General features: G+C 43.9%; 188 protein-coding genes, 1 pseudogene and 2 riboswitches (1 of these 191 cut by a window edge). Of the genes and pseudogenes, 29 read left to right on the plus strand and 160 right to left on the minus strand.

Features of this window, described 5'->3' with window-relative positions; translation table 11 throughout:
* The first annotated feature begins 420 nt into the window (after window positions 1-420).
* Entirely contained in the window at window positions 421-1,677 is a 1,257-nt protein-coding gene (locus NSS82_RS27745; protein ID WP_076273737.1) for an MFS transporter, read from the plus strand.
* Between the two features lie 4 nt (window positions 1,678-1,681).
* Here NSS82_RS27745 and NSS82_RS27750 read toward each other — a convergent pair whose 3' ends face one another.
* The 24 genes from NSS82_RS27750 to NSS82_RS27855 all read right to left on the minus strand — a co-directional run bounded on the left by NSS82_RS27750 (window position 1,682) and on the right by NSS82_RS27855 (window position 27,779).
* Window positions 1,682-3,541, minus strand: coding sequence for a transglycosylase domain-containing protein (locus tag NSS82_RS27750; RefSeq protein ID WP_076273736.1), 1,860 nt, complete (start codon window positions 3,539-3,541; stop codon window positions 1,682-1,684).
* Window positions 3,538-4,122 carry a HAMP domain-containing protein gene (locus tag NSS82_RS27755; RefSeq protein ID WP_076273735.1) on the minus strand — a complete coding sequence of 195 codons (585 nt, stop codon included), beginning with the start codon at window positions 4,120-4,122 and terminating at the stop codon, window positions 3,538-3,540. Before NSS82_RS27755 ends, NSS82_RS27750 begins: the two co-directional genes overlap by 4 nt.
* A gap of 62 nt (window positions 4,123-4,184) precedes the next feature.
* Window positions 4,185-5,297: a sensor histidine kinase gene (locus NSS82_RS27760; RefSeq protein ID WP_076273734.1), complete on the minus strand. Its 1,113-nt coding sequence runs from the start codon at window positions 5,295-5,297 to the stop codon at window positions 4,185-4,187.
* A 19-nt stretch (window positions 5,298-5,316) separates the two neighbouring features.
* Complete coding sequence (locus tag NSS82_RS27765; protein WP_036678667.1) at window positions 5,317-6,024, minus strand: response regulator transcription factor; 708 nt, start codon at window positions 6,022-6,024, stop codon at window positions 5,317-5,319.
* Between the two features lie 181 nt (window positions 6,025-6,205).
* Complete coding sequence (gene ligA / locus NSS82_RS27770) at window positions 6,206-8,218, minus strand: NAD-dependent DNA ligase LigA (RefSeq protein WP_076137351.1); 2,013 nt, start codon at window positions 8,216-8,218, stop codon at window positions 6,206-6,208.
* A 77-nt stretch (window positions 8,219-8,295) separates the two neighbouring features.
* Window positions 8,296-10,635, minus strand: coding sequence for a DNA helicase PcrA (gene pcrA / locus NSS82_RS27775; RefSeq protein WP_036678664.1), 2,340 nt, complete (start codon window positions 10,633-10,635; stop codon window positions 8,296-8,298).
* A gap of 61 nt (window positions 10,636-10,696) precedes the next feature.
* Window positions 10,697-11,416 carry a heptaprenylglyceryl phosphate synthase gene (locus tag NSS82_RS27780; protein ID WP_143760435.1) on the minus strand — a complete coding sequence of 240 codons (720 nt, stop codon included), beginning with the start codon at window positions 11,414-11,416 and terminating at the stop codon, window positions 10,697-10,699.
* 226 nt (window positions 11,417-11,642) lie between these two features.
* Window positions 11,643-12,509 carry a phosphatidylinositol-specific phospholipase C/glycerophosphodiester phosphodiesterase family protein gene (locus tag NSS82_RS27785; protein WP_038573481.1) on the minus strand — a complete coding sequence of 289 codons (867 nt, stop codon included), beginning with the start codon at window positions 12,507-12,509 and terminating at the stop codon, window positions 11,643-11,645.
* A 108-nt stretch (window positions 12,510-12,617) separates the two neighbouring features.
* The gene (locus NSS82_RS27790; RefSeq protein WP_038573482.1) at window positions 12,618-14,024 is read right to left on the minus strand and encodes an undecaprenyl-phosphate glucose phosphotransferase; all 1,407 of its coding nucleotides are present in this window, start codon (window positions 14,022-14,024) and stop codon (window positions 12,618-12,620) included.
* Window positions 14,021-14,920 carry a glycosyltransferase family 2 protein gene (locus tag NSS82_RS27795; protein WP_052097542.1) on the minus strand — a complete coding sequence of 300 codons (900 nt, stop codon included), beginning with the start codon at window positions 14,918-14,920 and terminating at the stop codon, window positions 14,021-14,023. Before NSS82_RS27795 ends, NSS82_RS27790 begins: the two co-directional genes overlap by 4 nt.
* Before the next feature lie 157 nt (window positions 14,921-15,077).
* A complete protein-coding gene (locus tag NSS82_RS27800) occupies window positions 15,078-16,103 on the minus strand; it encodes a glycosyltransferase family 2 protein (RefSeq protein ID WP_076222325.1) in 1,026 nt (341 codons plus the stop codon).
* A 118-nt stretch (window positions 16,104-16,221) separates the two neighbouring features.
* Window positions 16,222-17,085: a dTDP-4-dehydrorhamnose reductase gene (gene rfbD / locus NSS82_RS27805; RefSeq protein WP_076222326.1), complete on the minus strand. Its 864-nt coding sequence runs from the start codon at window positions 17,083-17,085 to the stop codon at window positions 16,222-16,224.
* Window positions 17,086-17,109: 24 nt separating this feature from the next.
* Complete coding sequence (gene rfbB / locus NSS82_RS27810; protein WP_076222327.1) at window positions 17,110-18,132, minus strand: dTDP-glucose 4,6-dehydratase; 1,023 nt, start codon at window positions 18,130-18,132, stop codon at window positions 17,110-17,112.
* A gap of 54 nt (window positions 18,133-18,186) precedes the next feature.
* Entirely contained in the window at window positions 18,187-18,735 is a 549-nt protein-coding gene (rfbC, locus tag NSS82_RS27815; RefSeq protein ID WP_076273733.1) for a dTDP-4-dehydrorhamnose 3,5-epimerase, read from the minus strand.
* Between the two features lie 21 nt (window positions 18,736-18,756).
* Complete coding sequence (locus NSS82_RS27820) at window positions 18,757-19,500, minus strand: sugar phosphate nucleotidyltransferase (RefSeq protein WP_076273732.1); 744 nt, start codon at window positions 19,498-19,500, stop codon at window positions 18,757-18,759.
* The gene (locus NSS82_RS32745) at window positions 19,497-19,931 is read right to left on the minus strand and encodes a GtrA family protein (RefSeq protein ID WP_081386744.1); all 435 of its coding nucleotides are present in this window, start codon (window positions 19,929-19,931) and stop codon (window positions 19,497-19,499) included. The genes NSS82_RS27820 and NSS82_RS32745 overlap by 4 nt, the downstream gene beginning before the upstream one ends.
* A gap of 104 nt (window positions 19,932-20,035) precedes the next feature.
* Window positions 20,036-20,407, minus strand: coding sequence for a DUF2304 domain-containing protein (locus NSS82_RS32750; RefSeq protein ID WP_076273730.1), 372 nt, complete (start codon window positions 20,405-20,407; stop codon window positions 20,036-20,038).
* An 11-nt stretch (window positions 20,408-20,418) separates the two neighbouring features.
* The gene (locus NSS82_RS27825; protein WP_076273729.1) at window positions 20,419-21,120 is read right to left on the minus strand and encodes a glycosyltransferase family 2 protein; all 702 of its coding nucleotides are present in this window, start codon (window positions 21,118-21,120) and stop codon (window positions 20,419-20,421) included.
* Window positions 21,121-21,137: 17 nt separating this feature from the next.
* Window positions 21,138-22,577, minus strand: coding sequence for a DUF2142 domain-containing protein (locus tag NSS82_RS27830; RefSeq protein ID WP_076273728.1), 1,440 nt, complete (start codon window positions 22,575-22,577; stop codon window positions 21,138-21,140).
* Between the two features lie 4 nt (window positions 22,578-22,581).
* Window positions 22,582-23,148: a hypothetical protein gene (locus NSS82_RS27835; RefSeq protein ID WP_076273727.1), complete on the minus strand. Its 567-nt coding sequence runs from the start codon at window positions 23,146-23,148 to the stop codon at window positions 22,582-22,584.
* A complete protein-coding gene (locus NSS82_RS27840) occupies window positions 23,120-25,357 on the minus strand; it encodes a glycosyltransferase (RefSeq protein ID WP_076273726.1) in 2,238 nt (745 codons plus the stop codon). Before NSS82_RS27840 ends, NSS82_RS27835 begins: the two co-directional genes overlap by 29 nt.
* A complete protein-coding gene (locus NSS82_RS27845; RefSeq protein WP_081386743.1) occupies window positions 25,354-26,235 on the minus strand; it encodes a glycosyltransferase family 2 protein in 882 nt (293 codons plus the stop codon). Before NSS82_RS27845 ends, NSS82_RS27840 begins: the two co-directional genes overlap by 4 nt.
* A gap of 9 nt (window positions 26,236-26,244) precedes the next feature.
* The gene (locus tag NSS82_RS27850; protein ID WP_076273724.1) at window positions 26,245-26,982 is read right to left on the minus strand and encodes an ABC transporter ATP-binding protein; all 738 of its coding nucleotides are present in this window, start codon (window positions 26,980-26,982) and stop codon (window positions 26,245-26,247) included.
* Between the two features lie 11 nt (window positions 26,983-26,993).
* Window positions 26,994-27,779: an ABC transporter permease gene (locus NSS82_RS27855; RefSeq protein WP_081386742.1), complete on the minus strand. Its 786-nt coding sequence runs from the start codon at window positions 27,777-27,779 to the stop codon at window positions 26,994-26,996.
* A gap of 113 nt (window positions 27,780-27,892) precedes the next feature.
* On the opposite strand from NSS82_RS27855, the gene NSS82_RS27860 reads away from it, so the two are divergent.
* Complete coding sequence (locus tag NSS82_RS27860) at window positions 27,893-30,646, plus strand: O-antigen ligase family protein (RefSeq protein ID WP_076273723.1); 2,754 nt, start codon at window positions 27,893-27,895, stop codon at window positions 30,644-30,646.
* Window positions 30,647-30,717: 71 nt separating this feature from the next.
* Here NSS82_RS27860 and galU read toward each other — a convergent pair whose 3' ends face one another.
* From galU to uvrB, 8 genes are all read right to left on the minus strand, one after another.
* Entirely contained in the window at window positions 30,718-31,605 is an 888-nt protein-coding gene (galU, locus tag NSS82_RS27865) for a UTP--glucose-1-phosphate uridylyltransferase GalU (RefSeq protein ID WP_036678633.1), read from the minus strand.
* 319 nt (window positions 31,606-31,924) lie between these two features.
* Window positions 31,925-34,447: a U32 family peptidase gene (locus tag NSS82_RS27870; RefSeq protein ID WP_076273722.1), complete on the minus strand. Its 2,523-nt coding sequence runs from the start codon at window positions 34,445-34,447 to the stop codon at window positions 31,925-31,927.
* Window positions 34,448-34,840: 393 nt separating this feature from the next.
* The gene (locus tag NSS82_RS27875; RefSeq protein ID WP_076273721.1) at window positions 34,841-35,515 is read right to left on the minus strand and encodes a hypothetical protein; all 675 of its coding nucleotides are present in this window, start codon (window positions 35,513-35,515) and stop codon (window positions 34,841-34,843) included.
* A gap of 123 nt (window positions 35,516-35,638) precedes the next feature.
* A complete protein-coding gene (locus NSS82_RS27880) occupies window positions 35,639-37,552 on the minus strand; it encodes a stalk domain-containing protein (RefSeq protein WP_076273720.1) in 1,914 nt (637 codons plus the stop codon).
* A 27-nt stretch (window positions 37,553-37,579) separates the two neighbouring features.
* Window positions 37,580-38,677 carry a S1C family serine protease gene (locus NSS82_RS27885; protein ID WP_076273719.1) on the minus strand — a complete coding sequence of 366 codons (1,098 nt, stop codon included), beginning with the start codon at window positions 38,675-38,677 and terminating at the stop codon, window positions 37,580-37,582.
* A gap of 128 nt (window positions 38,678-38,805) precedes the next feature.
* On the minus strand, window positions 38,806-39,015 hold the full coding sequence (locus NSS82_RS27890) for a DUF2759 family protein (protein WP_036678627.1): 210 nt from the start codon (window positions 39,013-39,015) through the stop codon (window positions 38,806-38,808).
* A 961-nt stretch (window positions 39,016-39,976) separates the two neighbouring features.
* Window positions 39,977-42,850 (minus strand): excinuclease ABC subunit UvrA, encoded by a 2,874-nt coding sequence (uvrA, locus tag NSS82_RS27895; protein ID WP_036678625.1) that lies wholly within the window; start codon window positions 42,848-42,850, stop codon window positions 39,977-39,979.
* A gap of 492 nt (window positions 42,851-43,342) precedes the next feature.
* Window positions 43,343-45,334, minus strand: a complete 1,992-nt coding sequence (gene uvrB / locus NSS82_RS27900) for an excinuclease ABC subunit UvrB (protein WP_036678623.1) — start codon at window positions 45,332-45,334, stop codon at window positions 43,343-43,345.
* Window positions 45,335-45,513: 179 nt separating this feature from the next.
* Between uvrB and NSS82_RS27905 the strand changes: the two genes are divergently transcribed.
* Both NSS82_RS27905 and NSS82_RS27910 read left to right on the plus strand, forming a co-directional pair.
* Entirely contained in the window at window positions 45,514-46,296 is a 783-nt protein-coding gene (locus NSS82_RS27905) for a flagellar motor protein (protein ID WP_036678620.1), read from the plus strand.
* Window positions 46,293-47,123 (plus strand): flagellar motor protein MotB, encoded by an 831-nt coding sequence (locus NSS82_RS27910; protein ID WP_076107091.1) that lies wholly within the window; start codon window positions 46,293-46,295, stop codon window positions 47,121-47,123. Before NSS82_RS27905 ends, NSS82_RS27910 begins: the two co-directional genes overlap by 4 nt.
* A 429-nt stretch (window positions 47,124-47,552) precedes the next feature.
* Here NSS82_RS27910 and gcvH read toward each other — a convergent pair whose 3' ends face one another.
* A complete protein-coding gene (gene gcvH, locus NSS82_RS27915) occupies window positions 47,553-47,945 on the minus strand; it encodes a glycine cleavage system protein GcvH (RefSeq protein WP_036678614.1) in 393 nt (130 codons plus the stop codon).
* Between the two features lie 278 nt (window positions 47,946-48,223).
* A riboswitch (glycine riboswitch) is annotated at window positions 48,224-48,322 on the plus strand.
* Between the two features lie 186 nt (window positions 48,323-48,508).
* Between gcvH and gcvT the strand changes: the two genes are divergently transcribed.
* From gcvT to gcvPB, 3 genes are all read left to right on the plus strand, one after another.
* Window positions 48,509-49,621: a glycine cleavage system aminomethyltransferase GcvT gene (gcvT, locus tag NSS82_RS27920; RefSeq protein ID WP_076107089.1), complete on the plus strand. Its 1,113-nt coding sequence runs from the start codon at window positions 48,509-48,511 to the stop codon at window positions 49,619-49,621.
* Between the two features lie 106 nt (window positions 49,622-49,727).
* Complete coding sequence (gcvPA, locus tag NSS82_RS27925; RefSeq protein ID WP_036678609.1) at window positions 49,728-51,080, plus strand: aminomethyl-transferring glycine dehydrogenase subunit GcvPA; 1,353 nt, start codon at window positions 49,728-49,730, stop codon at window positions 51,078-51,080.
* Window positions 51,077-52,537, plus strand: coding sequence for an aminomethyl-transferring glycine dehydrogenase subunit GcvPB (gcvPB, locus tag NSS82_RS27930; protein ID WP_076107087.1), 1,461 nt, complete (start codon window positions 51,077-51,079; stop codon window positions 52,535-52,537). The genes gcvPA and gcvPB overlap by 4 nt, the downstream gene beginning before the upstream one ends.
* Before the next feature lie 118 nt (window positions 52,538-52,655).
* On the opposite strand, the gene NSS82_RS27935 is transcribed toward gcvPB, so the two are convergent.
* Window positions 52,656-53,447 carry a helix-turn-helix transcriptional regulator gene (locus NSS82_RS27935; RefSeq protein ID WP_076107085.1) on the minus strand — a complete coding sequence of 264 codons (792 nt, stop codon included), beginning with the start codon at window positions 53,445-53,447 and terminating at the stop codon, window positions 52,656-52,658.
* Between the two features lie 313 nt (window positions 53,448-53,760).
* Here NSS82_RS27935 and NSS82_RS27940 point away from each other — a divergent pair, with 313 nt between their 5' ends.
* The 7 genes from NSS82_RS27940 (at window position 53,761) to NSS82_RS27970 (ending at window position 61,808) form a co-directional block, all read left to right on the plus strand.
* A complete protein-coding gene (locus NSS82_RS27940; protein WP_051491031.1) occupies window positions 53,761-54,234 on the plus strand; it encodes a hypothetical protein in 474 nt (157 codons plus the stop codon).
* Window positions 54,235-54,671: 437 nt separating this feature from the next.
* Window positions 54,672-54,926 (plus strand): hypothetical protein, encoded by a 255-nt coding sequence (locus NSS82_RS27945; RefSeq protein WP_036678596.1) that lies wholly within the window; start codon window positions 54,672-54,674, stop codon window positions 54,924-54,926.
* Between the two features lie 12 nt (window positions 54,927-54,938).
* Window positions 54,939-55,187 carry a hypothetical protein gene (locus NSS82_RS27950; RefSeq protein ID WP_036678593.1) on the plus strand — a complete coding sequence of 83 codons (249 nt, stop codon included), beginning with the start codon at window positions 54,939-54,941 and terminating at the stop codon, window positions 55,185-55,187.
* A gap of 208 nt (window positions 55,188-55,395) precedes the next feature.
* Window positions 55,396-57,624, plus strand: a complete 2,229-nt coding sequence (locus NSS82_RS27955) for a peptidase domain-containing ABC transporter (RefSeq protein WP_370511324.1) — start codon at window positions 55,396-55,398, stop codon at window positions 57,622-57,624.
* Window positions 57,621-59,279, plus strand: coding sequence for an HlyD family efflux transporter periplasmic adaptor subunit (locus NSS82_RS27960; RefSeq protein ID WP_076273718.1), 1,659 nt, complete (start codon window positions 57,621-57,623; stop codon window positions 59,277-59,279). Before NSS82_RS27955 ends, NSS82_RS27960 begins: the two co-directional genes overlap by 4 nt.
* A gap of 16 nt (window positions 59,280-59,295) precedes the next feature.
* Window positions 59,296-60,576, plus strand: coding sequence for a hypothetical protein (locus tag NSS82_RS27965; protein ID WP_038573523.1), 1,281 nt, complete (start codon window positions 59,296-59,298; stop codon window positions 60,574-60,576).
* A 44-nt stretch (window positions 60,577-60,620) separates the two neighbouring features.
* Window positions 60,621-61,808 (plus strand): copper amine oxidase N-terminal domain-containing protein, encoded by a 1,188-nt coding sequence (locus tag NSS82_RS27970; RefSeq protein WP_076107083.1) that lies wholly within the window; start codon window positions 60,621-60,623, stop codon window positions 61,806-61,808.
* Window positions 61,809-61,877: 69 nt separating this feature from the next.
* Here NSS82_RS27970 and NSS82_RS27975 read toward each other — a convergent pair whose 3' ends face one another.
* The 6 genes from NSS82_RS27975 to NSS82_RS28000 form a co-directional block, all read right to left on the minus strand.
* Window positions 61,878-64,886 (minus strand): efflux RND transporter permease subunit, encoded by a 3,009-nt coding sequence (locus tag NSS82_RS27975; protein WP_076107081.1) that lies wholly within the window; start codon window positions 64,884-64,886, stop codon window positions 61,878-61,880.
* A 277-nt stretch (window positions 64,887-65,163) separates the two neighbouring features.
* The gene (locus NSS82_RS27980) at window positions 65,164-66,318 is read right to left on the minus strand and encodes a cation:proton antiporter (RefSeq protein WP_036678577.1); all 1,155 of its coding nucleotides are present in this window, start codon (window positions 66,316-66,318) and stop codon (window positions 65,164-65,166) included.
* A 223-nt stretch (window positions 66,319-66,541) separates the two neighbouring features.
* On the minus strand, window positions 66,542-66,865 hold the full coding sequence (locus NSS82_RS27985) for an L-rhamnose mutarotase (protein WP_038573529.1): 324 nt from the start codon (window positions 66,863-66,865) through the stop codon (window positions 66,542-66,544).
* A 122-nt stretch (window positions 66,866-66,987) separates the two neighbouring features.
* Window positions 66,988-68,148 carry an ABC transporter permease gene (locus tag NSS82_RS27990; RefSeq protein WP_076273717.1) on the minus strand — a complete coding sequence of 387 codons (1,161 nt, stop codon included), beginning with the start codon at window positions 68,146-68,148 and terminating at the stop codon, window positions 66,988-66,990.
* Complete coding sequence (locus tag NSS82_RS27995; protein ID WP_081386740.1) at window positions 68,141-69,313, minus strand: ABC transporter permease; 1,173 nt, start codon at window positions 69,311-69,313, stop codon at window positions 68,141-68,143. The genes NSS82_RS27990 and NSS82_RS27995 overlap by 8 nt, the downstream gene beginning before the upstream one ends.
* Window positions 69,314-69,330: 17 nt before the next feature.
* Complete coding sequence (locus NSS82_RS28000; protein WP_036678569.1) at window positions 69,331-70,266, minus strand: ABC transporter ATP-binding protein; 936 nt, start codon at window positions 70,264-70,266, stop codon at window positions 69,331-69,333.
* Between the two features lie 164 nt (window positions 70,267-70,430).
* Here NSS82_RS28000 and NSS82_RS28005 point away from each other — a divergent pair, with 164 nt between their 5' ends.
* From NSS82_RS28005 to NSS82_RS28015, 3 genes are read left to right on the plus strand one after another with little or no spacing between them, the layout of a single operon-like run.
* Window positions 70,431-71,588: a sensor histidine kinase gene (locus NSS82_RS28005; protein ID WP_076273716.1), complete on the plus strand. Its 1,158-nt coding sequence runs from the start codon at window positions 70,431-70,433 to the stop codon at window positions 71,586-71,588.
* A 17-nt stretch (window positions 71,589-71,605) separates the two neighbouring features.
* Entirely contained in the window at window positions 71,606-72,259 is a 654-nt protein-coding gene (locus NSS82_RS28010; protein ID WP_076273715.1) for a response regulator transcription factor, read from the plus strand.
* 18 nt (window positions 72,260-72,277) lie between these two features.
* Entirely contained in the window at window positions 72,278-72,529 is a 252-nt protein-coding gene (locus NSS82_RS28015) for a hypothetical protein (protein WP_218641960.1), read from the plus strand.
* 223 nt (window positions 72,530-72,752) lie between these two features.
* Here the strand turns inward: NSS82_RS28015 and NSS82_RS28020 are convergent, their stop codons facing one another.
* The gene (locus tag NSS82_RS28020; protein ID WP_232061470.1) at window positions 72,753-73,727 is read right to left on the minus strand and encodes a PDZ domain-containing protein; all 975 of its coding nucleotides are present in this window, start codon (window positions 73,725-73,727) and stop codon (window positions 72,753-72,755) included.
* Here NSS82_RS28020 and NSS82_RS28025 point away from each other — a divergent pair.
* The gene (locus tag NSS82_RS28025) at window positions 73,714-73,902 is read left to right on the plus strand and encodes a hypothetical protein (RefSeq protein ID WP_341109922.1); all 189 of its coding nucleotides are present in this window, start codon (window positions 73,714-73,716) and stop codon (window positions 73,900-73,902) included. The two genes, NSS82_RS28020 and NSS82_RS28025, sit on opposite strands and share 14 nt — an antisense overlap.
* Before the next feature lie 275 nt (window positions 73,903-74,177).
* On the opposite strand, the gene NSS82_RS28030 is transcribed toward NSS82_RS28025, so the two are convergent.
* The 4 genes from NSS82_RS28030 to ftsE all read right to left on the minus strand — a co-directional run bounded on the left by NSS82_RS28030 (window position 74,178) and on the right by ftsE (window position 78,686).
* Entirely contained in the window at window positions 74,178-75,644 is a 1,467-nt protein-coding gene (locus tag NSS82_RS28030; RefSeq protein ID WP_076222337.1) for a S41 family peptidase, read from the minus strand.
* Between the two features lie 124 nt (window positions 75,645-75,768).
* Complete coding sequence (locus tag NSS82_RS28035; protein ID WP_076107069.1) at window positions 75,769-77,067, minus strand: murein hydrolase activator EnvC family protein; 1,299 nt, start codon at window positions 77,065-77,067, stop codon at window positions 75,769-75,771.
* A 28-nt stretch (window positions 77,068-77,095) separates the two neighbouring features.
* Window positions 77,096-78,010: a permease-like cell division protein FtsX gene (ftsX, locus tag NSS82_RS28040; protein ID WP_036678558.1), complete on the minus strand. Its 915-nt coding sequence runs from the start codon at window positions 78,008-78,010 to the stop codon at window positions 77,096-77,098.
* Window positions 78,000-78,686, minus strand: a complete 687-nt coding sequence (ftsE, locus tag NSS82_RS28045) for a cell division ATP-binding protein FtsE (RefSeq protein WP_036678556.1) — start codon at window positions 78,684-78,686, stop codon at window positions 78,000-78,002. The genes ftsX and ftsE overlap by 11 nt, the downstream gene beginning before the upstream one ends.
* Window positions 78,687-79,028: 342 nt before the next feature.
* Here ftsE and NSS82_RS28050 point away from each other — a divergent pair, with 342 nt between their 5' ends.
* Together NSS82_RS28050 and NSS82_RS28055 are read left to right on the plus strand one after the other, a co-directional pair.
* Window positions 79,029-80,456, plus strand: coding sequence for a VanW family protein (locus NSS82_RS28050; RefSeq protein WP_076273714.1), 1,428 nt, complete (start codon window positions 79,029-79,031; stop codon window positions 80,454-80,456).
* Between the two features lie 153 nt (window positions 80,457-80,609).
* Window positions 80,610-81,017 carry a CBS domain-containing protein gene (locus NSS82_RS28055; protein WP_076107067.1) on the plus strand — a complete coding sequence of 136 codons (408 nt, stop codon included), beginning with the start codon at window positions 80,610-80,612 and terminating at the stop codon, window positions 81,015-81,017.
* A gap of 37 nt (window positions 81,018-81,054) precedes the next feature.
* On the opposite strand, the gene NSS82_RS28060 is transcribed toward NSS82_RS28055, so the two are convergent.
* The 8 genes from NSS82_RS28060 to NSS82_RS28095 form a co-directional block, all read right to left on the minus strand.
* Window positions 81,055-81,657 (minus strand): DL-endopeptidase inhibitor IseA family protein, encoded by a 603-nt coding sequence (locus NSS82_RS28060; protein WP_076107065.1) that lies wholly within the window; start codon window positions 81,655-81,657, stop codon window positions 81,055-81,057.
* 196 nt (window positions 81,658-81,853) lie between these two features.
* Complete coding sequence (locus NSS82_RS28065; protein ID WP_076273713.1) at window positions 81,854-82,459, minus strand: type IV pilus inner membrane component PilO; 606 nt, start codon at window positions 82,457-82,459, stop codon at window positions 81,854-81,856.
* Entirely contained in the window at window positions 82,443-84,044 is a 1,602-nt protein-coding gene (gene pilM / locus NSS82_RS28070; protein WP_076273712.1) for a pilus assembly protein PilM, read from the minus strand. The genes NSS82_RS28065 and pilM overlap by 17 nt, the downstream gene beginning before the upstream one ends.
* 15 nt (window positions 84,045-84,059) lie before the next feature.
* Window positions 84,060-84,809, minus strand: coding sequence for a prepilin peptidase (locus NSS82_RS28075; protein WP_076273711.1), 750 nt, complete (start codon window positions 84,807-84,809; stop codon window positions 84,060-84,062).
* 87 nt (window positions 84,810-84,896) lie between these two features.
* Window positions 84,897-85,376 (minus strand): type II secretion system protein, encoded by a 480-nt coding sequence (locus tag NSS82_RS28080; protein WP_076107057.1) that lies wholly within the window; start codon window positions 85,374-85,376, stop codon window positions 84,897-84,899.
* Between the two features lie 190 nt (window positions 85,377-85,566).
* Window positions 85,567-86,772 (minus strand): type II secretion system F family protein, encoded by a 1,206-nt coding sequence (locus tag NSS82_RS28085; protein WP_076273710.1) that lies wholly within the window; start codon window positions 86,770-86,772, stop codon window positions 85,567-85,569.
* Window positions 86,772-87,821: a type IV pilus twitching motility protein PilT gene (locus NSS82_RS28090; RefSeq protein WP_076273709.1), complete on the minus strand. Its 1,050-nt coding sequence runs from the start codon at window positions 87,819-87,821 to the stop codon at window positions 86,772-86,774. Before NSS82_RS28090 ends, NSS82_RS28085 begins: the two co-directional genes overlap by 1 nt.
* 42 nt (window positions 87,822-87,863) lie before the next feature.
* Window positions 87,864-89,528, minus strand: coding sequence for a GspE/PulE family protein (locus NSS82_RS28095; protein WP_076099665.1), 1,665 nt, complete (start codon window positions 89,526-89,528; stop codon window positions 87,864-87,866).
* A 364-nt stretch (window positions 89,529-89,892) separates the two neighbouring features.
* Between NSS82_RS28095 and NSS82_RS28100 the strand changes: the two genes are divergently transcribed.
* Window positions 89,893-94,494, plus strand: coding sequence for a DUF5057 domain-containing protein (locus tag NSS82_RS28100; RefSeq protein WP_076273708.1), 4,602 nt, complete (start codon window positions 89,893-89,895; stop codon window positions 94,492-94,494).
* An 87-nt stretch (window positions 94,495-94,581) separates the two neighbouring features.
* On the opposite strand, the gene NSS82_RS28105 is transcribed toward NSS82_RS28100, so the two are convergent.
* Genes NSS82_RS28105 through NSS82_RS28115 form a run of 3 tightly spaced genes read right to left on the minus strand, consistent with a single transcriptional unit; the run spans window position 94,582 to window position 97,470 of the window.
* The gene (locus tag NSS82_RS28105; protein ID WP_038573561.1) at window positions 94,582-96,381 is read right to left on the minus strand and encodes a hypothetical protein; all 1,800 of its coding nucleotides are present in this window, start codon (window positions 96,379-96,381) and stop codon (window positions 94,582-94,584) included.
* Between the two features lie 14 nt (window positions 96,382-96,395).
* Window positions 96,396-96,938, minus strand: coding sequence for a type II secretion system protein (locus NSS82_RS28110; protein ID WP_038573563.1), 543 nt, complete (start codon window positions 96,936-96,938; stop codon window positions 96,396-96,398).
* Entirely contained in the window at window positions 96,922-97,470 is a 549-nt protein-coding gene (locus NSS82_RS28115; protein WP_076273707.1) for a type II secretion system protein, read from the minus strand. Before NSS82_RS28115 ends, NSS82_RS28110 begins: the two co-directional genes overlap by 17 nt.
* 188 nt (window positions 97,471-97,658) lie before the next feature.
* Between NSS82_RS28115 and NSS82_RS28120 the strand changes: the two genes are divergently transcribed.
* Window positions 97,659-98,447, plus strand: coding sequence for an alpha/beta hydrolase (locus NSS82_RS28120; RefSeq protein ID WP_076273706.1), 789 nt, complete (start codon window positions 97,659-97,661; stop codon window positions 98,445-98,447).
* 130 nt (window positions 98,448-98,577) lie between these two features.
* Here NSS82_RS28120 and NSS82_RS28125 read toward each other — a convergent pair whose 3' ends face one another.
* From NSS82_RS28125 to fni, 87 genes are all read right to left on the minus strand, one after another.
* Entirely contained in the window at window positions 98,578-99,414 is an 837-nt protein-coding gene (locus NSS82_RS28125) for a phosphoenolpyruvate hydrolase family protein (RefSeq protein ID WP_038573568.1), read from the minus strand.
* A 43-nt stretch (window positions 99,415-99,457) separates the two neighbouring features.
* The gene (locus NSS82_RS28130) at window positions 99,458-100,666 is read right to left on the minus strand and encodes a Tm-1-like ATP-binding domain-containing protein (protein ID WP_038573570.1); all 1,209 of its coding nucleotides are present in this window, start codon (window positions 100,664-100,666) and stop codon (window positions 99,458-99,460) included.
* A 155-nt stretch (window positions 100,667-100,821) separates the two neighbouring features.
* Window positions 100,822-102,021, minus strand: a complete 1,200-nt coding sequence (locus NSS82_RS28135; protein WP_038573573.1) for a phosphoenolpyruvate hydrolase family protein — start codon at window positions 102,019-102,021, stop codon at window positions 100,822-100,824.
* Between the two features lie 137 nt (window positions 102,022-102,158).
* Window positions 102,159-103,574, minus strand: a complete 1,416-nt coding sequence (gene argH, locus NSS82_RS28140) for an argininosuccinate lyase (RefSeq protein WP_036678523.1) — start codon at window positions 103,572-103,574, stop codon at window positions 102,159-102,161.
* 94 nt (window positions 103,575-103,668) lie between these two features.
* Window positions 103,669-104,904 (minus strand): argininosuccinate synthase, encoded by a 1,236-nt coding sequence (locus tag NSS82_RS28145; RefSeq protein WP_042192353.1) that lies wholly within the window; start codon window positions 104,902-104,904, stop codon window positions 103,669-103,671.
* Window positions 104,905-105,196: 292 nt separating this feature from the next.
* Window positions 105,197-106,165: an ornithine carbamoyltransferase gene (gene argF / locus NSS82_RS28150; protein ID WP_036678521.1), complete on the minus strand. Its 969-nt coding sequence runs from the start codon at window positions 106,163-106,165 to the stop codon at window positions 105,197-105,199.
* The gene (locus tag NSS82_RS28155; RefSeq protein WP_076273705.1) at window positions 106,162-107,448 is read right to left on the minus strand and encodes an aspartate aminotransferase family protein; all 1,287 of its coding nucleotides are present in this window, start codon (window positions 107,446-107,448) and stop codon (window positions 106,162-106,164) included. The genes argF and NSS82_RS28155 overlap by 4 nt, the downstream gene beginning before the upstream one ends.
* Before the next feature lie 69 nt (window positions 107,449-107,517).
* Window positions 107,518-108,348 (minus strand): acetylglutamate kinase, encoded by an 831-nt coding sequence (gene argB / locus NSS82_RS28160; protein ID WP_076273704.1) that lies wholly within the window; start codon window positions 108,346-108,348, stop codon window positions 107,518-107,520.
* Window positions 108,349-108,389: 41 nt separating this feature from the next.
* Window positions 108,390-109,622: a bifunctional ornithine acetyltransferase/N-acetylglutamate synthase gene (gene argJ, locus NSS82_RS28165; protein WP_076273703.1), complete on the minus strand. Its 1,233-nt coding sequence runs from the start codon at window positions 109,620-109,622 to the stop codon at window positions 108,390-108,392.
* A gap of 20 nt (window positions 109,623-109,642) precedes the next feature.
* Window positions 109,643-110,698: an N-acetyl-gamma-glutamyl-phosphate reductase gene (gene argC / locus NSS82_RS28170; protein WP_076212557.1), complete on the minus strand. Its 1,056-nt coding sequence runs from the start codon at window positions 110,696-110,698 to the stop codon at window positions 109,643-109,645.
* Window positions 110,699-110,875: 177 nt separating this feature from the next.
* Complete coding sequence (locus NSS82_RS28175) at window positions 110,876-111,760, minus strand: YitT family protein (RefSeq protein WP_036678511.1); 885 nt, start codon at window positions 111,758-111,760, stop codon at window positions 110,876-110,878.
* 99 nt (window positions 111,761-111,859) lie between these two features.
* Window positions 111,860-112,973 (minus strand): peptide chain release factor 2 gene (gene prfB, locus NSS82_RS28180; protein WP_143758633.1). Its coding sequence is split into 2 segments (ribosomal slippage): window positions 111,860-112,900 and window positions 112,902-112,973, totalling 1,113 coding nucleotides; the frame shifts between segments, so codons are not numbered across the junction.
* A gap of 364 nt (window positions 112,974-113,337) precedes the next feature.
* Complete coding sequence (gene secA / locus NSS82_RS28185) at window positions 113,338-115,845, minus strand: preprotein translocase subunit SecA (protein ID WP_036678509.1); 2,508 nt, start codon at window positions 115,843-115,845, stop codon at window positions 113,338-113,340.
* A gap of 269 nt (window positions 115,846-116,114) precedes the next feature.
* Window positions 116,115-116,663, minus strand: coding sequence for a ribosome hibernation-promoting factor, HPF/YfiA family (hpf, locus tag NSS82_RS28190; RefSeq protein ID WP_036678506.1), 549 nt, complete (start codon window positions 116,661-116,663; stop codon window positions 116,115-116,117).
* A gap of 229 nt (window positions 116,664-116,892) precedes the next feature.
* A complete protein-coding gene (locus NSS82_RS28195) occupies window positions 116,893-118,326 on the minus strand; it encodes an S-layer homology domain-containing protein (RefSeq protein WP_076273702.1) in 1,434 nt (477 codons plus the stop codon).
* 317 nt (window positions 118,327-118,643) lie between these two features.
* Entirely contained in the window at window positions 118,644-118,841 is a 198-nt protein-coding gene (locus tag NSS82_RS28200; protein ID WP_019915069.1) for a cold shock domain-containing protein, read from the minus strand.
* Window positions 118,842-119,075: 234 nt separating this feature from the next.
* On the minus strand, window positions 119,076-119,423 hold the full coding sequence (locus tag NSS82_RS28205; protein WP_244886401.1) for a hypothetical protein: 348 nt from the start codon (window positions 119,421-119,423) through the stop codon (window positions 119,076-119,078).
* The gene (fliS, locus tag NSS82_RS28210; protein ID WP_036678499.1) at window positions 119,404-119,793 is read right to left on the minus strand and encodes a flagellar export chaperone FliS; all 390 of its coding nucleotides are present in this window, start codon (window positions 119,791-119,793) and stop codon (window positions 119,404-119,406) included. The genes NSS82_RS28205 and fliS overlap by 20 nt, the downstream gene beginning before the upstream one ends.
* 136 nt (window positions 119,794-119,929) lie before the next feature.
* Entirely contained in the window at window positions 119,930-121,663 is a 1,734-nt protein-coding gene (locus NSS82_RS28215; protein ID WP_076273701.1) for a bifunctional glycosyltransferase family 2 protein/class I SAM-dependent methyltransferase, read from the minus strand.
* Between the two features lie 165 nt (window positions 121,664-121,828).
* Window positions 121,829-122,377 carry a CatB-related O-acetyltransferase gene (locus NSS82_RS28220; protein WP_076220649.1) on the minus strand — a complete coding sequence of 183 codons (549 nt, stop codon included), beginning with the start codon at window positions 122,375-122,377 and terminating at the stop codon, window positions 121,829-121,831.
* A gap of 510 nt (window positions 122,378-122,887) precedes the next feature.
* Entirely contained in the window at window positions 122,888-124,390 is a 1,503-nt protein-coding gene (gene fliD, locus NSS82_RS28225; RefSeq protein ID WP_076273700.1) for a flagellar filament capping protein FliD, read from the minus strand.
* A gap of 15 nt (window positions 124,391-124,405) precedes the next feature.
* Window positions 124,406-124,798, minus strand: a complete 393-nt coding sequence (locus tag NSS82_RS28230) for a flagellar protein FlaG (RefSeq protein ID WP_076107013.1) — start codon at window positions 124,796-124,798, stop codon at window positions 124,406-124,408.
* Window positions 124,799-124,877: 79 nt separating this feature from the next.
* Window positions 124,878-126,755 (minus strand): glycosyltransferase family 2 protein, encoded by a 1,878-nt coding sequence (locus NSS82_RS28235; RefSeq protein WP_076273699.1) that lies wholly within the window; start codon window positions 126,753-126,755, stop codon window positions 124,878-124,880.
* A 126-nt stretch (window positions 126,756-126,881) separates the two neighbouring features.
* Window positions 126,882-127,778: a flagellin Hag gene (hag, locus tag NSS82_RS28240; RefSeq protein WP_076220360.1), complete on the minus strand. Its 897-nt coding sequence runs from the start codon at window positions 127,776-127,778 to the stop codon at window positions 126,882-126,884.
* A gap of 232 nt (window positions 127,779-128,010) precedes the next feature.
* The gene (gene hag / locus NSS82_RS28245) at window positions 128,011-128,907 is read right to left on the minus strand and encodes a flagellin Hag (protein ID WP_076273698.1); all 897 of its coding nucleotides are present in this window, start codon (window positions 128,905-128,907) and stop codon (window positions 128,011-128,013) included.
* 211 nt (window positions 128,908-129,118) lie between these two features.
* Window positions 129,119-129,358, minus strand: a complete 240-nt coding sequence (gene csrA, locus NSS82_RS28250; RefSeq protein ID WP_076107006.1) for a carbon storage regulator CsrA — start codon at window positions 129,356-129,358, stop codon at window positions 129,119-129,121.
* A 1-nt stretch (window position 129,359) separates the two neighbouring features.
* Window positions 129,360-129,806 (minus strand): flagellar assembly protein FliW, encoded by a 447-nt coding sequence (fliW, locus tag NSS82_RS28255; RefSeq protein WP_076273697.1) that lies wholly within the window; start codon window positions 129,804-129,806, stop codon window positions 129,360-129,362.
* Between the two features lie 201 nt (window positions 129,807-130,007).
* A complete protein-coding gene (locus NSS82_RS28260; RefSeq protein ID WP_076107002.1) occupies window positions 130,008-130,574 on the minus strand; it encodes a DUF6470 family protein in 567 nt (188 codons plus the stop codon).
* 15 nt (window positions 130,575-130,589) lie between these two features.
* Window positions 130,590-131,507 carry a flagellar hook-associated protein FlgL gene (flgL, locus tag NSS82_RS28265; protein ID WP_076107000.1) on the minus strand — a complete coding sequence of 306 codons (918 nt, stop codon included), beginning with the start codon at window positions 131,505-131,507 and terminating at the stop codon, window positions 130,590-130,592.
* Window positions 131,508-131,523: 16 nt separating this feature from the next.
* A complete protein-coding gene (gene flgK, locus NSS82_RS28270; RefSeq protein ID WP_076273696.1) occupies window positions 131,524-133,107 on the minus strand; it encodes a flagellar hook-associated protein FlgK in 1,584 nt (527 codons plus the stop codon).
* Between the two features lie 54 nt (window positions 133,108-133,161).
* Window positions 133,162-133,662, minus strand: coding sequence for a flagellar protein FlgN (locus tag NSS82_RS28275; RefSeq protein WP_036678457.1), 501 nt, complete (start codon window positions 133,660-133,662; stop codon window positions 133,162-133,164).
* A 12-nt stretch (window positions 133,663-133,674) separates the two neighbouring features.
* Window positions 133,675-133,962 carry a flagellar biosynthesis anti-sigma factor FlgM gene (gene flgM, locus NSS82_RS28280; protein ID WP_036678454.1) on the minus strand — a complete coding sequence of 96 codons (288 nt, stop codon included), beginning with the start codon at window positions 133,960-133,962 and terminating at the stop codon, window positions 133,675-133,677.
* 104 nt (window positions 133,963-134,066) lie between these two features.
* A complete protein-coding gene (locus NSS82_RS28285) occupies window positions 134,067-134,477 on the minus strand; it encodes a TIGR03826 family flagellar region protein (RefSeq protein ID WP_038574933.1) in 411 nt (136 codons plus the stop codon).
* A gap of 169 nt (window positions 134,478-134,646) precedes the next feature.
* Complete coding sequence (locus NSS82_RS28290) at window positions 134,647-135,501, minus strand: ComF family protein (protein WP_076099675.1); 855 nt, start codon at window positions 135,499-135,501, stop codon at window positions 134,647-134,649.
* Window positions 135,498-137,510 (minus strand): helicase-related protein, encoded by a 2,013-nt coding sequence (locus tag NSS82_RS28295; RefSeq protein ID WP_340961168.1) that lies wholly within the window; start codon window positions 137,508-137,510, stop codon window positions 135,498-135,500. The genes NSS82_RS28290 and NSS82_RS28295 overlap by 4 nt, the downstream gene beginning before the upstream one ends.
* A gap of 138 nt (window positions 137,511-137,648) precedes the next feature.
* The gene (locus NSS82_RS28300) at window positions 137,649-138,092 is read right to left on the minus strand and encodes a glycosyltransferase family A protein (RefSeq protein ID WP_051491194.1); all 444 of its coding nucleotides are present in this window, start codon (window positions 138,090-138,092) and stop codon (window positions 137,649-137,651) included.
* A 135-nt stretch (window positions 138,093-138,227) separates the two neighbouring features.
* Window positions 138,228-138,950 carry a response regulator transcription factor gene (locus NSS82_RS28305; RefSeq protein WP_036681509.1) on the minus strand — a complete coding sequence of 241 codons (723 nt, stop codon included), beginning with the start codon at window positions 138,948-138,950 and terminating at the stop codon, window positions 138,228-138,230.
* A 4-nt stretch (window positions 138,951-138,954) separates the two neighbouring features.
* On the minus strand, window positions 138,955-140,115 hold the full coding sequence (locus NSS82_RS28310) for a sensor histidine kinase (protein WP_036681511.1): 1,161 nt from the start codon (window positions 140,113-140,115) through the stop codon (window positions 138,955-138,957).
* Between the two features lie 57 nt (window positions 140,116-140,172).
* Window positions 140,173-142,905 carry a stalk domain-containing protein gene (locus NSS82_RS28315; protein ID WP_080742649.1) on the minus strand — a complete coding sequence of 911 codons (2,733 nt, stop codon included), beginning with the start codon at window positions 142,903-142,905 and terminating at the stop codon, window positions 140,173-140,175.
* 214 nt (window positions 142,906-143,119) lie between these two features.
* On the minus strand, window positions 143,120-147,154 hold the full coding sequence (locus NSS82_RS28320; protein ID WP_076273641.1) for an Ig-like domain-containing protein: 4,035 nt from the start codon (window positions 147,152-147,154) through the stop codon (window positions 143,120-143,122).
* Window positions 147,155-147,354: 200 nt separating this feature from the next.
* Window positions 147,355-148,557 (minus strand): methionine adenosyltransferase, encoded by a 1,203-nt coding sequence (gene metK / locus NSS82_RS28325; protein WP_036681514.1) that lies wholly within the window; start codon window positions 148,555-148,557, stop codon window positions 147,355-147,357.
* Between the two features lie 339 nt (window positions 148,558-148,896).
* Entirely contained in the window at window positions 148,897-149,166 is a 270-nt protein-coding gene (locus NSS82_RS28330; RefSeq protein ID WP_036681516.1) for an alpha/beta-type small acid-soluble spore protein, read from the minus strand.
* 153 nt (window positions 149,167-149,319) lie between these two features.
* Complete coding sequence (locus NSS82_RS28335) at window positions 149,320-149,859, minus strand: hypothetical protein (protein ID WP_038573625.1); 540 nt, start codon at window positions 149,857-149,859, stop codon at window positions 149,320-149,322.
* Between the two features lie 87 nt (window positions 149,860-149,946).
* Entirely contained in the window at window positions 149,947-152,799 is a 2,853-nt protein-coding gene (locus NSS82_RS28340) for an Ig-like domain-containing protein (RefSeq protein WP_052097368.1), read from the minus strand.
* Between the two features lie 500 nt (window positions 152,800-153,299).
* Window positions 153,300-153,641: a hypothetical protein gene (locus NSS82_RS28345; protein ID WP_036681520.1), complete on the minus strand. Its 342-nt coding sequence runs from the start codon at window positions 153,639-153,641 to the stop codon at window positions 153,300-153,302.
* A gap of 156 nt (window positions 153,642-153,797) precedes the next feature.
* The gene (locus NSS82_RS28350) at window positions 153,798-157,724 is read right to left on the minus strand and encodes an S-layer homology domain-containing protein (RefSeq protein WP_076099679.1); all 3,927 of its coding nucleotides are present in this window, start codon (window positions 157,722-157,724) and stop codon (window positions 153,798-153,800) included.
* A 160-nt stretch (window positions 157,725-157,884) separates the two neighbouring features.
* Complete coding sequence (locus NSS82_RS28355; RefSeq protein ID WP_036681523.1) at window positions 157,885-159,012, minus strand: glycosyltransferase family 4 protein; 1,128 nt, start codon at window positions 159,010-159,012, stop codon at window positions 157,885-157,887.
* 116 nt (window positions 159,013-159,128) lie between these two features.
* Window positions 159,129-159,884, minus strand: coding sequence for a WecB/TagA/CpsF family glycosyltransferase (locus NSS82_RS28360; RefSeq protein WP_076273640.1), 756 nt, complete (start codon window positions 159,882-159,884; stop codon window positions 159,129-159,131).
* A gap of 6 nt (window positions 159,885-159,890) precedes the next feature.
* Window positions 159,891-161,024, minus strand: a complete 1,134-nt coding sequence (gene csaB, locus NSS82_RS28365) for a polysaccharide pyruvyl transferase CsaB (RefSeq protein WP_036681529.1) — start codon at window positions 161,022-161,024, stop codon at window positions 159,891-159,893.
* Window positions 161,000-163,036: a DUF5693 family protein gene (locus NSS82_RS28370; protein WP_036681532.1), complete on the minus strand. Its 2,037-nt coding sequence runs from the start codon at window positions 163,034-163,036 to the stop codon at window positions 161,000-161,002. The genes csaB and NSS82_RS28370 overlap by 25 nt, the downstream gene beginning before the upstream one ends.
* Window positions 163,037-163,164: 128 nt before the next feature.
* Window positions 163,165-164,886, minus strand: a complete 1,722-nt coding sequence (locus NSS82_RS28375; protein WP_036681534.1) for a phospho-sugar mutase — start codon at window positions 164,884-164,886, stop codon at window positions 163,165-163,167.
* Window positions 164,887-164,928: 42 nt separating this feature from the next.
* On the minus strand, window positions 164,929-165,351 hold the full coding sequence (fabZ, locus tag NSS82_RS28380; protein ID WP_036681536.1) for a 3-hydroxyacyl-ACP dehydratase FabZ: 423 nt from the start codon (window positions 165,349-165,351) through the stop codon (window positions 164,929-164,931).
* 263 nt (window positions 165,352-165,614) lie between these two features.
* Window positions 165,615-165,839 (minus strand): DNA-directed RNA polymerase subunit beta, encoded by a 225-nt coding sequence (locus tag NSS82_RS28385; protein WP_036681538.1) that lies wholly within the window; start codon window positions 165,837-165,839, stop codon window positions 165,615-165,617.
* A 10-nt stretch (window positions 165,840-165,849) separates the two neighbouring features.
* Complete coding sequence (locus NSS82_RS28390; RefSeq protein ID WP_038573632.1) at window positions 165,850-166,671, minus strand: flagellar hook-basal body protein; 822 nt, start codon at window positions 166,669-166,671, stop codon at window positions 165,850-165,852.
* Window positions 166,672-166,723: 52 nt separating this feature from the next.
* Window positions 166,724-167,602, minus strand: coding sequence for a flagellar hook-basal body protein (locus tag NSS82_RS28395; RefSeq protein WP_038573634.1), 879 nt, complete (start codon window positions 167,600-167,602; stop codon window positions 166,724-166,726).
* 47 nt (window positions 167,603-167,649) lie between these two features.
* Window positions 167,650-168,648, minus strand: a complete 999-nt coding sequence (locus NSS82_RS28400) for a rod shape-determining protein (RefSeq protein WP_036681546.1) — start codon at window positions 168,646-168,648, stop codon at window positions 167,650-167,652.
* A gap of 129 nt (window positions 168,649-168,777) precedes the next feature.
* Window positions 168,778-169,065 carry a sporulation transcriptional regulator SpoIIID gene (spoIIID, locus tag NSS82_RS28405; protein WP_036681548.1) on the minus strand — a complete coding sequence of 96 codons (288 nt, stop codon included), beginning with the start codon at window positions 169,063-169,065 and terminating at the stop codon, window positions 168,778-168,780.
* Between the two features lie 272 nt (window positions 169,066-169,337).
* The gene (locus tag NSS82_RS28410) at window positions 169,338-170,081 is read right to left on the minus strand and encodes a M23 family metallopeptidase (protein WP_036681550.1); all 744 of its coding nucleotides are present in this window, start codon (window positions 170,079-170,081) and stop codon (window positions 169,338-169,340) included.
* Window positions 170,082-170,142: 61 nt separating this feature from the next.
* The gene (gene spoIID, locus NSS82_RS28415; RefSeq protein WP_076273639.1) at window positions 170,143-171,285 is read right to left on the minus strand and encodes a stage II sporulation protein D; all 1,143 of its coding nucleotides are present in this window, start codon (window positions 171,283-171,285) and stop codon (window positions 170,143-170,145) included.
* Between the two features lie 216 nt (window positions 171,286-171,501).
* Entirely contained in the window at window positions 171,502-172,878 is a 1,377-nt protein-coding gene (gene murA, locus NSS82_RS28420) for a UDP-N-acetylglucosamine 1-carboxyvinyltransferase (RefSeq protein WP_036681554.1), read from the minus strand.
* 199 nt (window positions 172,879-173,077) lie between these two features.
* Window positions 173,078-173,335 carry a DUF1146 family protein gene (locus NSS82_RS28425; protein ID WP_036681556.1) on the minus strand — a complete coding sequence of 86 codons (258 nt, stop codon included), beginning with the start codon at window positions 173,333-173,335 and terminating at the stop codon, window positions 173,078-173,080.
* Window positions 173,336-173,531: 196 nt separating this feature from the next.
* Window positions 173,532-173,948: a F0F1 ATP synthase subunit epsilon gene (locus NSS82_RS28430; RefSeq protein ID WP_036681559.1), complete on the minus strand. Its 417-nt coding sequence runs from the start codon at window positions 173,946-173,948 to the stop codon at window positions 173,532-173,534.
* A gap of 102 nt (window positions 173,949-174,050) precedes the next feature.
* Window positions 174,051-175,451, minus strand: coding sequence for a F0F1 ATP synthase subunit beta (atpD, locus tag NSS82_RS28435; protein ID WP_036681562.1), 1,401 nt, complete (start codon window positions 175,449-175,451; stop codon window positions 174,051-174,053).
* 239 nt (window positions 175,452-175,690) lie between these two features.
* Window positions 175,691-176,560 carry an ATP synthase F1 subunit gamma gene (gene atpG, locus NSS82_RS28440; RefSeq protein WP_036681564.1) on the minus strand — a complete coding sequence of 290 codons (870 nt, stop codon included), beginning with the start codon at window positions 176,558-176,560 and terminating at the stop codon, window positions 175,691-175,693.
* Between the two features lie 151 nt (window positions 176,561-176,711).
* Window positions 176,712-178,223, minus strand: a complete 1,512-nt coding sequence (gene atpA / locus NSS82_RS28445) for a F0F1 ATP synthase subunit alpha (RefSeq protein WP_036681566.1) — start codon at window positions 178,221-178,223, stop codon at window positions 176,712-176,714.
* Between the two features lie 11 nt (window positions 178,224-178,234).
* Window positions 178,235-178,786: a F0F1 ATP synthase subunit delta gene (locus tag NSS82_RS28450; protein WP_036681568.1), complete on the minus strand. Its 552-nt coding sequence runs from the start codon at window positions 178,784-178,786 to the stop codon at window positions 178,235-178,237.
* Entirely contained in the window at window positions 178,783-179,271 is a 489-nt protein-coding gene (gene atpF / locus NSS82_RS28455) for a F0F1 ATP synthase subunit B (RefSeq protein WP_036681571.1), read from the minus strand. Before atpF ends, NSS82_RS28450 begins: the two co-directional genes overlap by 4 nt.
* Before the next feature lie 97 nt (window positions 179,272-179,368).
* Window positions 179,369-179,581: a F0F1 ATP synthase subunit C gene (gene atpE, locus NSS82_RS28460; protein ID WP_036681574.1), complete on the minus strand. Its 213-nt coding sequence runs from the start codon at window positions 179,579-179,581 to the stop codon at window positions 179,369-179,371.
* A 105-nt stretch (window positions 179,582-179,686) separates the two neighbouring features.
* Window positions 179,687-180,454: a F0F1 ATP synthase subunit A gene (gene atpB, locus NSS82_RS28465; RefSeq protein ID WP_036681575.1), complete on the minus strand. Its 768-nt coding sequence runs from the start codon at window positions 180,452-180,454 to the stop codon at window positions 179,687-179,689.
* A gap of 29 nt (window positions 180,455-180,483) precedes the next feature.
* Window positions 180,484-180,861, minus strand: coding sequence for an ATP synthase subunit I (locus NSS82_RS28470; protein WP_036681578.1), 378 nt, complete (start codon window positions 180,859-180,861; stop codon window positions 180,484-180,486).
* Entirely contained in the window at window positions 180,854-181,087 is a 234-nt protein-coding gene (locus NSS82_RS28475; RefSeq protein WP_036681579.1) for an AtpZ/AtpI family protein, read from the minus strand. Before NSS82_RS28475 ends, NSS82_RS28470 begins: the two co-directional genes overlap by 8 nt.
* Window positions 181,088-181,265: 178 nt before the next feature.
* Entirely contained in the window at window positions 181,266-182,426 is a 1,161-nt protein-coding gene (wecB, locus tag NSS82_RS28480; RefSeq protein ID WP_036681581.1) for a non-hydrolyzing UDP-N-acetylglucosamine 2-epimerase, read from the minus strand.
* Between the two features lie 58 nt (window positions 182,427-182,484).
* On the minus strand, window positions 182,485-183,114 hold the full coding sequence (gene upp, locus NSS82_RS28485) for a uracil phosphoribosyltransferase (RefSeq protein WP_036681583.1): 630 nt from the start codon (window positions 183,112-183,114) through the stop codon (window positions 182,485-182,487).
* Between the two features lie 422 nt (window positions 183,115-183,536).
* The gene (gene glyA / locus NSS82_RS28490; RefSeq protein ID WP_038573642.1) at window positions 183,537-184,784 is read right to left on the minus strand and encodes a serine hydroxymethyltransferase; all 1,248 of its coding nucleotides are present in this window, start codon (window positions 184,782-184,784) and stop codon (window positions 183,537-183,539) included.
* A gap of 114 nt (window positions 184,785-184,898) precedes the next feature.
* Window positions 184,899-185,483 (minus strand): TIGR01440 family protein, encoded by a 585-nt coding sequence (locus NSS82_RS28495; RefSeq protein WP_038573643.1) that lies wholly within the window; start codon window positions 185,481-185,483, stop codon window positions 184,899-184,901.
* A gap of 74 nt (window positions 185,484-185,557) precedes the next feature.
* Window positions 185,558-185,640: riboswitch (ZMP/ZTP riboswitch) on the minus strand.
* A 48-nt stretch (window positions 185,641-185,688) separates the two neighbouring features.
* Entirely contained in the window at window positions 185,689-186,276 is a 588-nt protein-coding gene (locus NSS82_RS28500; protein ID WP_036681588.1) for a low molecular weight protein arginine phosphatase, read from the minus strand.
* Between the two features lie 45 nt (window positions 186,277-186,321).
* A complete protein-coding gene (locus NSS82_RS28505) occupies window positions 186,322-186,894 on the minus strand; it encodes a manganese efflux pump MntP (RefSeq protein WP_038573646.1) in 573 nt (190 codons plus the stop codon).
* Between the two features lie 104 nt (window positions 186,895-186,998).
* Window positions 186,999-188,264, minus strand: a complete 1,266-nt coding sequence (locus NSS82_RS28510) for an L-threonylcarbamoyladenylate synthase (RefSeq protein ID WP_076273739.1) — start codon at window positions 188,262-188,264, stop codon at window positions 186,999-187,001.
* A 105-nt stretch (window positions 188,265-188,369) separates the two neighbouring features.
* The gene (gene spoIIR / locus NSS82_RS28515; protein ID WP_081386726.1) at window positions 188,370-189,128 is read right to left on the minus strand and encodes a stage II sporulation protein R; all 759 of its coding nucleotides are present in this window, start codon (window positions 189,126-189,128) and stop codon (window positions 188,370-188,372) included.
* Between the two features lie 83 nt (window positions 189,129-189,211).
* Entirely contained in the window at window positions 189,212-190,399 is a 1,188-nt protein-coding gene (locus NSS82_RS28520) for an FtsW/RodA/SpoVE family cell cycle protein (protein WP_038573648.1), read from the minus strand.
* A 527-nt stretch (window positions 190,400-190,926) separates the two neighbouring features.
* Window positions 190,927-192,111, minus strand: coding sequence for an FtsW/RodA/SpoVE family cell cycle protein (locus tag NSS82_RS28525; protein ID WP_341109923.1), 1,185 nt, complete (start codon window positions 192,109-192,111; stop codon window positions 190,927-190,929).
* Between the two features lie 140 nt (window positions 192,112-192,251).
* Window positions 192,252-193,241 (minus strand): peptide chain release factor N(5)-glutamine methyltransferase, encoded by a 990-nt coding sequence (gene prmC, locus NSS82_RS28530; RefSeq protein ID WP_076273637.1) that lies wholly within the window; start codon window positions 193,239-193,241, stop codon window positions 192,252-192,254.
* Window positions 193,231-194,307, minus strand: a complete 1,077-nt coding sequence (prfA, locus tag NSS82_RS28535) for a peptide chain release factor 1 (protein WP_036681601.1) — start codon at window positions 194,305-194,307, stop codon at window positions 193,231-193,233. Before prfA ends, prmC begins: the two co-directional genes overlap by 11 nt.
* Window positions 194,308-194,540: 233 nt before the next feature.
* Complete coding sequence (ychF, locus tag NSS82_RS28540) at window positions 194,541-195,641, minus strand: redox-regulated ATPase YchF (RefSeq protein ID WP_036681604.1); 1,101 nt, start codon at window positions 195,639-195,641, stop codon at window positions 194,541-194,543.
* A gap of 100 nt (window positions 195,642-195,741) precedes the next feature.
* Window positions 195,742-197,109, minus strand: a complete 1,368-nt coding sequence (locus tag NSS82_RS28545; protein ID WP_143761345.1) for a S41 family peptidase — start codon at window positions 197,107-197,109, stop codon at window positions 195,742-195,744.
* A gap of 168 nt (window positions 197,110-197,277) precedes the next feature.
* Window positions 197,278-197,748, minus strand: coding sequence for a GNAT family N-acetyltransferase (locus NSS82_RS28550; RefSeq protein ID WP_235219460.1), 471 nt, complete (start codon window positions 197,746-197,748; stop codon window positions 197,278-197,280).
* A 36-nt stretch (window positions 197,749-197,784) separates the two neighbouring features.
* Window positions 197,785-198,924 (minus strand): type 2 isopentenyl-diphosphate Delta-isomerase, encoded by a 1,140-nt coding sequence (gene fni, locus NSS82_RS28555; RefSeq protein ID WP_080742651.1) that lies wholly within the window; start codon window positions 198,922-198,924, stop codon window positions 197,785-197,787.
* Window positions 198,925-199,207: 283 nt separating this feature from the next.
* Here fni and NSS82_RS28560 point away from each other — a divergent pair, with 283 nt between their 5' ends.
* Entirely contained in the window at window positions 199,208-200,743 is a 1,536-nt protein-coding gene (locus tag NSS82_RS28560) for a phospholipase D family protein (protein ID WP_076273636.1), read from the plus strand.
* A gap of 50 nt (window positions 200,744-200,793) precedes the next feature.
* Here NSS82_RS28560 and cls read toward each other — a convergent pair whose 3' ends face one another.
* Entirely contained in the window at window positions 200,794-202,302 is a 1,509-nt protein-coding gene (gene cls, locus NSS82_RS28565) for a cardiolipin synthase (RefSeq protein WP_036681607.1), read from the minus strand.
* A gap of 227 nt (window positions 202,303-202,529) precedes the next feature.
* Here cls and NSS82_RS28570 point away from each other — a divergent pair, with 227 nt between their 5' ends.
* From NSS82_RS28570 to NSS82_RS28580, 3 genes are all read left to right on the plus strand, one after another.
* Entirely contained in the window at window positions 202,530-203,447 is a 918-nt protein-coding gene (locus NSS82_RS28570) for a TetR/AcrR family transcriptional regulator (protein WP_036681609.1), read from the plus strand.
* A 115-nt stretch (window positions 203,448-203,562) separates the two neighbouring features.
* Entirely contained in the window at window positions 203,563-206,730 is a 3,168-nt protein-coding gene (locus tag NSS82_RS28575) for an efflux RND transporter permease subunit (protein ID WP_076273635.1), read from the plus strand.
* Window positions 206,731-206,939: 209 nt separating this feature from the next.
* Entirely contained in the window at window positions 206,940-207,263 is a 324-nt protein-coding gene (locus NSS82_RS28580; RefSeq protein WP_076273634.1) for a hypothetical protein, read from the plus strand.
* A gap of 373 nt (window positions 207,264-207,636) precedes the next feature.
* Here the strand turns inward: NSS82_RS28580 and NSS82_RS28585 are convergent, their stop codons facing one another.
* On the minus strand, window positions 207,637-208,329 hold the full coding sequence (locus tag NSS82_RS28585; protein WP_036681926.1) for a TorD/DmsD family molecular chaperone: 693 nt from the start codon (window positions 208,327-208,329) through the stop codon (window positions 207,637-207,639).
* 420 nt (window positions 208,330-208,749) lie between these two features.
* On the opposite strand from NSS82_RS28585, the gene moaA reads away from it, so the two are divergent.
* Window positions 208,750-209,751, plus strand: a complete 1,002-nt coding sequence (moaA, locus tag NSS82_RS28590) for a GTP 3',8-cyclase MoaA (RefSeq protein WP_036681928.1) — start codon at window positions 208,750-208,752, stop codon at window positions 209,749-209,751.
* A 125-nt stretch (window positions 209,752-209,876) separates the two neighbouring features.
* Here the strand turns inward: moaA and NSS82_RS32755 are convergent.
* The 4 genes and pseudogenes from NSS82_RS32755 to NSS82_RS28605 all read right to left on the minus strand — a co-directional run.
* Window positions 209,877-209,984 (minus strand): annotated as a pseudogene (locus tag NSS82_RS32755) (S-layer homology domain-containing protein); the annotation flags it as partial.
* A gap of 30 nt (window positions 209,985-210,014) precedes the next feature.
* Window positions 210,015-211,067, minus strand: a complete 1,053-nt coding sequence (locus NSS82_RS28595) for a HAMP domain-containing sensor histidine kinase (RefSeq protein WP_036681931.1) — start codon at window positions 211,065-211,067, stop codon at window positions 210,015-210,017.
* Window positions 211,064-211,741, minus strand: a complete 678-nt coding sequence (locus NSS82_RS28600) for a response regulator transcription factor (protein ID WP_036681932.1) — start codon at window positions 211,739-211,741, stop codon at window positions 211,064-211,066. Before NSS82_RS28600 ends, NSS82_RS28595 begins: the two co-directional genes overlap by 4 nt.
* Window positions 211,671-213,527 (minus strand): ABC transporter ATP-binding protein, encoded by a 1,857-nt coding sequence (locus NSS82_RS28605; protein ID WP_076273633.1) that lies wholly within the window; start codon window positions 213,525-213,527, stop codon window positions 211,671-211,673. Before NSS82_RS28605 ends, NSS82_RS28600 begins: the two co-directional genes overlap by 71 nt.
* 361 nt (window positions 213,528-213,888) lie before the next feature.
* Here NSS82_RS28605 and NSS82_RS28610 point away from each other — a divergent pair, with 361 nt between their 5' ends.
* The gene (locus NSS82_RS28610; protein ID WP_305953522.1) at window positions 213,889-215,124 is read left to right on the plus strand and encodes an MFS transporter; all 1,236 of its coding nucleotides are present in this window, start codon (window positions 213,889-213,891) and stop codon (window positions 215,122-215,124) included.
* 85 nt (window positions 215,125-215,209) lie between these two features.
* On the opposite strand, the gene NSS82_RS28615 is transcribed toward NSS82_RS28610, so the two are convergent.
* A complete protein-coding gene (locus NSS82_RS28615; RefSeq protein WP_038574952.1) occupies window positions 215,210-216,916 on the minus strand; it encodes a glutamine--tRNA ligase/YqeY domain fusion protein in 1,707 nt (568 codons plus the stop codon).
* Between the two features lie 230 nt (window positions 216,917-217,146).
* Here NSS82_RS28615 and NSS82_RS28620 point away from each other — a divergent pair, with 230 nt between their 5' ends.
* Window positions 217,147-217,695, plus strand: coding sequence for a GNAT family N-acetyltransferase (locus tag NSS82_RS28620; protein WP_036681941.1), 549 nt, complete (start codon window positions 217,147-217,149; stop codon window positions 217,693-217,695).
* A gap of 89 nt (window positions 217,696-217,784) precedes the next feature.
* On the opposite strand, the gene NSS82_RS28625 is transcribed toward NSS82_RS28620, so the two are convergent.
* The 10 genes from NSS82_RS28625 to NSS82_RS28670 form a co-directional block, all read right to left on the minus strand.
* The gene (locus NSS82_RS28625; protein WP_081386724.1) at window positions 217,785-218,429 is read right to left on the minus strand and encodes an MOSC domain-containing protein; all 645 of its coding nucleotides are present in this window, start codon (window positions 218,427-218,429) and stop codon (window positions 217,785-217,787) included.
* Entirely contained in the window at window positions 218,410-218,940 is a 531-nt protein-coding gene (locus NSS82_RS28630) for a GNAT family N-acetyltransferase (protein WP_076273631.1), read from the minus strand. Before NSS82_RS28630 ends, NSS82_RS28625 begins: the two co-directional genes overlap by 20 nt.
* Window positions 218,941-219,008: 68 nt before the next feature.
* Window positions 219,009-220,229 (minus strand): MFS transporter, encoded by a 1,221-nt coding sequence (locus tag NSS82_RS28635; RefSeq protein WP_076273630.1) that lies wholly within the window; start codon window positions 220,227-220,229, stop codon window positions 219,009-219,011.
* Between the two features lie 460 nt (window positions 220,230-220,689).
* Complete coding sequence (locus tag NSS82_RS28640; protein WP_036681949.1) at window positions 220,690-221,517, minus strand: formate/nitrite transporter family protein; 828 nt, start codon at window positions 221,515-221,517, stop codon at window positions 220,690-220,692.
* A gap of 976 nt (window positions 221,518-222,493) precedes the next feature.
* The gene (locus NSS82_RS28645; RefSeq protein ID WP_038573671.1) at window positions 222,494-223,858 is read right to left on the minus strand and encodes an FAD-dependent oxidoreductase; all 1,365 of its coding nucleotides are present in this window, start codon (window positions 223,856-223,858) and stop codon (window positions 222,494-222,496) included.
* Between the two features lie 334 nt (window positions 223,859-224,192).
* Complete coding sequence (locus NSS82_RS28650) at window positions 224,193-225,827, minus strand: formate--tetrahydrofolate ligase (RefSeq protein ID WP_076140696.1); 1,635 nt, start codon at window positions 225,825-225,827, stop codon at window positions 224,193-224,195.
* Window positions 225,828-226,076: 249 nt separating this feature from the next.
* Window positions 226,077-226,553 carry a glutathione peroxidase gene (locus tag NSS82_RS28655; RefSeq protein ID WP_036681956.1) on the minus strand — a complete coding sequence of 159 codons (477 nt, stop codon included), beginning with the start codon at window positions 226,551-226,553 and terminating at the stop codon, window positions 226,077-226,079.
* 141 nt (window positions 226,554-226,694) lie between these two features.
* A complete protein-coding gene (locus NSS82_RS28660; RefSeq protein WP_076105035.1) occupies window positions 226,695-227,570 on the minus strand; it encodes a M15 family metallopeptidase in 876 nt (291 codons plus the stop codon).
* A 200-nt stretch (window positions 227,571-227,770) separates the two neighbouring features.
* A complete protein-coding gene (locus NSS82_RS28665; RefSeq protein ID WP_076272912.1) occupies window positions 227,771-229,585 on the minus strand; it encodes a DEAD/DEAH box helicase in 1,815 nt (604 codons plus the stop codon).
* Window positions 229,586-229,975: 390 nt separating this feature from the next.
* Window positions 229,976-230,686, minus strand: partial view of an ABC1 kinase family protein gene (locus NSS82_RS28670; RefSeq protein ID WP_076272913.1) — the 3' portion only. It continues 957 nt past the right edge of the window; 711 of the gene's 1,668 nt are visible here — the last part of the coding sequence; its start codon lies beyond the right edge, outside the window; its stop codon occupies window positions 229,976-229,978.

Consider the following 230,686-nt stretch of genomic DNA (forward strand, 5'->3'; position numbering starts at 1 on the left):
CAAACTCTCCAATTAGTATTGAAAAGAGCGATGTGCTCATTTTGAAACTGACGATTCATTAAATGAATCTTTTTTAAAAATTAACGCGTTCCATTTGTTCAGTTTTCAAAGAACTTGCTCCTGGCATTTCGACATCCAATGTCTCTTGCACAGGAATTAGAGTATATCATGTTTGTTTCTATCTTGTCAACTTATTTTTTCATCGCTTGTGTTTCGTATGTGCGATGCGTCGTAAGCACAAGAGATAATATACCATGCTGTCATTGAGTTTGCAAGCTTTTTTTGAAATAAAAAAATCATTCGTATAAATAACTTCGAGACAACACAAATTGATACCATTCATCCATTATTTGTGGCTAAATAGAATTTATCGTATTCGCCAATCTTACCTTCTAACTATCAGTACAGAGAGGAGTCAAAATGAAGACCAAACCTACAGACGCTGCGTCCACGGTAGACAGCAAGGACAAAGAGCAGCGTAATCTGCAGCAGGCAACGATTTATAAAATTTTGTTAGCTGTCAGTTCTGTTCATTTATTTAATGATTCTATACAGGCAGTCATTCCAGCAATCTTCCCTATTCTCAAAGATAATCTACTGCTCTCTTTCGCCCAGATTGGATGGATCTCATTCGCTTTAAATATGACGTCATCAGTAATCCAACCCGTCATTGGATATGCTGCAGACCGTAAACCCCGTCCTATATTATTACCACTAGGTATGTGCAGCACATTTTTAGGTGTACTTCTATTGGCTTATGCCAATAGCTATTTTTTGGTCTTATTCTCGGTTATCCTGATCGGATTCGGTTCAGCCACCTTCCACCCAGAGGGTATGCGTGTTGCTCATATGGCCGCAGGTCAGCGAAAGGGATTGTCGCAATCTATTTTTCAAGTGGGCGGCAATGCTGGACAGTCCCTTGGTCCAATGCTTACGAAATGGGTATTCATCCCCTTTGGCCAGATTGGTGCCCTAGGCTTCACGATCGTCGCGGCTGCCGGAATCGCTGTTCAGACCTATGTAGCTCGCTGGTATAGAGAAATGCTAGATGCCGGTTATACCTTTCATAAAAAATCAACAGCACGAGCAATCGACCCCGCCCGCCGAAAAAGCATACGAACAGCAACGATTATTCTTGTATTCCTAGTCTTTGTTAGGTCTTGGTATGGCGCTTCTATCGGTAGCTACTACGCCTTCTATCTAATGGACAAATATCAAATGACACTGGATAAAGCCCAAATCTATATTTTTATGTATTTGGCTGCTGGCGCAGTGGGTACATTTTTTGGGGGTCCGCTGGCTGACCGTTTTGGACGGCGTAATCTCATCTTACTGTCAATGGTCGGAACCGTCCCCTTTGCGCTTGCTCTACCCTTTGTAGGTCCATTATGGGCGGCTGTATTGCTGCTGATTGGCGGTTTCATACTTCTGTCCAGCTTCTCGGTTACCGTCATTTATGCTCAAATGCTATATCCGGGCAACATTGGCACAGTTTCAGGTCTGATCACGGGACTTGCTTTTGGACTCGGCGGGATCGGCTCATTAGTCCTCGGCAACCTCATTGATAGTATCGGGATTGCTAAAGTGTTCATCGCTTGCGGCTTCCTCCCGCTGCTTGGGTTTCTTGCCTTGCTTCTTCCTAGAGATGAGAAATTAGAAGAATGGGCGGCGCAATAACTTCTCAATGATCACTTAAGGCTTTACTCATTACTGTAGAAAATAGAGCGGCAGCCTTCCCGCTGCCTTCAGTCATATAATTATCCTGATTCGTACGATCAAAACCCATCCATACCGCAGCTGTCCACTCCGAAGTATAGCCTACAAACCAAAGATCCCGATTGGCTTTCTTGCTCACGCCAGCCAAGTCCAATTGGGTCGTACCGGTCTTTCCCGCTACTGGTCTGTTCATCTGCGCTTTTTTCCCTGTTCCTTCATTAACAACATTGCGTAACATAGCCGTCATCGCTTCTGCGGTACGCGGCGAGATTACCTGACTTGATTCAGAGGGATGAGTATACAAGACCTTCCCTTTTGAATCCGTTATGGAGCGCACCATATGAGCCGCATTAAATTTGCCTCCACTAGCAAAGACACTGTAGGCCTGGGCCATTTTTAGTGGAGAAACCCCATTATGAAGCCCCCCCAAAGCTATAGATAAATGATTGTCCTCCTCCGTCAGTACAATTCCTAATTTGGCGGCAAATTGCCGCGCAGAAGAGATTCCAACCTGCTTCAAAAGCCATACAGCTGGTGCATTGATGGACTTTTGCAAAGCTGTGTTCATTGTAACCTGACCTTGGTATATACCGTTCAAGTTCTCAGGCTTATAGCTGCCATAAGCAACTTTACGGTCGGACAGCATACTATTCGAGTTGAATTTCCCGCTCTCGAGTGCAGGTCCATAATCAATGATCGGCTTAAAACTGGAACCAGGCTGACGTGCATCAATAATAGCTCTGTTCAAATTGCCCTCGTTTTGATCTCGCCCACCAATCAACGCCACTACTTCTCCTGTACGATGATCCATTATGGTCATAGCTGCTTCTACCTGCTGATCTTTTCCGTCAGGTGGAAATGAAGCCTCTTTGAGAACGGCCTGCTCAAGTGCCTGCTGTGCTTTGATGTTCAAACCTGTAACTATAGTGTAGCCGCCTGTACGAAGCTCCTCTACGGATTTCCCTGTGATCTGAGCCGCTTCCTTAAGGGCGGCATCCACATAATACACTCCGGCAACCCCATTTTCGACCGCAGCTGGAGGCTGATATTGTTTATTCAGAGCTTCCTGCATTTGCTCATACGTGATTAGTCGCTGATTGAACATCATCTTTAGCACTAGATTTCTTCTCGTTTTGGATAATGCACTATTGTCTACTGGGTTATAAATAGAGGGGCCTTTAGGGATTCCCGCCAGAGTGGCTATTTGCCAGATCTCCAATTTTTTCAGAACAGACACGCCGAAGTAACGCTTCGCTGCTGCTTTTACTCCATATTGTCCCCGCCCCATATAAATCTGATTGAGGTACAGCTGCAAAATCTCACGTTTCGTCAGTCGCTGCTCCAAGGCAAAAGCAATAGAGGTTTCATTTAACTTACGCAGCATATTCTTATCTCTGTTCAAATAAAGATTGCGAGCAAGCTGTTGAGTAATACTACTGCCACCTTCTGATAAACTCATGTCCAAGATATTTTTTAAGAAAGCGCGTGATATCCCTTTATAATCGACCCCTTGATGGCTATAAAAACGGCGGTCTTCTACTGTTAAAAAGGTATTTATCAATAAAGCCGGCATCTCCTCAAGCTCTGCTGTAAGCCTATAACCCGAGCTCGGTAGCGGAGTCATTCGTATAACTGTTCCATCTGAAGCTGTGATGATGCTTGATTCTGGCAATTGCAGCCTATCCTCATGCCGGTTAAGTACGATCCCCCCATACTGGTATACATAAAACAAAATCAAAAGCGCCAATACCGTACTAATAACACTCACATCAAATAATAGGTACCCTACTCGCAATATCCGGGTGCGTGCATTCCATCTGCTCATGATTCGATAATCAGGTTCTCCAGGAACCGCTCCATACTGCGCACTTCATCATTCGTTGCTGCAAGAAGTGTATGTACTTCCGCCTCATCCTCTTCAACCTCACGGAGGGTGCGAAGTATCGCCCTAGTCCTTATTAATAAAGCTACTGCTGGTGTGTCCTCTATCCGCTTTGAGCTTGCATCCCTATCTGGAACTTCTATTCTTTGCATTCGATTGAGGTTAGCAGCAATTTCACCTATTTCTCCTCCAGAAAGAACCTTGATGTTCTGAGCGACTCCTTTGTCTGCCAGCTCCGAGGTTCCCACCACTAGCGAGCGCAAATCATCAGCTATTTTCTGTGAACGAAGAACATACAGCCCACCGAAGACTAGAATAAATAGAAGGATGGCACTAGGGGTTTGACCCAAATGATTAATAACCCAATGAATAAGCCGGACAAAAAAGGCTTCTGATTGGCCCGAATAATGAGAATACAGCAAAGCGACAGCCCGCTGGACAACAAAAAGAAAGGCAGCACTCAAAAGAGCGCAACCCATAAAAATATATAAATAGCTGATACGAACCGTCCGAAGTTTTGGCATGGTAGTTCCCTCCTTGTGCCACAAGGATAACTTCCAAATCTTAAGAACCCGCCAGAGTTTTCTTAAGATTCTATGAAGAATGGGAAACGGGTAATAAAATCCGTGCGAAGAGATGTACTTTCTACATAAATAACGCCATTGTGGCGTTCGATGATACTTTTGGCAATCGCAAGTCCAAGCCCTGAGCCGCCTGTATGCTGTGAACGCGACTTTTCTGCCCGATAGAATCGTTCAAAAATAAAAGGGATATCACTTTCCGCAATCCTCTCTCCGAAGTTGCTAATACGGACCACAGCATCCTTTTCCTTTTTACTGAAACCTATCTCCAATTTCCCGCCGCTTCTGCCGTAACGGATCGCGTTAGTAATCAGATTTTCATAAGCACGTACTAATTCTTTAGGCGAAGCCTCTATCCATAACTCATCAGCAACGTCCTCGATCTCATAGAGCATATCCGCCTTTGTTAGTTCAGGAACTGACTCCTCCGCCAGCTGCCGTATGAAGGCCTTCAAATCCAATCTCTGCATAACCAAAGGGTACTCTCCACTATTTACACGTGTGTATTCAAAAAGATCATCGATCAGTTTACGCAGCACCAGGGATTTGTTGTAGGCTATATCCACGTAATACCGTATTTCCGCTTCTTCCTGACATCGATCTTGTTCGATGTATTCCAGAAAACCCAAGACAGAGGTAAGCGGGGTGCGTAAATCATGGGAAACACCTGTGATCAAGTCATTTTTTGCATTTACAGCTTTACGTTCCTCCTCTATGGAGTGCTGCAAACGCTCAGCCATTTCATTAATATTCTCAGCCAGCACACCCAGCTCATCCGTGGTTCTGACTTCAATTCTATGGGACATCCCGGAGCTTGTAATTTCTCGAATCCCTTTCGTGATCTCTTCCAGATACAGCACAACTTTACGAGTGTAGATAAAAAAGAATAATAAAAAGCTGATAATACCCGCTGCTGTCATTAGTGGCATAGAACCAATATGATTAATAATCCAGCGCAGTATGCGTGAATAGGGCGCCGACTCTGAAGCCGGATTTAGATAGATCATAAAGTTGACGAGTTGGTACCCTGCCATAAGCAGCAAAGCGCCTGAAAGCACACTCAGCAAAAAAGCGAACATAAACTTCCAGCGAATCGTCGTTATATATTTAGAATTCAAGAAGCCTCACCTAATCCTTTCAGGAAGGTCCGTCCAATTTATAGCCAACTCCCCAGACGGTTTGTATGTAACGTGGGCGTTTCGAATCGATTTCGATTTTGTCTCGGAGATTACGAATATGTACCATCACTGTGTTACCGCCATCTAGAAAAGGTTCATTCCATACCTTATTGTAAATTTGCTCCAAGCTAAGCACTTGACCTTGGTGTCTCGCCAAAAGCTCTAGAATAGAGAATTCCCGCGGAGTCAGTTTAATCTTCTGCTGGTCTACATACACCTCATGCTTAGACGTATCTATAGTCAGATCCTCAAAGCTTAGTTTGCTGTCGTTTCCCAACGTATTACTATCCTTATTAAATCCGTGATAACGGCGCAGCTGTGATTTTACTCGTGCCACAATCTCCAAGGGATTAAACGGCTTGCCCACGTAGTCATCTGCCCCCAGGCTCAGGCCGGAGATTTTGTCCATATCTGTATTTTTGGCTGATAGTATGATAATTGGCATTTTCCGCTCTTCACGGATCTTCATACATGCAGCTAGCCCGTCCATTTTAGGCATCATGACATCAAGAATAATTAGGTCAACTTCCTCTTTCTGCAGACATTCCAGCGCTTCCATTCCATCATAAGCCTTTAGCAGTCTATAGCCTTCATTACAGAGATAAATCGTTAACAGTTCTACAATTTCCTTCTCATCGTCTACTAACAATATCGTTTCTCTCTTCACAGGAAGGGTTTCCTTTCAAATATAGTAATAAATATCTATAGCCTATATATTAGCAGATCATCCGAATTTTTTTTCTAAAAAAGAAACGTTTAGTTGTATCCACGCAAAAAAGGCCCCTGCTCCTCTCGCATTTAAACGAAATGGAACCGGGAACCTTTTGGAATCGAATATAGTTTGTTACTTACATATCCAACAAGCGAATTAGCTCATCTTCATCCTCAATGACTTGAATGCCTAACTGCTGCGCTTTAGCCAGCTTACTGCCAGCTTTTTCACCAGCGATAACTAAATCCGTCTTCTTCGACACACTTCCGGACACCTTTGCTCCGAGTGCTTCCAGACGTTCAGCTGCTTCATCTCGGGTAAGCTTTTGCAAGGAACCGGTCAATACGACCGTTTTGCCACTAAAGAAGGAATCGGTATTAACAGGACGTGGTGCCTCAGGAGCCTTCGCTTCCACACCCAACGCCCGCAAGCGGGAAACATTAGCTACTACAACTGGATCTGCGAAGAAGCTGACAATGCTCTCGGCGACAATCCCACCAATGTCTGGCAACTCAGCGAGCTCCTCGGCTTTGGCCTGCATCACAGCATCCAGATCGCGAAAATGATCAGCCAACATCTTCGTCGTTGCTTTACCTGTGTTAGGGATCCCTAACGCAAAGAGAAATGAAGCAAGATCTCTACCTTTGCTATCTTCTAAAGCTTGCAGCAAATTCTGTGCTTTTTTCTCACCAAAACGGTTCAGCTGTACGAGCTGCTCAAAGTTCAGTTCATACAGATCCGCAGAGTCATGTACATTAAGCTCATCATAGAGCTGACCCGCCGTCTTCTCACTGAATGTCTCAATATCCATCGCATCACGCGAAGCAAAGTGGGTAATCCGACTGATAATCTGCGGCCTACAATTCAGTTTATTGTTACAGAAAAGATGTGCTCCGCGCATTTCTAACGGATATCCACAAGCTGGACAATCCTCAGGGAAAATAATCTCTCCACCGTCATTCTCCTCTGTTACCTTGCCGAGAATTTCTGGGATAACATCATTGGAACGACGAATAAAGACCCGCGAACCTAGGGCAAATTTCAAGTTTTTGCGCTCAATATCACCCACATTATTCAGGGTGCAGTTCTGAACGGTAACTCCAGCAAGCTCTACAGCCTCAACCCGAGCCAGCGGAGTCACTTTACCTGTACGACCTACATTCCAGCTAACGGACTCCAGCACGGTCGTCGTTTCTTCGGCTTCAAATTTATAAGCTACTGCCCAACGTGGGAACTTGTCAGTGTATCCAAGCACCTCACGGATTCTGAAATCCGTGACCTTAATTACAGCCCCATCAATGAGGTAATCGAGACTCGAACGACTCTCCTCGATTCCAGCAAGCTGCTCAGTTACATCATCAAAATCATTGCAGTAGGTCAGGTATGGGTTCACTTTAAATTTGTTATTCCGCAGAAAATCCATCATTTCCTGATGATCAGCGAACTCCGCACCTTCTGCAAAGCCTACATTATAGAAAAAAGCGTTCAAACGGCGGTCCGCAGTAGTCTTAGGATTAAGATTACGCAGTGCACCTGCTGCTGCATTACGCGCATTCTTCAGCGGCTCAGCAGCCCTTGTATTATAATCAGCCAGCACAGACAGATTCATAATCCCTTCACCCTGAACCTCAATGACCCCATCCTTGAAGGGAATCGTCAATGGAACGGATTTGATGGTCTTCACCTGTGCAAGTATTCCTTCGCCAACTACACCATTGCCACGCGTCGATGCCTGTTCGAGAACACCATTACGATAGGTTAAATTCAGCGTTAAGCCATCGAACTTCAGTTCTACTGCATAACAAGGATCAGGAAGAGGGTTGTCTGGATTCTTAAGATTGTATTCATTCACTAACCGGAGCACCCGGGTATTCCAGCTGCGCAGCTGTTCAATATTCTGTGCTTTATCCAGACTCCAAAGCGGTGCCAGATGCCGATGCGGCGTGAAGCCCTTAAGCAGCTCTCCACCTACACGTTGTGTAGGCGAATCCGGTAGTACGAAGCCACTCTCAGCCTCCAGTGCTACAAGCTTGTCGTATAAAACATCGTATTCCTTATCGCTGACTAGCGGTGCATCCAGCGTGTAGTAGTGGTAATTATAATTATTTAATTCCGCAACAAGCTCTTCCATCACATGCATAGCATCCATGCAGGTACATCCCTCCGTCAATAAGTTTCCTAAAGTTAGCGTGGTCTAAATATCCGTTCGTTAATCGTTGTCTGCTATTATTCCACTTTGGTAATCGGTGCAAACCCCGCAAGCAGGCGTTTCACACCCACAGGTGCTGGAAAAGCAATCTGCAGCTCCGTGTCATTCCCGCTGCCTTTAACAGATACAACGGTGCCGGTGCCCCATTTGCCGTGGGAGACCTTGTCACCCGCTTTGTAATCGCCAGCTGCTGCAGCCCCTGCTCCGGTAGCACGCTGTGCGCCTCCGGAGGTCACGGTCACGCTGCTTTTGCTTGCCGCCGCTGACGCCGTGCTTCCGCCGCCTGCCGGCGTAGCTCCGGCGGCTCCGCCTCGGCCGCCAAAGTTCCCACGGCCACCGCTGCCGAATCCGCGTCCGCCGTAAGCACCGCCTACCTCCGCGCCTCCGCGCTGGAAGCGGTCTTGAGTCTTAACGGTATCTTCCTTCAGTTCCTCCGGAATCTCCTCTAAGAAGCGGGACGGTTGGTTCGCCGTCGTCCGCCCAAAGAGCGTGCGCATCCGCGCACAAGAGAGAAACAGTTGTTTCTCCGCGCGGGTGATCCCCACATACGCAAGCCGGCGTTCCTCTTCCAGCTCGTCGTTGTCCTGAAAGGCACGGCTGTGTGGGAACACGCCTTCTTCCATTCCGACGATAAATACCGTCGGGAACTCCAGACCTTTGGCGCTGTGCATCGTCATTAACACAACCGCATCACTACGATCCTCTTCATCATCGTTCACACTATCGATATCTGCGATAAGTGCAAGATCCGTGAGGAAGGAGACCAGCGACTTGTCTTCATTGTTCTTTTCAAACTCCATCGTCACCGATAAGAACTCATCGATATTCTCTAGCCGCGAACGTGATTCGAGTGTATTTTCATTTTGCAGCTCCAAACGGTACTGCGACATCTCCAGTATTTTTTCCGTCAATTCGGTTACAGACAAGAACTCCACCATACGATGCAGAGCTTCAATCATATCGTAGAACTCTACTAGCATATTCCGCGTCCGTCCAGCAAAGCCCAAATCATCGACCGTTTGCAGAACGCGGAAAATAGAAACACCACGTTCACCAGCCGCAGCTGCCAGCTTACCAACCGTTGTATCTCCTAATCCACGCTTAGGAACATTAATAATACGCGTCAGGCTGATATCATCATCAGGGTTAGACAATAAACGTAGATATGCCAGCAGATCCTTGATTTCTTTACGATCATAGAACTTGATCCCGCCAACGATTTGATATGGAATATCTGATTTGATCAGAATTTCCTCTATTACCCGTGACTGAGCATTCGTCCGATACAAAATCGCGTGATTCTGGTAGGCTTGACCTTGTTTCACATTTTTGCTGATTTCTCCGGTTACAAAATATCCTTCGTCATGCTCGGAATCCGCCCGGTACACCTTAATCTTGGCGCCTTCCTCGGAATCGGTCCACAGCTTTTTCGGTTTACGGCCACTATTAAGCGCGATTACCCCATTGGCTGCATTCAGGATATTAGCGGTTGAACGGTAATTCTGTTCTAGCAGAATCGTCTTCGCTTCCGGATAATCCTCTTCAAAATTAAGAATATTCGTAATATCCGCACCACGCCAGCGATAGATCGACTGGTCACTATCCCCTACCACACAAATGCGGTGGTGGCTGTCTGCCAGCATGCGGCACAACATGTATTGTGCTCTGTTCGTATCCTGATACTCATCCACATGGATGTATTTGAATTTCTTTTGGTAAAAATCCAGAACCTCGGGAACTTCCTTAAATAATTCGATAGTCTTCATAATCAAATCATCAAAATCAAGCGAGTTATTGCTTCTCAAACGTCTTTGATACATTTTATAAACCTTAGCAACTAAACCTTCGAAATAATCACCGACTTTTTGCTCATACTGCGCCGGAGTTATCAACTCATTCTTAGATGCGCTAATTATGGCTTGTACAGCTTTCGGTTCGAATTTTTTCGTATCAATATTCAGTTCCTTCATGCAATTACGAATGACTGATAACTGATCTGTAGAGTCCAGAATCGAGAAGTTGGAGGTAAATCCAATCCGCTCAATATCCTTCCGCAAGATCCGAACACACATGGAGTGAAAGGTAGATACCCAAATATCTCTTCCCTCAGGTCCAACGAGCTTAGATACACGTTCCTGCATTTCCCTCGCAGCTTTATTCGTAAATGTAATCGCCAAAATCGCCCAAGGCGGCGCCTTTCGATTAGCAATCAGCCAGGCAATTCTGTGAGTCAGCACTCTCGTCTTCCCACTGCCCGCACCAGCCATAATCAAAAGGGGTCCTTCAGTAGTTTCGACAGCCTGCCTTTGTGGAGGATTCAATCGGCTGACCGCGTCTTGTATGTTAATAAGTTGCATGTGTAACATGCTCCTTTCCAAAAATGAAATTACAAATCATAAGTAGTCCATAAGCTAGCCGCTACTCGAACTGCTCTTGCACCGTCTTTTTAACAGCTAATACCGTACGAATTGCCTGCTCTACATCCCGATAAATAATATTGCCGACAACTACTGTATCACATAGAGCTGCTGCCTGCTCGGCCTCCGCCTCACAAGTAATGCCGCCTCCATAAAATAGTTGGGCTTGCTCCACCATCTCACGCACTATACGTACTGTCTCCATCTCCCCAAATCTACCGCTATATTCAAGATATACTATTGGCAGAGACATCAGCTTGTCCGCAACCTGGGCATACGCAGCCGCCTCTTCAGCATTAATGGTTGTCTCGGCCCCTGTAATCCGCGCAACTGAAGAATCACTGTTCAAAACGACGTAACCTTCCGTTAGCAGCTGATCCCATGGGATCATAAATCCATAACGCTCTATAGCTCGACGATGATGACCTACAATCCAAGCTGGATCGGGTGTATTTAGCACCATAGGAATCATATAAAGATCAAATCCGGGTACAGCAGCTTCAAGTTCGGATACCTCGAGTGCACAGGGCAGCTCAAAACGTCTTACTCTTGATAAGAGATCTACTGTATTCTCATAGGTTACTCCTGTAGAGCCCCCTATCAATAGGGCATCCGTGCCGGACAAGCAAACGGCCTCCAAATCCTCATCAGAAATCATACGATCCGGGTCCAACTTAAACACATGCCGCCAAGGTTTGATCATTTGCTGTACTGATTTCATGAGAATCATCCTTAATTGTCATTTGGGCAAGACAAAACACTCCTGCCGCCGCAAAAGATATAGATCTAGTCTATGCCAGCACAGGAGGTGTGTCAATTTAAAGCGAACAAAAATACGAACATTTTTTCGTATATAAATTTGGGGTCCCTGCAAAGTACCTGAATACGCATCTGAGGAAAGCATCACTTTGCGGGGATATATTAGTGGTAATGAGTGGAGAAAGATTTCAGCGCATACCTTTGAGGTTATTCAAATCATTTTCAGGCACAAAATCACTATAAAATCCGTCTACACCCATACGAGATAGCTCTCTAATCTCATCCTCTTCATCCACTGTATGAACGTATACACGAGCTCCGATATTTTTTAACTGTTTGACAAAACTCTTGGTGGCCCGGCTAACTGGCATCGTAATATCCACACCTGTTTTTTTAACAAACTCAATAACTTGTTCATCCGTATCCTTAGATTGGTACAAGGTGTAAAGCACTTCTGGAAAAGAATACACCTTATTGATCTCATCAAGCATCGGCTGATTGTAGATCTGTGGAACTATCCGCTCCAACAACGCTGGATCCCGACGCTGCGCCGCTTGGGTCAGCAATGTAAATTGCTTCTCTATAAGATCCGGTTGGATTTCTTTGGTATCCGTAACGATATAAGCATCTGGATAATTCTGCATTAGATCAAGCACCTTCTCAATATCAAGGGGAGAGTATATATTCAGGATGGGGCTGTCCATAAATTCCTCGTAATCTAGTGCCACACCCTGTTTATTAGCAGGGAGAACCTCCAACTGACCTAAAAGCTTGCTCATATTGCCTGTCCATTCATGCCGAGCAACCAACTGATCATCCTTCGATAGCAAAAAATCAACTTCAAATACGCGAGTGCCCCGTTCATAGTTAGCGACAAATGCCTCCCAAGCATTGGTATACGCATAGCCGTTGATTCCCCCCATGGCATGTGCAACGATTTTGTGCGCTTCAAAGCCGCTCACGGGTTGCTCTTCCTCTTTGTTCAACGTTATTACAAGAATCATTATTAGTGCGACAATCATTACTACGGTTGCAATAATCTTTTTCTTATTCATAGTTGTGAGTTTCCTTTACAAAGTTTAGATTAGAAAATTAATACCCCGCTCTGCCAGTGGCAAAACGGGGTATTATTAAAATTTCACAAATCTAAATAAGTGCAGGTCTCAATATGCGTTTTTGTTAACGAAGCCGTTGCGAATCGTTTTGAAAATAATTCGAATGTCGAACAGTAAGGACCAGTTCTCGATATAGAAAATATCGTGCTTAATCCGTTCCTCAATTGAAGTGTCCCCGCGCAGCCCATTGCTCTGTGCCCAGCCCGTAATTCCTGGACGCACATGGTGCTTCACCATATACTTCGGAATTTCATCACGGAATTGTTCTACATAAAATGGTCGTTCTGGCCGTGGGCCAACTACACTCATATGACCCAGTAACACATTAAAAAATTGCGGAAGCTCATCCAGACTTGTCTTACGGATAAAGGTTCCAAATCGAGTTCTACGCGGATCTTCCCGCGTACTCCAACCTGTATCTTCTTCCCCGTCCTGCTGCATCTTCATTGAACGAAACTTATACATCATAAAATTACGCCGATTAAGTCCCACCCGTTCCTGCCGGAATATAATCGGTCCCGGTGAGGTAAGACGTACGCCGAGAGCTACGATCAGCATCACGGGAGATATCATAATAATCGCGAATAGAGAGAACACGATATCAAACAAACGTTTTGCCATCTTATTACCCGTCATATCCAGTGGAATATCACGAACATTAATCATTGGCATACCTGCGAAGTTATCAAAGTAAGGACGCGCCGGTAAATAATCAAAGAAATCCGGAATAATCAATGTGCGTACCCCTGCTTTTTCACAGGCCGCAATAATCGAAGGATATTTAGAATGCGCATCGAGCGGCAAGGCTAGAATAACCTCGTCCACAGGCAGCATCTCCAGCATTCCGGATAACTGATCGACCGTTCCCAGGATAGGTTTATACCGTTGCTCCTCAATCCCGTCCCAAGTATGGTAATCGTCTAAAAAGCCAATGGCTTCATATCCAAGCTCAGGATATTGTTCCAAATTGTTGTAGAATCTTTTACCAAGAGTACCTGCGCCGATGATAAGTACGAACTGGCGGTTCAATCCTTTTTCGCGCAAAGATTTAAGCATCTTCTTCAGCACATAACGGTAAAGCATAATGGAAAGAACGTTAAATCCCATATAAATAGCAAGGTAGACACGGGAGATATCAATTTCTTTCACAAAAAACATCAAACCCAGCAGAATAAAAATACCAATTATATGCACTTGAAAAATCTTCAGAAATTCATCGACAAAACGTTTCTTACGCTTAGGCAAATACAGTGACAGGAGTATACCAATTAGAACTGCCACTCCGCCATAAATTAAACTCCAATAAGCGTAAGACTCTACGGGCAGCGTGTTATAGGATTCCATCCATCCGCTCTTGAACTTGATCCACCAAGCCGCTAAAAAGGACAGTTGGATGACAAGAAAGTCAGCAACCATATAGAGCTGTGTCAAAAATTTCTGATTCCGCCGAATCATAATCTCACCTCAGTATTCTTATCGTTACGAGCGCCAGTTTCCGTAGCAGAGCTAAGACTCTGTGCAGGTGATGGAACTGCTTTAGGAAAGATTAGGGCATTCCGCAAAAGGGACAGAGCAAATTTCACACCAACACCAGCATATACTGTTCCATTTATAATACTGTTGTACTTCCTACTATAATGCTTACGATGAAATAAAATCATTGCCCTATGAAATTCATAGACGATCTTGAACGGTCTACGTCTGGCACTGCCGCCCTTAAGATGTACGATGGAGGTCTTCGGATAATAATAAATCTCCCACCCAGCCTCTTTAATACGATAGCACCAATCTAAATCCTCACCGTACATAAAAAACTCTTCATCTAATCCGCCGACCTGATCAATCGTCTCCCGCCGCAACAACATAAACGCACCCACCAGACAATCTATCGGGTAATCAAGATCAGGGTCCAGATAACCTAACTGGTAACCGTTAAACTTCGGTCGATCTGGAAATAACTTACTGAAACCAAAAGCATAATAGAAGGAAGCTGACGGTGTAGGAAATCCACGCTTACACGCTTTATCCAGCGACCCATCTGGCAAAATAATCTTACATCCTGACGCCCCAACATCGGACCGACCATCCATAAAGGAGATCATCGTCTCCAGCGTATCCCTGCGTACCACCGTATCTGAATTGAGCAAAAGCACATAACGTCCGGATGAAGCTTCCATCCCCTGATTATTTGCACGGGCAAAACCGACATTGTCGTTATTTGCGATCAACATGACACTTGGAAACTCTCTACCAATCATCTCTACCGAATCATCATGGGAATTGTTGTCTATCAAAATAATCTCATAGGAATAGTTCGTTTCTGAGTCATATACCGACCTGATACAGTCCATCGTCAGGCGACACGTGTTGTAATTGACAATAAGTATGCTTACATCTACATTCACTGCGTAACGCTCCTGACAAATATAGTAATCTACCGACAATTATTATAACATAAAACCTCCCTGAGAGGAGATGACCTTTCAGGGAGGTTTTACCAGATACTGTTCAATTTACGGGTTTCTTTCTCTCTTTTACGACGGTCTGTATATATTTTCGTTTCTTTTTCAACGCTGGGAGCTGAGTAAAAAAGGATTTCCATGCTACGATTAACTTTGGCTCTCTCAGAAGCATATAACCATGAGCGGCAATTTCATAGGGAAGAGAAACCAAGATTGTCTTCAGCATAGTTCGAGCCGATTCATTCTTGTAGATCATTTTGTAGCGATTAATGTAAGATATTCGTCGGATAAACATCGGTTTGGTACTGCGGCCAGACGTTTTCCACCCACGTTCATGATACCCAATTGCCTCAGCATCATAATATCCCCGCCAGCCGAATAACTCCGCCCTCCAAGCCACATCCACATCTTCCTTATAGGCAAAAAAATCTGCATCGAAAAACTCCCCACCAACACTAACGTCTTCAATCATCCGCCGAGAATACATCGCCGCAGCCCCAGAAACGCCAAATACTGTCCCCGACTGTGTCCATTGTTCTGCTGGCTCACCTGCACCACGGTCAAACGCACGACGTGCCTTGTTCATCTGAAGACCAGTGCTATCTACTGATCCGTGATCAACCTTTAGCAAAAGCTTACCTGTGGCGCTGCCGATCTGCGGGTTGGCTTCCATTTGTGCGATTAGTCTAGAGATATAGTCTGGAGCCAGCGTCAAATCCGGATTGAGAACGAGCACATAATCTGTTTCTGTAGTAGCTATAGCTTGGTTATGAGCTGGGGCGAAGCCTGTGTTTTTTTGATTTTGGATAAGTAGCAGGCTCGTGGGCGCTTCCATGTTAGCTTGTGAATTGAACGGTTCTAAATCCTCTAGTGAATTACTTGAAAAAGCCCCTTTATCGATCGCGTTAAAGAACATATTCACTTTCTCTGCACAATCGTCCGAAGACGCATTATCCACAACAACAATTTTCTCAATAGGATAATCCTGTGCCATTACTGCCTCTAAGCAATCTATAATGTCATCCGCACTGTTGTAGGTCACGATATGTACACTAACTGTTTTGTTATTCATGAGTATCCTCGACTTTGTAATTTCTAATTAACTACCTGCTTCCTTCTTATTATAACGAAAGAACACAAAAAACTCCCGCATCGTTATAAACGATTTGGGAGTTTCAATTGGTGTTATTCTATTCTTTTAGCTCTAAGAGGAAATCTCTCAAGCCTTCACGCCAAGGCCGAATGTCCTCAAAACCATTCGTACGTATCGACAGATGCTCCATCACCGAATTCCGAGGACGTGGTGCAGGTCTCGGAAACTGTTCCGTGGCACACGGTTCAAGCGTAGCAGTGAATTTGAAACCCAAAATATCCTCGGCCTCTACAAAGATCGCCTGTGTAAATTCAAACCAGGTACAAGAGTCGCTATTTGACGCATGGTATACACCATACTTCTCAGTTTGAACAAGCTCAAGCAAGAATCGAGCTAAATCGACTGTATAAGTAGGCGAACCTTTTTGGTCATCGACAACTTGAAGCATTGGCTTTTCTTGACCAAGCTTTAGCATTGTTTTGACAAAGTTATTCCCGTATTTGCCGTACACCCATGATGTTCGTACGATGAAATACTTAGAGGAGAGGGATTGAACGAGTACCTCACCCGCACGTTTCGATTTGCCGTATATACTCTTAGGGTTTGTATTATCATATTCATGGTAAGGCTGTGCTCCCATACCATCAAACACATAATCCGTGCTAATATACACCAGCTTGGCTCCAGCTTTTTCAGAAGCTAGCGCTACATTTCGGCTTCCAGTAGCATTAATTAAATAAGCTGCATCAATATCACTTTCTGCCGCATCTACTGCCGTATGAGCAGCACAGTGAATAACCGCATCCGGTCCAAAACCGCCAATAACTTGGATGCACTGATCCAGATCAGTAATATCCATCTCCTGACGATCGCAAGCCAACACTTCGTGACCTTGATGCTGGAGCAGTAAAACTACGTCCTGACCTAGTTGTCCGGCCGCACCTGTAACAAGTACCTTCATAGCTATTTTACCCCCGTATCAAAATTACAATGAGTCACCTAATCGATCACCATATTGCTGTTCAGCATATTTTTGGTATTCCCCAGATTGAATACGGGTCCACCACTCGCGGTTATTGAGATACCATTGGATAGTTTCTTTAATACCTGTTTCAAATGTATGTTTCGGCTTCCATCCCAGTTCATTCATAATCTTAGTTGGATCAATACCATAACGGCGATCATGACCAGGACGGTCTTGAACATAAGTAATCAAAGAATCAGGCTTGCCTAGTTCCTGCAATACCGTGTTTACAATATGCACATTCGTACGTTCATTATTACCACCAATGTTGTAGACTTCGCCGTTCACACCCTTGTGAATAACCAGATCAATCGCGCTGCAATGATCCTCAACATACAACCAGTCGCGGATATTCATTCCATCGCCATAAACAGGCAACGCTTGATCAGCAAGTGCGCGGGAGATCATCAGCGGAATAAGTTTTTCCGGGAATTGGTACGGGCCATAATTGTTTGAGCAGCGGGTAATATTCACTGGCAGTCCAAACGTTTCGTGATATGCACGTACTAGCAAGTCTCCACCTGCTTTGCTTGCTGAATATGGACTGTTAGGAGCCAAAGGAGTTTCTTCGGTGAATAATCCAGTCGCACCCAGTGATCCATATACCTCATCCGTAGATACTTGAACAAACTTAGTGATACTGTATTTTTTCGCCGCATCCAAAAGTACTTGTGTTCCAAGTACGTTCGTCTTCACAAACACTTCCGGCTCTAAAATACTCCGATCCACATGCGATTCAGCCGCGAAATTAACAACGACATCCACACCCTGGCTAATCAGTTCATCCATCAGAGTAACATCTGTAATGTCGGCCTTCACGAAAGTGTAATTAGGATTATTCTCAATTGCTTTCAGATTCTCTAGATTACCTGCATACGTCAATGCATCTACATTAACAATTTCGTAATCAGGGTGTTGTTGTAACATGTACAGCACAAAGTTGCTGCCGATAAACCCAGCCCCGCCAGTAACTAGCAGTTTCATTTATAGCCCACCTTTTGTTCTTTGAGATTATATTCAAGTTCTTGCTTACCACTGTTAATCAAAGTTTATTTCCGCATCTTTCAGTAATGGATGACGTTGATCCTTATCCGACAATATCGGACTAGAAGTCGGCCAATCAATACCTAAGGTTGGATCATTCCATAATATGCCACGATCATTTTCAGGGGAATAATATTCGTCCACCTTATATAATACTTGGGTGTTAGGCACTAACGTACAAAAACCATGCGCGAAGCCTTTAGGCACCAGTAGCTGACGCTTATTATATTCGCTAAGAATTACTCCCACCCATTGCCCAAATGTTGGAGAAGTACGACGGATATCGACGATAACATCATAAATAGCACCGGATAAGACGCGAATTAATTTAGTTTGAGCTTTAGGGTTTAACTGGTAATGTAAGCCACGCAACACCCCAACCTCTGCAGAAAGAGATTGGTTATCTTGGATAAATTGATAGTTAACGCCAAGCTTGTGCATGATTTCTTCGTTGTAGCTTTCCATAAAAAAACCCCGGTTGTCGCCATGGACAACCGGTTCTAGTAGGCTTGCGCCTTGTAGTTGTAATGTTGTAGCTTTCATAATCACAAATCTCCTTCACATCTAAAGTTTCAGCTTTCCAAATTCCTCACCAAAAACAAGGTCTTGGGCCAAATTGTGTGCCTTAGCTAATGAAGCATGTGTACCTGCATCCGTCCACCAGCCTTGAAGAACATCAAAGGTCAACTCTCCACGTTTAATATATGCATTATTAACGTCAGTAATCTCTAATTCTCCACGTGCAGAAGGAGTTATCGTTTTGATTATCTTAAACACTCCACTATCGAACATATAAATTCCTGTCACCGCGTAGCTAGACTTAGGCTCACCTGGCTTCTCTTCAATGGAAACGATTTGATTGCCATCTAACTCAGGCACACCAAATCGCTTAGGATCTGAGACCTCTTGGATCAAAATCTTTGCACCAGATTTTTGTTCACGGAAATTATCAACATAAGGAGAAATATCATCAGCAAATACATTATCACCAAGGATAACAATCATTTGGTCGTTTCCAACAAATTGTTCTGCCAAATCCAAGGCCTGAGCAATCCCACCTGCCTCATCCTGTACTTTATATGTAAAGCATACACCCATTTCCCGACCACTACCTAAAAGATTAACAACATCACCCATATGTTCTTTACCAGTAACAATGAGTATGTCTGTTACATCGGCTTGCTTTAATTTATAAACGGAATGGAAAATCATTGGGTATTTCCCTACGGGAAGAAGATGTTTATTTGTTACTTTTGTTAAGGGGTATAGGCGTGAGCCTGTACCTCCAGCTAGGATTATGCCTTTCAAAATATCCCTTTTGAATTTTCTTTTAGTTTTGTTTTAGAATTGAATGCCCAATATTTATTCAATGCGAAGTTCAATATAGGAACCACTACTATTGCAATCAACTGGCCTACCATATAATTCATTAGGAAAACATTCTGAACTGTAAATAAAATCAACAAATTTACCACTAGACCAAATGAGGAAACTACAAAATACTTTAAAAAAACTTTGAAATTGAATTTTTTTTTGAATGTTAGAATGCTATTCAAATAATATGATATAAATAAAGAAATAAAGAAACCCAGCGTCGATGATAATAAAGGATTTAATCCCACATATTCTGTCATGAACCACAAAGTGACTGTATGTGCAGTTGTTCCTATTCCTCCTACAAATACATAACTAATAAATTGATTAGTGAATAATTTACGTATTCTTTCTCTAATCATCATTATGATCTCAGATTTTTCATTTTACATTCGCTAGTGTATGTCATTATATTCATATTCTTATTCCCTTTCTTTTGCATCAATTAACTTAGATCTACATTTTATTCCTAAAGCATCTGTTTTCGATTATTATCCTCGAGTTCTTTAATCTGCTTTTTAATCATACCTACTTCTTGAGACATCTGTCGAACTTTTTGTGTTACATTGGAAATTGAAATACTCAAACTGAAAATTATTACCAAACTACATAATATCCCCAGTAAGAACACAAAATTGGATGGTTCCTGAAAACCAAATAGATCGGTGAAATAAAATGCTATATTAGGTACTAGAGAAATGACAAGCATTACTACAACCATAGTAATCCATAATAACGCATACTTTAATTGTAATTCATACTTTTTTATCATATTAATTAATAATATAAGAAAAAAAACAGATAATATTATAAGAAATAACTGTAGCTTGAAGGGAAACATTTATACCACCCTTAGTTAACTTGTTGTTTTCTAGTAGAATCAATAATAATTGCAATCGTAACTTTTATCATATAGTAGACTGATTTAAGTGCTTTGATGGAGGATACTCCTCCCACACGTTCTCTCATTTGAACAGGTATCTCTGCTATTTTATAACCATTTCTGCTTAATGCCATAATTGACTCTGGTTCTGGATAGTCGGTTGGATAGTTATGTGAAAAGATCTTGATTATATTTCTATTACAAGCTCTAAAACCAGAGGTTGGATCAGTAATGTTTTGCTTCGTTAGTAATTTTAATAATTTCGTGAAATAAACTATACCTAATCTTCGAGTAAGGGACGATTGAAACCCCTCTTTCTTTATGAATCTTGAACCAATAACAAAATCACTTTCCCCTTTTAGAATGGGTGTAATTAAATCTTTAATATAACTCGGATCATGCTGTCCATCTCCATCAATCTGAATTGCTATATCATAATTGAACTTATTGGCGTAAAGATAACCTGTTTGTACCGCTCCTCCAATCCCTAAGTTACATGGTAAATTAATAATGTTTACATTATTATTCTCACAAATAGCTGCGGTTGAGTCCGTAGAATGATCATTAATAATAATGAAATCTAGAAGATTATTGTATTTTGATAGTTCAGTTATTAACGATTGAATATTTTCTTCCTCGTTATAACATGGGACTATTCCCAAAATCCTCATAACTTTACCCCTTTCATTTAAGGACTAGGTATCCAATATCTTAATAATAAAATGATCATAGTGTAAGTAAGGGAAAATATACTAATCTTGGGAATCAAAAATGTCATTACGTTTGAGAACTTATCAAACTTCTCGTTGTATCTTGTAGTATTAATCTTAAATAAGAGTAATACAATAATTGATATAGGTATGAAATATCGTCCCTGTACTCCAGAAATCAATCCGAATCCCACACCTCCTATTTCACTTTTAGAGGTCCATGTAATATAAAGTGCAGTTTCCATTAGCACAATAATTAGTATACCTATGCTAGTAATGAAACCTTTTTCCTTAATATTAATATTATCCCTACTTTCTCCCCTGTCAAACAGTACTGTTACTATTAATAGTATGCAATACATTAGTATAAAGAGATAAGGAAAATTGGTATCGAGCCAGCCTAAATTCCCAATGAACCCTATTAAATAAAACTTGAGATTAACAATCAATGTTTTAATTAATATCAGTATATATTCAATTGGGGAAGTAAGTATAAATTTCAGTTGATCCATAGAATTTGTATCAGTAGATATATTGTCTACTCCTAGAAGCATCTTTGTAAAAAAACTCCATACTAGAAAGGATATAACACCAGATACAATAGATATTACAAACCATTTGCACTTTTCCTTCTTACTTTTAAATTTATGTGATGGAATTAAGAGAAACAAAAAAAGCAAGGGATAATAAACTTGTTTAAAGTGAATCAAAACTACCGAAAAAATCACCATATAATATAGATATTTAGTATCAATTTTCTCAACATTATCACTATAGCTAAGTTTTAAAATACCTGATATAAACAAAAATAAACTACCAATAATTACTGAATCATAACTAAGTGAAGATGCCAGAGTTATAGTCATAGGCATTAAGCATAGAAGAAACAATGTGTTTTTCATAAATGGTATTATTTTTATCGAGTAATAACAACATAGCAAAAAGAACAGCAGATTAAAAATCCTACCAGCATATATATAGTTTATAGGAGAAAGGTCGTTATTAGAATTAATAAGTGGGTTATCAATTGTTACTTTTAGTAAGAACATGCCAAATGCTTGTGGAAGAAAAAGAACAGGGTTAGAACGAGAAGTAGAGTATTCTATAAACGTCTCTGAACCTCTATTCACTTTCGTATGGGAATCAATATATTGATCTTTATATAAATATCGTGCATCCATATTTCCCATAAGATATCTCAGTTTATTATCAAAATCAACTATTGATTGAGGAATATAATTCCCAACCACCCCCTCCGGACTTCTTTCTGGAAATAAATGAAACGACGACACTAAAAAAGATTTTTTGAAGTGACTATCCTCATCGGGTGCCTGTAGCGGTGGAACCAAGAAGACTAGTAACAGCCCAAATATTAACCCTAAAGTGAGAAATTTCTTTTCAATTGTATAGCCATTCAATCAATTAACCTCCTAGTTTGTTTTTTAAATAGTCGAATATTGTTCTATTATAGTAAGCCCTAAATACAAGATCCCCCTTTTGTTCATTACCATTGATGTACAGTTTACCATTTTCGTATGATTCCTCATTACTTTTATACACAGTTATTGATTCACCTGGCTCAGTGTCTATCGACTTAATATAAATGCTGTAGATTTTACCCTTAGAGAATTTAATTGGAGGAAATCTAAAATCAAACATCTCATTATCTCTAACACTATCAACTTGAATTTTATTTTCATAAATATTTTTATCTGATCCCATTTCTCTTATACCAATTAATAGACTTCCCTTATTTGTTCTCATATAAGTTGCTAACCTTACAGATATACCGCTTAAGTTGCTTTGATCAGTGTAAAAAGATTGTTCAAGTTCAGAGTTCTTTATAAACTCACCAATAGTACCGTTTTCAACGTCCTGTTTAATATACTCTCTTACAACGCCAATATTACCAACATAAGTATATATCAAAAAAATAATGAATATACTCAGGAGTGTATATTTAAACCATTTCAATTGATTTTTTTTCATAGCATTCTCCGTAACTATCAATTTTAATATCTCGGAATCCATATAATCCCAGTATTTGTTCTAATAGATTCTCCCATTCTCGTTCCCTTGCGATTTCAAGTCCGTTTTCTATTAATTTTCCTCTTAAATCTTCATTTTCACATACCATCTGAATCATTTCTATTGCATTTTGTATATTACCTTGTTCATATAACAAGCAATTTTCCCCATGTTTTAGATATTCTATATTCCCTGCGTTTGGCGCTACGATTGCTATACCGCCCGTAGCCATCATTTCCAAAGGGGGATACGAGAAACTTTCCAAAAGACTTGACTTAATTAAAATATCGCATTGTGAATAAACCATTCCTACCTCATCGTGAGGAACTTTATTTAGAAATTTGTCTACCTTATACCATTCCTTAGGAGCTCCGCTATATGATAAATACCAAATTTCAAACTTATCTTTATCCAGTGTATTCACAATTTTAAAACTTTCATCTACATTCTTATAATGATCTTTAGAATTACCTTCTACCAAGATTCTAATCTTATTTCTATTGAAATCTCTTTTTCGGTAATTAAATAATGACAAGTCTATACCATTTGGTGCAAAAGAAACCTCTCTTTTAAAATCTTCTTTCAACCAATTTTCACACCATTTTGAAATAGTTATATAATTCATATTATTATAGGATGTGTAAGTCAAATTGGCTAAAACACGAGAATAATTACCTGGCTCATAAAAATCGGTCTCGTAATTCTGTACTAAATAATACTTATCCTTTATTTTAGGATAAGTATTCAAAAATGAAGTAGTTGACCAAAGAGTAGCTACACATTTTTCAAAATAACCATGAAAAGCATGACGATGATAGGATATTACATTAATTTCCCCGTCATTATTAATAATATTTTCATCCTCTTCACTCATGGAAATTATTGTAACATCTTTGCCTGAATCTCTAAGTATATTACAATGTTTAATCACTACATTAACCCCACCACTAATTTGGGTAGAGGGCAATACAAAAGCTATATTACGATTTGAATGAGATTCAATAAAATCATAAAGTCTATACCCCGTTTTTGCTGTTGTCCACTTATGAATAACTTCATTAAAAGCTCGTTCTCCAAGTTCATATCGATATTCCTTATTATTGATTAGTTCCGTTAATTGAATTTCCCACTCTTCAAATCGGTCACATAGAACCCCAGTCTCTTTGTTTTTAATAACCTCCTTGAATGCTCCTACATTACTAGCAATTGTAGGAACTTTAACCAAAGCTGCTTCCATCCACTTATTTTCTGATTTTGCTTCATTAAATACTGTACTTACAAGAGGAGCAAGATTAATATCAACACTAGCTATTAATTCCGGTAAATTTGTCCAATCTGTAAATTTTTCAAATATAATTCGATCTTTAAATTCCTTCAACTGGTCTGGCAAATCAAGGAAACCAACAATTTTTAAATATACATTATTATATTTGGTAAAGATATTTTTGACAGAAGGTAATATTAAATCAAAATCCTCATTATGAGTTATGCTTCCACTAAAATATCCCAAGATGACATCGGAATCATTTCTTTTATCAAATTTATTTTTGGTAGCTTGCAACGATAACTCAATCATTTTTTCAGAAGCAACATTTCTATTAATAAACACTTCTTTTACATAAGGACTTAGTTCATTAGCTAGCCTGGCTGTAGTTGTTATCGCATAATCGCACATTGATAGTGTTTTCATTGTACGTTTTACCCCATCCATGTACATTTCCATTTCTTGAGCAGTTAATGTTTCAAGATGTTTTATCTGTTTTACATACTTATAGTCGATAACTAAATCATCAATATCAAAAATGACCGTTTTATTAAAGTATTTTGCTTTATTAATTAATGCCTCAATTGTATCAGTATGTGGACAACGAAAGAAAATAAATGATCTATAGTATCTTACCATATCAACTGTAAGGTCTTCATAATAAACTGTATCGCAGGAGTATCCGTTAAAGTGCAATTGTTCGATCTGATGATCAACTCTGTAACGTTGTGGATGCGGCAAGGTACAACCGTTAATGAACAATATATCTTTAAAAGAGATGTGATTTACACTATTCCTTCTTAACAATTTTCTTTTAGAATATCCGATAGATTTTCTGGCAAATGAATTTACCCCTTCATATTTTATTACCGAAAATGATTTTTTTAATAAAGCATCAATACTCACTCACTATCACCCTTTGACGTGTTATTTATATTTGCTAGCATTTTCTTTTTTGATTGTTTTACGTAAGACTTTCTATGTTCTCCCCCGGCCGTAGAAGTTTCAGAAATTCTCCAATGATAGAGAATTTTGGGGATATGAGTAATTTGACTAGTTAATCGAATTACTCTTATTGCTAAATCCCAATCCTGGACTCCCTCATAACCTACCCGAAAGCCATCCAACCTTTTAATTATTGCTGTCCTATATACAGCAAAATGACAAATATAATTCATATGTTGTATTAAGTGTTTATTGTAATTCCGCTTAAAAAAAGGAAAACAACGCATGCCATCCTTGAGTTTATCCTCGTCACTATATATTAAATCAATATTTTTATTTTCATTTAATCGACTCACTACCTCATGTAGAGCAAATGGAGCCAAAATGTCATCGTTATCAAGTAATGCTGTGTATTCTCCCATTACTAATTCAAGAGCAGTGTTACTGCAAGCAGATATATGGCCGTTTTCTTTTCTGAACGAAATTCGAATACGATTATCTTTTGCTTTATATTCTTCCAGTACAGATTTTACATGTGACTCAGTGGAATTATCATCCACAATACACAATTCCCAATTAGTATAGTTTTGTCTTAGTACAGATTCAATGCATTCGCGCAAAAAAATTTCTTTAACGTTATATACTGGGACAATTATAGAAATAAGCGGCATATAATCAAAAATAGATTCCTTATCTTCATAATTCTCATTATTTTGTATCCATTTTTTATATCCAGTATTTCTCGTTATAAATTCTCTAAAGATAAATAGTTTGATTTTAATTCTAATAAAATATGAATAAACCCTATAATATAGACTAATAAGATATCGCAATTTCATCTCCAAATTTCAATTATATTTTGAGTAATAATAATCACAAATTTCTGTAATGTTTCCCACACTTATTAGCTTACCTTTCTCCAAAATAACTCCTTGACTACACATACTTCTAATTTGGTCAATAGAATGAGAAACAAGTATTACAGTAGTCCCAACATCCACCATCTGTTTGATTTTCTTTTCACATTTCTCTTGAAACTTAAAATCTCCAACTGAAAGAATTTCATCACAAATGAGAACATCGGGAGTTGTTGCTGTGGCTATAGCAAATCCTAATCTAGCGTACATTCCTGAAGAAAAATTTTTAATAGGTACATCGATGAACTCTTCTAGCTCTGAGAATTCAACAATTTCATCAAATTTAGCTTTCATCTCTCTTTTCTTGTATCCCAATACAGCGCCATTTAGGAATATATTTTCTCTTGCAGTTAATTCAGCATCGAATCCAGCCCCTAATTCTATAAGAGGAGCCATTCGCCCAAAAACTTCGACACTCCCAATGGTAGGTTTTAACACACCCGCTATTACTTTAAGTAAGGTACTTTTCCCTGCGCCATTTAGACCTAACACCCCAAAGATTTCACCTTTTCTAATTTTAAAACTCACATCATTAAGAGCCCAAAACTCAGTATAAGAAATTTGACGTTTAAGCTTCTTTATTAAATATTCTTTTAGAGTGCTAATTTTTTCAGTCGTCATATTAAAACACATTGAGACATTATTAATGTCAACAATTACTTCTTCCATTTCCCCGCTCCTTAAATGTATAAGATGAATTTATCTTGACGTTTCTTAAATAAATATAATCCGGCAATCAATGTAATAAAAGCATAATTAAAACATTGTAAATTTAATTCAAATGAAGGAATACGTCCGTAAAGTAACCCTTCTCGAAAATGTGTGACAAAATAAAACATTGGATTACTATAGAGAAGAAAGAGATATTTATCTGGAATTGTTGCCATTGGATAGATGATGGGAGTAGCATACATCCATGCCGTCATCAGTACGCCATATATGTGTTCTATATCTCTAAAGAAAATAACTAAACTGCACAGGATCATTCCAACTCCGATACTAAAAAGAAACAAATAGCCTATTGAAACAAAGCTAAAAAGAATTGTCCATTTCAGATGAACTCCAGTGACAGCACATACGATTAATACTGCACAAAATGAAAAGAGCATATTTACTAAAGAATAGGCAATTTTAGATATGGGAAATATGTACTTAGGAACATATACCTTTTTAATAATTTGCCCCGAAGAAAATATTGAGGTCATAGCCAATGAAGTAGAATCTGAAAAGAAAGAAAACAATACTTGCCCTGTTATTACATATGCCGCAAAATATTCAATATTAAACTTGAACAATTGTTGAAAGACTAATGTAATTATCAGCATAGTAAACAGCGGATTTAAAACACTCCATAATATTCCTAAAGCAGACCTCTTGTATTTAATTTTTATATCCTTTATAACTAGTAGTTTTAATAACTCTTGATATTTCATAAAATTAATAACATACTTTTTAAGTTCGCTCACTGTAAGATTCACCTATTCATCGTTTATTTAACTGCCTGTCATTTATAATATAGATACTACAATTCAGAATATGCTAAAATATTGTCGTACCTACAGGAAAAGGAGATTATAACGTGTCGAAACCAGTATACGGTAAAAACGCCGCTCAGTCGAGAAATGTTGAAAAGATAGCAAGTCCGATATGGGCATTAGTTGTTGGTTTTATTCTATTTTTGTGTTGGACCCCATTTCAAGTGGGATTGTTTAATGGATCGCTAGTAGATTACGAGAAGCCAATATATGTATCCGCACTATTAAGCGCACTGATGCTGCTAGTCTGTGTTGGCTTGAACTACAAAAAATTCAAGCTTGAAGAGCAGAGTGATTTAGTAGCTTGGGCAGCGTTATTGCTCCCTGTGACCTATGCTCTGTCACTGTTTGTCGCAGTTTCGCATTATACGGCGATGAATATGCTGTTCATTCAGTGTACATATGCCGCAGTTTTCATTATAGCCTTTTATCTCATGAAGCAAAAGCAAGTAAATGTTGTCATTCAAAATGCTATATTAGCGATTGCGTATTTTATAGTGGGTTTTGGACTTTTAAATTGGCTAGGCAGTAGTAAATTAGCAGGAAATCTTATAGGTTGGTTCTCAAACACTGTCCGAAATGATGTCTATTTAGATGCTGTTATGACTGACTCTAACGGACTTCGTCTGACTTCGATCTTTCAGTACGCAAACACGTACGCTGCCTTCTTGATGGCCTTTCTATTTGTAGCAATATTCGCGCTTATTCGCTCTAAAAATTGGTATGGAACGTTAACACACAGCTTTATGTTGGTACCTATCATTGTTTCTATCCTACTGACGTTATCTCGTGGCGGCTTAGTCCTGCTACCTGTAGTATTCATACTCCTACTTCTATTCCTAAAACCTGCACAGCAAATCCTTTGGATTCTGCATCTAGGAGTTGCTGGTATTGCTTCGCTACTAATTACAACTCCAGTGACCAATCTGGGCTTAGAGTTAAATACAAATTTCACTTCATCCGCTGCCTTAAAGGGTTGGGGATACCTGCTGGGTGCTTCAATAGTTGTTGCCATTATCGGCTGGGTGATCCAACGTTTCGTATCTCCATGGTTACATATGAAATTGGAGAAAGTGTCGTCCCGTAAACTGACGGGTCTATGGATCCCACTCGGATCAGTTGTGCTGGTAGCCATTGTAGCATTCTTGCTCATTGGTACAAGTGCAAAAAGCATCTTACCCGACAATATGGAGACTCGCCTAGAGAACATCAACTTCCAACAACATAGCGTACTCGAGCGGATTACTTTTTATAAGGATGCCTTGAAGGTGGTTAAGGATTATCCGATCCTCGGTGCTGGTGGAGGAGGCTGGGCATCACTCTATGAGCATTATCAGAATAACCCTTATACAAGCCGGCAGGTGCATAACTTCTTCTTACAATTTCTCATTGAAGTAGGTATTGTTGGATTTATCATCTTTATGAGCTTCATTCTGTATATCTTCTATAAATATATTCGTGGATATGTAAAACGGGATAAGAATGAATTCGAGAATGGTTTCTTCTATTTAATTATTGCTCTCTCTATTCTTGTGCACAGTCTACTTGATTTCAATATGAGTTATGCCTTTATGGGCATACTAGTTTTTATTGGTCTTGCTGGAATGGCAGCTGTTATGGATAGCAAGCCACTGCGGAAAAATTGGGATAAAGCGGGCATCCGTTTTGGATACCTCGCTGTGCTTTCTTTAGGAACCTTGTTCCTAGTGTTCTTATCAATTAGCTATATTGGCTCCAGTAACTCCGCTTTGAAAGCTAAACAATTACGGGGTTATAGCAATTCTTACGAAGAGCTTAGAGCTCCCTTGATAGAGACTTTGAACAAACGCCCAAGCCATCCAGAATCGACAATTTATCTTTCAGCCTTGGATCAGCAGGTATTTAGCCAGACCCAAGAGGAACAGTTCCTTGACGAATCTTACAGTGTTTTAACTCGCGCACTCAAAGATGAGCCATACAACAAAAATCTTCTGCTCCAATTAGTGAGCTACTACGATCTGAAAGGTCAAAGTGACGTCGCCTTGGGTATTTACCGTGACAACGCAGATAAGTTCAACTGGGATATCGATTGGTATGATGCAATAATCAGCCGTTCTTTTGCATTAGGTCAGCAAGCACTTAATCAAAAGGATGAGACAAAGAAACAAGAGTATTTCAATGAAGCGCAAGAAGCATATAATCATGTTCTTGCTGGGATTGAACATCTGAAGACTCTTCCACCAGAACAACTGCAAGGGCGTCCTTTCTCAGTAACGCCAACTATCGCTTTAAACGTTGGCAAAATGCAACTTTTATCCGGACAAGAGGATGCGGCGAAGACCACTCTCAAGCTTAATTCAGATGCTAATTACACGGATATCATGAACAGTGAAACTCCATGGGATATAAATTGGTACAGTTCACTCATCAGCCGTTCATTTGATTTGGGGCAGGCAGCTTATGCACAACAAGATAATCCAGATAGAATAGACAACATGAAAGCTGGCTTTGTTATTGGGCTTTTGGCCTACGATCATGTACTTGCGGATAATGATCCTTCGAAGACATTTAATCCGGATGTGACACTGAAGGTAGGAAAGATGCAGTATATGTCTGGAAAGATACAAATTGCAGCCTCTATCTTAAAAACAGCCTTAAGCCAAGATTTCGCTGATGCAACCAATCGTGAGATTGCCCGTTGGTACCTAGCTGCACTGGCGAAAACTGGTGGCGAGGATCAGGCACTATACGATTCGCTGATCGCAGCTGATCCTGCGGAAGCAGCACAAGTTGAGGCCATTACAAATTCACAATTTTAAAAAAGAATGAAACCCTAAAAGCGCGCCACTGTAATTACAGTGGCGCGCCTTTTTTATTTTATGAGATTTACTTATAGCCCAACCTTAGCTGCTTCGCTCTCGACAAGCTCTTTCATATAACGAAGCAAGTCATCTTTAAGCTCCTCGTGTTGAAGTGCATAATGAATGGTAGTCTGGATAAAGCCCATTTTCTCACCCACATCATGACGTTTACCTTCAAAGTCATAGGCAATAATTCGTTCAACCTCGCTTAGACGTGCTATCGCATCAGTAAGTTGGATCTCTCCACCTACACCTACCTGCTGCTCACCTAGCATATCGAAGATACGTGGAGTTAAGATGTATCGTCCTAAAATTGCTAGATTAGAAGGAGCCTCTTCTCTCTTTGGCTTTTCTACTAGACGATTAGCTTTATATACCCGTTCTGCCAAAGGCGAAGCATCTACAACACCATACCGTGATACTTCTTCCCATGGAACAGGCTGAACACCCACGATAGAAGATTTATACTCGTCATAAACATCTATCATCTGTTTGAGACAAGGTTTATTCGCTTCAACAATATCATCGCCTAGCAGGACAGCAAACGGTTCGTTTCCTATGAATTTACGTGCACACCAAATTGCATGTCCGAGACCTCTTGGTTCTTTTTGACGAATGTAGTGGATATCTGCCATTTCGGAAGATTTACGAACGGATTCAAGCAGCTCCCACTTCTGCTTCTCTGCTAAGTTAAATTCCAGTTCAAAAGAGTTATCAAAGTGGTCTTCAATCGCACGTTTACCTTTCCCTGTTACAATAATAATATCCTCGATCCCGGAAGCAACAGCTTCTTCAACAATATATTGGATCGTCGGTTTATCTACAATCGGTAGCATTTCTTTAGGCATTGCTTTGGTCGCAGGCAAAAAACGGGTACCAAGACCTGCGGCTGGTATAATGGCTTTACGGATTTTCATCACATTAACTCCTTCTGTCGGATACTCTTCCATTCTAAATACTCAGTATGTAAAATGGCATATTTCCTTCAATTATAGCAGTTATAGCAGATTTATGTCAGAGTGTTTGTTATATTTGTATATCTATTCCATCTAAATAAGAGAGACGGCATTATAAACCATTTATTTCTAGAATAAACACTTTGCTGACCCTTACGATATATTATTTAGTATATGCAAATTAGGATGAGGACGAGATCAAATCAAATAAAAAGGGCTAAGCAATACCAGCATCTACCTGGTAGTTACTTAGCCCTTTTTCTTTAACTCTTAACTCTTATTACTTCGCGTTCACCAATTGCCCACGCGTTACGCCAAGTTGGTTAGTAGCCTTTAGGCTCTTCCATACCTGCGTACCAGATATTTCACCACGCAGAGCGCGGCTGTAGAGGCTGATTACCTCAGCCACTTGCTCTGGCGTCTCTTCCAAGAACTCCACACGGTATGAAGATACTCCTAGGTCACGGAAATTGTTCAAATACTCCGCACCAGACTGCTCAACAGCGTTATAGACGGTATTACGGCAGCCTTCATCCACACGAACTGGATGTGACATTCCAATACGGTCTTGCAAAGAAGCACGGTGCTCTTCACAAGGACGACCACAGTTCGTATAGTCAGTGCCTTCACTCATAAAGGTACAGTACACACAGTGTTCAGTATGGAACATCGGCAAATGCTGATGGATAACGACCTCCATCCGGGAAGTATCGCTGTGCTCAAGCAGATCGACCATCTGTTGAATGTTCAAGTCATAGGATGGCGTTACTATGTCACAGCCTGCCTCAAGGAACAAATCCACTGCTTTATGATTGGCGATATTCAATGAGAAATCGCCAATCAGGCGTGGATGCACAGCATACGGTTGCTCCTGGCGGCGGCGCAGATAATAATACAACGCGCCTGTATTACGCACGAGCACAGCATCCGGCTGCAAGCGAAGAATATTCGCGTGGTAGCCGTTCTCGCCCGGCATATGAATGCGCGGCGTGGCCAGCGCTATGCTGGCCCCTGCAGCCCGTACCGCATCTACCGCTGCCGGGAACTGCTTGATAAACTCGAAGTCGGCGTAGATGTTTCTCACGCCGGCCTCGAGCGCAGCCTGCACCTGCGGCAGACTGCGGCACAGCGCGGTGAGCTCCGCTTCACCAGCGCGCTGCGGAGCGACACCCCTGCGGGTGGCGTCGCCGTAAACCTCGATCGCCCGTTTCACGTAGACGGGCGGTTTCGGGCGCTCGCCCGCAAGCAGCTCCACCGCTTGGCGGCGGATGCTGTTCAGCTCGCGCATAGGGACGATGACTTCGCCTTGCAGATGCGACTCCAACGCGTCAAGCTGGAACACGGTCCCGCCCAGGCGGCCGAATTGTTCTTCCAGCAGCGCGGTATCCATCGGACGCTTTTGCGCGGCTTCCAGCGCGAGCTCCGAGTCCACACGGACGGTAACGTTCTTCTGAACGTCCGTCCACCAAGTCGTCAGCTTCTCGCCGACGCAGCCTTGCACTCTAACATGTACCGGAAATACCCGGTACGGCTTTTCGGTTTCATAAGTCTGGCGCAGCGCCTTATCTAACGCAGGGTCATTTGTCTTCCAAATGCGGTCACCGACATTTAGACGACGAAGATCTACATCATTACGACCGGCTACGATGTCGATGATCCAACCTTCTCCGGCTTCGCCTTCCAGCTTCACACCTTTACGACGAAGGTCGTAGACACGACCGCCTTCTTCTTTTTTCGTCGGATCCCCAGCGTCAAAAACAATTCCGTCCCCACGCTTAAGCGGTGCATGAATACGGCAGACCACTCCGTCACGCAGAATTTGCTCAACAGTCCCCAAATATACACCACGGCTTTTTGGGAAAGTCCCGTCTACCAGTTTCTTATTGTTCGTTCCATCCAGGAAACCATGTGTAAACCCGCGGGAGAAGCTTTGTTGCAGCTCACGCACCTCCTCCTTCGAAGGTTTAGACAGATCGCCTTCAAAATACCGATCAATCGCTTTACGATACTTACTAACTACATTCGCTACATATTCCGGGCTTTTGAGGCGACCTTCGATTTTAAAAGAAGTCACACCCGCCTCGATCAGCTCAGGCATTAGATCAATTGCTGCCAGGTCCTTAGGAGAGAGCAAATAAGTTACGTCTCCCATAGGTTTTACCTCACCATCCACCATCAGATCATAAGGCAGGCGACAAGCCTGAGCACATTCACCGCGGTTGGCAGAACGTCCGCCCCACATTTCAGAGGTCAGACATTGACCGGAGTAGGAAACACATAAAGCACCGTGTACGAATACTTCCATCGGCAGGCGGGCTTGCTCCCCGATCGTACGAATTTGTTTCAGATTGTTCTCACGACCTAATACCACACGTTCCAAACTAAAAGGTTTAGTAAACTCGACCGCTTCCGGCGAAGTAATGGTCATCTGTGTCGATCCGTGAATCGGGAAATCCGGTGAGATTTCGCGGATCATTTTGACCAAACCTAAATCTTGTACAATTACTGCGTCCACGCCAGCATCCACGCATGCATCAATCAGTTCTTTTGCATCAGACAATTCATTTTCAAAAACCAGTATATTAAAGGTCAAAAAGCCCTTCACACCATAGCTATGCAAAAACGCCATAATTTCCGACAGCTCGTCCATGCGAAAGTTGTTCGCTCTGGCCCGTGCATTAAACTTCTCTACGCCAAAAAAGATAGCATCCGCTCCGTTTGCTACCGCTGCACGCATGCAGTCCCAATCACCTGCGGGTGCCAATAGCTCCACGTCTTCTCTGCGTATTTGTTGCTCTTTCATTTATATCCTCCCAAACCGCCATTTGACGGGTCATTTCTAGTTGATTAACTTGATAATTGTATCAAATATCACACTTGAGCGCTATGCGTTTACCAACATTTATATAGAATAAAAGTCATAATGCTGTCAGGAAGCTGACTTCTTTCTCTTTACTCCATGAATGTTGTAGAACATGCAACTTTATTGCCCAATTCAGCGCTTCGACAACTAAATGTTGTACATAAAGCATCATTCTCACACTCTAGTATCGACAACCGGTACAAAAAGTTGCAACATTTACAACAATTCACTAGGAATTCCGTGACATACAATAAAATGTTGTATCAAATACACTAATCCACCCTTTAGTTATTCACATTATGCCCAACTTGGATAGCATTGGATCGAAACCTCCTAAAACAACCCTTCCGACAACCCTTCTATCGGTTCATAGTAACAAATATATGTATTATTTATAATAGGCCGCAGGTATCCCTTATCCACTAAACTCTGCAACCATTTACGAGCAGTACGAAAATTAACATCATAATGGTTCATAACATCCTTGGGTCGAATCCCTTTTCCTAAATTCCACGCTAATCGTATAATCTCTCGTTCTAAGGGAGAGGTATAATTCGCCGGACTTTTCTGGATTAAGGAAGGTCCAATAACAGTTTGAAGTAGCATTCGGCAAATCTCAGGGCGGTTCTGAACATCATCAAAAGAAAAATGGATGATTTTCCACCCCATACCTGTTAAAAAAGTTTCTCTGTTTAAAGAGTAGCTGAACCTCTCCCGATCCATATCTTTAACATGGCTCTGAAATCCGTCGCATTCCAATCCAAACCGGCCAAAAGGTGGGAGGAAAGCGACATCAAGAAATTGTGACTTGCGATTCCAATCGTACACCTCATATTCCGGATGCAAATGCTTTAAGTTGCCGAATAGTGGCCACCAGACATTTTTAAGTAATAGTTTCTCAGCGTATTGGTGCCCCCTAAGTAATCTTCCTCTCCGTTCGCCCGTTCTGAGACTCAAATGTCGCTCTAGTAACAACCGATGTTCATTTTCAAAATCCGAATTAATCATTACTTTTCCCCCTTTATACAAAAAAAGAACGCTCCAAGCCAAATCGGCAACTGGGACGTTCTTCGTCTGATTGAATTATACGCTTCTATTCGTGTGTCAGCTACGACATTGGTACTCTTTTAACTACTTGCTGCCTGTAAACCGAAACGATTGTAACGTCTTGTCTAATAGAGCCTGCTGTTCTGCAGTGGCATTGGCATCATTCAGCGTAACGGTAATCATGTAGACCACATCATTTTTACCAAACACAACCTGCTTGCTGCGAAGAGGGATACCATTTTTGATTTGATGTGCAGTTATGATCGTAGCAGGGACATCCGCAAAGGTAGACTCCACTACACTTTCTATACGAGGGCCTTTGGGATCATTATTTTTATTTTGATAAGCATCTTTGAGAACATTAACTGTATAATCTACTGAACCCTCGGATTTTGAGTTGATCTGTAGACGTCCTCCGCTGAAGCGATATTCAATCGACTGTGTCTCAAAAATATCCTGATAAGGTGTCCATAAACTTGGAATATCAATGGCATAACCGTAGGTTTTGGATACTTTGGTTAATGTCTTATTTTTGAGCGTCTTATAATCATCACTAGCGAGTCGCCCGAAGTTCTCCTTCAGCAGATCAAAATCAATGTCAATAGAGGATATGATGGCTTTGAATTTTGCCTTATCGTCATCTTGCCCAGCAGCTGTTACATATTCAAAATAATAACGATACCCATTTTTGAGTATGAGAGCTTGATATTCTGTAGTAACACCGTTTCCGTAATTTAGCTGTAGCTCATTAATTTGTGCGGATACGCCCGAGATCTCCGACTTGTTGCTGTCTTTCAGAATATAAGCATCCGCTACAAAGTTTTCTTTAGTTTTCATTTTCAGATCTTCAGCCCAGCTCTCTAGTGTAGAACCAGCAGGTGCCGAGGTAACTGCCACACTCAGATGACTTCCCTGCTTACTCTCGTAATAGAGATGCTGGTCATCCTTACTCCAATCTGCGGGAACCTGTAGCGAAATCCCATAGTCCTCATTGTACGCGTCACGCAATCCATTTTTGACCGTAGAAAGATCACGGATTTTTTTGTTTTTAGTATCAAAAGAAGGCTGGAAAGAGTTAAGTAATCCTGTGTATTTAGCAAAATCTTTATAATTAACTGCTTTGTTATCCGTCAAATAAATCTCGTAGAGTCGACCTTCAGCATATAACAGTCTACTTTCCCAGAGCGCTCCACTGGAATCTTTACTGATCAATCTAGCATAAGGTATCGCGGCTTTGGGGAACGACTCCCGATCCAATATCAACTCCCCACCTGCCTCGACCTCCCGAACCAGCTGTTCCAGCAGCCCTTCCGCATCTACCGCAACCGCCTGGTCACTTACATGAATCTCCACATAATATAGATTGTCCGCACTTGAAAAGGTAGCCACACTTTCATCCCCACCGCTATTTCCAGCGATCAGCCCAGAGGGATAATTCAGTGTCCATTGAAAATAGCTGTTTCCAATTTGAGTCTTACCAACATCGCTGTCAATCCCAGTATCCTCTGGCGTATCTTCTTCGTTGTCTACAGGAACTAGGGTAACCATAAGCTCACCCCCACTCCCTTGAGTAAGGGTCGCACCTAACACATCAGCCATAAAACGTAGCGGTACCATCAGCACATCTGAAACCATCCGGGGCGCTGAGCCCAGTTTAACTTTGATTCCATCCTTCCAAGCGATATCACTCCCAATCGTCATCACCCCTGAATGAGTACCGTAGGTTACTTTTACAACATCGTTCTGCTCTAAGGAAACATTGCTGCCAAACGTCTTTTTAAAAACCCCAAGCGGGACCATAACCGTTCCGTTCTCCCTATAAGGCCGCTCAATAGCCACCTTCTTACCATTCACCGTAGCTGAAGTACTACCAACTTTTAGACTCAGCTGTTGCTTGTCTCCTTCTGAAGCTAATGCTGTTTGTATGGGTAATATAGAAAATAGCAGTAATACGGCCAACATCGCACAAAATCCTTGCTTTAAAATTTTTAAGCCCATTTACCGTCCCCCTCTCCAGTTTGCTGATCACTCTTCCGCGTGCTCGTCCCCATCCGTTTCATAATCATCTCCGCTTAACAACGGATCACCTTGAGTGAGCACGAGTTTACGGACGACGATATCCCCATCGCTTTGCATAACCAGCCGCACAGTTGCTCCCGGCAGGTAGCTTTTGAACAATTCATTAATATCAACTAGTGAGACCACACGATGCCCGTCGATGCTATATAAGACGTCCTCTTCAGCAATCCCTGACTTGAGTGCTTCTGAAGACACCACCTTCGTGACGGACAGCGGGTCCAGCGTTGGCAATCCCACAACCGTAGACCAGCTTGCCTCCAGCTCTAGCCCCAGACTCGGATGCTGGACCTCACCATATTTTAAAAGCTGGTTCATAATATACTGCACAGTATTCGCTGGAATCGAAAACCCCATATTTTCCACACCCACCGCTGAGTATTTCAGGCTGTTGATTCCCAGCACCTCACCTTTCATATTTACTAGCGGCCCTCCGCTATTTCCGGGATTAATCGCTGTGTCACTCTGGATAAGACGATAAGCCGCATCTACCTCACGGTTAAGACCACTTATAACGCCTACAGTCGCTGAATTTCGTAGAGAAAAGCTAATCGGTGTTCCGATAGCAATAACCTTCTCCCCAACCACTGTTTTGCTATTCGCTGGTATAAACTTGGCGGGCTTTAAATGGGTGGCATTGATTTTGATCAGCGCCAGATCACTAACTTCATCCAGATATGTTTCTTTAACGCTGTAGGTTTTGGAGTCCGAAGTGACTACTATGGCATTTTGCAGATCCTTGATTACATGAGCATTGGTTATAATCCATCCGTTCGATTTCACAATGATGCCGGAGCCATGCGTCAGATTGTACCGATCATCCAGGCCACTATTCCCGCCACTCTCATCTTTGCCGATAATGCCCACAACAGAAGGAGTGATACTTTTAATAATTCCAGGTATCGGATCTTCTGCCGCTGCTTTACTAACCACCTTACTAGTACTATCAAAAGCAAACACCGACTGACTCCATACTCCCGACAGCACTACGCCGCACAGTAATAGACCCAATCCTTTCCTCACCAGCTTCTCCCCAATACTCCTCATTCCTCACCAGACCCTCTCTTTGCAAATGGATAAATTTAACATTATATAATTTGAAAAAAGACGCCTTCAATGCGCCCATGGCGTTAAAGGAGTCTTTTGGTGCAAAGCTGTTCAATTTAGTTCTTTCATTAACTTAACCAATGCATCACCATGGCATAGTCAGAGATCACAAAAACCAGCAAGCTAACGGCTCCAAAACCAATGGCAAATTTGTTCTTCTGGGGAGCTTTCAATAGTCGAACAACCCCGACCAAAATCAAGATGGTAAATAAAATCATAAACACATCAAAGGTATGAAATTTAGACGGTCCTTGCGCGGCAACTTCTGCAAGCAGCATAACCTTACCTCCTCAAAAATGTTGTCAAGCAAGATCCAGTAATCCCCATATCACCTTCTATGTTATCGCTACCATTTGGGCGATGCAATAGGTTTTGTAGAAAAATTATGTATTTGTCGCAAAAAATATATTTTATCCCTGCAAAATCCGTAATATTGATGAGATTAATCACTGACAATTGGGTGCAACATAGTGAAAAAGTGCTGTGAGCCCAATCATCTCTTTCGTCGTGAAGGTTACAATAGAAAGTCCGTTAACTGCTTTAGAGATGAAATAAATTGAGCAGTGAATTGAAATTTAGAACTTAGAACTTAGAACTTAACATTCCGGGCTCTAAATTTAGGTTTTTAATGAATTAGGGAAATTCTCCCTAAAATTGTCCGATTAACAGTTCATTTTGTGGTTATCAGGGAATTCCTCCCTAAAAATCATTAGAAAACCGGGTATATGAGTAAATTCACCCGATAATTGGGGAGGTTTTCCCGGATTTCACCTTATATGATCTAAAAACTCGGATTTTCAGGGAAGTTTTCCCTAATCTAACAAACAGTTATTTGATAGAGTGATATGATGATTAATTATTCGGTTTTCAAGGAACTTTTGGCCCTAACGTTAATCAATTACTTGTTAACCCTATCAACAGAATACTCCTCATTGAATCTTACTACGAACATGTCCTACATATGCCTACCTTGCCTATTATTAAATCCATTTTTTCTATAGAATTCGTATAACTTTTGCTAGAAATATCACATCATATATCTATGAGCCATCTTTCGCACAATTACCAGATAATCCCACAACGCCTTAAGTCGCTTTGACTCCATTCTAGAGGACGAGGTTAGCTATTAGCTGTTAGTTGTCAGATGTTTCCCTTCAAGAAATTATTGCTTACAACCTACAATAAAAGCCCCGGCAAGATACCGAGGCCTTATTATACATAGGTTATATTACTTACTGTTTATTTGGTTTCCGCCGTCTCAAGCATAAGCGCTTCGGTCCGCTCTGTATCACGAATCAGAACCGGCTTCAGATATTTACCTGTGTAAGACTCTGTGACAGTAATGATCTTCTCCGGTGTTCCTGTTGCCAGGACGGTACCACCGCCGCTACCACCTTCCGGTCCCATATCGATGATATAATCCGCAGTCTTGATTACATCCAGATTATGTTCAATAACAAGAACCGATTCTCCGGAATCCACCAAACGATGCAATACCTCAAGCAGACGACCAATGTCATCTACATGCAGACCTGTCGTAGGCTCATCCAAAATATAAAGTGTTTTACCCGTGCTGCGACGGTAGAGCTCAGAAGCCAATTTTACCCGCTGTGCTTCACCACCGGATAAAGTGGTTCCCGGTTGACCAATCTTAATATAACCAAGTCCTACATCCATCAGTGTTTGCATTTTACGATGGATACGCGGGATATTTACAAAAAACTCTGTTGCGTCCTCTACCGTCATCTCTAACACATCTGAAATGTTTTTGCCTTTATATTTCACTTCTAGTGTTTCCCGGTTATACCGTTTGCCTTTACATACTTCGCAAGGGACGTATACGTCCGGCAAGAAGTGCATCTCAATCTTAATGATCCCGTCTCCACGGCAAGCTTCACAACGTCCGCCTTTTACGTTAAAGCTGAAGCGTCCCTTTTGGAAACCACGTACCTTAGCCTCATTTGTCTTGGAGAATAGGTCACGGATGTCATCGAATACACCTGTATAAGTTGCTGGGTTGGAGCGCGGTGTCCGCCCGATTGGCGACTGATCGATTTCAATAACCTTATCGAGATTTTCTAGTCCACGAATTTCTTTATGCTGACCAGGACGCACCTTCACAGCCTTATTCAGCTGCCGTGCTAAACTCTTGTAAAGAATCTCGTTGATAAGCGAGGATTTACCGGAACCCGATACACCTGTCACCGCTGTAAATACACCTAATGGAATCTTCACATTCACATTTTTCAGGTTATTCTCTTTAGCACCACGTATTTCTACCCATCGATCATCGGTAGGACGGCGTTTAGCGGTAACCGGAATAAATTTACGTCCACTTAAATATTCACCCGTTAATGAATTTGGATCTTTCATAATCTCTTCTGGCGTCCCTTGAGCCATAACTTGTCCACCATGAATACCTGCGCCCGGACCAATATCAATAATATAATCCGCTGCCATCATCGTATCTTCGTCATGCTCTACAACAATCAGCGTGTTGCCTAAATCACGCATATGCGCAAGCGTAGAGATCAGGCGATCATTGTCCCGTTGATGCAAGCCAATACTTGGCTCATCCAGAATGTACAATACACCCATGAGACTTGAACCGATCTGAGTAGCCAACCGAATACGCTGCGCCTCACCACCGGAAAGCGAACCCGCTGCACGGCTAAGCGTCAAATAATCCAAGCCTACATTCACAAGGAATCCAAGCCGATTGCAGATCTCTTTTAGAATGAGGTTGGCGATGGCTGTTTCTTTTTCGCTCAATTTTATCTCTTCAAACCAATGCTGGCAGTCTCCTATTGAAAGGTCCGTAACATCAGAAATATTATGATCATTGATAGTCACAGCTAATATTTCTTTTTTCAGACGTTTACCTTTACATACATGACATGGCTTAGCACTCATAAACCCTTCGATAAATTCACGAATACCATCCGAAGCAGTTTCACGGTAACGCCGCTCGAGGTTAGGTATAATCCCTTCAAAAGCAACCATCGCATCTTTCTTTTGACCGAAATCATTTTCATAACGGAAGCGGACCTTCTCACTGCCTGTACCGTTCAGTAATTTATTCATATGATCAGGTGTCAGACTGCTTACCGGAACGTTCTGTGGAATTTTAAAGTGTTCACAAACCGACTTTAGGAATTGCGGATAGTAATTAGAAGTACTTCCAGTCCAAGCTAAAAAAGCACCTTCTTCGATGGATTTCTCAGCATCAGGAATAAGCAGGTCTGGATCGACCACCATCTTCATGCCAAGTCCATCACACTCTGTACAAGCTCCAAACGGACTGTTGAAAGAGAACATCCGTGGTGCCAACTCTTCAATACTAAAACCACAAATTGGACAAGCAAAGTTAGAGCTGAAAAGCAGCTCTTCCTGGCCGATGATATCCACAAGGATTTTACCGCCCGAAAGCTTAAGCGCCGTCTCCAGTGAATCCGTCAGCCGGGTCTCCACATCGTCTTTAACAACGATCCGGTCTACCACAACTTCTATTGTATGTTTTTTATTCTTTTCTAGTTCAATATCCTCAGACAGATCTCTTAGTTCCCCGTCCACACGCACACGTACGAAGCCTTGCTTAGAGATATCTGTGAAGAGTCCTTTATGCTCACCTTTACGTCCTGAAATGATTGGCGCCAGGATTTGCAACCGAGTTTTCTCGGGATACTGCATAATCCGGTCTACCATCTGTTCAACGGTCTGGGAGGTAATCTCAATACCATGCTCTGGGCAATGGGGATGACCAATACGTGCAAAGAGCAACCGCAAATAGTCATAAATCTCCGTAACTGTACCTACCGTGGAGCGTGGGTTCCGGCTTGTTGTCTTCTGATCTATAGATATCGCCGGGGACAAACCATCAATTGAATCCACATCTGGTTTCTCCATTTGTCCCAAAAACTGACGTGCATAAGCTGACAAAGATTCAACATAACGCCGTTGTCCTTCAGCATAAATCGTATCAAATGCAAGCGATGATTTACCTGAGCCGCTCAGTCCCGTCAGCACGACGAAACGGTCACGTGGAATCGTCACATCGATGTTTTTGAGATTGTGCGCCCTCGCGCCTTTAATTACAATATTTTCGTTCGCCAACGGAACCTCTCCTTTAAAAAACTATTTCAACTTTATTTCAAAATATTCTCAAAGCCTTTTCAAAGCCTTTCGATCCCTCCCAAACCCTCCCTTCCAAGGGAGGGCCCCAAGGGTTGCACCCTCTGGACACCCGCATTTTCTGGAGAAGGAGTATGGTGGGACGTAACTTAGTGACTATAATGCTCAGAGCGCTTATCCCTACGGGACCACTTGGACGTTACCGCACTAACTAAAGACAGGTACATGCAACTGTCATAGACGTTGCATGGTGCTGTCCCTGCGGGATACGCATAAGTACCAAGTACATTGCCTGGTGCTGTCCCTACGGGATACGCGTAAGTGCCAAGTACATTGCGGGCGCTGTCCCTGCGGGATACGTTTAAGTGCCATAAACATTACTGGATACGCGACCCTCTATTGATTCAAAAAGAACGGTCTAGGACAGCACCGTTCAATACCTATTTTAAATATCGGTGATGCATTGATGGTTTATTACTCAGCCCGAAGCTCCAGCAATGCGTCACGCAGCTCTGCCGCACGTTCGAATTGCAGGTTCTTGGCAGCGTCCTTCATTTCAGCTTCCAGACGCTGGATCAGACTTTGTTTTTCTTTCTTATTCATCTTGCCACCCACACCTGTGAGATAATCGGCTTTAGACTCAGCAACCTTCGTCGCCTCGATGATGTCACGCACTTTTTTATTAATGGTGGTTGGGGTAATGCCATGTTTCTCATTATGAGCAATCTGAATGGCGCGACGGCGCGATGTTTCGCTCATCGCTTTCTCCATCGAATCAGTGATCCGATCACCATACATGATTACACGACCCTCAGAGTTACGAGCCGCACGGCCAATCGTCTGAATTAGTGAACGTTCGGAACGAAGGAACCCTTCTTTATCGGCATCGAGAATTGCAACTAAAGATACCTCCGGTAAGTCGAGACCTTCTCTCAGGAGGTTAATCCCTACCAGGACATGGAACGTACCGAGACGAAGATCCCGCAAGATCGCCATCCGTTCCAGTGTTTTGATGTCAGAGTGCATATAACGAACCTTAATACCGATTTCCTTAAAGTAGTCTGTCAGATCCTCCGACATCTTCTTCGTCAAAGTGGTAACGAGTACACGTTCATCACGTTCGACCCGGTCACGGATTTCGCTAATCAGATCATCGATCTGGCCTTCTGTAGGACGAACCTCAATGATTGGATCCAATAGCCCAGTCGGACGGATAATCTGCTGCACCATAGTTTCGCAGTGTTCCATTTCATAAGGTCCAGGTGTCGCAGAAACGTAAATGATCTGGTTCACTTTATCTTCGAACTCTTCGAACTGAAGCGGACGGTTATCCAGCGCAGAAGGCAGACGGAAACCATGCTCTACCAACACTGTCTTACGCGCCCGGTCACCGTTATACATCGCCCGAATTTGCGGAAGGGTAACATGGGATTCATCTACGACAATTAACATATCATCAGGAAAATAATCCATTAACGTATATGGAGTTGCTCCTGGCTCCCTGAAGGTTAGTGGCCCGGAATAGTTCTCAATCCCCGAACAGAAACCCACTTCCTTCATCATCTCAATGTCGTAACGTGTCCGTTGTTCCAGACGTTGCGCTTCCAGAAGCTTGCCTGCGTCACGAAGCACGGTCAGCCGCTCTTCCAGCTCCCGTTCAATATTGACTATTGCTACACGCATCGTTTCTTCCTTGGTAACAAAGTGAGAAGCCGGAAAAATGGCGACATGGTCGCGTTCACCGATCAATTCACCCGTTAAAACATCAATTTCAGTGATCCGCTCAATCTCATCGCCAAACAATTCAACGCGAATCGCATGTTCACCCTGAGATGCCGGGAAGATTTCAACCACATCACCACGTACACGGAATGTTCCGCGTACAAAATTGATATCATTGCGCTGGTATTGAATATCCACCAGTCTGCTCAGAATCTCATTGCGCGGCTTCTCCATCCCAACCCGCAAGGACAACAGCAAGCTTCCGTATTCCATTGGTGAACCGAGACCGTAAATACAAGACACACTCGCTACAATAATAACGTCACGCCGTTCGAACAAGGAGCTTGTCGCGGAGTGGCGAAGTTTATCAATCTCTTCGTTAATGCTGGAATCTTTCTCAATATAAGTATCGGAGGAGGGAATGTACGCCTCTGGTTGGTAATAGTCGTAGTAGCTGACGAAATAGTCTACCGAATTATTCGGGAAAAACTCCTTAAACTCACTTGCCAGCTGGGCAGCCAGTGTCTTGTTATGCGCAATAACCAGCGTGGGGCGATTTAATTTGGAAATAACTTGCGCGACAGTAAAGGTCTTCCCTGTACCTGTCGCTCCCAGCAGCGTCTGGTGCTTCTTACCCTGCCGGATGCCTTGTAGTAATTCATCTATGGCATGAGGCTGATCGCCCTGGGGTGTATACTCGGACTCCAATTCAAAAGTCTTCGTACTGACGACAATATCACTCATTTGCCCGTCTCCCCTCTATCGTCTAAACTAGATTAATATATTATAATTGTTGTCTGAATCTTCTCTCTCCATACGATAGTAAAAAATATGGAAGATAAGAATATGTGTTCCCGTTCATTATACAGTGTTGCTTAGATCGATGCAAACCATAATACACAGAAATGTTAGGAGCTTGAAGCATGGATATTACCGCAATAATCGGCCTAGTGGCCGGACTGGCTGCGCTAATCGGCGGCTACCTCTGGGAAGGCGGAAGCCTTTCCGGACTGCTGCAGCTTAATGCAGCTTTGATTGTATTTGGAGGTACGATTGCCGCCGTAATGATCAGCTTCCCGGCAGCTAAGCTACGCTCCATTCCCACCGCTCTGCGCATGGCTTTTGGCCGCAATCCTGAACGTGATGAAGAGAAGGCAGAAGAGCTTATCGCAATGGCCACAGTGGCCCGCCGCGGCGGCGTTTTAATGCTCGAAAAACAAGCGGAAGCACATCCCGATTCCTTTACGCGCGAAGGACTGTTGCTTATCGTCGATGGCACTGACCCTGAGCAGGTAAGACAGATTTTGGAATTGGAAATGGATGCGAAAGAATTGAAGCATGAAAGCTACGCCAAGATTTTTGAAGCCGCTGGCGGATATGCTCCAACGATGGGGATCATCGGTACAGTTATGGGACTCATTAGGGTACTGGGCAACCTTACAGACCCATCAAATCTAGGTACCTCTATCGCAGTAGCGTTCACTGCAACACTGTACGGAGTAGCCATCGCTAATCTAATATTTTTACCCATTGCTTCCAAAATCAAATCCCGCAGCCAAAGTGAGCTGCATAGCATGGAGATGCTGCTAGTAGGCATTCTTTCTCTACAAAACGGGGATCATCCGCTGCTGGTGCGTAAAAAACTGAACTCCTTCATTTCAGATACCACCACAGATGACCGTGCAGAAGCAAGAGGTTTTATATGAGACAAAGAGACCGGCGCAAACGGCGGGTAGAGAATCGAGAAAGCCGTGATCGTTGGATGATTACTTACGCAGATCTAATTACGCTTTTACTTATATTTTTCGTTATATTGTATGCGATGAGCAGCCTGGACACTGACAAATACAATATCGTAACCGGCTCTTTATCCCAGACTTTCAAGTCGAGCAGCACTGTTCTTGAAGGCGGAGATGGTATTTTAGATGCTGGAAAGACCCCTGACAACAAACCAGAGAGTACAGATGGGAATGCGAACGCAACTGCAAAACCAAATGACGGTTCTGATAAACAAACGGAGAATGAAACACCTTCAGCACGGGAGTTGGCTTTTCGAGAACAAGAGGCGAAGCTTGCTGAGTTAATGGGTGTGATCACCCACTATGTGGAGGAGAATAATCTCGGTGAACAAATATTTGTAGCCGACAAACCGCAGGGCATAGAAATCACGCTCAGCGACCGTTTTCTTTTTGATGTGGGTAAAGCAGATGTGAAGTCACCAGCCCTTCCTGCTCTTCAGCAGTTGTCTGGCTTATTCAAAGATATCGGGGCAACGATCAGCATTGAAGGACATACGGATAATACACCAGTGTCATCAGCTTCACGTTATAACGACAATTGGGAGCTATCGGGTGCTCGTGCGCTTTCTGTGCTGCGCTTTTTCTTAGATAATGAAGGACTGAACCCGGACACTTTTCAATATGCAGGTTATGCCGATACCCGACCAACAGCAGATAATACTACGGTAGCAGGCAAACAGAAAAATCGACGCGTAGAGATCATTGTCCTTCGACAGCTTCAAGAGGTGGAATAAAAATATAGTTGTTTGTGCTCAGAGCTAAGTTCGGCGGCTAAGGCCATTTCAATTGCCACATTGACCAATAATGGGGTTTCACCTAATTTAATTCGGGAAAACCTCCCTGATTTTTCACCTAATATCGTATCCAATCGCGGAATGAGGGAATTTCTCCCTGATTATTACTCTTTTTAGTCTGATATAGTGGTTTTACCGAGATAATTAGGGAGGAATTCCCTAAAATCCTAACTCTCACGCTATAATCGTCTAAAATGAGGGAGGTTTTCCCTAATTCCATACTCCACTAGACCCTCAAACCATTCGATTGAGTTTACGAATACTCGCACAATCTACATAAGAAACACAAACAGCAAGTCCCCAAATCACAGAAACTTGCTGCTAAAAACATCACACTTGATCAGACTATTTCCCGTCCCCAATTTCCAATTATTCAGCAACTAACGCGCTATAACCGGCTGCATCTAACAGACCTTTTACAGCATCAGCATATTCTCCATCAACTTCAATCTCAAAAATCCAACCCCCGCCATATGGCTGATCATTGATAAGCTCCGGACTAGCTTCTAATCCATCATTCACCTTGGTAACCGTCCCAGAGACGGGCGAATACAATTCCGATACCGTCTTAACGGATTCGATACTGCCTACGCTGTCACCGGCCGAAATGGTTGATCCTACCTCAGGAAACTCAACAAATACGATGTCGCCTAATAAATGCTGAGCATGGTCCGTAATCCCAACACGTACTACTCGTCCTTCTACTTGCTGTGCCCATTCATGCTCTTCGCTGTAAAGAAGGTTGTCTAATACTTCACTCATTTCAAGCCGCCTCATTTCCAATTTGGAGTTCTAAATTTAGTTATAGCCTAAGTTATCCCGGCTCACAATGTCAATATTACTAACAGGAAATTTAAATTTGTCATTTTTTCGACGTTTTCTTGTTGACAGCGCCCGACTATACCCGTTTAATGGAGACATACAAGAAGAAACGACGTTGTCGTCTTTTTATAGACAATAACCGTTTCTCGGAGAAATATAAGGATAATGTATAATGTGAACCATATACTTTCTTATATTTGAAATAAATATAGTTGCGGATGATGGCATAGGGAGAGACTGTCTCACTTGAAGACGGCGCCGAAGGAGTAAGCCCTAACAGGGGTGAATCTCTCAGGCAAAAGGACCTTTGTCGGACGTATCTCTGGAGAGCATCAGACGCAAGGCTAGATGCGTCAGATCACCAACGGGGAAACCTGCAAGCTAGTTACGGCAGGGTAACTCTCAGGTACAAAGGACAGAGCAGAAAGCGATTTGTGCATTTATGCATGATTGCTTCTGCCTGTCCTTTTTTCGTATGTAATCAGATCAAGGGGAGTGACGACATGGATGCTTTGAGAAGAACACCTTTTTATGATCTCTATTCCGCTTATGCGGAATCCAGATGCATTGACTTCGGTGGCTGGGAGCTGCCAGTACAGTTTACAGGTATCGTAAAAGAGCATGAAGCCGTTCGCCAGCAGGCTGGGCTGTTCGATGTCTCGCATATGGGTGAATTCATGGTGATTGGGAGCGGTGCAGAAGCCTTTTTGCAAAAAATGACAACCAATGATGTCAGCCGTCTCACGGATGGTGCGGCACAATATACACTGCTCTGTTATCCAAATGGCGGAGTTGTCGACGATCTACTCGTGTATCGCCTAAGCGAAGGGCATTATATGCTCGTCGTTAATGCCTCCAACATCTACAAAGACTTCCAGTGGCTGCAAGAGAATTTGACCTCTGAATTCGGCGAAGTCACGCTCACTAATGTCTCTGACGAGACGCTTTTGCTCGCCTTGCAGGGTCCTCTGGCAGAGACCATTCTCGCGGAAGTTACTGATGCTCCTATTTCAACACTCAAGCCTTTCCATTTCATCGAACGCGCCACCGTTTGCGGTGTAGAGGTACTTATCTCCCGTACGGGTTATACCGGTGAAGATGGCTTCGAGATCTACGCTTCGCTGGAAGGTGCAGAAACGTTATGGAACGGACTGCTTGCTGCAGGCGCGCCTCACGGATTAACACCTGCTGGACTGGGTGCACGGGATACCCTGCGTTTTGAGGCAAAATTACCACTGTACGGTCAGGAGCTATCCGCTGACATCACCCCGCTTGAAGCAGGAGTACAGTTCTTCGTGAAGCTGGACAAAATAGACTTTATCGGACGCGATGCACTAATACAGCAAAAAGAAGCTGGGATTCCCCGTCGCCTTGTCGGCCTAGAAATGATTGATCGAGGCATTCCACGCTCCCATTATCCTGTTTGGGCAGATGGGGTTAAGATTGGTGAGGTCACAACCGGAACACAGTCCCCTACGCTGAAACGGAACCTGGGGTTGGCTTTGATTGATGCTGCTTACAGTGAAATAGGCACAGAGGTTTACGTAGAGATACGCGGCAAGCAGCTTAAGGCTGTAGTGATCAAGGCCCCTTTTTACAAGTATAAACGCCTTTAGCGTCCATATAAGGACGGTGAGCTTTTAAGCGAGAAATAGAAGGATAAAGTATAGCGTGAAAATTGTACTTTCTTATATTTTAAAAAAGCCAAGGAGTGAAACCTTAATGAAGCACCGTTATCTGCCCATGACAGAACAGGACCGCGTAGAGATGATGGAGGCCGTCGGGATTCAGTCTATAGATGAGCTGTTCTCCGATATTCCTGAAGCGGTACGTTACCAAGGCACTATGCCGATGTCTGAACCACTCGATGAATACGCCCTGCTGCGCCACATGAAAGGTTTGGCTGACCAAAATGCCGACTTTGATTCTCACGCCAGCTTCCTCGGCGCCGGATTATACGATCATCACATCCCTGTGGTCATCAACCATGTCATTTCCCGTTCTGAATTCTACACTGCCTACACTCCTTATCAACCGGAGATCAGCCAAGGTGAGCTGCAAGCGATCTTCGAATTCCAATCCTACATTTGCGAACTAACCGGTATGAAAGTTGCCAATGCCAGTATGTATGATGGCGCTACAGCTTTATCCGAAGCAGCGGTTCTCGCAGCTGGTGCTACCAAACGCAAAAAATTAATCGTCTCCCGTACCGTTCATCCTGAGGCTCGACAAGTGCTATGTACTTCGGCTAATGCTTGGGGTCTGGAGGTGGTGGAGATTGACTATAAAGACGGTGTTACCGATCAAGCTAAACTCGCTGAAGCTATCGATGGAGATACTGCCGCAGTGCTTATTCAATCGCCTAACTTCTTCGGCAGCATCGAGGATCTTCGCTCGGTTGAGCCGCTGATTCACGCGGTTAAAGGTCTTCTTGTAGTCAGCGCGAACCCAATAGCTCTAGGTGTACTTGAAACTCCGGGCAAACTTGGAGCCGACATCGTAGTGGGTGATGCTCAGCCACTCGGTATTCCAGCTTCTCTCGGGGGTCCAACTTGCGGATTCTTTGCCGTAGCTGATCACCTGATGCGCCGCATGCCAGGCCGGATCGTTGGCCAAACGGTAGACCGTAACGGTAAACGTGGCTTCGTTCTTACACTTCAAGCGCGTGAGCAGCATATTCGTCGTGAAAAAGCGACATCGAATATCTGCTCCAATCAGGCGCTGCTGGCTCTCTGCGCATCCGTCTACTTGTCCGTTATGGGCAAAGAAGGCATGCGTGAAGTAGGCGAGCTAAATATTCGCAAAAGCCATTACGCTGCTAATAAACTCAGCGGACTAACAGGTGCTGAACTTGCCTTCTCCTCCCCATTCTTTAACGAATTTGTCGTGAAGCTTCCTGAAGGCAGCAGTGTGGCCTCTATTAATTCGAAGCTGCTGAAGGAAGGTTATCTTGGGGGTTATGATCTGGGTCGTGATTATCCTGAACTTGCTGGACATATGCTGGTTGCCGTAACGGAAAAAAGAAGCAAAACCGAAATCGACCAATTCGCTAGCGCACTGGAGGGCTGTTTATGAAACCGGAGCAAAGTCTAATTTTTGAATTAAGCCGTCCTGGCCGTTCGGCCTATTCTTTGCCACTATGCGATGTGCCGCAGGAAGAAACCTTGGAGTCCCTGATTCCATCAGATTTACTCCGTAGCGAACCCGTCGTACTTCCAGAGGTATCTGAAGTAGACGTCATCCGCCACTACACTTCTCTTTCACGTCGCAACTTTGGTGTAGACAATGGCTTCTATCCACTCGGTTCATGCACGATGAAATACAATCCGAAGATTAACGAAGATGTTGCCCGCTTCTCCGGCTTCGCCAAAATTCATCCCTACCAACCGGAAGAGAGTATTCAAGGCGCACTGGAATTAATGTATACCCTGCAAAATGATCTGTCCGCGCTGACGGGCATGGATGCAGTATCCTTACAGCCTGCCGCAGGTGCTCATGGTGAATGGACCGGCCTCATGATGATCCGCGCCTACCATGAAAGTCGCGGCGAGACGCGTACTAAGGTTATCGTGCCGGATTCCTCGCACGGAACCAATCCTGCTAGTGCCTCAGCAGCAGGACTTGAAACGATCACGATCCCTTCCACAGATAAAGGAATGGTCGATCTTGAAGCACTGAAGGCAGCCGTCGGTAGCGACACAGCCGCACTAATGCTAACTAACCCAAGCACACTGGGCTTGTTCGAAACCCAAATCGTCGAGATTGCTGAGATCGTGCATGAAGCAGGCGGCTTACTCTATTACGATGGAGCCAACTCCAATGCCATTATGGGCATTACCCGCCCTGGCGACATGGGCTTTGACGTTGTGCATCTGAACTTGCATAAGACAATGAGCACCCCACATGGCGGTGGTGGCCCTGGGGCCGGACCAGTCGGCGTAAAATCTATCCTCATTCCATTCTTGCCACAACCTACTGTGGTGAAGAATGAAGATAGCCGCTTCTCACTTAACTTCGGTGGTCCTGAATCCATTGGACGCGTGAAAGCTTTTTACGGAAACTTTGGTATTCTGGTTCGTGCCTATGCCTATATCCGCACCTATGGTCCAGACGGACTGCGTGAGGTATCCGAAAATGCTGTGCTGAATGCGAACTATATGATGCACCGTCTGGCGCCGTATTTTGAAATCCCATATCCGGGTGTATGTAAGCATGAATTCGTGATGTCCGGCAAAAACCTCAAGCAATATGGCGTGCGCACCTTAGACGTTGCTAAACGATTGCTCGACTTCGGCTACCACCCGCCAACCGTGTACTTCCCTCTGACTGTTGAGGAATGCATGATGATCGAGCCGACGGAAACCGAAAGTAAAGAAACGCTCGACGGCTTCATCGATACGATGATTCAGATTGTGAAAGAAGCGCAGGAGACACCAGAAATTGTAATCAACGCACCGCATACCACAGAGATTAGCCGTTTGGATGAGACACAGGCTGCGCGTAAGCCAGTTTTGAATTGTTCTTGCGGTTAAGTACTTATCAAAAAAATGTTCTAGACAGATAAAAGCCATCCTCCGTTGTTGATTAATTTCGGAGGATGGCTTTTATATCTTATGTACAAACGAGTATTTTGATGTTTATCATCAAAATTTACAACTTAAGTATTTCTATCAATTCCCATCTCTCGCTGATATCCATCTTACTATAAATACTCTTAACGATATTCCGCACAGTCCCCTCTTTCACATTAAGGTCATTGGAAATTTGCAACGCACCTTTTCTTAGTGACCAGTGATACGCTACCTCCCTTTCTCTGGGCGATAATCGATACGAATCACACTTTTCCTGAAATCTGTACTCAATTAACTTTGGGCTTCGTTCCTTCAACTTCAGAACAATCTTTTCGGATAATTGTTTAATAAAGAGAATCGAAAAGCCAATTTGCCTCTCGGCTTCAAATGAAATGTCGATATATCCACATATACAACCATTTATCATTATAGGAGCGCATACACAATTCCACTCTTTAAACATTGGCATACTATGCTCTTCTCCACGCACTACTGCAATTGATTTAACCTCCATCGCTAGTGAAACTGCATTTACTCCAGAGAATTGCTTCGAAAGGTTAGTTCCACTCCTAATTCCAAAATGATCTACTTTCTTCTGAAACGCTTCGAAAGGAGTAACAATATTAATAATATTGCCGGCTTGATCTGTTAAGAAAAAAACAAAGGGCAATAAGAGAAATTCCGTTACTTTCGCCAATTCTGAATGTAGTACTTCAACCAATACCTCGTAGGGAACCAGCTCTTCTACAGAAAAGGATTTTTCTGTTTTGAGGTTACTCCAAGGTTGGCAAAATTCACACAAGGAATTATTAGATTTTTTATCTACATCATCTACCGTAAACCAAGCTCGTTCACATTCAAGAATATCCAAACAAACCATTCTCCCAACTTATGGTATTAATTAAACAGAGCATAACACTCCATTCAAAAGAAAACAATGACATAAGTCGTGAGGTTTGTGTTAGATCAAAAAGATAAAAAATTGTTAAATAAAGTGGAATTATTGTAAAAAAAAATATATTTTAGCACAGATTAACTCAAAAGGGAATATATACTGAGGGATATGTATCTTAATAGATATTCTAGTTACTATAAAGTTATTAATCCACTCATCAGGGAGTTTAACAATTACGATAGGTTTGTGAAAATTCACATAGTTATGATCTTTTTTAGGAGGTGCTGAATTGTTTGAAATTCAAAAAAATCAAGAAATTTTGCTTGAAAATGTCCTTTCCGTTAGAAAGAAGATGAATCAAGAAGAATTACAAATAGAAATAGCTCAAACTGCAAAAATAATAGAAAAATATCAAGCAGTGAAAGCAGGACCCCTTATTACGAGCACATTCTCGGCGGAGATTGTTAATGGGGAATATTTAATGGACATGGAGATTATGATTCCTCTCAATAAGCCTTTTCCATCAGATCAAACTTATAAACACAAAAAAATTTTCCACTTAGTTAATGCCCTATCCTGCAGATTCATGGGGAACCCTGTTGGAGTACAAAGTACATATGAATCTATTATAAAGTACATATCAGATAAGGGACTTCAACAAATCACAGCATTTTATAATGTGTACACTTCAGATAACTCTGAAGCTTCCTTAGAAAAAATGATTATTGACATTTATGTAGGTGTAAATCCATCTATTTTATAAAAATGAGGAGCCGGCTATGAAAAAAAAAATAGTGATTTTCTGTTTTAGTATCACATTAATTTTCACTATCTTGAGTTTTATTTATTATATCGATACCTTTCAAGATACTACAATTACTGTATTAGGAACTCTTTTGATTTTGAATCTATTTATCATCAGTGAATGGAATAAGCTTAGACTGGGAAATCAAAATATTAAGCTTTGGAAGGTGTATTTTTCAGTTATTTGCTCAGGAATTATATTGATAGCCAAAATGAATAGGATTACTAATGGTCCCATATGGATACCCTTTTGTTTCACAGGATTTATCGCTCTCATATTAATTGGATTGAATTTTCTAGCCAAACACGAAAAATGAATATGGAATTAAATCAGGGATTTTCATTTGATCATTCACTCCCGATTTAATATAAATCATGATTAAAGGAGGTGACATAATGGAACTCAGTTTTAATCATAGTACGTTTGAAGAACTTGATTTATCTTCGTTGATGGATCTTAATGGTGGTGGCTGGTTAACTAAAGCAGTCGGCGTAGCCTCTTCAGTAGTGGGCGTTGGGGTTGCTGCTGCTGGAGTACCAGCAATCGCTAGTAGCTGCGCAATCTTAGGAGCAATTGCCACAGTACCAGCTCTTCCTGCATTAGGTTTAGCTGCTGCAGTAGCAGGCGTAGGAGTCGCAATATTTGGATAAGGGGGGATTGAATTGGAAATTTCAAGTAGTGGTTTTGAATTATTAAAAGGATCTGAATTGTACGATATTCAGGGCGGTGCTCTTTGGGGACAAATTGCAACTGGTATAGGTGGAGTTATTGCTGGAGCCACTTTAATAGCAGTTGCGGCAACAGCACCAGTTAGTCTTCCAGTAGTAGCAGCATGCGCCTTTGGCTATACTGCCTTAACTACATCTAGTATCATTGTAATTTCCGCAGGAATTGCTAATAAAAATATATAAAACACTTTCCTGAATATTTAGTAGCTCCAAGAGAATAAATATCATTCACTTGGAGCTTATTATGATTTCTATTAGGTCAGAGAAGCAATCTTCTAGTGAGGCTTATTTACAAAAAGATTTTGTTTCAGTTACGAAATCATTCTCTACATGGATAAGATATTGTTGATCCCAATGAATATGTACAAATCACTAATAGTAGGTGGGGTTTATTCTGTTTAAGAAATACTATTGTATTAAACAGCTTGATATTAAAGACAGCGGTGCAGCCTGTCTAGCAACTATCTCCAAACAATACGGTCTCAAATATCCAATCACTAAAATTCGTGAAGTAGCCGGAACTGATAAAATGGGAACCAATATATATGGACTCATAAAAGCAGCAGAAAAACTTGGGTTTACAGCAAAAGGAGTCAAGGGAAGCCATGAAGCCTTCTTCGAAAACTTCCCACTTCCCGCTATTGCCCATGTCATTATAGATCAGACATTATTACACTATGTTGTAATCCATAAAATATCAAATAAGGAAATAATTGTTGCGGATCCAGTCCAAGGCATAGTTAAATATACACCGGAAGATTTCTTCCAAATCTGGACAAGTGTCCTTATCTTAATGGTACCCACTCCTCAATTCAAAAAAGGGGACCAAACAAAAGGTCTATTTGCTCGTTTCTTTGGATTGCTGATTCCTCAAAAAAGAATGCTAGGAGGAATTTTTCTAACATCTATACTCTACACTATCTTAGGTATACTTGCTGCATTCTATTTCCAATTTCTTTTAGACGAAATTCTACCCTTTGGATTAAAAAAGACACTTAACATAATATCTGTTGGAGTCATCATTCTCTACATATTTCAAATATTATTAAATGCCTTTCGTAGCCATATCTTACTGACGTTGAGCCAAAAACTCGATATTTCACTCATACTTGGCTATTACCACCATGTGTTAAAGCTCCCAATGAATTTTTTTGGTACACGTAAGACAGGAGAAATAATATCAAGGCTTATGGATGCTTCGAAAGTACGAGATGCCATTTCCAGCGCAACACTAACCATCATGATCGATATTATCATGGTTATTGCCGGTGGAATTATTCTATATTCGCAAAGTGCTCTTTTATTCGGAATTACTATACTTATGGTGCCAATGTATCTGGTATTGGTTTGGAGCTTCCACAAACCATTTGACCGTTTAAACCGCGAACAGATGGAAAAAAATGCTCAGCTCACCTCCTATATTGTTGAATCAATAGATGGTATCGAGACAGTTAAAGCCTATCATGCAGAATCGAAAGTGGGCTATGAAACTGAACAGAAGTTCATCTCATTTCTGAGATCTGTCTTCAGTTTTGGTCTTTTCAATAACATTCAAGCCTCCCTCAAGAGTTTTGTACAACTCGTTGGAGGAGTAGCCATACTGTGGGTCGGAGCAAGACAAGTGATAAAAGGCAATATGACAATGGGCCAATTGATTACCTATAACTCGTTATTGGCTTACTTCCTGCAACCCATCCAGAACTTAATCAACCTCCAGCCCACTTTGCAAACGGCCATTGTCGCTGCTGACCGATTAGGAGAAATTCTTGATTTGGAAGCGGAGAAGCATAATGATGAGGACAAGAAGATTCAACCTGCTTCATTAAAAGGTGATATTAAATTTGATCGTGTCAGCTTCAGATACGGTACACGTTCCCTTGTACTTCATGATATCGATTTGACACTTAGACAGGGTGAGAAAATTGCCTTTGTCGGTGAGAGCGGCTCGGGTAAAACCACACTAATCAAATTAATTATGCAATTTTACCAACACGAAGAAGGCGATATCTTAATTAACAACTACAACATTAAAGATATTCATTTAGATAGCTTAAGACAGCGGATCGCATATATCTCACAGGATACTTTCTTTTTTAGCGGAACAATTCGGGAAAATCTATGTCTGGGTGTCGATCAGGATATGGATTTGGAACTGATTGTTACCGCCTGCCAAACCGCACAGGCTCACGAATTCATCAATCAGCTTCCACTCCGCTACAACACTTTGTTAGAAGAGAATGCGACCAATATTTCCGGAGGACAGAAGCAGCGACTGGCTATCGCCAGAGCGGTGCTCAAACAGCCGGATATTCTTATTATGGATGAAGCCACTAGTAACCTGGATTCTACAACGGAGAAGGCAGTATCGGAGACGATCAATGCTTTTGAAGACATGACTACGATTATTATCGCTCACCGTTTGAGTACAATCATGCGTTGTGACCGAATTTATGTCATGGATCAGGGGCGGATTATTGAGTGTGGGACACATCAGGAGCTTCTAGATTACCGTGGAAAGTACTACGGCTTGTGGAAAGATCAACTCCCCGGGGTTGAACAAAAACAAGATCACACCATTCAATATGCTGCTGCAGGAGTAGGCGAGGTGTCTCTCGTATGAGCGCACAAATACATAACTTATCAGAAATGACCGATAGCAGAGAAATCATGGAATCCAAGACCAGTCCTGTGATTTCTATTTTCATACTTATCTTATTTATTCTATTGGGGTCTGCGTTGGTCTGGTCCTATTTTGGCCAGATCGATGAAGTCGCCAAAGCCTCTGCTGTAGTTAGGCCCAATGAAAAAGTCAGTACCATTCAGACTTCATCTGTGGGAAAAGTGGAACAGGTATATATCCATGAAGGGATGCAAATTAAGCAGGGCGAGCAGTTAATTTCCTTTGAGCATAAAGAACTCGATATAGAATTATCCAATCGTAACTCCGAAATCAATAAGCTCACTAAGAAACTGCACTATCTCGAGCTTTATAAACAAAGCATTAGCAATTTAAACAATCAATTTTCTTCTGAACATGCAGACGAAGTTTACTATTATGACATGGTAGAACAATTTCTCCTTGAATACAGCCAGCAGCAGCAGACCTATCAAGGAACCCAGGATCAGCTTACAGCTGCCATTCACGAGAATATAGGTTTGCAAGAATCTTCTGCCTTTAGTGCCGAATCCAGTTTGGATAAATCTCTTCAAAATAAAATTGAACTGGAACGAAAAAAGAAACTGCTGAATGTTGAAATTACAAACGAGAAATTGCTTGTGCAATCCATCAAAGAGAATCAAAATCTGCTTCCATCTACAGATACCAAACGGACGGAACAATATAATACATACCAAATTAAATATGTGCAACTATCTAAACAATCTGCTGAGAAAAAAGAAATCTACAACCGTTCGCTCAGCTTGGGGGACCGCCTTGTGCCTCAATCTCAGATTACAGATGAACAGCATCTATATGAAAGTTCATATTTGCAAATCAACCAATTCCAAACCGAAGCCGTGCTCAGCGCAGAAAGCAATATCACCAATTACAATCAACAATTGGTTGAGATAGAGGTCAGCCTCGATTTGCTAATAAATGGGCATGATCCCTCAGTTTCAGAACGAAAAACTTTAGAAATGCAAAAGAAACAGCTGGCTGAGCAGCAAAATGATCTACTGAATCAAGAGAAACTTAACCGGTCAACCGAAAAAACCTCATTGGAAAAGTTGAAACTTGACCGTATTGTACAGATTCATTCAGCAATAGAAGAAAATAAAAGAACCTTAATTACGCTGCAAGAGGCTATTAAGCAACTTGAGCTTGAACGAAACAAAAGACTGCTCATAGCACCAATTTCTGGGACCATTAATATTTTAAAAGAAACCAACATCGGGGACATGGTACAATCCGGCGAAGCCTTGATCTCCATTATTCCTAGCAACGAGTCAAAATATAAAATGAGCATCGCCGTACCTAACGCAGAAGCAGGAAAAATAGCGATTGGCAATAAAGTTGATTTCAGCTTTTCAGCCTTCCCTAAACAAAGTTTCGGTTCCCAAAAAGGTACGATTACATCTATCAGCACAGATTCAATTGTTCAGCAAGACGGTCTAAGCTACTATTTGGTGGAAGCAACGATATCCAATGACCCACTTGTTAATCGCAGAGGTGAACGTGGAGAGCTTCGTGTAGGGATGATTGCGCATGCCTCTGTTATTACCGACTCCAAGAAGATCATTGATTTTGTTCTTGAAAAAATCAACTTAAAGGAATAGTGAGGTTGCCAGCTAAATGTTAAAGAAAACAGCTCTCTTGATACTTTCCTTCTTATTACTCCTATTGCCGCATTCCATTACAGCTCATGCTGATACGCAGGTATCTAGTGCAACAAAATTGCTTTCCATGGAAGAAACAATCCAGCTAGCATTAACTAACTATGTAGATATCAAGCTCTCACAATGGAATATTGCAGAAACGGATTCCAAATTCTCGTATGTATCCTCTGAAAAGAAAAAGCTGGAACAAAAAAATGTAGTCATAACTAGCGGACTGCTGCCAGTAAATCCTGATATTTTTATCAGTAGTATTCCTGGTTACTCTGATTTAAGTAAAGAAGAACAGGCAGGGGTTAATCAATCCATTCTCATTCAAATTATGATTAACACATCTCTGAATCAATGGGTTAGCGCTCAGACTGAAAGCCAAAACAGTTACAATCAAGAGACTAAAACAGCGCAGCTCAAGGAATTTCGTGACCAGTTGCGCACATTAGAAACAGATAAAGTAATTAATCAGTTACGACTTCAAAAAACAGAAGCCCTCATCCGCTACTACGCTGTGCAGAAATATTATCAACTCTCTTCTCTAAAAAAAACGATTGAGTATGACAAACAAGAAAGCCAATATTGGTTTCAACATTCTGTGGATACCTTGCGATCATACGAGCATGGTCTACTGTCTAAGAGAAGTTTGGACGATTTTAATCGTAAAAATGCGGAACGAAAATCTGCTTTTGAACGTAACCTTAGGAGTTATGAAGCTCAGCTAGAACAATTTAAGCTTGAGTTAGGATTATCATCCTATTCAGAAGTCCTGCTGGATGATGTCATCTCCAGTGCACCAGAGCCTGTGAATTGGAACACTGTAGTCAGCCTCTCTAGCAATTATGATTTACGCGAGGAAGATGCACGAATCACACTCGCCAAAGATAATCTTGATGCCGTCAAAGCTTTCGATGCCGGACTCGTCACTTATTATTCTGTTCTATGGGCCAGCCAGATTTCACACAAAAATATAGTACAACAACAACTCGAAGAAAAACTGGCAACTTATAGGCCGGAAGCCAATGAAATTGATTTTGAATATTCAGAGCTGAAAGAGCAGCAACTGGAGCTCGTACGCGTCTCCCAGGATAATGATACTCTCTTAAATAGCGGATTAATTTCAGCAGCTCAGGCAGATCAGAACAAGCTCGATTTACTCAACTTAAATCGGCAATTCGATAAGCAAAAAGTAAAGTACGCTTTATTCCAAGCAAAGGTTACTCTGGCTCTTAGTGGAGTCATCCTCTAATAACCATTAAATTATCATTCATAACTCAAAGGAGAAATCACAAGATGAAAACCATATCCAGCATAATCGCAGCAACTCTTCTTTCTACCGCTATCGCATGGCCTGTCCATGCCGCAGAGAAGCCAATCTCCATTCAGATCAATCAGCAACAGCTCGCACTGAAGGGACAGGCTCCCTTCAATGATAATGGTACAATTGTCGTTCCTTTTCGCCCGGTTTTTGAAAAACTAGGACTTTCAATCGATTGGAATCAAACCACAGGTACCATAACGGGTACTAAGGAAGGGCTTACGATTACACTGCAACTAGGCAGCAAGCAGGCCAGCGTCAATGGTGTAATAACCCAACTTTCTGTTGCCCCTAAGCTCATCAATAATTCCACTTACATTCCGCTGCGCTTCGTTGGGGAGGCTACAGGTAATGAAGTCTCCTGGAATGCACACTCGAAGACAGTAACCATTACAGGCAAGACTAACCAGGTAAACCCGCAGGAAATCAATGCTTTTTTTGAAAAATACGTAACCTATACCAACAATGAGAATTATGAAGGGTTCATGAGCCTAATCGATAGCAAGTCTCCTCTTGTGGTCATCGGGCCACAGATTAAGAGCCAAATGGAACAATACGATTCGACCACTTCACTTGATCAATTAGAGGTTATCAGCCTTCAACCCACAGAGGCTACGGTTCACACCGTTGAAACGACTACACACCTCAGCGGTCCATTCACCTTAGACAATACCTCTGAATATATTTATAGCTTAACGCGTACTGCCAGCACTGAAGACTGGAAAATCAACAACCTGCAGATTAAAGGCGTACAATATATACTCCCAGATAAACTGCTGAACGCTAAGCCAGCTGTGACGAAGTCGGATGAAACGGATATATTAGCTGTGCTTAAGAGCAACTTGGACTATACCAATGCAGAGAATATTCAAGGTGTGCTATCTACTATTGATCCTGAGTCCCCTGCTCTCGAACAAACCAAACAGCTCTTCAGCCAAATTTTCACAGTCTATGATCTAAAGTTCACTCTGGAATCTGCCAAAATCATTCATTATACCCAGGATACCACAGCCGTATATATGGTTCAGACGAGCATCAAGCTTAAGGGTCCTGAGTTTCAGGATAACCGCTCCACCTCTGTCACAACGCTGAAGAAATCCAAAGCAGGCAAATGGATGCTGGATCAGACCTATCCGATTAGTGTAGACAAGTTAACTCCATAATTATAAGGATTTGTAACAAAACAAAAAAACGGCAAGCCCCATTAACCCGGAGGCTTGCCGTTTGCTTATTTAAAGTGCCGGAGCATTAGTTTTTTCTGCTCCTTTACGCTCTTTTGCCGATTTACGGAAGTAGAACAACTCGTAAATCGCCGGCACTACAATCAGCGTAAGCAGTGTTGCTGCGGTTAAGCCGCCAATGACCACAATCGCCAAGCTTTGCGAGACGATGCTGCCCATCTCGGCATGGCCGAACAGCAGCGGTGTCATGGCGCAAATGGTGGCAATCGCCGTCATGAGAATCGGACGCATCCGTGTTCCGGCAGCTTCTAGAATAGCCTCGTGAATACTCATATTGGCTTCATTTTGCTTAATCCGGTCAATGAGCACAATGGCATTCGTAACAACAATACCTATTAACATCAACGCCCCGAACAGAGCAGTGAAGTCAGGCGTTACACCGGACACGATAAGTCCAACAATTGCACCAATCGCCGCTAGTGGCAAGGAGAACATAATCGCCAGTGGAGCCCGAAGGGTTTTAAAGGTGAGTACCATAATCAGATACACCAACCCGATGGAGATTAATGCCGTCATACCCAGGTCGTTGAAATCCTCTGACTGATCAACTGACGCTCCGCCTGCAAATAAGGTCACGCCTTTCGGAAGTGTAAGACTATCGGTTTCTTTTTTAATATTCGCACCGATCTCAGATACCTTCTTCGGATCAACCTCTGCTGTAATTCGTACATACGGCTTCCCATCTTTATGGAACAACATTGCCGGCTCATTCCGAACCTCATAAGTTGCGAGCTGAGACAGTGGCTTCGGCCCCTCAGCCGTCATGAGCGTCAGTGCTTTTAAATCCTGCTCCGTTTGCGGCTGAACCATAGGATCTAACACTACACCTGCTGCGTCACCATCGAGCTCAATTTGCCCCATTGGAATCGGATTAAGCATCGCTGACAGCTGCATTGAAATCTCTTGCGCATTACTTTGCGCCGGATCTACCTTAAAGGAAAATACAGGTTTGGTATCCTCCATATTACTGCTGACTTTTTGAATCCCCTCTACGGTCTTCAGCTTAGCGGTAACATCTGTTGCTACAGTAGTAATATCCGCAAGATTATCTCCGACAATATCAATATATTCGCTGGTAGAGCTGGACCCCATCATACTCATTTGGTTGGCAACAAGCGTTGCTCCAGTATATGAATCTTTTACCTCACGAACATGATCGATAAAAGCCTGAGCATCTGCACCTTTTTTCATAACAACGGTATAGTCCACTAAGGTTTCAGAGGTAACATTCCCCCACTTAGCGGCGTCCGCACTATTGCCTGATTGCATGATTACCGTTTCTGCTTGTGGCTGCTTCATCAAATCTTGCTCTAACTGCTTTCCCTTTTCCAAAATATCTTTGACAGGAACATCCTTCGGATAATTCATCTGAACAGAAACATAGCTGGCATCTGATGCATCGAGTGCCCCTTTTGGCATAGTCACATAAGCAGCAATGGAGCCAATCAGAAGCAGGAGACCCAACGATAAGCTAACCCATTTACGGCGAAGATTCCAGTCCAGAAAGCGGATAAACCATTTAGAAGGTTCATGTTCTTTCATTGATGTCCTTCTCAGCAGCCATGAGCTTAAAAGAGGAACAACCGTCAAAGCTACTACGAGTGAAGTAAGCAATGAATAGGTCACTGTTAAAGCAAACGGCAGTAAGAAAGCTTGCAAACTACCACGTAAGAGACCCATCGGCAGAAATACTGCTACCGTAGCGATGGTTGATGAGGTAATCGCTCTAGCCACTTCCCCAGTTGCGCTAATAATCATTTCACGAGAAAGGGGTTCTTTTTGCAGCCTACGGTAAATGTTCTCAATCACCACGATACTATCATCGACCAAGCGGCCTACCGCAACCGCGACTCCCCCGAGTGTAATGATATTTAAGCTTATGCCGGAAATGTTCAGCAGATATAAGGTGACCGCTAACGAAAGCGGAATGGATACTGCCGTAATCAGAGTAGCCCGCAGGTTACGCAGGAACAACAGAATCACAATCGTCGCAAATAATGCACCTAGCAATACCTCACGCATCATACTGTTCACCGAGGTAACTACCATATCCGATGTACTGAATACCACTGCTGCTTCTGCATTAGGAATGGTTTTATTAATATGATCTACGGCAGCCTGAATGTTATCTCCGACACTGACTGCATTCGCATTAGCCTCTTTGGTCACTATGGCGAATAGAACGTCTTTCCCATTCGAACGGCTGACACTTTCCTGATCCTGCTTCAATTCGACAGCAGCGATATCCTGCAGTTTAACGCCCGCAGATACAGGAAGCTTTTTTAAAGTATCCATACTATCTATCGTAGAAACTACGTTAACATTACCGGTTTGCCCACCAATTGTTTGCTCCCCAAGGGATGCCGATACATTACGTCCTTGAAGTAAACCTAATACTTGTGGAGTCGTGACTCCCTTCTCAGCCATTAATTTTGGGTCCAGCTTAACACTGACCTGCGGAGTTACCTTACCATATAAAGCAACGTTCGCTACCCCTTCAGCTTTTTGCATCTCTGGAATGATAGTTTCTTCCGCAAGCTTAAGATTCTCTTTAGTCAGGCCCTCGTCAAAAGCAAGGGTAACCTGGGATACAGGAATCATGGAGGTATTCAACTGAAGTACAAAAGGAGCCATTACCCCTTCCGGGAACTTCAATGAATCGACGACCTTCTGGACCTCCTGTGCAGCATCCTTCATATTCGTTTTCGAATCATAAAAAATATTCACCTGCGCATATCCGTCTCCGGAAGTGGACAGTATTTCCTTCTTCCCCTTCACAAAAGCGGCCCCAGCTTCTATCGGCTTCGTTACATTAGTCTCCATAGCATGTGTATCCTGGCCAGGACCCAGCACAGTTACAGTCACTTGAGGATTATCCGCCTCTGGCATAAATTCCATCGGTAACGAAGTGTAGCTCATCCCTCCCACCACAAGAGCCATGACTACTAAAAGCCCCACCGCAGCCTTGTTACCGAACGACCATTTTGTTAACCATTTCATTTTCTTTTTCCCCTTCCACTCCACATGATTTCTGGCACTCCCCTTATGTCTGTTTGATTATGTATTAATTTCCATCCCGAGATTTAGTTTAGTCATTTTTGGCTGAAGTCAAAACAGCCCTACGGCTGGTTTCGTACTCAGTCTTAAGACGGGGAACTTTCCCCTTCTGCAGACAGATCCCCGTACTTTTTCTTGATGATGGCAACTGGAACGTGAGCATAAAAAAAGAGCCCCGTTAGCCATATAAATGGCCAACAGGACTCCCTTTTGTTATGGTTTATTTCCCTTCCGCACGTACTGGATCACGGAACATAAATTTCAATAGTGGCGGCGTTACAAGTGTAGTTACAATGACAACAATAATGACCGAAGTAAAATACTGTTGCTGTAACAAGCCGCTTTGCAGCCCTGTGGCGGCAATGATCAACGCAACTTCCCCCCGTGAAATCATCCCTGACCCAATAATGGCAGACGAGTGGTTATCAAAGCCTGTAAGACGCGCGCCCAGACCGCCACCAAACAGCTTGGTCAGAATGGCAACCACCGTAAGCAAGATCACGAAGCCTATTTGACTGCCTACCCCTTCAAAGGAAACACTAAGTCCGATACTTACAAAAAAGACCGGCACAAAAATCGAATAAGCAATCGGCTCGAGCTTGGATTCTACCGTGTGCTTAAAGGAGGTTTGCGAGATAGCAATCCCAGCCGCAAAGGCACCAATGATTCCTGCCATCCCCATGATTTCAGCAAAATAGGCGAATGCGAAACAAATCATTAACGCTGCTGAGATAACTGCCTCTGTCACCTTCAGCGGAGCCATCCATTTCATGACCCGAGGAACAATAAACCAGCCGGCAACAATCGCTACGGCAAAGAACAACACCTTTTTCCCAATTAGAAGACCAATAGAAACGTCTGCCCCTGTACCGAAAAAGCTCATCAGAACAGCGAGCAAAATAACAACCAGAATATCATCTACTACAGCAGCCCCCAGAATTGTAGAGCCTTCACGTGTGTTCAGCTTATTCATATCTTTTAACACCTGCACCGATATGCTGACCGATGTTGCACTAAGAATAACGCCCATAAACAATGCATTATGATAAGCAAAACCAAACATTTCTCCTAAGGCGAACCCACCCAAAAAGGGTAATATAATTCCACCGACGGCTACTGCAAAAGCTGATTTCCAGTTCTTGCGCAATTGATCCAGGTCCGTCTCAAGCCCTGCTATGAACATTAACAGTAGAACACCGATCTCAGAGATATAATGAATAAACTCTCCATCCTGAACCCAGCCCAGTACCGCAGGCCCCAGTATGATTCCCACAATAAGCTTGCCTAGCACAGCTGGTTGCCCAAGCCGCACAGATAGATCACCAGCTACTTTGGTGAACAATATGATCAGCATAAGATATAAAACAAACTCCATCTTTCTATCCACTCCCTTGTTGTATATAAGAACTGCCAACCAGGAGCTTCTCCAAGCCAAAAAAAGACAAAGAGGAGCCCTTGTTGACAGGCTCCTCCAAAAAACAAATAATTATTCAATTTAACTTTATAAATTATATTATACCTATATTTAAAATAACTGTAAACCAGATGCGCCGATAATATAAATTATGCACATTTGATTTGTTCTAGAATGCAATTGCTTATTTCAGATAGAACACTTCACGTAAGGGCTGCATAGGCACCTCATCATTGAAATCAAATGACCCTTCAACCATCTTAGAGGTAATCGCATTCCAGCGGTTGCAGGCATCACTTTTGGCAATGTAATCAAAAGCCGCCTTACTATCCTCACACTCATAACAGTAAAAAAATTGATTGCCATTCTGAAAGATGGAATAGTTAGAAATACCAGCCTTACTGTGCTCCTCCAAAATTTCTGGCCAAGGATTTAAATGCATAGCTACATACTCCTCTAAACATTCTTCCTTCACCCGCCATGTCCAAGCCAATTTATTGCTGCTCATCTGCTCATCCTCCTAGAAATCCCCTCTTTTGCACATATTAAGAACTAGGGACATTTGATACCTATTATTGTACCTGAATAGAGTAGTCCAAGCTATGCATATCTATATTCTCTGGAAATTTCTTAAGCGTTAATTCCGGCTTCACTCGGACGAAGAATAGCAGAACCAATCGCCAGCAGCACGGCGGCCATAAGGCCCAAGATGACAAAGGGCAGCCATAATTCATTCCAGCCCCCACCTGTAGCAGCGATATCGATCGCTTGGATCGCCCATTTTTGCGGTACAAAATTAGCTGCCTTCTGCATATAGTCCGGCATAATGGATAACGGCCAGAAGCAGCCTCCAAGCATACATGTCGGGGTCAAGATCAGCGAATTAAGCATGCCCGTATTATTGGGATTGCGAATCAGACCTGCTACCGTACTAGCTAAACCCATGGAAACGAGCATAAATGCTGCAAGAACCAAGAAATACAAGTAGAGCGGTAACCCAAAGTCAAACTGCAGCACATAACGGCCTAAGGCAAGTATTACAATGATTTGAATTAACCCAACGATGAAGCTTCCCAGAAAATTACCGAGGGCAATCTCATACGAACGAACCGGGGCACTGAACATACGTTTCATCGTTCTTTCTCTTCGATCATCCATAATAAGCGACACTGAACTTGTAACCAGCCCCATTAAGAACATCAAAGTAAATCCTGTGACGATGCTTAAGCCCTCTTTGGGATATAAATCATAATCTGTTCTTATACTGCCTACACTATGTTGCTCTGCTCTCTGCATTACGGCAGCAAACTGTGAGTCCGAGCCAGTAGCCTCAGCCCGAGCTGCTCCAATTAGTCCAGCAGTGTTTCGCATTTCATCAGCAATTACACTGATTTTCATTTTTACCATAATTGATGTTTCGGTAGCCTTAAGCTCATACACACTAATTTGCGGCTCTTCTCCAGCAAGCAGTGCGGAGGTGAAGTTTTGCGGTATCAAAACACCGGCTTCTCCGTTCTGATCGATAATACTCTCCCTCAAATTAGCCTCATCTGTCTTCTCTACAAGCTTATAATCACCGATATTCTCCAGCTCGGTAAGTAAATGTTTACCTGCTGCACCATCATCCATATTCGAATATAAAATAGTAGCCGGTCTTTCACCCATACTTCCACTAATTGCTACTATCACCGACACGACAATACAGGGCAGAAGAATATACGTAAGCAGCCCATTCCGAGAACCGATCGTTCTTTTCACCATATTCCAAGCAATCGTTAAGATCTTATCCATGGTAACCTACCTTCCGGTACGAGATAACCGCTCCACTGAATAGAACTAGACAGATGATCGACATGACCAGCAGATTCGGCAAAATCTCTGAGACCTCTGCATGCAGCATCATTTTTAGAACAGCTTGTAGCACCCAGTGATTCAGGGTAAATGCCCCGACGGAGTTCACCCATGATTCCGGAAGTGGAGCCATCCCTCCACTAATAAAGGTCATGACCACAGTGATAACATTAATAATACTTCCTGCACTTGCTTTAGTTTTGCTAAACATTGAAATGACAATCGATAACGTCATGGAAGCAATGATCATTAAGAGACAGAAGAGCAGCAGCAAGCCCGGACGATTGCCCCAATTTACGCCAAACAACAAGTGAGTCAGGATAATAATCGCTGCACACTGCACTACACTTACAACCCCTACACCTAACATTTTACCAATAAACAGCTCAGAACCTTTTACCGGCATTGAAGTTATTCGGAAGAGGGTATGATTTTCTTTTTCATTAAAAAGAGAGGTACTGACGGTCAAACCGCTATATAGCAGAAACATCAGCATCATGGATACCGCATAGAATTGGGAGGCTGTATAGGATCGGCCACCTTCACTGAGCGCCCCAACCTTAACAGAAGGCTGATCCCCCGAACTTGGTGCAGTAACGGTCAAAGCTTCTGGACCCAGCGTCATAGCTACGGACTGCTTATAGTTAATATTGTTCAAAAAGTTATCGAATACCGTCCCCGCAACCATATTATCTGTCCGATCTTTACCCAGAATAAACTCTAGCTGTGCAGTATCACCGCTTTGTACTTTTTTATCGAAGCCTGGAGGAACAATAACCGCATAACCATATTTTCCGGTACGCAAGCCGCTTTCCGCTGTCTCTCGGCTCCCTACTTTGACCGGAATGATGATATCCTTAAGCTCCGGCGTCTTCAAAAAGCTGTCTATCATCGCCGAGCTTTCATATCCTTCTCCAGAAAGATTAACTATACCAACACGTACTGGATCAATCTCAGACGCTGCCTTATCACCGATTACACTGGAAAGGGAGGCACCCAGCAGAAAGATCAAAAGCAGCGGTAGCAGAAACATATTAATGATGATTGAGCGTGAAATAAACAGCCTGCGAAGCTCATAAATCATAATTGTCCAAATATTTCTCAAAGCGTTCTCTCCCTCCTTTAATCGCGCAATGTCCGTCCTGTCAAACTAAGGAATAATGTCTCCAGATCCGGCTCCTCTATATTCAAAGAACCAATAACCCCTTCATGTTTAGCAAAAATAAATAAGATATCCTGCAGCTCATCCTGTGAGGAGGGGAGATACATTTCTACCGTTCCCTCTTTACTTTCCACTCTCGTGATCCGCGGGTGTAGACTAAGCTCATTGATTAGCTCCGGGGTGATGTTCGTTGCTTTGACCACTATTTTTTCTTCCTGAGAAACCCGTTCCCGCAGCTCCTTTTCCGTACCACAAGCAATGATATGTCCCTTATCCATAATCGCTACCCGATCACAAATGGCTGCAACCTCTTCCATATAATGACTAGTGTAGATGACGGTTGAGCCAAGCCGATTGAGCTCTTTGACCGACTCAAGGATATGATTACGAGACTGCGGATCAATCCCTACGGTCGGCTCATCCATAATAATCAGCTTTGGATGATGCATGATGGCACAAGCGATATTCAAACGTCTCTTCATCCCTCCGGAGAAGGTGGCTGGTTTTTCTTTGGCCCGGTCACTAAGTCCTGTGAAAGCAAGAGCTTCCGCCACCCGCTCTTTCAGCAATTTTCCCCGCAAGCCATACAATCTTCCGAAAAAAGTTACATTTTCAGCTGCTGTCATTGTATTGTACAAAGCCAAATCCTGCGGAACTAAGCCGATCTTTTTCTTAACCTCCAGTGCATACGAAGAGACTGATAACCCATCAATAACAATGTCTCCACTATCAATCTTTAGCAGGCCGCAAATCATACTTATAGTTGTACTTTTGCCCGCCCCATTCGGCCCTAGCAGGCCAAAGATCTCTCCTGCTTGAATCGTAACATTCACATGATCTACCGTTAATTTGTTCTCATACCGTTTCACCACATCGGTCAACACCGCGATTGCCATCTTTTATCTCCCCTGTCGTGTGTGCTTCTATATTTTCAATTTTATTCTAGGTTGAATTTTTACGGATGTACGAAAGGTCATTTTTTGAAGGTGACTAAAGTCATCTCCTGAAGTAGTGGGATAATATGCTAAGATTATTAAAAAACATAAAGGATGACTAAGGCGTGCCCAGAGAGCTAAACTTATTGCGTTACGGACTCATCTTAATCCCTGCGTTTATTACCATTTATGTCTATCAATATAATGATTATGGAATCTTCACGCTGCATATCCTGATGCTTCTATTCCTTGTGGTCATGGTGCCAAAGCTCCCTCAATCCATTCATGCTTTGATTAGTATCATTGAAATCTTGTTCACGGCCTGGTTATGTTATCAATATGGCAGCATGATGATTTTCCCCGCTATATCAGCACTGCTTTATTATTCCAGACTCCAGCCTAAAGCAGTGCCTTACGTGTTCACAGGTGTACATCTGATAGCTTTGAACGTTGCACTCCAGAATTCTCCATCGCTCGTAGTAACTTACATTAACTTTTCATTTCTGCTCACTGCCTACCTAAATAAGCTATTATTAAAAGCTGGCCAGCGGCGCGAAGACACTCTTCTTCTATATGATGAGTTGCGCAAAAAGCATTTCGAACTCGACGAAGCTCGCAACCGCCTGCTGGAGTTCAGCGCGCAAGTAGAAGAGTCTGCCCAATCCAAAGAGCGCGTCCGCATCTCACGACAGCTCCATGACGATATCGGCCACCGGCTAATCCGGATTAAAATGATGATGGAGGCCGCCCTCCAGACCTTGCCTACCTCTCCCGAGAGCGGAATGCAAATGATGGAACTGATTCGTGACCAGCTGTCGGCCAGCATGGACGATATGCGGTCCGCAGTTAAACGTATCAACTACACTCCGAAGCTTGAGGGAGCTTATGCGTTAGACCGGCTGCTCGAAGAAATTGGACGTGAGACGGGGATCGAGACCTCATACCAAGTACAGGGCATACCTTATCCACTCTATCCTAGTATTCAAGTAATCCTGTACAAAAACGCCCGTGAAGCTATAACCAACGCCTTGCGGCATGGAAAAGCAACGTCCATCCGGATCAAAATTGACTACGCGCAAGCAGGAATCACTATGGAGATTAGCAACAATGGAGCGCTTCCCGAAGGAGAGAAACTCAGCAAATTATTGGGGCGTGGTGGGGACGGAATGAAAGGAATGTACGAGCGAACGCATTTAATCGGTGGAACACTCGAACTGAGGCAGGAACCACATTTTACAGTCATTACGCGGCTGCCCATTTATAAGCAGGATGAGATTGTATAACGAAAGGAGCCATGCTAATGATTAAAGTGTTGATTGTTGATGACGACCCCTTTATTCGCCAAAGTCTGCAAGTATTGCTAGGTATGGACCCAGATATTGAAGTTGTCGGAGCAGCTTGTGAAGGTAACGAGGCCTTGGAATTACTTCAAAAAGGATTAAAGACCGATGTAGCTCTGATGGATATCCGCATGCCCGGCTGCGGTGGCGTTGAAGGAACGGAGAAGATTAAGCAGGCTTTTCCGCAAATTGCGATATTGATGCTGACCACTTTCGATGACGATGAATATATCATTGAAGCACTGCGTAACGGAGCTAGTGGATATTTGCTCAAAAACATACCGCCAGACCGGATCATCCAGGGCATTAAAACGGTTTTTGATGGGAACATGCTTATCCACCCTGATATCGCCCGTAAGCTGGCAACCTTTCTCCAGCCTACGGCACGGCAAGAATTGCCACAGGTACAGCCACTGGAATCGTTCGGATTGACCAAAACAGAGCTGGCTGTAGTGGCTTCTATCGCTGAGGGGCATAGCAACAAAGAAATCGCCGGACAGCTTTTTTTAAGCGAAGGTACCGTCAAAAATTACATAACGGATATATTAAGCAAATTAGAGCTCCGCGATCGTACGCAAATTGCAATTTTTTATTTGAAGAACATGCGGGGTTGAACTAGTAGCATACAGCATATGAATAGGACATTGCCAAAGTTAGTTTTTCTTACGGACTCCAGTGAAGTTACTCCTTGGACGCGGGCTCGGAGTTCAGGACGTCACTCCTTGGGCGCGGGCTCGGAGTTCAGCGACGCTACTCCTTGGACGCGGGCTCGGAGTTCAGGACGTCACTCCTTGGGCGCGGGCGCGGGCTCGGACTCCAGCGACGCTACTCCTTGGGCGGGCTCGGACTCCAGCGACGCTATTTACAATTTTATCGGCGTTTGAGCAGAGTTTCGGACCCCAGCGACGTTATTCCTCAGAAAGAGGCTCATTTGGGGTGTTTTTAATGCCAATAGTGGTTTTGGGGTCCGTTACCATTCTAAAAAAGCGAAAATGCTGCGATTAGGGGCAAATGGGTCCGATAGCAACTTCTCGCACGCGAAACTACCATCTAATCAAAAACAAAGATGCCCCATTCACCATTTCATGGCCTATGGGCATCTTCTAGTTATCCTTCCGCTGATTCCTGCTTGGCTTCAGTGGTTTTTTTTCGTTTAAGTTGGCCGTCCGGAAGGTTCCGGCTGCGTATGCCTGTCTTCATCCCGATGATGCTGTAGATGCTGGAAGGCTTCGCCTCAGCGGTAATCATCCCATCCGTCTCCGGCACCAAAATAATACCGAGCTGATGGTGATCCCCATCATAGATTGGACTTTGAAGGTATTTGCTCTCCCCTTCACGGTTCAGCACCTCCAGCTTGCAGAACGCTGGATTCATGCGCAGCGCCTCATGTAGCTGCGCCGCATCGGTCAACAGGACCCCGTTGACCTTCAGTAAGATCTCGCCGGGCAGGATGCCCAGCTCCTGGCCGGGACTGCCCGGCAGCACGGCCAGCACTTTGCGGCCGCGCGGTGGATGCACGAAGATGGGGCTGATGCTGCGCTCTTCCAGAGCGCTGTACCAGCTTAACCCTTCGTGCAGCACAATGGCTGCGAGCGCCGCGACCAGGGTCAGCGGGCTCCACCAAGCGGCAAGCAGGCTTAAGCCGAGCAGGACGATGCTGTAGATCAGCAGTCGTCCTGCAGTGCGGGCCGCCTTGCGCCCGGGCAGCATGCCCTGCGTCATCTCGCTGAAGCCGATGATGACGGGCAAAGAGACGATGCCAAGGCTGCCGCCGAGCAGCGAGTGCCATGGCAAATCCGTTCCTGCACCCGAAGGGAGCAGCAGGAACAGCGGCAGCGGCCAGAAGGCCTGCAGCTGATAGCCGCCAACGACCATGCCGCGCTTTCCCTTCAGGAAGAGCGGCGTTGCAAGCTTGGCCCCTTGTCTGCGGGCCAGCAGTGCCTCCGCCATGTGCAGCAGCGCAGCTAACACTAGCAAAGCAGGAATATCCATCTCCCGTATGGCGGTGGTAATATTCCCTACCGTTCCACTATCTAAAGCATCTGGAAAGAAAGAAATTACAAATTGAATGATACCTAACAAGCCTATAGAATACGCAAAGCACAAATACCGCACACGCAGTAGTGACAACACGAGACTAACTACCCAAATGCAGGCTACAGCGGTACCTGATAACGATATTCCTAGCAGAACGGCTGCTATAGAGACGACCAAACCCATGACTAGACCACTCCATACCGTCCGCCACGTTTCCTGACCCCAGCTATGTAATTTTACATGTATCAGCTTTCGTTCTAATGCCACCTGCCTACGGTAATATAACGCAATAAATATAATAGCAATGTAGTAATACGGCTGGATCAATAAGTGTAAGAACGCAGTGCCCAAGCTTCCCAACAGTTCCTGAATCACATTCAAACTGTTCGTCACACTCCTTTTCGTCCGATGACTGATTTGTATATATTCTAATTCCTCTACGTCGGTTGGCATTTTCTTATCTAAAAGAAAAAAAGAAGGCTGAATTCAGCCTTCTTACTTTTTCGACGCTGCCGCCTTAATTTCCTTCTGAATCTCAGCAATCCCTTTATTCCGTTGGTTGTCGTGAGCAGGGTCTTGAATGACCTTGATCAGCGCTGCTTCCAGCGCCTCCGCTGTCTTGGCGTCAATTATGCCTGTGACTTGGAGCTTTGCTGTACTTTGGAACTTCTTCACTGCGTCCTTAGTGCCAGCATCGAAATAGCCATCTTTACGTCCAGGCTTGTAACCCAAACCGTCCAGCATCGTCTGTGCACTCTTCACATCAGCGTTGTTCATATTATACTGCAGCGCCACGCTTTTGTTAATCGGAGCCACCGAGAAGTAATCCGGCTGCGCTACCGCGATATCCGGTTTAATGCCCTTACCGTGGATCCATGTGCCGTCTGGCGTAAGCCATTTGGCAATGGTAACTTTCAGCAAGCTGCCGTCTCCAAGCTGTTTGTCAAAGCTCGTCTGCACGGTGCCTTTACCGAAAGAATTGTCACCGATTAGCTTAGCTCCTGCCGACTGCTGCAAGGCACCCGCCAATATTTCCGAAGCACTTGCGCTACCTTTATTCATCAGCACGACCACTGGATAAGCTTTACTCGATCCTTTTGAGGTGCTAACTTCGCGTTTTTTGTCTTTGTATTCTATTTGCACTATAGATTTGCCAGCTGGAACAAATTGCTCTGCCATTTCAATAACAATCGGAAGAACACCACCTGGATCATTGCGGACGTCAATAACAAGTCCCTTCATGCCTTGCTTCTCTAACTTCTCCAGCTCTTCCTTGAATCGTTCTGCGGTATTCAAGGAGAACTGCGTAACCTCGATTACGCCCACATTGTCCTTTTCCATGGTAGCGTAGACTGTTTCGAGCTTCACATCATCCCGGGTAAGAACAAATTCCAGCGCCTCTACAGCGCCGGAACGTTGTATTTTCAAAGTGGCCTTACTGCCCTTAGGACCGCGAATCTTGGCAACAGCTGCATTCAGCTCCATACCTTCCAGCGATTCACCGTTAACGGACAAGATAACATCTTTGGCCTGAATCCCAGCTTTCTCAGCAGGTGAGCCCTTGATCGGAGAGACCACGACTACCTTGCCATTATCCGAAGAGACCTCCGCACCGATACCTGAAAAGGAACCCTCAATGCTTTCTTCGAATTTCTCAGCTGTTTCTTTACCCATATAGTTGGAATAAGGATCGCCCAGCGCTTCCATCATACCGTTGACAGCACCGTCTATCAGCTTCTCCCGATCTACTGTCTCGTAGTAATTGCTCTCAATCAGACTGAGAGCAGTTCCAAGTTTCTGGGATTCCTTCTGCTGAAGGCCAGTAACCTGCAATGCTGAGGCCAGTCCTTCTCCTGCAGCTTGTCCAATAACATGACTATAACCCGTCACGCCCAAGGTCACCAGACTACCGCATAGCAGGGCGGCGATAATCATAAACGCCGCTGTGCTTTTTTTTAACATGATGTTCCCACCGTCCCTTCTTGTCCATCTCGCAAACAACTCCATAAGTCCGTCCTGAAAGGTACGGTATCTCTTCCAGTATATGCCGTACGTTCAAATAATATGAGTTATAAGTTCTTAAAAATTAGAGATAAGGCATCGGATTTACTGTCTTGCCGTCGATCCGAACTTCAAAATGGAGATGGGGGCCCGTCGAATTACCTGTAGAACCGGATTCAGCAATCACATCCCCACGATTGACTCTATCCCCAGGGCTAACCTTGATACCACCTTTACGGATATGTCCGTAGAGGGTCCAAACTCCGCCGCCATGATCAACAATTACACAATATCCATAGCCGCTATACCATTCAGCTACGATTACCGTTCCGGAATCAGCCGCATGAATATTGGTTCCTTGTGGAACTGCAAAGTCTACCCCGGTGTGTACTTTCCCCTTCTCACCCGTAATTGGGTGTGTCCGTGGTCCGTAGGAGGAAGAGATTCTTGCCGAACCTACAGGCAGCAGGAAGGGTCCATCTCCACCAGCATACGCGGTTGAGGAGCTGGAGCTTGAACTGCTGCTTGCCTTGCTAGCTGCAGCTTTCTTGGCCGCTGCTGCTGCCCGGCGTGCTGCTTCTGCTTTGGCGGCTGCTGCTTTGCGAGCCGCTTCCTCAGCTTTAATCTTATCCTTTTGGGTTTCCAAAGCAGAACGTTCGCTCGCCAGCTTAACCAGCTTCTCGTTCTGCTCTTCACTTAGATCATCGCTTTCTTGAATCTGCTTATCATAAAATGCGATAAGCTCCTGCTTCTCCGCTTCCTTCTCTTTCAGCAGGCTTCTCTGATTTTCCAAGGAGGTGTATAACTGCTTGGCTTGAGCATATTGCCCCTCAAGCTCCTGCTTCTTCTCTACAACTGTCTGCTTGTCCAGCTTGTGTTGGACTAACAGCTCCTGATCCTGATCCACAATCATCTTAAGCGAATCGGTGCGGCCCAGAAAATCAGAGAAGCTTGTCGATGAGAGCAAAACATCTAGGTAAGACACCGCTCCATCCGTGTACATCAACCGGACACGGGATCCTAAGAGTTCTTCTCTTGAGGCCACTCGTGCCTCTGCTTCATCCAATTCCGTTGCTGTAACGTTAAGAGATTCTTCTGTATCGGAAATTTTGTTAGAGATTTCGGTCATTTTACCTTTAACTTGATCCACTTGCTGCAATACATATTGTAAATTAATATTTGTCTTATTCTTATAGTGCTGCGCTTCCTGCGTTTGGGACTCCGCTTTCTCTTGCTGCGCCTTAGCTTCCTGCACCTCTTGTTGCAGCTGCTTTAATTGCTTATCGATCTCGGCAACACTTGTTTTTTTGGCATATCCATCAGAGGGTTGGAATATAGTGACAGCTAGTAACATTACGGCTAGTCCGGCGGCAATCTTCTTCAACTCGCACTCCCCATCCTTCACTCTTAAATTAAACTTTCAAAAACTTACGAATAGAAACCGTACTTCCCCAGACGCCGATTAGCACGCCTAGTCCAACTAACAGACCCACGAGCAGCAGCCAAATATCACTGAAAGGGATCAACTGCAATCCGAGCATAGGATCTCCCTGTACCGAAGATTCCAAACCGTTGTAGCCGGCATATAAAACGCCCGAAGTAATCAATGATCCAATGAGTCCAATTAATGCCCCTTCTATAAAGAAAGGCCAACGAATAAAATAATTTGTCGCGCCTACCAGCTTCATAATCCCAATCTCTTTACGCCGGGCAAGAATCGTCACCCGAATAGTATTGGAGATGAGGAACATAGACATAAGTGCCAGCCCCGCTACAAAAATAAAGCCAATGTTACGTACGGCACGCGTGATTTTAAACAATGTTTCTATCGAGCCTTTGCCATATTTCACTTTGTAGATAGGCTGCTCGGTATGTGTCTTGTTAAGGGCTTGAATCTTCTCAGCCACAAAAGCAACGGTTGTAGGTTCAATAACCTCTACCTGAAGGGTATCTGGAAGCGGGTTATTATCTTCATCGAACCCTTCCAGAAGCTCTGCTGCCTCCTCGCCCATATCCGCGCGGAGATCTTTAAGTCCCTGTTCCTTGGAGATGAACGTAATCTTGCTGACCTCCGGCATATTGCCAATTTCAGTCTGCAGGGTCTCGCGCATCTTCTGATCTGTATTCAAAGCTAGATGCACTTTGATCTGTACCTGACTGTCTGCCTCATCAGCTACAGAATTTACGTTGAGGACAAGAAGAATAAATACACCTAGAACAAAAAGAGAAACAACAATCGAAGTGATTGAGGCGATCGACATCCAGCCATTACGGAATACGCTTTTAAAGCCTTCCCGCACATGTCGCAAGAAGGTTTTAAAACTCATAACCATATTCCCCTCTCGCTTGGTCTCTGACAATGTTTCCATTCTCAATCGCAAGCACCCGTTTGCGCATTTTGTTCACAATATCTCTGTTATGGGTAGCCATTACAATCGTTGTTCCACGAAAATTAATCTCGTCAAGCAGCTGCATAATGCCCCATGAAGTCTCGGGGTCTAAGTTACCTGTAGGCTCGTCCGCAATAATAACAGAAGGATTGTTGACGATAGCCCGTGCAATAGCGATCCGTTGCTGCTCACCACCAGAAAGCTGTGAGGGCTCACGATTCGCTTTACTTCTCAGCCCAACCAAATCAAGAACCTCATTCACACGTTTCTTGATGACTTTTTTCGGCGCTTCAATAACTTCCATAGCAAAAGCTACATTCTCGTATGCCGTCATTCTGGGCAAAAGCCGAAAATCTTGAAATACAACGCCGATATTACGGCGGACATAAGGGATTTTGCGTGGTTTTAGCTTTCCTATATTGAAACCTCCCACCGAAATCTGTCCTTTGGTAGGCACTTCTTCTCTATAAATCAATTTCATAAAAGTAGATTTACCCGCGCCGGAAGGGCCGACAACGTACACGAATTCATTGCGGTCGATTTTCACTGAAACTCCTTGCAGTGCGTGAGTTCCGTTAGGGTACGTTTTCCATACATCTTGCATTTCAATCATTTTCTCACTTCCCAATTATGACATTTTCCACTTGTGCGAATCGACATTGTCCACCTCAAGTTTCCATAAACTTCAATATTTCCGCAATGTATCTATTGTAACAAATCTGTAACTGATTGAGTACCCCGTAACTGCACGACTATTCGAAAGTTTTGTAGTGACTGGACATATACATATAAAAAAGCACCTAACGGTGCCTGTTATCAGATGTCGTAACTCCCTTTATTAGAGAGTACTTGTTTCTTACTAAGTTATTATCGGTATCCCACGAAGTGTTCTTTAAGTTTTGTTACAGGGCCGCGCCTGCTTAGCGCAATCCAAATCCCCAAAAGGAGATTAATCATGAAAAAAATCCATGCTGCCCTCATAGTGGTCATCGCACTCGTCCTTATCGGCTCCTGCATTTACGGAGGGCTTCATCTATATGGCAGCAAAACCACGCTTCCAAAGGGTACAACCCTTGCCGGCTGGCAGGTCGGAGGCATGACCCTCACCGAGGTCGGCTCCCAGCTGGATCAGCGGCTGCGTGCCCTCGAATCCGTCCCTCTAGTGCTAAAAGTGGAGGGCAATGCAGATTTACCCCTAACTCTTAGTAAGACTGGGTTGAGTTATGAAGCCGCTGCTTTTCAGCAGGGCTTAAAAGAGCTTGCCGAAGGAACACTTTGGGAGCGGGTAAAGGCACGCCATAACTTCCCTCAGCTGTGGAAGCTTGAAACGCATCTGGAAATCGCACAATTCCAGAAAATTCTAAGTCCCACTTGGGAGAAGGAGTCCTTTGGTGAACCAGTGGACGCTACGCGGCGAATTACAGGCGATGACCGAATCGTATATACTTCTGAGAAAACTTCCCTGGAGGTCGATTGGACAGCTCTGGAGACTTCCTTAGGAGCAGCTGCCCCCACCAGCTTCAATCATCTGAATACCCTGTTGGAGAAGGGAATCACGATGGAAGTCCCTTTGTTAATCCTGCAGCCTGACATAACTTTAAAGAAATTAAAGGAACAAGGTATCGAGCGAAAAGTAATGCAGTTCAGCACCTCTCTAGGTGCAAGTGGACCTGGACGAAGCTACAACGTGGAAGCTGCTGCCAAAGCTGTGGATGGAACCATTCTCCCGCCTGGAGCCGTCTTTGATTATGGAAAAGCTATAGAAAAAGCAAAGGTGAATTACGGCTTCCGTGAAGCGCCGGTGATTGTGAACGGCAAGCTGCAAGCAGGTGTTGGTGGAGGGATCTGCCAAGTGTCGAGCACTCTTTACAATGCCGCACTGCGTATAGGGCTAGAAATTGTGGAACGCCGTAATCATTCCTTGCCCGTCAACTACTTGCCCAAAGGTCAGGACGCAACATTCGCTGAAGGTTATATCAACTTTCGTTTTCGCAATACGACTGGCAAATATCTCATAATTAAAGCAGTTGTGCAGGGTAAATCACTGACCATAAAGCTGTTCGGCACGTTTCCGCAAAATGTCACTTACAAAGTTCATTCAAAAACAGTAGAGGTGCTCCCTCCAGTCGATAAATACGTAAACGATTCTTCACTGCCTCGTGGCAGCTCACGCGTTATTCAAAATGGGAAAACCGGATATATTGTTGAAACCTACATTACAAAGTATGTTGACGGTAAATCCACTGAGGTGAATAAACTGTCCCGCGACGTATATTACGCACAAAAACGATTAATCGCCATTAATCGTGGAGGCGTGAGCAAATCCATAATCCCGGATGTCCCCCGAAAGCAGCTGGTGGAGGATGGCGTCCGTAGTGAATAGCTAACAACAAATAACCGGTCAGAGCCCCTAAGGTCTGACCGGTTATTTTTGCCAGCAATCTATTTTACCTGTAGCTTACGTTACCCGGCTTTGAAATTTACGATTCAGGGGTACATTAGAAGTAGACCCATAATCAGAAAGGATGAACATCCTATGACAACAGTCCTTGTAAATGATCTTACTGGTATTGTCCGCAGTGCTCCCGCTATTTTTGCCTCACGCACTTGCAGAGAAGCTCTTCGCGTCATGTTTCAGTATCCAGAATCCAAATGTATCGTCGTCTGCAATGCTATGAATGAACCCCTCGGATTGTTGATGAGCGAACGTTTCTTTTTAAAAGCTACAGGAAGATCCGGAGTAGATCTGTTCTACAGAGAACCTGCCATGAAGCTTATGAACAAAACCCCGCTCATTCTTGACATTTCCACTCCACTCGATACGGTATTGAGCCTCGCTATGAACCGCCCAGACCCTATGAAAAATGATTGTGTCATTATCACTCGCAAAGGTAAATTCGCTGGTGTTGCTTATACCTCTGACCTTATCCGCGCCCAAGCGTAGAGCCTATTTGCTCTTCCTCTTCTACCCTAAACCTTCCTCAAAAAAGAATATCCGGTGACGTATCAATTCTCCAGTATCCATTCACCTTTTTCAGCTTCACATACACCGACTCACTGCCTTCCTGCCCGCTCGAATAAGGAACTGTTAAGTCAAATTCAGCGGTTGTTGCAGTTTTGGAGAGCATTCGGGCGGTGGCTTTTTCAAACATTAATGAGTTTCCAAAATCTGCATTCACCTGTGACATTCTACCTTCATGCTCCAAAAATTGAGTCTGCACATAATAAGCTGCTGCATTATGCGTGTAGGCTTTTTTTATGTAATTCATCAGCTTCGCCTTTGTCCCAATATCATTGGAAAGGTAACGGTACTCTTGCGCTTTATACATGAAGGTTTCCATCGGGAAAAAGTTGCCCCCACGGCTAGTATAGAAATAGATTGCTCTGGCATGTACAACAAGCGGTACCACACTTTTTACCGTCAAATTGTTTATAGTAGCTGGGCCTTCTTTTCCTGTGCCAATCACAGCCACATTTTTTATTGCCGAGCTTCCCACTGATGATGAAGCTGCCATAACTCCGCTACCTGCTGATAAAAGGCCTAAAGAAAGGGCCAACGAACCAAGCATCCATTTTTTGTTCATCTGAAGTTCCTCCTCTTTCATCTGAAAAATACAGGCGATCGCCACTGTTTCAGCTTATGCACCCCGCAAGCTAAAATACCCAATAAACAGAGGAATGAAAACGTATTACAACTCTTTTGAAAATATAAAAAAACTCCACCCTCCTGATTCACAGGAAAAGCGGAGTAATATAGTTAAATAAAGTAGTACAAGAACCCTAATTGGATGCTGCTGAGGTGGCCTCATAATACGCTGTAAAAGCTACGTTAGCAGTCAAAATACTCTCCGTATTGTTCTTAGTACGATCCTCGTAGGATTGCTGGAAATTGAAAGAGTCCACATTCACAATACGGGGTAAGGCTTGTAGTTCATCCATCCATTGCCGTATCCCCGAATATGTCCCCTCCACCACTGCAGTCATTTTGATCTGTTTGACCGTCGGGAATGACACCTCAGCTGAACCTGTCATTTGCTGAATCGGGTTAGCCTCATCCAAAACAAAACTAAGATCCTTTAGCCGCGCTTGTGAGGACGTGCTAACCTCCCGCAAATCAACAATCAGACCTTCGCTGTCATCGCCCTTTGGGAGTTCCCCCAGTAATTCCTTCTGTTCTAGATCTCCCTCAGTGCCGCTGCCCTTCAGCTCATAGATTTTGTTTTGGAGGACTTCTGCTTCCTTTTCCAACTGACTGATCTCGCTGCTCTGTGCGGAAATTTCCTTATTGGTCGGCTGAACACCCAGCATATAGAACGCAAACAATATCAGGAACAAAATCAGCACTCCCAGAACAATCGGCGAGCGATACTTATTGATCTGTTCCATCACTGCTCACCTCCCCTTGGCTGGCATCCGTTTCACTGTTTTGAAGCTTATCCGCTGCTAAGTTCACTTTATAAATAGCCGTATACGTATGGTATGAAATGGCATCTGCGGCTCCTTCAGTAAGCTTTTGAATAGAGGCATCGGTCGTAAAAGACATTTGGCGAAGTTGTCTTAAATAGTTGGAAGCATCCTCCATAGTGGATACATTTACAGTCAGATCTATAGAGGTCCGGTAGGTATAGTTAATATCACGGATTAGTGCCTCCTTAGGCAATCCCTCCACTAATTCGTCCAAGATAGGGACTGCAATCACCTTATTGTCCTGAAGCACTGTGATGGCTGCTTTCCGATCTAGCTGTCCAGGTCCGCTGTTCTTAAGCTTCGCGAGCTCTACTTGGAGCATTAAACTGCGATCCTGCAGGCCTTGCAGCTCTTCTTTACCATTAGAAATCTGACCCTTATTGGCCGAAAAATAAATCCCCGTTCCGATCATCCCCAGCAGCCAGATCGCTACAAGCCCCATCGTGACATAAGGAAATAGCAACGTCTCCCGATCTTCTCTCGGCAATAGATCAATCGTATCCGTGTTGATGCTATTTTTTAGAGCGGTCCCGGCAGCTACGCGGTAATCATTTAGTTCAGGGTCAGAAACAGCAGCACTAGCCATCTGTTCCAGACTTATTGGTGTTATTACAAGTTCAGCTAGGGACTGCTGGAGTTCTAGGTCCAGTTGTTTACGAATCGAGGGAGTGCCCGTAATCACTAAATTGTTGATACGAGTGGAACCGTCATGCAAGCTGTATTGATAAAAGCTGAGCATACGGGAGATTTCCGCAGTGATTTCCACCATTTGCTCGGGTGATAAATGTTCTTCTACAGCGACAGCTGTTTCTGCCAAGGTTTCACTGTCTGTCAAAAGATCCATTCCCGCTAAATTTCTTCCTTTATGTAGATCAAGTAAGTTTATCGTACGAATGAAGACCGGATTCCCGTTTCTGAACATATAAATGTCCATTACCGATGGCTCCATATTAATCAGCATCGTCTCCGCAAAGCTCTCCCCGTGCCCAGTAGTTATAGCACGCGCCAAGGCGGTTGCCGAAATTTCGACACTGCTTATCCGAAGACCCGCCCGCTCCAGAACTTCTATGTAATCCTGAATCGATTTTCGCGGAGCAGCAAATACGAGCAGGTGACTTTGCTCCTCATCCACTTCGAGCGTTACATAGTCATAGACAGGATTTTCAAAAGGTAAATGCAGTCCCGTCTCCACTTCCAGCTTCACGAGTTGTTCTACCTGTTTGTCATTGGTACTAGGAATACTCATTTTACGGATAATGATCTGCGAGGGTGGAATGGACAAAGAAACCTTACTTCCCCTTAACCCTTCCTTCTTCACCCACTGCCTTACCCGATCATAAAGCGCCTCGCTATCCGCCACCTGATTCTCAATGATCATGCCTGGAAGGAGCGGGAGAAACCGTTTTTTACGGACTTCCCATGACTGTTTATTCTTAAAACTAATATAACGGATTCCGGCAGCTTCAATTGAAAGTCCGGCCACTTTGGGGCCTAATCCAAGCATATGCTCGATGTCCTCCTATCCGATAAGCGAGAGATACGCGCCGATGATGTGTGAACCATATCCAAAACTAATTAAAGCTCCTATAGCTAACCAGGGGCCGAAGGGTACCGGTTGTTTACGTTTGATTACACCGAGCAGCATCAGCAGTCCGCCCACCACGCTCCCAAGCAGACAAGCCACAAAAAAAGCCAAAATCACATTCGGAAAGCCAATCACCAAGCCCAGCAGCGCAAATAACTTCACATCTCCAGCCCCCATCCCACCTAACAGAACAAAAGGGATAAGAACCCCTCCCCCAAGCACAGCTCCTAGCAGGTGATGCCATAGCGGTCCTTCCGGAAATAACAGTACAAGAATCAGCAGCAGCGGTAAAAAAAACAACAATACCTTGTTGGGAATCAGCATGTACTTCAAATCCGCAACCGTCACGATAACCGCTAAACTCACAAGAATGAACCCGATGATTCCCTTACCCGTCAGGCCAAATTGCAAATACACCCATAGAAAAAGCAAACCCGTTGCCGCTTCTCCAAGCGGATATAATGGCGATACCCTTGTCCCGCAGTATCGGCACTTGCCTCCTGACAGCAGGTAGCTTAGCATCGGAAACAAATCCCGCGCTTTCAGCCGCGTGTTGCAGTTCGGGCAATGTGACGGCGGATTAAGCAAGGATTCCTTGGCCGGCACCCGCAGCGCCACTACGTTATAGAAGGAGCCTAGAATCAGACCCAGTAATGTGATGTAACTTGCGATAAATATCGTCATGGTTGTCCTCTGTTAGCTTCTGGATTTTAAAAAGGAATCGGGAAGTCCGATTCCTTAGGGGCAAAAACAGATAATTCTGTAATTCAATTACTTAACTTTAGACTTCAATACCTGTTCAGCTGAAAACTTACCTTCAGTAGTACTCCCTGCCGTAACTTCTGACGATCCTTTAGGTTTCGGTGCAATCACTATATAATCCAATTGTCCCTTATCTGTATAGTAAACTGTGCCTGATGAAATTGTAGCCTTCGTACTTGGAAGACTTAATTTATTATCTAAATAACCTGCAGTTTGCATATCTGCTATAGTTACACTTACTGCAGTTGTAGAATTGCTGAATTGTCCATCCTTCGCACCAACGATATATAATCTTGAAGCATCATAAATTTGACGAGCAGTAGCAATATCCGAATCCTCTTTAGCGTCAGAAATTATGTTTCCAATCAAAGGTATAGCAATTACCGCAATAATCCCCAAAATAACAATAACCGCCAGCAACTCAATCAGCGTAAACCCCTTTTGATTTTCCTCTTTGCTTAATCTTCTCTTAATCGCTTGTGCTAACATTTGATTTCCCCCTCTAAGTGGTGTGTGATTGATAAAACCTATATTCTTCATTTCAGTGAATCCAGCATCATCTTTCTTGTGCTTACGGAAACAGCTCGTCCATCGTCGTCTAATCGCCAGCGTAAGTTCGTGGATCTTGCCCCGCCTCCCCGGCGTCACCCCTCTCAATATATACAAGGAACCAAGAGGTTCACATATTACCGTACAGACTGAACATCGGCAGCATAATGGCAGCTACAATGACACCTACAACAGCAGCTAAAAAAGCAATCAGCAGCGGTTCAAGCAGCGATTTCAGACGGTCGACGGTATTCTCCACGTCCATCTCATAAAAATCAGCTACCTTGGACAACATCGTGTCGAGCGCCCCTGTCTCTTCGCCAATCGCTATCATCTGTGTAACTAGTGGCGGAAAGACCCAAGCTTTTTTTAGCGGCTCAGATAGTGGATTTCCTTGTCTCAGCGAATCGCCTGCACTACGGATGAATCTCCCGATGACCTTATTTCCTGCTACCTCCTCAACAATCACCAAGGATTGTAGAATCGGTACAGAGCTGGCATAAAGAGATGAAAAAGTGCGCGTAAACTGAGCAATCGAGCCTTTTTGATTCAGCTTACCGAACACAGGTATCTTAAGCTTGGCATAATCCAGAGCGTAAGCACCCTTTTCCGTACGTTTTGTAATCTGAAAAGCTATCACTAGGAGAAGTACTCCGAGTATCCAGAAATACCATTGACCTTGAATGCTTTTGCTGAGTGCCAAGACCATCTGTGTAATTGCAGGAAGCTCGGCATCCATCGATTCAAACATCGTTACAAACTGCGGCACAATCGCCCAAAGTAGATAGATAACCGCGGCAATCGCCATAACCCCTACGGTAATGGGGTACGTAAGCGCTGATTTTATCTTCTCTGTCGTGGTGTGCTGTTTCTCAAAAAACATAGCCAACCTGTCCAACGTCCCCTCAATATCACCGGATTCCTCACCGGCACGGATCATGCTGACAAATAGCTGTGGGAAGATTTTTTTATGATCCTGAACGGCTTGTGAGAACGATATCCCGCGCATCAGGCTGGAATTAACATCTACTAATGCTTTGCGCAGTGGCTTACTCTCGGTCTGCTCTGCCAAAATACGCGTTGCATCCACAATCGATACCCCCGCCCGCATAAGCGTGGCAAACTGCCTGCAATATATGATGAAATGAAGCGGCTTAACGGGATTACCAATATAAATGTCCATCGATAAAATTGTGGTTTTGCGTTCGATCAGTGAAAATACCGTAAGTCCCCGCTTGCGTAGCTCCTCCATCGCTGTAGGTTTATCGGTTGCTGTTAGTTTCCCTTTGATAGACTTACCTGCGGCTGTCTTGACCTGATATTCAAAAAGAGGCATCAGCTGCTCACCTCCGCCATAAACGCCTTAGCTGCTGTTGGATCAATAAGCCCCTGCGATAAATAGTCACGGATGCTCATGTCCAAGGTGTGCATGCCTTGTGAGCGTCCCGTTTGCATCACATTTTTGATCTGATGTGTTTTTTCGGTACGAATAAGATTGGCTACGGCTGGTGTATTGATCAAAATTTCCGTAGCGCATAAACGCCCCCGACCTCCAGCCCTTGGGAACAACCGCTGACTGACTACTGCCAGCAGCACTGATGCTAATTGTGAACGAATCTGTCCCTGCTGATGTCCCGGAAAAGCGTCGATAATTCGATCAATCGTCTGTGGTGCATCTGTTGTATGTAAGGTAGCCATCACAAGGTGACCTGTTTCTGCGGCCGTAACCGCTGCTGAAATGGTCTCCAAATCCCGCATCTCACCAACAAGAATGACATCCGGATCCTGACGTAAGGCAGCACGTAATCCATTAGCAAAACTTGCGGTATCGCAGCCCACTTCACGTTGATCCACTAGACAGGTTCCATGGTTATGTAGAAATTCTATCGGATCTTCCAGAGTCACTATATGTTTGCTCTCCGTCTGGTTGATATAATTCAGCATAGCTGCAAGCGTAGAAGATTTGCCGCTGCCTGTGGGTCCTGTAACCAAAATTAGACCTTGTGGCTTAAGCGACAAAGTAGTTAAAATCGAAGGCATCGACAGCTGTTCCAGACTCGGAATCTCTGCAGGAATCGCCCGGGCGGCGATACTAACCTCGCCCCGCTGACGATAAACGTTCACCCGGAATCTTACCCCACCATCAAGCGGATATGAAAAATCTAACTCGCCCGCACTCCGAAATGCTCCAATTCGTTCACTACCAAGTAGCATTTTGGCCATATCTGCCGCTTCTTCAGCAACCACGGATTCACCCTCAAGCGAGTGCAGCTTTCCATCCATCCGAATAACCGGCGGTGATCCTACGGAAATATGTAAGTCAGAAGCTTTGGAGGAGTAAGCCGTTTGTAATAGTTGTCTAATATCCCGCGTATACGTTGGCATTAGCCGCTCCCCCTAAGTTAGAATGCTAAATCCCTGTTAACTCTAATGTGAGACCGTCTCGCGCATGACTTCTTGAAGCGTTGTAATTCCTTGACTGACCTTGAGCAGTCCGTCATCCATCAGTTGAACAAGCCCTCGAGCTTTACCTGCTGCACGCAGTTCTTCTACTGAGGCAGTGTTTGTAATGAGCTGCCGTAAGTGATCATCAATACTGAGTACTTCATGAATCGCTATTCGTCCGCGATAGCCAGAATTGTTACAGCTACCACAGCCGCGTCCACGCTGTAATTCTTCCGCAGGTAGTCCTAAGCTACGTAGCATAATTGCTTCCTGTTCAGATGGTTTGTAGGTTTCTTTGCAGTCAGTGCAGATTTTGCGCACCAGCCGCTGTGCTACCACACCAATCAGCGAAGAAGCGATCAAATAAGGTTCTACCCCCATATCCCGCAATCGGGAGACGGAGCTAATCGCATCGTTTGTATGTAAAGTAGACAATACTAGATGACCCGTTAATGAGGCGCGAACAGCAATTTCAGCAGTTTCCGCATCCCGTATTTCACCGACCATTACGATATTCGGATCTTGTCGAAGAATCGAACGTAGCCCAGCTGCAAAGGTTAGTCCAATAGCCGAGTTTACGTGCACCTGATTTACTCCTTCAAGCTGGTACTCCACTGGATCTTCGACTGTGATAATATTTGCGCTTTCTACATTAAGTTGATTCAATGCTGAATATAAAGTTGTTGTTTTTCCGCTACCTGTAGGTCCCGTGATCAGCAAAATCCCATAAGGACGAGCTATCATCTCCTTAAAAGCTTCTGCGTTCCCCTCGCTGAATCCCAAAGCATCTACGGATTTGACTCCTGTGCTTAAATCTAGCAACCGCAGCACAATCTTCTCTCCGTGCATCGTCGGCAATGAAGACACACGAATATCTACCATTTTGTAATCGAACTGCATTTTGATCCGCCCGTCCTGCGGCAAACGCCGTTCTGCGATATTCAGGCGGGCCATTATTTTCAGACGGGCGGTGATAAAGCCCTGCATCTGCTTAGGAATAATCCGCTCTGTCCGTAAGGTTCCGTCAATGCGGTAGCGGATGGTTAAATTATTTTCACCTGGGTCCATATGTATATCAGACGCCCGCAGAGCAACTGCCTGCTGAATCATCTGGTTGACCAAACGTACGATTGGGGAGTCCTCATCTGTAATCTCTGTCTCTTCTATTTCTTCCTGTGTCGGGAGTTCTACCAGCATCTGATTCATAGAATCGCGCATGCCATAGTGACGCGCAATCGCCCGCTGCAGCTCATCTCTCGTAGAAATAGCGGGTTCGATCCGGAAGCCAGTACTCATACGTAAATCTTCTATCGCAAAATAATCCAGCGGGTCCGCCATCGCAACCATCAGCTTGCCGCCCTCTTTTAAGAATGGAAGCACCTGATATCGCTTAGCCATACTTTCAGGGATTATCTGCGTGATTGCGGGATCTATCTGGTATTTAAATAAACTGACATGCGGGATGCCGAGTTGAAATTCAAGCACTTCAATCAACTGCTGCTCCGTAATATAGCCTTGAGAGATTAGCAGATCGCCGAGCTTACGTTTGCTCTTACGCTGTTCCGCGAGAGCCTCAAGCAACTGGTCCTGCGAAATAATATTATTTTCTACCAGCAAGTCTCCCAGTCTCTTTTTCGCGATAGCCAAGTCTATTCATCTCCGTATGCCGTTATTTATGCCGGCTGAAATAATGGATATTTTTTATAGAAATAGAAATCAAACTCCCAGCAAAATTCGCTCAAAAACGAAAGATATAATTACCATAAATACACCTTCCATAAATTTGTCAATTTTGAGTATTTTTCAATCTAACTAGGACTTTAGTTATATTTTAATAGGTATATTTCAATAGATTTATGTTGTCTATCAATGCTGAATGTCCTAGAATGTATATAACATAGATTGGATAATTTTACAACGACACGGAATGAAAAAGTCTGTCGGAATCTAGCATATACGAGACGGAATACGACCATATCTGCCAATAGTTAACAATCAGGGAGAGATGACAATGAAACTTGCCAGCAACAAAAAAGTTTTTATTTTTACAGTAACTATCCTGCTTCTCCTTCTGCTTGTTCTGCCGATCAAAAATCACTTTATGAATGTCGATGCCAGTTCAAATGAATACCAAATTCGTATGCTGGAGGTTACGGAGAATGGGGTTAGTGAGCTTGCGTCTCTAAAAACGGGAATATCTAACCTTACCATTGACACGATGAGTATGAAGCGCTTTGTGGCGCTGCGGGATGATCTGGACGGAAGATATGATGCGGTATATATCGGGAAGGGGACTTACAATCCTGCACAGGTAAGTAATCAACAACCCGCCTCTGAGGAAAATAGAGCTAAGGCCCTTAATACCAAAAGTATGAAGAACGACATTACTCATCTGAAGGCTGATCAAATTACAAAGGAATTTATCAACAAGGGATTATATGTTTTTTTTCATAGCCAGCCCTTTAAAGACAAAGATGCAAAACCTCAAACTGAGCAAGGTATACTGTACAGCTCTTTTAACAGTTATCGTCTTTCCACCTCCAACCCAAATGTTAAGTTTGTAGATGACAGTGAACTCGCGGATATTTTTGCCGATTTAAAAAAACAAGACTCCAAATACATAAACGACTTGAAGAAACGCCCTCATCTACAAATTACGAATAGAATTCCCAACTATGACCCTAATGCAACTAACAGCAAAATCTATGTTCCTGGGGAGAAGCTTTCTTTTAATTTCAATGTCACCACACCCTCTACACAAAATAGTGCTCCGCTCTCAGTCAAACTGTACGTTGGTCTTGATAAATCCATCAAAATGGGAGAAAAACAGGTCGTTGCTGAAACTGAGATTAGTACATCCAGCGGAACTATTGAATACACTTTGCCAAAAACATACTCTGGGTTACTCTACTGGAAGCTAGAAGTTAATGATTACCACAGTACACAATTAAAAGACTTCGACAGCGGTGTAATTCGTTACCGTGGCGAGAAAACCATAGTAAATATTCTTCAGGTTATGCCTGACACTCTAACAGAAAGCAGCCTCCTGAACACTAGTAATATGAATCCGAATTTTCTCGATACATCTGACTATAAGCTCGATATAAAAATCAAAACGATGACTGAATTCAAAAACTATATTGATGACAGCTATGCTGCAACACATAGTTACGGACTAAATGGCACTTATGACATGCTCATCTTTGGATTTGTAGACGAATACTACAAAAAATCTAATTTAAACACTAATGCGATCAACGCTATTACACAATTTACTGGTACCTTCAAGCAAAGCGCCTTGTTCACTCACGATACCATCATTAATTTAGATGCAAATAAAAAGAACTGGATCAATAATTTCATGGGGATTACTGGTCAGGTGAATCCTGAGACCAACTTAGGCCATAATGCCATCAATCTTTCCACCAAGGTTAAGCCGGTGAATGACGGGCTTTTGATGCAATATCCTTTTTATCTAAGCAAGAGGGACGACAGCAACCAGCAAATCGATATTTCCACACCACAAATTGCACCAACACATAACCAGTACTTCACACTTAATTTGGAAGATCCTGAAGTAGTATCTTGGTATAACATTCAAAGTGAAGCATCAGGTACGAGGATAAAACCAAATGGAGAATATAATCAATACCAACGTGATACCGAGGATAGCTGGAATCAATATTACACATATTCCAAAGGAAATATTACCTACTCAGGTACAGGTCACTTTTTTGGAGTAAGTGATATTCCAGCCAATCTAAAGAAATTCCCGGACTGGGAACAACAATTGTTCGTTAATACTATGTATCGTGCTTTTATTGGGGCCAATCATGCTCCAGAGATTACCGTGCATACGCCGGCTAATGATTCATCGATTCCGTCTTATCAAGAAACACTCCTTGTCGACTATACAGTAACTGATTTGGACTTTAACGATCGTGATCTAACAACTGAAGTCCGTTTCAAATCAGGGAACACGTACTTTCCCAAGATTGAAATAAGTAAGATGAACATCAAATCCGGTCAAAATATATATAGAACAGTTGACAATCCGCTTCCAAACGGAGGTCTACTCGACATCGAAATTAAAGCTTGGGATCAAAATGGTGCGCTCTCAAGTAAAACGCTCAGAGTAAATGTCCTGCCGTCAAACACCAATTTGAGTGTAACACGATCTCTCTCTCAGAATGTTGTGAATGGCAAAATAGAAAAGGGAGAACCGGTCACTCTTAGTTATTCCATCACCCCAAAATCTGTACCGTTTGATAAAGTCGGCACGGTCAACCAGACCTCTAACACACAATTAATATCGGATATTGTATTTACCGAGAATCTCCCACCTAACCTGGAGATTTCAGGAGAATTACCTGCCGGTACGATCGTCACTGGAAATGCAACCAGTGGATTTAGATTGACACGCAATCTAAATGACATAACCTATTCATTAAAAACGGTGAACGGCGCCCAAATCTATAAACCAGACTCTGAACAGCCTATAACGTTCCAAATCACAGTTAAACCGACCGAGACCCAAACCTATATTTTAAATGATTCCAAACTTAGTTATATCGATATTCATGCCACATTGCCACCGCTAGGAATCTTAGGTAAATACAATGCACTTATCCTTCATACCACTTCACTTCGTGGTGGAACTATCAAGGGACCACTGGCTTCCGGGGGAACAGTCAACTTCAACAACGCGGGTATTACAGTAAATGAACAATTTAAAGACCAAGTGCCATATGGTATTGTCACGGGCGGAGATGTTTCCCTTCCTGAAGGAACAGTTTACGGAAACCTAATGGTTAAAGGCACCGTTAAAGACCAACGTCCTGGTTCTATCCAAAATGGTACCATCAATTACGGAGAACTTCTCGATTTCAACAAGCAAGAGAGTTATCTCCTTGGACTCTCTGATGCTATTGCCAAGCTGCCTTCCAATGCCACGGCGACTCATGAATACGGAAAACTTACGGTCACAGGTAACTCAGATATCAATATTGTTAATATTTCTAGTTCAGCGTTAAATACGCTTAACAGTTCCGAGCTTAAGGTTCCGCAAGGATCAACGGTAATTGTTAATGTACAACAAGACAGTAACAGTGAACCATTCTTACATTTCCCACTGGGGAGCGACGGTAGCCGTGTGCTATACAACTTCCCTAACGCCAAGCCTTTGCTAATTTCCCAAGCCAACGTATACGGAACCATTCTGGCACCACGATCTACTATAAACTTTGATGGAGGACAGGTGTATGGAACAATCATTGGAGCTTCAATGAATATGAGTAGTGCCACTTTATACCATTTCCCTTTTGCCGGTAGCCTACCAGCGGAAATCTATCCGCTACCTGTTCCAATCCCAACAGATCCTTCATCGACTAATTTAGCGCGGACTACAATTTCGTTTGAGACTTTAACTTTTACAGCCGAATATAAGATTAACGCCCTGCAATTGGATGACAAAACTATTTATGTAGGAGATGAGATTCGACTAATCCCAATAGTTACGCCTTCAGATTTAAGTAATTCTGCATTCCTCTGGACAACTAGTAATGCTTCAGTTGTGCAAATAGACTCCAACAGTGGCGATATTATCGGTTTGGCCAAAGGATCAGCACAAGTCACTGTTAAGGCTCTTGATGGTAGCGAAGTTACTGGTACTGCATTCATAACTGTAGAAGAACGTAATTCTCGTTCTCTATCAATTAAAGGATATGAAACAGGGAAAATCTATGAATCCATTACGTTAAGTGCCTCGTACGTTCAAGACAGTAAAGAACCTGAGACCAACATAACCTATATCTGGTCCGTTAAAAACATTACCTCTGGGGCAAGCACTGCTGTAATTAATACCAATCCAGAGTATCCCGGTGATGATACCGAAAAGATTTTCAGTGCGACGCAGTCAGGAACTTACCTAGTAAGTCTTACTGTAAATTCAAGTAACCCGGTTCCAATTACCCAAGAGAAAACCATAACAGTTACTAACCCACTAACCTCATTGTCGATTACAGGTCCAACAACGGTATTGATAGGAGGGCAAATCGATCTAAGCGCAAGTAGAAATCCTACGTATGCTGATCCAGCAACGCTAAGATGGAGATTCGTGAAATCAACGGATAAAAATATTACGGATGACACTATTACGAATGATCATATTGCTACTCTTACGCCTTCTAGTGATGGCTCAACCGCTAAATTGACGGCTGGTGATACCGCTAAAGAAGGACTGCTGATTGAGGTTTCATTCAAAGATATGACTTCAACACACGAGGTTAACATCGTTGAGTTAACGGGATTAAGATTTAAAGAACAGTCTATTACTATTGAAGTGGGCCATACTTTCCAATTAACCAATATTTTATGGGCATTCCCAACCTCCGTCTCGATAAAAGACATCAAAGATAACTTGAGTTGGGTAAGCGACAATTCTTCAATCGCCAGTGTCGATAATGGAACCAATATTGATACCAGAGGAACTGTTACCGGTGTTAAAAAGGGATCAACTACCATTACAGTGACTTATACCGGAAGCACAGGCGCAACAGTAGAAGCAGATATTACAGTTAAGGTTGTAGCACCCCAGAATGACGATCGTTACTAAAATTCACGTTTAAAAAACAACAAACTTCCAACGATAAATAGGGTATCCCTAAGCACTCGCTTAGAGATACCCCTTTTTCAACTAGTCTCAATGACTCACAAGCTCCAGAGGGCCTACAGTTACATTCACCTGCTGCACACGCGGGAGGCTAGACTGCTGATGAGTAAAAACATCCTGATTATATTGAATCTGAAAACGGTGACCCAAATTATATCGATCCGCATCCTGATTTTCAAAATTAAAGCCGAGGGCCGGATCCAAGGGCTCAGTTACTCCTCCTAGTACTGCGTTTACTGTAAGATTCCCTTTGGCAAAGAAGCCTCCATTTAACCAAAAGATTGACCCCACTCCGTACAAATCAGCGTCACTATCCGTGTAAAAAAAAGCTTTCATATAAAATGAATCCTGCTCAACTTTTTTCTTAGGTGGATTAGTAAAAGTATCAATTCGGTTAATGAGCACATCTCCTTGAGATATGAGGACTAACTCCTTACTACTTAAACCTTGGATCACGGCATCCTCTACTTTCGTTTCTCCTAAAACAAACATAGTAGAGTTGAATTTCACCTGACCTTTAATAGTAACATTACCTGTAACTAGAATATTAGCTTGTATCTCCAAAATTTTAGTTATATCTGGGCTATAGTTATTTACCTCCAGATCACCATTAACAATAAGCCATTTGGGCTTATTAGAAGGATTACCTGTTTTGGCTTCATCACTAAACTTTAACTGTTTGTAATCAATTCCATCGATAAGCAGATTACCGTTATAAATCGTAGAATTATTCAAATCTTTATCCAACAAGGAGTTCTGATATATTCTCAATTGTTCTTCGTATTGGCTGCACTCTAGTTCATACTTATCCTTTTCTTCTTTTGTCGGATTATCTTCAAGTACTGGCTCAGTGTAGGGTGGATTCTCATCGGGTAGTCTATCTAATGTTGTTGTGCTTAAATAATTACCCAGTTGATTATCCTTAATAGCTTGCTTAAGTTCAGACCTTTTCCCGGTCAACCCTGTCGCTTCCTCCACTTTATCAAGAAACGATTCCAGCACATTAATCTGCACGAACTTTTTTTGCGGTTTGATAAACACCTGCTCTTTATTAACTCCCAGTATGTTAGGAAGAATAATTGAGGCGTTGTTTTTATTTACTGCTGCATTAATAATTCCATTTCCGGAATATTTAATACTTTCAAGTGATTGCACATGCACCTCAGGAAGAGGTTCCGTAGATGCTAGACTGGCAGGGTCTTTTAGTAATTCTACTTTAGGATATTGAGTCTTTTCTTTAAGATCTTTCACTTTCTTATACGTATAAACAGCCGTATCGCTGATGTTTAGTTCTTCACCCGCATATATATTGCCATGGAGACCAGGTGCTCCGTTTAATGTTAATACTTTTTCCGATCCAAAAGCATATTTAAGAAAATCAGGATAGGTATCAATGACTATCTTTTGTCTCAGCTGTCTGATGACGCCATTAACTGTGGCTTGTGCTTCAATATCGACATAATATTTTTGCTTATCCTGCTTCTCATAGGTGATGCTTTTGATCGTACCGCCAGCTCCAGATAACCCCGTACTTACGCCATTGTTAACGCCGACAACTTTGGTGGTCACCTCATTAACAATACTTTTAATCTCATCTTCCATATGATCAGGATCAATATCCGTACGCCCGTCCAACTTCGTCTGTATGTATGCCGCTGCTTCATCGAGCCCCTTTTGAGCCAGATGCAGGCTCTGCACGTCGTTTTCCCTTGTCTCCGTTCGTTGTGCGCCACCCATCGTTGCCCCGAGTACAGCTACTCCGAGTATAGTAAGTAGAAGAGCAACAAACATAACTAATACTAGGGCTGAGCCTCTTTCATTATTCTTCATCCCTCCTGCTCCTCCTAGAATCCGAATTTACTTTTCAACTCCAATGGGTAATCCCTTCCGTCGTAGCTCTGAACTAGCGATAAATCTATAGATATCAAGCCGCTATCACAAGGGATGCTATTCTGACACTCTAAAGTTATAGCAGAACCCTGTTCTAATTTAGATATCGTCTCAGTTCTTGCATCTACTGGTGGATCGACTACATCAGGATTTGCTATTGTAAGAGCACCATTAACAATACGAATCTGAGACTTAGTTCCATCCTGACGTTCTAACGTAATGTAGCTATCAATAATAGTCCCTGCATCATTTTTGAGAATAGTTGGAGTGACCTTCTCAGGAGCAAATGTATACAACTCCGTTATAATTGCGGACATTAACAAATCACCTTCGTCTCGTAATGAGTTTTCAATCGATATTTTATGATAGCTTCGTAAGCCCAGCATTGTTATCCCCGAAATAATTCCCGCTGCAACTGTAAACAATGATAGTGCCACAATTAGCTCCACTAATGTAAAGCCGCCTTCTCTGCGAAGAAGATTAACGAATTTTCTCATCGGTAATATATCCCTCCACAACAGGTTCACTTTGAGGTCCGCCAGAAGAATCCGCTCTGCTGACTTTGACCAACACAGGCAACAAATATACTGCCATCTTCTGTTTCTCCGGATCACTAGATTCCAAGCTTTGGTTATGTAGATCACGCTGATATTTAATATCTATCTGATAGTTCACACCATTTATTGCAGGATTCAAAACCTGGTTTAAGATTTCTGTATCCTGAACAAGCCCCTTGTAATCCTCACATTTCAGAGAATCATCCGTATCCTTTTGGCATTTCGCCGCCTCTATCGCATCTTCCCCTTGCGTAAAAAATTCCTTCATCGCCTTAAAATCCTGCTTCTCCACATAAAACAGTGCATTCCGCGCCAGATTGACCATAATCGTTTTGTTCTGGTTCGATTTAGAGTAACTCATGGCGTTAGTAAAGTAAGACGTAAGCACCAGTGAAACTATCGATAAAATTACAATAGCTGCCAGCACTTCGATTAATGTAAATCCTTTTTCCTGCTTTAGGCCCGGTTTCATCCTACTTTCCGCCTCTCGCCTATGAAAATACTTTTCGTATTTGCACGTTTTTCCTAAATTTTCTACTTCCATTATATTCTCTCATATCCAGCTACAGCAATCCTCAAAACCCTTATAATTCAGATATTTCTACAATATCTCTCCCTTTTGGTCTATGCTATGATTTGGAAAGAGAGGAGATGAATGAAATGGCTTTAATAGAGTGCAAATTTTATTCTGAAGTACTAGGTTTGAATACCTCAATGACTGTAATTTTGCCGCAAAAAACAACTACACAAATCGGGATGAGTAATGTAACAAGAGGTGATCTTCACCCTACTTTGTATTTACTGCATGGCTTGTCTGACGATGATTCGATCTGGCTGCGCCGGACTTCCATAGAACGGTATGTAGCGGAGATGGGGATAGCTGTGGTAATGCCGAATGTGCACCGCAGTTTCTACACAGATATGGCCATGGGGGGCCGCTACTGGACCTTCATTAGTGAGGAGTTGACGATGCTGGCGCGCTCATTTTTCCCGCTTTCCGATAAACGCGAGGAGAACTTTGTAGCCGGGTTGTCGATGGGTGGTTATGGAGCGATTAAGCTGGGACTGCGTAAACCGGAATCTTTTGCAGCAGCAGCGAGTTTGTCTGGAGCACTTGATATGGCGCATAATTTCTTGAACGGGGAAGGTGCTACCACTAAAAGCAAAGAATACGAAATGATCTTCGGAAAAGAAGATACCGCCGGAACGCCGGAAGACCTTCTTTGGCTGCTTGAGGAAGTGAACCGCTCCACGGGACCAAAACCAGCGTTGTATCAATGCTGTGGCACAGAAGATTTCCTATACACCGATAACTTGAGATTCCGCGATGCCTGCCAGGCAACCTCACTTTCTTTAACCTACGAAGAAGGTCCGGGGACACATGAATGGGGATACTGGGATGCCAAAATCCGCGATGTGCTGGCATGGCTACCTTTAAGAAGTAACTAGCTGTACTTATTAGACAACAAAAAGATGCAGCCATAAGCTGCACCTTAATATCTGTTCTACTCAGATTGCCCTCTTCGGAGGGTTCTTCTCGCTTAATTGCTTACCGTCCTTATAAGAACGCCGAAGGCAATTATGCTTGTTTGGTGATATTTTTAAATAATCCAGTCTGTTCTGTGATTCCTTTTTCAGCAGCAAATCTTTCAATACTCGATGCACCAAAGAATCCGTCTATACCTTCTGTCCGTTCAATTACGTACGCCGCATCTTCCGGCTCTGCAATCGGTCCACCGTGACAAATCACCATAATATCTGGATTTACTGCTTTCCCTGCTTTAATAATCGCTTCAATTCTTTCTACACAATCATCCAATGTCAGAGCGGTCTTAGCTCCAATTGTACCTTTGGTAGTCAAGCCCATATGTGCCACCAAAATATCTGCGCCGGCTTCTGCCATGGCTTTCGCTTGCTCAGGATCAAATACATAAGGAGTGGTGAGCATATCCAATTCATGCGCAGCTCTAATCATATCTACTTCTAAACCATATCCCATGCCGGTCTCTTCTAGATTCTGTCTGAATACGCCATCGATCAAACCTACGGTTGGGAAGTTTTGTACGCCGCTAAAACCTTGTTCCTTAAGTTGTTTTAAATAAACCTCCATTACTCTAAATGGATCTGTTCCGCATACGCCTGCTAATACAGGGGTGTTTTTTACAACAGGCAATACCTCCGAGCCCATTTCGACCACAATTTGGTTGGCATCCCCATAAGATAATAACCCTGCCAGTGATCCACGGCCTGCCATTCTGTATCTTCCTGAATTATAAACAATCAGCATATCTGCTCCGCCAGCTTCGCTGCTTTTTGCAGTAATTCCAGTGCCAGCCCCCACGCCTAAAAGAATCTTTCCATTTGCCACTTCTTCTCTAAACTTCGCCATGATTTCAGTTCTTGTATTTTTGTTCATGTGTAACGCCTCCATTTAAATATTTAATTATCTTATAAAAATCTTATTTGCTCATGAGATCTATTAGCTTCTGCGCTGCTGCTTCTGCAAATTCCACATCATTAATGGCACAATCCATTTCGATAACCTCGACAACATTTCTGTTTACACCATTTCTTAAGGTATCAAATAACATTTGATCTTCCTCTACCCCATAAAAAGCTTCCCCTGCGACATCAATGCCGGATATCCCTTTAAGCGGCAGCATTAACACCGTTTTCTCTTTGGCCATATTTAATTTCTCGACAAGCTTTTTGCCGATGGCTTCATTTTCTTCTACTGTTGTTCTCATCAGAGTAACTGTTGGATTGTGTTTATAAAACTTATGTCCAGCAAATTTCGCTGGTACCGTATCATAAGGGCCAAAGTTGCACATATCAAGCGCACCTACCGAGACAACCTGTGGAATATGATGTTTACCAGCAGCTTCTAACCGATGAGGTCCAGCATTTAGCACACCACCAATAATTTCGTCCGCCCATTCTGTTGTGGTCAGATCCAATACACCTTCAATAAAACCAGCCTCGATTAGCGCTTCCATGGACTGGCCACCTACACCTGTTGCATGGAATACAAGCACTTCATATCCTCTAGCTTCAAGATAGTTACGGGCTGCCGTCACACAGGGGGTTGTTACCCCAAACATTGTTGTAGCTACTAATGGCTTTTTCTCTATCACTTGTTTATTCTCAAATTTAAGCATACCGGCGATGGCGAAAGCTGCATTGGTAAAAATCTTTGTTGAAATGGAGTTCAGACCAGCAACATCTACAACTGATGGCATCATGACAATATCACTAGTGCCTACATATGGAGCAGTATTCCCTGAAGCTACGGTCGAAACCATCACTTTAGGTACACCAATAGGTAATGCCCGCATACCCGGTGTTACAAGTGAAGTGCCTCCAGTGCCCCCAAAGGAGATAATTCCATCAAATTTGCCTTGCTTATATAATTCAGGTACTAATTTTTCCATACCTTTGGCTAATAATTCTGTTGCTAGTGCTCTATCTTTTTTGGCAACGAGCTCATATATACTTACACCCGCGGCTGCTGCTACTTCTCTATTAGAGATATCCGGTGTAAAAGTGGGCTCAAACACACCTGTATGAATTGTAAACGTACCCAGCTCCAAGCTTTCCAATAAATTTTTAATGTAGAGATATTCTTCACCCTTGGTGTCAAAAGTTCCGGCAATAGCAATCGTCTTCATTTCTTCAACCTCCTCTTCAAATATCTGCAACAAGAAATATAAGCATAATGTATAATGTGAAACTTATGCTTTCTTATATTTCAAAAAAAAAAAGCATGATCAACTTATGAGTTAATCATACTTCTTTGATTTATAGATGAAAACGCTTTTATGTCTTATGTTTTTGTGTTTATGTTAGATTTATATTGTTTTGGAGAGTACCCTTTATACTTCTTGAACATTTTGCTAAACTGCGCATAATCCTGGTATCCAACTAATGGCGCTAGCTCAGATAACTGGATATGGTCTCTATGTAATATTTCCGCCGCCTTATCCATCCGAAATTGCACAAGATACGTTTGGAAGCTGCAGCCTACTTTTTTGGTAAACAAACTACTCAAGTAACTTCGGGATACATGTGCCACCTTAGCTAAATCTGCAAACAAGATCTCATTCCTATAATTTTGAGCTACGTATTCTTTTACAAATTCAACATAATCATAGTGCTTTGTGATGCCATCTAACATTTTGACCATAAAATCATCTTCATCCAGCGTCCCCGACACTTTAAAAGCTTTGGTTATATTCGTAATGGACTTCTCCGATGGAATTCTTTCAAAAGCAGAGCCTCCGATATATCCCATCAAGTTTTGATTATTGCTGTACATATATTGCACATCAATTGGCGTTTTCACCGGACCACCGTAAACCAGCTTAATTAAATCTGGCTTTAGCTCATTGCATGTATTAAATATCTTGTCCGCTTTAACCTTGGCAGCTTCCAGAGAGAATACTTTTTTAGCGCCTAATAGCCCGCCTTCTGTTAGACCTAGATGTGCACAAATAATATCCGCTCCAGCCTCAATCATCTGTGCTGCCTGGATTTCGTCAAATACAAAAGCAATGGTAAACAAATTCTTCTCATGGGCTATTCTTATGGCTTCTACTTCAAGTAGATAACCATTCCCCTCTTCTTCGAGCGCTTCTCCAAATTGACCATCTATTAAACCAACCGTGGGGTAATTATTAATGCCGGCAAAGCCTCTATTCTTTATTTCACTTATATAGGATTCCATATCTTTTGTCGGATCAGTTGCATTGAGGCCAAAAATAATAGGGATATCTCTGACCAACGGTATGATCTCTCTAGATGCAAAGTCCATCACCATATCATTGCTATTACAAAATGGTAAAATACCAGCGAGAGAGCTCCTCCCCATCTGGCGAAATTTACCCGAGTTTAACATCAGAATGAAATCAGCTCCACCCTGCTTCGCATACTTTGCCGTTATACCAGCACCGGTGGCTACTCCAATAATATGATTGCCTACTTTTAATTCCGATCTAAGCTCGTCTAGGGTTTGCTTTCTGTTCATATCTACGAACCCTCCTATCCTAACCTAAGGATAACCGTAAAGAATACTGCTAATCCAGTCATAGTTCATTTAGATAATAAAAAAAATCCCGCCTGCCACCTATAAAGGACTGAGGCGAGATTTGATATGGATACGGTTTACAATATAGCATCCCCGTGTTGTACAACCCATTCATTAGCTTCGTGCAATGCCAGCTCCGCCCGTTCAATTGCAGCCTTCACCTGAACGGTTGCTGTGCCGCCATAAACGTTACGAGCGTTAACTACAGCCTCCGGTTGAAGAACAGCATAGATATTCTCGTCGAAGAGCGGTGAGAATTGCTTGAACTCTTCCAGGGTCAAATCCAACAAGAATTTGCCTTCGTTGATGCAGTAGAGTACCGTTTTCCCGATTACCTCATGCGCTTGGCGGAAAGGAAGCCCCTTGCCTACCAAGAAGTCAGCGATATCCGTTGCATTCGAGAAATCCGTGTTCACCGCTTCACGCATACGACCTTTGTTCACCTTCATAGTGGAGATCATCGGCGCGAACAATTGTAGTGCACCAGTCAGCGTAGTAACCGTATCGAACATGCCTTCTTTGTCTTCCTGCATATCCTTGTTGTACGCCAGTGGCAATGATTTCAGCACCGTCAGTAAGCCAATCAGGTTGCCGTAAACACGGCCTGTTTTGCCCCGTACCAGTTCTGGTACGTCAGGGTTCTTCTTCTGCGGCATAATGCTGCTGCCTGTGCAGAAAGCATCATCCAGTTCTACAAAGCTGAACTCTGTGCTGCTCCACAGCACCAGTTCCTCACTGAGTCTGGATAGATGTGTCATGATAAGGGAAGCATTCGCCAAGAACTCCACGATGAAATCGCGGTCGCTGACAGCATCCAGACTGTTCTCATACACACTGTCAAAACCCAGTTGTTCCGCTACAAAATGACGGTCAATCGGGAAGGTCGTTCCAGCAAGCGCTCCTGCTCCGAGTGGCAGCACGTTGATCCGTTTGTAGCTGTCCGTCAGACGTTCTGCATCGCGGCGGAACATCGATACGTAAGCCAGCAAGTGATGAGCAAACAGGATCGGCTGTGCCCGTTGCAAATGCGTATAACCAGGGATGATGGTCTCCACATTGTCTTTTGCTTGTTCGATCAAAGCTTCCTGCAGCTCATGCAGCAAACTAACTAGCTCAACTACACGGCCACGTAAGTAAAGGTGCATGTCCGTCGCCACTTGATCGTTACGGCTACGTCCTGTGTGCAGCTTACCACCAACTGGACCGATTTCCTCGATCAGATGTTTTTCAATATTCATATGGATGTCTTCATCCGATACTGAGAAAACAACCTCTCCAGCATTAACCTTGTCCAGCACTTTGTTCAGACCTTGTTTGATTGTTTCCACGTCTTCTTGTGGAAGGATTCCGCATTTGCCCAGCATCGTGACATGCGCCAGACTGCCTTGCACATCCTCTTTGGCCAAAGCCTTATCAAATCCAATGGAAGCCGTATATTCCTCCACCAGCTTGTTTGTTCCTTTAGTAAACCGTCCGCCCCAAAGCTTGCTCACCTGTAGTTTCCTCCTCTTGGACGCCAGAGGGCCGCTCCTATCCTGACGGGAGGAACGGCCTTCGGGGTTGCCCGTTTAAGTTTATGTTATCGTTCTATTTCGAAGCTCCATTTACACCTGTAGAAACCTTAAGGCGCAATGCGTTCAAGTGGATAAAACCAGTGGCATCCCCTTGATCATAAGCTTGTGTAGGATCAGCTTCCATCGTTGCAATTTCAGGGTTGTACAGGCTGACTGGGCTCTTCACTCCAGCGCCGATGATGTTGCCTTTGTACAGTTTAAGACGAACAGTACCTGTTACATTTTGCTGGCTCTGTGTTACAAGAGCTTGCAGTGCAATACGCTCTGGTGCGAACCAGAAACCGTTATACACCAAAGTGCTGTAACGAGTGATCAGGCTGTCACGCAGGTTCATCACTTCACGGTCCATCGTGATGGACTCCATTTTGCGATGAGCGACAAAGAGGATTGTTCCACCCGGAGTCTCATACACACCACGGCTCTTCATGCCGACAAAACGGTTCTCAACCATATCCACACGTCCGATACCGTGTTTACCGCCCAGCTCGTTCAATTTCTCCATCACTTGAAGTGGGTTTAAGGACTCACCATTCAGCGCTACGCAGTCTCCCTTAACGAAATCGAGTTCCAAATATTCCGCTTCATCCGGAGCATCCTCTGGAGCGTTGCTCAGTAGGAACATTCCTTTGTTCTCTGGTGCACTTGGATCAAACCAAGGATCTTCCAGTACGCCGCTCTCATAGCTGATATGCAGCAAGTTACGGTCCATCGAATACGGCTTCGCCGCAGAGGCTTGTACCGGAATATCATTAGCTTCCGCATAAGCGATCATTTCCGCACGACCTGGGAATTGATTGCGGAACTCTTCTAGACGCCAAGGTGCGATCACCTTGATGTTCGGAGCCAATGCAGCTACGCCAAGCTCGAAACGGACTTGGTCGTTCCCTTTGCCTGTCGCGCCGTGCGCGATAGCCGTTGCGCCTTCAGCGATGGCGATATCTACCATGCGCTTAGCGATCAATGGACGAGCAATACTAGTTCCGAGCAAGTATTGGCCTTCATAAAGTGCGCCAGATTGGAACATCGGGTAGATGAAATCGCTAGCGAACTCATCGCGCAGATCGTCGATGTATACTTTCGATGCGCCAGTAGCAAGTGCTTTTTCCTCCAGACCGTCGAGCTCTTCTTTTTGGCCGATATCGGCTGTGAAGGCGATGATCTCCGCGTCATAGGTTTCTTTAAGCCATTTCAAAATAACGGATGTATCCAATCCGCCGGAATAGGCGAGTACAATTTTTTCTTTAGCCATGGTGTGGCAACTTCCTTTCGTGTGGGCTATATAAATTAAAATAAACGTGCCTTTGCCAGCACTCTGACGATAAATCGCAATTACACTGAATATTTGGACTTCCGGTCGCTGTTATCATCAGATTTCTTTTATTTCAAACCGCATTGTGCGGATGAAATCTGATGATAAAGGCGAACGCTACGCTCCTACAGTTCCAAAAATTCCGCTCCATTACTCCATCGTCCAAAGTCTAACTTCGCCCAACATTAATTCAATTTATATAGTGATTTATATTTTATATTTTTTAAATTCCTTAACTCATCAACGCAGCCATTAAAGCTTTTTGCGCATGCAGACGGTTCTCAGCCTGATCAAAGATCACCGAGTTAGGGCCGTCAATCACGCCTGTGCTGACCTCTTCCTCACGGTGGGCTGGCAGACAGTGCAGGAAGAGATAATCGCTCTTAGCGCCTTTTACAAGCTCCTCATTGACCTGATAGTCCTTGAATGCCGCTTCACGTGCCTTTTGCTCCTCCTCGAAGCCCATACTCGCCCATACATCTGTATAGATGACGTCAGCGTCTTGTACAGCTTCTTGCGGGCTGCGAGTGACCACAATCTTCGCTCCGGTTTCTTTAGCGATCTCACGAGCTTCTGCGACAACCGCTGCATCTGGCTCATAACCTTCCGGTCCGGCGATAGATACGTCCACGCCCAGCTTAGCTCCGCCAATCATTAAGGAATGCGCCATATTGTTGCCATCGCCGATGTAAGCCAGCTTCAGGCCTTTGAGCTTTCCTTTGTGCTCATAAATCGTTTGATAATCCGCCAGCACTTGGCAAGGATGTGCCAGGTCGCTAAGACCGTTGATTACGGGAATAGAAGCATAACGAGCGAGATCTTCAACCTTGTCATGGCCGAAGGTACGGATCATAATCCCGTCGAGATAACGCGACATTACTTGCGCTGTATCTCCAACGGTTTCTCCGCGTCCAAGCTGGATATCATTTTTGCTCAAGAATAGGGCATGCCCTCCCAGCTGATACATTCCAACTTCAAACGACACACGCGTACGTGTAGAGGATTTTTCAAAAATAAGACCAATCGTTTTCCCCTTCAGCGGCTGAAATTCTTCGCCATTTTTCTGCTTCTTCTTAAGCTCAATCGCCGAATCAATCAGATACGTAATTTCCTCCGGGCTGTAATCGTTCAGCTCCAGTAAATCACGGCCTTTCAGTTGCTGCGCAATGGTGTGCTTGTTACTCTGTACGCCCTGACTCATGAGCTTACCTCCCCGTTTGCTTGTTTAGCATAAGTATGAATGAGTTCGCATAGGATGTCCACCGCTTGGTCGATCTCCTCTTTGCTTACATATAGATTAGGCAGCAGACGAAGAACATTAGGACCGGCTGTCACGAACAACAGGCCTTTCTTTTGTCCAGCCAGTACAATATCGCCTACTGAGGATTGACATTCAATCCCGATCAACAGTCCTTTACCACGGATATCCTTCACAAAAGAACAGTCCACCAGCCTCTCTTTCAAAAGACCTGTCAGATATTTACCCATATCTTCGGCGCGCTGTGGAAGCTCATCTTCCAGCATCGTCTCAATCGTCGCTGCCATAACAGCTGTTGCTAGCGGTGTTCCCCCGAAGGTGGACGCATGGCTGCCCGCTGAGAAGGCTTCACGCAAATATCCTTTGCCAAGCATTAAACCTGCCGGGAACCCGCTAGCAATCCCCTTTGCCAAGGTGAAAATATCCGGTTCAATTCCATAATGCTGATGAGCGAACAGCTTGCCTGTACGTCCCATACCTGTCTGTACTTCATCTACAATCAGAAGCAATCCGTGTTTCTTACACAAGGCCACTACAGCGTTCAAGAACTCAGGTTCTACCTCAAGCACGCCACCCTCTGCAAGTACCATCTCCAGCATGATAGCAGCTGTATGATCTCCGATAGCAGCTTCTAACGCTGGGAGATCATGCAAGGGTACGGTCTTGAAACCTGCTGGAAGCGGCAGGAAGCCTTCTTTTACCTTTTGCTGGCCTGTAGCTGTTAGTGTTGCCAGTGTACGTCCATGGAAGGATTGTTCGAATGTGATAACCTCATAACGGTCGACACCTTTAATCTTCTGATGGTAACGGCGGGCCAGCTTAATAGCAGCCTCATTCGCTTCTGCCCCGCTATTGCAGAAAAATACTTGATCAGCGCAGCTATTCTCTGTCAGAAGGTTGGCAACTTTATCTTGTCCCGGAATATGGAACAGATTCGAGACATGCCAGAGCGTATCAATCTGATCCCTCAGCTTAGCGCCGACTTTTTCAGGAGCATGACCTAGACTGGTCACAGCCAATCCACTGGTGAAATCCAGATACTTATTGCCTTTATCATCCCATACCCAGGTACCCTTGCCTTTAACTAGGCTGATATCATATCTGGCGTAAGAAGGGAACACTGCACTCAGCTTGCCTGCTGCAACATCCGGTGTACCTGATCCTACTGTATCGGTCTGCTGTGCCCCTGCTTGCGAATCCAACTCCGCTTGTGTAAGCTTGCTCATTCTAAGTCACTCTCCCATCGGCTGCTCCTGTGAACAGGCTGCGCCTCTAATTTGTATTCATCTATGATTCTACGAACGAATAATACGTGTACCTATCGCTTCACCTTGCAGTACTCGACTAAGCACCCGTGGTTCTTTTCCATCCACAATGATAACCTCTGATACGCTGCCCTGAATGCAATCGATAGTTGCCCGCACTTTGGGGATCATGCCACCGTAGATTTCCCCACTTTCGATCAAGGCTTCGATTTCCTGTACAGTAACGGAGGGAAGCACAATCTTTTCACCTTCCACTGTACTCATGATGCCTGGCACATCTGTGACGACGATCATTTTGGGAGACTCCACATAGGAAGCAACTGCCCCTGCTGCCGTATCTGCGTTAATATTGTAGCGCTGACCTGCTGCATCTACTCCGATAGGTGCAATGACAGGAATATAACCCATCCCAACAATACCAGTTACGATCTCAGCCTTAACTTCCGTTACTTCTCCTACCAAACCTACTTCGGCGCTGTTCGCTACTGGTTTAGCAAGGATCATATTCCCATCGATGCCCGAAAGCCCCAGAGCTAGACCGCCGCTCCCTTGAATTCGCCGGACAATCGCCTTGTTTATACTCCCTGCCAGGGTCATCTCTACAACATCTAGTACTTCCTCGGTGGTTACTCGCAGGCCATTCACAAAGCTGCTTTCAATGCCCAGTTTCGCTAGATTCTCAGAAATGGCTGGCCCTCCACCATGAACAATTACTGGCTGAATGCCCTCCTCCTGCAAATCTCGCAAATCCTCAAAAAAAGAATCAGGTAGAGCCGCAAGCGTACTGCCGCCGCATTTCATTACAAACAACCCACTACCATCTAAAGCATCTATAAGTTCAAGCTCGCTATTTAGCGTCATATAATCGATATCCTTCCCTTTTGGGCTTAACACGCCATAAATTAAGTGCGATATGCAGCGTTAATACGCACATAATCGTAAGTTAGGTCACAGCCCCAAGCCGTTGCTTTTCCGCTTCCATCATGCAGATCCACAGTGATCAGCACAGTTTCACTTTTTTGCAAATAGGCCAAAGCCTTTTCCTCGTCAAAAGCAATTGGCTTCGAGTGCAAAAGCACCTCAATATCCCCTAACGAAATGTTCACATGCTCCGGCGATACCGGAACACCCGCGCGCCCAACCGCAGCAATAATCCGCCCCCAGTTCGCATCCGCTCCAAAAATAGCAGATTTCACTAGACTAGAACCAACCACTGTCTTAGCAATCGCTGCCGCCGCCTCATCATGAACAGCCCCATTCACTTGAACCTCAATCAGGTGAGTTGCACCTTCGCCATCTCGAGCAATCGCTTTGGCAAGCGTCTGGCACACATAAGTGAATCCAGCAGCAAAAGCGTCCCAATCCGGATGCAGCCGTGTCAGCTTCTCATTACCGGCAAGCCCACTCGCCATCGACACTAACATATCATTGGTGCTAGTATCTCCATCGACTGTAATCATATTAAAAGTAACATTCGTAGCTGAACGCAAAAGACTAAGTAAATCCTCCGCTGCAATATCAGCATCTGTGGTCATAAAGCCAAGCATCGTAGCCATGTTAGGATGAATCATCCCTGAGCCCTTTGCAGCTCCGGCAATTGTAACTTCTACACCGCCAACGAGCACCTTCACGGCAATCTCTTTTTTAACTAAATCGGTGGTAAGAATAGCTTGGCAGAATTCCTCCGCGCCAACAGCTCCTCCGTCCAGCTTCTCTGGTATTGCAGTAATCCCGTTACGTACGCAGTCCATTTTCAACAGTTCACCGATAACTCCAGTCGAAGCAACAGCCACATCATTAACGGCCACACCTAAATGCTGAGCCGCAGCAGCGCGCATCTCATAAGCATCTGCTTCGCCTTGTTCGCCTGTGCAGGCATTGGCATTCCCGCTGTTCACGATAACCGCCTGCAATACTCCGTTCGAAAGGCTTTCGCGAGTCACTTTCAGCGGAGCCGCCTGAAAAACATTCGTCGTATACACAGCCGCAGCCGTTGCCGGAACTTCACACAGAATCACTCCGAGATCGTTGCGATCTGTTTTTTTTAATCCACAATGCAATCCTCCGGACTTAAAACCCTTAGGTGAAGTGATACTTCCACCCTCCAAGGTGGTAAATAACTCAATCTCGCTCATATTATTTGTACCGCTGATCCTTATGGATACACAGGTGTGTAGCCGAGGCCAAGGGTTTCCTCCCATCCCATCATCAAATTAAGGTTCTGTATTGCCTGCCCTGCCGCACCTTTTACAACATTATCAATGACGGAGACTATGGTCACCCGCCCTGTACGAGTATCTGTTGCAAATCCGATATCACAATAATTAGAGCCGCTAACTTCTTTTGTCGCCGGAATCACACCTACATCACGCACCCGCACATATGGCCGGCCCGCATAATATTCACGGTATAAATTCACAAAATCCTGCTCCGTATAATTGTCCATCATCCCTGCATACATCGTACTCATAATTCCCCGGCTCATCGGCACGAGATGTGTGGTGAACGTTACCGTTACCTTTTCTCCAGCAACCTCTGTGAGCGTCTGCTCAATTTCTGGTATATGTTGATGCTTATTGATTTTATAAGCTTTAAAGTTCTCATTAATCTCTGCATAATGCACCATCAGGCTTGTTCCGCGTCCTGCTCCAGTAACTCCTGATTTAGCATCAATAATAATACTGTCGTGTTTAATCCAACCTGCCTGAATTGCAGGAATTAGTCCAAGAAGTGTAGCTGTAGGATAACAGCCTGGATTAGATATAAAATCTACCCCAGCCGCACGCTCTCCAAACACCTCGCAAAGTCCGTATACAGCCTGCTCTAGATATTCATCAGCCGGAGCGGGATGTTTATACCAGTGCTCATACTCTGCACCATCCTTCAATCGGAAATCACCGGACAGATCCACGACCTTAAGTCCAGCTTCCAGCAGCTGCGGTACCAGCTTTGCGCTCACACCCGACGGCGTCGCCGTAAATACCACATCCGCCCGCTCAGCCATCTGAGCCGGGTCAACGCCATCCAGCCTTCGATCAATGATGCCCGTCAAATGCGGAAAACCTTCCTCTATAGCATCCCCTGCACTTGATGAGGAAATTACCGAAGTAATCTCTACCTTAGGATGACTTTGTAGCAGCCGAATCAGCTCTACGCCCCCATAACCCGTTGATCCAACAATCGCCGCTCTCAGCTTGCCTTCCACTGTCATCCCCACTTCCTGCTTATCATGAATTATAATAAATAATATAATGCATACCGTCTTAGAAATATGTATTATTATACGACTCAATTAATATAAATACAACACATAGTGTTAACTTTCTTTATTCCTAAATATAATTGTATTTACAAAAAAAGAGAAGCATAGCTTCTCCTTGAGGAGAAATTACACTTCTCTTTTAAACCCTTCACCCAGCACCTCATGCGCCTCAGTTATAATCACAAAAGCACTAGTATCTACCGATTGAACAATCGCTTTTAATCTGGAAACCTCATTCTGGCCTACTACAACCATCAACACCGTACGCTCATCACCAGTATAACCGCCATGTGCATCTAGCTTCGTCAGACCCCGATCCAGATCATTCAAAATCGCCTCAGATATTTCTTCCGTCTTGTCCGAGATTATGTAAGCCACCTTTGTATAACGGAAGCCTACCTCTATCGCATTAATGGCCTTACCTGTAACAAACAGACCGATCAGTGCATATAGTGCTTGTTCCATACCGAGTATAAAAGCAGCCAGCACAATGACCGTCCCGTCCAACAGCACTACGGAAATCGAGAAGCTGAGACCGGATATCTTTTGAATAATCTGCGCCAAAATAGTAAGTCCACCTGTCGAGCCCCGTCCGCGGAACACAAGACCTAACCCCACCCCCACACAGATACCGCCATAAATGGAAGCTAAGAGTGGATTGGTGGTAGGTGCAGGCAAATCTTTTGTCAACAAGATAAAGAGCGGCAACACAAAGCTCCCAAGCAGCGAGCGAACTCCGTATTGTTTACCCAAGAAGATTACCCCGAGTACAAACAACGGAATATTAAGCGCCCACTGCGTAAATGCCGGTTCAGCCCCAAACCAAGCTTCAGCCAATACAGACAGACCAGATACACCACCAGAAGCAATATGATTAGGCAGAAAAAAAAGATTAAACCCCAGCGCTGTAACTAGCGATCCGAGCAAAATTAACATCGTATCCACCACATGTCGGAGTGGCCCATTCAGAGGAATCAGTGGGGGTTTATTACGTGAATTGACTTTTTGCATTTCAAAGGCTCTCCTTAAAGTGTCATCTTGCTCTACGAAAGAAGAAACGGCCATCCCATCCTAATCCATGAATGGTATCCGTTTCCCCGAAACTCTCTTTTATTCTGCCTCAATCTTGATCTGGCTACGCAAGTAACCATCAATGAATGCATCAATATCTCCGTCCATCACAGCGCCAACATTCCCCGTTTCCACGGAAGTACGGTGATCCTTAACCATGTTATACGGATGGAATACATAGGAACGGATCTGACTGCCCCAAGCAATATCGGATTGCTCACCGCGAATCTCATCCAAATGCTGCTGTTGCTCTTGCAGTTTGCGCTCATATAGCTTGGAACGCAGCATTTTCATCGCTTGTTCGCGGTTTTTGATCTGTGAACGTTCGTTCTGACAGGTTACCACCACACCCGTAGGTAAGTGAGTAATCCGTACCGCGGAGTCTGTGGTATTAATATGCTGTCCACCGGCGCCACTTGCACGATACGTATCGATCTTAAGATCCTCCGTACGAATCTCAACCTCTACATCATCGGCAATTTCCGGAACGACATCACAGGATACAAAAGAAGTATGTCTTCTGCCCGAAGAGTCAAACGGAGAAATCCGTACTAGCCGATGTACACCTTTTTCAGCTTTCAGATATCCGTAGGCGTTGAAGCCTTTAATAAGTAGTGTGACACTCTTAATTCCCGCTTCATCACCCGGTAAGTAGTCCAGCACCTCAACCTTGAATCCACGTTTTTCAGCCCAACGGGTATACATCCGCAGCAGCATCTGGCCCCAGTCTTGGGATTCCGTACCGCCCGCACCCGGATGGAGCTCAAGAATAGCATTCAGCTTGTCATACGGCTGGTTAAGTAGCAATTGCAGCTCGAATTCATCAACTTTACTGCCTAAACTGCTGATCGTCTCCCCAATCTCTGCCGCAAGACCTTCATCGCCCTCTTCATCCGCAAGCTCCGCCATCATTGCAGCATCGTCGTATTCTTGTTGCAGCTTCTCGTATTGATCCACGGACGATTTCACGGCATTCATCTCGCCGATCACGCTCTGTGCCTGCTCTGGATTATCCCAGAAGCCTGGAGCAGCCATTTTTTCTTCAAAGTTCGAGATCATCTCTTGCTTAAGATCTAAGTCAAAGAGACCCCCTAAGGTCAGTTAGTTTCTTGCCTATTTCACGCAGATCCTGCTTTACATTAGCTTCAATCATATGGTCACTTCACCTTTCAAAATAGGTTGTTACGGTCCTCGCTATTGGAAAGTTAGTAATGAGTGAATGTTCAGCCATTCCGAGAAGGATTGGACTTCCGATCGCTGTTGTTTCCAGATTCCTTGAATTGATAACCGCATAGCGGTTGGAATCCCGAAACAAAGGCAACACTCCGTTTTTCCAGTTCCAAACCTTCTCTCCATTCCACATTCACTCAAGTGCTAAATATCCAAAAAAGCGACTGGGCCGTAAACGGGGGATACCCCCGGGCCCAGCCGCTCTTTATGGTTAGTATACCCATAGAGATCAGGGTTAAAGACTTACATCTTCAACACCTGAATATGAGCGCTACTAAACGTTTGTCTTATGCGTTTTGACCGTGGCAGTTCTTGTACTTCTTGCCGCTTCCGCAAGGGCAAAGATCATTACGACCAGCCGCAGCCTCAACATGTACCGGACGTTTCTCAGCAGGTTCGCTGTTAGTGGAAATTTTATTTTCCTCTACAACGGATTGACGCTCCTGATTTGTCTCGATGTGAGCCTTCATAATATAAGTAGCTACTTCTTCTTGAATCGTAGCCGTCATAGTATTAAACATTTCGAAGCCTTCGAATTGATACTCGCGAAGTGGATCTGTACCACCGTAAGCACGCAGGTGAATCCCTTGACGCAATTGATCCATCGCATCGATATGATCCATCCACTTGCTGTCCACGGAGCGCAGCACAATTACCTTCTCGAATTCACGTACCAATTCTGAACCCAGGCGTTCTTCACGAGCAGCATATTTCTCAAGTACACGTTCGAAGATGTACTCAATGATCTCTTCTGCTTCCTTGCCCCACAGAATATCGCGAGTCAAAGCACCTTCTTCAAGCAGCTTGCTGTTTACGTAATCAGCAACTTCTTGCAGCTCCCAGTTTTCAGGAATATCGTCACTGCAGTGTGCGTGAACAATACGTTCAATAACCGGCTTGATCATTTCAAGCACGATATCTTTAATATTTTCAGACTCCAGAATCTCACGGCGTTGTTTATAAATAATTTCACGCTGTTGATTCATAACGTCATCATATTGCAATACGACTTTACGAATATCAAAGTTATTACCTTCAACACGTTTCTGAGCAGATTCCACAGCACGCGTAATCATGCGGCTCTCAATCGGCTGATCTTCCTCAAACCCAAGGCGATCCATCATACTCAAAACGTTGTCAGCGCCGAAACGCTTCATCAACTCATCACCAAGGGATAAGTAGAATTGTGTAGAACCTGGGTCCCCTTGACGACCCGCACGACCACGCAGCTGGTTATCAATCCGGCGCGATTCATGACGCTCTGTACCAATGATATGCAGACCTCCAAGATCTGTCACACCTTCGCCCAGAACGATGTCCGTACCACGACCTGCCATGTTGGTAGCAATCGTAACTGTACCTGGCTGACCTGCATGTGTAATGATTTCAGCTTCAGCAGCGTGATGCTTCGCGTTAAGCACTTGGTGTCTAACGCCTTTGCGCTTCAGCATTTCAGATACGAGCTCTGAATTCTCAATCGATACTGTACCAACAAGTACAGGTTGGTTCTTTTTGTGACGCTCTACAATTTCTGCCACAACAGCGTTGAACTTACCGTTCTCACTCTTGTAGACGACATCTGGCATATCTATGCGCTGATTTGGTTTATTCGTAGGAACTTGAAGAACTTCAAGACCATAAATCTTCTTGAACTCTTCTTCCTCAGTTTTAGCTGTACCTGTCATACCGCCCAATTTGCGATACATACGGAAATAGTTCTGGAAAGTAATCGTAGCAAGCGTCATGCTCTCATTCTGTACTTCGATTTCTTCCTTCGCTTCAATCGCTTGGTGCAAACCGTCACTATAACGACGGCCTGACATTAAACGTCCCGTAAATTCATCAACAATAACGACCTCACCCTCGTTAACAACGTAGTCTACGTCACGACGCATAATTACGTTTGCTTTCAGGGCTTGGACGATATGGTGATTCAAGGTTACATGACTGTGATCATACAAGTTCTCAATACCAAAAGCGCGTTCAGCAGTAGCTACACCTTTTTCAGTCAAGGCTACGGACTTCACTTTGATATCAACTGTGTAGTCTTCTTCAGCTTTAAGCTTTTTCACAAAACGGTCTGCTGCAAAGTACAATTCAGTAGACTTCTCAGCTTGTCCGGAAATGATAAGAGGTGTACGGGCTTCATCAATAAGAATGGAGTCCACTTCATCAATAATACAGAAATAAAGAGGGCGCTGAACCATTTGTTCTTTATAAAGCACCATGTTGTCACGCAAATAATCGAAACCAAATTCGTTGTTCGTGCCATACGTAATATCGCAGGCGTAAGCATCTTGTTTATCAGCATGGTCCATACCGCTTAGGTTAACCCCAACCGTCATGCCCAGGAAGTTATAGATTTGTGCCATTTGTGCGCTGTCGCGCTGAGCCAAATAGTCATTGACCGTTACTACATGTACGCCTTTACCAAGCAAAGCATTCAGGTAAACCGGCAATGTTCCTACTAGAGTCTTACCTTCACCAGTCTTCATCTCGGAGATTCGGCCTTCATGCAGAGCCATACCACCAATTAATTGTACATCAAAATGCCGCATGCCAAGCGTCCGTTTGGAAGCTTCACGTACGGTTGCAAACGCCTCAGGAAGAATTTCTTCCAAGGTTTCGCCTTTCTCAATACGGGCGCGGAACTCTTCCGTCTTAGCTTTTAAAGCTTCATCGGATAGTGCTACAAATTCCGGCTCCAATCCATTAATTACATCGACTGTCTTCATGAGACGTTTAACGTCACGATCGTTTGTGTCTCCGAATATTTTCTTTACAAGTCCTAGCATGGTTAACCCCTTTCATGCAACACAGATGGTGGAACCGAGCCCATCCTCACAAAATTGAAAGGGCCATTTATAAATTCGATTCCGCTGCTTCATAAATTGTAACAGTTTGTAAGAGATGCCGCAATACAAGGTGTAACAGCCACATTTTTCATATATACGCACAAGAGCCCTATTCGCTATAAGCGAATAGGGGCTCGGTTTAAATTTCTTAAGTCCTGACTAACTCTCGAGGCCCTTTATACTTAGAGCATAACTGGCATCATCGTATCTTAGCCCTGTTCAATCAGTCCATATTTACCATCATCACGTTTGTAAACTACGCTAACTTCCGAGGTGTCGATATTGGAAAACACAAAGAAATTATGTCCTACCATGTTCATTTGAAGAATCGCTTCTTCCACATCCATCGGCTTCATCGTAAAGCGTTTGTTCCTAACCACTTCTAAATCATCATAATCTTGTTCTTCTACAGCAACAGCGGCACTAGCTCCATCCACAAACAGCGTCTTGAGTCCCTCTTGACGGAACTTACGGTTCAGCTTCGTTTTGTGTTTGCGAATTTGGCGTTCCAGCTTGTCCACAACGGCGTCTATGGAAGCATACATGTCATCGCTGCGATCTTCCGCACGAAGCGTCACGCCAGCAAGCGGAATGGTTACTTCCACCGTATGAAGGCCGCGAACTACGCCAAGCGTCACAGACCCTTCAGAGGTAGGGGGTGCTTCGAAATACTTCTCAAGTTTGCTGAGCTTCTTATCAACATACTCTCTCAAAGCGTCGGTCACGTCAATTTGTTGACCTCGAATGGTGAATTGCATGGCCACTCCTCCTTTAGTTACACCTTCATTATACCAAATTGTAAGCGCTAAGTAAAAAGCAATTCCTTACAGCCCTTACATTTAGATAACAAATGTTGTCATAGCGTTCACAAATAAAACAAGTCCGGTAAGAGCAACCAATCGCCCTACCGGACCAAAAGTAAACCTGTCGTTATTATAGTACGGATTCCACTCTTATATTCTCCGAATGAAATCACATAAGGTCAGGCTATTTGGTATGAATTTGAATAATTTCTACAGGAGACCATTGAGAACCCGATCCTGCAATAACATATACCTTATAGGCAGTATTTGCTGCTAAACCAGTTAAAGTCTGTGTATGCTTTACACCAGGAGCAAACGTAAGCGTGTTAGTCCATGGAGCAGCCAATGCAGTACCGCTACCATTTTGACCTAAGGCAATCTGCGCTGCAGTAGGTGCCTTCTCATTTGCCGGCAATACTACATATCTAACTGGGGTTGTATCGCCACCTGTTACACCATATTTAACATATACATCTGCTGTAACTGTACTAACTTGTCCCGGCTCAAAAAGCGAAATCGAGCTAGCAGTAGCTTGAGCAGTAGTCAACCGAACTGTCGTTACAGTAGATAAGTTACCAGCTGCATCCGCAAGCGTGATATATGTTGCATATTCTGTACCAGGATTCAATCCGTAAACAGAGAATGTAACCGTTGTGTTAGCTACAGTCGCAACACTACCATGGATACCACTTGCAGTCCCGTTACTAATTTGTCCTTTTTCCACCTGCAATGCAGTTGGAGCAGTTACATCAGCATTATAAGGAGCTACAACATAGTATACTGCACCAGTTACGGAAGGTGTCAGGTATACATCCGCTGTGACCGAACCAACATTACCGTAGGTTGCCCCACTTACTGTTGGCGCTGTGCTACTTCCGCCACCGTTACCACCGCCAGAACCTCCGCCAGTACTACCACCTGGAGCAGCAGTTGGGGTTGGTGTAGCTGTTGGTGTCGGAGTAGCCGTTGGAGTTGGTGTAGGTGTTACACCACCACCTGTGCCACTACCAGGATAATAGATAGCTGAAGTATTGATAATACCTACAGCCTCGGCACGTGTTAACGATCTCTTAGGACCGAAGGTTCCATCTGGATAACCGTTAACAATCTTCTTTTCCACTGCGGCTGCTACAGCACCTTTTGCCCATGCTGCAATTTGTGCATTGTCTTTAAATTTGTTCGAAGTTGTATTGGTGCTCAATTTAAGTAATTTTGCAGTAATTACAGCTGCCTCTTCTCTTGTAAGCGGATTATTAGGACGGAACGTATTATCCTCGTATCCTCCGATATATCCAGCTTCCACGGCTTTAGCCACTTCACTGTAATTCCAGTTTGTGCTCTTCATGTCTTTGAAAGTTACTGTTGCTTTAGTTGTAAACCCTAACAGGCGATTTACCATAGTCACATACTCACCACGCGTAATTGCTTTGTTTGGTTTCACCGTTCCATCTGGGTAGCCTCCAAGGTATCCTCTATCTAGCCATTCCTGCAGCTGACCTTGTGCCCAGTGGCCTTGAATATCCTTAGGTACAGCTGCAGCAGATACGCTGCCGAGAGACCCTAATAACATACTAGTACCTAATATTCCGGTCATAAGACCGCGCCACATCTTCTTCATCCTGCTAATCACCCTCCTAATTGTTTTGATAGCTTAGGCTATATTGAATTTTTTCGTGAATGTAGTAACCTAGGCTAACATAGTGTGTGTCGAGGTAAGATAAACAGCTCAACGTATATCTATTACCCACCTTTTGCAGAGTTCTAACATTTTCCATAAAATGAATTTACAAAATAGGCTATTTTCTTTACTAGGATTGGCTATACTAGACACATATGAACGCACAAAAAAAGGATCTTGGAAGATTCCAAGATCCCTGCTAGCGCTGTCTAAATTGCTAACCATCTACTTATATGTAGTTCGGCTTCGCCGGATGATTATAATTTGATTACGTTAGCTGCTTGTGGTCCACGTGCACCTTCAACGATATCGAATTCTACGGATTGACCTTCATCCAATGTCTTGAAACCATCAGTTTGAATCGCGGAAAAGTGTACGAATACGTCGCCACCGTCTGCAGTCTCGATAAAACCATAACCTTTTTCTGCGTTAAACCATTTTACTTTACCTTCCATTGATTAAACATTCCCTTCGTCATCAGATGAACGTGAGTCTTGCTCACAATTCGACTATACCACCGTAACTTCTTTATTGTCAATTGGAAAAGAAAATGTTTACATTCAATAATTTACCACGTAAAATAAACTATTAAATTTTCCATAAACAAGAAATAGATTCGGTACAATGATCAAAAAAAGGAGCAGACGGTATTTAATACCCGTCTACTCCTATAGTGAAACACCGATAAATTATTTTTTGCGATCCATAAGAAAACTGTCTGGGGTGTAGGCGGCCTCATAGGCGTTGCGTTGGGTTTTGGCCTGTTCTCTCTGTTGAAGCCACTTAGCTGCCTCACTTTTAAGTTGTTGCATTCTTGCAATTATCATAGGATCGGCTTCCAACAACTCTCGTAACTGATGCTGCTGGGTTACACCGATCGACTGTATTTTCACATGCTGTTCGAGTTGATCTATCAAATTTTGACGTTGTTCGACGAAATCAGTTAATTCTTCATATGAACAATTATCTAGTCTAATGATAATATCTTGAGTAATCTTATTTAACTCTAAGATACAATTATCCATGGGTTTTCTCATGTGTTGGTACCAGCTTTGACGCCTCTAACCAAGTTACTCGAAACTCAGTCAAATACTGTAGCGCCTCTTCTGCAGGTACCTTGTCTTTCTTCACATTAGCTTGAATCAACAAATGATTTATATATTCGTATAGATCATTCAAACTTTTAGATATGTCATAGGTAGGATCCAGTGTCGACATCAATTCACTAACAATTGTTTGCGCTTTCCCCAGGTTAATGTTTGTCTTTTGATAGTCAACTGAATCTATTCCTTCCATACCCGCCCTTACAAATCTAATCGCTCCATCAAATAACATAATCAGTAACTGTGAGGGGGTCGATGTTTTTACCGATGACTGACGGTATTTTTCATAAGGAGAATTTATCATTTGTGTCACCCTTTACTAAAAATTAACTAAAGCAATCAAATAAAGCAATCAAAAATCGACTTAACATCTGATGAGTATCTCAATTGAATTAAAATTGCCAACTCTTTTACTCTGATTATCTTCGGTGTAACTTCATTTAAATTAGAACCTTCAGAAACTCTTTATATAACATCTCATCTGATAATTTCAATTTTTCTAAAAAACTATGTGCTAAGGAAGTTTCCCCTACCATAGATAAAGCGTAAGTAAGATTATATAAAACTTCCGCGTTACTACTATTTAGATAATATGCATTTTTCAAAAAAGCAATTGCTTTTGCCGATTTTCCTTCTTCAAAAAATTTAGCTCCTAACTGGTTGAATATTTCTTCCTTCATTTCATTTTCCCAGTTCTTAGTAACAATTATTTCGATAACTTCTTCTACAGAGAAATGATCCACCTTTTCCCAATGTGTTAGATTTACTTCCTCATCTAAAATAAATAAATCCATAAGATCAAACACCTTATTCTTAGAAGCAGAAATCAAATATTGATACACATTAAATTGATCCTTCAAAGCGTCATTGTCATTAATTGTAAGTAATTTCCGAACAAAATCTTCGCTGTCTTTTGATGAACCGATAGAATTCCCACTTAAGTGATCTATTTTGTACCCCGTACTTATGATCATTTTTTTTAATTCATAAAGAGTAAAAAAGCGCATGTGAGTTTTGTCCAATATTCCAGCATCAGTGTAAGTCCAAAAACCATTTAGTAATCCTTGAATAACAGAATGGTGCATGATGTTAGGAATACTAATAAGAATACGTCCAGATGGTTTCAGAGATTTCCTCAGCTTTTCCAATACTGACCATGGGTCAACAAGATGTTCAAGTACATCGGCTAAAATTATATAATCGAATGTATTCTCCTGATAAGGAAGGGCTTCCTTCTCGATATTAACAGTACTGACATCTGCAATTAATGATGAAACCTCTGCAGCTTCTTTATTAATCTCGATTCCGAATACAGTACTATTTTTATAACGATTTTTCACCTCCAATAAAGTCCCACCACATGCGCAGCCTACTTCCAGAATAACAAGTTCAGTATCAGGGGAGTCCTGAATCATATTTAAGACATCAAATCGAATATGTTGCGAATAAAGAGGACTAAATCCCCATTTTTTCTCGAAGAGGACAGCATTTCTGTTTAATAACTTAGCATACTTTTCTTTTTCCTCAATAAAAGAAACACTCCCAAAATGATGAATAAATGTATCTTTGCAAAGTAACAACCGATATCCGGCTTTTCTAATTCTTAAGGAGAAATCATCATCTTCAAAGTTACCTGGAGAAAACTGTTCATCCAACATACCAATTTCATTAATCACAGATTTTTTAATTAAATAGCAAAATCCGATTAATTTAATTCTCTCGTTGTACTCCCCGAGATTATTTGTATTAAAATTCTTAGAAAACTCATGCATTTCTTCTATATTTGCATAACTATAGGGTACACTCTGTGCATATGAACAGTTATTAGTTACACAACTAACCGCACCCACAGAAGGGTCTCCATTTAATGCAACCAATAGATTATCCAACCAATTGTAAGTTACAATAGTATCATTATTTAGTAAGAGAATATTATCCCCAGTCGATATCTCGATTCCTTGATTACAACCCTTAGGAAAGCCCAAATTACTGTCATTCTCAATCAACTTTATATCACTTTGTATTCTTAACCAATCACGAGTTCCGTCACTAGAATTATTATCAATTACAATTAACTCGTATGAATTAAGGTCTGTATATTCCCTTATACTCTCAATACACATCTTAGTATACTCAAGCTGGTTATACGCTAGTATGATAATACTTGTCATCATAAATTGCCATTCTCCATTCTCTACCTCAAGTGAAACTTCAAGTTAACCATTTATTATGCATATCTAAAAATCCCTATAACTATATATATCGGTCAGAGTTTATTTCTTTTTAATCCATTAGCAGAAGTGAAAAAATGAAAAATCTAGAATGCTATTTTTCTATCTTCAACGATCATAACGCTTTATAAATTCATTAATATTATTACTTTGCAATAGTGGAACTGCATTTGCTATTTCCTTAACATCCCAATCCCACCATTTTAATTTATTCATTTTTTTAATTTCATCTTCTTTAAATCTATATTTAATAATCCTTGCAGGATTACCCGCTACCACTGCATAAGGGGGGATATTTTTACTTACTACAGATGATGCACCTATAACAGCACCATCCCCTATACATACTCCAGATAGTATAGTTACTCCTGATGCAATCCAAACGTCATTACCAATGGTGACATCGCCTTTAGTTCTCGGATGCCCTTCTATATAGGAATAATGTTGACTTAATACGTTAAAAGGATAAGTTGTGATCCAATCTGTCCGATGTTCACCTCCTAAAAATATAGTTACTCTATCCGAAATCGAACAAAATTTACCTATTTTCAGAAACGTATTTTCTCCGAAACTTTTCACTTCTGGGGTCCCATATGTAAATGGTCCTATTTGAACCCTACTATTTCCGACTCCAGGATAAGCGTTTTCTAATTCCATTATAGCTTCTTCCTGTTTCAAAAGATTAATCATAAATTCCACCTTTGGAGTCAGGGACTTTGTAAAAATCACCTTTGCTTTTGTGATATTATGATCATTAAAGGCCTCAATTAAATCAACGAGAGTTTCAATAAACTTTTCGACACTATCAGTCAAATTTTTTCCGAAATGGTCTTCATTCATTGAGTTATTAAGTATAACGGCATACTCTGCAATAACATTTATGTTGTCGATAACTTCATTATCAAATTCATTTTCAGCTATTTTATTATAGGTACGGTTTATTAAAGGGATAATTAAGCTAATAACTTGGCCAAACGTTTCGTTGTTACTTTTCATTCATCTCTTTTCCCAAGTTTAAGAGCCACCCTTACAATAAAATAATAATTAAAAACCGAAAGCAGCATCTTATACGCTAGCATTCGGTAGTAATATTTTTTATTAAATATATAGCGTAGCTATCTTTTACAGAAGTTTATCAATATTTCGCATAAATATTTATAGATTAAATTATCCCGATATAAAATTAGTCAAGCTTGTTGATTGTGCATTATACTTACTCATTGCTTGTTCCATGGCAGCATACTGTTTATAGTATCTTGTCTCTAGATCATTCATACGTTGAGTCATATCATCAATCCGTTTATTATAATTCTTCAACATATCTCCCATAATACTGTTTGTTTTAAACACATCTGTAACACTCGTTGAAAATTTAGATGTACCAACTTTGTCAACTAGCTTTTGAAGCTGTCCATCAATTTTAGTGGAAATTTGTGAGAATATACCTTTTTGCTCACCCGAACCTTGAAATAACTGAGTAACAAAGGTAGGATTGTTCTCCAATATTTTATTCAGGTCATCTTCACTTTTAAGAACTAATTTACCGCCTTCGAAATACTGACCAGTATCGATTCCCATTTTACTAAGGTCACCCAAATTTGCAGAAATAATCTCACGCATACTTGCGACCGTTGCCGCCAGAATTGTATCGTTTTTAAGAAGACCACTTTTAGCCTTTGCATCCCAGTTTTTGATATCATCCTCTGACATTTCTTTTCTTTGTTCATCCGTTAGAGGAGGGAAGTCTCTATAAGTTTTCTCACTAGTTTTTTTATTCATCAATTCAATTAACTCATTGTAGTCATTTATAAATGATTTAATTGATTCAATTGCTTTGGTAGGTTCCACCTGAACTGATATTTTAGATGAAGTCGCTTCAGTTGAAGTACTTAGAAGCGAGATGCTTATTCCGTTAATACTAGTTTTATTACCATTGAATTCCACTTTTTGAAAGGAAGCTTCACCTTCAGATTTAACATGTATAATTCCTTTTTTTCCATCAGTTATACTTAATGTATCCGTAGGTGCTGCATTGAACAAACTCAATAAATTCCCACCTACAGCTCCAATCTGTTTGTCACCATATTCTTTTGCAGAGAGAATCAATTTACCTGTCAGTTCATCAAAACTTGCAACTACATTCGCTTTTTTTTCACCTGCATCAGCATTAATTCTCGATAAAACCTGAGATATTGAATAATCCTTGTTAAAGATAAATTCAGCATCACCAATTGTTAATGTATAATTGCCTTGTGCATCGGCATTACTTGTTCCTCCTGGCAAGGCACTTAACAGAGTACTTGATTTATACCCGTTGGCATAACTACCTGTTATACCTGTAGTAGTGATCGTAGTACGCGTAGAAAGTTGTTCTACATACAGTTCCATAGGAACAGGTGTTGCATCTGCATTCGCCTTCGCACTGATAGCCGTACTATTTCCAGTTAATACTGCTTTTTGAGGATTCATCTCTTCGCCCTTATTATATTTAGCTAATTTATTTATTTTGAAATCCACCAGTTTGCTATTGATCTCACGATAACTTTCTCTCTGCCATTCAAAGGTTTGCTTCTGCTGTTTAAGCTTATCCAGCGGAGCCCTTTTGGCCGTCATAATCTCCTTAACAATTGAATCAATATCCATACCGGATCCAAATCCAAAAACCCGCATCTTTAAACCTCCTCTTTATACTTTTTCATCTACTAATATCCCAGCGATCTCCATCATCTTAGCCACTAAATCCAGCGTTTTTTCTGGAGGTATCTCACGTATAAGTTGACCTGTTTCCTTGTTAATAACCTTCACCATAATAGCATGTGTTTTTTCATGAACACTGATTTCTAAGGATGTAGAGGGTCCCTCCAGTGCTTTAACAGCCCTATCTATATTACGTATCAGTTGCTCTTGTCCTACCGGAATCTGAACCCCCTGCTTCTCCAGAACAGATAGTTTCTCTCCACTCTTCACTGCGTTTACTAATCTAGTGTCCTGGTTTTGAATATTACGTTCACTAACCTGGCGCTGATCAATAACAGAATTATCATATTTGTTACTGGTCAAGGAAAATTGCAGATTCATAGAACAACCTCCGATGCATATTTATATTATTTTTATCGGTTAAATATTCAAAATATTAAGAGTACATCAATACGAGAATTTAAATCACCCACAAAGATCTAGGAAATTTAATCTTAATGCTATCTATCGTTCTAGACATGCCAACACGATCGTTCATTTTTTCATATAATCTATAACATCTTTCATAAGAACCGTAATCTGACGCTAACTCTAAAAGCTTGGAATAAAAAAGCTGGGCATCCTCCATATAGTTGCAGGAAAGACACAAATCGCCTAATAATCGTATAATCTCCACATCATTAGGATTATTTTTAAATAGCTTAACAAAAAGATCAATAGCAACCTCATTGAAGCCATAAGATATCAAGAGACTGTAGCTATTAATTTTACTCTTCAAAGAAGTCTCCTCAATGTATTCTAATAGGGTCTGCAAACACTCATATTCCTGAAGCTTAAGTAAATGAGAGGCAATATCCCCGAGAATTTTTTCTGTATAGGAAGTCATTTTATTAGATGAAATCACTTCTTTTCTTATTATTTTTCTAAAGAGTTTTTCTTCCTTTTCACTGAAGTTTAGATGAGGCTTAGCCAGATTAAATAATTCCTCATTATCTAATACAAACGACAGTAAAAGAATGTCTACTGCATTTTCAATCTGTATATCTTCCATACTCAACCACATATCTTTAGCTTCAATATATTTCTTATCATATTGCATTGCTGAAGCTGCAACATTCGGTTGAGCAGTAATGCTATACACTGATATAAATCTATTCAATAAAGGATGTCGTAATCCATACAGAACATCTAGTAAAAGCTGTAAATCATTAATATTCGATATATTATACAGCTGTATAATATTCTGGTACACATCGTCTAGTGGTATATTTGATTTAGTCACAATCTCGAAGTATTTACTTAATCCAGGCGCAAAAGTCTTTTTCTCCTGAAGAACCTCTACTATATATTTATAACTTTCGTCTAATTGATTTTGGTCTTCATATAGTTCCGCTAATACAAATCGGGTCATATATCCCCCGGTTCCTTCTGTAACACTCACACCCAGGTCACCACCGAACTCTAAGCATGATTTAAGAGTTATTTCAGCATCCTTGATGTATCCTGCATCCATGAATATTCTACCCTGCATATAGCGCATATCCGTCTCAAGTGGATATACTTTCACTGCATCATTTAAAATTCTCAAACTATCGTCATATTGATTAAGTTCACCTAAGCAATAACACAGTTTAGTAATAAGCTCAGGTAAAAACATACGTCCAGAGCTTAGTGGATAAGCTCTCTGAAAATATTCAATTGCTTTTGCATTTTCATTAATAGATAAATAAGTTTTTCCCATATTATACAGGTTGTAAGCTCCAGGGTTTTCCTCAACTTCTTGTAACATAAGGGGTAAATTCCGTTTTGTTTTTTCCTTCTCTTGCATAATTTCATCAGTGTATCCAGTATGATGAATAATTACTTCTCCATATTGGCTTTTATAATTCGTTTTAGCATCCAATATGTTTAAATGTTCATGTAGACGGTTATTGTAGTGTAGTCCTCTATTGTTAGCAAAGAGTCGTACCGCAGTATGTGTAAATGCCCTGCCATAGGAAACATCATTATATATTTTCAATAAAAAATAGTCATAGTCAGGCTTTATATCTTTCTGCAAATCTGCATCTGACTCTAAGTATTCGTCTGCATCCAGTACCAAAATATATTCTGAAGTAGCATATTTTAAAGATTCATTTCGAGCAGCTGCAAAATCATCAACCCATTTAAAATGGTGAATCTTCGTAGTATATTCTTCTGCTATTACTAGAGTCCCATCCGTTGACCCGGTATCAACAATTACGATCTCTGACACTTTATCTTTTACACTCTCAAGACATCTCTTCAAATATTTTTCTTCATTTTTTACAATCATGCATAAAGTAATTGTCTTATCCATATCATTATCCTCTCAAACTCATAAATTCTGTTATCTTATATATCGGCTTTGTCATAATCAAACATTAGAATGATAGGAAAAAGGGACCCCTTATGGAGTCCCTTTTTCCTATCATTCTGCTTACTATTAACGAAGCAATTGAAGTACAGCTTGAGGTTGTTGATTAGCCTGAGCCAACATCGCTTGAGCTGCTTGGGCAAGAATATTATTCTTAGTTTGATTCATCATTTCTTTAGCCATATCTACGTCACGAATACGGGATTCAGCTGCAGACAAGTTCTCAGAGGTAGTGCCCAAGTTATTAATCGTGTGATCTAGACGGTTTTGGTAGGCACCTAATTTTGAACGTTCGCCAGATACAGTCTCAATTGCAGAGTTAATAGTCTCAATAGCTGCATCTGCATTTGTTTGACTAGAGATATCAATACCGTCAACTGTAGTAGCGCCAGCACCCGCAACCGCTGAGCTATTGGCTGTCGATGCTCCATTTACTTTAAGCGTTGTAGCATCCATTGCTTTAATGGACAATGCAATGTTTTGGCCTTTATTCGCACCAATATGGAATGTAAGGTCAGAAGCACCTGTAACACCTGATCCAGTAGATGCAGAACCATCCAGCAATTTTTTGGTGTTGAACTCTGTAGTATTGGAAATACGAGTAATTTCTTTAGCCAGTTCATTTACTTCTTTTTGAAGTTCGCCACGGTCTGAAGCGGTATTAGTATCATTTGCAGACTGAACAGCCAATTCACGCATACGTTGTAGAATGCTGTGGGTTTCATTCAGTGCGCCTTCAGCCGTTTGAATCAAAGAAATTCCATCTTGTGCGTTTTTAGTAGCCATATCCAAACCGCGAATTTGACCGCGCATTTTTTCGGAAATCGCCAAACCTGCAGCATCGTCACCTGCACGGTTGATACGCAAACCGGAAGATAGTTTCTCAACGGATTTGTTTGTGTTGGCGGTATTTACACCTAGCTGACGGTGAGTGTTCATTGCTGCAATATTGTGATTGATAATCATAATCTTATTTCCTCCCTGAAATTAAATGATTCCACATCCTTGTGGTGATATTGTTTCCTCAAGGTCGGCCGCCCTTCAGAAACAACCCTACTACTAATATCGACACATGATATTACATAGTTTATAGTGATTCAAATATTTTCCTATAATTTAATGGAATCTAATATTTTGAAGAGTCACATTTCAAAAAAAGGGAAGAGCTTATATAAAGCCCTTCCCTTCAATTCAAATATTAACGAAGCAATTGAAGCACAGCTTGTGGTTGTTGATTAGCTTGAGCCAACATCGCTTGCGCTGCTTGTGCAAGGATGTTGTTCTTCGTTTGGTTCATCATTTCTTTTGCCATGTCTACATCACGAATACGGGATTCAGCTGCAGACAAGTTCTCGGAAGTCGTTCCCAAGTTATTAATCGTGTGATCTAAGCGGTTTTGGTACGCTCCTAATTTGGAACGTTCGCCTGATACAGTTTCGATTGCAGTATTGATAACAGTGATTGCAGCATCTGCAGCTGTTTGTGTAGAAATATCAATACCATCACTTGCTAATGCATCTACTGTCGATGAAGTCGCTGCGTTACTTGCTCCACCACCAGCTACTTTTAGTGTAGCAGCATCCATAGCATTGATATTCAAGGTAATATTTTGACCTTTGTTAGCTCCGATATGGAATGTAAGATCCTTTCCATCGGCACCTGCACCACCAGTACTAGCAGAACCATCCAACAATTTCTTCGTATTAAACTCAGTCGTATTAGAAATACGAGTGATTTCTTTTGCCAACTCATTTACTTCTTTTTGTAGCTCACCACGGTCAGAAGCTGTGTTAGTATCATTCGCAGATTGAACTGCCAATTCACGCATACGTTGCAGAATGCTATGAGTCTCATTCAAGGCGCCTTCTGCTGTTTGAATTAATGAGATTCCATCTTGTGCATTCTTAGTAGCCATATCCAAACCGCGAATTTGACCGCGCATTTTTTCGGAAATCGCCAAGCCTGCAGCGTCATCGCCTGCACGGTTAATACGCAAACCGGAAGATAGTTTCTCAACGGATTTGTTTGTGTTGGCAGTATTTACACCTAGTTGACGGTGAGTGTTCATTGCTGCAATATTGTGATTGATAATCATAATAAATTTCCTCCCTGAAAATAAGTTAATCCACATCCTTGTGGTAATGTTGAACCCTTAAGGTCGGCCGCCCTACCCGTTCAACATCTACAACTTATATCGACTTGAAGCCACCTATAGTTTAGAGTAATTTAATTTTTTTCGAACTTATTTCTCACAAATCAAAAAACCTGAGTCTGCAATTTGCAGCTCAGGTATACTCGATCACATATTAGTGACTATTGGCTTTACGTAACCGATCCATCAATGCGTTCAAATCAGATTGGACAGGGGCAGCAGATTCCCGGTTAGCTTCCTGAATGGACAGATATATCTCTTTCCGAAAAATATCCACATGCTTAGGTGCGGAGATACCTACCCTTACTGTATCTCCTTCTACACTTAAGATAGTCAGCTCAATTTGATCTTGAATGATGATAGACTCTCCTTTTTTACGAGAAAGTACAAGCATATTAGTCTCCACCCTTTCCATCTTCAACAGATTTCTCTGATAATAAGGTATGCTTGGTGAGATAGGATGATTTATGAAGAACGACCTGCTTGCCCTTTCGATTACCAGGATTAAGCACAATTGGGGCCAATAAATTAATAGTAGACTTATCAACTTGATCCTTCAATGTAATAATACAACGAACAATAATATCAGATTGGATTTCCAGTTCCTCAGTCTCATCATCAGGTAGTTCAAATTCGTAAGATGGATAAAAGGCAAAGGGATCTCCAAGCAAAAATGATAACTTCTTTTCTTTCATAGATTGCAAATACCAGAAAGGAGTATCTTCCATAGCAATCAATGCAAAATCAGTTTCTTCATCAAAACCGGGGATTCCTTTATTGAAATGATATACCTGTTCTTCAGTTACTTCAAGTTTACCCCAAGACAGTGTTTCTATAATCAAAATTACCCACTCCTTTAACAAAAATCAACTTCCCCCGAAGACGAACAGTTTAATCTCAATTGCTCTGTTAGCATTTCTTATAGCAATATTCTTTCACCGACCTAGCATGAAAAAACTAACTTTTTCAAAAAATTCTATTATAGTAAAGACAACAGACCGTCTTCCGAAGACGGTCTGTCCAAGTTGCTACGGCATCTCATATTACATCTGAGCATCCACTTCTGGAGGAATAAATCTCAAAGATGCATATTGCTGCATATAGATATCCAGTTTACCACGAGTATATTCTATTTCCGGACGATGAATGTTTACCTGAATATTTACCTTGCTAGGCGAAAATTCGATTTGAGGCGCTCTAGTTTTCACACGCACATCGACATTGTCAAAGGATGCCGGACCACGCATTTCAGGAAACGAGTTGGGTTCAGTATCAGTACCATACACTTCAGCAATTGAGTTACCAGGTTTAAAAAATTCTGCCATTTGATTACCCTGTTCTACTTTCCTTGCGATTCCTTGAAGATATAGTTGCTGGATACCAGAATAAATTCGTTTGTTCATTTCGAGCATATTACCACCATTATATGCCGCCCAAGCTCGAGATTGATCAATAGAAAGCTCAGGTTTAAACGTTTGGATATCCCATTTCCCCGCTGTTGTAGATATATTAACTTCCGCTTTAGGTTGAGTAATAGAAAAAGCACCCAAGTCTGCATCAATACCAATAACTGCGGGAGTCTGACGAATTTGCAATATCGGCTGCAGCAACGAGAAGCACCTCCGTTATCTTATAAAATCCACCAAAGTTGTAGATATAATCTTTGCACCTACTGACAAAGAGGCATTGTATATATTCTCTTGGATTTTCGACTGCATAATCAATCCCTCGTAATCCGCATCCTCTGTCTTAGCTTGCAGATCCGTCAGATTGACATTCAAGTCACTTAAGCGCTCCTGCATGAGTTCCACTCGATTGGTTTTGGCACCAATTTCAGAACGGGCCGTCAAGATGGTTTCCATACGCGTGTCGATGTTATCTAATTGACCCGATATGGCTCCAAGATCACCAGCCTTTAATCCCGCAGAAATACTATTAATGATTGTATACAGATTATCTGAATCTCCCGTATTACCGAATACATCATTACCGGTCATACTAATCGGCATACGTACACCTTCACCGACAATAAATTGAATCTGCCCAGGATCCGTAGTAACCGGCTTAGACACATCATAGGTACCATCTGCACCTTTAGCAAAATCATAAGGTTTGGTGGAGTATTGCTCACCATTAAATATATATTTACCGTTCAGTGTACTGTTAGCGATATCCACAAGCTGCTCTTTTAGCTGCATCACTTCTTCATTAATACTATCAAGCGCGGACTGCGGATTAGTCCCTGTCGCTGCTTGTACGGACAGTTCGCGAATCTTTTGAACAACATCTCCGGCCTGTCCTAGAACTGTATCATTGTAATCAAGCCATGAAAGTGCGCTATCTACATTTTTAGTATATTGTTCGTTGGATGAAAGCTCCGCACGGTAGCGCAGGGAATACGTGATCCCTACCGGATCATCAGAAGGTTTGTTGATCTTGCGTCCGCTGGAAAGCTGTAACTGTGTATCGTTCATCGTACGTGCATTGCGATTTAGGTTAAGCAGAAGCTGTGAATTCATCATGTTAGAGGTTACTCTCAACATACGCTATATCTCCTTTTTATCTGCCGACTGTGCCGGTGGAATTGATCAATTTGTCGAGCAGTTCATCAAAAGTAGTCATAAAACGCGCTGCGGCACTATAAGCATGCTGGAATACTAGCATATTCGACATTTCTTCATCTAGTGATACACCGCTGACTGATTGACGACGGGAGTTAACTTGCTCTACGAGATAATCTGAGTTATCCGTCTGACGTGCAGCCTCTTGGGATTGAATACCAAGTTGACCAACCATAGAGCTGAAAAGCCCACCAACAGTGTTGCTCACACTACCGTCTGGCTTAGTAAATTTACTATCCTTCAGGTTCGTCAATAGAAGTGCCAAGGTGTTATTTCCTTTAACGACTTGCGTATTTCCATTCGCATCAACAGTTGTACGTAATGAAGTTGCAAATAGGTTTACGTCAGCTGCAATTTCCGGATTCAGCTTGATCGTTCCAGCCTCGCCTGATGTTACAAAGAAATCGCGTCCGGCGCTTCCATCCATCGCGTAACCTAACTTGTGAAGTCCGTTAAACCCTTTGACAATGGTCTTGACGTCCTCATACATTGTTGCGCCCTTAGGCATGGCCTGACCAGCGGTCAAAGTAACTACGGTACCGTCAGCTTGTGTAATCTTGGCATCACTAGTCAACACTGTGCCCTCAGGAAGATTGGAGCCAGCTGGCACTGTAATTTCAACGTCACCTGTAGCAATAGTGCTCGCCAAATCATTGAGCTGTTTCTTGTAATCGGCAACATAGGTATTATTGGAAAAAATCATTCCGTAAGCCTCGCCGCCCTTCAAGGTTCCGGAGGCATAAGCATTATTAAGAAACGCGCCATCTACGGTTGTAGTTACTTCTCCACCCTCTACGAGAGGTTGTCCCCCTAAAGAAATGTTATAACCTGCTTCCGTCTCTACAACAGTAATATTAGCAATTTTGGAGAGCTTGTCCGCCATCAGGTCGCGTTGATCACGTAGATCGTTCGCATGATCCCCCATACCCTCAATCTTATAGATGGATTTATTTAGATCTGCGATCGCGGTCAGGTAACCCTGAGCTTCTTTTGCTTTAACATCTATATTAGTGGTTAGATCCCGCTCCAGATTATTCAGTTGCGTGCTCATATAGTTCATAGCATCCGTCAAAGATTGTGCAGTTTGCACTACAATCTTACGGGCTGTTGGATCTTCAGGGTTCTTACTTAGATCCGACCAAGATTTCCAGAAGTTATCCAGAACTGTACGAATGCCTGTATCCGATGGCTCATTAACGATAGCTTCCAGCTTAGAGAGCGTATCTGCTTGAAGACTCCAGTTGCCGAAAGCAGCGTTCTCACCACGGTACTGATCATCCAGAAACATTTCTCGAATCCGATCGATAGATGAGAATTCCACCCCTGTACCCATTTGACCTGGAACGGTAGATTTTAACAATCCGTACGCTTCAATAGGTAAAGAGGCTTGCATATTAACACGTTGACGAGTATAACCTTCGGTATTCGCATTAGCGATATTGTGTCCAGTTGTATTAAGAGCTGCGGTCTGAGTAAAAAGGCTGCGTCTCGCCGTCTCTATCGAGTGAAATGTGGATGTCATGCTTCTTACTCCTCCTTATGTTCTGCTCTGGCAGAACACTTCATCAGTACAATTCTAACCTCGTGCATCAAAAATCCCCGACCGATTTACGTTGTTGCCTTTGTCGGACGGACGATGATAAGTAATATCCTGATTTGGTCTTCCGACCAACAGATCCAAAGAATAATCTATAAATGTAAGCGACTGCTCTATCAGCTTCTGATTTAGGTCATTGGCTTCTTTCAGGCGATGCAAAGTGCCCGAAAGCTTCTGCTGAATATGCAGCAGTCGTGCCTTGTCTTCAGGGTCAAAGATAAGCCTGGACAGCTCCGTTAGATTCAGGTTTAGGTTGGAACGAATACCCACGCCTTGCAAAACGGTATATGCGGCTAATATTCGCTCTTCCTCGAGCTGCCCAATTACCTTCATTAGTTTGGACTCACGGTTAAGGATGTCTATTAACGCATCCACCTTGTTATCCATAATTGTCTGTTTCTTCTCAGCGGCCAGATCCAGCATTTGAACATGCACTCCATCTAGCCGCTCCAATAGTTCTATTAATGTCGTCAATGCCATGGATGTTTTCACCTAATTCTCGGAGGATTGCTTAAAGTAAGGGGCGAGTTTCTCTGCTAGCTTAGATGCATCAACTTGATAGGTACCTGCGGAGACCTGCTGCTTTAGATTGTCGATCTTAAGTGCGCGTTCTGGATCATTCTTGCCAGTGTTTTGTGCTTGCAAGAGTTGAATCGCTTCATCAGAGATCGAAACCTCATCCTTGCGTGTGCTTTTCTTCATTTGTTCCTGCCTTTGCGCTTCCGCGCTGCGTTGATACGGATTAATCGCGTTAATTCGTCCGGTCTCGTTAATTTTCATAACTTCCACCTTCCTTCTAATATAAAAAAGCCGATAATCTTTACTAAGTTTATCGGCGTAGACTGAAACATTCTTTATAGCTGCAAACGTTTTTTTTGCAGATTTTATAGGTCACGCAGCTTATCTATGGCACGATATGCACCATCAGATGTCTTTTTAGTAGTATCCTCAGCAGAATTTTCCTTGACAGCATTCGTGAGATCTTTCCTGAGCCGACTACGACAGCTGTCACACATATGGCCATCCCGAATCAGTGTACCACACACTTCGCAAGGGTACATCATATTGGGTGCATTAGCTATAGAAATCCGGCCTTCTCGAATAAAGCGGGTAATCTCTTTAATAGAAATCCCCGTAGCATCGGAGAGCTCCTGAATGTTGGTTCCTTTGTTTTCCCGTAAATAATTCACGCAGATCTCATATTCATGCTCCAGCTCTTTGATACAGGCCTGGCACAACCCCATAAGATTCTTGACAAACAACCGGCCGCACCTTGGACAATTGTCTAGATTCATAACAAGCAGCCGCTCCTCTCCGTACATTCTGTGCAATGCATAATATTCTTATGCTCCTAGATTACATGATTGCAAGGAATTCGTCTATGGGACAGAAGAAACGCTACCAACCGCAACTAATCCTTAATGGAATGGATATAGCTGTTCACAATCATGCATTTTCCGCGTTTTAGGAACGCGCCCAGGTTAGGCTATAGATTTCCGCAGCATAATCATGGTTTGAAACCATTTGTTTTAGAATTTCGGCGCAAGCACGAATCGTGCTTCCCGTTGTATAGATATCATCAACAATAATAATTCGAATAGGACGGCTTATAGGTGAGTTATCTTTCAGCCAATCCTTAAATAGTGTGGAGACTGCCGGATTCGCTCCAAAAGCATTCTTCATATCTGCCAGTCGCTCCGCACGTCCTTTAAAGCTCTGCTTAACCGTATGATGCGTACGAATTAGTAGCGGTAGCTGAGGAATCTTCCTATGACGAGATAGAACATTGGCCAATCTTTCGGCTTGATTGAAGCCCCGTTCTAGAAGCCTGGAATCACTGACAGGTACCGGAACTAATAAATCAGCTGACCAAAGGCTGTTTTTTATGTACCTTTTATGTTGAATAAGATGAAAAAACGATGCCTTCTGGGATGAAGAAGCCCCCTGCTGCTTTTCCTCCTTTAGGGTTAAATAAGCTCTATCCAGCATGAATCCAAGCAAAGGAGCATATCGTTCATTCCCGCGATATTTGTATTGACCAAGCCATTCTCTCATCTCGTTTGTGTAGGCTACCGCACTCCGGTTACAAACAATTGGCGTGGGTTCAGCGCTGCGAGTGCAGTCTGGACAGCCTACATGCCGCCCACATATCAAACAACGTGGAGTGCGTATCCAAGGAATGGATTCCGCACAATTCTTACAGATACCAGGCAGCTGTGAGGACTGTGGGCTGTACTTCCCGCAAGTTAGACATTGAGGAGCGGAGGAGGTAAGAAGGAAAGACAGGGATTTTCGTAACCCTGTAAGCTTGGGATTCATATAGCCCCACCTTTACTGATATATCCTTGGCGGTGAGCGATGATATTCATAGTACGAATCTGAGCAATCGCTCCACGCTGGGATCGGCTCCACTGTGGGGAGGCAAATACAACATGCCCATCAGGATCGTCTTTAGAACGTCCGGCACGGCCTGCCATCTGAACCAAAGAAGCTTCGTCAAAAAGGCCACTGTCTGCATCCAAAATAAACACATCACTGCGTGGCACGGTAACTCCCCGTTCCAGGATCGTAGTAGTTACTAACAAAGAGATGATACGGTTGCGAAAAGCAGTCACCTTCTCTGCCCGAAATGAATCCTTGGACGAGGTGCCTTCAATAACCACGCCAGGAAAGCTCCGACGAAGCAGTACCAGCAAGCCTTCGATATGAGCTATGCGAGACACAAACAGAAAAATTTGTGCTTTTCTGTCCAGTGATTTTTGAAGATTCTGTATAAGCGATCTTGGCATACTTCCACGCTTCAGACAGGTTAGAACAGTAGGCATATTCAAATGCTGCGGGATAGGCAAGGGATGACCATGGAAGCGGACAGGCACTCTCGCATGTGGAAGCTTGCCTAACCGGACCAAACGCTGCATTTCTTGCGGTGGTGTAGCTGATAAATAAATGAAAGAGCTGTCCACTTTACAGGCTTGTTCAGCGGCATAGGCCAACATAGGATCATTGTGGTAGGGAAACGCATCCAGCTCGTCAATGATTACGAGATCAAAACCTTGATGGAAGCGCAGGAGCTGATGGGTGGTAGCGAGCGTTAAGCGACCGCTCACCCAGCGATCTGCGCTGCCGCCATAAAGTACGGCGATGTCCTCCGCCGGAAAAGCCCGGGCGAGCCGCGGCGCGAGCTCAAGTACGACGTCGCGGCGCGGCGTCGCTACCAGCGCCCGCCCTCCGGCGGCGAGCACGGCCTCTAGGAGCGGGAAGATCATCTCCGTCTTCCCCGCTCCCGTCACCGCCCAGAGCAGAAACCGCTCTGGGCATGTACTGGCGGAGCGCTTGCGCGCCTCCGCCAGAAAACCCAGCGCAGCGCCAGCGGCTCCCGCCTGCGCTGGGCTCAGCCCCCACCGGCCTGCGGCCGCGGCGGGGTCAAGGGCGGCCGTGCACCGCACGGCCGGAAGTGCTGCGCTGCGCAGCAGCAGCGCACAAGCCCGGCTGCGCCCAAGCGCGAGGCAGGCCTCGCAATAGGCGCAGCCCATAAGCCCGCACGCGGCGCATGCCGTGCGGCCGGTGGGGACGCTGCCGCAACGCAGGCAGCGCGAAACCGCGCGGCGAGCGACAGCGCCGCGCCACAATAAGTGTGGCAGCCTAGCCGCCGCACGCACCATAACGCCAGCACCCGCAGGGAGCTGGCGGGCCCGCGCCCCGTGCGCAGCCGGGGGCGCACTGCCTACGGCGGCTGTAAGCAACAGCCGCCCCTGTAGATGCGCCAGTTGTGCCGCCTGGCGCCAGCAACCCCCTAGCTCTGGCAATTCTTCTGCCAGCAGCGCTTCTACTTCCGGCTCCAATAAAGAGCGCCCGGCCACAGCCCGCAATAATTGTTCTGAATCAGATTCTAGTAATCCAGATTGAAAATCCTCTTTTTCACACCAATCGTATCTTTCATTCTTCTTATTGTCCTGATCTATTCCGAAACTTGATTCATTAGGCTTCCATATGAATATTCCATCATTCAGCCACTGTGCCTCCCACAGTCCCCCTGTCTCTTTCTCCTCTCTCAACTCAGCCTCAAGCATACTATTAATATATTGCCCCCACTCCTTAATCCCCCAGGTTCCCGTTGCGCTTCTTTGTTTAAAGTTGTCCCGGAGCTTCACAGCCCAACCTAGCGGCAACGCAGAAGAAAGCAGAACCAATCTATTCGCCGCTAAGGAACTCCCATCTTTCTTCTCCGATCTAGCTACAGACCACCACCATCTATCTACCCTAAGATCTAATGAAATTCTAACCCTCCAGCTCCCCTTGCATTCCACAGCATATACAGCGACTTGCATAATAATCCCTCCTACCTTTCGCTTGTACTTAGCAACTCCATATTTGATCCCAAATTCACGACTCCGTCTCCCCAAACGCAAAAAGCACACTCCCCCAGTTCTTGGAGAGTGTGCTTCACCCGTTACTTACATATTTACTTAAGATCTGTTGCGCTTTGATTCGCATCCCCTACTTCCTGCCATCCCCATAAAAGGCAGCGATACAGACTGCCCTGACAGCCGCAAGTCTACTACAATTCCTTCATGCTGCAATTCTTCACTCATCTGAAGAGAGTACAAAGATGTTGCAAGATCGATAGAGCAGCCACTAGCGGCCATTTTGGAAACTATCCCAAGTGTTCCATCGCTCGAACCATCATCCATGAACGTTACTCGCAATCGTTTTCCGGTTAGAAGAGCTTGAAATGTCAGTGCCCGAATGTACCATTCCACAACAGATTCATGATTGCGGGTAATAAAAATATAATGAATCCATTTTCCGGACTGCGGTGTTTTACGCACCTTCTGCCGGTTATGCAACATATGAATCATCACTGCAGCGGATACATAAACAACCGCAATCCATATCAACTGGGCTACCATGGAGATGCACCTCCTCTGTATACCAACACTATATGCCGGCATTAAAAGGTCGGTGACTGCCTAGAACACCCATCAGGGAAGCAAGCTGTGTCTACTTAATTTCTTTCCTATATGTAACGTATTACTGTGAAGCTTCTACAAGGTTACCCAGCCATATTTAATCGAATTAATAACGGCTTGAGTCCGATCATCCACTTCCATTTTTTGCAAAATACTGCTAACATGGTTTTTAACTGTTTTTTCACTAATGAATAAATATTCACCGATCATTTTGTTGCTCTTACCTTCAGCCATTAGACGAAGCACTTCTGCTTCACGACGGGTTAGAGGATTGTTGTCGCCAGCAATAAATTTAACACCAGCTTCCTTCACCACTGTATCTGTAGTTACGCCAGTCTCGTTAAGGTAAGTCATACGCCGCAATTGATTGATAAGCTTTCCAGTAACCTTTGGATGGATAAAGGCATGTCCTTCACAGACCGAACGAATGGCATTAATAAGGGATTCGGCCTCCATATCCTTCAATAAATAACCATTGGCGCCCTTACGAAGGGTCTCAAATACATAACTCTCATCATCATGAATGGATAAAATAATTACCTTAACCTCCGGGAACATTTCCCGAAGTTTTTGAGTGGCTTCTACACCATTCTCAACAGGCATATTGATGTCCATCAATACGATGTCCGGTTTAGTACCGTTACAAAACTCTAATACCTGAATACCGTCGCCGCACTCCCCTATGACCTCGATATCCTCCTCCATATTCAAAATGCGTTTCAGCCCTTCACGAAAAAGCTGATGATCATCCGCCAAAAGAACCTTAATGGGCGTTTTACTAGAGTTTAAGTTCTCCATCACACTACTCCTTCCCCTTCTCCACATTCGTCGGAATATGGATCACGATTGTTGTCCCCTGATTCTCGGCTGATACAATTTCCATTCTTCCTTCAAGCAGTTCTACACGTTCCCGCATACCTACTAGCCCGAAGCTTTCCCGATTACCTTGCTGATTTTTTAACTTTTGTACATTAAAGCCTAATCCGTTATCTTTAATCACAATCTTAATTAACTGCGCTTGGTATGTAATCTCCACCAATACGAAGCTTGGGTAGGCATGTTTTGCTGCATTAGACAATGCTTCCTGAACCAGACGATATACCGCCGCCTCCATCGCTGAAGATAGTCGGTGTTCCTGTCCTCGGGTTTCCAAAGTCGTCCGCAGTTTCGTCTTCTCTTCAAAATCATGCACATATTTCCGCAAAGTCGGAATTAAGCCCAAATCATCGAGAGCCATCGGTCGTAAATTAAAAATAACCTTACGCATTTCTTCCAGGCTGTTACGTACCTGCCCTTTTAAATCTACTACTTCGTCCTGCACCAGCCCAAATTCCTGCTTTACCAGCATTCTTTCTACAATTTCCGTCCTAAGGACTAGATTTGCCAGCATTTGAGCGGGACCATCATGAATTTCCCGGGCAATTCTCTTCCGTTCTTCTTCTTGAGCCAGGATAATTTTGAGTCCGATCATCTGTCTGTTCTTCGCAGATTCGACAATTCTCGTCACTTGGCCTAGTTCTCCCGACAAATATTCGAGCACTACGCTCATTTGCGAACCAATTGACTCTGCACGCTCTACAGAATTTTCGACACTGCGCACTCGCATTTGTAATTCATCACGTCTGCTTCGAAGATAGACCTCTCGCTCACGCGTCATCATGAGTTCGAGCTGAAGCTCCGTAGCCTTCTCATAAGCAATACGGATATCCTTCTCTGAGTAGCGGACAAAGTCCCGGCTGACCTCTGTCAGCCGGATTCTGGAGCGGTGATACTGTAGCTCCAGCTTGTCTACCTTTTTCAATGTTTCATCCGTTTCGTCCATGACCCGCTGCAGTTCCTTGTTGAGTGCAGCAAGTTCATCACGTGCAACCTGCAATATTTCAAAAATCTGATACTTGCTGCTCTCCATCACGTCGATGGTATTTTTAATAACGCGATCAATCGCATCGGCTTGAAATTCCACGGATGCTTGCCCCTTTTCTATCGGATCGTATTAAGGTTTTCCTTATATATTAACATATCACGATTCGATAGTTACGGTCTTCGTTTTCTGTTCCCATTTTACAGTTAATCCTAACTGTTCAGAAACCAGTCTCAGAGGTACTAAAGTCCTACCCTGTAAAATAATAGGTGCTACTTCAGCACTTTGTCGCTTACCATTTAACAGGTATTCCTTTTTATTTACCGTCAGATCCAGTGCCTTGGCTCCGCGCAACACCATGATCTTCTTATTCACCTGATCCCAGGTAGCATTCCCTCCAAAAGCATCCAGCACATAACGGATCGGCACATAAGTACTGCCGTCTTTCACAATTGGAGCTACATCAATAGCCTTCTTATTTCCGTTTACGGTCATTGCTTTGGAGCCGATGCTCATCGAAGCCGTACCCTTTGGTAACCCTGCATCACTGGAAAGTGAAGGCATTGTGAAGGTGATATTATCAAAAGCAACGGTACCTGTCTTCGCCCGTTCATCTTGGCCTTCCTCTACATTGACTACATAAAGTCTCTTCAGCGTAGCCGGGAATTTAATCCCTGATCCTGACAAGTCGATGTTTATGTTCTTCCAACCGTTCCAATCGATAATCTTCGCAAGATCTACATAGGCTGTAGCTCCACTATTGTCTACAAACTCAGCACGCAGCCAATTTAAGCTCATATCGCCCATCACATCAACTGACATCGAAGTTGCAAGCGCTGGAACGGCTTTTCCACTTGTGCCGTTAAGTTGAGCATAAGCGTACATTTTACCGCTGCCAGCCGTCATATCATAACTGAGTGACAGCACCTTGGACCCTACTCTTTCAGCCGATCCGTCTACTATTGTTGCAGTCCCCTGTACCGCTGGCACATTGGTAGTAAAGTTGACTGGATAACTTACCTTCTCGAAATCTTCCCATGTTGTAGCTGCTGCTGTCGATAATACAACCGCTGTGCTAAATCCATCATAACGAGCAATAGCGTAACCTGTAGTAACCCCTGCATCCACAGAGTTTACAGTAAGCTTGCCATTTTGCACGACTCCCTTAAAGCCTACAAACTCCCACTTCAGCGCTGAATCTGGAACGCTTATGGTTGCTCCACTCTTCGTAGCGGCCTTTACAGGGACAGATACAGTTGTCCCAGCTGTCAGTGGCGCTGTAGCAGTGCCTACACTCATGCTGGATAGATCATCTCCACCCAAGACTGTAAGGGTTGTAGAAGCGCTTGCTACGCCGCTTTTAGCCGTTAAGGTAACGGTGCCTGGCTTCACTGCCGTTACTTCTCCTGCACTTACAGTTGCGCTTCCTCCACTTGATGTCCAAGTAGGATTGCCTGCTGCTACATCTATAGGGTTATAGTAAGTGTCATAACCTTTTAACGAATAAGTAGCCTTTTGTCCAACTAATAGTGAAGTGCTTCCGCTAATTTTAATTCCTTTTACTTCACCTTGTGGTGCGTTAGTATAAACACCAAGCGCGTTAACGATGCTGCGCTGCTCTGTGCCATACTCTGTATTAAAGGTTAGTGTGGCTGAGCTTTCACCAAGAGGCCGGTCTACCATCGTTGTAGAGCCGCCTCCGTCTAAGTTAAGCCCTTTCCAGACTCCAATATTGGTCATAAAAGATTGCAGCTCGGTCAATGACATTCCTGAGCTGTTGCCATTTTTTTCAGTAGCTATGATATATACATAACGTCCATCCTGAGAGTATCCTAAAGCCGTACGTGCACGATAACCGCCAATACTGCTAGTCGAGCGAGAGAACGTTGCAGCTTTTCCGTTATTCACAAGAATCGTATGTCCACCAATCATTGTTTGCAGATTAGCAGGATCTAGCGATTGCTGCGTAGTCTTGGATTTCAGGGAGTACACACTTGTTACCGGTTGTCCAACAGTCAGATGGGCAGTAACATACCGTGCGGCTAAGCCATGGGCCCGCAAAATATAAGCTCCCTTTGGAACCGCTGTAGGAAGCGCAGCATTTTCAGATATTTGAGTAACTACGCCGTTCTCAACGAGCACCTCTGTCGGTGTGGTTGAGCTGTTTTTGGGACGATCGAGTGCGGTCCATACATCCGTATAGATATACATTGCATTAGCATGGCTATAAGTCGAGCTCCCACCTTCAGGACTATAAGCACCTTTATTGATACCGGATATCTCAAACTGTGCGCCGTCAGGTGCGGTTATCATTCCTTCAAAGCTGAACTCATCAATAAGAGGCTTACGATCTTTAGTCACTGCAAAGGCATACATTCCATCCAATTGCGAAGGGGTGGAAACCAAGACTCCACTGGATACTTGTCCACCAATCGGAGCGCCTTCCCCGCCTGTATTAAAATAATCTCCGTTTACTGCAGCCACGGCTCCAGTTTCTTTAGCCATCCCGCCAGTACTTTGACGTGTTGTCAGGTTTCCACCTTTACCAGTCATAACATCTAAAGAAACATATGGATTGTTGAGGTCAACGCGAATAACATCCGCCAAGCCAGAAGCGCTCGCTCCTGAACGTGTAGCCGTATATTTGTATTTCATCATAATGGCGCCCGAAGTAATTACTTCTTCTCCCAGCTTGCTTACTTTAAAATTAGATGTGGCTGCGGCAGCAATTGGTGTGGAACTATGACCAAACATAGCTAAGCCTTCACTGCCAATTACCGGCATAATCCACAACACACCTGCTAATGAAGCGGCAACCCATTTTTTAGTAGATGATAATTTCATTCCCCGAACAACTTCTCTACTCTTCTTCTCCATGAAAACTTCATTCATTTCGACGTAACTCTCCCATCTCTTTTTTACTCTTCAAGTCCGTTATCAAAAGTCTGGAAACTGGTTCCTATTTTTCTAGTACTCTTTTAATAGACTGAAAATAAGCGAAAAAGTTGCGAAATTGAGAGATTTCAAGCTTTATAGAGTCTCGTAACACAAACTGTTAACATAAAAAAAGCCCAGCAGAATGCCAGGCTTTACCAATCTATTTATTCTATAAATAATCTGTTTGCTTCAGCATCCGATGCAACATCACAGCAGCTTGTGCACGAGTGGCATTACCCTGAGGCTGGAACTCACTTGTGGTCATTCCCAAAATAATCCCCGATTGCACAGCTTTAGCTACGAATTCTGCACTTTGATTCTGAATTTTGGACTTATCCTTAAAGCGAGCCAGTGTTGAGGCAGAAGTGCCGCTTAATGTAATAGGATGTTTGGTGTATTCCATTGCCCGAATCATCATGATTGCCATCTGCTCACGAGTGATATTATCATTAGGCCGGAAGGAGCCATCCGTGTTGCCTGTAATAATACCTGCCTTAGCTGCTGCACCAATATAGTCTCCCGTTTGTGTGGAAGGCTGCACATCCCGGAAGCGCTGTGCGGTCTCGCGATCGCCTAGCAAACCAAGTCCCCGGCTAAGCATTACTGCAAACTCTGCACGGGTAATCTTTTTTTCTGGACCAAATGTAGTCCCGTAACTGCTATCGATGATAGTCTTTGCACTAAGCTCAGCTACGATTGAATTACTCCAATGTCTACTCATATCTGAAAAGGCCCGGGTTGATATAAAGGTTCCTAACACCTGATTACCCTCCGTACGAGCACGAATAATCGTATAGCTACCTACCGTACTTACTTTTGTTGGCAGATAGGCTGCATCGTAATAGGAAAGATCCAGTCTAGCAGCAGATGTCTGCGCATTGTTCAATGAAGAAGTTGTACGCACAGTGTATTCTCCAGGTACCGATAATGCCTTAGCATTAGAATAATTGCTACTTACTATCGCAGTCACCCGGACATCCATAAGACTAGTAACGCTCTGCATCCCCATAGTTTTTAGCTTTTGCTCAAATGGGGAGAACGTACCTGCCGGAACCTTTTCTAAGCGGAACACCAGCGAGATATTTTTACTGTCTGCAATCAAGCTTGTCGCTAATCCGTTCATATCGATATCGTCTAGTCCTACGCTATATAAGTGATCGCCATAACGTATCATAAATTTTGTGGTTTTACTGCGATTTACAGCATCAAGCAAAGGCTTTAAAGGAACAGTCACATAGGCCGATTGTTCTGTAGCAGGCACCTCAAAAGCTAATGTATCACTATTTGCCTTATACAGATATTCAAAACTGGCCGTCAGGCGATCTGTGTTTAAGGTATATCTTTTTACAGATTGATTGTATAACGAACGGTCATCCACGATTTGTGAAGAGTCACTCTTCAGCAGCGCGTATTCTTTTCCAAACTCACTTGTTGCAATCGTCCCTAGATAGGATGGACGATTTCCCGTTCCGGTGCTCACGCCGGTTAGGTTCTTAACAGAAAGTGAAGAGAAGGAGGACAGTATATTACCACTTAAATCCTTGATCGTACCTGAACCTGACATGTAAGACAAATCAACAGTTTGCCCGGTTTTTACTGCTGAGGATGTTGTTATTTTTAAAATATCCCCTGACAAAGTGTAGTTTTGTACACCCATACTGCTTCCATCTGCTCTAACTCCGAACTGATTAGCATAGAGGGAACCAGATGCCTGCATGTTTTTACTGAATGTAACCGTAAGCTCGTCGCCATTGATGGTGGCAGAACTAATCTCAGGTATGCTAGTGCCGCTATTTTCCGAGATGGACACAGGCTGCAGGTTAATATAAGCTGCGCGGTTTCCATTTAAATCGCTTATTCCGGTAGTCCCCGGAACATAGGATAACGTAACATTCTGATTCACCGTCAAAGCACTCTGGAGCGTTAGCGTGACCTGTGAGCCACTGACGGATACATTCGTAACATAGTTAGGAGTGCTGCCAACAAGCACAGAGAACTGGCTGTTCATCGGGAGGTTTGTCGTTGACAAGCCTTCATTGTAATTCAGAAGGATTTTATTGCCACCTCCGGTTGCACTTTGGAACACGGGTGGAATTGTATCGTTGCTGTTGCGAATGTAGAAATCTGTGAAATCCGCAATATTTTGTCCAAAAGAATTCTGCAAAGGATAAGAGCCTGCATAATAGGAGACACGAACGGTCTGGCCATTAGAAGCATCGCTATTTAACCCTAAATATACAGTGTTCCCGCTGGAGCTTATGGAGTTGACCCCTAGAGATCCCCCATCTGAAGTCACTAGAAACTGACTATGTGCGTAAGAGGAAACTGCCTTTAAAGAGTCATTGAAATTCAACGCTACAGTTCTACCTGTGATCCGTCCATCTTTTGGTGTAGGCATGGAGGACTCGATAGTGTTAGTAACCTGCTTTGAGCTAAAGGTGCTGGCTGCATTTCCGCTTGGATCTTGAATGGTCCGCAGACCACCTGTATAGCTAACCTTCACGTTCTGTCCAACCGCTACCCCTGTACTGAGTACCACATAGGCGCTGTCTCCCTGGATATAGACACTTTCAATTGTACGATTCTCATCATTCACCGTAGCACCAAAGCTGGAGATCAACAGTGCAATGGAAGAGTTGAGACTCTCATTGTATTTTAAACGAATGGTCCGATTGTTCTCGAGTGATGCAGATGTGAGCTGTGGAGCTGTTTTATCCTGAGACAAGGTCCGGAAGCTCCATGAATTTTTGCCGCTTAGTCCATCATAGATAACACTAGCATCAATAGCGTCTACAAAAGCTCCTTTAGCAATATCAATATAATAGGTTGAGTCGCTATCTAAAGCTGTTTTAGGCGTAATTACATATTCGTTTGCAGCAGTTGTACTCCGGTTAACAGTAACCGCAACCTGTGCTCCACCACTTTTATAAAGCGCTACACCATTTTCCACAGCACTGTTATAATTCACATTACGATTGAATGTGACAGAAAATGATCTGTTGTTAGCTATGGATTCACTCCGGTCAGCTGGATTTAGCGCACTTACGTTAAGTCCTGTCAAAGAAGCCGTTGTAAATGTCCAGGTATACGCACCCGAAGCTGGAAATACATTTCCGTCTTGATCGTAAAAAGCTCCCTGCGGTATCGTCACCGTATACTGCGTACTGTTTAGCAAGGGTGATGCTGCTGATGCTGGAAGTAATGTTATAGTTCTGCTGCTTCCTCCTGTAACGGCTGGGGAGTTTACATTAAGCCATCTCGTTCTAGCATCGTTAGCTGCACCTGGAGATACTGTTATGGTTCCAGCTGCAGGCATCATAGGACGATCAAATGTAAGCTGTAGGGCACCAGTGGTAGACACCCCACCTGATCCGTTTGCCGGTGCAGGAGTCACTGGAATCTCTGCCACACCTTTAGTAGAGAAGCTCCACACATCACCGCTTGAAATTCCGGAATACGTTCGATTATCAACATCCTTAAAAGCATAAGAATCTATAAGAACATAATAGTTACTTCCGGAGGCCAATGTTTTATCCAATGTTAGTTTAACTGTAGTAGAGTTAGCATCAGTCTGAACGTTGACTCTAGTATCATCATCCTTAATTTTGAACTCTTGTACGGTTGCATTATCTGCAGACGACAAAATCCGGATGGAACCTCCACCTTTTATCAGGTTTTTATTTAAGGTTAGACTTAGCTCCTTAAGGGCTCCTGCATCCACTCTTGTATTATTAGCAGGTGAAAAGTTACCTGCCGTAATCGCTGTATTACTCTCAGGCGCAGTGGTAAATGCCCATGAAGTAACATCTGACTCATTACCATCATTATCCTTGAACAACCCCTTAGGGATTGTCACTGTATAAGTCTTGTTTGAAGTAAACTGTTGATTTAGCTTAAGCTCGTAATCTTTTGAACTACCAATAAGACCATAACTACCAATAGGAATCGTTAAAAAAGGTGAGCTATCACCTTGACCCGTAATAGTAATTTCACCTGACTGCGGGTTTACTTGACGATCAAAGCTCAGTCTAAGGGATGATCCTATAGTTACATAACTTGCTCCAGGCGCTGGTGAGACTGTTATACCAAACTCTGATGCAGCGTACACTGCTGAATTCCCTATTCCAATAGCAGGATAACCCGAACCAAGTACTAACTCTCCCGCTAGAATAAGTGCCGTCCATATTGAAATTTTTCTTTTCATTCCGTGATAGACTCCTCTCAAGCCATACTATCGTCTTTATGTATATTCTTATATTTCGGCTAAAAGGCTGGCAAAGTTTAGTAGTCTACTTCTCTATGGTTAGATTCACTAGCCCTGCTCGTTTTCGCACGCAAAATAACCCGCAGAGCTGACACCAAGGCCAACTTGCGGGTTAACATATTATAAGACCGTATGATGAATTACAACCCTGCTTGATCTCTTAGCAATTCTGCTTTATCTACGCGTTCCCATGGAAGATCTACATCAGTACGTCCGAAATGACCGTAAGCTGCAGTTTGTCTGTAAATCGGTTTACGCAAATCAAGCATAGAAATGATGCCCGCAGGGCGAAGATCAAAGTTGTTGCTGATCAGTTGAACCATTTTCTCTTCACTGATTTTACCTGTTCCGTATGTATCCACATTTATCGAGACAGGAGTAGCTACACCGATGGCATAGGCAAGTTGGATCTCACATTTGTCGGCCAAACCAGCAGCTACAAGATTCTTAGCTACATAACGAGCCGCGTAAGCCGCAGAACGGTCTACTTTAGTTGGATCCTTACCTGAGAATGCTCCGCCGCCATGACGAGCATATCCGCCGTATGTATCGACGATAATCTTACGGCCAGTTAGACCAGCATCCCCTTGAGGACCCCCAATAACAAAACGTCCGGTTGGGTTAATAAAGTATTTGGTTTCTGCATCAAGCAGTTCCGCAGGAACAACAGGCAAAATAACATGTTCTTTAATATCCGCCTGAATTTGTTCAAGAGAAATTTCCTCTGCATGTTGTGTAGATACTACGATAGCGTCTACGCGTACAGGTTTTTCATCTTGATACTCAATCGTAACTTGTGTTTTGCCGTCTGGACGAAGGTAGTCCAAGGTTCCGTTCTTACGAACTTCAGATAAACGACGTGCAATACGATGTGATAAGGCAATCGGAAGTGGCATCAGTTCAGGTGTCTCGTTCGTAGCAAAACCAAACATGAGCCCTTGATCGCCTGCACCAATATTAGCTGTTTCTTCAGCTACTTGAGCAGGATCACGGTGTTCTAAAGCAGAGTTAACACCTTGGGCAATATCAGCGGACTGCTCGTTAAGAGAACTCAACACAGCACATGTATTATAGTCGAAACCATACTTTGCACGTGTGTATCCAATTTCTTTGATGGTATTGCGTACGATGGCAGGAATATCAACATACTCTGATTTGGTACTGATTTCCCCGATCACCAGTACAAGACCTGTTGCTACTGCTACTTCGCAGGCTACACGTGCATTAGGATCATTAACTAAAAATGCATCCAATACTGCGTCGGAAATCTGGTCACAGATTTTATCCGGATGCCCTTCCGTAACGGACTCAGAAGTAAACAAATGACGCCCTTTAATAGACAAGTATAACAACCTCCCATATGGTTAGTCTGACACTGTATAAGGGATTCCTTAATGATAACAGGCCAAATAATAAAACTAAATAATATAAATAATTCAGGTTTGCCTGATTTCTTTTTATGAAGGATTTTCGCAAAATTTAATGCCTGCATTCACTAAACTCTTCAAAAAATGAACCTTTTCCATATGGAAAAGGTCTAAGGCTTTCCTCAAAAGTCATATTATCTTATTTAGGGGGTGGTGTCAATTAAACACAGAGCCCCCCGTGAGAGTATGAATATTGATTTCACGCTATAAAAAAGCAATATCAGATAAGGAATAAGGGTATCCTAACCCCTGATATTATTGAAAAAGAGACTGTTCAGCTTGCTTAATGAGTCTCTTCGTAATTTCTCCTCCAACAGACCCATTATCCCTTGAACTCAGATGCCCAAGGTACTGACTACGGCCAGAACCACTACCTCCGACTGCTCCTAACTCAGAAGCAAACTCCGTGTCTGCCCCGCCTCCATAATGAGCCCCATATAAACCAAATTCAGCTGCAATTTCATATTGCATTTGTTTCAGCATTGTCCGACTTTCAGGTACGACTGTACGATTATTACGTGCCATGTTACAGCACCTCCTGTGAATTTGTAAGATTACAGGAATATTGTGCGTCCATCACTTAATCTTCAATCGCGCCAATGATTTGTAACTTTGGAAAACAGTTTGAAGGTATGATTAAGTCCGTTTACGGGCATTATGAATATATATCATTACACATTATTTCAAGGTATATCCACCACGAACCATCACAACAAGACCAAGGGTTTGACCCTCTTGAACAGCTATACCACGACCATCACGAGGGAAGGACAATAAGTGGTTAGATGGTGCAGCTAGTCCATTTGTAAGATCTTTACCATCTGTTAAATCGGCCACACCATTCGCATCTTGTGAAACGATTACTGCTTTACCCGCGCGAACGATAAATTCAGCGCCTGCAGAAGCAATTAAAGTTTGGCCAGGCTTCACATCAACAATCACAGATTCATTACTACTATTTTGACCAGGTGTAGCTACTGGCGCTGTGGTTGCACTAGGCGCAGGTGTAGCAGTCGCTACCGGAGTCGTCACTGCACCACCTGAAAGTGCTTTCTGAATTTGCTGATCGACGTAGCTTTTAGTAACTACAGGATCATCCGTTGTGCCAGGCTGAGAACCAACACCTGCACCTTCAGCAGTAATGTTTAGCAAAGACCCAGCCCATATACCACCAGCCAGCAATACAGCAGCGGTTGTTACTTTCCATACCGATTTCAAAGAAGTTCCTCCTCATTATTGGGGATAAAAACCTATAAAAAAAGAATAGCCTCCGAAGAGGCTATTCTGTGCTTCGGTAATCGGAGATTACTTAGCGGAGATTTCTGTTTCGCCTTTGATCTTGTTGCCATCAGCATCGAAGATTGCAGCGTCTTTCTTAACTTTAACAATGATTCTGTTAACACCGTTGGCGTTAAGATCAAGTTCTTCTTTAGCACCAGCAGCGGAATCAATGATTTTCTTGGAGAATTTAACAGACCATTTTCCTTTATCAGATCCGTATTTAATCGGAGTGATAGAAAGAATGTTATCTGATGAAATTTTGTTGCTAGAATTAACATCAGTGTTGATGTAGAATTCCAGGTTCGCTTTCAAGTCAGCTTCAGTTGTAGCTTCATTCAGGTCTTTGGAGAATCCGAGAATCAGTTCAGTTGAACCTCCGCTGGATACTACAGCTGAATCAAACGCAGGGCTAATTCTGCTAGTCAGCTTACCTTTTTGTTGTGCAACTGTACCATCGATTACGTTACCAGCAGTATCAGTAACACCATTCACAGCAAAGACATAGTCTTTAGTTTCTGTGATGCTGGAGCTAGGGATATATACATATGCACGAGCACGAGTTGGGTTAGTAGCAGATGATACTTCTTCGCCTTTTTCGTTCAATGTTTTAATTGTAACGTAAGAAGTGCTTGGAAGACCAGCATTGTTCAATGTGTAGCTGTTTTTATCAAGAATTGTGGATGATTTCAAACCGCTAGCATCAAACAGATCAACAGTGATCAAAGCATCACCATAAGTGTCATCACCAACAGATTTGCTATCATAGAACTTGATAGGAGCAGCGCCATTAACAACCAACAATTCTGGAGCTTTATCGTCAGTTGAAGTAGATCCGATTGTTACAGGCAATACTGCAGCAGTCAGTTCATTTGCACTGTAGGATTTATCTACGAACAATCCTGCAGGAATACGCAATGTGTAGCTACCAGCAGTTGGTACACTTACACCAGTGATAGTGAAAGTACTTCCGCTACCTTTAACAAGACTAGAATTGTGAAGTACAGTTGTAGCTTCACCAGTAGTATCATTAATCAGTTGCAGGGTGCCTTTACCTTTGTATACAACATTTTCAGAGAATTTCAGAACCAGACCTTTATTAACAGCTGTAGTTGTGTAAGTAACACCAGTTACAGTAGGAGCTACAGTGTCTTTAGTAAAGGTAATTGCTTGGCTAGCAGCTGTTCCCAAAATGTTACCCAGAGTATCTTTTACAGAAGCTCCGAATACTACAGAACCAGTGAAAGTTCCAGTTGAAGGGAAGCTAGTCAATGGGCTTTGAAGGGTGAACTTCTTGCCATTGTCAGTAGTCAACACTTGGAACGTACCTTGGCTTTCACCAACGGAGTTCAACAAGCGAACATTACCAACCAAAGAAGCACGATCAACTGTTTTGTCGAACTCAACTTCAACATACTTGTCACTTACTGGAGTTACGCTCTTGATTACTGGAGCAGCAACGTCAGAAACTACAGTTACAGTAGTTTTGATTGGGTTAGGATTAGCTACATTACCTGCAAAGTCAGTAACGTTAAGCAACGATACATCGTAAGTTTTGCCGCTATCCAATGTTCCTGCAGACAATTTATACTCAGTGTAAGTATCATTTGTTACAGTTACAGTAGCAACTTGACCATTTACGTAAGCAACAATACCAGTAGTTTTAACTGGTTCGCTGAATTTCACGTATACATCTTTAGTAGTTGCTTTTGCAGTAGAGCTAGCAGAAGCAAGTGTTGGAGCAACTGTATCAGCAACAGTGATCAGTTGTGTGTAAGCTGGGATAGCTTCAGCAGATGTTGTTGTTACAGCATCGTTAAGAACTACAGTGTAGTTACCTTTAAGGAATTTAACTCCTGGCAGGGTAATAACAGCTTCAGTGTTGTCAGCGTTGAAGGTAACATTAGCATTAGCTACTTCGTTAACATCACTACCCACTTTAGTTACTTTTACTACGCCGTCGATAACTTTGCTGGATTCAGCCAGTGTATCAACATCGATTGAACGGTTAAATTTGATTACTACTTGTTTAGCATTTGGAGCTTCTGCGGAAACAACCTTAGGAGCTGCCAAAGTTACTTTTGTAGTGTAATCATGATCATTGTGTTTGAAGTTGATTGTAGTTTCAACGCCTGCTACAAGAGCAGTTGTCAATTCAACAGTTGTAGTAGTTTTGTCAGAGAAAGTAACAACTACTTTAGTTGGGCTCAATGCTTCAGCAGAAACGATTGTAGCTGCTTGGCTCAATTGATCAACAGCATAAGCTGTTTCAACTACCAAAGAACGGCTAGCGTTAGCTTTGAAGTTAGTGTCTTTAGCAACCAAACCTGCATTGATTACTGCTTGAGCATAACCTTTAGCCCATGCGGATGCAGAGTTATCAGTTGTAGTTGGTTGTTCCAATTTCAAAGCGCGGAACAATACAGCCGCAACTTCTTCAACTGTTACTTTACCGTTGTAATCGAAGATACCTTTAACAGTATCTTTACCTTGCATGTAGTTTACTGCAGTAACAGCTTCGATGTAAGGCACTGCCCAGTTCGATGCGTTGTAACCTTTGTCTTTGTAAGACAATTTGTTACTTACTTCAGTAAGGTCGAACAATTTAGTAACGATCTTCGCGAACTCAGCACGAGTAAGATCTTTTTCAAGGTGAGCTTGACCATCTGGGTATCCGTTGAGAATACCTTTCGCTGCCAAAGCATCAAATTTTTGTTGCGGAGTTGTTGCTGCGTCACCAAACGCTACAGAGGCAAACATCGAGAATGCCATTGCTGTAGATAATGCTACGGATAAAATTTTCTTCATAACCTTTTTTTCTCCTCCTTGGACGTTCATAAACTGAGATTTTTCTTTAGTTGAGTAGCTCATGTCACTCATTAGCCGATGCACCCCCTTTCCCGAGTTGAGCAAATTAAGTATAAATAATGTCTGTGACGGGTATCACAGAAACTGGTAAACGATTTTAGGACATGACAATACTAGATTCCTAATTATACCTAAGTATTATACAATGTGCCTCAAGTCACGTAAAGCTAATTTTTCCATTTTGTTAAATTGGCTTTACCAGCGGTTAATTTCAGCCTCTGTGTAAATGACTCTACACCTTAAACGCAGAAGATTTGAAAAAGTTGCGGTTTCTCAAAAAAAATCTTCTTTTTTATATTTTCCGGTGTGATCCCATTAGAAGATACATATGTATGTTCTACTAACTATTGTTAATCATGGGTGCCTACGGAAAACAGTATATCATAGTCGCTTTCTAAACGTCATTATGCAATATTTACTAAGAATCATTAACACTTGTACTATTAATTTAAACATTCCTACAAAAAACAAAAAAAGCGCCGTTGCCGACGCTTGCTTCTATTACATTGTTTCTAACGAATCTTCATAGATAATTGGATCAATTCCTGACGCTTCTCAGGACTCGAGTTCACATTGTCATACATTGCATCAATAGCTGCGCGGTTCTCGCGGTAGCTCTTCTCATGCTTGATTGTAGTATGAGACCATTCGATCAGAGCATTCTCAGTAACAACAAGCTCGTTGTATGAATCGTGGAATCCTGTTGCTTGCACCAGTTCTTCCATAACCTCTTGAGTGATCTCCTGTAGTGCCCGTTTAGCTGCAATTTCCTTCTCCAACACTTTTGCTCTATTCTCAAACATATTCTTGGCTTTCATGTAATCCAACTGTGCTTTTGATAAAATCGGTTTCATCGATGGCTTTCACCTTTCAGAAAATAATATTTTCTACATTATTGTATCGTAAATCGGTGCAGATTACAAAATTTATGTCGCTGGTAATTGTTATCTTTACATCAAAACTCCGACCTACGAATACTTTTCGCAAGCCGGAGCACTTTTTTTTATTCTTTAGTTAAAGTTCTTAGGGAAGATGCTTGTACTCTTCTGTAAGAGTGCCACAGTAATCTTACCGGCCTCTGCTCTAGTCAACTTACCCTTCGGGTTAAAGTTATAGACGGGCTTCTTTTGGCCTGTAACGGTCACAGCGCTTCCTTCCATAATCTTAGCTTTAGATATAGCTTCAATTGCAGGACGTGAGTAGAAATCCATGTTACTTGTATCAACAAATGATTTGCTTAAGCTTGCTAGCAGTTTACTGTCATTCAAAGACATCTTGAGTTTCAACGCCCTAGCTATCATTACTGCGGCTTGTTCACGTGTTAAGGCTTGATCAGGCCCAAAGAAGCCATCACTGAGGCCTGTAACAATACCTGCCCTAGCAGCTGTCTCAATGTGTTTGAAATCCCATGTGGCCGCGACGGCTTCTGGCACAATATCAAAGAAGGTTTGTTTATTAGCATCATAGTTCAAAGGAATACTTAATGATTTCACCAACAATGTTGCAAATTCACCACGAGTGGTCAAATCATCGGCTCCGAATGCATCTGCTCGAAGATTAGTCATAAATCCTTTGGAATACAATCCATTCATTATATTTCTGCCCCATGGATGATTCGTAATATCAACAAAACCACGGCGCAGCTTCATAACAGTGTAATAACCAAATTCATCGAATGGAACGGTGATGGTATGTTTCTTCGTATCTACGACACCGCCCAAGTTCTCCCACTTACCTGAATCTGTATATCGGAATACTGTAATAGTCGATCCCACTTCATCCACTATGCTGGAGTTGAAAGTAAGCGTCAATTCACCACGTTGGGAAGGTACGATTTTTCTTGTTTGACTATACTGTGTAAAATATCCAGTCTTTCCACTGGCATCCACGAAATGTGGGGTAACCCCGTTAGTCTCAAGATTAACGCCATCATTTCCTAGACCCCCACTAAGCCAATAGATATCCGATACTCTCGAAAAGTTATTAGTAGAGACGGTTGATGTAAAGCGCAGAGCAAGATCCTGTGGAATCACAAGCTGCCCGCCCCCGCCTTCGGTTCTGTCGTCACTACCCGTTACATTGATAATGTTCCCGTAATCATTCTTACGTTCAACAACGCCATCAGCGGGATCCGCAATACCAAACAACAGTTTTGTATTAGGATAATATTTTGCAGCACCAGAGCTAGTATATCCCTTCATAATCGTACCTTTAGGGAAGTTCAATTCCAAGGTTTTATTAAAGACACTATACTTCGTAGCTACCTTCTCCGCCATATATTGTGTATCAATCTGCACAGCACTGGCATAATACACATTTATGGTATCGCTTATTGTGGAGTTAGCACGAACCACTTGTATCTTAATAGGATTCGATTTGTCTGCTTTTAAACCCACATAATCATAGGTGAAGCGATCTTGATTTGGCAAATCCGTACGTTTAATTGCTTCTTCTTTGCCAATTATTACTTTAGTGGCACCTTCAGCCTCAATATCAAAACGAACAAAGTTTTTGTTAACAACAATTTGCTCACCTACCGTCGCTACAGGTGACAGAAGACGATATGGAGCAACTTCCCGCACTACTTCAAGACGTTGTGTAGTTCTTGCTCCTGTTTTGTTAATAAGCTCTAGGGTATAAACTTGACTTCCTGGGGCATCAAATTTAATGTCACGTAATCTTAAAATAAAGTTTTTAGCACTGCCAATGTAGTCATAATACAGACCATTTGCAGCCACTTCATCAGGATAACGTTTAGGACCAATAGGTCCAGCGGATTCCGTACCGTCAATTAGCAGCTTATCTTGCCCCGTCGAAGTAAACACCAAAGTAGAGCCCTGATAAAGATTCAGCGTTGTAGCACCACTACCTTGTAGTACCAAGTCGAATTTATCTTTGTTTGTTGTATATTTTTCATCCTTATATACAATCTCAGCCGGCAATGCCAGCATGGCATTACGCTCGACTTCATTAGAAAGGGTTGTAGTTGTAAAAGGTAAACGATTATCCCCTAAAGTAGGATGGAATTGTTTTATCCCAGAAATGTTGGTATCAATGATGTAAATTTTAAGTTCTTTTTTGATAATACGTTGGTTACCAGCATTATCTCTTGAGACTCCAGTAAACACGATTTTATTCTCACCGTATACCAGTGGTCCCGTCTGACTGATTGTCACAGTGAAATTAAAAGTTGTTTTATTTACTGTTGAGTTTTTTTCTACTTCAAGCTTAAAAGGATTGCTAGATAATGAGTTACTGTCTGTACCGTTAATTTGCACTTGTGCATTTTCTATATTTTCGAACCCGATATATTCCCCAGCGACATTAAGTTTTTTTTCTACACTGGAATCGAATTCGTAGGTCTGACCATCTTGCAGATTACTTACATATATATAGTTTTTCGATACATATGAAATATCAGCATTATAGAAGGATTCTGATCCTTTATAACGGAATTGTACCTTTTGTTGACCATTAGAGAACCCTGATATTTTATAAATATATTCATTTGTTCCTGTGCCTGCAGTTACATAATCTATGGATAGTGGTTTATTACTCAAAGGCAAATAGTTTGCAGTTATATCTGCTGGGGTTGTTGATCTATTTGTCTTCGCCATTATATAGAAACTATCCGTCTCTAACTGTTGGCCATTCAAAGGCAATTTAGAGATATTGGTAAGATCACCTGAGCCTGTATATCCAGGAAGGTAGTACATTTCTGTTATAACAGTCTCATTTTTCAAAAATTTATATGAATAAAGATGAGAACTGCTGTGGCTGCCATAATCTACAGACAATTTAAAGTCATTTACACCCGCCAAGATTTCTAAATCAGCTGCAGTCTTAAATTTAACCAATTTATACGTTGGCGTAACGCCATCAGGACCAGGAATTGTTAATTCTTCTGTCACAGCACTAATCGTTACAACTTTTTCGGAACTATTACCTTTATTAAGAGTTAGCACAGCATTTGTTGCAAACGGAGCCACGTTATATGGAACTAAGATCTGTCCAGTAAAACCTGCAACACTTGGAGTCAAATCAGCAGTCAACGTAGGCACATTATCATTTAAGATATTATAGTCCGCATTGTCGTGGTTGATGTTCAAAGAAGCGTACGGTTGATCCTTATCAAAGAAATATACGGATCTGTCTATTGTTATTGAATCTGAAGCATTTTGAATAACAATCTTAAGCGTACTTAATCCCGGACTCAAGTTCAGCGCGGGGGTGAAAAATGTTCCGTCTTCCAATAGGGAAGTTTGTAATGCAGTTCCTCCATTCACGGAGACACTGACTTTAGTGGCATTCGTTACTTTACCTTGAAGAGTAACTGTAGATACTGGTACGACAACTTGTGTTCCTTCATTTAAATTAAGCGCAGAAGGACCACCCAAAACTTTTAATTCTGTTACATAGGGAACTTTATCATAAAGAACATAAAATGATTCTGAACGTTGGAGATTCCCTTGCATACCAGAAAAGGTCACCTTATTAAAACCTGTATACAAAACAAGACCAGATGCTACAAAACGGTTATCCGGGCTATTGGTATCTGTTGTTACCGCTCCCGTAGTCAGGTGAGTAGCATCTGTTACCCATTTATTAGATTGACTATCTTTTGTAAGCTGCTCTACAGTAACCTTCATCGTGGAAGATGTTACCTGAGAGTAGGTTCCTGTAATTGAAAAGGTAGGGCTACTTACTTTGTAAACACTAGAACGGTCAATAAGTCCCTCAGGATTAGGATTAGCTGTTGTTGCTACAACATCCTGTTTCAACAGAACAGTATTCCGTAATGTGAGATCATCCGGACTGAAGAAAGTCGTGGAGCTCGTGGTAGCCGCTGCCGCTATGGGCGTGTATTTACCTGGGAACATAGAAACGATCAAAGCCGCCAGCATCAGCCAAACGAACGGTCTCTTAAAGCGTTGCATGTGTTATATCTCTCCTTTGAGTATAAATTCTCGTAAACCTTCACTTTGTTCTTTATCGGTCATAGGAAGCGATATTTTTAGGGAAAACAACAAAAAACTCATCCGAAAAGGGATGAGTTTTGTTAGTTATAGAAAATATTAGAATAATACCATTAATAAATTAAGATTTGGAACCTCTTTCCGGATTAGCCTTCATACGAATTCTTAAAAAGAAATCAATCAGCGGACGTTTAGTCTTACCGATCAAACCTGTAACTTCCGCACCGATCTGCAAGAAGAAGAGCATGATGCAGATGACTACAAAGGTAACCCAGTTCGCCTCGTAAAGAGCGGCAGAGGATTGAATAACAGCTAAAACTCCGAAAAATGCAGCAATACCATAAATAATGAGCACAGTCTGACGATGACTAAAGCCTAGCTCGCGAAGGCAATGATGCAAGTGACCTTTATCTGGTGCAAAGATTGGTTTCTTCTGCAGCTTACGGCGCACGATCGCAAAGAACGTGTCCGACAACGGTACACCAATAATAAGCAAAGGTGTAATAAACGAAACCACGGCAATCTGTTTAAACCCTAGCAAAGCAAGTAAAGCTAAGCAGAAGCCTAAGAACAGCGATCCCGTATCCCCCATGAAAATCTTGGCGGGATGGAAGTTGAAGAACAAGAATCCGATTATGCTGCCCAGAAGCAACAGGCATAACATGGCAACCATCGTGTTACCCATCAAGAAAGCCATTACCGCAATCGTAGCAATCGCAATCCCTGATACACCAGCAGCAAGCCCGTCCAACCCGTCAATCAGGTTAACAGCATTGGTGACACCAACAATCCAGAAAATCGTAAGCGGGATAGCAATCCAGCTTTCCAATGAAGAATACGTATTGTTAAATGGAATATTCACAAAATCTACAGTAATACCAAAACCGAAAACTACAATACATGCTGCGACAATTTGGCCCAGCAGCTTCAACTTTGCTGATAATTCAAATCGGTCATCCAACCCTCCGATAAGTACAATCAGTCCGCCGCCACACAGCAGCGCTTTGATGAAGTTGGCCTCCCGCGGAGTGAACTCATATGGAATAATCGGCAATACGGCAAGCAGGCCTAACACAAACGCCAGAAAAATAGCTAATCCGCCAAGGCGGGGCATAATTTTCGTGTGCACTTTACGAGCATTCGGCACATCTGTCGCACCAATCTTAATGGCGAATTTCTTCACCAAAGGTGTGAGGCCAAGTGCGAGTCCCATGCATACGATAAATCCAGCGATGTATATGATTAACATTTGATCAGTCGACCCCCATTTCTCTACCGCATTGAATTATACGCTGTTACAAAAACAAATTCCAATCCCTTTTTTAGGCTATTCATCTGATTTTCTAGGTGAATATCGGCATTTGACTAGACTTTTGTTACTTTATCTTTCTCACGCACCACTTTTAATGCGAATTTCGGCAACGCAAGCATTCTTTTGTACCGCGTAGGCTCTTTTAATAAACGGTACAACCATTCAATTCTCATTTTTCGGAAAACTTTTGGCGCTCTCTTGCTCTTGCCAGAAATTACATCAAAGCTGCCGCCGACCCCCATCATGATCGGAACACCTAACTTGGATTTGTGTTTTGCAATCCATGGTTCCTGACTATCCGCGCCTCTGGCCACAAATAATAAGTCAGGATTGGTTTTAACAATTCCAGCAATAATTTCATCGTCCGATTCCGGACCAAAATAACCGTCATGATATCCTGCAATAATAACACGCGGATATTGCAATTGTAACCTTTCAGCGGTTTCCTGAATCACCTCAGGTGTAGAACCAAGGAGATATACCTTCCATCCATATCTTTCACCCTGTTGCATCAATTCATGTAACAGGTCAAACCCAGCTACCCGTTCGGTTACAGGCTCCTTACAATAATTAGCAGCCCATACCACACCGGTTCCATCTGGGACAACCAATTCAGCTGACTTCATTATCTCCATATAAGCTGGATCTTCCAAAGCAGCCATAACCATAATCGGATTAGCTGTAATCACTTGATGCGGGATACGGGTATGAACCGCCTCTGTCAAATAAGCAACAGTTGCTGCCATATCCACCTTGGAGACTCTAATCCCAAAAATAGGAACTGTAGGTACCGCGCTTTCTGCTTTCACTTTAGATCATCCTTTATGGTGGAAATATTCTACGATTTGCCGTGCTGGAGCCCCTGCTTCTTGAATCAACGAGGAGAGGATCGTCTCCCGCTCATTTCTCCATCCCTCTGTTGTTTCCAAAAGATGGCCTATCTCAGCAGCAACTTGTCCAGCATCTAATGATTGGGTCGTGCCCACAGGCTGACACCGAACTCTGTCTAGAAAATGATCAATTTTCGGATCATAAGAGATACCAATCAGCGGAACTCGCCGCCCTGCGGCATAAATCAGGCTATGAAGACGCATTCCGATCAGCACTTCACATTGCCCTACTTCCCGCAGCATGTGTTGCGGATGACTGGCATCTTCACAAATACTGACCTGACCCCCATGCTGGCTTATATTTTCTTCCAGCTTCTCCATCACATAACGTGAGGCTTCAATATCAGATGGAAGATGAAACGGAAGGAATCTTAAATGCAATGGTTTCTCAAGATTCGCCTTAATCAAGCCTTGAGCAAGAGCGTCCAGCTCCTTGCGATCTTGTTCCCAATAACGTACCGAAATACCTACTACCGGAAGTGAATCTGAAGACTCTGGTAATTCAGCAGCATCAGTATCATCAGGTAAAGATAAGCCCATCACCGGGTCAGGAACAACCTCTATGTTCTTCTGTTCTAATCCCATAGAAAGTAAAAGCTCGCGGGATTGTTCATCCCGCACAGAGATATAGGTACATTTGCGAAACACTGATTTGATTAATGGGTGGAAAAGCTTACGATTCACAGGCCCGATTCCTTGCGCATAAATAAAGGTCGGTTTACCCATCCACTGCGCAAGCTTGATAATACCTAAATAGTAAGGAATACTCTTGCTTCCTGTTACATCTTGCAGCAAGCTACCTCCACCGCTGATCAGACCAGAACTCTCATAAATAGCTTGACGGACTTCAACCAGCTTCATCCGGTGCACAGATTTCACTCCATATGTGGCGCTAGTCCACTCAGGATCGATGGACAAGACAATGGGTTCGATCTCTATACCTGCAGCTTGAGAATGTTGTTGCAGTGCAATCAATATAGATTGCAGTACCGCCTCATCCCCGCTGTTATGGAAACCGTAATAACCGGAAATAACTATCTTTTTAGGAGTGGCGACCATCGTTTCCAACACCCTTCTGCAATTTGCCATACGATTACGGCAATCACACCAATGATCAGTCCTAATCCAAGACCGAGCAAGCCACGAATGAGCGAGATCAGAACTGGCGAGTGAATATGTGCAAAGGTATCCACCATGGAGAGCTGACCGATTACAGCAATAATCATGATAAACGCTGCATTCCGATATCTAAAGGCCAAGAATGCGCCAAGAATTAATAACGGATGCGCTAGCAAGAACTCTTTATTACGCGGTCGAACGCCAACCGTATTCTCCAAGAATGTACGTAAAACCATTTCCAGCGGACTCACACTGCCACCGTTACCTGTACGGGTCATGTAATAATAGCCAACAACCGCCAAAACAAAGGCAATGATAATCATCGCAAATGTGATTGGTGTCCGCAGCAGCTTACCTGTCTTGTTAAAGACAAAATCCCCGCGATACAAAAGTACGTAAAGTGCCACAAGACCGATAGGCGCCATATGAAGCAGACTGACACCACGGAACTGGTTGAGAACCAGGCTATAAGTAACATTATTAAGCAGTGCTATCATAAACGGCACAGCGCTCAAAGAGATCAGTGAAGTCTTAAAATAAAGCACTAAGCTATGTGTAAACCGGCGTTGCGGGCTCATAGCCTTATAGGTAAGGGGATTGCTCCGTAGAGGTGGCCCCATTTCATTAACCTTACGAATGGCAAGCACAACGGCAAGCGTTGGTGCACTTATCGCAGCGGCAAGCGCGAGCGCTTGTTCAAACATTTCAGGCTTCACTAGCATCAGGCCTGCACTTCCAATCAGACCTAACACCCAGGCAGCAAGCGTGAGCTGTGGAATGAAGTAAGAGACCAGCAGAGCCACTAAAGACACTGCTCCAACCACCGCAACTAACTTAAAGTAACGTTGATAAGAGGAATCTACAACCTCAAATGCCGTAGCTTGTCCCAACTTAAATCCATTATCTTCAATCTGCTCAACAGCTCCGCCTGGTTCGCTTAGGCTGGTAATAAGATTATCTAATGTATCTGTTACCTGTGCCTTAGCAGTATTTCTTGCAGGAATCGTGTTTAAGTAGATCATGCGGATATTCCGATCCTTTGTTGCCAGAGCGAAACGGTCCGAAATCACTTTTGGATCTAAAGCAGAATCACCCTCACTAAGGGAATATAAACGCGTCACATTATAATCCAGCAAATAAGCGAGCCTGTTAAAGCCCTTTTGCTGTTTCTTAATATTCTCAATTGCTGCAATCCCCATTCCACGTTCCTTAAGGAGATTAGCAAAGTCAGTGATACTGCCAGTATCGGCATCATCATTAAACCCTTTAACAGACTCACCTTCAAATAGAATCCGTTTAACACCCAATTCCTCATAACGATCCAACAGCTTCTTTACCGTGGCTTCATTATAAGTCAGAGAATCCACAAGACGAGGTACAATACTGAATCCCTTGTTGTGCAGCATCTCCAATGTAAATGGATCGGGCTGGAGCGGCTTCAATGTAGCATCTTCTAGCGGGGTCTCAATGATAAGACCCTGCTGTCCGCGGAAACTCCAGTCTCTTGAATTAATCCCAAGATTACTAAATGCTTCTTTAATTACAGGCGCTAAAGTATCGCTGTAATCAGCACTGGTAAAAAGAATATAGGTATAGTTCTCATTTTCAGGAATGATCGTGTCCGTAAGATTAGCTATATCAGCCGCACCCCATATCATCAGACGACGCGCCTTACGATAATCTTCCAATGTGCTTTCGTAAATCGCCATACTCTGAACACCCGCGTCTTTAAGGCGATCTAACTGCTCGGAAATATAATCTTGTGGATTTGCACGATAGCTGGCTACATCAACCAGATCACGATAATCAAATACAAATTCTACTGTCTTGGAAGACTTCTCCGTCTGCAGTCGATCATAGACCACAGGCAAGGCTGCTATAACGCCAACCACAACTATGATCCACAGCCACTTTCGGGAAGTAATATTCCAACGTTGCCATTTTTGCCGCACCAAAAGTACCTCCTCTTTCGCTTTAAAAACTCTTTTAACAAAAGTAGAAACGGATCGTCATCCTTTTAGAGACGGTACCCGTTTCTACATAAAATATAATTCACAATATAGAAGGCACTCTATATTTATTATTGTCCCCCGTCAACGCGAGCCATAACCTGTTTCGACAGTGCAGCAACCTTATCCTTAGCATTCTGCAGGGAGTCACCCACTACTGCAAAATAAACTTTAATCTTAGGTTCTGTGCCGGAAGGGCGCAGGCAGAACCAAGATCCGTCAGCCAGCAAATACTTCAGTACATTTTCCTTCGGCAGTCCATTTAAGCCCAGGGAATAATCTTGAATTTCTGTTACGGCAGATCCAGCAATTTCTTGTGGTGCATTAGAACGCCAATCATTCATGATTCCTTGAATTTGCGCAACGCCATCTTTGCCTTTCAGCGTACGGGACTCCAAGCTTTCCAAGAAGTATCCGAACTGCTCGTACAATTCCTGAAGAACATCATATAATGTTTTGCCTTGAGCTTTATAATAAGCACCTGCTTCAGCGATAAGCATAGCAGCAAGAACAGCATCCTTATCACGAGCATAATTGCCTGCAAGATAACCATAGCTTTCTTCATATCCGAAAAGATATGTGTATTCTCCGGATTGTTCGAACTGCGTCATCTTTTCTCCAATATATTTGAAGCCAGTCAGCGTATTAAATACAGTTGCACCATAATGAGAAGCTACAGCAGCCCCCATTTCGCTAGTAACGATAGTCTTTACAACCGCACCATTGCGAGGCAGCTTTCCTTGTTCCTGCAAACGACTCAAATAGTAATGAATCATCAGTGCTCCGGATTGATTGCCGGACAGAACAACAAATTTACCTTCATTGTCGCGAACTACCGCACCCATACGGTCTGCATCAGGATCTGTACCAATCAAAAGGTCAGCATTCAACTCTTCGCCCAGCTTCATAGCCAGCGTAAAAGCTTCACGTTCCTCCGGGTTCGGAGATTTCACTGTAGAGAATTCAGAATCCGGCTGCTCTTGCTCAGGTACAACATGCACCTGGGTGAAGCCGATTTTCTCAAGTACACGGCGGACTGGCAAATTACCTGTACCATGCAGCGGAGTGTATACGATTTTGAAGTCTTTTCCAAGCGTAGAGGCAATCTCTTCACTTGCAAGACTGACCGCAGCAACAGTATCAGTAAACGCTTCGTCATCCTTCTCTCCTAGCCAGTGCAACAGCCCTTGAGCTTCAGCTTCTTCTTGCGAAATCCGCTTTACACCATCAAAAGTGTCAACCTCTAGTATGTAAGAAATGACCTTTTCGGCTTCGTGTGGTACAAGCTGTCCGCCTTCCGAATTATAGACCTTATAACCATTGTATTCAGGAGGGTTATGGCTCGCGGTGATTACAATACCACCCGTTGCTTTCAAATAACGCACACTGAATGACAGCTGTGGTGTTGAACGAAGGGAAGTAAACAAATGCGCCTCGATACCATTAGCAGCCAGTACGAGAGCAGCCTCAAGTGTGAATTCAGGCGAGAAGCGGCGAGAGTCATGCGCGATAACAACCGAAGGTCTGCCTTCTCCAGTATGCTTTTCTAGAATATAATTAGCGAAGCCTTGTGTAGCTCTGCCAACAGTATAACGATTGATACGATTGCTGCCCGCACCAATAACCCCACGCAAGCCGCCTGTACCAAACTCTAAGTCTCTGTAAAAACGCTCTTCAAGCTCCTGTGGCTCATTCTCCAGAGCGCGAAGCTCTGCCTTTGTAGCCTCGTCAACAGAAGGGTCCTGCAACCAGCGGGATAATGTGTCTGCCGCTTTTGCACTTAATTGAGTCATATGAATCTCTCCTTTAGATATATTTATAAAAAAATAAAATATTTAGCTCAGAGCAAACATAATTTCTCCAGAGGCTACAACCTTACCTTCAACGGAAGCAGTAGCTTGTCCTTTTCCGATGCTGCCCTTAAGACGGGTGATCTCTACTTCAAGAGTAAGTGTATCGCCTGGTACCACTTGACCACGGAAACGGAATCCGTCCAGCCCAGCTAAAAAACCGATTCGGCCGCGATTAGCCTCTACTCCCAGGATAGCAACCGCACCCACTTGTGCAAGGGCTTCTGTAATCAGTACACCCGGCATTACCGGATAGCCCGGAAAGTGACCTACAAAGAACGGTTCATTGATCGTTACATTTTTGATTCCTACAGCTTTTTTGCCCATTTCAATCTCGATAATTTTGTCCACCAGCAGAAATGGAGGCCGATGGGGGATGATTTCTTGAATTTGGTTGATATCCAGCATTATGACAAAACTCCTTTCGGATGTTGCACATTTTCTTTTATTCTTTGCCGAAATGCATAAAATTAGGCAGGTTCGGTAAAAACTATATTTATCCTTCACCAACTGCAGAAGTGGAGGTTGAGATAAGGGGCTTTCTCCACCGGATGCGGCAGCATGGCGGAGAGGGCCCTTTTTGCTGCCCGAGGCCCCCCACCATTATACATTTTTCAGCATAAAAAAGAAAACTCCCTTGTATAACAAGGGAGTGGTTAAATCATCTTCATTTATGGAGCAAAAACCAAATCATATACATGTCTCCACGTGCTCCACTGCAGAGCATCGCTTAACTCTTTCTTACCCAGGACAACGTAACCGACGGCCAGGCCGCCTCCAAGTGCAGCTACGAGAAGCAAGGGAATAAGAACCCATTGTATCATGGTCCATTTGGAGATCCCTCGTGGAGAGGGTTCTTTCTTCTCTTCCGATTTAACTTTTTCCTGTCGATCCATTCCTTCACCTCTACGCGCGCATGTTATTGGCTAGACCAAACATCTGATCACTGGACGAAAGTGCCCGAGCTACGAGTTGATACGTGCGTTGAATCTGCATCATTTCTGTCATTTCTGAGGTCATATCGACATTCGACTGCTCCAGCCATCCTGAGCGCACTCCAATTCCAGATGCCTCGCCTGCCGCTCTTTGTACAAAAGCCTGCTGTGCTGTAACTCCATCTGCAAGCATATAGAAATTCCCGTCGACAGCCTTTAAGGCATTCTGTGTCTTAGGTTCTACTATCATTATAGTACCCGCTACCTGAACAGGTCCATTCTCCGTCTTTTTCGTTAACACACGACCGGATTCATCGATAGCAGCATTCACACCTACAGGAACCGTTAGAGGTTTGCCCTCTGTATTTAAAACGGAGTTTCCTGTGTTATCAACCAATACCATCATCTTGGCATCAGTCGTGTCAGGAATAAAGTGAAAATCACCCTGACGTGTGTACGCCGTAGTACCATTGACCTGAACACCAAAAAGCCCGTTGCCCTGAATGGCTAAGTCGGTCGGACTCCCTGTTTCTTTAAGGGGACCCTCTTCCCAATTCGTTGAGATCGAAGGCACATAAGTCCCAAAACCCATATTAAAGCCTAGGGGTGTAGAACGGCCCGGTTGGTCATAATCATCCGATTGCTGTTGTACACGAGTCAGCACGTCCTCAAAAGAGCCCTGCTTGCTCTTATAACCATTGGTATCCATGTTGGCTAGATTATCCGCTATAATATCAAGCCGCTGCTGAAGGCTCGACATGGAGACTGCTGCACTAATCGTTGAGTTGTTCATAGATCAAACCTCCTATAAGCTCTACCTGTAAAGCTCATTTCCTAAGCACTGCCTAAACCCTGCCAACTTCACTTACAGCCTTCTGCAAGCTGCCATCATAATATTGAACAATCTTCTGGTTCGCTTCATAAGCCCGATAGGCGGCATTCAAATCCACAGTAACCTGAGTAGGATCTACATTGGAGCTTTCCAAGTAACCTTGGCGTACTTGCATGTTATCTGTTCCGTTAGAGAAACGGATATCTGCCGCCTCTACATCATCAGCGTGAAATACACCATTACCGTCACGTACAAGCTCCTGTGGCTTTGTTACTACACTCACACCAAGCTTGGTCCCTGTCGGAAGTCCTGTTACTGGATTAAGCAAATTACCCTGCCCGTCCACTTTAAGGGTGTCCTGATTTCCTGTCAAGACAAGGGGCTTGCCTGTGGAATCAAGAACCTTGAAGCCACCACTGCTCAGTACCTCTCCTGTAGCCGCGTTTATTGAGAAGCTCCCATTTCGCGTATACAGATTATTCCCTTCAGCATCCTGTACAGTAAAGAAGGCCTGTGGACGATAAACAACCTCACCCTCAGGGCTTACATATTTGCCCGAACCATCAAAGGAGATATTTTGACCTGTCACAGGATCAGCTACTTGCAAATCCGTAGATAAAGCAAAATCCATGGTCTTGCCGCTCTCCCTTAAATCACCCTGTAAATATTGGGATATCGACTGTTCTGCAAAAACCCCAGTGTTAAGACGCCCCACTGGCTTGGTATTGCCATTACTCATAGCAGAGATCAATACATCCGGAAAAGCATGATTGACACTGTCAACCTGCTTGTACCCCGTTGTATTCAAGTTAGCGATGTTCTGTGTTGCCGTATCATGTCTACGCTGCTGTGTAACCATACCTGCAGCGGCTGTATATAATCCTCTTATCATGAAGGTAGTCCCCTTCCGAATCTTTTGCTACCTTTTATATCGGCTGCTTAGAACTTTTTCTTAACGACCTTGTCCAAATTATCCAGCATTATTCCTGTTCCCTTAACTACACAATGCATCGGGTCTTCCGCTATCCACACCGGAACATGTAATTCTTCCGAGAGGAGCTCGTCCAATCCATTAAGTAAAGCGCCACCACCAGTTAGAACAACACCCCGGTCAATAATATCTGCGGATAGCTCAGGCGGTGTACGTTCCAGAACGGACTTAGCAGCTGCCACAATAGAAGAAACCGGATCCCATAGTGCTTCTTTTACCTCGCCTGAAGTAATAGTGAGCGTCTGAGGGAGTCCACTTACCATATCACGACCACGAATATCCATTTCAGCCTGCATCAGGCCTGGACGCACGGTGCCAATTGTAACCTTAATATCCTCTGCCGTACGTTCGCCGATTAACAGCTTATACTTTTGTTTAATATATCTTAAAATGGCCTCATCGAACTTGTCTCCTGCGACTTTAATCGAAGAAGCGGTAACGACGTCGCCCATAGAAAGTACGGCTACATCCGTCGTTCCGCCACCGATATCGACGACCATGTTCCCACTAGGCTGATAAATATCCATTCCCGCTCCGATTGCAGCGGCTTTTGGCTCTTCCTCCATAAAAACTTCCTTAGCCCCGCTCCGCTCCGCCGCTTCCCGTATGGACTTCTGTTCCACAGATGTAATATTTGTAGGGGCGCAAATCAGAATACGGGGCCGTGCGTACCAGGACCGGCCGCCAACGCGGTCGATAAAATACTTAAGCATCATTTCTGTGATTTCAAAATCTGCAATGACACCATCCCGGAGAGGACGGATTGTTATAATATTTCCAGGTGTACGTCCAACCATGCGACGTGCCTGTTCTCCCACCGCAAGGACTCTCTTCGTATCACTTTCAAGTGTGACCACGGAAGGTTCATCCAGAACGACTCCCCTTCCCTTAACATGTATGAGCACATTGGCCGTGCCGAGGTCGATTCCGATATCCTTGCTAAACATAATGAAAGAGCCCCCAAAGTGTTATTTTAATTGAAAAAACAGCAGTTAGTACTAAATTTAAAAATACCATACTTTAGGGGAAGTACACAATGTATTAAAGCTGAATATTTCCTTAAATTTCCGAAAATCTCATGGCTTTGATGCTACAGCAACCTCACGTTTTTTCCCCGTCGATTTTTTATATTTGATTTTTGTGGCTTCTCCCCCCCGAAGATGTCGGATGGACTTGTGATATTCGAGAATGTGCTTCACCTGATCGGCCAGATCAGGGTTGATCTCTGGCAGACGCTCAGTTAAATCTTTATGCACCGTGCTCTTTGAAACGCCAAATTCCTTGGCTATGGTCCGGACCGTATGCCTGGTTTCCACGATGCAGCGTCCGATTTTGATCGTACGTTCCTTGATGTAATCGTGCACGCTCCCGCCTCCCAACTGTGGATAGTTTGGTACATTATATGAGGGGCGGGCTTATATATTCGCGCTTTCAAGACATGACAAGCTATGGAGGGCTCATTTTATTTAATGGACAACCTAATAACCCGTGTTATTAGCATGATGAAAAGCCGTCGCTGTCCCTTTAGGTCAACAACCGTTTCCCGCGTAAACAAAAGGCTCATCACAAACATAACCTTAAAAATCCCTATATACACAAAAAAATAGGGGGCTTTCGCCCCCTGCTATAGAAATTTTTATCGCTGTGGCAGTAAATCCGATGGATTGACTACTTTGCCATCTTCGTACACTTCAAAGTGCACATGATTTCCAAGGTTCTTTTCGATCTCACTGCGACCAGCTGTAGCAAGAGTATCTCCTTGCTTCACTACATCGCCTTGTTTAACTTTTGTTTCACCAAGACTTTGGTATACAGTCTTCAAATTACCTTGATGGGTAATTTCAATCACTTTACCTAATACCGCAACATCTTCCACTCTGGTCACTTCACCGCTGAGCGCTGCTTTGACATCGAACGTATTGTTGTCTTCACGGGCAATATCGATTCCGACATTAGGAATAAATTTGTCGTTATATTGCACCATAGCGGCAACGTGATTGTCCTCTGTACCATTCTCATCATAATACGGCTTAACTACTTCTACTTCACCTGGATTAGCTACTGGCCAAGTCATACTTTCCGTTGAAGCAACAACTTCAAGTGCATCTGGACCTCCGGTTGTTGTACCAGCTTCATTAGCGGAAGTTCCTACTTGCTGCGAAGTGGCGGCAGTGTCCTGGTTGAGCGGCTTTTGGCCGGCATCCTGATAGACCCACACCAAGGTTAGTATAATTGCCGCTGCCGCCGTGTAGACTGCTGGGAATACCCAACGTTTAGATACCAGTCTGTTCCATGAAGAAGGTTTTGCACCAGGTAAATCTCCCTGAGTTTTTTTGAGAGATTCATCTTGGTTTGTTTTGTTTTTGTCTTGTTCATTCATATGGTTATCACCTCAGTAACCAGTGTTACCGGGCTTTTCTCTTTTATACGTATCTTTCAAGTTATTTTTTCAGAAGAGTTGAGATTTGTGTAAATGAGATACCACTATAATAGTGTTTGAGAATTTGGGTAGCTGTTCCACCCTCTTTGGCCATCCCATTTGCCCCCCACTGACTCATCCCTACTCCATGCCCATTTCCAAAGGTCGTGATCAAGATCTTATTCCCCTTACGGCTCCAACTGAATTGGCTGGATCGTAGGCCTAGCTTCTCCCTCACTTCACGTCCAGTAAATATAGAGCCTCCAATTGAGATCTCTTTAATCCGATGTCCAGTGGTAAGAGACAACACTTCCATAGGTAATCTCGAAGATGATGAAATCTTCGTTGTAGTTCCTGAATTAGTAGTATCTTTGGAGGCAGGAATGACTTTATCGTCTAGACCCAATCTAGTAAGTATCTCAGCAACAGTAAAAGTGTTAGTCACCGCATAGTTTGGGGTAATCTCTTTCTCCCAAGGACTCGTCACACTGCGCAGATAGGGAATCGCTGCATTCCAATACTCTTCTGAGTTCTCAGTATATCCTCCACTGGAGGCGAAAAAGGAGGCCGTTATCGGCTGCCCTTTATAAGTCATAATCACTCCGCGCGTCTCAAGGACCGCGCGCTGCAGCTTTGCGAGGTCGGCGCTTCTTCCGCCGAGCTTCCATTGCCGTTCCAGCGTGTCCTTAGATATGTAAGCCTGATGGCTTACCGTATCGGTTACATCCGCCTCCGGAACGGGTACGCCGCTTCTGTCGCCAGCCACCAGGCGGCGCATGATAAAGGTGCGGGCCGCTACGGCCTGCGCTTTGAGCGCTTCAAGCTCAAAGTCGGCCGGCATCTCGGCCGCTAGCACGCCGCGGACGTAGTCCTCCAGCGGCAATGTCTCTATTTGTCCGCTGTGCGACAAATAGACAGAGACGTTCGGCTGCGGCGCTTCCTGCGCAGCCGTCTCCGGCGCCGCCGGAGGGGCCGTGACCGCCGGCACGGCCACAGGCGCCGGTTGTCCCCGGTGTAGCGGGACAACCGCCAGCGGAATCAGCAGCGCCGCCAGGAAAGGCGCTGCGACCCAGGCGACGGGAATGAGTCGCCTGCGCCGGGGAGCAAGGGGACGCGAATGCCAGCGCGTTGTCTTGTTTCTTCGCAAGTAGCGGAAATCTTTCATCTCTATGGCTCCTTCCGTGAATCACTGGTGATTCTTATAGATATGAAATTACAGCAACTGCTAGAACACAATTTGAGAGAAAGAGAGTTCCTGTCCTCAATCTATTACTAGACCGCAGGCTATTAAATTGCGCACAAAAAAATCCCCATCAGATGAGGATTCCATAAAAAAAGACCAAGCTGCAATCTGCAGCCTGGTCTCTCCTAATGAGTGATATTATACCCAAGTTGGTTGAACCTGAAAGCGTGGTTTAACCTCTTCGGTTTTAGTCGATTCACTCTTGGATACTTCCGGTTTAAGAACTTCATCCTTCACGGTTTGCGCTGAAGTATCCTCCATGGAAATGCGCCAAATTTCCGCACCCAGTCCGGACAACTTCTCAGCCAAATGAACATACCCGCGGTCAATATGATGAGTTCCGCTTACTTCAGTAGTGCCTTCAGCAACCAAACCTGCCAAAATAAGCGCAGCTCCCGCACGCAGATCCGTAGCACAAACCTTAGCTCCGACCAATTGTGCATTACCTGTAACGATCGCCGAGCGACCTTCGATCTTAATCTCAGCGTTCATATTGTGGAATTCATCCACATGCATAAACCGGTTCTCAAATACGGTTTCTGTAACGACACTGGTACCTTCAGAACGCAGCAATAATGCCATCATTTGCGACTGCATATCCGTAGGAAAACCTGGATACGGCAAAGTCTTCAAATCAACAGCTTTGAGAGGCTTGTCACTGATTACACGAATACCGTTCTCGTCGGGAATAATGGTTACACCCATTTCTTCCATCTTAGCAATAACAGGACCTAAGTGATCTGCAATTGCACCTTCCACATATACATCGCCACCGGTAATTGCTGCAGCCGCCATGTACGTACCTGCTTCGATACGGTCAGGGATTACATGATGTTTGACCCCATGCAGACGTTCTACCCCTTCAATACGAATAACGCCTGTGCCCGCACCACGCACGATAGCGCCCATACCATTCAAGTAATTAGCTAGGTCTACAATCTCAGGCTCCTTAGCCGCATTCTCGATAACGGTCACGCCTTCAGCTAGTGTAGCTGCCATCATTATATTTTCGGTCGCACCTACGCTTGCTACATCCAAATACACTTTGGCACCGCGCAGGCGTCCGTTGCTTTTCGCTTCAATGTAGCCCTGGCCGAGACTAATCTCCGCACCCAGTGCTTCAAACCCTTTCAAATGCTGATCAATCGGTCGTGTACCAATGGCACAGCCGCCTGGCAGGGAAATTCTTGTCTGACCAAGTCTAGATAACAGTGGGCCCATGACTAAAAAAGACGCCCGCATTTTTCGAACCCATTCATAAGGTGCTTCACAGGAAGTGATGTTTGTAGCATCCACCTGGATAATATCGTTCTGATATGTAACCCCTGCACCCAGAGATTCCAACATTTTTGATATCGTCATCACATCATCAAGCGGAGGTGCGTCTACAATGACGCTTACTCCTTCTTCTGCCAATAGAGAGGCGGCTATGATCGGTAATACGGAATTTTTTGCGCCGCTAACTTTCACGCTCCCGGTCAATCTGTTGCCACCGCGGACGATAAATTTGCTCATTTTCGGTTTCCCTCCGCGTCCATTATTTCTTAAATTATTTTTTTAGATTAAAGTAATTGCAAAAAAGTTCTCTACTCCATCAATACGCCCATTTACTCGGGCATGTTCCTTAAAGTTCAGTGTTGACATAATAAAACCTTATTATTCGACACCTTTTGACCACTGCGACCTAAGACACTTATAACCAAACTACATCCCCTTAAAACATATATCGGATCATCCCACTCCAGCTCAGGTAATCCAGGAAGAACCCCGCTACAAAACGACCAAGTACAATGGCCAACAGCAAGTGCAGCAGCCTTCCCTGAGGACTCTTGGGATATCTTATGACCAAATCGAGCTTAAGGTTCTGCAATGCCCACCAAGATAATACAACACTGAGCAAAGATACAATCATTGAGACCATACTGCTGGTTCCAACTGCACTAGACAACCCACCCGACAATATATCCTCCATGCTAACCCTCCGTGTTCGTATTACTCGGAAATCGACTCTTATATCATACTTGTGAAGGGCAAAAGAATCCAGTACTTTTACAAATTTTTAAACAATTCAGCGCCATTATCCAAAATAATGAAGAAATTTTAACCTTTTTCAATAGATTACTATAATAAAAAAGCAGTCAAACCCATAAGGCTTGACTGCTTTTTTCCTACTGTTGTCCTTTTCCAGTGGACACTTTAATCCGTGTAACAGCGCGTTGCAGCGCCAATTCCGCACGGCGGTGATCGATATCATCTTGTTTGCTCCGAGTCTGGAGACGGCGCTGAGCCCGTTCTCTAGCCGCTTCGGCGCGCTCAACATCGATATCTGTTGGCAGCTCGGCACTTTCAGCCAGCACAGTTACTTTGTCCTTATGCACTTCAACGAATCCGCCATGAACGGCGATGGAGATCGTAACACCGTCCGATTTGACGGATAACGGAGCAACCTGAAGTGGAGTCACAAGCGGAATGTGTCCCGGCAAAATACCCAACTCGCCTTCGACCCCTCTTACAATCAAGCTATTCACTTGCTTGGAGTAAACGAGATGCTCCGGCGTGACAATTTCCAACAAAAAGGTATTCACTTCCATTCCTCCTTAAAGCTTTACATAGTAAAGCTCGCTTCGAAAGCATGCACTAAGCTTTACGAAGTAAAGCTTGCATCGAAAGCATTAGCTAAGCTCAGGTTACATCGATTTCGCTTTTTCTACTGCTTCTTCAATCGTACCTACAAATAGGAAAGCTGCTTCTGGAAGATCATCATGCTTACCATCCAGGATTTCCTTAAAGCTGCGTACAGTTTCTTTGATTGGTACATATTTACCCTTAAAGCCAGTGAACTGTTCAGCCACGTGGAACGGCTGCGACAGGAAGCGTTCAACTTTACGAGCACGAGCTACGATAACCTTATCATCCTCACTCAATTCATCCATACCCAAGATGGCAATAATGTCTTGAAGCTCGGTATAACGTTGCAACAATTGTTTAACACCTTGTGCTACGTTGTAATGTTCTTCGCCAACAATTTCTGGAGCTAGCAAACGCGAGCTGGAAGCCAGTGGATCAACCGCTGGGAAAATCCCCTTCTCGGAAATTTTACGCTCAAGGTTAGTTGTTGCATCCAAGTGAGCAAACGCTGTAGCCGGAGCAGGGTCAGTGTAGTCATCCGCCGGTACGTAGATTGCTTGAATCGATGTAACGGAACCTTTTTTAGTCGATGTGATACGCTCTTGCAGCTGGCCCATTTCAGTAGCCAAAGTCGGCTGATAACCAACCGCGGATGGCATACGGCCGAGAAGAGCGGATACTTCGGAACCCGCTTGGGTAAAGCGGAATATATTATCGATAAAGAGCAGCGTATCGCGGCCTTCCACATCACGGAAATATTCCGCCATGGTCAAACCGGTCAAAGCTACACGAAGACGTGCACCTGGAGGCTCGTTCATTTGTCCGAAGACCATTGCTGTCTTCTTAATAACGCCGGAATCCGTCATTTCGTGATAAAGGTCATTACCTTCACGAGTACGTTCACCGACACCTGCGAATACGGAAATACCACCGTGCTCTTGGGCAATGTTATTAATCAATTCTTGGATTGTTACTGTTTTACCTACGCCGGCACCGCCGAAGAGGCCGACTTTACCACCCTTAGCATAAGGTGCGAGCAAGTCGATAACTTTAATACCTGTTTCCAGGATTTCCGCTTGTGTTGACAATTCGTCAAATGTTGGTGCGAGACGGTGAATCGGGTTCTTTTTCTCAGCAAGAACTTCACCAGCGTTATCAATTGGATTACCAAGTACGTTAAATACACGGCCTAATGTCGCTTCCCCTACAGGAACCGAAATTGGACCTCCTTGATCGATCGCATCCAGTCCACGAACCAGACCATCAGTAGAAGACATCGCGATACAACGTACCAGATTGTCTCCCAAGTGATTGGAAACCTCAAGTGTTAGGTTAAGCTGACGACCATTGTCCAAGACGGTTTCAATTTTGATAGCGTTGAAAATCTCGGGCAACTGGCCGCGTTCAAATTCAATATCGACAACCGGACCCATAATGCTTACAACGCGTCCTTTGTTCATCTTCTTTTCCCTCCTCGAAAGCTGTTACATCAAGAAGAAACGACGTTGTCGTCATATAAAGATGACAACCGTTTCTCGTAGAAATATAAGCATTTCGTATAGTGTAAAACCTATACTTTCTTATATTGTAAGAAGAACTTACAGTGCCGTTCTTAAGGAACTATGTACCCTAAGCAAGCGGCACTGTTTCTCGTAAAATACAAGACAAGTTAAGCACTCGGTTTAACTTTTCTTGTATTTTAAGACTGCGCGTTCGCTCCGGCCACGATCTCGGTAATTTCCTGCGTAATTGCCGCCTGACGGGCACGGTTGTACGTAAGGGTAAGTTCTCCGATCATTTTCGACGCGTTCTTCGTTGCACTGCCCATAGCTGTCATTTTCGCACCCAGCTCACTGGCCTTGCCATCCAGAATTGCGCTATAAATCAAAGTTTCAGCGTACTTTGGAAGCAATACTTCTAGCACGCCTTCCGGTGAAGGTTCATATTCGTAGTTTGCAGAAGCTTCATGATGCTCTTGATTCCCTACTCCATCCATAGGCAACAGTCGCTCAACGGTTGGGATCTGGGTGATAGCATTGACGAATTGATTGTAACAAACATACAACTCATCATACGTACCATCTACAAACTGCTGTACTGCCGAATTCGCGATAGACTTGATGTCAGCAAACTTCGGCGCATCCGAAAGCTCAGTAACTTCCTGTACAATCGGATATTCACGGCGACGTAGAAAGTCACGGCCCTTACGACCAATAACAAACAATGCGTACTCATCTTTGGACTTATGCTTCTCCGCGATGAGCATCGTCACCTTACGCAAAATATTAGCGTTGTAACCACCTGCAAGCCCTCTATCAGAGGTAACGATTAGATAACCAGTCTTCTTCACAGGGCGGCTAACCAGCATAGGGTGTTGAACACCTTCTGTGCCAGCAGCAATGCTCGATACAACCTCTTTTAGCTTCTCAGCATAAGGACGGGCGGCAATTGCCTTCTCCTGAGCTTTTCTCAGCTTGGATGCGGCTACCATTTCCATCGCTTTTGTGATCTGTCTTGTGTTTTGAACACTCTTAATTTGACGTTTAATATCACGCATGCTTCTTGCCATGATTTCACCACCTTAAAGCTTTTGACGGAGTCAAAGCTAACTTCGTAAGCATCATCTTAGCTTTGACGGAGTCAAAGCTACTTCATAAGCACAGCCTGAGCTTCGGCAGAGCCAAAGCTCACTTAGTAAAATCCGTTAAAGTCTATCTATATTAGCTAGTAGCGAAACCTCTTTTAAAGGTATCAATCGCTGCTTTTAGAGCGGCTTCGTTATCAGCTGTCAAATCTTTTGTATCCCTGATGGATTGAGCTACATCAGCAGCACTGCTATCCATGTAAGCAAGGAATTCCTTTTCAAAACGTTTTACGTCTTTAACTGGAATATCATCCAAATATCCTTTTACAGCTGTGTACAAGCTAAGCACTTGATGCTCAACAGACAACGGCTGATTCACACCTTGTTTCAGAACTTCCATCATACGTGCCCCGCGATTCAGACGGGCAAGTGTAGATTTATCAAGATCTGAGCCGAACTGTGAGAAGGCTTGAAGTTCGCGATATTGGGCAAGATCCAAACGGAGCGAGCCGGCTACCTTCTTCATCGCTTTGATTTGAGCGGAGCCCCCTACACGGGAAACGGAGATACCGACGTTGATCGCCGGACGTTGACCAGAGTAGAACAGATCGGATTCAAGGAAGATTTGACCATCTGTAATCGAGATTACGTTCGTAGGAATGTAAGCTGATACGTCCGATGCTTGTGTTTCGATAAATGGAAGTGCGGTTAATGAACCACCACCAAGCTCATCACTAAGCTTAGCTGCACGCTCCAAAAGACGGGAGTGCAAGTAGAATACGTCACCTGGGAATGCTTCACGACCCGGTGGACGACGAAGCAGCAAGGACAATTCGCGATAAGCCGAAGCTTGTTTCGAAAGGTCATCGTAAATGATCAGTACGTGCTCGCCCTTGTACATGAAGTATTCGCCCATTGCGCAGCCTGCGTATGGAGCAATATACAACAATGGGGACGGCTCGGAAGCCGATGCAGTTACAACGATTGTATATTCCAAAGCGCCATGACGGCGAAGAGTTTCTACAACCTGTGCTACTGTGGATTGCTTTTGACCAATGGCAACATAAATACATTTCATGCCGTTGCCTTTTTGGTTGATAATCGCGTCAATTGCGATTGCAGTCTTACCTGTTTGACGGTCACCAATGATAAGTTCGCGTTGTCCACGACCGATTGGTACCATCGCATCAATGGCTTTAAGACCTGTTTGCATCGGTTCATGTACCGATTTACGATCGATAACACCTGGTGCATTATTTTCTACAGGACGGAATTCAGTTGTAGCAATTGGGCCTTTGCCGTCAAGCGGCATACCAAGTGCGTTAACTACACGGCCGAGCAGAGCTTCACCAACAGGAACTTGCATAATTTGTCCTGTACGTTTTACTTGATCGCCTTCACGAATTTCCTTGTACTCACCCAGAATAACAACACCGACGTTGCTTTCTTCCAGATTGAGCGCCATGCCCACTACTCCGTTGGAGAACTCTAGCAATTCGCCTGCCATTGCGTTTTCCAGACCGTAGACACGGGCGATACCGTCGCCGACTTGAATGACGGTGCCGACTTCGGCAACTTCGATATCGGCTTTATATTCCTCAATTTGACTTTTGATCAAAGTGCTGATCTCTTCAGGTCTGATGCCCAATATCCTCACCCCTATCTTCTATGCTTATCATTAAAGGATTTCTCGAGACGCTCCAATTTGTTAGAGAGACTGCCGTCATACAGCTTATCGCCGATATAAACTTTCAGTCCTCCCAACAGGCTTGGGTCCACCACATTCGTAATCCGGATTTTACGGTTTACGAGTTGGCCGAATTCTGCAGCTACAGCTGCTTTTTCTTCTTCACTTAAAGAATAAACAGAGTATACCTTAGCATCACCAATGCCAAGAGCGTCTCCTTCAATCTTGATATACGTATCCAGCAGATCGGCAAAAATATCGGTTCTGCCTCGCTCTACTAACAATTCTACAATGTTCATCACGATGGGAGAGAGCTTATCTTGAAGCGCTGTGCGCAGCACTTTCAGCTTGTCGGACTCCGAGATGCGCGGTGCAAGAATAAACCGCTTTATCTCTTGGTCGGAATGTAATAATCCAACCACTGCCTTGAGCTCTTCTTCTACTTCAAGGGTAATCCCTTTCTCTACCGCTGCACTGTACAATGCTCTAGCGTAGCGCTTGGCAACTACCGTATCGCGGCTCATGATTGGCCTCCTACCTCTTTGAGGTATTGGTTCACAAGTTGCTCCTGCTCGCCGCTAGCACTAACTTCTTTCTTAAGAAGTTTAGAAGCAATACGAACAGATGCCGTTCCAATTTCGCTGCGCAACTCTTCCACTGCTTTGTTCTTTTCGTTCTCGATATCGCGCACAGCCTCTTCTTTGACACGTGCTGCATCTGCTTTGGCTTGTGCCAAAGTTTGTTCTACCTGTAGATTGCTTGTGATTTGCGATTGTTGAATAATCTGTTGAGCTTCCTGGCGTGCACTGTTCAGCGCTTGCTTCTGCTCTTCCACATACGCGACCGCTTGTTCTCTAGTCTTCGCAGCTTCGTCCATTTGCTGCATTACCAGCTCACGGCGTTTCTCCATAACTGCAAAAAGTTTGCTGAACGCATACTTGCTAAGCAAGAAATATAAAATCCCAAAGGCGACAATTGAAAATACTATGTTTGTCCAAACAATATCCACTGAGGTCACTCCCTTCCGTTACCGCGTCATGCGGACGTATACAAAAGTAAGGCGCGGATGGCATCGGCCGTCCCCGCCAAACCGTAACTACGGTTTATTAAGTAAACATAATCAGGAATGCGATAACTGTTGCTGCCAACGGAATAACTTCGACGATACCTACACCAATAAACATTGTTGTTTGCAAAGCATTTTTCGCTTCTGGTTGACGAGCGATGGACTCAACTGTTCTACTAACGATCATACCGTTACCAAGACCTGCGCCAAGTGCACCCAATCCAACCGCTATTGCTGCTGCTAAAAATTCCATTTGTAAATATCCTCCTTTAATTTCGGTTCATATTTGTGTTTAATGATATAAGATATCTCCCACGAAGGAAAATCAGACGATAGCCGTTCTCTTCGCAGCAGTTCATTAATGTGCTTCTTCTTCGTGAATCGTCATCTGTGCGATATAAACCATCGTCAGAATCGTAAAGATAAACGCTTGTAGTGCCCCGACGAAAATACTGAAGCCCTGCCATACAGCCAGGAACGGAATACTGAGAATCCCCAGCTTCAAAATGACTGTAATTAGTACTTCTCCGGCGAAAATGTTAGCGAATAGACGAATAGCCAACGCTACAGGTTTTGCCAGGTTTTCGATAATGTTCAGTGGCAAAAAGATTGGAAACGGCTCGATGTAGTGTTTGAAATAATGTTTGCCGTTGAGCTTAATGCCCAGAAAGTTCATCAGTACAAATACTATGATTGCCAATCCTGCAGTGACATTAATGTCAGCAGTTGGCGACTTGTACCATAAAATTTCTGCATGCTCACCATTCGCCAAGTTCTTAGTTGCTTCAATCACGTGGCCAAACACTGTTACAGGTCCATGCGCCTCAGTTACAACGGAGAAAGGCAATCCAAGTAGATTGGAAACAAAGATAAACAGAATCAATGTCAACCCTAAAGATATGTAAGGTTTTCCTTTCTTCAGATCCATGGCACTGCTTATGACACCCTCTACAAATTCCACAACCCATTCCATGAAGTTCTGAAGCTTGGATGGATTTTCAACGGAAAGCTTACGAACCGAAAGCATAACCAGAACAAATACCACTGTACAACTGATCAGAAGCATCAACACGGCGGATAAATCTATCGGTATTCCCCCGACAAATATTTTCGGCATGTCATGCATAGTATCATCCCCCTTTCTCTTTAATCTGGTTAAAGCTTATTCTTCACACTCAGATATATCCCCGCAGGAATGGCGAGAAGCTGAGGAATGAATACGCCCGAAACAGTTGCTACCAGGGAGAAATGCTCAATCTTGACCGAGAACATGGTGACCAAAATTGCGAAGCTAATCCGTGTAACAAAACCGAGGCTGAAGGCATTCCCTTCGTTGCTCGCAATCGACTGCGTAACCCGTCGAACCTTGACGGCCAGATAACGAAAGTTTACCAATCCCGCCACCAGACCCAGAGTCATGCCCAGTGTAATTGCCCGGGTCTCATGATGAAGCACCCAGCCCATTAAGAGTCCTGCCATAAGGACGAGCGTAACTCTAGTGACGGTATTGATCATGGGAGTCATATTATCCATTCTGCTCCCCCAAAAATTTTTTAATTAACAAGGCGACATTCACAATTCCCAGAATCATTCCAGTTATAGTGCCAATGGCGAGCCAATATTTCGGCCCCTCCATCAGGTCTTTCAGCCATCTTGCCGCAAAAAAACCAATAAGAATGTAAGCGGCAAGCAAAGTGCCTGCACTTCCAATGACAAGCGCGGTCTGTAACAAGCTGTCCTTGCTATTTTGTTCTTTCATGGGCTACAATCCCAACTAATTTTACTGAATTTCCTGAGTCTTTGTCAATTCATTGAACATTGCCTAAAAACCCTTGAAAACATGAAAATAATCACAGCAAAACGTTCCAAAACCATATAAACCGTACAGTTTCACTGTATGTTGATTTTAATCAGATCAGATATTAGTTTAATTGAAATTATTTATTTTTTGTGAACATTCTGTGAAACTCTTCAGGACGTTCCTTATTAACACCAAAATGGTGCAAAATCGCATTGACAATCCGTTGGGAAGCCTTGCCATCTCCATACGGGTTGGCGGCCCGACTCATCGACTGATAGAGCTCATTATCAGTCAAAAGAGCATGTGTCCGTTGATACACCTTCTCCTCGTCCGTGCCCACAAGTTCCAGCGTTCCAGCCTCTATCCCTTCGGGACGCTCCGTTGTATCACGAAGCACAAGAACAGGCACTCCATAAGAAGGAGCTTCCTCTTGCAGACCGCCGGAATCGGTCAATATCAAGTGAGTATGCGGATAAAAATTATGCAGGTCCACGACATCCAGCGGATCAATCAGCTTAATTCTTGGATGTCCTCCCAGTATCTCATGTGCAGGTTCCTTAACGGCAGGACTCGGATGCACAGGGTAAACAATGGCGACATCTTCGAATTCATCAGCGATTCTTTTAATAGCTCGGAAGATATTACGATGCGGTTCACCTTGAGATTCTCTGCGGTGAGCAGTCATCAAAATAAGTCTTTTTCCTGAAGCAAAATCCAAAACAGGATGCCGATAATCCGGCTGTACGGTATATTGAAACACATCAGTTACGGTGTTGCCTGTGATATAAATACTTGATTCTTTTTTGTTCTCGTGTCTCAGATTACTAGCTGACCAATCGGTTGGAGCGAAATGCAGATCGGCTAATACACCTGTTAATTGGCGGTTCATTTCTTCAGGATAAGGAGACAATTTGTTCCATGTCCTAAGTCCTGCTTCTACGTGCCCAACCTGAATTTGCTGCAGGAAGGAAGCGTAACTAGCTAAAAACGTTGTTAAGGTGTCCCCATGCACCAGCACGAGGTCAGGCTTAACCTCCCTCAGTACAGGTTCCAAACCTTCAAGCACACGAATAGTAATCTCGTTCAAGGTCTGACGGTCCTTCATCACGTCCAAATCGTAATCAGGGGTGATATTAAACACTTCCAACACTTGATCGAGCAGTTCTCTATGCTGTGCTGTTACACATACTATTGATTCGATATGCTCAGGATGCTTCTTCAGTTCAAGAACCAGAGGAGCCATCTTGATCGCCTCGGGGCGCACTCCGAAAATAGTCATTACTTTGATTTTGGACATAACCCCTACCCTCTCATCAAATATTCTCGCATTACTATACTTAATACTTAATTACTTATTACTTGGTTCCATAAAGACGGTCACCAGCATCTCCAAGACCTGGCACGATGTATCCATGTTCATTCAAATGATCATCAAGCGCTGCTACATAAATATCAACATCCGGATGAGCTTCCTGAACTGCAGCAACACCTTCTGGCGCTGCAATCAAGTTCATCATTTTGATCTGTGTACAACCACGGTTCTTCAGTGAGGTAATCGCAGCAATTGCGGATCCGCCTGTAGCAAGCATTGGGTCAATCACTATCAACTCACGTTCCTGTACATCAGTTGGAAGCTTGATATAATACTCCACTGGTTGAAGAGTGTCTGGATCACGGAAAAGCCCTACATGTCCTACTTTAGCCGCAGGTAGAAGCTTCAGTACACCTTCAAGCATACCTAAACCCGCACGAAGAATAGGAATAAGCCCCAGCATTCTTCCCGAAATCACTTTGCTTTCCGTCTCAGTGACCGGTGTCTGTACCGTAATTGTCTCTAGTGGAATATCACGTGTAATCTCATAAGCCATCAATGTGGCAACTTCGTCAACATGTTCTCTGAAATCCTTCGTGTTTGTTCTAACGTCGCGAATAAATGTTAGTTTGTGTTGAATTAAAGGATGATCGCAAATCACCAATTTTCCCATTTACTGTCCCTCCGGTAATTGTAAGTCTTGTCTATAGCCATAGAAAGCGCTTTGCTTCTCAGTGGCTAAATCCTGTCTATTATAGCACTCCCGCCGCTGCATTTCACCTCAGAATGGTACTTGAACTCACATTGAACATATTCCCTTGTATTTCCTTGTTTTTAAAGGTAATGATTGGCTTAATTAGGAAACCAATCACTTATAAAACCTAGATTATGTTGTGCAACTTTGGCTTTTTCATACTATTCACATTATTTTCACTAATTTTATTGAAAGTTCCATGAACTTTCAAGATTAATTTCATTCAATTTCATCTATTAACTGCAGTAATATTTGTGAACAATATGCAACAAAAAAGCCTCCATCAAACCCGGAAGAGGGTATGAATGGAGGCAGAATCATTTCTTATTGGAAGCAAAAATTTAGTATTTCAACTCTGGATAAAGAGGGTATTGGTCAGTCAACTCAGCCACTTGACGGGCAGATTCTGCCAAGTTTGCCTCATCCTTCGGATTCTTTAGAACATTAGCAATGATACGTCCAATAGTGACCATTGCCTGCTCGTCCATACCACGGGATGTGACTGCAGGTGTACCAATCCGAATACCGCTTGTTACAAAAGGACTTGTAGGATCAAATGGAATTGCGTTTTTATTCACAGTAATCCCGATGGAATCTAGTACTTTTTCCGCATCTTTTCCGGTAATGTTCAGATTACGGGTATCCAGCAGCATCAAGTGGTTATCTGTACCTCCGGATACAATGTTAACCCCTTCGCTGATCAACGTTTCTGCAAGAACATTAGCGTTCTTCACTACATTTTGAGCATAAGTCTTAAAAGATGGCTGCAATGCTTCACCAAATGCGACTGCTTTTGAAGCAATTACATGCATCAAAGGTCCACCTTGGGAACCAGGGAATACCGCTTTATCAATAGCAGCTGCCCACGGCTGTCTGCACATAATCATACCTCCGCGGGGACCGCGCAAAGTCTTATGCGTAGTAGTTGTAACGAAATGAGCATGAGGAACCGGGCTCGGATGAAGACCAGCAGCAACCAATCCTGCGATATGGGCCATATCTACCATAAATAGCGCACCCACATCATTGGCGATAGCGCCAAGTTTTTCGAAATCAATAATACGCGGATAGGCACTAGCACCAGCTACAATCATTTTTGGACGGTGCTTGAAGGCTGCTTTACGTACTTCATCATAATCAATTAGGAAAGTATCTTCTTGTACTCCATAAGCAACGAAGTTATAAAGCAATCCAGAAGCATTAACTGGGCTACCATGTGTCAAATGACCGCCGTGCGCCAAATTCATTCCAAGAACAGTGTCGCCAGGCTTAAGCGCAGCCAGATAAACAGCCATATTAGCTTGAGCACCGGAGTGTGGCTGTACATTAACATGATCCGCACCAAACAATTCTTTTGCACGATCACGAGCAAGGTTCTCAACGATATCTACATCTTCACAGCCACCATAATATCGTTTGCCTGGATAACCCTCTGCATATTTGTTCGTAAGCACGGAGCCCATAGCTTCCATTACGGCTTCGCTAACGATATTCTCTGAGGCAATAAGCTCAATGTTGGCACGCTGACGTTTCAGTTCCAGTTCCATCGCTTCCAGTACTGCCGGGTCACTCTTACGCAATTGTTCCATGTTCTTATTTCCTCCCTAGTGTGTGTAGATATGTTGTATTTAAGTAGAAACGATTTGCCCGCTATAAAGAGACTTAGGTCTTCGTTTCTGCAAAAAATATAAAACTAAAGTTCATTAATCACAAAATTGTGAACCACTTTGTTCTGGAGCACGATATACCGCACGTTCACCGCCAATTAGTGGGGGTCTGGTCCATGCCGCATTCACTCTGGCTGCTCCAATGTATCGTAGAGTCGGACGGAAAGGAACGGCTACCCGCCGTAAATGCATTCCTATCAGTGTCTCGCCAATATCCAAACCAGCATGAGCTTCTATCGTTTCCGCCAAAACAGGATCTTTCATAGCGTGATAAGCAGCCGTAGCCATCGAACCTCCAGCACCTCGTATAGGTACAGCTGATACTTCCTTCAGACCAAGTGACTCTAGTAGAGAGCGTTCCATTACAAGTGCACGATTTAAATGCTCGCAGCACTGATACACGGGATGAAATCCTTTTTCCGCTGCTACTAAACGAACACCTTCAAGCAGTTGTTCTGCAACTTCAAGTGCACCACCAGTTCCAATCCGGACACCAGCAACTTCACTTGTGCTCACTCCGATGACAACAATTTTGCCTGACCCAAGGTTACCAGCCTCCGCCAACTCCCTTAACACAGTGACGGTGGCATCAGTTAATGATAGCTCTACAACTTCGTCCATCACTCTACCTCCTCAAACTTCAAACAAGCTTATTTTAAACAAAAAAGAGCAGTCCGCAGGTAGCTGCGGATTTGCTCTTTTGCCCAGGCGACCGGCCGTTTATTCCGATGCTCCATCGTGGTTTGATCCACATTTGTCGCCAGTTACATCGGAACCGATTATTTGTAACTTCATCTTAAAGCAAAGTGAACTGAAAATCAACCATTTACAAATGGCGGAAGGTTTCCAGCTTATCCAGCAAACTGAATAGCGCAGTGCGAATCTCAGCAGCAGTTAGCTCATAGTCCTCACGCGTGCCACCAAATGGATCAGAAATATCGAAGCTCGGAATACGCTGGCGAATCTCAATCATCCGCTGCAGATCCGTTGCATTCGGTTCACCACCAAGGGCTAAGCTCAACTCCGCATCTGCGTAAAGGCTGTCCAATTCCTTGATATCTTCCGTCACCGCATCTTCATCATGCACGTATTCCTTCAATGTATAGGTTTTCGTTACAGCATCCGGAAAATACTGCAGCAAATGCTGCTTATGCCCACCCGTCAAGGTCAGCACAAGGTCGGCCCAAGCGACAGCTTGACCTGTCAATTGTGACGACTCCATTGAATCATGAATTCCTTCTTCCTGCAGTATAGCTGCAGCATGTCTTGATATAGAAGTACCGGAAATGGCGGATACACCTGCAGACCGCACTTCCAGGTCGATTCCACGTTCCTTCGCGAGCTTTCGTAAAAGCCCCTCAGCCATAGGACTTCGGCATGTATTCCCGGTGCAGACGAATAAAATATGCAGCATGTTTTGCACCCCCATGAAATTAAATATTCTAATGCCGTTATTGTATCAAAAGATGAATAGCAAGCCAAACCCCAGAAGTATTGCACCGCCTAGCGCTTCTCCATAATCCCCGAGACCACGACTGACATGCCGTCCAATTAGCAACCCTAGAATCGACATTAGTCCCCCGCAAGCACCGAAGGCTAAGATGGTCAAAAGTACTCCATTCACAAACATCCCCAGTGATACACCCACGGAGAAAGAGTCAATACTGACACTGAGCGAAAGAAGTATCATCCCCCACAAGGTTCGATGATCCATAGCTCGTGAGCTTCCTGTATCCGGACGAAAGGAGTTGTACACCATATGCCCGCCTAAAAGAACTAGAAGACCTCCAGCAGCATAAGTCGTTACTTGACCTAACAGGTGTCCGACATAACTTCCTGTCAATAAACCCAAGAGAGGCATCAGCATATGAAAAACAGCAATGAGCAGACTCATTTGCAGAACATGCAGCAGACGAATACCTTTCATCCCGATCCCTACACCGAGCGAAAAGGCATCCATCCCTAATGCAACCGCCATTATAGTAATGGTAACAATCTGCCCCCATTCGGTATATACATCACCTAAGCCCATGCTTAACCCCCCAAGTCCGAAATATCTTGTACAACAACGATATGCGGACAAGGGGGTAATCATGACTTCATATGGGAGTCATATACGAAAAAGCAACGCCGTGGTTATCCGGCGTCGATGACGGATCCGCCGGCGGCTTTCATAAGCCGGTTCATGATGGCAGCGCCGAGGCCCGTATACGGGCAAGCCTCGGCTAAGATGTAAGTCGCTCCCGCTTCATCGAAACGCCGCAAAGCGGCATATAGGGAGCGAGCCCCTTCCTCCGGCGAGGATAACGAGCCGAGGGAAAGGACACAGGCGGCAGGATCGGCGGGATAAAGGGCCTTATGTTCCTCAAAGAGGAGCAGGCCCGTGACCTCGCCGTTTAGCTGCGCCGCCTGAAGTTGACTTGCGGCTTCGTCCGCCACGCGCTGCGGGGAAGAGCCGCGCACTACACCAAGCCAGCCGCGCGGCGCGTAGTGCGTGTACTTCATGCCCGGCGCGCGCGGCGCCGAGCTGTCGCCAGCAGTACTGAAACCAGCAGCAGACTTAACGGTTTCAGACCTAGCAACGGGAGTCTTTACAGCCCCCGAATCAGATACGACAGTAGTGGTAGCGGCAACAGTTGCCTCAGCATTACCGGGCTCTGAGCTTACAGCTTCTGCTCCCACCACTGCAGCCAATTGCTCCGAAGTAATCCCGCCGGGGCGCAGCACAGCAACTTTTCCGTCCGGTTGTACCTGTACCACTGTTGACTCTAGTCCAACTCCAGCAGCACCACCATCAAGGACGCCATCGATGTATCCAGCCAAATCTTCCATCACATGTGAAGCTAACGTTGGGCTCGGGCGACCCGAACGATTAGCGCTGGGCGCCGCAACTGGACAACCTGCTGCACTTATCAGCGCCAGAGCTACCGGATGATCCGGCATCCGCACACCAACCGTATCCAAACCCGCCGTCACACAAGGCGACAGTACACCTTCACGAACAGGAAGCACAACTGTCAGCGGACCAGGCCAATAAGCTGCCATCAGCGCGGCCGCCTTAGGATGCACCTCTGCAACAAGCTCGTCCAAAGCTGCCGTATCCGCAATATGTACAATTAACGGATTGTCAGAGGGCCGTCCTTTTGCCGCAAAAACAGCCTCAACTGCCGACGTATTTCGGGCATCCGCCCCTAGCCCGTAGACGGTTTCGGTTGTAAAAGCCACTGTTCCGCCTTCGCGAAGCATTGTTGCTGCCTCCGCTATCGCCAGCTTGTCAGCTTCATTCGGCTGAAATACCTCAGAGTTCGTTCCCTCAACAGAATTCAACTTCCAGTATACAGTCTCATCTCTATTTCCACTCCGCCGCTGAACGGCGAATAAAGGATTATTGTGTTCATTCATTCTCATCACAGGCTTTCTAGAAGATATAATTTATATTAGCAAAAAAACGGCCCCAGTAGGGAGCCGTGATAGATCTGCTTATAAAATAGTAACATATCTGGGGTCTTACGACCATAATCCACTGATCCAGTTCCAAAGGTTTTGCAGCAGCTCCCAGACGAAGAACCGTACCTCTGGCTCAGCAGCAGTTTCTCCTGATGGAGCACTTCCTGCCGAGGAATCAGCCTGCACTGTTTTTGCAGCTGCTGATTTCACCTTAGCACTGTTATCCGCACCAGCAGCGGACACTGTTTTTGTACCTTTGTCAGCAGCAGGTGCTGCCGCATCTCCAGAGCCTGCATCGATAAAGCAAAGCGGAGGAAACAGTACACACCACCAATTTTGTCCCTTGCCCGCACCAAGTGTGACCCGTACAGCTTCATACTCCCCAGCAGGATAGACGGTACCACCGTATAATTTGGTTGGAAAAGGGACTACGCCCAGCTCCACTTTATAGGAATATTCAATGCCCCGTTTCTCCAGCTCTGATCCAACCAACGCGTTAAGCTCCGGCAGATGATTTCTAATCAGAGCACGTGCCTGCTCCAAGCTCTGCGGATCCTCAAGGGCAGATACCCACTGGTTCATTTGCTCCACAATTTTATCGCGAATTTGCCGTTTCACCAGCTGATCTTGCGCTCCGTCAGAATTAGCTAGAATACGTAACCGGATAGATTCTTGGGGAATAGATACTTCAGCTACTGCAGCGTCGGTTTTTTGACCTTCCCAAGCCATCATGAGGACTATAAAAAAACAAATTAAAATGGCAGTATACTTAAAAGTTACACGTAAGGAATCTCTTTTATCCATATGATTATCGTTCATTTGTTGCAGCCCCTCTCCTCTTAACTCTCATGCTAGTAGTATGCCCGGAGATAAGAGACTGCAAACCTATGAATCTATTAAATTTATAACTTCAATGCCAGCTCCTTATGCAGCTGCAAATCTTCCTCTACATCCTGCCCATAAAGATGCACGCTCATCACGACCCCCATGCTGGCCATATTAATCAGAAGAGACGTGCCTCCATAACTGATAAACGGAAGTGTTATTCCTGTCAACGGCATCAGGCCGATAAAAGCTCCAACATTCTCAAGAATTTGATACAACAGCATAGCCGTAATTCCAATGATTAGAAATGGACCGCTACGCTCCTTACTCTCGAGAGCAATCAATATCATCCGATGCAGCAAAATAAAAAAGAGCAAGAGAAGCAGCGCAGATCCCACAAATCCAAACTCCTCGGCAATCTGCACGAATATCGCATCCGAATAGGTATATGGGACACGATTATTCTGCACAGAGCTGCCCTGCATATATCCCTCTCCACTCATTCCCCCGGAGGCTATAGCTAATTTGGCATTTTTCGTGTGATAGCTTGCCTTATCTGTCGCTAAATCAGGTACCAGCCAAGGGTCAAACCGCTCCACTAAATGATCCTTACCAATGCCTTCAAAAAAATTGACTGCCTCATCATGATAGTTTATGTAGCTCAAAATCCCAGCAAGGCCGATCCCACCCACTATAAGCAAACCGATGAGCGCATGCGACAGTTTGATATTCCCAATCCATAAAAGTCCAATTAATATTACGATGTAGCTAAGGGCATTCCCCAAATCATTTTGCATAATCACTATTCCAAATGGAATGAACGTAAGAATGGTGAGAGGAACAATCCCTTTCCAGAAGGTTAAGGTAGACCCTTGTTTTCGAATTAAGATCGATGATAAAAAAAGAATTAATACCAATTTAAACAGCTCGGCAGGCTGAAACCTAAGTCCACCGATCTCAAGTCCCAATTGAGCACCGTTCTCTACTTTACCAATAAAACTAACCGACACTAACAAGACTAAGCCCAAGAGATAAATATAAAGTGCATGTTTAACAAATATCTTAAAGTCCACAAAAGCGAGCACAATAAAAACCACAAAACCTAAAATATAGTATTTAAGCATTTGTAAATGAAAGCCATCCAATTTCATCGGAGGCGTTATTCTTCCATTAGTTACACTGTATATTGAAAAAATACTAATCACCATCAGCAAAATCAGAACAGTAACAATTACCTTATCAATCCTTTTGAACTTTTGAAGCATCTGCAAGCCCCTTACTCTGTTAAGGTTTCAACTCTCCTCTCTCAGGGAAAGTCGTTCCTTTCTATTGTAAAACATTCGTCAATATAATTCCAAATTTATGTAGCCAATCTATAAAATATCTTTCTATTAAAATTACACTCTGACGTGATTTTACTCTATAATCCAAACCTATCGGACTCAGTAGACTTTATTTATGGATTTATTGCTCCACGGGAACTTTTGCGGACTCCAGAGTCGTTATTACTTGCCATTTTGCAGTAAATCCAGTCTTTTTGATCAAATAACGTCTTTGCGGTCCGATACTATCCAATAAGTAGTTAATATTCGAATATAAGGGCATCTGAGTCCGAGTCAGGATACAAATACAAATACAAATACGAATACGAATACGAATTACTTCCAGCCAGCTTACCTGAAACGGTCCGTATTACGTATTACACCAATCCGACGAAGCCGTCCTCCATCAAAAAGAACCGCCAGCCCCCTATTAAACAATAAGGACCTGACGGTTCTATTTTATTTCGTGGTTACACCTGTTTGGCAGCTGCATAAGGAGTAGGTTTAGGAAAATCTTCTTCTACTTCTTGCCCGTGCAGGCGCACACTCATTACCAGCCCGATGCTGGCCATATTGATGAGCAGTGATGTACCCCCGAAGCTGATGAAAGGTAGCGTAATACCAGTCAAAGGCATCAAGCCGATAAATGCGCCGATATTCTCAAAAATCTGATACAACATCATCGCGACAACGCCGACAATCAGGAACGGGCCAGCTCTATCCCTAGACTCCAGCGCAATCAGAATCATCCGGTGAATCAAAATAAAGTACAGCAGCAACACAAACGCAGAACCTACAAACCCAAATTCTTCAGCAATCTGCACAAAGATAGAATCTGAATACGTATATGGCACCCGATCAGTCTGAACAGAGCTGCCGTTCATATAGCCTTCGCCACTCATTCCACCTGAGGCAATCGCCAGCTTGGCGTTTTTAGTATGATAAAGGGCTTTGGCTGTCGCTTTGTCTGGAACAAGCCAAGGATCAAAACGTTCAATCCAGTGAGATCGTCCAATATCCGTAAGAAAGGTTTTAATTTCATCGTGATAATGGATATAACTCATAATTCCCGCAATCGCAGAACTAGCCACGATGACCAACCCGATTAATGCATGCGTGTATTTAATATTGCCAATCCACAATAGACCCGCAAGAATCACAACATAAGACAAGGCATTCCCAAGATCATTTTGGGTAAGGACAATAAGGAACGGAAACAAGGTCAGAAGGCCGAGTGGCACGACATCCCGCCAGAACAGGAGCTTACTCTTATTCTTGCGGACAAGCATGGCCGCCAGAAAAAGAATCAATATCAGCTTGAACAGCTCAGCAGGCTGCAGACTCAGACCCCCAGGCAGGGTCAACCAGCCTTGCGCATTATTTTTGGTCTCGCCCAAAAAGCTGACGAGCACCAGCATCCCTATCCCAAATAAATAAATATATATCGCATATTTCACTAAAATTCTGTAGTCCAAAAAGGTCATTCCAATAAAAGCCACAAAACCAATAGCATAATACATCATCATACGAATATGATGTCCGTCCAGCTTCTCTCTTCCATGAGTAACGCTATATATGGCGAAGATGCTGACAGCCATGAGTAATAACAGAACGACTACAATAGCACCATCAATCTTTTTAATCTTCTGAAGCACGCTCTGCCTCCCTACTCTATATCTGGGCTTTCTTTATGATCCCCTAAGAAATCCTGCTAAATTCTATTGTAAAGGAAGTCGGATTGAAAATACAATTTCTCTACCCCGGACAAAATGAACCCTCTGCATAGCAGGCAATATTATCTCGTTATGCCTAGCACATGACGCGGGATTCCAGCCAGATCATTAATGGTGATAATCTCGATCCAATGGCCCGCTGCCGCAAGAAGTGCAGCGACTTGCTCAGCTTGACCGAAGCCAAGCTCAAAGCCGATCAGGCGCGGCGGTGCCGGGAGCAGCGTTAGCTGCTCCATCATGCGGCGGTACGGGTCCAGCCCGTCCGCTCCGCCATCCAGCGCAGTGCGCGGCTCATGGTCGCGCACCTCACGCTGCAGCCCGGCGATATCCTCGCCGGGGATGTATGGCGGGTTGGAGACGAGAATATCCGTCTCCATCCCCGTGAACGGCTCGAGCAGATCGCCGAGCCGAAAGTCCACAGCTGTGCCATTGCGCAAAGCGTTGCGCTCGGCCACAGCCAGAGCCGCCGGCGAAATATCGCCGGCGCAGACCCGCCACGCCGGCGCTTCCGCCGCCAACGTGACGGAGATCGCTCCGCTGCCGGCGCCGATGTCGACGGCGGTCAGCGGTCTTGCGGCGCGCACGTCCCCCGCGCCGCCTCCGTTGCGGGCCGTATCTCCGCCCGCGCTATCCAGCGCCGCTTCGCCCGGCGTTACAACGCCGTTCGGCCAAAGCTCCGCGCCGTAACGTAAAATCGCCTCGACAAGCAGCTCCGTCTCCGGCCGCGGAATAAGCACGTCAGGCGTCACCTCAAAAGGCCGCCCGTAAAATTCTTGCTCGCCGATGATATACTGCACCGGCTCACCAGCGCCCCGGCGGGTAACTCCCGCCTCAAATGCTTCCTTAACCGCTGCTGGAAAAGGATCTGCCAACGCCATGTAATAAGCTGCGCCAGACACTCCAAGCACATGCTCCAGCAGCAATTGTGCACTGCGCTGCGGTTCATTGCAGCCGCTCCGGCTCAAAAAAGAAGAAGCCTCCGCAAAGGCTTCCCGGATGCTTTTGACTTCCGACATGACATATACGCCATCGTTCAAAGCATTATTCTCCATTATCCATATTATCCATCAAGTCAGCTTGTTCAGCGATTGAAAGGGCTGAGATAATTTCAGTGATTTCTCCGTTCATAACCTGCTCCAAACGGTGCAGTGTCAGGCCAATACGATGGTCTGTAACCCGGCTCTGCGGGAAGTTATACGTCCGAATGCGCTCACTACGGTCACCCGTACCTACTTTACTCTTCCGTTCACCAGCATACTTCGCTTCTTCTTCCTGCCGTTTCATATCAGAGATACGGGCACGAAGCACTTGCAGCGCTTTTTCTTTATTGGAGTTCTGTGACTTACCGTCCTGACAGGTAGCAACGATGCCTGTAGGTACATGGGTTACACGTACTGCAGACTTGGTCGTATTTACAGACTGTCCGCCTGCACCACTTGAACAGAAGGTATCCACGCGAATATCTTTATCATGGATCTCGATCTCAAAAGCCTCAGCTTCCGGCATCACGGACACCGTAGAAGTAGAGGTATGAATACGACCTCCGGATTCGGTCGCTGGGATACGTTGTACGCGATGCGCACCACTTTCGTATTTCAGCTTACTGTATGCACCACGGCCGTTAATAAGGAAGATTACCTCTTTGAATCCACCAAGATCACTCGCGTTAACATCCATTAACTCAACGCGCCATCCTTGTGCATCAGCATAACGAGTGTACATCCGGTAAAGATCTGAAGCGAACAATGCTGCTTCATCTCCACCCGCTGCACCACGAATTTCAACGATTACGTTCTTATCATCATTCGGGTCTTTAGGCAGCAGCAACACGCGGATTCTCTCTTCCAGCTCCACTTGACGTTTGGAAAGGTCATCAATTTCCATCTTGACCATTTCTTTCATCTCATCATCAAGCTTTTCGCCTTGCATCTGCTTAGCAGCTTCAAGCTCTTCCATTACGCTCTTATATTCAGTATACGCCTCAAATGCAGGCTGTAGGTCTGATTGTTCTTTGGAATAGTCCCTCAGTTTCTTACTGTCGTTTGCAACATCCGGATCACAAAGCAGTTCACTGAGCTTCTCATAGCGGTCCGCCAGGGATTGCAATCGGTCCAACAAGGGAATTCACCTCTCCTGATTCAATTTCAAATTCGCAAATATAACATCAAATTTGTACTGTCATAAAAATAGATATACGACTTTATATTATACCAAAGATATTGTGAAATGGCTACAGTTCCGTACGCACAATACCTTAATAAAAAGCTTATATTTTTAAAAAGGATCATCCCAGCAATAGAAACTCCCACTGCTCGAGATGACCCCTATATCATTCGTACACTTAAACCTTCTTAAACGTTAAAACGGAAATGCATTACGTCGCCGTCTTGCACCAAATATTCTTTACCTTCAAGACGCAGTTGACCACGTTCCTTCGCACCGTTCATGGAACCAGCTGCCACAAGATCCGCGTAAGCCACTACTTCAGCACGGATAAATCCCCGTTCGAAATCTGTATGAATCACACCGGCAGCTCCAGGTGCTTTGGTGCCGCGACGAATCGTCCACGCCCGAACTTCCTGAACGCCTGCTGTGAAATACGTATACAAGCCAAGCAGTTTATAAGCCGCTTTAATCAACCGGTTAAGCCCGGATTCTTCCAGTCCCAGCTCTTCCAGGAACATAGCTTTATCTTCACCTTCAAGCTCAGCAATTTCTGCTTCTACCTTAGCACTGATCGGAACAACTTCTGCACCTTCAGTAGCTGCAAAATCGCGAACTTGCTGTACATAAGGATTGTCCTCAGCACTTGCCACTTCATCTTCACTTACATTCGCCGCATACAGCACTGGCTTCAATGTTAACAAATGAAGATCACGGATAATAAGCTTCTCGTCATCAGACAATTCTATACTACGTGCAGGTTTATCTTCGTAGAGCACTTCTTTGACGCGTTCTAGCAGCTCAACTTCTTGAGCGTATTTCTTGTCGCCGCCTTTGATATTCTTACGGGAACGCTCAATCCGCTTCTCAATGCTCTCAATATCAGCAAGAATCAACTCCAGATTAATGGTCTGGATGTCGCTGATCGGATTTACCTTTCCATCAACGTGGGTAACGTTCTCATCTTCAAAACAACGAACCACATGCACGATAGCATCTACTTCACGGATATGGGCCAGGAACTTGTTGCCTAGTCCTTCTCCTTTACTGGCACCACGCACGAGACCAGCAATATCAACAAATTCAAAAGCAGTAGGTACGGTCTTGTTCGGCTGTACCAGCTCAGTCAGTTTATCAAGACGTTCGTCTGGAACTTCAACAACACCAACGTTAGGGTCAATGGTACAAAAAGGGTAGTTAGCGGATTCTGCTCCCGCTTGCGTTATCGCATTAAACAATGTGGATTTTCCTACGTTAGGAAGACCGACGATTCCAGCTTTCAAAGCCATTTATATGACAACTCCTATTTTCAGCTAAATTGATCATCCGAATAAGCTATACGATCTAAACCATTATATATTAGAACATATTCGCCAGCAACACCGGATGTCAAGCAGATGTGTCCGAACGCGCAAGCTCTAATACCTTTTTTATCGCCGGCTGGTCCAGTAATGGCTTAGATTTATCCGGATCAACCTCCACATCAGGCACAGTCTTTACCTCTTCATTACAACTTCCATCAGAATTCAGACCCATTTCAAAGGAAAACCTGAAGAGATAACCGCTATTAGGCAATGCAACAACAAGCGGATCGATCCCTAGTCCATCCCCACCTGTCCTGCCGCCTACAACCGTTGCAAACCCGGTGCCTTTTACAAAGGCTGCAAGACCTTCCGATGATGAATACACAGAGCTATCTACCAGCAAATAGATTTTCCCTTTAAATCCAACAGATTTATTAGGGGTTACTACATCATTTGTTTTTCTATATGTCTTAAACATCTTTAAAGCTTCGGTTGGCAGCTTGGGCAGTTGCTCATCTTTGATGCCAGCAATAGGTTGTTGCCCCTTTGTAATCTGACGTGCTTGCATAAAGGTCTCCGCATATTTGCCTCTTGTATAAAGTAAGTATGTATTGTATTCGATAGGTTTATTGATCAACATAGGGACAAGATGAATTCTCCAATAATTACTGTTTCCTCCCCCATTTCCGCGGATATCTAATATTAATGTCTTATAGTCCTTTACCTCTATTAAAAAATCATGGATCTCGGAGCTGTCCATCTCCATGAGACTCCCGTCAAAGCTTTGCATGCCGAGATAAGCGATTCGATCGGGCTCTATAATGACTTTTTTTACATTCCCAGAAGTCTTTTTTGTTACATCTCCTACTCCATCTCCACCATTATGCATATCGTTATTGATATCATTAGAGCTTTGCTGCTCCGCTAAAGGTTTCTGGTTGTAACGGGCCAATACGTTAGGCTGCTGAAACACGTTGACCCAAGGCTCAAAACCAAAACCTAACTGAGCATACGTATGTAGATACCAGGGGTATTCTTCCTTGGATATAAAATTTGTATGCCCATTGTTTAATCTGCTAAGGACAAATCTCATACGTTTCAAAAACTCATCATCCGATTTCACGGCTGCTATTTTATTGCGGTATTCCTCTTTTTTAGCAAGCCAATCCTCTCCATTGAGACGTTTATTCACCTCTAAGAAAGGATAGTTCTCCTCAATAATCTTCCACATATAATCAAAATCCTCTAGCCTTTGTTCTACCGTCAATGAAGGCAAAGCTATTTCTGATTGTTCTTCAACTACAGCTGAAGAGGCTAGCGGTGCAACCGGACTTGCCTGGACTTGCTCAGACTCAGATTTCTTCTTTCCTGGTAAATCGCCACTTTTGCAGCTAACCAGTAATAGTAATACTACTGCAGAAACAACCACCCACGATACAGTCCTTGGCCTCACCTTAATCCCCCCTTTTCTCTCTTTATGACTTAATCCATTTTCAGGAATTTATTTTTTAATCATATTTTCCTAATCATCCTAAATCAAATATATTTATCACAATTATTTACATAATAATTCAGTAGAACAACAAAAAAGGACCTCTTTCGAGGTCCCCACACTTATGGACTATAGATCTTTAGACATCGTGATGTCAGTTACGATATATCCCATTTTTTTGTATAACTCAAATGCGCGATTGTTCTGGCCGAAGACGTGTAACCCGATTTTGGTAACATTCATCTCCCGGGCTTCTTCATCGAGTGCGATCATAGCCTGCTTGCCATAACCCTTACTCTGGAACGGTTCAAAAACATAAAAATCATAAATGAAAGCCTCGCGGCCGCCTCGGCCTTCACTTACGTTAAACCAGATATAACCAACCTGTTCATCACTGCTTATTTCTACTATAGAATATAGATAAGCACCATCTGTGTGCAGCCCTTTTGGCAAAGAGCGTGTTATGGCTTCCTCAGACAGCTTCATCGCGATCTCCGGATCCCAAGCACCGGCGCTGATCTTATCTTCCGCATAATCCCGGGTAGCTTGACCTAAGAAAAATTGAAAGGCCGACTCATCCATATGGACCAGTTTAATCATAATCTTACTCACTTCCTCGCTTCAATATTTACCATCCTATTTACGTATTAAACGGGAAGTACCACGTAAAGTTGCTAAATCTGGAGCGCCAATACCAAACATTGCTATTTTTAGCTCCAGCTCAACCTGTGCCAATGCAGCATCCAGCGCCTCTTCAGAATCGACAGCCGGCCCTAACAGATTGCGGCCAAAGCCTGCCAGATCAGCTCCAAGTGCCAGTGCTTTCGCTGCATCCACGCCATGTTTTAGTCCGCCGCTGCCAATCAAAGCGCCCTGCGGGGAAACTGCGCGCACCTCTGTGATACAATCAGCTGTTGGAGTACCCCAATCCGCGAAAGCCTCCGCCGCTGCCCGCCGTATAGGATCTACACTGCGGAACTTCTCCACCTGACTCCAGGATGTCCCGCCTGCACCCGCAACATCAATAAAAGCCGCACCTGCATTATAAAGACGTGCAGCTGCATCTCCATCAATGCCCCAGCCTACTTCTTTCACACCTACAGGGACTTCAAGTGCACGGCATACCTTCTCTATCTGGGATAGCAAAGAGGCAAAACCAGTGTTCCCTTCCGGTTGAAAGACCTCTTGCAGCCCATTCAGATGCAGTACAAGAAAATCAGCACCTGCGATATCCACAGCCCGGCGACATTCCTCAATCCCAAAACCATAGGACAGTTGTACAGCACCAATATTGGCGATAACCGGAATATCAGGTGCTTGATCCCGCACATAAAAGGTCGCCGTAAGCTCAGAACGCTCCACTGCCGCCCGGACCGAGCCTACACCCAGCGCCCAACCACGACGCTGTGCAGCTGTGGCCAACCGGGCGTTAATCGCTCCTGTAGCTGCGCTGCCACCTGTCATCGAGCTGATGAGCAGCGGTGTACGCAGCTTGCGATCCAAAAACGTAGTCTGCAATGATATATCGTCAAAATTCAGCTCTGGAAGAGCATTATGCTGAAATCTGTAATGTTCAAACCCTGTAGTCACACCGACGCCACCTACTTCTTCATTTAGGCAAAGGCGTACATGTTCAATTTTGCGTTCGCCTGTCTTCGATGTAGGCAATAAAGATCTTTTGTCAGAAGCCTCTACAGCCGGCAGGTCCTTGCCATGATCTGCGCCAGACTGCCTAGTCGCATCATATGGCACGGCCTCTTCTGGCGTATGATTCATGCTGCGTTCCTCCTATTCCCAAACTCGATTTATTATAACATATCCCTACAGATGAATTTACAATATGAGGTTAGCGATTACAATTCTCCGGTTTAGTAATCATTAATTTCATAAACTTCGTAATAATCGTTCAAACTCATTATAGCTAGCTGAATGTTATTTATTAATGTTAAGGATATTTGGGCTGCTTCATTTCGCTCCACTAGGTGTTAATAGGTTGGTAATACACCGGAGCATCACAATCCTAAGGAAGTGCTCTGCAATAATTTCAGGAGGAACTTCCATGAATTCAGATCGTCAGCAACCCGTTCACCCCCATAAACCTAAAGATATAAACTACGCTCCCGGTTTAACTACGAAGAAACGTTCCACTTCACGCCGCCGTACACGGGTGTTATGGGCTTTCGTCATTCTACTCCTTTGGTTAACCGGCGTAATGATTTATCAGACGCACAAACCTCTACCCAGCGGTATTTCCTTTGAAAGCCCCATATACAAAACAAATCATGTATCCTTCTGGCACGACTTAACCTATTCGGACGGTACAGCCACGGGCACTCAAGAAAGTCAGATTCTTTCGAGGATTCTACAAATTATCGAGGAGTCCGATGAATTTTTGGTGATTGACCTCTTTCTTTTCAATGATTATACCCATAAAGATCAGTCATTTCCTCCAGTCAGTCGAATGTTGACGGACAAGCTTATTTTACAAAAAACTACTTATCCTGAGATGGAGATCGTCTTCATTACGGATGAGGTTAATACCAATTACAATTCTGCACCTAATCATCTCCTGGAAGAGATGAAGGCTGCAGGGATTAAAGTGATTATGACTGATGTAAATGATCTACGCGATTCTACGCCTGCTTATTCTGCTGTCTGGCGTACCTTTATTCAATGGTTCGGACAGTCGGGCGAAGGCCGGATTCCGAATCTTATGGCCAGCGGCGGACCGGATATTACTGCTCGTTCTTATATGAAGCTACTCAATGTAAAAGCTAACCACCGTAAGGTGGTTGTTAGTGAGAATAGCGCTCTAATCTCCTCAGGAAATATCCATGATGCCAGCGCCTATCATTCCAATATCGCTCTGGAAGTACAAGGTCCAATTATTGCTGATATTCTCCAGACGGAACAGGCCGCGGTCAATCTTTCGGATGCAGGGCCATTGCTCACTTATGAGCCGGATTTCACCAAGGATAAGGACCAGCACTCTGAAGAATCTATGGAAGTCCGCTATTTAACGGAAGGAAAGGTATATAAATATGCAAGACAAGCCCTCCAATCTGCACAGGAGGGTGACACCATTTGGATGGGTATGTTCTACCTTGCCGATGATGCAATTCTCGATGAATTGGTAGAAGCTACCGAACGAGGGGCTACGGTAAGATTGATACTGGACCCCAATCAGAACGCCTTCGGCCGTGATAAAATCGGCATTCCTAACCGTCCAGTTGCCATGAACCTGAACAAGCGCACGAACGGAAAAATCTCTATTCGCTGGTACAACACGACCAAAGAACAATATCACTCGAAGCTGCTTTTCATTGCCAGACAGACTGGAAGTTCCATCATTCTTGGCGGTTCCACCAATTTCACGACACGCAATCTGGATGACTACAACCTGGAGAATAATCTGTGGGTATCTGTAAAACAAGATCAGCCTCTTTATGCCCAGATGGAAGCCTACTTCAATCGACTGTGGAATAACGAGGACCATGAGTATACCCTACCTTTTGAGGCTTATCAGGGCGAAGTGACCTGGTTCAAATATATCCTGTTCCGGTTGCAGACCACCTTGGGCTTAACTACTTTTTAAAGCAAAAACCACCGCAGATGAGGCACAACACCCTCTGCGGTGGTTTTTGGTTATAGTAACGGCGACATAAGTCGAGCAGCAGATTCCAGTATACGGATCACCATACGCTTATTCATAAATTCCTCATGCTCAATTAAGCTGGTAGATAATAAATCCCGCTCAAAATCAGCCACAATACGAGCAACACTCTCCGTCTGAATCAGTAATGCATTCACTTCAAAGTTAAGGTGGAAGCTGCGCATATCCATATTGGCCGTACCGATTGTTGCTATTTCACCATCGACGATAAGCAGCTTAGAGTGGATAAATCCCTTTTCATATTCATAAATCTTCACGCCAGCTTCCAGCAATGCCGGGAAATAAGAATGTGAAGCCAGAAAAGGAATCCATTTATCCGGCTTAGCCGGGAATAACAATCGCACATCTAAACCAGAAATAGCGGCTACACGCAGTGCAGTTAAGATGTCCTCATCAGGAATAAAATATGGACTGGCAATCCACACCGATTTCTCGGCAGAAGTGATCATGGAGAAGAAAATGTTTTTGAGCGCACGACGTTCGTTATCCGGTCCGCTAGCAATAATCTGTACGGCTCCATCACCTGTCATAAAGCGAAGTTGTGGAGTGAGGTAGTCTTGCTCCAGTATTTTTTCACCCGTAGTGTGCATCCAATCTTGCAGGAAAATAATTTGCATCGTCCGTACCGCTTCGCCTCTAACCAACATATGTGTGTCACGCCAAAATCCATAAGTCTTACTGCGGCTTAAATATTCATCGCCTACATTGAGACCACCCATGAATCCGACATCTCCGTCGATCACAACAATTTTACGGTGATTCCGGTAATTCACACGGCTGGAAAAAAAGGATGTTGAATTTCCGTAAGAAGCCACCTGAACTCCGGCGTCACTCATTTCCTTCAAAAAAGCTTTGGAAAGCTGAAAACTGCCAACGGCATCATACATAAATCTGACTGCAACACCGGCACGAGCTTTATCGATCAGAATTTGTTTAATGCGTGTTCCAATGTGGTCCGCCCGGAAGATGTAATACTCCATATGAATGTGATGCTTAGCTTGACGGAGCTCCAACAATAACGTACCAAACGTCTCTTCACCATTAGTGAGGATACGAGTTTCTGATGCAAAGGAAATAGGAGTACGTGCTAAAGTCTTGGATAACAGCAACAGTTTTTGGCGCGAGGGATCAAAGACTGACCAATCTTGGTGCGTACGTAAAGCGTCATTCTCAATTCTTTCGTAGGCCATAAGGTCTCTTTGTGCCTTTTTATCATATTTACGGCGTTTGAACACATTTTGCCCAAATAGAAAATAGAAGACCAGTCCCAGCACCGGGATCAACGCAAGCAATAAGATCCATGACATTGTTGTAGAAGGATTACGGTTCTCCATAAAAATAGCCAAGCTAATCGAAATAACTGTCAGAGTGGAGAAGATACTAATAATCGTTCCCGCAGTACTCCCAAAAATGCCGAAACCAAAATAATAAAATGCTATGAATGCCCCAATGATAATTATAGATTGAAGTCCTCTTCTCATACTCTACCTACCTTCTTATTCATACAAGCAACACGAAATTGACACATTTTATATATTACATGAAGAACCCTTTTCTTCCTAGCTAATTACTGTGCAAAAGTCTATTTACGACAAAACTGTAACCCTTCTATTCCGATATTTGTATTGCCTGGTTGGATGGAATATAATAATTTTGACCAACTAGTCAATTATAGAACCCAGTAGTCAGAAAGGAGGTTAATCCTTTAATGAATGATAAAACTATTGACAAGCAGGAACAAATTATTAAGATCGCCATGCAGTTATTCGCTGTGAAAGGCTCCTCGTCCACATCCATGCAAGAGATCGCTGAATTATGTGGGATTTCGAAGGGCAGTTTGTATCTGGTATTTAAATCAAAAGAAGAACTGGAGCGCAGTATCTTCCTTTATTGTTATCGGATGATTCGTGATCCCTTGTTACGTGAAGAACAGGAAACCCGACGAACACCACGTGAGAAGCTTAGGAATCAGATAGAAATTCTGCTAAGTCACGTGTACGAATTGCGCGAGTTCTTGCAGCGTCAAATTCAGGAGGTTGCGGGCAAAGGATTTGATACTGAAGTCCCGGACTGGCTGCGGAGAAACAACGCTTCCTTCTTAAGATGGTTCCAGGTGAAGATGGAGTTGCTCTATGGAAAAGACGTCGTTCCCTATACCGGAGATTTATGTATGATCGGACATGGTCTCATCAAGTCTTATATTGCGGTTATTTTTCGTAAGGATACGCAGGTACCCATTGCCGATATGGCAGATCATCTAATGAATCTAATGGATATGATTGTGTCTGGCTTACTCACTAGTAAACAGGTTCCACTAATCAACTCTGCTACTTTAGCGAACTGGATGGCGGAGAATGAGGAGAATAAACGAAAGAATCCATTACAGCTCATTAAAGAAATGAAGACTGTGGTCAGTAAATTAAATAGTATAGAATCCGAAGAAGCAGCCGATCTGCTGGAATCGCTCAATATTCTGGAAGGTGAAGTGCTTATACCTCACCCACGAAAAGCAATCATTCAGGGGATGCTGTCCAACCTCCAATCCTGCTCTGAGCTCACAGCAGAATTAGAAGAGCTGAGGAAGCTAATTGCCTCAATTCCGCACAATTCATGTGTATTTCGTTAATTGACTCTAAGAAGAGTTCGGTAGAGAGAAAGTCATGGATAGTGAGTATTATGAATTTTTATAATGGCGCCTTATTTCGTAAAGAAAAGGGCCGAGAGGAGCAGAAACGAAACTTATGAAAAGCTTAATTAATTTCTCGCTCAGGAACAAATTTGCCATTTGGCTTCTGACGATAATTATTGTGTTTGCCGGTTTATATAGCGGACTGACGATGAAGCAAGAAACCTTGCCTAATATTAGTATACCCTATCTTAGCGTAACAACCATTTATCCGGGGGCCGCACCAGAAGGCGTCGTTAATGATGTCAGCAAACCGTTGGAGCAAAAGCTCCGCAATGTGGATGGTGTAAAGACGATCACCTCCACTTCTCTGGAGAATGCCTCCAGTATCCAAATTGAATTCGATTACGGAACAAATCTGGATAATGCTACAGCAGCAGTGCGCGAATCGCTAAATGAGGTCTCATTGCCAGACAATGTGCAGAAGCCTTCCATTTCCCGTTTTAGCCTTAGCTCAATGCCTGTCGTTTCGCTCAGTCTTTCCAATGGAGATACCCAGGACCTTGAGGAATTGACACGTATTGCTGAGAACGATATTCGCCCAGCCCTAGAGGATGTTGAGGGTGTGGCTTCTATTCAAATCTCTGGTCAATACGTCAAAGAAGTATCACTTAAATTCAATCAAGATAAGCTCAGCCAATATGGACTGACTGAAGATACCGTTAAAGGTATCATTCAAGGCTCTTCCCTCCGTGTTCCACTAGGACTATTCGAGATGGACAAGGCTCAAAAAGCAGTTGTCGTGGACGGCAACATCACTACCGTTGAAGATCTTAAAAATGTGACCATACCGGTAATGCCAACTGGCGCTAACGCTGCAGGTGCTGCAGGTGCTGGAGCTACCGGCGCTGGTGCTGCTAACGGAGCTGCTGGTGCAGGTGCTGGAAATGCTGCTCCTGGCGGAGCTGCAAGTATGGGACTTCCAACCGTGAAGCTCGGAGAGTTGGCCACGATTGAGGTTGTGGGGAATTCCGAATCCATCTCCCGTACAAATGGTAAAGAATCGATCGGTATTCAGATTGTCAAAGCCAATGATGCCAACACTGTTGATGTTGTAAATGGCGTTAAAGACAAAACTGAAGAATTAAAAGCACAATATAAAGGCATTGACCTTACTGTTCTGCTTGACCAAGGTAAGCCCATTGAGGACTCCGTAAATACGATGTTGTCCAAAGCTGTGTTTGGTGCCTTATTCGCAGTAATTATCATTTTGGTGTTCCTGCGGAATATTCGTTCGACGATTATTTCTATCATCTCTATTCCATTATCCCTGCTGATTGCAGTGCTGTGTCTGCGGCAGATGGACATTACGCTTAATATGATGACACTTGGAGCGATGACGGTCGCGATCGGGCGGGTAGTCGATGACTCGATTGTAGTTATAGAGAACATATATCGACGGCTCTCCTTATCTGGTGAGAAACTGAAGGGCAGAGAATTAATCAGTGCAGCCACGCGTGAAATGTTCGTGCCTATCATGTCATCTACAATTGTAACCATCGCGGTGTTCTTACCACTTGCTTTGGTTAGTGGTATGGTTGGTGAGCTGTTCTTGCCTTTCGCTCTAACCATGGTCTTCGCCCTGCTCGCTTCATTAGTAGTTGCGATTACCCTAGTTCCTGCAATGGCTCACTCGTTGTTCCGTAATGGATTGAAAGGTAAAAAAACTCACAGCGAGAAACCAGACAAACTTTCTGCTGGTTATCAAAAGATTCTGAACTGGTGTCTTTCTCATAAACTCGTTACGTTTGGAGTTGCCGTTCTTCTCCTTGCGGGCAGCTTATTCTTAATCAAGCCTATTGGTGTAAGCTTCATGCCATCCCAAGAGGATAAAACTGTAATGCTTACTTATTCACCAAAGGCTGGACAACGGATTGAGGAAGTTCAAGAACAAGGTCTGAAAGCTGAAAAATACATTTTAGCGCAGAAGCATATAGACAAAATGCAATATTCCATCGGCGGTGGAAGCCCGATGGGTATGGGTGGATCCAGCAATTCAGGACTATTTTTCATCGTTTATGATAGTGATACTCGTGATTTCGAAGCTGTTAAAGAGAAGCTTATTGAAGGTTTGACCGCAGAAGAGCCAGATGGTGTATGGGGTGACATGTCCGCTCTGATGAGTGGAGGCATGGGTGGAAGCACTCTGACCGTGAATGTATTCGGAGATGAACTGGATCAGCTGAAGCCGGTCGCGGATGAGATTGCCTCAATCGTACAGGCTGACACCACTAATTTCAAAGACGCAGAAACAAGTCTCAAGGAAGCTTACGATCAATATACGATTGTAGCGGATCAACAGAAGCTTAGCTCCCTTGGACTTACAGCCGGACAAATTGCGATGAAGCTGAGTCCAGCAGGCACGCGTCCAGTGCTCACAGAAGTAGAATTGGACGGCAAGAACTACAAAGTCTATATCGAAACAGATAAAGAAACGTACAAGAGCATTAAAGAAATGGAAGAGGCTACTTTGACTTCGCCACTAGGCATTTCCGTGCCAATCGGGCAAGTCGCTAAAATTGAAAATGGCTCCTCACCTGACTCGATTACTCGTATGGACGGTAAAATGAAGGTAGATGTTACTGCCGAAATTATTTCGAGTGACGTGAATAGCGCTTCGAACAGCGTGAAAGAAAAAGTAGATGCTATGGAATTGCCTGATGGTGTAACTGTTACCTTCGGCGGTGTAACCGAGCAGATCAATGATACGTTTGGTCAATTAGGAATTGCTATGGCGGCCGCTATTGCCATCGTATACTTCGTGCTTGTGGTTACATTTGGCGGTGGATTAGCACCATTCGCTATCCTGTTCTCACTTCCTTTCACAGTGATTGGGGTACTCGTTGCCCTGCTGATCGCTGGGGAAACCTTAAACGTGTCCTCGCTCATGGGTGCGCTGATGTTGATTGGTATCGTAGTAACGAATGCGATTGTCCTCATCGACCGCGTTATTCATAAGGAAAAAGAAGGACTCACTACGCGTCAGGCCTTGCTTGAAGCAGGTGGCACACGTTTACGTCCAATCCTGATGACTGCCCTTGCAACGATTGGTGCATTGCTGCCATTGGTTACTGGACTTGAAAATAGTGCAGGAATTATCTCTAAGGGGCTCGGCGTGACCGTAATCGGTGGTTTGGTCAGTTCCACGCTGCTGACACTTGTAGTAGTGCCAGTCGTGTATGAATTCCTGATGAAATTCCGCAGCAAAAAGGTAATTGATTAGAACACCTGATGTGACCAAGTAAATTAGATTTAAACAAGAGGCTGTCTCCAAAGTAGTGAATTCTACTTATGAGGCAGCTTCTTTTTTTTAGTAAAAGACTGCACAGCGGATTCCTACTTTGGCCAATAGACTGTGTGCTGTGCCAATGTTCAACGTCATTAGGTTGGGTGGTGAGTGGAGAGAGTTGAGCGGTGAAAAATACGTGATGTGTGATAGCTGATGTACTGTGGGTGCTGGATGATATGCAATTTATGGTGGGGGGTTTGCGATATGCGGTATTTGTGGCGACAGGCGGTGGAGCATTTGCAGCATTGTGGTGGCAGACGATGTACCGTGAGCGCTGGATGATATACGAAGAGCGGTGGACGATGTGCGATTTATGGTGGGGTTCGCGGCATACAGCGGGTGATCTGCGTGGGTCGTTTGGACGGCGTACATTTGTGTTTACTGCGTTCTGTGTTTGGGCGATGTGCGGAGTGGATCTTAAACTAATTAGGGAAAAATTCCCTGAAAAAAGCCGATATTTTCTCTAAATGAACGAAATTAGGGATTTCCTCCCTGATAATAAGGGGATTTCTTTAATTACCACCGAATCAGCTATATTTTAGGGAGGTTTTCCCTAATTATTAGTCTGATGACTGAAAATCCCAGAATTTCAGGGAGAAATTCCCCAATTAGTCTATCGGTGCTTCAGTTGGGCAACAATAAGACGCTTCGGTTGGTACTTCAATTACTACTTCAGTTGGTGTGTCAGCCTCTACTTCTATCGGAGTTTAACTAGATCATCACTAGGATGCTTCACATGGTACTTCTATTTGTGCTTCTACAGAGCTTCTATTAAAGCTTCATATCTACTTGAATAGCACGCAAAAGCCCGACCTATCAATTAGGTCGGGCTTTCTAATATTAAATGCTTGTAGCCGCACTGCTCTCCAATGAAGCTCTCCAGGAACGAAGCATTTGCAGATCAAGTGGCAGAAACTCCTCAAGCATATGAGAGAGGCCTAGATATAGCGGACTATCTGTTGCTGCATTTAGTTTCTGACAGAACTGCGGTGTCCATTGAAGTAGATGCTTTTCCAAAAAGGACTCCTGAATATCAAGCAGCTCCATAGCACTTCTTATTGAAAAGCTATTGTAAAGCATACGCTCATGCATGACTGCCATAAATTCGAGCTCAATAGCAATATGATCATCGGCTTCACCATTACACTTATTGAATACAATTCCAGCGGAGGTGTACACATCCGCAAGCACGTTGCAGAAATCCTCCGAACGACCTAAAATCGCTGCTTCGCGCAATTTAAAAGAACTAACGGACTGCTCTTGCATAAGCCGTTTATATTCTTTGCTCTCTTTCTCGCATATCATTGGCAGCTTGTTCGGTTCCTGACTCAAATAGCGCTTCAGCTCCCGACCGCCTTCTGTCATCTCTGCCGCTACACTCATCTGGCGATGGCGGCTCCATTGAGCCACTAGAGAGAGTGATGGTTTTCTACCCAAAAAATCCACTAAAAGCTGATATATTAATCCCCGACTTTCCAACCAACGGCTAAAAGCCTCCGGAACGGTGAGCGATGGAACAGTATGTGTACTCATTTTGCAAATCCTCCTCAATGGTTTCCCGGTCACTCTCCGTCACACACATTACCGACGTGCGGTTTCCGGTATCCTATCTGTTTTCGCAAAAGTGAACGTTAAAACTAATCCGCACCTAGATTATATCGGAAATTAAAAGCGCTTTCCGTGAGCATTCTATGTCTAAAAACTTTATTTGTCGTACTTTTGTCACACTTTTCGTTATTCAATATGCGTTATCTTCTTATCTAGTTTGTCCAGTTTTATGTAATGAAACCCTGTCGTCCAGAACTTTGCTCATTGACGTGAATCCAAGCAATCTTTAAAATTCTAAACAAGTATAAACATCTTCGCGTTCTATCCTGTTAGTGACGTTAGGCGTTTATACGAGAAAATTTAAGAGCAATTTATCAGCCAGATTTAAAGGAAGGGAGCAACGCCATGGAGCCGCTGACGGACCCTTTTGGACGTTTACACGATTACATCCGCATTTCGGTTACCGACCGCTGCAACCTGCGTTGCATCTATTGTATGCCAGCGGAAGGGATGCAATTCCAACCGCAGGACGAGATTCTAAGTTACGAGGAAATTACCGCAGTCGTTAAGTCGCTAGCCCCTCTTGGATTACGTAAAGTACGACTAACTGGCGGAGAACCTCTTGTCCGCAAAGATCTGGAAAAGCTTGTTGCGATGATATCCGCGATTCCAGGTATAGAAGATATTTCGCTGACTACAAATGGTTTAATGCTTCCAGCCAAAGCCGCGCTGTTAAAAGAGGCTGGTCTGTCACGGGTAAACATCAGCCTAGACTCTTTACGGCAGGATCGATTTTCTATGATTACTCGTGGCGGTGAAGTCGCCAAGGTATTAAAGGGGATCGAGGCCGCACAAGCCGCCGGACTTCAACCGATAAAGCTTAACGTTGTATTGATGAAAGGAATTAATGACGACGAAATCAAAGACTTCATCTCCCTTACGCTGGAGAGTCCTCTAAATGTACGCTTTATAGAATACATGCCGATTGGCAGTGCTACTGATGCTTGGCGCCAAACTTATCTGCCTCTGGAAAGGGTTGTAGAAGCTTGTACTGAGGCTGGTTGGGAAACGGAAGCAGCAGAAATGCCCTCCGGGAATGGCCCTTCCCAGAATCGGCGGGTTGTTGGAGCCCCTGGTACATTCGGCCTGATTCATCCGGTGAGCGATCACTTCTGCGATAATTGCAACCGCCTGAGACTTACCGCAGATGGGCACATCAAAGCTTGCCTGTATTGGGCAGATGAATACAATGTCCGTCCTTTAATAAGCGATCCTGCTGCTGTGCAGGCCTTATTCCGGAAAGCGCTGGGCAACAAACCTCATAACCATGAAATGGCCTTAGCTCTGGAGAAAAAAGCACAAAGCCACACGCCGACAGCTCGGCGCATGTCTCAAATTGGTGGATAAACGTCCATCCCGGTATTATAGTTCCTCTTTTAATTTCATAAATACAAAAAACGCCGCTTTCCCACTGAACAATCTGGGAAAGCGGCGTTTGGTTTAAAGCTTAGCGATGAACTATTCAATCACTATTAGAGAGACAGAGCTTCGAGCAGCTTATAAATAGTCGCTCCTGCCTCGGCTCTTGTGGCATTATTCTCAGGACGGAAGGTGTTATCCTCGAATCCACCCAGAATACCAGCTTCAGCTGTTTTTCACATACAGCAAGTTTATTTCTTTCGTACTCGCAAGCTCACCTTAAAGGCGGTTCCTTCCCCCGGACGACTATGTACAGTTACCTTACCTTCATGCAGCTCAACGATTTTTTTAACCAGTGACAGACCCAGTCCACTACCGCCACCACTTGCGGTTCTAGCTTTATCTGCCTTATAGAAACGCTCGAAGATCCGAGGCAGATCTTCCTCCGAGATGCCAATCCCGCTATCTTGAATCTCCACCTCTACCTGCTCATCCACCATGCGAAGGCTAATATGGATGTAACCGTTCTGCGGAGTAAACTTGATGCTGTTATGCAGTAGATTGGTCCAGACCTGGCTCATTAAATCTTTTACAGCAGATACATTCACTTCTTCCAGTTCAGCCTCTACCTCTATATTTTTCTCCAACCACTGTGGTTCAGAAGCCAGAATCGTATCTCTAAGCTGCTTATCCAGGCGGTAAATCTGATTTTCAAACGGAAAATTGCCCGATTCAAGCGCGGACAGCTTCAATAAATTATCACTGAGCCCAGATACACGGGTACTCTCAGCCACGATAATATTAAGGTAGTGCCTCCTGCTCTTCACACTCAAAGTTTCATCCTGCAGCGCAAGAGCAAACCCCCGAATAGAGGTTAGCGGAGATTGAATTTCATGCGATACATTAGAGATAAAGTCTTGACGCATGGTCTCCATCTGACTCAGTTCGCTGGCCATTACGTTGATGCTCTCTACAATCTCACCAAAATCACCATAGTCCTTAGTATTATCGAGTACCACATTGAAATCACCCTTAGCAATACGCCCTAAACCTTCGATAATTGATTTATAAAAAACACGTTCCCAGCCCCGGAATAACTTGGAGGTTACCAATGCCATCATGAACAAAATCACAATTCCGACCATCACGCCGATTAACTGGGTCAAATACTCCGAAGAGGGGCGTCCAACCCTGCCATATATCCAGTTCATTAAGAAATAAGCTGCACTCCAGCTAATCCCAACGCCACCGAAGTAAATAAAAGTCATCCCAATCCGCTTAAGAAGCTCCTTAAACCGGTTCATGCCTCTGCCTCCAGCCGATAGCCTAATCCGCGGATGGTACGAATAACAAACCCGTATTTATCTGGAGCGAACCGTTCGCGTAAACGGTTGATATGCACATCGAGCGTCCGCTCATTCCCTTCAAAATCATAACCCCATATCTCTTCGATCAGCCTGTCTCTAGTCAATGTCTGCCCCGGATAGCTGCCCAGCTTAAACAACAGCTCAAATTCCTTAAGCGGCAAGGTGACTTCTCCATACTCTGAGGATACCTCGTAGGTTTTACGATTCATTCGCAGCCGGCCGATCCCCACACTTTGTGCAGCAGAGATTTGGTAACGTTTGAGCAGCGCCTTTACTCGCGCAATAAGCACCACTGGCTCAAAGGGTTTGACGAGATAGTCATCACTTCCCAGTTCAAAGCCCTTCACAATTTGGGAGGTCTCACCCTTAGCCGTCAGCATCAATATCGGAAAATCATAAGTTTGGCGCATCTTCCGGCACAGCTCCCAGCCATCCAAATTGGGCATCATCACATCAATAATGGCTAAGTCTATGTTATGGCTCTCCAGAATCTGAAGAGCCTCCAGTCCATCAGAAGCTCCATAGATGTCATCCATCCCCTCAGCTCTCAGAAATACTTCTACCAATTCGCGGATGTGCGGATCGTCGTCCGCTACTAGTATTTTTGTCATGTATCACTGGAGCCTCCTCTTTATTGTCTTGAATCTCAAGGTTATTCATCTGCAGCTGCTGGGTGGCAAATTCACGATACAGCTCATGGTTTTCCAGCAGTTCTTCATGTCTTCCCATCCCGGTAATCTGGCCCTTTTCCATAAAAATAATCTGCTCAGCATTTACAACAGTAGCCAAACGGTGCGCAATTACAATCGTAGTCCGGCCCTTCATCAAATTGGACAGTGCTTTCTGTACTACGGCCTCTGATTGGCTATCCAGACTGGAGGTAGCCTCATCAAGCATAAGAATCTTTGGATTCCGCAGCAGCGCTCTAGCAATAGCAATCCGTTGCCGCTGTCCACCTGAGAGCTTCACACCTCTCTCACCAACATCCGTATTATATCCTTCAGGAAGCTCATCGATAAAGCCATCTGCATAAGCCATTGCTGCTGCTGCACGCATCTCCTCCATGCTAACGTCGCGATCCAATCCATAGGTTAAATTCTCAGCAATCGTACCTGCCAATAATGGGCTTTCCTGTGAGACATACCCGATCAGTTTCCGCCATGAGCGTAAAGAGAAGGTTGACACTGGTTTATCACCTAACTTAACCATACCTTTCTGAGGCTCATAGAATCGTTCGAGCAGTGAAAATAATGTAGTCTTGCCGCCCCCGCTCGGTCCAACAATAGCCGTCACCTGACCCGGAAGCATCCGAAAGCTTACATCGGTTAGCACATTCTCACCATTTTTATATCCAAAGCTTAGATTTTCTACCGAGATAGGACCTTCTGCACCGTTCGCCTCTTCCTGGCCCTCATATACCTCCTCTTCTGCTGCCAGGGTTTCAATAATGCGCTCTGATGCCCCTTTAGCCTTCTGAATCTGTGTAAAGAACGTGGTCAATTGAGTAAGCGGCATAATAATCTGAATGAGATACAGGATAAAGGCTACCAGCTCTCCAGCTGTCAAAGCCCCGGAAGATACCTGCATTCCGCCATAACCGATAATGACCACAAGTAACATCATAAAAACAAAAGAGACAAGTGGACTGATCATAGCGCTGATTTTGCCTTCACGAATACCAAAGGAGAGCAGGTTCATAATTCCGGTTTTGCCTGCTTCGTACTCTTTTTTCTCTGCACCCGAGGATTTGACCAGACGGATTTCTGACAATACACCACTAAGTGTCGCGGTAAAAGAGGCTGTTTCGTCCTGCATGCCTTTGGAGATTTTGTACATCTGCCGTCCAAGCGGCACCAGAATCAACGCAGATAGTGGAAGAACGGTGAATAGAACAAGCGTCATTTTCCAATTTAAAAATAACAGCACAGCAATGGAGCCCACAATGGAGATCACTCCGGTAAATAAGCTGGCCAGATGTTCAGAAATCAGCGTTTTGATGATCCCTGTATCATTCGTCATCCGGCTGACGCTTTCTCCTGTTCGATTATCATTGTAATAAGCTACTGGCAATACTAAAAATTTACGCCATAACCGGTCACGTAGACCTGCAACCATCTTCTGGCCCACGTAATTCAGCAGATAGATGGAAATTCCCCCGGCGATCGTCTGCGCGATAAAAGCACCCGCTATACCCGCAATTTGCAGCTTGCTGACGGAGGCCAAAGAAAAGCCATCCACCAGATTTTTGGTGAACATTGGGATCACCAGACTAACCAATGTCGAGATCATGCTTAGTGCAATGGCTATTGCCAATAAGCCGTATGAAGGCTTGGTCTCTTTTAATAATGTGAGGAATGGCTTCAGCGCCGTTTTCCCCTTAGCTTCGGATTTTCTCATGCAAAAACTCCCCTTTTCTTGGTGACTCTGCGAGAAGAGTGTATCATCTCTGTTTCGCTTAACCCCATCCTAGCCCTGAATTGTAAACTGAAGTTAAACCCGTTGATCCGCTTTTGTACGACGTAGATAGGGTAATCCTCAGGCATATTCCTAGTAAGGAGGAGCGATCTCTTAACATTTCTGCCACCTGCAAACTTGTTATATGCGTTTTTTGTCACTTAGCGGATCAAATTTAAATAAACGTTAAAAAAATGTAAAAAAGTAAAAAAGGAAGTTTGTATCCCTTTTCAACACGTGTTACAGTGATAGAAGGGCCTAATATTGGTCAGTATATCCATGCAAGACATCTAGTGGGAAAGGAGTGACGCATTTGCGGAAAGGCGTTAACTATCCATCTTCTTTCACGTCTTTAAAATGGTTCAATTTTTTTGTATACGGAACCATGGTCCTCTTCTCCAGCTTCTTTCAACTATACCTGCTGGATGTAGGGATGAACAAATTAGAGATCGGTGCCGTATTCTCTATGGGTGCGCTAGTATCCATCTTTGCAAATCCATTCTGGGCGATCTGGACTGACCGATACCAGAATATCCGGCGAATCGTTTTGCTTATGTTAATCGGAACATTAGTGTTATCCCAGCTTATGTTTCGGGCAAATACATATGAGATGATCTACATCTCCATTCTTTTGTTCTATTTCTTCCAAGGACCGTTATTTGCTCAGAGCAATACGATGATTCTCAGCTATATTGACGGAACTAACTATCGCTTCCGTTCTTTTCGGCTTTGGGGTTCATTGGGGTGGGCACTAATTGCAATTGCCGCCGGATTGGTCCTAGATTGGGCTGGTGTATCTATCTTGTCCTATCTGTTTGCAGGCTTACTATGTGCATCAATGTTATCCATTCTTGCATTACCGAAACTTAACCATACCATTGGCATGGCTCCTATGCCGTATAGAGGCTTCAGCAAACTAATTTATAATCCCTTTTTCTTGTGTTTCATATTGTTTGGTATCCTAGTTTCCATACCGAACACCATGAACACCACATTCATGTCTTTGTATATTACGGACCTAGGCGGCTCCAAGGGAATGATTGGTCTCGCAGTATTCCTCTCCTCTATTTTGGAAGTGGGTGTATTTGTTCTCTGCGACCGATTCCTTAAACGTAAAATATCTGTTCTGCTCGGCTGGCTTGCGCTGGTTAGCGCTTTATTCGTACTACGATGGTGGTTCATGGCGGACGCGACTACAGCCCTCCAAGTAGTGCTCATTCAAATTTTACACTGCATAACATTTGGTGGTTTCTTCTATGTAGGCACTCAACTGACCATGCTTCTTATTCCAAGACCTTACCGTGCTTCAGGACAAGCGCTCTACACACTGACTTGGAGCGGTATAGCCGGTATTGTTGGAGGAGTTCTCGGCGGGTGGATGTATCAGAATCTAGGGGCACAGAGCATGTATCAAGCGGGTGTCTTCTTGACACTGTTTGGAACGCTAGGCTTTACCTTCATGTGGCTCTTTGTAAACCGCGGAGGCTACCGGCCCCCTACAGAGGATGAGGAAGAACTCTCTCACATCGAAATATTATAAGCGAAAATATAAAAAACAGGCTCAAACGTACCTAAACGGGACGTTTGAGCCTGTTTTATTATAAAGAACCTGAACGAATCAAGTGTTAGCCTTGTTTTGGAGGCTGAAATGAACTCTTCAGTGAAACGATAAGATTGAATACGAGATGCCCAGGCGCCGAATATTTGCTATCTACATTAAAATAGCCATGACGGAAGAACTGGAATTTATCCTGAGCCACACTGTCCTTAAGTGCGGGTTCCACAAAACCTTGTAAGATTTCAATGGATTTAGGATTAAGCTGATCCAAGAAGCTAGGCTCGGCTTTCTCTACCGTGGAATCCAGACCTTCAACTTCTGCAGCTTCATCTACTTCTTCAGCAGAAATCAGTGGCTCGTATAAACGGAATTCTGCAGGCACAGCTTGACTAGCTTCTACCCAGTGCAGAGTACCTTTTACCTTGCGGCCTGTAAATCCACTGCCACTCTTTGTTTCCGGATCATACGTACAATGCAGTTCAACAACCTCGCCATTCTCATCTTTAATGACTTCATTACATTTGATGAAATAAGCATGCTTCAGGCGTACTTCATTGCCGGGGAACAAGCGGAAATATTTATTGGGCGGATTCTCCATGAAGTCGTCGCGCTCAACATAGATCTCACGAGAGAACGGAATTTGGCGTACGCCCATTTCTTCATTCTCTGTATTATTTTCCGCTTCAAGCCATTCTGTTTGGCCTTCCGGATAATTGGTGATAACAACCTTAAGCGGACGAAGTATAGCCATAGTGCGAGGCACAGTTAACTTAAGGTCTTCCCGGATAAAGTGCTCCAGCATTTGCAGGTCCACTAGACCCTGACTCTTGGAGATCCCTGCTTCGTACACGAATTTACGAATCGCTTCCGGCGTATATCCTCTGCGGCGCAGGCCGGAGATCGTTGGCATCCGCGGATCGTCCCAGCCATCCACATGTTTTTCGTCTACCAGCAGCTTCAGCTTACGTTTACTAGTCATGGTTTGAGCGAGATTCAGACGGCCGAATTCATATTGATGCGGAACTGAAGGCATCTCACATTCCGCTACGACCCAATCATAAAATGGGCGTTGATCTTCAAACTCAAGCGAACAAAGGGAGTGAGTTACTCCTTCAATAGCGTCCTCAAGTGGATGAGCGAACGTATACATCGGATAGATGCACCATTTATCCCCTGTATTATGGTGATGCGCATGAGTAATCCGATAGATGACAGGATCACGCAGATTAATATTTGGTGATGCCATATCGATCTTGGCACGAAGAACCTTCTCACCATCTTTGAATTCCCCTGCCCGCATACGGCGGAACAGATCCAAATTCTCTTCGATGCTGCGCTCACGATGTGGACTGTTCTGTCCTGGCTCTGTCAGCGTTCCCCGCAATTGGCGAATTTCATCCGCGCTGAGGTCATCTACATAAGCTTTACCTTTAGTAATTAATAATTCGGCACGTTTGTACATTTCCTCAAAATAATCCGATGCAAAACGCAGCTCTTCCCATTCATAACCCAGCCACTTTACATCTTCCTGAATGGAGTTCACATATTCCGTATCTTCTTTGGCAGGATTCGTGTCGTCAAATCTTAGGTTAGTCTTGCCACCGAACTCGTCCGCCAGTGTAAAGTTAATCCAAATCGCCTTGGCATGTCCGATATGTAAGTAACCGTTCGGCTCCGGCGGAAAGCGTGTGACAACTTCTTTTACTTTACCCGTACGGAGGTCTTCGGTAATAACATTTTTAATAAAATTGGAGGGGGTAGTACGGTTCTCCACAGCTATCAACCTTTCGTTCTGTAGTGTTACACTACTTCTTGTATAAACATGTTTCCTACTAATATACCCGTTAACTGTAGATTGTTCAATAAAAGGGGGCACATGGCCTGGATCAATTTTTAGCATCTTTAGACCTTTTGACTTCTCTGCGGGCGATAGAGTAGCATGATAATCATAAGAAAAAATCCATAATCATACATAAGGCCTTGTGCCGAAAAGGAGGCAACTGCTTGTTTAATTATGTCATCGACGAAGAGCTTATCTTAAAGCCACTCATGCCTGAGCATGCTAGGCACATATTCGCGTTAGTGGAGCGCTCGCGGGAACGACTTAGGCAATGGCTTCCTTGGGTTGATGCCGTTACGGAACAGGATCACACCCTTAATTTCATTAAAAATGCTATAAAACAAGGCACCGACAATGGCGCCTTCACTGCTGGACTTTGGGTCCGCGGCGAGCTCGCCGGCGTCATTGGGTATCACCAGATTGACTGGCATAACCGTTCCGTAGGGATTGGTTATTGGCTTGGTGATGGCTATGAAGGCAAAGGTTATATGACCAGTGCCTGCCGAGTTCTAGTAGACTACGCACTGCTGGAAATGGAGCTGCAGCGGGTAGAAATTCGCTGCGCGACCGCCAACGTAACTAGCCGGGCAATTCCTGAACGGCTTGGTTTTGTGCTCGAAGGTGTGATCAGACAGGCAGAAAAGCTGCCCGATGGCTACGTGAATCACGCCGTATATGGTTTATTGCGTAGTGAGTGGCAGCTGCTCGGCTAAGTTACGTAAGCAAAGTTAAACAAACACACAAGCAGAAATAAACCTGGCTGGCATACGCCCCCAGGTTTATTTTATTGAGCAGACCAAGACTAGATCTCTGGCATACCCAGCTGTTTTCGAAACTTATTCCGCACTACGGCTGAGAGGGCTTCCAGCTCCACAAGCTCTGCCAGAGCAGCTTCCTCTTGCAGCCCAACACGCATTAAATGCAGTACATGCGCCACAGACGCATTGCTGTCTCCATTTTCTTTTTTGACAATTGCATCGCCGGTTGAAATCATTCCTTCACGAAGTACACGCAAGTAAAACCCGCTATACCCTGTATCCAGAACTTGAGCCGGGAGATCTGCGGGTCCATGCTTTTGTGAGATTTTGAAGCAAGGGTATCGTGGCTGGCTGACCTGAAGCAAAGTGGTGCCTATTTCATATACATCGCCAATACACACCTCTGTCTCCAGCAGACCCGTCGTGGTGATATTTTCTCCAAAAGCCGAGTACTCCAGTTTCTTTCCAAGCTGCTGTTCCCAATAAGAATAATGCTCAATGGGATAGGCGCATACCGCCTTGTCAGGACCACCATGATGTTTAAGATCTGCCTGACCATCTCCAACAAATCCATTGGTATGCAGCCGAACCGATCCTTCTACTGGCGTTTTATAAATTCCGGTCTCCAAAGGTTTCCCCCGATAATCCACCGTCACCGGCCGACCGACATTAAGCGAGATGATCTCCATATCCATTTCCTCCTGTCAGCATGCAGCTCATAAATATCTCATCCACATAACGGCCGCCAAGATAAAACTCCTCCCGCAGACGCCCCTCTTCCACAAAACCGCATTCCCGGTAAAAAGAAATCGCTGATTCATTACAGGATAATACACGCAGGCGAAGCTTACGAATAGCATGCGCCGCAGCATGTTCCTTAATGGCTTCCATGAGCTGCCGGCCGACGCCTAAACGTTGATAGTTCGGATGAACAGCAATATTAACCTCGCACACATGCCGGTTGCTCTCCATTCTACTAGGGCAGCCAAACCCGACATATCCACATAGCTTGTCATCTTGCAGTGCTACGAGCTGAGAGCCCGGGGGAGCATTCAGCAAGAAATCCTCTTGTGAGCGCCACAACATAGGTCCCGGACTAGTGTCCTCTGTCCAAATCAGATGGTCCAGATCAATCAGTTCTCGCACGTCTTTAATCTCTGATGGTCTAATAGTTAACCTTGCCTTGTTGATTTGTTTCATAAGATGTACACCCCTTGCCTTGCACCTCTATAGAATTCACAGCAGATGTTGGAATCCACTATGTATAGTTATCCTACGGACCGCTCTAATGAATGGCCTTTACGATTGAATAAAGCATGGATGACGAAAAATCCTACAGACAGCAGCGCCATCGCACAGGCCAGCCAGGCTGTTGGTGCCAAACCACCGCTATCATAAAGTCTGCCCATGAAGTAAGGGCCAATGACTCTCCCGACCGCACCAATCCCTCCGCTTAGTCCCAAATAAAATGGTGCGCTGCGCCCCACATGATCCGAGACAAAGGATGGCATCGCTGGAGAAATCAGCATTTCTCCCAGTGTAGCAAGCACCATTCCGAGCACTAAACCAGGATAATTAGGCATCCACAAAAGAAACGCATAGCCACCCAAATAAAACAAGGCACTTGCAGTCATTTGCGCCGTTGAGGTAGACGCGAACCAGCGCTTAATCATCGTTACCAATGGCTGCGCTGCAAAAATCAAAATACCGTTCAGTGTCCAGAGAAAACCATAAGTTTTCTTAGGCCAGCCCTCTGAAATAATGAACGGAGATACCCCTGTATTCCAGATAGAGTTACCGAGAAGCAGGAACAAAGAACCGATCCCCATATAAAGATAAATACGAGTATGCCCCATTAGCTTCCACGTGGATTGTTTCTCTGGTTCATTCTTCTGATGCCCCATTACCTCATGCGCAGGTTCTCCACCGATTTTCTTCAGATATACAAAAAAGAAACCCGCAAATACAGCCGAGGTTACACCATTCATCACAAAGCTTAGCATATAAGAAATATCGGCCAAAAAACCACTTAATGCCGTACCCAGTGCTACACCAATATTATTGGCGACATAAATAACATTAAACAGCTCACCACGCTGCTTCGTGAAACGAAAGCCGATAAATGCCTGAATGGCAGGTAATGATAAGGAATTAAATAATCCTACCAGTCCCATTGCAACCATAAATAACGTCCAGTTGTTACTAGCTGCCGGCAAGGTGAACAGTGCCAAAGCATTCATGGCGAGCGCTCCGACAATCAGCCGGTTAACGCCTACCTTATGATAGAGTGAGCCCCCGAGTAGTTGACCCACGATCCCACCAACCGATTGAATAAGAATCACCAGTCCAGCATCTGACATGCTGCGTCCAAGCTCATCAAATACATACATCGTAACGAGCGGCCACATCAGCGCACTACCTGTTGCATTAATTAGGCTGGCAATTAGAAATATTTTCACTTCTTTTGGATATGCCTGTAAAAACTTCATAAGTAGTGTACATCCCCTGTTATATATGTGTCATTAATTCATCCAGTATTATCCCAAAACAGGGTTATGAGCAAGCATACACATTGACGTTTTATCGCGATAAAGTACGCATGAAATCTAGAGAATAAAACGCACATATCGCATGAAATATCCCGTCTCCCTTGGGGTTCACGTCCGCAGTCCTCCCTAGCTCTAATATCTATTCTTATTTTAAAGCTGTGGCTGTCGTCCGTAAAGCAAACTAAACAAGAAGAAACTGATTCGCTTTTAGAAAGACGGGGTAATAGAGCCTAGAAACACTCCCCCTTCAAAATTCGCCGTGATCCGATTTCGTTCCCCCGAGCGCGGATATATCACGGCGGATTTTTTTGTGTCTACATAACAAAAAGCACCCCTTAAACATTAACGCCACCAATAAGGCAGACCTTGAATGTTCTATGGAGTGCTCTATAAGACGAGCTTAAGCGTGTTTTTTGACACTGCTGCCGGACATGCTATCTACGGATTGAATAGCCGTAGGTGCTTTACGCAAGTATGCCATCCAATAGGCAGCTGCGACAAATATTGCTCCACCCGTTAAATTGCCGAGCCAGACGGGAACAAAGTTAGTGAAGTATTGCCCCCATGAATAATAACCTTCAAAAATAGCTGCTGGAATTAGGAACATGTTAGCTACAACGTGCTGGAATCCGATCGCAACAAAGGCCATCGTTGGGAACCAAATACCAAGGATTTTGCCGCTGAAGTTATCTGCTCCATAGGAGAGCCATACGGCCAGCGCAACGAGCCAGTTACAGCCGATACCCGAAACAAATGCCGGAAAGAATTCTGCATCGATTTTATGACCAGCCATATCCACCAATTTTTCTAAATACACACCCTCTGAAGTTAACCCCACTACATGACCGAAGAAATAAGCTACAAATAATGCCCCAGCCAGATTACTAATCGTAATGAGCAAAAGATTCTTCACAACTTCCCAGAAAGAAATCTTCTTAGCCATAAAAGCGAGCGGCACGGCCATCATATTCCCTGTCAGCAGTTCTCCACCTGCAAGGAGTACCATGATCAGCCCAACGGGGAAGACTGCGGCTCCGATAAAGTTAGCAATGGAACCCCATTCCTGTGGTGCGCCAGCAATGACGCGAATATCCAATAAAAACCCGAGCGCAATAAACGCTCCTCCCAAAAAGCCCAGAATAAGTACGGTACTTAGCGGATTATGAGCTTTTTTTATGCCATTCTCTACAGTTACTTCGGCAATTTGCTGCGGTTTGCTATAAGCCATGGTTCCTATCTCCTTCATCTATTTACTTCAAATTTGTTCCTTTATGACCATTGTAGCGTGTCGTAAAACACATTAACGTGATAATTATCACTTTGAGAAAACTAAGTGAAAGTTTTCACTGACATGTCAAATTTACTGCGACCTGTGCACAAATAGAAGTTTATGTATGACCGACTAAGCCAGCATATCTTGTTTCGTTGGATTACATTTGAGCGTACGCAGCAGCTATCGGACACAGTTGTCCTTATATGCAGCTATATCTCACTGTAGCTATACCTCGCTATCGGACATCGGACTCAGATGACCCTATTCGTAGCATTTGAGCACATTTGGCTCGCTATCGGACCCCATAGTCGCTATTGCCACCAAAAACACACTAGTTGTACCTCATTCTATGTAATAGCTGCATTGGAGTCCGAAATCACACTCAAAAGGCGATTAATTGCTAAATAGCGGCTTCTGAGTCCGAAAGCTTCTGCGGTGGGCGTTGACTCAGCACGATCGGACTCAATCGACCTTATACGTAGCTTTTGAGCACATTTGGCTTGCTATCGGACCCCATAGTCGCTATTGCCATCAAAAACACACTAGTTGTACCTCATTTTATGTAATAGCTGCATTGGAGTCCGAAATCACGCTCAATAGGCGATTAATTACCAAATAGCGGCTTCTGGGTCCGATAGCTTCTGCGGTGGGCGTTGACTCAGCACGATCGGACTCAATCGACCTTATACGTAGCTTTTGAGCACATTTGGCTTGCTATCGGACATCGGACTCAAATGACCTTAACTGTAGCTTTCGAGCACATTTGGCTCGCTACCATCGCCGAAGCCATTGGATTGTACCTACATGCAGCTAATCATTCTGCACCTAACAAAAAAAGCAGCAACCCTCCCGTTACAGGAGGATCGCTGCTTCTCTAGCTTTATAAGGTTGTCTTTTTCCTCAATAAATCACTCAGGAACAACGTTCCTTTTTAAACCGTTACAGCCTCTTTGCTTGGTACTGTTGTCGGCAGTGCTTGAAGACCCACTGTATTCAGGAAGTTCCAAGGTTTGTTGTAATGCGGTTGGAAGAAGAAATCGATAAAGGCTAGTTGGTCGATTGTCATATGATTTTGAATGCATACAGACACTGTGTTGATCGATTGCGTCAGATCCATCTTGGACATAATTTGTGCCCCGAGAATACGGCGTGTGGCGCGATCAAACACTACTTTTAACTGAACCTGCTCAAAGGTTGGCATAAATTCTGGACGGTAATTATCAATAATCATGGCGGTTTCCACGTCCATTCCTTCAGCCTTAGCTCCTTCTTCAGTAAGCCCTGTTGCAGCGATATTATCTTCATAAATCTTAATGCCCGAAGTCCCTTGTGTACCCATATAAGGAATGGTCTCTGTTACCAAGTTGCGTGCAACTAAGGTTCCCATCCGCACAGCATTGGTTGCCAGTGGGATATAGGCGTGTTTGCCTGTAGGGTTGTAGTGAATCGCACAGCTGTCGCCCGCGGCATATACATCCGGGCAGCTAGTCTGCATATAGTTATTGACCACAATGGCACCATTAGGCAGCATATCGACTTGACCTTTTAAGAGTTCAGTATTAGGACGGAAACCAATGCAGAGAATGACCAGATCTGTCTCATGCTCACCTTTGCTTGTAATAACCTTTGTTACCTTACCGTCTTTGCCCGCAAAAGAGCTGACCTTCTCATTCAGTGCCAATTTAATCCCATGATCCTGAAAAGATTGTTCGATCGGTGCAGTAAATTCTTGATCCAGATATTTACTCAGAATGCGATCTTCACCATCAATTAGCGTAACTTGCTTCCCATTCATTTGAAAAGCTTCCACCAGTTCAACGCCGATATATCCAGCGCCGACGACGGTGATTTTATTCGCTTGTTTAGCTTTTTCTATAATAGTGTTGGAATGATCATAGTTCTTGGAAAGTAAAATCCCCTCGAGTTCAAATCCTTCAAGCTTCGGCACAATCGGCCATGAACCTGTAGTCATAATCAGCTTATCGTAGGTGTCAGCGAACTCGTGGCCTGTCTCCAGATTGCGTACACGCAATGTTTTGGACTTCGTATCCACTGCAGTTACTTCATGACGCATATTGGTCTTTACGCCAAGCTCTGCAAGCTTTTCTGGTGAAGAATAGAATAGCCCCTCTGGGTCTTTAACCACTCCACCTACATACAAGGCAATTCCACAGGATAAGAAGGAAATATTATCATTACGCTCATATACAGTAATCTCGGCATCCGGGTAAAGCTGAGCAGTATTCACAATTGCGGCGGTTCCGGCATGGGTACATCCAATGACAGCTACTTTCATTATTTCTTCCTCCTTCAAATGGACAATCGGGTTATATATTTGACTTGCATGACCGATCAATGATGGAATCTGATCAACAATGGGTTAGTTGTGATTTATTTCACTTTATAAATTGATTATATTGTGATATTTATCACATTACAAGTCTTTTCCGCCTATATCCTCAAATTGTTCACAATTTTAAGTTTTTTCCGCCACTGCTGCCGAATGCGACGACCTCATTAGCTTTGCCACGTGAGAGGTACATTATGATCTGCATTTGCAGGAATCCAAAGGAAGCATAAAAAAGGCTTCCCCTCTAATACAACAAGGAGAAGCCCTTTATTAAACACTTTTACACCAGACCGTGAATCTCTCCGTCCTCGTCCATCCATAGTCCCTCAGCAGCTGGCTTAGCTGGCAGACCTGGCATCGTAACGATATTGCCTGTAATAACTACCGCAAAGCCTGCACCAAGCGAAAGAGTAATATCTCGGACACCAATCGTAAAACCTTCCGGTGCTCCGAGGAGTCTAGGCTGATCGGAGAAGGAATAAGGCGTCTTCGCCAAACATACTTGAAGATCATTTAGCCCAAGCCGCTCAATAACCGCCAGACTACGCTTAGCCGCCGGAGAAAAGTTCACTTCTGCCCCGCGGTAAATCTCACGGACAATTTTGTTGATTTTGGATGAAATGTCGAGATCTTTCTCATACAAAGGAGCAAAGTGGCTCGTGCCACTATTATTCAAGAGCTTGTTCAGCTCAGAAGCCAGCTCCTGTCCACCTGCACTACCTTCCGCCCATACTTTTGAGATTGCAGCCGGCACGTTTAAATTGCGGCAGGCCTCCAGTACATCGTTAATCTCGCCCTCACTGTCCCCTTCAAAATGATTAATGGCAACTAAAACAGGGACTCCAAATTTACCGAGATTCTCTACATGGCGTTCTAAATTCACCAATCCCGCGCGCAGCGCCGTCCGATTCTCGGTTAGAAGCTCACCTTTAGGCACACCACCGTTATATTTCAAGGACTTAACAGTTACGACAAGAACAGCAGCAGAAGGGGTTAACCCGGCCTGTTGGCATTTGATATCCATGAATTTCTCTGCACCAAGATCCGCTCCGAAGCCTGCTTCGGTGACCACAACATCCCCTAGCTTAAGGGCATAACGAGTGCCAATAACACTGCTGCAGCCATGAGCGATATTCGCAAACGGACCCCCGTGCACAATAACAGGCGTACCTTCCAGAGTCTGTACCAAGTTTGGCTTAACTGCTTCCTTAAGCAGCGCTGTCATCGCTTCAACGGCCCCGATTCGCTCGGCTGTCACCGGTTGTCCCTCTTGGTCATAACCAATTAGAATACGGTTCAAACGCTTCTTGAGATCAATGAGGCTATCGCATAGGCATAACACAGCCATAATCTCAGAAGCCGTTGTAATCTGAAAGCCACTTTCCCGTACGGCTCCGTTTCCGTCTCCGAGCCCAGTCACAATACTGCGCAGGCTGCGGTCATTCATATCCATGACACGTTTCCAAACGATACGCTGCGGATCCAGTCCCAGCTCATTGCCTTGGAAGATATGATTATCAATCATTGCGGACAATAAATTATGTGCAGAAGTTACCGCATGAATGTCACCGGTAAAGTGCAAATTAATCTCATCAGCCGGAACAATCTGCGACTTCCCGCCGCCTGTTGCGCCGCCCTTCATCCCTAAGCAAGGCCCGAGCGACGGCTCACGTAAAGCAGCCACAGTCTTCACACCTGCTGCATTCATTGCCTGCGCCAACCCGATGGTTGTTAAGGTCTTACCCTCGCCAGCAGGGGTGGGATTCACCGCAGTGACCAGAACCAGCTTGCCATCTGGCTTGTTTTTCATTTCCTCCCATAAGGATGGCGAGAGTTTGCTTTTATATTTGCCGTATAGTTCCAGATGCTGCTCGTCGATCCCTGCTTGTGCTGCTACCTCTGTAATTAACTTCATGCTTGTATAAAACCCTCCTGCCGTTATTATCCTGCTGTACTCCACTTTTTTATGCATGTTCGCACAGTTGCTATATTCTCTTCAAAGGATACATGGTCTTTTTAAAGCGTCAAGTATAATTTATCACAATAAAAATTCAAGGCAATCTCCATTAATCCTTTTAAAAAAAGAAAATCCCCGCGAGCATCGGTCGAAACCGAGTCGAAGGGATACTTGGAAGATCACTCTGCAACTAACCCCATAAAGGGTCTACAGGAGTGACTCAATATGTTGTTTCATCGTTTCCGGCGATTCTTTGGGCTCCACACGAGCCACTACATTGCCGCTGCGATCAATAAGAAATTTCGTGAAATTCCAGCTAATGTCGCTGCTGTCTCCAGCACCAGGCTGCTGCTCCTTCAAATAATTGAAAAGCGGGCTGGCATCCGGTCCATTAACATCAACTTTGGCGAAGACCGGAAAGGTAACTCCATAATTAATCTGACAGAATTCCTCAGCCTCTTCACTCGTACCTGGCTCCTGACCCGCAAACTGGTTGCAGGGGAATCCTAATACTACAAGTCCTTGATCGCTATACTGTTCGTATAGCTTCTGAAGGTCTCCATACTGTGGTGTAAGTCCGCACTTACTAGCCGTATTAGCAATCAGCAGCACCTTACCTTCATACTCCGCAAACGGCACTTCTTTACCCGAAGGTGTAACGCCGGCAAAATTGTAGATCGACATCTTTATTCCCCTTCCTTCCTTGTACTTGGACTACACTACGTATCTTACCCGAACTGTAAGGGAATGCAACTTCTGAACTCTTTGTATTGCCATAGAAAAAGCAGCCCTACCCATTTCATAGGACTGCTCTCTGCGTCTGTGTTATTTCGATACCGGAATTGCGTCATAATATTCTTCCAACGTAATATCCTTCTCATTGATATAAGTTGCAATGTCCTTGCCTACATAACGGATATGCCAAGGCTCGTACTTATATCCGGTAATGTCTTGCTTACCTTCAGGATATCTGATGATAAAACCATATTCCCCTACATGCTTGGCCAACCACTCGGCTTCCTTCGTCCCACCAAAACAGCTCTCGGCGGCACACTTGCCATCACTTCCCGAGACATCAATAGCCAGCCCGGTCTGATGCTCGCTGTAGCCGGGGACTGCACTGTAAGTACGGGCTTTTTCTTCCCCATCTCTCTCCACATAACGGTTATACAAAGTCGTCTGGGTTGCCTGTGACCGGTATGCAGAAACGCCTGCTAAATAAATTCCGTCTTCCTCTGCACCTGCGAACATCTTCTCCAAGGCTTTGGCAGCTTCACTTCGCATCATACGCTTTTCGATTTTCTCTTTGAATGTAAAACGGACATCAGGATAGACAAGATCCGTTGGTTTATAATTATCAGGCAAGCCGTACTGCTTATTTACCATCACTGTAATACTATCAGGCTCTGCAGAAATAGGATCTGGAACACTACCCGCATTATCACCGCCTGATTCAGGCGGATTAGAGGGTTCAGATGGATTAGATGAATCTGGAGTATCAGATGGATCAGCTACTGCCGGGTCTGTAATCCCCCCTCCATCACTTTCCCCCGTATTCCCAGGCTCACCTTGAAGATTATCCCCCACATTTATATTAGAACCGTTACTCTCCGAAGCAGAAGGAGACGTGTACTTTCCTATTCCCCAACCGACAGCAATAACGACAATTAACAAGATTATAATTTTAAATTTTTTTGACATCTGTAAGTTCTTCCTCCTCGAAGCCGAACATTCTATTTATCTATTAGACAGGCTTTCCTTCATAAATGTTTCACTAAGAACCTAATTTAAAAATAAAAATCAATATGTTCCACGCTATAAAATAAAGGTTACCATAGGTCATTAGCTTCAGCGCTAACTACCCTATGGTAACAAGTTTCATCTATAAAACTCTACTAACTTTATCTGGAAGTGCCGCGACCGCCGCTTTTAAAGCCACCGGATCCATTGCTACGGCCACCGCGTGAAGATCCACCACCGCTGTTGCGGCCGCCTTTGCCAGCAGCGCCACCCTTGGCACCGCCGTATCCACCTTTGCTGCCTTTACCACCTTTGCCGCCTCTAGACGGGCCTGAACCATAGCCGCTGCCTAAGCCGCCACGTGGAGTGCCTCCAGTGTAGGCACCGCCGTCCGCACCTCTAGCTACGTTCTCACTGTAGCCAGTGCTTGGTCCGCCCTTCCGGTTCGCACCGCGCGAACCGGTGCTAGGCGTTGCCGCGTTGCCGCTGGCAGACGCTTCGCCTCTGGAGGCGAAGGCGCCATAGCCGCCGCCTACTCGCACTACACCGGCAGCCTTGCCGCCGCCCTTAGGAGCAGCAGCGTCATAACCGCTGCCGCCACGCTTGCCAGCCGCCGCATCGGAACGACCGCGGCGTCCTTCTGCAGGCGCGCCCCAGCCGCCTGCTTCTTTACCGCGGCCACGGCCACCTTGCCGCGCTCCACCTTGCCGCGCTCCGCCTTCGCCGCGCGGAGCTCCGCCGCGGCCAGAGCCGCCGGTCTTCGGCCCGCGGCCCGTGCGCGCTGCCTCAGCGCCGCCGCTTTGGCGACCGCCGTGGCGTCCGCCGCCTTGCACAGGGATGAATTCGCCAACGCCGAATTCATCCTTCTCGTAACGACGGCGATCCAGCCGCTGCGAGATGCCATGCTCGATCAAATCCAGACCCTCTTGATCACGTGGAGATACGAAAGTAATTGCAAGCCCTTTGCCTCCAGCACGGCCAGTCCGTCCGATCCGGTGAATATAGCTATCCACATCAAGCGGCATATCATAGTTAAAGATGTGAGTAATACCTTCAACATCCAGACCCCGAGCTGCTACGTCTGTCGCTACTAGCAGCTGCAGCTTCGCATCACGGAATCTTTTCATCACACCTTCACGTTTACCTTGGGACAAATCACCGTGCAGCTCGTCACACTCATAACCGGCTGCTTGCAGCGCTTCGTTCAGATTGGATACCCGCCGTTTCGTCCGGCAGAAAATAATAGCCAAGTAAGGACGATCCCGTTCAATGAGGGATTTGAGCGCTTCTTCTTTATTACGGTCCGAGCATTCCACTACTTGCTGTTTGATATTATCCAGCGGAATTGGAGAACCACTCTTAATGATGATATCCAGTGGCTCTTTCATGTAATTAGCAGCGAGACGTTTAATCGGATCAGGCATTGTCGCGGAGAACAACATAGTCTGACGACGATAAGGCACAGCCGTAATGATTGTCTCAACATCCTCCAAGAAGCCCATGTGCAGCATTTGATCGGCTTCGTCCAGAACGAGCATTTTTACGCCGCTAAGATCCAGCGTCTCCCGGCGCATATGATCCAACAGTCTGCCCGGTGTACCGATGATAAGATGTCTGCCGCCTTCCAGCTTGCGCAGTTGCTTCTCTACATCCTGACCACCGTAAACCGCCAATATTTTGATATCCGTATGACGCGCCAGCTTGCGTGCCTCTTCTGTAATCTGCAAAGCCAGCTCACGTGTAGGAGCCATAATCAGCGCCTGAGGATAAGCCCGCTCCGTATGAATCTTGTCCATAATTGGCAGCAAAAAGGCCAAAGTCTTCCCTGTACCTGTCTTCGCTCTAGCTATTACGTCCAAACCCTGCACCAATGGCGGAATGGCTTCCTGCTGCACTGGCGTAGGCTTAACAATGCCTTGACCTTGAAGCAATGTACACAGTAATTCTGAAACTCCTAAATCTTTAAATCCCGGCAAATTCTCCACCTCACTATTTTCTCGGTTTAATTTGATTACATCTCTTTCTTAACTTCCGTCTTCAAAAGCCCTGTATGAGGCAGCCTGCATAGGCTGTCCTGTTCTGGGGCATATGCTTCAGATTCAGCTATATTCAAACAAAAGCGGAAGAACACCGTCACCGGCATCCTTCCGTCCCATGTATCCCTTGACCCGTTAAAAGAGTGCGGTCAAAGTTCGGTTTCTGGGCAGCAGCGATCCACCGGACGTTAAGACGGCACTCCATTTGCGTTCCATTCCACTTTATACAATAGAAGTAAAGTTAAGCTTAGAAAGTTATCTTTTATATTGTACTTGATAGAAAGGCATTTGTGTGAAACTGCTGAAGAATAATTATTCAAATCCCTTAAGCTAGAACCTTCCCGATTTAAAAATCGCATAGATCAGCCATAAGAACATCAGAAGTGCCACCACGCTGCCAATCTCCACTGTAGGGAAATTCCATAACACTGAAGGCTGTCCACGCATCGCAGTACCAATAATGAGTCCTGTCATGATGATGCTAAACGCGAGCATCACAATACTGAATGCTAAACGGTTACCTACCCGGTCCAGCTTACGCTCCAGATTCTGCATCTCGGGTGCCACAATCTCCACCTTAATCTTTCCCTTACTGATCAGCGCGGATAACTGCTTAGCCTGCCCAGGAAGCTCCAGCAGACTCTCTGTTAAATCCGCTACGCCTCCCAGAAACTTGCGCTGCAAACGACTGCCGCTAAAGCGCTGCTTTATTAGTTCCCGCCCAAAGGGTTCCGCCATTTCCAAAATACTGATGGTTGGATCTAAGTTGCTGATGACTCCCTCCAGCGTGAGCATTGTCTTCCCTAACATCGTCAAATCTGGCGGCAGCACTAGACGATGTTTTCGCGCTATGCCAAACAGATCATTCAGGGCTTTGCCTATACTCATTTTGCTAAATGGAACATCATAATATTCATCCCGCAGCCGATCCATATCATCATGCAGCGCACTTCGATCAGCATCCTCAGGAATGACTCCAAGACGCAAAATTGCCCGGACCATTGCATCCGTATTTTTGCGCATTAGAGCGATAATAAGCGC

It is taken from the genome of Paenibacillus sp. FSL H7-0735 (genome assembly GCF_038008505.1).
Taxonomy (GTDB): domain Bacteria; phylum Bacillota; class Bacilli; order Paenibacillales; family Paenibacillaceae; genus Paenibacillus_AQ; species Paenibacillus_AQ odorifer.

Bases quoted from the DNA above. Each gene is read 5' to 3' on its own strand.
- gcvH (WP_036678614.1), bottom strand. From the start codon at position 47,945: ATGAGTGAAGTATTAGACAACCTTCTTTACAGCGAAGAGCATGAATGG.
- NSS82_RS28105 (WP_038573561.1), bottom strand. From the start codon at position 96,381: ATGAAGAATAATGAAAGAGGCTCAGCCCTAGTATTAGTTATGTTTGTT.
- NSS82_RS28395 (WP_038573634.1), bottom strand. From the start codon at position 167,602: ATGATAAGAGGATTATATACAGCCGCTGCAGGTATGGTTACACAGCAG.
- fabZ (WP_036681536.1), bottom strand. From the start codon at position 165,351: ATGCTGGATATCAACCAAATTCAAGAAATCATCCCCCATCGGCCTCCA.
- pcrA (WP_036678664.1), bottom strand. From the start codon at position 10,635: ATGCAACTTATTAACATACAAGACGCGGTCAGCCGATTGAATCCTCCA.
- NSS82_RS28595 (WP_036681931.1), bottom strand. From the start codon at position 211,067: ATGAACCGGTTTAAGGAGCTTCTTAAGCGGATTGGGATGACTTTTATT.
- NSS82_RS27965 (WP_038573523.1), top strand. From the start codon at position 59,296: ATGTTAAAGAAAACAGCTCTCTTGATACTTTCCTTCTTATTACTCCTA.
- NSS82_RS28300 (WP_051491194.1), bottom strand. From the start codon at position 138,092: ATGGTAGCCCAGTTGATATGGATTGCGGTTGTTTATGTATCCGCTGCA.
- NSS82_RS28010 (WP_076273715.1), top strand. From the start codon at position 71,606: ATGATTAAAGTGTTGATTGTTGATGACGACCCCTTTATTCGCCAAAGT.
- NSS82_RS28120 (WP_076273706.1), top strand. From the start codon at position 97,659: ATGGCTTTAATAGAGTGCAAATTTTATTCTGAAGTACTAGGTTTGAAT.
- NSS82_RS27960 (WP_076273718.1), top strand. From the start codon at position 57,621: ATGAGCGCACAAATACATAACTTATCAGAAATGACCGATAGCAGAGAA.
- NSS82_RS28500 (WP_036681588.1), bottom strand. From the start codon at position 186,276: ATGCTGCATATTTTATTCGTCTGCACCGGGAATACATGCCGAAGTCCT.
- NSS82_RS28215 (WP_076273701.1), bottom strand. From the start codon at position 121,663: ATGATGACAAGTATTATCATACTAGCGTATAACCAGCTTGAGTATACT.
- NSS82_RS27890 (WP_036678627.1), bottom strand. From the start codon at position 39,015: ATGCTGCTTGCAGAAGTTGCCGCGCAAGGACCGTCTAAATTTCATACC.
- argC (WP_076212557.1), bottom strand. From the start codon at position 110,698: ATGACAGTGGAAGGCAAGCTGAGAGCGGCGATTGTTGGATCAACGGGT.
- cls (WP_036681607.1), bottom strand. From the start codon at position 202,302: ATGAGAAGAGGACTTCAATCTATAATTATCATTGGGGCATTCATAGCA.
- NSS82_RS27970 (WP_076107083.1), top strand. From the start codon at position 60,621: ATGAAAACCATATCCAGCATAATCGCAGCAACTCTTCTTTCTACCGCT.
- NSS82_RS28645 (WP_038573671.1), bottom strand. From the start codon at position 223,858: ATGAAAGTAGCTGTCATTGGATGTACCCATGCCGGAACCGCCGCAATT.
- atpB (WP_036681575.1), bottom strand. From the start codon at position 180,454: ATGCATGACATGCCGAAAATATTTGTCGGGGGAATACCGATAGATTTA.
- gcvPA (WP_036678609.1), top strand. From the start codon at position 49,728: ATGAAGCACCGTTATCTGCCCATGACAGAACAGGACCGCGTAGAGATG.
- NSS82_RS28510 (WP_076273739.1), bottom strand. From the start codon at position 188,264: ATGAATGAACACAATAATCCTTTATTCGCCGTTCAGCGGCGGAGTGGA.
- NSS82_RS28505 (WP_038573646.1), bottom strand. From the start codon at position 186,894: ATGGGCTTAGGTGATGTATATACCGAATGGGGGCAGATTGTTACCATT.
- flgL (WP_076107000.1), bottom strand. From the start codon at position 131,507: ATGTTGAGAGTAACCTCTAACATGATGAATTCACAGCTTCTGCTTAAC.
- NSS82_RS28625 (WP_081386724.1), bottom strand. From the start codon at position 218,429: ATGGAGATCATCTCGCTTAATGTCGGTCGGCCGGTGACGGTGGATTAT.
- ftsE (WP_036678556.1), bottom strand. From the start codon at position 78,686: ATGATTGAAATGCAAGATGTATGGAAAACGTACCCTAACGGAACTCAC.
- pilM (WP_076273712.1), bottom strand. From the start codon at position 84,044: ATGCTTGGATTAGGCCCCAAAGTGGCCGGACTTTCAATTGAAGCTGCC.
- NSS82_RS28075 (WP_076273711.1), bottom strand. From the start codon at position 84,809: ATGACGATATTTATCGCAAGTTACATCACATTACTGGGTCTGATTCTA.
- NSS82_RS28060 (WP_076107065.1), bottom strand. From the start codon at position 81,657: ATGAACAAAAAATGGATGCTTGGTTCGTTGGCCCTTTCTTTAGGCCTT.
- NSS82_RS28410 (WP_036681550.1), bottom strand. From the start codon at position 170,081: ATGAATGAACAAGACAAAAACAAAACAAACCAAGATGAATCTCTCAAA.
- NSS82_RS28085 (WP_076273710.1), bottom strand. From the start codon at position 86,772: ATGCCTCTTTTTGAATATCAGGTCAAGACAGCCGCAGGTAAGTCTATC.
- NSS82_RS27795 (WP_052097542.1), bottom strand. From the start codon at position 14,920: ATGGACTGTATCAGGTCGGTATATGACTCAGAAACGAACTATTCCTAT.
- NSS82_RS28345 (WP_036681520.1), bottom strand. From the start codon at position 153,641: ATGAAACCGATTTTATCAAAAGCACAGTTGGATTACATGAAAGCCAAG.
- atpD (WP_036681562.1), bottom strand. From the start codon at position 175,451: ATGAACAAAGGACGCGTTGTAAGCATTATGGGTCCGGTTGTCGATATT.
- ftsX (WP_036678558.1), bottom strand. From the start codon at position 78,010: ATGAGTTTTAAAACCTTCTTGCGACATGTGCGGGAAGGCTTTAAAAGC.
- NSS82_RS27990 (WP_076273717.1), bottom strand. From the start codon at position 68,148: ATGGATAAGATCTTAACGATTGCTTGGAATATGGTGAAAAGAACGATC.
- NSS82_RS28155 (WP_076273705.1), bottom strand. From the start codon at position 107,448: ATGAGCAAGCTTACACAAGCGGAGTTGGATTCGCAAGCAGGGGCACAG.
- NSS82_RS28600 (WP_036681932.1), bottom strand. From the start codon at position 211,741: ATGACAAAAATACTAGTAGCGGACGACGATCCGCACATCCGCGAATTG.
- NSS82_RS28385 (WP_036681538.1), bottom strand. From the start codon at position 165,839: ATGGATCGACAGGAAAAAGTTAAATCGGAAGAGAAGAAAGAACCCTCT.
- NSS82_RS28235 (WP_076273699.1), bottom strand. From the start codon at position 126,755: ATGGATAAGACAATTACTTTATGCATGATTGTAAAAAATGAAGAAAAA.
- NSS82_RS28025 (WP_341109922.1), top strand. From the start codon at position 73,714: ATGATACCTAACAAGCCTATAGAATACGCAAAGCACAAATACCGCACA.
- NSS82_RS27985 (WP_038573529.1), bottom strand. From the start codon at position 66,865: ATGAGCAGCAATAAATTGGCTTGGACATGGCGGGTGAAGGAAGAATGT.
- argB (WP_076273704.1), bottom strand. From the start codon at position 108,348: ATGACGCTAAATAGCGAGCTTGAACTTATAGATGCTTTAGATGGTAGT.
- NSS82_RS28640 (WP_036681949.1), bottom strand. From the start codon at position 221,517: ATGGCTTATAGCAAACCGCAGCAAATTGCCGAAGTAACTGTAGAGAAT.
- hpf (WP_036678506.1), bottom strand. From the start codon at position 116,663: ATGCAATTCACCATTCGAGGTCAACAAATTGACGTGACCGACGCTTTG.
- fliD (WP_076273700.1), bottom strand. From the start codon at position 124,390: ATGCGGGTTTTTGGATTTGGATCCGGTATGGATATTGATTCAATTGTT.
- NSS82_RS27745 (WP_076273737.1), top strand. From the start codon at position 421: ATGAAGACCAAACCTACAGACGCTGCGTCCACGGTAGACAGCAAGGAC.
- NSS82_RS28390 (WP_038573632.1), bottom strand. From the start codon at position 166,671: ATGAACAACTCAACGATTAGTGCAGCAGTCTCCATGTCGAGCCTTCAG.
- NSS82_RS28585 (WP_036681926.1), bottom strand. From the start codon at position 208,329: ATGAGTACACATACTGTTCCATCGCTCACCGTTCCGGAGGCTTTTAGC.
- NSS82_RS28400 (WP_036681546.1), bottom strand. From the start codon at position 168,648: ATGTTTAGCAAGGATATCGGAATCGACCTCGGCACGGCCAATGTGCTC.
- NSS82_RS28650 (WP_076140696.1), bottom strand. From the start codon at position 225,827: ATGAAGTTAATTACAGAGGTAGCAGCACAAGCAGGGATCGACGAGCAG.
- NSS82_RS28655 (WP_036681956.1), bottom strand. From the start codon at position 226,553: ATGTCGATCTACAATTTTGCCGGCGTTACACCTTCGGGTAAAGAAGTG.
- fni (WP_080742651.1), bottom strand. From the start codon at position 198,924: ATGAATCATACGCCAGAAGAGGCCGTGCCATATGATGCGACTAGGCAG.
- NSS82_RS27910 (WP_076107091.1), top strand. From the start codon at position 46,293: ATGAGACAAAGAGACCGGCGCAAACGGCGGGTAGAGAATCGAGAAAGC.
- rfbC (WP_076273733.1), bottom strand. From the start codon at position 18,735: ATGAAAGCTACAACATTACAACTACAAGGCGCAAGCCTACTAGAACCG.
- NSS82_RS28305 (WP_036681509.1), bottom strand. From the start codon at position 138,950: ATGGAGAACTTAAACTCTAGTAAAACGCCCATTAAGGTTCTTTTGGCG.
- NSS82_RS28055 (WP_076107067.1), top strand. From the start codon at position 80,610: ATGACAACAGTCCTTGTAAATGATCTTACTGGTATTGTCCGCAGTGCT.
- NSS82_RS28470 (WP_036681578.1), bottom strand. From the start codon at position 180,861: ATGGATAATATGACTCCCATGATCAATACCGTCACTAGAGTTACGCTC.
- NSS82_RS27905 (WP_036678620.1), top strand. From the start codon at position 45,514: ATGGATATTACCGCAATAATCGGCCTAGTGGCCGGACTGGCTGCGCTA.
- argJ (WP_076273703.1), bottom strand. From the start codon at position 109,622: ATGAGCGAGATTGAGTTATTTACCACCTTGGAGGGTGGAAGTATCACT.
- NSS82_RS27850 (WP_076273724.1), bottom strand. From the start codon at position 26,982: ATGGAAGAAGTAATTGTTGACATTAATAATGTCTCAATGTGTTTTAAT.
- gcvT (WP_076107089.1), top strand. From the start codon at position 48,509: ATGGATGCTTTGAGAAGAACACCTTTTTATGATCTCTATTCCGCTTAT.
- NSS82_RS27825 (WP_076273729.1), bottom strand. From the start codon at position 21,120: ATGAGGATTTTGGGAATAGTCCCATGTTATAACGAGGAAGAAAATATT.
- uvrB (WP_036678623.1), bottom strand. From the start codon at position 45,334: ATGAGTGATATTGTCGTCAGTACGAAGACTTTTGAATTGGAGTCCGAG.
- NSS82_RS28295 (WP_340961168.1), bottom strand. From the start codon at position 137,510: ATGCAAGTCGCTGTATATGCTGTGGAATGCAAGGGGAGCTGGAGGGTT.
- NSS82_RS27835 (WP_076273727.1), bottom strand. From the start codon at position 23,148: ATGAAAAAAAATCAATTGAAATGGTTTAAATATACACTCCTGAGTATA.
- upp (WP_036681583.1), bottom strand. From the start codon at position 183,114: ATGGGAAAATTGGTGATTTGCGATCATCCTTTAATTCAACACAAACTA.
- NSS82_RS28135 (WP_038573573.1), bottom strand. From the start codon at position 102,021: ATGAACAGAAAGCAAACCCTAGACGAGCTTAGATCGGAATTAAAAGTA.
- NSS82_RS28205 (WP_244886401.1), bottom strand. From the start codon at position 119,423: ATGAGAAAACCCATGGATAATTGTATCTTAGAGTTAAATAAGATTACT.
- argF (WP_036678521.1), bottom strand. From the start codon at position 106,165: ATGAGTCAGGGCGTACAGAGTAACAAGCACACCATTGCGCAGCAACTG.
- secA (WP_036678509.1), bottom strand. From the start codon at position 115,845: ATGCTAGGACTTGTAAAGAAAATATTCGGAGACACAAACGATCGTGAC.
- NSS82_RS28065 (WP_076273713.1), bottom strand. From the start codon at position 82,459: ATGGAACAGATCAATAAGTATCGCTCGCCGATTGTTCTGGGAGTGCTG.
- NSS82_RS28330 (WP_036681516.1), bottom strand. From the start codon at position 149,166: ATGGCACGTAATAATCGTACAGTCGTACCTGAAAGTCGGACAATGCTG.
- NSS82_RS28030 (WP_076222337.1), bottom strand. From the start codon at position 75,644: ATGTTAAAAAAAAGCACAGCGGCGTTTATGATTATCGCCGCCCTGCTA.
- spoIID (WP_076273639.1), bottom strand. From the start codon at position 171,285: ATGAAAGATTTCCGCTACTTGCGAAGAAACAAGACAACGCGCTGGCAT.
- ychF (WP_036681604.1), bottom strand. From the start codon at position 195,641: ATGGCTTTGAAAGCTGGAATCGTCGGTCTTCCTAACGTAGGAAAATCC.
- NSS82_RS27800 (WP_076222325.1), bottom strand. From the start codon at position 16,103: ATGAATAACAAAACAGTTAGTGTACATATCGTGACCTACAACAGTGCG.
- NSS82_RS28450 (WP_036681568.1), bottom strand. From the start codon at position 178,786: ATGAGCCGCGATACGGTAGTTGCCAAGCGCTACGCTAGAGCATTGTAC.
- prmC (WP_076273637.1), bottom strand. From the start codon at position 193,241: ATGGAGAATAATGCTTTGAACGATGGCGTATATGTCATGTCGGAAGTC.
- atpE (WP_036681574.1), bottom strand. From the start codon at position 179,581: ATGGAATTTTTAGCAGCAGCAATAGCGGTTGGATTGGGTGCACTTGGC.
- NSS82_RS28220 (WP_076220649.1), bottom strand. From the start codon at position 122,377: ATGGAATTAGAAAACGCTTATCCTGGAGTCGGAAATAGTAGGGTTCAA.
- NSS82_RS28000 (WP_036678569.1), bottom strand. From the start codon at position 70,266: ATGGCAATCGCGGTGTTGACCGATGTGGTGAAACGGTATGAGAACAAA.
- NSS82_RS28130 (WP_038573570.1), bottom strand. From the start codon at position 100,666: ATGAAGACGATTGCTATTGCCGGAACTTTTGACACCAAGGGTGAAGAA.
- NSS82_RS28200 (WP_019915069.1), bottom strand. From the start codon at position 118,841: ATGGAAGGTAAAGTAAAATGGTTTAACGCAGAAAAAGGTTATGGTTTT.
- NSS82_RS28175 (WP_036678511.1), bottom strand. From the start codon at position 111,760: ATGCAAAAAGTCAATTCACGTAATAAACCCCCACTGATTCCTCTGAAT.
- NSS82_RS27790 (WP_038573482.1), bottom strand. From the start codon at position 14,024: ATGATTCGGCGGAATCAGAAATTTTTGACACAGCTCTATATGGTTGCT.
- gcvPB (WP_076107087.1), top strand. From the start codon at position 51,077: ATGAAACCGGAGCAAAGTCTAATTTTTGAATTAAGCCGTCCTGGCCGT.
- NSS82_RS28285 (WP_038574933.1), bottom strand. From the start codon at position 134,477: ATGAATCTAGACAATTGTCCAAGGTGCGGCCGGTTGTTTGTCAAGAAT.
- NSS82_RS28350 (WP_076099679.1), bottom strand. From the start codon at position 157,724: ATGCAACGCTTTAAGAGACCGTTCGTTTGGCTGATGCTGGCGGCTTTG.
- NSS82_RS28090 (WP_076273709.1), bottom strand. From the start codon at position 87,821: ATGCCAACGTATACGCGGGATATTAGACAACTATTACAAACGGCTTAC.
- NSS82_RS28290 (WP_076099675.1), bottom strand. From the start codon at position 135,501: ATGAATCCCAAGCTTACAGGGTTACGAAAATCCCTGTCTTTCCTTCTT.
- hag (WP_076273698.1), bottom strand. From the start codon at position 128,907: ATGATTATCAATCACAATATTGCAGCAATGAACACTCACCGTCAACTA.
- NSS82_RS28635 (WP_076273630.1), bottom strand. From the start codon at position 220,229: ATGAAGTTTTTACAGGCATATCCAAAAGAAGTGAAAATATTTCTAATT.
- flgK (WP_076273696.1), bottom strand. From the start codon at position 133,107: ATGACATCCACATTTCACTCGATAGAGACGGCGAGACGCAGCCTTTTT.
- NSS82_RS28340 (WP_052097368.1), bottom strand. From the start codon at position 152,799: ATGAGTGACATGAGCTACTCAACTAAAGAAAAATCTCAGTTTATGAAC.
- NSS82_RS28080 (WP_076107057.1), bottom strand. From the start codon at position 85,376: ATGTTAGCACAAGCGATTAAGAGAAGATTAAGCAAAGAGGAAAATCAA.
- NSS82_RS28275 (WP_036678457.1), bottom strand. From the start codon at position 133,662: ATGGCATTGACGACATTAATAGAACTATTGGAGCGGCTAGATGGAGTG.
- csrA (WP_076107006.1), bottom strand. From the start codon at position 129,358: ATGCTTGTACTTTCTCGTAAAAAAGGAGAGTCTATCATCATTCAAGAT.
- galU (WP_036678633.1), bottom strand. From the start codon at position 31,605: ATGAAAATCCGTAAAGCCATTATACCAGCCGCAGGTCTTGGTACCCGT.
- glyA (WP_038573642.1), bottom strand. From the start codon at position 184,784: ATGGAACAATTGCGTAAGAGTGACCCGGCAGTACTGGAAGCGATGGAA.
- NSS82_RS27945 (WP_036678596.1), top strand. From the start codon at position 54,672: ATGGAACTCAGTTTTAATCATAGTACGTTTGAAGAACTTGATTTATCT.
- NSS82_RS28660 (WP_076105035.1), bottom strand. From the start codon at position 227,570: ATGTCAAAAAAATTTAAAATTATAATCTTGTTAATTGTCGTTATTGCT.
- hag (WP_076220360.1), bottom strand. From the start codon at position 127,778: ATGATTATCAATCACAATATTGCAGCAATGAACACTCACCGTCAGCTA.
- NSS82_RS28230 (WP_076107013.1), bottom strand. From the start codon at position 124,798: ATGAATCTGCAATTTTCCTTGACCAGTAACAAATATGATAATTCTGTT.
- NSS82_RS28100 (WP_076273708.1), top strand. From the start codon at position 89,893: ATGAAACTTGCCAGCAACAAAAAAGTTTTTATTTTTACAGTAACTATC.
- NSS82_RS27785 (WP_038573481.1), bottom strand. From the start codon at position 12,509: ATGAATAAGAAAAAGATTATTGCAACCGTAGTAATGATTGTCGCACTA.
- NSS82_RS27870 (WP_076273722.1), bottom strand. From the start codon at position 34,447: ATGAAAGAGCAACAAATACGCAGAGAAGACGTGGAGCTATTGGCACCC.
- rfbB (WP_076222327.1), bottom strand. From the start codon at position 18,132: ATGAAACTGCTAGTTACTGGCGGGGCTGGGTTTATCGGCAGCAACTTT.
- atpG (WP_036681564.1), bottom strand. From the start codon at position 176,560: ATGGCAAGAAGCATGCGTGATATTAAACGTCAAATTAAGAGTGTTCAA.
- NSS82_RS32745 (WP_081386744.1), bottom strand. From the start codon at position 19,931: ATGATGATTAGAGAAAGAATACGTAAATTATTCACTAATCAATTTATT.
- moaA (WP_036681928.1), top strand. From the start codon at position 208,750: ATGGAGCCGCTGACGGACCCTTTTGGACGTTTACACGATTACATCCGC.
- murA (WP_036681554.1), bottom strand. From the start codon at position 172,878: ATGAGCAAATTTATCGTCCGCGGTGGCAACAGATTGACCGGGAGCGTG.
- NSS82_RS28320 (WP_076273641.1), bottom strand. From the start codon at position 147,154: ATGAAAAGAAAAATTTCAATATGGACGGCACTTATTCTAGCGGGAGAG.
- NSS82_RS27755 (WP_076273735.1), bottom strand. From the start codon at position 4,122: ATGCCAAAACTTCGGACGGTTCGTATCAGCTATTTATATATTTTTATG.
- NSS82_RS28195 (WP_076273702.1), bottom strand. From the start codon at position 118,326: ATGAAGAAGATGTGGCGCGGTCTTATGACCGGAATATTAGGTACTAGT.
- NSS82_RS28315 (WP_080742649.1), bottom strand. From the start codon at position 142,905: ATGAATGAAGTTTTCATGGAGAAGAAGAGTAGAGAAGTTGTTCGGGGA.
- NSS82_RS28475 (WP_036681579.1), bottom strand. From the start codon at position 181,087: ATGAAAGAACAAAATAGCAAGGACAGCTTGTTACAGACCGCGCTTGTC.
- NSS82_RS28145 (WP_042192353.1), bottom strand. From the start codon at position 104,904: ATGGCTAAAGAAAAAATTGTACTCGCCTATTCCGGCGGATTGGATACA.
- NSS82_RS27975 (WP_076107081.1), bottom strand. From the start codon at position 64,886: ATGAAATGGTTAACAAAATGGTCGTTCGGTAACAAGGCTGCGGTGGGG.
- NSS82_RS28125 (WP_038573568.1), bottom strand. From the start codon at position 99,414: ATGAACAAAAATACAAGAACTGAAATCATGGCGAAGTTTAGAGAAGAA.
- rfbD (WP_076222326.1), bottom strand. From the start codon at position 17,085: ATGAAGGTACTTGTTACAGGTGCGGCCGGACAACTAGGTCAGGACGTA.
- wecB (WP_036681581.1), bottom strand. From the start codon at position 182,426: ATGTCCAAAATCAAAGTAATGACTATTTTCGGAGTGCGCCCCGAGGCG.
- NSS82_RS27980 (WP_036678577.1), bottom strand. From the start codon at position 66,318: ATGGAGTTTGTTTTATATCTTATGCTGATCATATTGTTCACCAAAGTA.
- NSS82_RS28570 (WP_036681609.1), top strand. From the start codon at position 202,530: ATGAATGATAAAACTATTGACAAGCAGGAACAAATTATTAAGATCGCC.
- csaB (WP_036681529.1), bottom strand. From the start codon at position 161,024: ATGGTCGCCACTCCTAAAAAGATAGTTATTTCCGGTTATTACGGTTTC.
- flgM (WP_036678454.1), bottom strand. From the start codon at position 133,962: ATGAAAATTAACGAGACCGGACGAATTAACGCGATTAATCCGTATCAA.
- NSS82_RS27880 (WP_076273720.1), bottom strand. From the start codon at position 37,552: ATGGGCTTAAAAATTTTAAAGCAAGGATTTTGTGCGATGTTGGCCGTA.
- NSS82_RS27780 (WP_143760435.1), bottom strand. From the start codon at position 11,416: ATGAAATCAGTACAGCAAATGATCAAACCTTGGCGGCATGTGTTTAAG.
- NSS82_RS28015 (WP_218641960.1), top strand. From the start codon at position 72,278: ATGAATAGGACATTGCCAAAGTTAGTTTTTCTTACGGACTCCAGTGAA.
- NSS82_RS27845 (WP_081386743.1), bottom strand. From the start codon at position 26,235: ATGAAATTGCGATATCTTATTAGTCTATATTATAGGGTTTATTCATAT.
- NSS82_RS28425 (WP_036681556.1), bottom strand. From the start codon at position 173,335: ATGGAGGATATATTGTCGGGTGGGTTGTCTAGTGCAGTTGGAACCAGC.
- NSS82_RS28550 (WP_235219460.1), bottom strand. From the start codon at position 197,748: ATGATTAAACTGGTCCATATGGATGAGTCGGCCTTTCAATTTTTCTTA.
- NSS82_RS28560 (WP_076273636.1), top strand. From the start codon at position 199,208: ATGAATTCAGATCGTCAGCAACCCGTTCACCCCCATAAACCTAAAGAT.
- NSS82_RS28050 (WP_076273714.1), top strand. From the start codon at position 79,029: ATGAAAAAAATCCATGCTGCCCTCATAGTGGTCATCGCACTCGTCCTT.
- NSS82_RS27750 (WP_076273736.1), bottom strand. From the start codon at position 3,541: ATGAGCAGATGGAATGCACGCACCCGGATATTGCGAGTAGGGTACCTA.
- NSS82_RS28575 (WP_076273635.1), top strand. From the start codon at position 203,563: ATGAAAAGCTTAATTAATTTCTCGCTCAGGAACAAATTTGCCATTTGG.
- NSS82_RS27875 (WP_076273721.1), bottom strand. From the start codon at position 35,515: ATGATTAATTCGGATTTTGAAAATGAACATCGGTTGTTACTAGAGCGA.
- NSS82_RS32750 (WP_076273730.1), bottom strand. From the start codon at position 20,407: ATGTTTCCCTTCAAGCTACAGTTATTTCTTATAATATTATCTGTTTTT.
- NSS82_RS28630 (WP_076273631.1), bottom strand. From the start codon at position 218,940: ATGAAACAAATCAACAAGGCAAGGTTAACTATTAGACCATCAGAGATT.
- NSS82_RS28110 (WP_038573563.1), bottom strand. From the start codon at position 96,938: ATGAGAAAATTCGTTAATCTTCTTCGCAGAGAAGGCGGCTTTACATTA.
- fliS (WP_036678499.1), bottom strand. From the start codon at position 119,793: ATGATAAATTCTCCTTATGAAAAATACCGTCAGTCATCGGTAAAAACA.
- ligA (WP_076137351.1), bottom strand. From the start codon at position 8,218: ATGGATGCTATGCATGTGATGGAAGAGCTTGTTGCGGAATTAAATAAT.
- NSS82_RS28115 (WP_076273707.1), bottom strand. From the start codon at position 97,470: ATGAAACCGGGCCTAAAGCAGGAAAAAGGATTTACATTAATCGAAGTG.
- NSS82_RS28520 (WP_038573648.1), bottom strand. From the start codon at position 190,399: ATGCTTCAAAAGTTCAAAAGGATTGATAAGGTAATTGTTACTGTTCTG.
- NSS82_RS28375 (WP_036681534.1), bottom strand. From the start codon at position 164,886: ATGACTCAATTAAGTGCAAAAGCGGCAGACACATTATCCCGCTGGTTG.
- NSS82_RS27885 (WP_076273719.1), bottom strand. From the start codon at position 38,677: ATGAGGAGTATTGGGGAGAAGCTGGTGAGGAAAGGATTGGGTCTATTA.
- NSS82_RS28605 (WP_076273633.1), bottom strand. From the start codon at position 213,527: ATGAGAAAATCCGAAGCTAAGGGGAAAACGGCGCTGAAGCCATTCCTC.
- NSS82_RS28355 (WP_036681523.1), bottom strand. From the start codon at position 159,012: ATGTTAATCATATACATCGCTGGATTTATCGTATGCATGGGACTCGCA.
- spoIIR (WP_081386726.1), bottom strand. From the start codon at position 189,128: ATGAACGATAATCATATGGATAAAAGAGATTCCTTACGTGTAACTTTT.
- NSS82_RS28495 (WP_038573643.1), bottom strand. From the start codon at position 185,483: ATGGACGAAGTTGTAGAGCTATCATTAACTGATGCCACCGTCACTGTG.